Below are 225,005 nucleotides of genomic sequence, written 5' to 3'. Positions count from 1 at the left end.
GGACCGCTTCCCGTTCGCCGAGGTGTATTGGTTGCCGCGTGACGTCGGGCATCAGCAGATGCACGGCACGCTGCTGGTGGAATCGGTGCGCCAGCGGGTGACCATTCCTGAATCGGCGCGCGCGCAAGCGCAGTCGTTGGCGGAAAACAGCCTGGGCGGCGAACTGCTTTGGGAGCGCGCAGAGGGCGCGAAGGGTTTCTATGCCTGGGTAGCGGCGGAGTCTTCTGCGGTGAAGGCGCTGCGTCGTTACCTGATCGGCGAGCGCGATCTGGACCGCTCTACCGTTAACTTTATGGCTTATTGGTGTTGAGTCGCGGCATCAATATCCGGTTTCGCTTTGGTGGCGAATAGCCAAAATAACGGCGGTTACGCCGTTAAACCGATACAGAACAAGATAACCGCTATTGCCGAAATCGATAGGCCATGCCCTGAATTCAGGTGCCATATCTTTAGCGGCTCATGGCGTCAGGCTGTCCAATTTTTGCGCACGGTGACTTATTCTGCCATCACACTCACATGCGCGGCCACGATGCGCCAGCCGCAGGCCAGCTTGACCCAGGTTTGCATCTGGCGGCCGACGCGTTCGCTGCCCGGGCGGCGAAACTCAGTGCTGGCAACCGCCATATCATCGCCATAGGTGGTAATGACGGTGTTCTCCAGGAGGCGATCCAACCCTTGCGACGGCCGTTGCCGCCGGAAATCGCGGATCTGATCGATGCCGTACAGGTTTTCCGTCGCGCCGTAGCGAACGGTACGCCCATCGTGCCAGAACAGCTCATCCAATACGTCAATGTCATTGCCGATCAGCGCCTGTTCATAGCGATAAAACGCGGCGTTCACTTCAGCCAGCACCGCCGGCCGGTCGATATATTCACTTTTCATCCATTAACCCTGTTTTGCCGGTAAGGAACAGTTTGCCACGCCGCGTTGCTCTAGCGCATAGGCGGCGCGCAGCGCCAAATCTTCACGCCATGGCGGGGCGATAAGTTGCAGGCCGATGGGCAACCCCGAGGCGGTTTTCAGCGGCACCGTCACCACCGGCAGGCCAAGGAACGAAATCGGCTGCGTCAACATGCCCATGCTGGCGCGGATCGGCAGATCGGCGCCATTGATGCGCATCGTTTCCTGACCAAGGCGGGTAGCGCTGCACGGCGTTGCCGGGGCGATGAGAATATCCCAGTGTTCAAACAGCGGCAGCACTTGCTGTTGGAAATGGGCGCGGAAGCGTTGCGCCTGCACATACCAGGCTGCGGGCAGCATGGCGCCTGCCAACAGTCGCTCACGCGACAGCGGCTCAAAGCGTTCCGGCTGGCTGCGCAACTGCGGCAGATAGTGATTGCCCCCCTCGGCGGCACTGATAATAAACGCCGCCGAACGCGCCAGTTCAGCCTGCGGCAACTCAACCTCGGCACAGGCCTCCAGCGCCATCGCGACCTGTTGCACGGCGGCTTTGGCGTCGTCATTGCACCACTGCTGGAAATAGCCTGCGAGCACCGCACAACGTAGCCCCTGCTGGCCGCGTGGCAGCAGCGATTCGGTTTGGGTGATCGGTTTTTCCGCCTGAAAGCGGTCTTCGATATCGGTGCCCTGCATCACGTCGTACACCGCCGCCAGATCCCGTACCCGGCGGGCGAAAGGCCCCACATGATCCAGGCTGGCGACAAAGGGTTGGCTGCCGCTGCGCGACAGGCGGCCGAAGGTCGGTTTCAGCCCGTAAATGCCGCACAGCGACGAGGGCACGCGGATCGAGCCGTTGGTGTCGCTGCCGAGCGAGAAGGTCACCAGCCCGGCGGCGACCGCGGCCGCCGAGCCGCCGGAAGATCCGCCGGCAATGCGCGTGGTGTCGTGCGGGTTGCGGGTTGCGCCGTAGTGGCTATTTTCGGTGGTAAAGCCGTAGGCGTAGGCATCCATGTTCAGCATGCCGGAGAGCAGCGCGCCTTGGGCCGCCAGTTTGCCCACTGCCCAGGCGTCTTGTTTGGCGGGCGCACGGTCGCTGAACAGGCTGGCACCGGCCAGAGTGGTTTCGCCGGTGACGTCGAACAGGTTTTTCACCGCGTAGGGGATGGCAGCCAGGCTCGGCAACGTTTGCCCCTTGGTGCGGAGGCGATCGAGGTGATCGGCTTCACTCAGCATCCGCTCGCGGGTGATGTGGGTATAGGCGTTCAGTGAAGGGTTGAACGTGTCGATATTCTCCAGCGTTTGCTGAGCGATTTCGCGCGCGGAAATCGCCCCCTGTTTAAGGGCGGCGCGGATCTCGGCGATCGATAGTGCGCTTAACGGATTCATGCGCGATACACCCCGGCAATCTCCAGGCGCTGATCGAGCGGGAAGGCCATCAGCGGTTCCGCCATCGCGGCGATGCGGTTGAACTGTGTCAGCAGCTCCTGGCGGCGCGCGTCATCCATTTCCAGAGCCAATATCGCCTCCATCTGGCTGATATAGGCCGCCCAGTCGGTGGCAGGCAGGTTGTTCATAGATATTCCCCTTTAACATGGTGTCTAAAAGCCGGCGGCGCTGCCGTTGCTGCGCGGGTCAAAAGCGCCTTCCAGCATGCCGTTGGTATGACGAACGATGGCGCCGGCATGGCCGACCGCTTCGCTGAAATCGGGCAGCAACTCCACCTCATGGCCGCGCCGGCGCAGATACTCCACGGTTTCTGCGCTGAAACGGCCCTCCAGCTTCAGGGAGTCCGAGCTTTCGCCCCAGGTGCGGCCGAGCAGCCAGCGCGGTGCGCTGATGGCCTGTTGCAGCGGCAACCCTTGCACCACGTGGCGGACAAATACCGCTGCCTGGGTTTGCGGCTGGCCGTCACCGCCCATGGATCCATAGACCAGGGTACGCCCGTCATACAGGCGTGCGGCGGCCGGGTTAAGGGTGTGGAACGGCTGTTTGCCTGGTGCCAGCGCCAGCAGGTGGGCGGCATCCAGGCTGAATGACGCGCCGCGGTTTTGCCACAGCACGCCGCTGTGCGGCAGAACGACGCCGCTGCCGAATTCGTGATAAATGCTCTGAATAAAGGACACCGCCAGACCGCTGCTGTCCATCACCCCCATCCAAACGGTGTCGCCCGGGCCTTTGCCTTTCCCCCAAGCGGCGGCCTGGTGGGGATCGATGCGTTTGGCCAACGCATCCAAATGCTCGGCTTCCAGCAGCGCCTGCGGATCCTGCGTCATATGACGAGGATCGGTGATGAATTGATCGCGCAGGCCGAAAGCCAATTTGGTAGCCTCCACAATGCCGTGCACCACGGCGCCTTCGCTTTGGCCGGCGAGCGGCAGCCGATCGGTCAGCCCGAGGATAGCCAGCGACACCAGGCCCTGAGTGGGCGGCGTCAGATTGAAAACTTCGCCTTTCTGATGCTCCAGCCGCAGCGGCGTGCGGCGGCGCGGTCGGTAATCCGCCAGATCCTGCGCGGTGAGCGGCATGCCCAGCAGGGCCATATCCTCTGCCATGCTGTGCGCCAGTGGGCCGCGATAGAAGCTGTCCAACCCGTCTTCGGTCAGCGCGATCAGGGTATCTGCCAGTTGCGGTTGGCAGAAACGTTGGCCGGCGTGGGGGATTTCCCCGTGCGGCAGGTAAGTGCGGGCAAAATGTTCCAGCTCCGCCAATTCATGATATTTGCTGCGGGTGGCGGCTTCCTGCGAGGCGGTGACCGGAATGCCGTCCGCAGCATAGCGAATGGCATCGGCCAACAGGCGCGGCAGCGGTAACGGCTCATTGCCCAATTCGGCGGAGTAATCCAGCGCGGCTTGCCAGCCGCCGACGGTGCCGGCCACGGTCAGCGCCGCCTTCGGCCCACGGTGCGGAATATGACTTTCACCGGCGTAGAAATCCAGCGTAGCCAGGGAACCGGCGGCACCGCTGGCGTCAATCGCGACCGGATCGCCCTGCGGCGGAACAATCAGCCAGAAACCGTCGCCCCCCAGGCCGTTCATGTGCGGGTAAACCACCGCGATAGTGGCGGCCGCGGCGACCATCGCCTCAATGGCGTTGCCGCCTTCGCGCAGGACCGCCAGCGCGCTTTCGCTGGCGAGGTGATGCGGCGTGACCGCCATGCCCAATGGCGCGGTGTTGCTGTTAATCATTTCTTGGCCCTTTTTTGAGGTCAGCATCTGATTCAATACAAGCAAGAGGCGTTCCATATTTTTCCGGGGGACAATAATTGCTTGCCAGCGGGTGGATTGGCCGTGTTATGTTCCGCTGAAACGAACGTTACAGCAGGAGTGGCGATGAAGCAGATTGATGAACGCCTGCGCAGTGAATACCCGCAGTTGACGCCGCAGGAACAGCGGGTGGCCGATTTTATCTTCGATCACTTCGATGACCTGATCAGCTACAACAGCGCCGAGCTGGCACGCCTGAGCGGCGTTTCCAAGGCTACCGTCAGCCGTTTGTTCAAGCGACTGGGTTACCAAAGCTATCGCGAAATGCGCGACGAACTGCGCACCTTGCGCCAGAGCGGCATGCCGTTGACCGATAACCGCGATGCGGTGCAGGGCAACACCCTGCTGGCGCGCCACTACAAGCAGGAAATGGCCAATCTCACGCACTGGGTGAACCATATTGATGCAAACCAGTTCAACGCGGTGATCGCCGCGCTGGTCCAGGCGCGGCGGGTGGTGCTGATGGGGTTTCGCAACAGCTATCCGGTGGCGATGCACCTGCGCCAGCAACTGATGCAGGTGCGCGAAAATGTGCTGCTGGTGCCACAGCCTGGGCAGACGCTGGCCGAAGAATTGGTCGATCTGAGTACGCAGGATGTGGCGGTGGTGGTGGCATTTCGCCGCCGACCGCGCCAGTTGCGGGCGTTGCTAACGCAATTGCAGGTCCAGCAGGTGCCGACGCTGCTGGTGTGCGAACCGCAGGCACAGGCACTGATCCCGCTGGCGAGCTGGCATCTGGCGGCGCCGCTTGACAGCGTTTCCGCCTTTGACAGCTACTCCGCCGCCATGAGCCTGGCTAACCTGCTCAGCAACGCTTTGCTGCACGAGACGTTGGCGCAAGGGCGGCAGCGCATTCATCAGATCGCCGACCTGTATAACGATTTGGACGAGCTGGAACAGCGCTGATCTCAGCGCTATTTTGGTGCTTTTGCACTTTGATGGTGCGATTTTTTCCCCACTTTATGCCTTTCCCCTGCCGCTGCAGCGGCAGGGGAAATCCCCTCCTGATGCCTTAACTTACGGGCAATAAAGCAGAACGTTCCCCGCGCGGCTGATTGGCACATTAGTTGCAAAGTGATAATCAAAGAATCTTTTGTTTCATCACTTCACCATCGGGGATAATCTATGAACTTCAAGAAAATCGGGGTAGCGACATTGGGTGCGGTTTTGCTAATGGCGCAGGCCGCCTCTGCGATGGCGGATCAATTACAGGAGATCCAGCAGCGCGGCGTACTGCGGGTGGCTGTGCCGCAGGACTTCCCGCCGTTTGGATCCGTGGGCACCGATCTGCAACCGCAGGGTTATGACATCGACATGGCGCATTATCTGGCCGACAAGATGAAACTTAAGTTGCAGTTGGTGCCGGTCACCAGCGCCAACCGGGTACCTTATCTGCAAACCGACAAGGTCGATCTGGTGATCTCCAGCCTGGGCAAAAACCCGGAACGCGAGAAGACCATTGCGTTTAGCCGCGCCTATGCGCCGTTCTTCCTCGGGGTCTTCGGGCCGAAAGAGGCGGTACTGGGCGATGCCGCACAGCTGGACGGCAAAACCGTCGGCGTGACGCGCGGCGCGGTCGAAGACATGGTGCTGAGCGATACCGCGCCGAAGGGCGCGCAGATCAAGCGCTATGAGGATAACAACACCACGCTGTCGGCCTACCTGTCCGGCCAGGTGCAGTACATCGCCACCGGCAATCTGGTGGTGAGCGCCATCGCGCGGCAGAACCCGACCAAAGCGCCGGTCGCCAAGTTTATGCTGAAAGACTCGCCGTGCTTCGTTGGCCTGCGCCTGGGTGAACCGGCGTTGAAAGCGAAAGTGGATGAGCTGATTGAACAGGCACTGAAGGACAACACCCTGAACGGCCTGTCGGAAAAATGGCTGAAAGCGCCGCTGCCTGCCAACCTTGGTGCATAACGGGAGCGCCTGATGACCTATCAGCTGAATTTTCCCGCTCTGTGGCCCTATATGCCCGAACTGCTGGCCGGTCTGCTGACCACCATCGAGCTGACGGCGTTGGCCACTTTGATGGGCGTCGCGCTGGGGATTTGCGGCGCGGCGATCCGCAGCGGCAAGGCTAACCTGCTTAGCCATATTTGGGGCATTTACGTCGAGGTAGTGCGCAATACGCCGTTTGTGGTGCAGCTGTTCTTCATCGTGTTCGGCCTGCCTAGCCTGGGCTGGAAACTGACCGCCGGGCAGGCGGCGCTGTTGGCGATGGTGATCAACCTGGGCGCCTACAGCACCGAAATCATTCGCGCCGGCATTCAGGTGACGCCGAAAGGCCAGTGGGAAGCCGGGCGAGTGCTGGGGTTCAGCCGCAGCCAGACGTTTCTGCGCATTGTGCTGCCGCCGTCGTTGCAGCGAATTTATCCGGCGCTGGTCAGCCAGTGCATTATCGTCATGCTGGGATCATCGGTGGTGTCGCAGGTGTCGTTCGAAGAATTGACCTTCGCCGCCAACCTGATCCAGTCGCGCACTTTCCTCAGTTTTGAGGTGTATCTGGTGACGACGCTGTTTTATCTGCTGTTATCGGTATTGATGCGCCAGCTGTTGCTGGCCGCCGGACGGCGCTTTTTGGGGAGCCAGGGCTGATGCTGACTTTTACCGACTGGGACATTGTGCGCAATCTGCTGCTGGCGGCGCGCTGGACGTTGCTGCTGTCGCTGACGGCGTTCTTCGGCGGTACTTTGGTGACGCTGCCGCTGTTATTGCTGCGCCTGAGCAAGCGCAAGTGGGCGATGCGTTTTGTCCGCTTCTATTCCGAGCTGTTTCAGGGTACGCCGCTGCTGATGCAGCTGTTTCTGGCGTTCTTCGGCCTGGCGCTGTTCGGCATCGACGTCAGCCCCTGGGCTGCTGCCGCGCTGGCGCTGACACTGTTCACCAGCGCTTTTCTGGTGGATATCTGGTCCGGCAGCATCGCTGCCCTGCCGAAAGGGCAGTGGGAAGCGTCGCGTTGCCTGGGGCTGAGTTTTGGCCAGACTCTGGGGCGAGTGATTGTGCCGCAGGCGGTACGTATCGCCATCGCGCCCACCGTCGGGTTTTCGGTGCAGGTGATCAAGGGCACCGCGTTGGCCTCGATCATCGGTTTTATCGAGCTGACCAAGGCCGGCACCATGCTGAACAACGTCACTTATCAGCCGTTTAAAGTGTTTGGCCTGGTCGCGCTGGGCTATTTCCTGATGTGTTACCCGCTGTCGCGTTACAGCCATTATCTGGAGAAGAAATTCCATGCCGCTCATCACAATTAATCAGGTTCAGAAATATTACGGCCAGAACCATGTGCTGAAGGGCGTGGATCTGGATATCGACATGGGCCAGGTGATATCGATTATCGGCCGCAGCGGTTCAGGCAAGAGCACGCTGTTGCGCTGTATCAATGGGCTGGAAGGGTATCAGGAAGGCAGCATCAAATTGGGCGGCATGACCATTACCGACCGCGATTCGCAGGCGCGTGAAATCAGCCGCTCCATCGGCATGGTATTTCAGAACTTTAATTTGTTCCCGCACATGACTGCGTTAGAGAACGTGATGTTGGCGCCGCGCCGGGTGCTGAAAAAAAGCCCCGCCGAATGCCGCGAACTGGCGGAGGAGATGTTGAACAAGGTCGGACTGGGCGAGCGAATGCACTATTCACCGGCCAATCTTTCCGGTGGGCAGCAGCAGCGCGTGGCGATTGCCCGGGCGCTGGCGATGAACCCTAAGGTGCTGCTGTGCGATGAAATTACCTCGGCGCTGGATCCTGAGCTGGTGGGCGAGGTGCTGAAGGTGCTGGAGCAACTGGCCAAAGAGGGCATGACGCTGATTCTGGTGACCCATGAAATGAACTTTGCTCGCGAGGTCGGTGATCGGGTGGTGTTTATGCACCAGGGCAAGGTTTGGGAGCAGGGCGACAGCCGCACGCTGTTCGCTAATCCGCAAACGCAGGAATTAAAACAGTTTATCGCTTCGGTCCGTGGGCTGACAGAGGCCTGACCGGGGTGAGTGGAATAATAACTTATTAAGTTGGTAAGGAATGAACATGCTAGATATCACCCAGTTCGATCAGATTAACCCGCCGGCTCGCCTGTTGATGGGGCCGGGGCCGATCAATGCCGATCCGCGCGTGTTGCGCGCCATGTCGAGCCAGCTGATCGGCCAGTACGATCCGGCGATGACCGGCTACATGAATCAGGTGATGGAGCTGTACCGCGCGCTGTTCCGTACCGAAAACCGCTGGACCATGTTGGTGGACGGCACCTCGCGTTCCGGTATTGAGGCCATGCTGATCTCCTCGATTCGCCCCGGCGACAAGGTGTTGGTGCCGGTGTTTGGCCGTTTCGGCCATCTGCTGTGCGAAATTGCCCGCCGCTGCCGTGCCGAGGTGCACACCATCGAGGTGCCCTGGGGTGAAGTGTTCAGCGCCGATCAAATTGAAGACGCGATCAAGAAGGTGCGCCCGCGCTTGCTGTTGACGGTGCAGGGCGATACGTCCACCACCCTGTTGCAGCCGCTGGAAGAATTGGGTGACATCTGCCGCCGCCACGGCGTGCTGTTCTACACCGACGCCACCGCCTCCTTCGCCGGCAACCCGCTGGAAACCGACGCCTGGGGGCTGGACGCGGTATCCGCCGGCCTGCAGAAATGCCTGGGCGGCCCGTCCGGCAGTTCACCCGTCACCCTCAGCCCGCAATTTGAAGAGATCGTCCGCCGCCGTAAATGCGTGGAGCAGGGCATTCGCACGGCTGACCATGCCGACGGCGACGACGAGATGATCTACTCCAACTATTTCGATCTCGGCATGATCATGGACTACTGGGGCCCGGAGCGGCTGAACCACCATACCGAAGCTACCAGCATGCTGTTCGCCGCGCGCGAATGCGCCCGGGTGATCCTGGAAGAAGGGCTGGAAAATACCATCGCCCGCCACAAACTGAACGGCGCGGCGATGCTGGCCGGCATTCAGGGCATGGGGCTGGAGGTGTTCGGCGATCTCGATAACCGCATGAACAACGTGCTGGGCGTGGTGATCCCGCAACAGGTTCACGGCGAGCAGGTGCGTCAGATGATGCTGAATGATTTCGCCATCGAGATCGGCACCTCGTTCGGCCCGCTGCAGGGCAAGATCTGGCGTATCGGCACCATGGGTTACAACGCACGCAAAGACTGCGTGTTGCAGACCCTGACCGCGCTGGAGGCGGTGCTGAACCGGCTGGGCTTCGCCAGCACGCAGGGCGAAGCCTTGCAGGCGGCCTGGAATACCTACGACGCCGGGATCCGCTGATGGCGGCGCTGTTAACCGCCCAGGAGGCGGAACAGGCGGCGGCTCGCGTCATGGCGCGCTGCGATGCGCTGGCGGCGATCAGCGCCACGCCGGGCCAGTTGACGCGGGTCTATCTGTCGCCGGAACATCGGCGTGCCAACCAGTTGGTGGGCGACTGGATGCGTACCCTTGGCATGACTGTGCATCAGGACAGCGTCGGCAATATCTGCGGCCGTTACGAAGGCCAAACGCCAGGCGCACCGGCGTTGCTGCTCGGTTCGCATCTGGATACGGTGCGCAATGCCGGCCGCTATGACGGCATGCTCGGCGTACTGACCGCACTGGAAGTGGTGGCGCATCTGCATCGGCAGCAGCGGCGTTTGCCGGTGGCGGTGGAGGTGATTGGCTTCGCCGATGAAGAAGGCACCCGCTTTAGCGTTGCCCTGTTGGGCAGTCGGGGTATCACCGGGCAGTGGCCTGCCGAGTGGCTGGAACGGACCGATGCCGAGGGGATCAGCATGGCGCAGGCGCTGCGCGAGTTTGGGTTGGATCCTGCTGCGGTGGGTGAGGCTAAGCGTGCGCAACGGGATATCTGCGGTTATCTGGAGCTGCATATTGAGCAGGGTCCATGCCTGGAGGCGGCCGATTTGGCGCTGGGGGTGGTGACGGCAATCAACGGCGCTCGCCGGCTCAACTGCACCTTTACCGGCGAGGCGGGCCATGCGGGCACCGTGCCGATGGGGCAACGCAAAGACGCGCTGGCGGCGGCGGCAGAATGGATGGTGGCCGTCGAGACGATCACCACGGCCTGCGATCCGCATCTGGTGGCCACCGTCGGCAGAATCGAAAGCCTGCCGGGAGCGGTCAACGTCATCCCCGGCGAGGTAAAACTGTCTCTCGACGTGCGCGGCCCGGATGATGGTCCGTTGGCGGCGTTGCTGGTGCAACTGCTGGCACAGGCTGAGGCGATCTGTGCGCGTCGGGGGCTGAGTTTTGCCAGCGAAGAGTTTTACCGCATAAATGCAACAGCCTGTGATGCAAATTTGCAACGGCGTTGGCAGGACGGCGTGATGCAGGTACAAGGCCGCAGTATGGCGCTGCCGAGCGGCGCCGGGCACGATGCGATAGCCGTGGCGGCCTGCTGGCCGGTGGGTATGCTGTTTGTGCGCTGCGATCGCGGTATCAGCCATCATCCGGCTGAGGCCGTCACTCAAGCCGATGTGGCGTTGGCGATTCAGGCCTACTGCCAGACGGTTGGCAGTTGGGAGGAAGCCTGATGGATTTGCAAGCGTTTAACCGGCTGTCGCCGCTGGAAGCTGAGCGGTTGCTGCGCCCCTGCGTGGATATTCCTTCCTGGATCGGTGCGGTAATTGCCGCCCGGCCTTTCGCCGGCATTGATGCCGCACTGGAGCTTGCCCGGCAGGCGTCACAGCGCTGGCAGGAGGAGGACGTCAATCGGGCGTTGGCACAGCATCCACGCATTGGTGAACGCGCCAACGGGGCAGGCCGTGAGGCGCAGTTTTCCCAGAGAGAGCAGGCGGCGGTCAATACGGAGGACGCCGCACTGACCGAGGCGCTGCTGGCAGGCAATCGGCGTTATGAAGCGCGATTTGGTCAGGTATTTCTGATCCGCGCCGCCGGCCGTGATGGCCATACTATATTGCGTGAGCTGGAACGTCGGTTGGACAACAATGCGGAGCAGGAGCAGCGGGAAATCGCCGAACAGCTGCGCGAAATCGTGATGCTGCGTTTTAAGGAGTTATTGAGCGATGAGTAATATCAGCACCCATATTCTGGACACTTCTCTCGGTAAACCTGCGGCAGACGTGCGGGTGTGGCTGGAGAGAGAGCACGACGGGCAGTGGCGGATGCAGGCCGAAAGCCATACCGATGCCGACGGCCGCGTGCGCTACCTGACGCCGGATGGCCTGACCGCCGGACATTACCGTCTGTATGCCGATCTGGGCGGTTATTTTGCCGCAGGCCGGCGCGATACGCTGTACGCCACGGCGATTATCGATTTTGTCGTCGGCGATGCGACGCAGCATTACCATTTACCGCTGTTAATCAGCCCCTATTCGTACTCGACCTACCGCGGCAGTTGATCTGATCCACTGACGTACCCTCGGGCGCGGCGTACCGCGCTCCCGGATTCAATCACCCAGTCAACGGGGGAAATATGGCTCTGTCTCAGGATAAGGGTGCGGCCTCGTGCTGCCCGGAAGATGAAAAACTGCCGCTGGGAAAAACCTTTGCTTTCGGCCTGCAGCATATTTTAACCATGTACGGTGGAATTATCGCGCCACCCTTGATCATCGGCTCGGCTGCGGGTTTAGGCGCGCCGCAGATTGGCATGCTGGTGACGGCGGCGCTGTTTGTCAGTGGGCTGGCGACGTTGCTGCAAACCCTCGGCCTGCCCGGCCTGGGTTCACGCCTGCCGCTGGTGCAGGGCGTTTCCTTCGCCGGGGTGGCGACCATGGTGACTATCGTCACTGGGGACGGCGGGCTGCCTGCGGTATTCGGTGCGGTGATCGCCGCTTCGCTGGCGGGGCTGTTGATCGCGCCGTTTTTCTCGCAAATTATCCGCTTCTTCCCGCCGGTGGTGACCGGCACCGTGGTGACGGTGATCGGCCTGTCTTTGATGCCGGTGGCGGTGCGCTGGGCGATGGGCGGCAACGCCAAGGCGGCGGATTGGGGGGCGACCGGGAATATTGGCCTGGCCGCTTTCACACTGGCGGTCATTTTGTTGCTCAATAAGATCGGTTCCCCGACGTTGAAGCGGTTGTCGGTACTGCTGGCGATGGCCGTGGGCTGCGTAGCGGCGGCGCTGGCGGGGAAAGTGAGCTTTGCCGCCGTGGGCAACGGGCCGTGGCTGGCCTTCCCCGAACCTTTCGCCTACGGTTGGCCAACCTTCGAGCTGAGCGCGATCCTGTCCATGCTGTTGATCGTGCTGGTGCTGTTGACGGAAACCACCGCCGGGCTGATGGCGGTGGGGGAAATTGTGGGTTCGCCGGTCAATTCGCGTCGTATCGCCAAGGGGCTGCGCGCCGATATGCTCTCCAGCGCGCTGTCGCCGGTATTTAACTCATTTCCGCAAAGCTCGTTTGCCCAGAATATCGGCCTGGTGGCGATCACCGGCGTGAAAAGCCGTTTTGTGGTCAGTGCCGGGGGCGCCATTCTGGTGCTGCTGGGCGTGTTGCCGGTTCTGGGGCGGCTGGTGGCCTGCATTCCGCTGCCGGTATTGGGCGGTGCCGGCGTGGTGCTGTTCGGTTCGGTGGCTGCCAGCGGCATTCGCACTCTGGCGAAGGTGGAGTATAAGGACAACATGAATCTGGTGGTGGTGGCGACGGCGATTGCCTTCGGCATGATCCCGATTGTGATGCCGACTTTTTACGATCAGTTCCCGAATTGGGTCCGCACTTTGCTGCATTCTGGCATTAGCGCGTCGTGTCTGGCGGCGCTGTTGCTGAATCTGTTGTTCAACCGGATCGATGCGGCAGAGAAAAATGCGACGGAGGAGGAGCTTTCCTGAAGAGAGCGGGCGCAGCGGACTGCGCCCGTAAGGATCAAAGGATCAATCGTGCCGCAGGAAGCTGTCGGCATCGCGCCAGGCCGGGAAAGCGCTGCGGTAACTCTGCAGGTTTTCCAGCGACAGTTCGGCGTCCAACCGTGCGGCGGCGCCCGGTTCCGCCTGCGCCAGCGTTTCGCCTTGCGGGCTGAGGATCAGGCTGTCGCCACTGTAGTTCAGCCCGTTGCCGTCTTCGCCAACGCGGTTGCAGCCGGCCACGTAGACCTGATTCTCAATGGCGCGCGCGGCCAGCAGCGTTTGCCAATGTTTGCTGCGCGGCGCCGGCCAGTTGGCGACGTACAGCGCCAGATCGTAATCCTGCTGGTAGCGGGACCACACCGGGAAGCGCAGGTCGTAACAGATCTGCGGCAGAATGCGCCAGCCGCGCCATTCGAAAATCTCGCGTTTTTTACCGGCGCGGTAATGCAGGTGCTCGCCGGCCATGCGGAACAGGTGGCGCTTATCGTAAGCATGCACCCGGCCGTTCGGTTCGACCAACAAGAAACGGTTGACCGCGCCCTCGGCAGTTTTCAGCGCCACGCTGCCACCGACCAGAGCGTTGCTTTTGCTGGCCCAGCCGTGCAGCCAGGCGATCACCTGTTGTTCCGGCAGCGCGCTTTCCCCGGCGTCCATCGCGAAACCGGTGGTGAACATTTCCGGCAGCACGATCAGATCGCGGCCGGTCAGCGGTGCCAACTGCTCATCGAAATGGCGCAGGTTGGCTTCGCCGTCGCGCCAGACCAGCGGTTGCTGCAACAGGGTAATTTTTAAAGTCGACATAACCGCTCCGCAGCCGCATCCAGCGTGGCGTCCTGTTTAGCGAAGCACAGCCGGATCAATTTATGAGGGAAAGGATCGGCACAGAAGACCGACAGCGGAATTGCCGCCACGCCCACGTGCTCGGTTAACCAATGACAGAAAGCGACGTCATCCAAATCGGAGACCGCGCTGTAATCCGCCAGCAAGAAGTATGTACCTTCACAGGGTAAAATTTCCAGTCGGCTGTTTGACAGCGCCTGCACGAAGCGATCGCGCTTGGCGCGGTAAAACGCCGACAACTGTTGCCAATGCTCCGGCTCGCTGCGCAGCATATCCGCCAGCGCCAGCTGTGCCGGGGTATTGACCGAGAAAGTCAGGTATTGATGCACTTTACGGACTTCGGCGCTCAGCGCGGCGGGGGCCACGCAATAGCCCACTTTCCAGCCGGTCATGTGGAAGGTTTTGCCGAAAGAGGAGACTGCAATGGCACGTTGCCGCAGTTGCGGATGGGCCAGCACGCTGGCATGGCCGCCCTGGGCAAAGCAAATATGCTCATACACTTCGTCGCTCAGCACATAGATTTCGTGATCGCTAATGGCATGCCACAGCTGTTGCATATCTTCCGCCTGCCAGGTGGTGGCGGACGGGTTGTGCGGCGTATTGAGGATCACCAACCGGGTACGTGGCGAAAGCAATTCGGCAAACTGCTGCCAGTCCACGCTGAACGCAGGGGGTTGTAGCGCAATGCGTTTCAATATGCCGCCGGACAGCGTGACCGCCGGCGCATAGCTGTCGTAGCTCGGGTCGAAACAAATCACTTCATCGCCGGGGCGCACCAACGCGCTGATGGCAGCGAACAGCGCTTCAGTAGCGCCGGCCGTCACCGTGATTTCGCAGGCGGCGTCCGGCAGCCAACCGTACAGCCCGGCGGTTTTCTCGGCGATGGCTTCGCGCAATGGCGCAACACCGGTCATTGGGGCATATTGGTTGGCACCCTGGCTGACGTGCCAGGCCAGGCGATCTTTCAGATAATCCGGGCCATCGAAATCGGGGAATCCCTGTGACAGGTTGATCGCCTGATACTGCGCCGCCAGCGCACTCATCTGCGTGAAAATGGTGGTGCCCAGAGCGGGCAATTTACTGTCGGGAATCAATGCTGACGTGCTCATAGCAGGCTAATACTCCTGGCGCTTAGGTTGCCGTCAATATAACACGATGTTAGTATTTGGCAATCAAGACGCTTAGATGGCTAAATGAAGAAATGATCTAACTATATAAGCAAATCATTCTAAGCTTCACCTGCTGGACGACCTTACTGACCTGGAAAAATAATGACAGAAAATCCGCAACTTACAGCGCTACTGGCTGCCTGCCACTGGATTGGCGAAAAGGGCTGGTGCCCGGCGACCGGCGGCAATATGTCGCTGCGTCTCGACAATCAACGCTGCCTGGTGACCGAATCCGGCAAGGATAAAGGCAGCCTGACCGAAACGGACTTCCTGCTGGTGGAAACCGCGACCAATCATGTGCCGAGCGGTCGCACGCCTTCGGCGGAAACCGGCCTGCATACCCTGATTTACCGGCTGTATCCGCAGATAGGTGCGGTACTGCACACCCATTCGGTGAATGCGACCGTACTGTCGCGCGTTGAGCGCAGCGATGGCCTCGTGTTGCAGGGCTATGAAATGCAAAAATCGCTCGGTGGCCAGAGCAGCCATCTGGACAGCGTGATCATTCCCATTTTCGATAACGATCAGGATATTCCGCGGCTTGCGGCGCGCGTGGCGGCTTATGCCGAAGTGACGCCACTGCAGTACGGTTTTCTGGTTCGTGGACACGGCCTGTATTGCTGGGGCCGCCAGGTTGCGGAAGCCCGTCGTCACCTTGAAGGGCTGGAATTCCTGTTCCAGTGCGAACTGCAACGCCGTTTACTGGAGGCTAAATGATCCGCGCCATCGTCACCGATATTGAAGGCACCACCAGCGATATCCGCTTCGTGCACCAGGTGCTGTTTCCCTATGCGCGTGAGCGGCTGGCTGAGTTTCTCCGTGAGCACGCCGCCGATGCCGAAGTGGCTGCACCGCTGGCCGCGCTGCGGCAGGAGATTGACCAGCCGCAAGCGGACATTGAGCAACTGATTGCCGCGCTGTACCGTTTTATGGATGAAGATCGCAAATCCACCGCGCTGAAGGCGCTGCAGGGCATCATTTGGCGCAGCGGCTACCGGAACGGTGATTTTCGCGGCCATCTGTACCCGGAAGTGGCTGGGCAACTGGCCGCCTGGCAGCAGCAAGGGCTGAAACTGTACGTCTACTCTTCCGGCTCGGTGGAGGCGCAAAAGCTGCTGTTCGGCTACAGCGACGCCGGGGATTTGCAGCCGCTGTTCAGCGGCTATTTCGATACCCACGTCGGCGCCAAGCGTGAAACCGCTTCGTACCGAAATATCGCCGCTGAAATCGGCATTGCGCCCGACGAGCTGTTGTTCCTTTCCGACATTCATCAAGAGTTGGACGCCGCACGCGCCGCAGGCTGGCGTACTTGCCAGTTGATCCGCGACGATGCCGACGCGCAGAGCCGGCACCCGCAGGTTAACCGTTTTGATCAGATCGATTTAGGGGAGTTTGCCTCATGAGTGGATTGACCATTTTCAGCGATAAAGAGCCGCAGCAGCCGTTATGGCAAAGCCAGGATGCCGAGGCTATTCAACGGCAACTGGCGCAAATTGGCGTGCGCTTCGAGCGCTGGCAGGCGGATCGCGAGCTGGGTGAAAACCCGGAGCCGGCGGCGGTGATTGCCGCCTATCAGCACGAGATTGATCGGCTGGTGGCGGAGAAAGGTTATCAAAGTTGGGACGTGATCAGCATGCGTCCGGATAATGAGCAACGCGAAGTCTTGCGCAGCAAATTTCTTTCCGAACATACGCACGGCGAAGATGAGGTGCGCTTCTTTGTGGCCGGCGCGGGGCTGTTCTGCCTGCATCTGGATGGCAAGATCTTCCAGATCCTGTGCGAGAAGAACGATCTGATCTCGGTACCGGCCAATACCCGTCACTGGTTCGATATGGGGTCGGCGCCCAACTTTACCGCGATCCGCGTCTTCGATAATCCGGAAGGTTGGGTCGCGCATTTTACCGGCGACAGGATCGCCGATGCCTATCCGCGCCTGGATTAACGTTTAACGGGGCGGTTCTCGCGCCCCGTTATTGATTACCCCAGCGCCTGCTGGAAGATCCCGTCATTGACCTGTTGCGGCGTAATCACGCCGCTGTCGAACACCCAACCGCTAATCAGCGCCGCAGGCGTCACGTCAAACGCCGGGTTATAAACCGGGGCATCGGCAGGTGCCCACTGGCATGATCCGAAACTGCCGGACACGCCGGTCACTTCGGTTGCGGCCCGTTGCTCAATCGGGATGGCCGCGCCGTTCGGGCAGTGCGGATCGTGGGTGGTGTGCGGAGCGGCCACGTAGAACGGAATGCGGTGATAGTGCGCCAGCACCGCCAGGCTGTAGGTGCCAATCTTGTTGGCGACGTCGCCGTTGGCGGCAATACGGTCTGCGCCAACCCACACGGCATCTACCTGGCCCTGCGCCATCAGGCTGGCGGCCATCGAATCGCAAATCAGCCGGTAGGGAATGCCGAGCTCGCCCAGTTCCCAGGCGGTGAGGCGACCGCCTTGCAGTAATGGACGGGTTTCGTCGACCCACACCTGTTGTACTTTCCCTTGCTGATGGGCGCGCAGCAACACCCCGATAGCCGTGCCGACGCCGGCGGTCGCCAAACCACCGGTATTGCAATGGGTCAGCAGGCGGCTGCCGGGCTGCACCAGTTCCGCGCCATGGTCAGCAATACGCTCGCACAACTTACGGTCCTCTTCCACCAATCGCAACGCTTCTTCCACCATCGCAGGCACCCACAGCGGTTGTGCCAGAGCCTGCTTCATGCGGTCCAGATTGTTCATCAGATTCACCGCCGTCGGGCGCGAGGCGCGTAAGGTGGCCAACGCTTGCTCCAGTTCTTCACGCGGCAGGCCGCGTTCCGCCAGCAGCGCCAGCAACAGGCTGGCGGACAGGCCGATAAGCGGTGCGCCCCGTACCCGCAAGGTGAGGATGTGATCGACCAACTCTTCTACGGTGTCACATTGGCGCCACTGTTTTTCCTGCGGCAAAGCCTGCTGATCGAGGATCCAAAGTCGGTTGTCACTCAGGGTCAAACTGGTGGTGTTAAGCGATTGCATCGGCAGTTAAATCCTTGTTGCGTTGTTATTGCATCTGAAAAGGTATTCTGCCAACATGCCATACGGATGTATAGACGTCCAAATGCTTTTGCGTCTAAAAAAATAACATCGCTGTGTCAGTGAGAAAAATCAGAGGGGTTGGGAATGTCGCTTTATCGTACCTTTACTGCTGCCGATGCCGTTGAATATGCCCGCCAATACGGGCAGTTGGCCGATCCGCAGGCGCTGGTGAGCGCTGACGAGATTGGTGACGGCAACCTGAACCTGGTGTTCAAAATCCGCGATCGCGACGGCGTAAGCCGGGTGATCGTCAAGCAGGCGTTGCCGTACGTACGCTGCGTGGGCGAATCCTGGCCGCTGACCCTGGATCGGGCGCGCATTGAAGCGGAAACCCTGTTGATACACGGCAGCGTTTGCCCACGGCATACGGTGAAGGTGCTGCATCACGATCCTGAATTGGCGGTGATGGTGCAGGAGGATCTTTCCGATCACCATATCTGGCGCAACGAGCTGATCAAAGGCCACTATTACCCGTTGGCGGCCGGACAACTGGCAGAATATCTGGCGCAAACCCTGTTTCATACCTCCGATTTTTACCAGACAGCACAACAAAAAAAGGCCGAAGTCAGCCGCTTCACCAACCCTGAGCTGTGCCAGATCACCGAAGATCTGTTCTTTACCGATCCTTATATCGATCACGAACGCAACCAGTTCGACGAGGCACTGTTGCCGCAGGTACGAGCGCTGCGTGACGATACCGCGTTGAGGCTGGCGGTGGCCGGGCTGAAGCACCGTTTCCTTAGCAAGGCGGAAGCGCTGCTGCACGGCGATATTCACAGCGGCTCGATTTTTGTTGCAGAAGGCAAGCTGAAGGCGATAGATGCCGAGTTTGGTTTCTATGGCCCGATAGGTTTTGACGTCGGCAGCGCGTTGGGTAACCTGTTGCTGAATTACTGCGGTTTGCCGGGCCTGTTAGGGCCGCGCGATGCCGCCGCCGGGCGGGAGCAACGCCTGCAGGATGTGCGTGAACTTTGGCTGATTTTTGCCGATCGCTTCCTGGCGCTGTGCCACCAGCAAACCCGCGAGATAGCGCTGGCGGTGCCGGGCTATGCCGAACAGTTCCTGCAGCAGGTATGGGCCGATGCCATAGGTTACTGCGGCAGCGAGCTGATCCGCCGCACTATCGGCCTGGCACACGTCGCCGATCTGGACAGCATCAGCGATGCCGAAATGCGCGCCGAATGCCAGCGCAGCGCCCTGAACCTGGGCCGTGCGCTGATCGTCAACGCGGCGCAGATTGAGCATATCGACGCACTGCTGGCGCGTATCCGCCAGAACGGCTAGGCGTTGTTTGGGCACCACCGGCAGGAAGAGGGTGCTCATGGATCTCTGCCTAACAACCAACGGGCGGGGCGAACCCCGCCGTTGGGTTGCCTTACCCTTCGGATTCGTAAGCCAAAATGGCCGCAACCTCCGTGTCTCCCAGTTTGATGCGCAGCTCACATAGCGAACCGCGAGTGATCAACATGAACGCAATCAGCGTCATGCAGATAATCATCAGCCTCAGAACGACCCGTTCCTGCTGCATTTCTGACCTCCTTATCCTTGCCTTCCGGCGGGTAAGAGGCTAACCTGATGTTGCTAGACATTCAGAGTGGCCTCGGGTTGATAATATCGACTCGGGGCCTTTCTCTTTCTATCCGTTGCTTATGCCCCGGAAAGAAAGATCCAGAGCACCCGCTACGCAGTCTATCCGATTATTCCCGAAGTTAAATTAGCCGTTCTAGCAAGGCTGCGAGCCGCCGCGCATTTTGCCTATTTTGATTGAATGCGGGCGGAGGGGGGAGGAAGAGGGTGCTCATGGATCTCTGTCTAACAACCAACGGGCGGGGCGAACCCCGCCGTTGGGTTGCCTTACCCTTCGGATTCGTAAGCCAAAATGGCCGCAACCTCCGTGTCTCCCAGTTTGATGCGCAGTTCACATAGCGAACCGCGAGTGACCAACATGAACGCAATCAGCGTCATGCAGATAATCATCAGCCTCAGAACGACCCGTTCCTGCTGCATTTCTGACCTCCTTATCCTTGCCTTCCGGCGGGTAAGAGGCTAACCTGATGTTGTTTGGACATTCAGAGTGGCCTCGGGTTGATAATATCGACTCGGGGCCTTTCTCTTTCTATCCGTTGCTTATGCCCCGGAAAGAAAGATCCAGAGCACCCGCGACGCAGTCTATCCGATTATTCCCGAAGTTAAATTAGCCGTTCTGGCAAGGCTGCGAGCCGCCGCGCATTTTGCTGCGCCACAAAAAGAAAAAGGGGCGATAATGATCGCCCCTGGGTGAACGGGAGTAACGCTGTTACGCTGCTTCGGTGTGTTGCTGGCGTTTAGACGTCGCTACCGGCTTTTCCGGCTTGTTGGCCGCCAGCGCTTCCGGCTCGAAGTCATCTACGTTGATGGAACGCAGGCGGCTCTCTTCGGCTTTCACCAGGATCTTCGCTTCATCGGCGCTGATCTTGCCCTCTTCCAGCGCACGCTGCGCCAGGCGATCCAAGCGGGTAAACGGCAGGTTTTTGCCGCTTTCCTTGCACAGGCGCAGGTGAATCGGCTCGGCGGCAATGACGTCTGCCAGCGCGGCTTCCAGCAGGCCAACCGGGTTATGCTCGCTTGGCGTCAGGTACTGGCCGCGTCCAAGGCGGCTGCGGGTTGCGGACGGCTGCTGGATAATCTTGGCCAACTGGTGGTCCAGACGATCAGAAGGTGCGGTATGCACGCGGCCGAACGGGAAGATCACGAAGCGCATCACGCCGGCGATAAAAGGGTTCGGGAAGTTGCGCAGCAGATCGTCCAACGCTTGTTCTGCCTGATGCAGACTGTCCTGCACCCCCCAATGCACCAGCGGCAAATCTTCTTTCTGACGGCCTTCATCCTCAAAACGTTTCAGCGTTGCGGAAGCCAGGTACATTTGGCTGAGGATATCCCCCAGGCGGGCGGAGATACGCTCGCGGCGTTTCAGGCTGCCGCCCAGCACGCCCATGGAGACGTCCGACAGCAGCGCCAGGTTCGCGCTCAGGCGGTTCAACTGTTGGTAGTAACGGCGTGTCGCATCTTTGGTCGGCGTGCTGCTGGTGCGGCCATTGGTCAGGCCCAGCCAGAAGCTGCGTACCTTGCTGCTGCCCACGTGGCCCAGATGGCCGAACAGCGATTTGTCGAAGGCGTTCAGATCATTGCTTTGCGCAGCCGCCATTTCGTCCAGTACGTAGGGATGGCAGCGGATGGCGCCCTGACCGAAGATCATCATGGTGCGGGTCAGGATATTGGCGCCTTCAACCGTGATGGCGATCGGTGCGCCCTGGTAGGCTCGGGCCAGGAAGTTGGATTTACCCAACATGATGCCTTTACCGCCGGCGATATCCATTGCATCAATGATTGCCTGCTGGCCTCTGTGGGTACAGTGGTATTTCACGATGGCTGACAGCACCGCCGGTTTCTCGCCCAGCATCAGGCCGCTGGTGATCAGCGTTGCCGCCGCATCCATCACATAGGTGTTACCGGCGATACGCGCCAACGGTTCTTCGATGCCTTCCATCTTGCCGATAGAGATCTTGAACTGACGGCGGATATGGGCGTAAGCGCCAATGGCCAGCGCCATAGACTTCACGCTGCCGGTCGAGTTGGAAGGCAGGGTGATGCCGCGGCCTACCGACAGACACTCAACCAGCATGCGCCAGCCCTGGCCGGCCATTTTTGGCCCGCCGATGATGTAATCGATAGGCACGAACACGTCGCTGCCGCGGGTTGGCCCGTTCTGGAACGGTACGTTCAGCGGGAAGTGGCGATTGCCGATTTCAACGCCTGGGGTGCTGGTCGGGATCAACGCACAGGTGATGCCGGGTGATTCGTTGTCGCTCAGCAGACGGTTCGGGTCATGCAGTTTGAACGCCAGGCCCAGCACGGTCGCGACCGGCGCCAGCGTGATATAGCGTTTGTTCCAGGTCAGGCGCATGCCCAATACCTGTTCGCCTTGCCACTCGCCCATGCAGACGGTGCCGACATCCGGAATAGCGCCGGCGTCTGAACCCGCTTCCGGGCTGGTCAGGGCGAAACAAGGGATCTCGTCGCCGCGCGCCAGGCCTGGCAGGTAGTGGTTTTTCTGCTCGTCGGTGCCGTAGTGTTGCAGCAGCTCGCCAGGGCCGAGGGAGTTTGGTACGCCGACGGTGATCGCCAGAATACCGGAAACGCCGGACAGTTTTTGCAGCACGCGCGCCTGAGCATAAGGAGAGAAGTCCAGGCCGCCGTATTCTTTCTTGATGATCATCGCAAAGAAACGGTGTTCTTTCAGATAGGCCCATAGTTCCGGCGGCAAGTCGGCCAGTTCATGGGTGATCTGGAAGTCGTTCGCCATGCGGCAGGCTTCTTCCACCGGGCCGTCGATAAACGCTTGTTCTTCGGCGGTCAGTTGCGGTTTCGGATAATTATGCAGCTTGTTCCAGTCCGGTTGGCCACGGAACAGATCGCCTTCCCACCAGGTGGTGCCGGCTTCGATCGCTTCTTTCTCGGTTGTGGACATCGGCGGCATTACCTTGCGGAACGCGCGCAGAGCCGGAGCGGACAGCATCGAACGGCGCAGGGAAGTCACGTTCAGCGGCAGAAGGACGATCGCCAGCGGCAGCAGCATCCAGAAGGTCCACAGGCCGATAACGCCCATGGCGGCGGTATATGCCAGCAGAATAAGGCTACTGAGGGTGAGGTTCACTCGGTGATAAAACACCACACCAATGAGTGCCAGTAAAACAACAATACTAAGAACCATCATAAGAAGCTCCGAAGTAGTAAGAGGTCTGACCTGTTGTATGTATGTAATAGGTTTTAGTACAACCCCATATTTTTATCAATGCATTTACAGTTTAATTACAACTTAAGTCACAAACTGAGCGCATCAATAATCAAAAACCTCACTCGTACCTCAACCGGCGCGCTGTTTGGCTCACAGTGCTTCTCGGTTTTTCCCCGATCCGGTACACTGCGGAGCGGAAGATTGACGATAACAAGAGGTTCCTCATGTACCACGACCTTATTCGCAGTGAACTGAACGAAGCGGCCGATACCCTGGCGAAATTTATCAATGACGATGCCAATATCGACGCCATTCAACGCGCGGCAGTGCTGCTGGCCGATTCCTTTAAAGCCGGTGGGAAAGTGATTTCCTGTGGCAATGGCGGTTCTCACTGTGACGCCATGCACTTTGCCGAAGAGCTGACCGGTCGCTACCGCGAAAACCGTCCAGGCTATCCGGCGATTGCCATTTCCGATGTCAGCCACCTGTCTTGCGTCAGCAACGATTTCGGTTACGAATACGTGTTCTCACGTTACGTGGAAGCGGTAGGCCGCGAAGGCGACGTATTGCTGGGCATTTCCACTTCGGGCAATTCGGGCAACATCATTAAAGCTATCGAAGCGGCGCGCGCCAAAGGGATGAAAGTGATCACCCTGACGGGTAAAGACGGCGGCAAAATGGCCGGCTCCGCCGATGTGGAAATCCGTGTACCGCACTTCGGCTACGCAGACCGTATTCAGGAAATCCATATCAAAGCGATTCACATCTTGATTCAGCTGATTGAAAAAGAGATGGTTAAAGCGTAATGGCTTCAGGGGGCATGCCGCCCCCACGACATTTTTAGGGGCGCCGCATGCTGCGCCCGCATAGACAGTGCCAGTGTGGGTAAGGAGTGGCAAGCGATGTGTGAACTGCTCGGGATGAGCGCGAACGTACCGACCGATATCTGCTTTAGCTTTACCGGGCTGGTTCAGCGCGGTGGCCGTACCGGGCCACATAAAGATGGTTGGGGCATTACCTTCTATGAAGGGAACGGCTGCCGTACGTTTAAGGATCCCCAACCGAGTTTCGATTCGCCGATCGCCCGCCTGGTGCAGGAGTACCCGATCAAATCCTGCGCGGTGGTATCGCATATCCGCCAGGCCAACCGCGGTGAAGTGGCGCTGGAAAATACCCACCCGTTTACCCGCGAGCTGTGGGGCCGCAACTGGACCTACGCGCACAATGGTCAGTTGAAAGGCTATCGCCAGTTGGAAACCGGTACCTTCCGCCCGGTGGGCCAGACTGACAGCGAATATGCGTTCTGCTGGCTGCTGCATCAGCTTTCCCTGAAATATCCGCGCACCCCGAGCCGTTGGCCGCCGGTATTCCGCTATATCGCTTTGCTGGCGGATCAACTGCGCAAGAAAGGGGTATTCAATATGTTGCTGTCGGACGGGCGTTTTGTGATGGCCTACTGCTCCACCAATTTATATTGGATCACCCGCCGCGCGCCGTTTGGCAAAGCCACGTTGCTCGATCAGGATGTGGAGATTGATTTTCAGCAGCAGACCACACCTGACGATGTGGTCACCGTGATTGCTACCCAACCGCTGACGGCGAATGAAACCTGGCACAAGATTGCGCCGGGCGAGTTCGCATTATTTCACTTCGGTGAGCGGCTTGGTTTGAGCGAAGGGGTTGGTGCTGGCAGCGGGAGCCGTTGACGCGTACTGCGTCATCTGGTTGCTGCTCATGACGGGCTGACCCAGCACGTACTGGCCATTGGAGACGCTGACCACCGGCGGCAGGTGATTCTTGACGAAGTAGTCGTAGCCCGGTTTCAACTGGTTCCAGAAGGCGATATCGCTGGATGAGCGGTGACGCTTCAGGTTCTGTTCGGTCATGCGGAACGGATAGATGCTGATATCGATCCGGTTCTGACCATAAGCGAATGCGGCTTCTACGTAACGGTAGATCTCATCCATATAGGTGTTGGTCATCGCGTAACAACCAATCGATTTACATTCGCCGTGGATCATCAGATAAGCGCCGGAATAACCCTGCGACTTGTCGTAATCGTTCGGGAAGCCGATATTTATTGCGCGATAATATTTGCTGTCGGGTTTCAGATGGCGTGCGTCGACGCTATAAAAACCTTCCGGGCTTTTGAAGTCGCCTTCACGGCGTTTCGGGCCAAGCCCGCCGGAAAAATTACAGATGCGGAAGGAGTTCACCAGACGGAATTCATTGCCCATTTTGGCATACAATTCCAGCGTGCGTTCTTCTTTGAAGATCTGAATATAGACCGGTGAACCTACTAATTGCTGTTTAACTACCGGTGCCTCGGGAACCTGCTCGCTGGCGCTGCAGGCCGTGATCATCGGCATAGAAAAAAGCATCGCAAACAACAGCGCGATTTTGCTCATTATTATTCCTGCTTATATTTATCTGCTGGCTCAATGAACTCGGCCGGCATGCCACTGATTATTGTTTTACTGCTTTAAAACACCGCCAGATTACCAGTGTGTTTTTTTTTAGCAATATGCGATATGTATAAAAAAACTACAAACTTCGATAAAAGTGAATCGACAGGCAGTTTTTAACGATTGGTGATGCAAAACAGCAGAAATTTAATTGCATTTGCTTGACTCAGGTCACTGCTCAACGCAGAACAAAGTGGTGAAAAATGTTAATATTCCGTCTCCAATTAACCTGTTGTTGCAGTTGCATAAGAAGGCCTCGAGCTTATCTCCATGGCGATAACATGGGTTCTGCGGCAACAAAGTATTAACAGCGTTTTTGTCGAGAAAACCTTTTTTATCGTGCCGAACGAGGCCGGCGGGAGTTAATCAAGGGAATGTGCGTAACCCCATTTTATCGGCGCGAAAAAATTCATGTTGAGCGTGATGTCGTTGCGCTTAACCCGGAGGCTGCCGTTGCAGTCTCATCATCCAGGCATCGTCAGCGCCAGCCTCTGGGGCCGGTAAGACGTGTAAACCTAGCCAACATCGTATAAATCCTATGATTAAAATCAGAAAAGGGTTAGATCTGCCCATTGCCGGAGCCCCGGTTCAGGCGATTCAGGACGGCCCACCAGTTCAGCATGTTGCCCTGCTTGGGGAAGAGTACGTCGGCATGCGCCCTTCCATGTTAGTGCAGGAAGGCGATACCGTTAAGAAAGGCCAGGCGTTGTTCGAAGATAAAAAGAACCCCGGGGTTTTCTTCACGGCTCCCGCCAGCGGGCGCATTGCGGCAATCAACCGCGGTGAGCGCCGCGTGTTGCAGTCCGTGGTGATTGCGATAGAAAACGGTGGTGACGAGCAACTTGAGTTCGCTCATTATCCGGTCGCCGAACTGGCGGAGCTGCCGCGAGAGCAGGTTGAAGGCGAACTGATCGCCAGCGGCCTGTGGACCGCGCTGCGCACCCGCCCCTTCAGTAAAACGCCGTGTCCCGGCACCACCCCGCGCGCCATCTTCGTGACCGCCATGGACAGCCAGCCGTTGGCCGCCGATCCGCAGGTGATCATTGCCGGGCAACGGGAGGCCTTTAACGCCGGGCTGGCGGTGCTGGCGCGCCTGACCGACGGCAAGTTGCACGTTTGCCACGCCGCAGGAGCGAATCTGGGCAAACAGCCTGGTGCGCAGATAACCTACAACGAATTCGCCGGCCCGCATCCCGCCGGGCTGGTGGGCACCCACATTCACTTCCTCGAACCGGTCAGTTTGAAAAAAACCGTCTGGCATATCGGCTATCAGGACGTCATCGCCATCGGCACGCTGTTCACCACCGGCCATCTCGACACCCGTCGGGTGGTGGCGCTGGCCGGGCCGCAGGTGGAACAGCCGGTGCTGCTGCGTACCCGGTTGGGCGCCAGCATTGAGCAACTGACCGCCGGTCGCCTTAAAAGCGGCGAGAACCGGGTGATTTCCGGCTCGGTACTGAGCGGCACCCATGTCGCCGGCCCGAATGCGTATCTCGGCCGTTTTCACTCGCAGGTTTGCGTGCTGCAGGAAGGGCGTGATAAACAGCTGTTCGGCTGGATCGCGCCTTCGCCGGACAAATTCTCCATTACCCGCACCACGCTGGGCCATTTCCTGAAAAATAAGCTGTTCGCCTTCTCGACCACCACCCACGGCGGCGAGCGCGCAATGGTCCCGATCGGCAACTACGAACGGGTGATGCCGCTGGACATTCTGCCGACTCTGCTGCTGCGCGATCTGCTGGCGGGCGATACCGACAGCGCGCAGGCGCTGGGTTGTCTGGAGCTGGATGAGGAAGATCTGGCGCTGTGCACTTTCGTTTGTCCGGGCAAGTATGAATATGCGCCGGTGCTGCGCGACGTGCTGACCAAGATTGAGCAGGAAGGATAACCGATGGGCCTGAAGAACTTTTTTGACAAGATCGAGCATCACTTCACGCCGGGCGGCAAGCTGGAAAAGTGGTACCCGCTGTTTGAAGCGACTACCACGGTGTTTTACACCCCCGGTCTGGTGACGCGCGGCGCTTCGCACGTGCGCGACGCCATCGATCTGAAACGCATGATGATCCTGGTGTGGTTGGCGGTATTCCCGGCGATGTTCTGGGGTATGTACAACGTCGGCCAGCAGGCCATTCCGGCGCTGCACCATCTGTACAGCGGCGATCAACTCCAACAGGTGCTGGCGGGCGACTGGCATTACCGGTTGGCGCAATGGCTGGGGGCGTCGCTGGCGGCGGATGCCGGCTGGATCAGCAAAATGGTGCTGGGCGCCTGCTACTTTATGCCGATCTACGCCGTGGTGTTTCTCGTCGGCGGTTTCTGGGAAGTGCTGTTCGCGGTCATCCGCAAGCATGAGATTAACGAAGGTTTCTTCGTCACGTCTATTTTGTTCGCGCTGATTGTGCCGCCAACGCTACCGTTGTGGCAGGCGGCGCTGGGCATCAGCTTCGGCGTGGTGGTGGCGAAAGAGATTTTCGGCGGCACCGGGCGCAATTTCCTCAACCCGGCGCTGGCGGGGCGCGCTTTCTTGTTCTTTGCCTATCCGGCGCAGATCTCCGGTGACCTGGTGTGGACCGCCGCCGACGGCTTCTCCGGCGCGACGCCCTTGGCGCAATGGAGCGTGGGCGGGGCGCACAGCCTGAGCAACGTGGCTACCGGCCAGTCGATCAGTTGGATGGACGCCTTCCTCGGCAATATCCCAGGTTCGGTCGGCGAGGTCTCCACGCTGATGATCCTGATCGGCGGTGCGATTATCCTGTTTGGCCGCGTGGCTTCCTGGCGCATTGTCGCCGGCGTGATGCTCGGCATGATGGCAACCGCCTTCCTGTTCAACAGCATCGGCTCCGCCACCAACCCGCTGTTCGCCATGCCGTGGTACTGGCATCTGGTGTTGGGCGGCTTTGCCTTCGGCATGATCTTTATGGCCACCGACCCGGTTTCCGCCGCCTTTACCAACAAGGGAAAGTGGTGGTACGGCATCCTGATTGGCGTGATGTGCGTGTTGATCCGGGTGGTCAACCCGGCCTACCCGGAAGGCATGATGCTGGCGATCCTGTTCGCCAACCTGTTCGCGCCGCTGTTCGATTATCTGGTGGTGCAGGCCAACATCAAGCGGAGAAAAGCCCGTGGCGAATGAATCTAAAAACGACACTATCGGTAAAACGCTGCTGGTGGTGCTGCTGCTGTGTCTGGTGTGTTCGGTGGTGGTGGCGGGTTCCGCCGTCGGCCTGAAGTCCAAACAGCAAGAGCAAAAGCTGCTCGACAAGCAGCGCAATATCCTCGATGTGGCCGGTCTGTTACAGCCGAAGATGGAAGGCGAGCAGGTCAAGGCGCTGTTCACCCAGCGTATCGAACCGCGCCTGCTGGATTTGAACAGCGGCGAGTTTGTGGCGGGCAATGCGGCGGCGTTCGATCTGGCCGCTGCGCTGCGCGACGATGCCAAAAGCGTCGCCTTGTCGGCGGGCGAAGATCCGGCCGGCATCAAACGCCGCAGCAACCGGGCGGAGATCTATCTGGTGCGCGATAACGGCGGGGCGGTGAACCAAATCGTGCTGCCGGTCTACGGCACCGGTCTGTGGTCGATGATGTACGCTTTTGTGGCGCTGGACAGTGACGGCAACAGGGTGAAAGGCATCACTTATTACGATCAGGGGGAGACCCCGGGCCTGGGCGGTGAAGTTGAGAATGCCGGTTGGCGCCGGCAGTGGATCGGTAAAAAGTTGTTTGATAACGACGGCAAGCCGGCGATCCGCGTGGTGAAAGGCGGGGCGCGTCAGGGGGATGAGCACGGGGTGGACGGTTTGTCCGGTGCCACGCTGACCTCCAACGGCGTGCAGCACACTTTTGATTTCTGGTTGGGTGAGCAAGGTTTTGGCCCATTCCTGAAAAAAGTTCGTGAAGGAGCGCTGAAAAATGGCTGATTCCAAAGAGATTAAGCGGGTCCTGCTCGGGCCGCTGTTTGACAACAACCCGATAGCCTTGCAGGTTCTCGGGGTGTGTTCCGCGCTGGCGGTGACCACCAAGCTGGAAACGGCGGTGGTGATGACCATCGCGGTGACCTTGGTCACGGCGTTCTCCAGCTTCTTTATTTCCCTGATCCGTCACCATATTCCGAACAGCGTGCGCATCATCGTGCAGATGGCGATTATCGCCTCGCTGGTGATTGTGGTCGATCAGCTGCTGCGCGCTTATGCGTTCGAGATTTCCAAGCAGCTGTCGGTGTTTGTCGGCCTGATCATCACCAACTGCATCGTGATGGGCCGCGCCGAAGCCTACGCCATGAAGTCGCCGCCGATTGAAAGCTTTATGGACGGTATCGGCAACGGGCTGGGTTATGGGGTGATCCTGGTGCTGGTCGGTTTCCTGCGCGAGCTGATTGGCTCGGGCAAGCTGTTTGGCATTCCGGTGCTGGATACGGTGCAGAACGGCGGCTGGTATCAGCCGAACGGCCTGTTCCTGCTGGCGCCGAGCGCGTTCTTTATCATCGGCCTGCTGATTTGGGTGCTGCGCACCCTGAAACCTGCACAGATCGAAAAGGAGTAACGGCCGATGGAACATTATATCAGCCTGTTTGTGCGCGCGGTGTTCGTCGAGAACATGGCGTTGGCGTTCTTCCTGGGGATGTGTACCTTCCTGGCGGTGTCGAAGAAGGTGTCGACCGCCTTCGGTCTGGGCATCGCCGTGACCATAGTGCTCGGCATCTCGGTGCCGGCGAACAACCTGGTCTACAACCTGGTGCTGCGCGATGGCGCGTTGATGGAAGGCGTCGATCTGAGCTTCCTCAACTTCATTACCTTTATCGGCGTGATCGCCGCGCTGGTGCAGATTCTGGAGATGATCCTCGATCGCTTCTTCCCGTCGTTGTACAACGCACTCGGCATTTTCCTGCCGTTGATCACCGTGAACTGCGCCATTTTCGGCGGCGTGTCCTTTATGGTGCAACGCGACTACAACTTCGCAGAATCGGTGGTGTACGGCTTCGGCTCCGGCACCGGCTGGATGCTGGCGATTGTCGCGATGGCGGGGATCCGCGAAAAACTCAAGTATGCCAACGTCCCCGCAGGGCTGCGCGGTCTGGGCATTACCTTTATCACCACCGGGCTGATGGCGTTGGGCTTTATGTCCTTCTCCGGTGTTCAGTTGTAAAGGCGGGAAGAATCTATGGAAATTATTTTAGGCGTCGCGATGTTTACCGGCATCGTTATGGTGCTGGTACTGCTGATCCTGTTCGCCAAATCAAAGCTGGTGAACACCGGTGACATTGCGGTGGAAGTTAACGGCGATCAGGGCAAGAGTTTTAACGCCCCGGCGGGCGACAAGCTGCTGAACATGCTCTCCAGCCAGGGGATCTTCGTGTCCTCGGCCTGCGGCGGTGGCGGCTCCTGCGGCCAGTGCCGGGTGGTGATTAAAGAGGGCGGCGGCGATATCCTGCCGACCGAACTTTCGCACATCAACAAGCGCGAAGCGAAAGAAGGCTGCCGCCTGGCCTGCCAGGTGAACGTGAAGCAGAATCTGAAAATCGAGCTGCCGGAAGAGATTTTTGGCGTGAAAAAGTGGGAGTGCGAGGTTATCTCCAATGATAACAAAGCCACCTTTATCAAAGAGCTGAAGCTGAAAATCCCCGATGGCGAGGATGTGCCGTTCCGCGCCGGCGGGTTTATCCAGATAGAAGCGCCGGCCCACGACATCAGCTATGCCGATTTTGACGTGCCGGAGGAGTACCGCGGCGACTGGGACAAGTTCAACCTGTTCCGCTACCGCTCGGCGGTGAACGACACCACGGTGCGCGCTTACTCAATGGCGAACTACCCGGATGAAAAGGGCATCATCATGCTCAACGTGCGTATCGCTACGCCGCCGCCGCGCGCGCCGGACGTGCCGCCGGGCATTATGTCCTCCTATATCTGGTCGCTGAAGGCCGGCGACAAGGTGACCATCTCCGGGCCGTTCGGCGAGTTCTTCGCCAAAGACACCGATGCCGAAATGATCTTTATCGGCGGTGGCGCCGGCATGGCGCCGATGCGTTCGCATATCTTCGATCAGCTCAATCGCCTGAACTCGAAGCGCAAAATCACCTTCTGGTACGGCGCGCGTTCGCTGCGTGAAATGTTCTACGAGGATGATTTCAACCGGTTGCAGGCGGAGAATGAAAACTTCACCTGGCACGTGGCGCTGTCCGATCCCCAGCCTGAGGATAACTGGACCGGCTACACCGGCTTTATCCATAATGTTCTGCTGGAGAACTATCTGAAGCACCACCCGGCGCCGGAAGACTGCGAGTTTTATATGTGCGGCCCGCCGATGATGAACGCCGCAGTGATCAAGATGCTGAAAGATCTGGGGGTCGAAGATGAAAATATCATGCTGGATGACTTTGGTGGCTAAATGCGCATAGGGGCAATGAAGGGTTGGATGACGACGTTGGCGTTGGGCGCCACGTTGTTGTTGACCGGGTGCGGGCCGGAGCAGGTGAATCTCGATGGCAAAACCATGGGGACCTCTTATTCGATCCGTTATGTCACCGGCGAAGGCACGCCGTCGGCGGCCAGAATTCAGGCGGAGATCGACAAACGCCTGGAGTTGGTGAACGATCAAATGTCCACCTACCGGCCGGGCTCGGAACTGAGCCGCTTCAACGCCAGCCGCGAGGTGGGCAAGCCCTTCCCGGTCTCGGCCGCGACGACCGAGGTGGTGTTGGAAGCGTTGCGCATTAACCGCGTGACCGACGGCGCGCTGGACGTGACCGTCGGGCCGCTGGTCAATCTGTGGGGCTTTGGCCCGGAAGGGCGGCCGGACAAGGTGCCGAGCGCTGCCGAACTGGAACAGCGCCGCGCCTGGACCGGCATCGACAAACTGTCGGTGCAGGGCAACGCGCTGGTGAAACACATTCCGGAACTGTATGTCGATCTCTCGTCCATCGCCAAAGGCTATGGCGTGGATGTGATAGCCCAGTACCTGCAATCGCAGCAGGTGAAAAATTACATGGTGGATATCGGCGGCGAGGTGCGTACCCGCGGCCACAACGGCGAGAAAAAACCGTGGCGTATCGCCATTGAGCGGCCGACGGCCGGCGTGGAGCAAAAAGCGCAGTTGGTGATCCAGTCGGGCGAGATATCAATCGCCACCTCAGGGGATTACCGCAACTACTTTGAGCAAGACGGTGTGCGCTACTCGCACACCATAGATCCGATCACCGGCCGGCCGATCCATCATCATCTGGTTTCGGTCACCGTACTGAGCCCGACCTGCATGGCCGCCGACGGCCTGTCGACCGGGCTGAACGTGCTGGGGCCGGAACGAGGTATGGCGTTGGCCAACCTGATGGGGATCCCGGTGTTCATGATTGTGAAAACCGCCAACGGATTTGAAGAGCGCTACTCTGAGGCGTTTAAACCCTATCTGAAAAAGATCTTGTGAGGCCGCTATGTTGACGGTATTTATCGCCACCTTCGTGCTGTTTCTGCTGGTGATCGGCGGCATGTCGCTGGGCTATGTGTTCAAGCGCAAAAGCCTGCAGGGCAGTTGCGGCGGCATCGCTTCGCTGGGAATGGAAAAGGTCTGCGACTGCCCGGAGCCCTGTGATGCGCGCAAGAAACGCGAAGCCAAAGAGGCGTTGCGACGGCAACAGTTGGAAAAACACCGGATCATCTGAAGACGAGGGGCGCACGTGGCGCCCCTTTTTTTACCGGCTATTTGGCCTTGCGAAAGGCTTTCGCCTCGTCCGGTGAGTTGACCATCACTCCGTCGGCCCCCAGCGCCAGTGCCTGCCGGTATTCCGCCGGTGAATTGACGCCGAACAAAATGATGTGCGCCGGACCTTGCGAACGGAAACAATCGATCGACTCTTTATCCCAGGTCAGAAACGCTTTCGAGCGCCCTTCGCCCAACGTGTATTTCTCCACCACTTCCACTTCACGTTTCAGCTCCAGCCCGTACCAGCGCGGTTGCTGATTATCCGCTTTCAATTCGCACTGGTGCGCCATGGTGACATTGGCCAGCAGGGTGCGGGTTTCGTCGCGGCTTTCAAAGCGTTTGATTTGTGGCGGCAGCGCTTGCAGGTATTTGGCATCGGTAGAATACACGCGGGTGCGGTTCAGGCTGTCGGCCTTCTCCAGCGTTGTCAGCAGCGCTTGGCCAAATTGCGCCGGATCGGCGTCCGGCGACTTGATATCCAGATAGAAGGTCACCTTGGGGAAAGCTTCCAGGATCTCGTCCAGACGCGGGATACCTATGCCTTTGCCGCGAAACGGATGGGTTTCACCTTTTGCGAATGACCAGCCGGCATCCACTTTGGCCAGTTGTTCGGCAGTATGGGCGGAGACCGGCCCCTGTTCGTTGGTCAATGCTTTGAGATCGGAAGGACGGTACAGCACGATCGCGCCGTCTTTGGATTGCTGCAGCGTAATCCAAATGGCGTCGGCACCATTTTTCAGGGCAGTTTCAATCGCGATGCGGGTATTTTCCGGCGCGTCTGCGGTGCCGCCGCGGTGGGCGATAATGGCTGGGGCATGGCCGACGGCGGCCCCCGTCGCCAGCGAAACCAGCGACAGTGCGGAAGCCAACAGCAAATGGGAAAACCTGATCATGCGGAATACCTTTTATGATGTACCCGTCCTCTTTCGAGCCGCAGCCTTGCGAGCCGCCACATGAAATCCATAGGGTACAAGGATGAGAGAGTAAGTCAGCGGAAATCATACTATTGAAAAATTAAGCTTTTTTAACAACGCGGAAATATCTGGCTCAAACGCCGTTTTTTCCATGTCCACCGAGTCTTGAGCTTTCGATTATTGGCTGTATACTTATACAGTGTTATTGGAGGCGCGATGCGTAAAATCATTCATGTCGATATGGACTGCTTCTTCGCGGCGGTAGAAATGCGCGACGATCCCAGCCTGCGCGATATTCCGTTGGCGATCGGCGGCAGCGCCGACCGACGCGGAGTGATCAGCACCGCCAACTATCCAGCACGCCGCTATGGCGTGCACAGCGCGATGTCGACGGCGATGGCGCTTAAACTGTGCCCCCACCTCAAGCTGTTGCCAGGCCGCATGGCGGCGTACAAGGAAGCCTCGCTGCACATTCGCGAAATTTTTGCCCGCTACACCTCGCTGATTGAACCGCTGTCGCTGGACGAAGCCTATCTGGACGTGACCGACTGCACCCAGTGCAACGGTTCGGCGACGCTGATCGCCCAGGAAATCCGCCAGGCAATTGCCGAAGAGCTTAATCTCACGGCCTCTGCGGGCATCGCACCGATCAAGTTCCTCGCCAAAATTGCCTCGGAGCTGAACAAACCGAACGGGCAATACGTCATCACGCCGGCGCAGGTGCCGGCTTTTTTGCAGCAACTGCCGCTGAGCAAAATCCCCGGCGTGGGTAAAGTGACCGCCAAACGGCTGGAGGAAGTGGGGCTGATCACCTGCGCCGATGTGCAGCAGTACGATCTGGCGCTGCTGCTCAAGCGCTTCGGCAAATTTGGCCGGGTGCTGTGGGAGCGCTGCCAGGGCATTGATCTGCGCGAGGTTTCGCCGGAGCGGCTGCGTAAATCGGTGGGGGTGGAACGCACGCTGGCGGAAGACATTCATGACTGGGAAGACTGCGAGGCGCTGATTGTCGACAAGCTCTATCCCGAGCTGGAAATGCGGCTGCGCAAGGTGAAACCGGATCTGCATATCGCGCGGCAGGGCGTGAAGCTGAAGTTTCAGGATTTTCAGCAGACCACTCAGGAACACGTCTGGCCGGTGCTGAATAAAGACGATTTGCTCAACGTGGCGCGGCAGGCGTGGCGTGAGCGGCGGGAAGGCCGTGGCGTACGGCTGGTCGGTTTGCACGTAACGCTGCTGGATCCGCAGCTTGAGCGGCAACTGTTGCTGCCGTGGGAATAAAAAGGCCGGCGAGAGGCCAGCCTTTTAATGTTAAACGCTTTAATTACGCGCGCTCGGGGATGGCTTTCAACAGCGCGGTCAGCAGCTTCCAGTACAGGCCGACGCTTTCGATATGTACCTGCTCATCCGGCGAGTGTGGCCCGGTGATGGTTGGCCCAATCGACACCATATCCATGTTCGGGTACGGTTTTTTGAACAGGCCGCATTCCAGACCGGCATGGATCACCATGATGTTCGGCGTCTTGTTGAACAGATCCTGATAGATCTCGCGCACCAGATGCATGACCGGTGAGTCCGCGTCCGGCTGCCAGCCTGGGTAACCGCCCTTCGGCGCCACTTTGGCGTTGGCCAACTGGCCCAGCGCGGTCAGCATCTCGACCACGTAATCTTTGCCGCTGTCGATCAGCGAGCGGATCAGGCAGATGATTTCCGCTTCGTTCTCGCTGGTGGTGACCACGCCAACGTTCAGTGAGGTTTCCACCACGCCTTTTACCGCGTCGCTCATGCGGATCACGCCGTTTGGCGTAGCGTTCAGCAGGGCCAGGAAACGCTGTTGGCTGTCGGCGGTCAACGCCTGAGAGGCGCTGGTAACCGGCTCCAGCAGCACGGTGATGTTCTTCTCTTTGGCGGAAAGCTCGTTTTGCAGCGTGCTCAGGAAGGCCTGGCTCAGCGCTTTCAGCGCATCGGCTTTTGCCGCAGGCACGGCAACCACCGCAGAGGCTTCACGCGGGATAGCGTTGCGCAGGGTACCGCCGTTCAGATCCAGCACGCGCAGGTTCAGTTCTGCGGCATGAGCGAACAGGAAGCGCGTCAGCAGCTTGTTGGCATTGCCCAGGCCCACGTGGATCTCGGCGCCGGAGTGGCCGCCTTTCAGGCCCTTGAGCGTCAGTTTCAGCGTCTGATAGCCGGCCGGTACCGCTTCGCGCTGCAACGGCAGGGTAGTAATGAAATCAATACCGCCGGCGCAACCCATGTAGATCTCGCCTTCTTCTTCGGAGTCGGTGTTGATCAGGATATCCGCCTGCAGCCAGTTAGGCTGTAGCCCGAATGCGCCATCCATGCCGGCTTCTTCGGTCATGGTCAGCAGCACTTCCAGCGGGCCGTGTTCGACGCTGTCGTCAGCCAATACCGCCAGCGCGGAAGCCATGCCGATGCCGTTGTCGGCGCCCAGCGTGGTGCCGCGCGCCTTGATCCACTCGCCGTCGATATACGGCTGAATCGGATCCTTGGCGAAGTCGTGCACGGTGTCGTTATTTTTCTGCGGCACCATATCCAGGTGCGCTTGCAGGGCAACCGGCTTACGGTTTTCCATGCCTTTGGTGGCCGGCTTGCGCAGCAGGATATTGCCCACCTGATCGCGTTCGGCATGCAGATTCTTCTCTTTGGCCCATGCGAGGATGTGCTGTGCCAGCGCTTCTTCATGATAAGAAGGATGCGGAATAGAGCAGATTTTGGCAAAAATATCCCACAGCGGCTGTGGTGAAAGTTGAGACAATTCAGACACTATAGGTCTCCTGTGACAGCATTCTCAGCATGGCGTGAATGCCGCTCGGTTAGGGTGGATGGGCATCGGTGCGTTTTTGGCACGATCTCCAGAGAATATCACTTTATTCAGGGGCGCGCGCGTACCCTATTGCACTGTTTAAGGGAGGGAATGCACATATTTGACGTGTGATTGTTGGTTTATGCAGGATCAATCACCAGACAAAATACTTATGATTTCCACAGTACAACTGGTATTCGGCTCAACCAGTCTCTATAATCTCGCGCAACCTTTTTTCCCCTGATCACGAGTAAGCCACACCATTGCTGGCTGGGATACCATTTTATGAGCGAAAAATACGTTGTTACCTGGGACATGCTGCAAATGCAAGCGCGCAAACTGGCTCACCGCCTGCTGCCTGCTGACCAATGGACGGGCATTATTGCCGTAAGCCGCGGCGGCCTGGTGCCGGCGGCCTTACTGGCGCGCGAATTGGGCATCCGCCACGTGGATACCGTCTGCATTTCCAGCTATGACCATGACAACCAACGCGAAATGAAGGTACTCAAGCGCGCCGAAGGCGACGGTGAAGGCTTTATCGTGGTCGACGATCTGGTGGATACCGGCGGCACCGCGAAAGCGATCCGCGACATGTACCCGAAAGCGCATTTCGTCACTATTTTCGCCAAACCGGCAGGCCGCCCGCTGGTGGACGACTATGTGGTCGATATCCCACAGGATACCTGGATCGAGCAGCCGTGGGACATGGCGGTGACCTTCGTGCCACCGATCGGCGGCCGTTAATCCCCGCTCACGCCAGTAAAACGCCCGGTTATGCCGGGCGTTTTCGTTATTTTGGTTTATCGTCCCAGAGTTAGGTACACTACCTCCAGTTAAGTAGGCTGTTTGCGGCCTACGGCCAGATTTACGGAGGCTGTTGTTACCATGGCACAAGCCAACCTTTCTGAAATCCTGTTCAAACCCTCATTTAAACACCCCGAGACCTCGACGCTGGTGCTGCGTGCGCGCAACAAAGCTGGCGCCGATCTGCACTCTACGCTGGAAGGCAACACCGTCAGCAACTGGTATCGTATGCTCAACCCGCTGCTGTGGGCTTGGCGCGGCGTTGATCCGATCGAAATCAACGAAGTGCTGGCGCGTATTGCGGTCGCCGACGTGGAACATACCAACGACAAACTGCTCGATACCGTGATCGGTTACCGTAATGGCAACTGGATCTACGAGTGGGTGCATCAGGGCATGCTCTGGCAGCAGCGGGCATTGGAACAGCAAGATCCGCTGATCGGCGGCCAGTACTGGCTCAATGCCGTCAACTTTTACAGCATCGCCGGCTACCCGCACCTGAAAGGCGACGAACTGGCCGAACAGGCCGAGACGCTGGCCAACCGCGCTTACGAAGAGGCAGCGCTGCTGTTGCCTTATCAGCTCAAGGAGCTGGAGTTCCGCATTGACGGGGGAAGCAGTATTACCGGCTTCCTGCACCTGCCGGAGAAGGGCGAGGCGCCGTTCCCGACGGTGCTGATGTGCGGCAGCCTGGATACTCTGCAGACCGACTACCACCGCCTGTTCCGCGAGTACCTGGCGCCGCACGGCATAGCCATGCTGACCATCGATATGCCTTCCATCGGTTCTTCTTATAAGTGGAAGTTGACGCAGGATTCCAGCTTCCTGCATCAGCAGGTGCTGGCCCAACTGCCTTCGGTGCCCTGGATCGACCATCAGCGCGTTACCGCATTTGGCTTCCGTTTCGGCGCCAACGTGGCGGTGCGCCTGGCTTATCTGGAGCCGCAGCGGTTGCGTGGCGTGGCCTGTCTGGGGCCGGTGGTCCACAGCCTGTTATGCGACGCCGGCCGCCAGCGAGACGTGCCGGACATGTATATGGACGTGCTCGCCAGCCGGATGGGGATGGCCAACGCCTCGGATAACGTGCTGAGAGTGGAGCTGAACAGCTATTCGCTGAAAACCCAGGGTTTGCTGGGCCGCCGCTGCCCGACGCCGATGCTGGCAGGTTACTGGGATCAGGACCCGCTCAGCCCGAAAGAGGAGGCGCAATTGATCGCGTCGTCCTCGATGGACGGCAAGTTAATTGCTATTCCACGTGCACCGGTGTATAGCAGTTTCCACAAGGCCTTGCTGCAAATGGCCCACTGGATGAAAGATAAAATGCGTTAATTTGTTGCTAAATTTTAACAATTTGTTAAAAAGAGTGGTCTACATTGAGGAGGTTAAAGAATGACGTTACCTAGTGGTCACCCTAAAAGCCGACTAATGAAACGTTTTGCCAGCTTGGGGCCGTACCTGCGTGAAGGGCAGTGCGAGAACGACCGTTTTTTCTTTGATTGTTTAGCCGTTTGCGTCAATGTCAAACCCGCGCCAGAGAAGCGTGAGTTCTGGGGATGGTGGATCGAGCTGCATGCCGAAGAGGCGCGTTTCACTTATGCTTATCAGTTCGGTCTGTTTGATAAGGACGGGCGCTGGACGCCGGAAAAGATTAAAGATACTGAAGTAAAAACCAAGCTGGAAACCACCCTGCGTGATTTCCATCGCCGCTTGGGCGAGTTGCTGGCGACGATGGAGCTGGCGCTTGAACCGGCCGATGATTTCAAAGAAAAACCGATCAAACTCTCCGCCTGACCCCGTTTGACTACAGTATTGTGCTGATTTCGCGTTGTGCCTGTTGGCATAACGCGTCTCTCCTGTTACAAAGTCCTTTGCACTCTTATTCTCATCATACCCTATAGCTTTCGAGTTGCAGCTAGGCGGCAAGCGCAGGAATCCCCAAGAGCTTACTAAGGTAAGTGACTGGGGTGAGTGTGAGCAGCCAACAACGCTGCAGCTTGAAAGATGACGGGTATATTACACGGCAGAAACACTATGAACGGCAGCCAGACATTGGTTGTGAAATTGGGCACCAGCGTGTTGACCGGCGGATCGCTGCGTCTTAACCGTGCCCATATTGTCGAACTGGTACGCCAGTGCGCACAACAGCATGCAGCGGGTCACCGCATCGTTATCGTCACCTCCGGCGCGATTGCCGCCGGGCGCGAACATTTGGGCTACCCCGAACTCCCCGCCACCATCGCCTCCAAGCAGCTGCTTGCGGCGGTCGGCCAGAGCCGGTTGATCCAACTGTGGGAACAGCTGTTCTCCATTTACGGCATCCACGTCGGGCAGATGCTGCTGACGCGCGCCGATCTGGAAGACCGCGAACGCTTCCTCAACGCGCGTGACACCATGACCGCGCTGCTGGACAACCGTATCGTGCCGGTAATCAATGAGAATGACGCGGTAGCGACCGCAGAAATCAAGGTGGGCGACAACGACAACCTGTCGGCGCTGGCGGCGATCCTGGCCGGGGCCGACAAACTGCTGTTGCTGACCGATCAACAAGGCCTGTATACCGCCGACCCGCGCAACAACCCGCAGGCGGAGCTGATCCGTGAAGTGCATGGCATTGACGACGCGCTGCGCGCCATCGCCGGCGACAGCGTTTCCGGGCTGGGCACCGGCGGTATGGGCACCAAATTGCAGGCGGCCGACGTGGCCTGCCGCGCCGGTATCGACGTGATCATCGCCGCAGGCAGCAAGCCGGGCGTGGTGGGCGACGTGATTGAAGGCAAACCGGTGGGCACCCGTTTCCACGCGCTGGAAACCCCGCTGGAAAACCGCAAACGCTGGATCTTCGGCGCACCGCCGGCCGGTGAAATCACCGTGGACGACGGCGCGGTCGACGCCATTATGGCGCGCGGCAGCTCGTTGTTGCCGAAGGGCGTTCGCGAAGTGAAGGGCGATTTCTCCCGTGGCGAAGTGATCCGCATCCGCAACCTGGCGGGGCGCGATTTGGCGCACGGCGTCAGCCGCTATAACAGCGACGCGATGCGCATGATTGCCGGCCACCACTCGCAGGAAATCAGCGAAATTCTCGGTTACGAATACGGCCCGGTGGCAGTGCACCGCGACGACATGATTGTGAGCTAAGGAGTGAGCATGCTAGAGCAAATGGGGAAGGCCGCCAAACAGGCCTCCTGGCAACTGGCGGTGCTGAGCACGGCGAAGAAAAACCAGGTGTTGTCGGTGATGGCCGACATGCTGGAAGCCAACAGCGAAGTGATTTTGCAGGCCAACGAACAAGACATGGCGCAGGCGCGGGCAACCGGGATGACCGAAGCGTTGCTCGATCGCCTGTTGTTGACCCCGGCGCGGCTGGCGGCCATCGCCAACGATGTGCGCCAGGTGTGCCGCCTGAACGATCCGGTCGGCCACGTATTGGACGGCAGCCTGCTGGACAGCGGGCTGAAACTGGAACGCCGCCGCGTGCCGCTTGGCGTGATCGGCGTGATTTATGAAGCGCGGCCGAACGTCACCATCGACGTCGCCAGCCTGTGCCTGAAGACCGGCAACGCGGTGATCCTGCGCGGCGGTAAAGAAACCCACAACACCAACCTGGCGACGGTGAAGGTGATCCAGCAGGCGCTGGAACAATGCGGCCTGCCGGCTGCGGCGGTGCAGGCGATTGACAGCCCCGATCGCGCGCTGGTGAATGAGCTGCTGCGCCTGGATCGCTACGTAGACATGCTGATCCCACGCGGCGGTGCCGGTTTGCACAAACTGTGCCGCGAACAGTCGACCATTCCGGTGATCACCGGCGGCATCGGCGTTTGCCATACCTACGTTGACGACAGCGTTGATTTCGACAAGGCGCTGACGGTCATCGAGAGCGCCAAAATCCAGCGCCCAAGCGCTTGTAACTCGCTCGAGACGTTGCTGGTGAACCGCAACATCGCCGAACAGTTCCTGCCGGCGCTGAGCGCCAAGATGGCGGCTGCGGGCGTAACGCTGCACGCGGCGCAGAACGCCATGCCGTTGCTGCAAAACGGCCCGGCGACGGTGGTGGACGTGGCGGAAGGGGATTACGACGACGAATGGCTGTCGTTGGATTTGAACGTGCTGGTGGTGGACGATATCGATCAAGCCATCGACCATATCCGCACCCACGGCACCAACCACTCCGATGCGATCCTCACCCGTTCGCTGAGCAGCGCCGAGCACTTCGTGCGCGCCGTGGATTCCTCGGCGGTGTACGTTAACGCCAGCACCCGCTTCACCGACGGCGGCCAGTTCGGCCTGGGCGCAGAAGTGGCGGTCAGCACCCAGAAGCTGCATGCACGCGGCCCGATGGGGCTGGACGCACTGACCACCTACAAGTGGATCGGCTACGGCGACGATTTGGTGCGCAGTTAAGTCAGGTTTCGCGTTTTAAATTTAAGGGCGCAGTTCATTGAACTGCGCCCTTTTTGCATACGGGTTCAGGCCTGAGCTGGCATCCTAGTTGGTCTAAGCGAAATCCAACCGGACAGTTGGTTTTGTGCCAGGAGGGGACATAGACAGGGGCAATGGTGCCTTAAAATGCAGTTGCTGGCTCTCTCTATCTTCTTCATAGTCAACTTCACAGAAACAACAATTTTAATTTTATGCAAACTGTACGAGGTATTTATGAGTAAAGTTGTTATTTTTGATTTGGATAAGACTCTCTTGTCTGGCGATTCTACCAAAGCTTGGATGTTGATGAGGTTTAAGTCCGGGAAGTTAAGGTTCTTGTGTGCGGCCATCTTGGCACCCATAGCTCTGGTTTTTCTGAAATCCAAGAAATTCAAATTCATTGGTGCATACATGCTATTATTTGTCGCATCTTTCAGGATGGATGAAAGAGAAATGATAGACAGTTTCTCTTCGTTTTCATCTAAAATTAGAGATGGGGAAATAAATAGTGTCAGGTGGTTTGATGATGGATTTAAGGAGGTTTTAAAACATTTAAAAGAAGGGCGGAGAGTTATAATTGCCACTGCTGCACCTGAGTTGCTAGCATATAAAATTATAGATGCTGTAAATCTTAACATTGAAGTCATAGGAACCCCGCTATCCAAGAGTTTATTGGGCGGTTGGATTGGAGGCACCCATTGCAGGAATGAAGAGAAAGTTAGAAGAATAAAGAGTGTAGGCGTGTCAACAAAATGGTACGCAGCCTACACCGATGATTTCAATGATGATTACCCTATCCTTTTGAATAGCGAAAATCCTTATTTGATTAACTCTACATGCAAAAAAGAATACGTTGTGAAAAATCTTAAGCTACTTAATTGGTCATAAGGTGTTTATAACTGGGTGTAAGTGATATTCTAAATCTCTCGCTAATCGCGAGATTATTCCTACATATAGGTTGAACTATTTCAAAGTGGATTTCCGCTTTTAGCGAAATGAGAGCTGCACGCTTGTCTGTGTTGTATCGGATGCAGTCATTCTGAAAATAAGAAGCTGTACGACTATTCAACTTCAAATATTTCATATTCACGAGCGATAGTGCTGGTTTCATTTCCCCACACTGAGGCTTTGGTTCTCTTCTGATGAGCATCGAAGGTAGCTTGATCTTTGAATAGCTCTTCAACTTTCCAGATCAGAGGATCTGTTGTTTCAGTAACTTCAAAAGAAATACATCCAGATTCCTCTTTTGTAAGTCTCTTATGCTCAGGAAGATACTGGCGGACAAGATCTGCCTCATCGACGCTTGTGCATACTAAACGACCGGTCAATTTAATCATTCTAATCCCTTTCTTAGGTTTAGGTTTTATCTGTTTTCCTGTCGATAAAATTTATACCAAACAGCTAAAAGTAAAGTAAATAGGAACTTCCGCTCTTCGCTCATAACCGCCAAAGTCCTGCGGCTGACTCAGCCTGACGATAGGGCAGGATCCTCTACCGGGCGGGGTCAGTACACCAACGGCTCGGAAGTGCCTAATTTACTCGTAGTGCTCGATACGCAATCTCTTTAGACATTGGTAATGCGAAGGTCGTAGGTTCGATTTCGTTATTACAATGAATTAACCCGCCCACCAATCATGCTCAGCACTGCCCCAGCATCCACCCCAAGCAGCCGTGCCATCACAGCAAACTCAACCACATCCAGCTTGCGCTCGCCGCTCTCAACCTTGGCGATAAACGACTGCGGGCGGCCCAGCGCCTCGGCCAGCTTGGCCTGAGTGATGCCTTTTTCTATACGAGCATCCCGAAGTATTTTTATAACTAATTGATACTCGGTTGAATAAACTGAAGTCATGGCGTTTTTCGCGAGTGATATCCCAAAGTCGAATATCTGCCATTATTCCAAAAGGGGAGGGTTGGCGCATCAGATAACAAGCAGATAGCCGAAGCTTTGAATCTGCCCCCTGCGGAGATATGGCCTTCAAGATACTCTGAACCTGTGTATAAGGATGAGTAGGGCGGTCATTTTGCATCAGAACTTGGCACTATTTAACACGGATGAAAACAGCAGCTATAAATATGGGGGAGGGCAGTTAACTATCCGCACCCCCATTATTATCTAATGAATAGTCGCGGTTATTGCTTAACAACAAGGTGGCTGCGCTGTTCTTTGCTCATTGCTTCGTTAGAGCTGGAAATTACGCAGTTATATTTCTCATCTTTATTAATGATCATAAAGGTGCTGACCGGGTTTTTATAGTCTTTGCCGATAGTGAAATAAACATAATCCTGTGGCAAAGCACTGGGTTTGAAGGCGCCAAACGCATAAACACCCGCCATGCCCAACGGGGACAAATCAACCGTGAGTTCTAGCGGCTGCAGGGTATTCGGGGAGGGCAGCATGGATTTTGCGGACATCATCATCGAAGTGGCATCGATGGTGTATTCGCTGGTCACTTTCATCCCGACATACCTGGATTCAGGTTTCGAAAGCTGTTTCATACAGGCGGCATCGTGCTGGGGCGCGGGGCTGCCATTTTCTTGCACGGCGTGCACATGTTCCAACGTCACCTGCGCTTTGCCGGTCATAGTTTTTGCGCTGTCTTCCGCTTGCGCCATACCGGAAAAAACGAGGGCAGCAACCGTGGGTAGAATAACGCCAGTCATTATTTTCATTACTTTTCTCCAGACTTTTATGAATGGGGAAGCCATATTGACTTTCCCGGATGTGTAGTCGATAAAAGTGAATTAATGAAATTATGAGTAGCGCTGAATCACCTTGTGTAAACACATGGCATGACACCGCTGCCCAGAAGAATAACTGGCGTTTTTAAGATGAAGACATAAGTTTTAAATAAACCGACGTTGATTATCGTTATTAACTTTCGGGCATATGAACTGTATGGATAACCTTAGTCAATATCCGGGATAGATACAACTCGAAGGATGAATTTTTTATTTTATCTAAGCAAGAGTGGAATTAATAAGCCAATAGATTATTTCCATTGGCTTATATATACATGCTTATTATTATCTTATTGCCCTGGGTTAGCGCTTTTTAAACAGCGGCAGCATTCTCACCAAAGTATTGTCCTTAAAGGCATAATGATGAATCAGCGCCGCAGCGGCGTGCAAGCCAATCAGCCAATAACCGAAAGCGGCCAGCGTCTTGTGCCAGCCGATAATCGTTCGCGCCTGCGGCCGGTCGGCAATCTCGGCAAACGGCATCGGCAGGCCAAACAAAAACCACTCCTTGCCGCCCAGATAGCGGGAATAGACGCCCAGCACCGGCAGCGTCAGCAGCAGCAGGTAAATCAGGGTATGCACCAGATGCGCCGCACCGGTTTGCCATTTTGGCGGCATCGGGCTGATGGCGGGGGAGGCGTGACGCCCGCGCAGGATCAGGCGGGCGATCATCAAGACGAACACCGTCACCCCGCAACTGAAGTGGGTGACCACCAGCAGATACCACAGCGGCGTGCCCGGTTCGGCAAAGCCTCTTAGCTCAATCGTGGCGCAGGTGATGACCAACAGGATAGCGACCAGCCAATGCAGGCGGATCTGCATCGGCATAAATGTTTTCTGCACTGGGTTTGCCTTGCTAAGGTGAGATTCGATAGGCATTGAGAGTAACGAAATGTTACAAGAGAGGAAAGCGCCGGGTTTGAATTTATCCCGGCGCTTTGGCTTAGTTCACCTTCGCTTTGGCGAAGTCACTGCCGTTCACGTCAACCACATAGCCGCTGACGTTGCTGCGGGTGGCGTAGAACACCTTGCCGTTAGCCAGCGGCAGCAGCGGGGCCTGTTCGGCAAAAATCACCTGAGCTTGCTGATAAAGTTTGGCGCGTTCTGCCGGAGCGCTCACCTGAATCGCCTTTTGGATCAACCGATCGTAGCCCTTGTCGCACCAGCGGGCTATGTTGGCACCGGTTTGCACGCCGGCGCAGCCGAGCAGCGTGGCGAAGTTGTCCGGGTCGCCGTTATCCGACATCCAGCCATACAGCGCGCTCTGCTGTTCCCCTTTGCGCAGCCCGGCCAGATACTGGCCCCATTCCCAGGTGACGATTTTGGCCTTCACGCCCACTTTCGCCCAGTCGCTCTGGATCATCTCGGCAATGCGCCGCGAATTAGGGTTGTATGGCCGCGCCACCGGCATCGACCAGATGTCGGTTTCAAAGCCTTTTTCCAGGCCGGCCTGTTTCAGCAGATCACGGGCCTTCTGCGGATCGTAGGCATAGTCTTGCAGTTTCGGATTGTATCCCAGCATCGCCGGCGGCAGCACCGAATTGGCCGTTGTACCGCTGTCTTTGAACACCGCCGCGACAATCGCCTTCTTGTCCACCGCATAGCTCAGCGCCTGACGAACCAGCACGTTATCAAAAGGTTTCTTCTGGGTGTTGAACGCCAGGTAGCCGACGTTCAGGCCGTTGATGTTGTGCAGTTGCAGGTTTTTGTCGCTCTTGATGGCGTCGAACTGCTCCGGCAACGGGGCGGGAATGATCTGGCACTCGTTGGTTTTCAGCTTGGCCACCCGGGTCTGCGCATCCGGCGTGATGGAGAAAATCAGGTGTTTGCTGGCCACCTCGCCTTGCCAGTAATGCGGGTTGGCCACGTAGCGGATCAGCGAATCCTGCTTGTACTGCTGCAGCGCGAACGGGCCGGTGCCGATAGGCCAGTTATCCACGTACTCCGGCGTGCCTTTCTTCAGCATGGCGTCGGCATATTCTGCGGAAAGAATCGAGGCAAAATCCATCGTCCAGTCGGCCAAAAACGCGGCGTTGGGCTGGCTCAACGTAAAGCGAACGTGGTCGTTATCTACCGCTTCGACGTTGGTAATCAGCTTGTCCAGCCCGGTATCGGTAAAGTACTCGTAGTTACCGCCGGACACCTTGTGGTACGGATGATTAGCGTCTTTTTGGCGCATCACGGTGAACACCACGTCCTCGGCGTTGAAGTCGCGCGTCGGGGTGAAGTATTTGTTGCTGTTGAATTTCACGCCCTTGCGCAGCGTAAAGGTGTAGGTTTTGCCATCCGGGCTGATGGTCCACTCGGTGGCCAGCGAGGGGGCAGGGGTTTTATCGCTTTCGCGCAGCGTCAGCAGGCGGTTATACAGCACCTGCGAGGTGGCGATAAAAGTCGGCCCGGAGCTGGCGAGTTGCGGATTGAAAGACTCCGGCGAGGCGACGGTGCAATACACCAGCGTATCGGAAGCCGCCAGAGCGTTGCCCGCCGCCAACAGGCTGGTTCCCGCCAATAGCAGGCCTGCAGTTGTTTGTTTTAAAAGCATAAAAGTGATAGCTCCCTCAGGTTGATGGGGACACTGCCGCCGCTGTGGCATTCAGGCAGCCCCCGGTTTAACTATAATGAGGCTTTGCGGATCTGGGAACGGGTGGCAGCGGATTCCTTTTCGGTTATTACGCCGGCCGTCAATATTTCCACCGCCGCCGGCGAACCTTTCTTACCTCGATAATCCCCTCATGCGACACGCATTAACCTGTTGCCCTATATTTATGAAAATGATAATAAGTGTTATTATCATTTTCATTTGTAACCATGTTGAAACACTTTCAGCGCGTTGCGGCCGTCGTTTTTCTGGTCTCCATGTCGCATATCAAAGGTAGGTAACATGTCGGAAACCCTTTTGGCTACTGAATGGCTGCCGTTGTCGCCGGCGCAGTTAGATTTCTGGGAGGAGTTTACCCTGCACCCCGGGCAGCCCTTTTCCACCGTCGCTCACGCCACAGAATTGCGCGGAGCGGTGGACGAGGCGGCGCTGTGTCGGGCGATAACCCTCACTGTCGCAGAAACGCAGGCGTTTGCGCTGCGGTTTGGCACCCGCAGAGGCGATCGGTTGCCGATGCAGCGCTACGATCCCAAACGGATTCCGCGCCTGAAGCGTATTGATTTGCAGGAATATCCCGACCCTTACCAGGCCGCAATGCGGTTGATGCAGGCCGATGCCGAGCAGCCGATGGATCTGCACACCCAACCGATGACGGCCGTGTGGCTGCTCACTCTGGGGCCGACGCGCTATATCTGGTACCTGCGTGCTCACCATATCATTATCGATGGTTACGGCATGGCGCTGGTCGAGCATCGCTGCGCTACGCTGTACGCGCATTTTCTCGGCAAGGGCGCGGCGGGGCAAGCATTGGGCACCTTCAGCGCTTTCCAGCAACATGAGCTGGCCTACGGGGCTTCCGAACGTTGCGACAAGGATCGTCGGTTCTGGCAGCGTTATTTACCGCCGTCGCAGGTGTTGCCGACGGTGCGTAAAGGCGGCCGGGAATATGGCGTGAAATGCCTCAGCACCAGCACCCCGCTGCCGGAGGACATTTCACGGCGGCTGCGCCTGTTGTCCGAGCGCAGCGGCATCGGCTGGCCCGATCTGCTGCTGGCTCTGTCCGCCGCCTGGCTGTTTTTTACGTTGCCGCCTTTACCGCATGAAAGAGGGGATACGCGCACCCTGTGGATGCCGGCGATGAATCGTCGCAGCAGCAAAGCGACCAATACACCGGCTTTGGCGGTCAATACGCTGCCGTTTTTGGTTTCACTGCGTGCGGAAGAGACGCTGGGGCATTTCCTGTCCGGCGTGACGCAGACGCTGCGTGAATTGCGCAGCCACGCTGGTTATCGCCTGCGGCAGATTGCCGCCGATCGCGGCGTGACGCCCGCGTCGCGTTTGTTTATTTCGCCGTTTATCAACGTTCAGCCGTTTGACTCGGCCGGTTTCAGCGGTTGCACCAGCACGCGCCGGGTGCTGGCAGGCGGTGCCGGCGACGGGATTAACCTGATCTTCCGTGGCGGCACTGACGCCGGCGATCTGCATTTGGATATCGATGTCTTTGTACAGCAGTTCCCTACCGCCGGGGCGGCCAACTACCGAAGCGCCTTGCAGGACTTCTTGCAGCGTGCGTTGAGGGAAGGGGCGTTGGAGATGGCGATCGGTGAGCTGGTGGCAGTGCCCGCCTGATGAAAGCGGGCAGGGGATGACCCTGCCCGTAGGGGATTGAGGGTTAACGGGCCAGCAGCGCTGCGACCTCCCGTGCATTTTTACAGGGGATCAGCACCGTTGGCGGCAGTTGGGTGCCAAAGGCGTCATTAAGCCGTGCGGCCACCTGGCGGATGTGCGGCAGTTTCAGCCCCATGCTGATAAAGGCGGTTTCCTCCCCCCACTCAGGACGCGGCGCCGCGCCGATGGCCTGCAGATAGATGGCCAGAATTTTGCCGCTCTGCGCCGGTGGCGCGCTCGGCAAAGGTGCTGCACAGGCGTTCAACCCGGGAGCCGCCCGCCCGGCCCCGAGCGCGGTGCGAATAGCGTGACGGTCGGTTTTTCCATTGCCGGAGAGCGGCAGCGCTTCGGCGTGGATAAAGCGCGTCGGGATATGTGTACAAGGCAGATAGCCCGTCGAGAAGGCGCGAATATCCGCCAGCGACAGCGGCTTGCCGTCGTGGGTGAGGTACATCGCGCCCAGCGTCGACTCGGCATTTTCCCCGCTCGGATAATCCACCACCACGATGTCCAGAATCGCCTCATGCCCGCGCAGCACGTCTTCGATCTCCGGCAGCGACACGCGCACGCCGCGGATTTTCACATAGCCGTTCACCCGGCTGGCGAACAGGATGTTGCCGTCCGGGCGATAGTAGCCCTGATCGCCGGTGCGGAAGGCCCGCAGCGGTTGCCCGTCGGGGCCATTCAACGGGACGAAGTCATGTTGCTTCACTTCGCCGTCTTCCAGATAGCCTAACGCCAGATTTACCCCCGCCGTATGAATGCGGCCCACCACGCCGGCCGGGCAGTGCGTGCCGTCGTCGTGGCAAATAAAGTATTGGTTGCCCGGCAATGGCTGGCCGTAGGGCACGGTGCCGGTGTCCTGCGCTGCAATCGGGTGCCAGATGCTCCAGATGGTGGTTTCTGTCGGGCCGCCGAGTGAGAACAGACAGATGTCCGGGCGCAGGCTACGCAACGTCTGTACCGTCGCCGGTTTGATGTAATCGCCGCCCTGAGCCACCAGCCGCAGCGAGCGCAGGCTGTCGGCCGTTTTGCAGGTGAGCAGCATTTCCAGGATCGCAGGCACGGAACACCACAGGCTGACGCGGTGGCACTCCACCAACTGGTTCCAACTGATGGCGTCTTTTTCCTGATGCGGCGCGGGCAGAACCAGCGTCGCACCGGCGCTGAGCGAGCCGAACAGGTCAAACATCGACATATCGTGGTGCGGCGGCGTCACGGAGATAAACACATCATCGGCGGTGACCGCCCAGCGTTGCAGAGTTTGCCCAAGCACGTTGGCGGTGGCGCGGTTGTTGAGCACCACGCATTTGGGTTTGCCGGTGGTGCCGGAGGTGTACAGGTAATAGCTTGCTTCGGTGCTTGCGCTGCGCTCTGTCAGCGTCTGGTCGCCCGGCAGTTCAGGCGTGCCCGCTGCCGGATCGAGCAATTGTGTCGGCGTCACCCCGTGCGGGGTATCCAGCTCGCCCTGATGCACCACCAGATCCGGCCGGCAGTTGCTCAGCAGATAGGCGGTGCGTTCCGGCGGCGAGTTGATGTCGATCGGCACCCAGATAACCCCCAGCAGCGCACAGGCCAGGGAGATAGTCACGTGTTCCGGGCTGCGCGCCAGATACAGCGCCAGCACGCTGCCGCGCCCCAGATTGCGCCGTTGCAGGTTGGCCATTACGGCTCCGACCTGGCGACCCAGTTCGGGATAAGACAGGGTTTGCTCATCGCAGATCAGCGCCGGTCGCGGCTGTGGGTCGTTAAACAACCGTTCGGCCAGCTGCGCCAGGTAAGGGTAAGCGCTGAATGCCGCTTCGCCGTGGTTATGGCGATAGTGTCGGTAATCGATAAAGCGCGCCGGGGCGATCTCCAGATCGCTGTCCTGGCACATTTGCTCCACGCGGCGTTGCAGGGCGTCCAGCATCGCCTGCACCTGTTCACCGTCCAGCGCCTGCTCGGCGTAATCGACGCACAGCTGCAGATTTTTGTCGGTGTCCTGCGTCAGACGGATGTCGATCGCGACCTGCGGCGTTTGGGTCAGGCCGTCGTGGTAGCGGACCGGTGCGCCGGCCGGCAGCGTCTCCCAGCTCAGGCAGTTGGTGAGAATGACCGGCAGCGCCGGGGCGCCCTGGCTGCGGTTCAACAACTGCCGCGCCAGATCGACGCCGGAAAACGTCAGGTGATCGAGAGCGCCCAGTATGTCGTCTTGCAGTGCCTGCGCACGGCTGACAAAGGTACCGCCCTCGCGCGAATAACGCACGGCCACAAAGCTAGAGGCGTTGCCGAGCGAACCCCCAGCAGCAGGAAACGCCACCGGCACGCCCACGCACAGCTCGCCGTCGGTGGTCCACTGCGCCAGCGTATCGAGGATCACCGCCGAAAGGGTGCTGTTGCGCAGCAGCGAATGGGCCGAGCCCAGGCGTGAAAAGGTTTTTAGCATGTCACGCGGCAGGGTCAGGCTGGCGCGCCGGTAGCGAGAGCTTTTGATGTTGGCCAGCGGGGCGCGCCACGGCAACGCCGAAGGCGTGGTGACGTCCTGCAGTTTGGTCTGCCAATAAGCGGCGTCGGCCTGGCGTTGTTCTGCCGTTGCGCTGGCCGGCGGGGTAGCCGGTGCAATTGGCGGCAACGGAGCGTCATCGAACAGCCGGGCAATCAGGGTAGCGATGCCCTGACCATCGAGGATCAGCGCGTCGAAGCTGGTGAAAATCAGGGTGTCGTAGCGCCCGCTGGCGTCCTGTGTCTCCGGCAACTGAATGGCGGCAATGCGCCACAACGGCTGCGCGGGATCGTGGCGCTGGTGCGAATACTGCTCGCGCAGGGCGGCCAGCCGTTGCTGCGCCGCATCGTGCTCCAGTGAGCGCAGATCGTGCCTGTCCAGGTTCAGCGTGGTTTCCGGCCGTACGCGCTGGGTGAAACGCTGGGGATCGAGGCAGGTACGCAGCGCGGGATAGTGCCGCACCAGTTCGGCCAGCCGGGTTTCCAGCCGCGCCAGATCCAGCCGCTGGCCGCGGTATTCGCGGAAATCGTGCATCGCCACGCCGCCGAGCGGCCACTGTTCGCTGCGGCCGAGGAGGTAAGCCTGTTGCAGCGCGGTTAATGGTGTCTCCATGGTATTTCCCTATTGTCGCTAACCGATGAAAAAGAACGCAGGGCGCGTGGGGCTACGCGCCCAAAACCGATATCAGACCTGAGGCGTCAGCACGTTCAGCAGCATTTTCGCGCCTTCGGCGGCGTTGGGGTCACGCTCGCAGATCAAAGCGGCCAGCGCCGCCGGTGTGGGGTGGGCCGCCAGATCTTGCGCGGTCAAGGCTACCGACAGGTATTTGTTGAGCACCCCGAGCAGGGCGAGCAACGCGGCCTCCGGCAGCGGCAGGGCGGTGATGTCGTCATCGTCGCGCAGCCTGACGCCCGGCGCTACGCGCGCCAACAAACGGTGCAGCAACTGGCGTACCGGGCGCTGGGTTTCCGGTAAGCACTGTGACAGCAACTGCGCCAATGGCCGCCCGAAACTGTCGGGGTGGCGTGCCGCCTGCTGTAACAGGGTGCTGTAGGCGGCAAACAGCTGCTGCGGTAATAGGTCCGGGAAGGCATCCATCCGCAGATCCCAGTTGATCAAGATACCGCCGTTGGCGTGCGCCACCTGGGCGTCCAGCGCCACCTGCGGGCCCTGGGAAATCACCCAGTCCAGCGGGCCGAAGGTGCGGGTGACCTGGTCGGAAAACAGTGCTTTGCCGCGAATGCCGAAACCGGCGGTGAACACCACCGGCGAAGGTTGCATGCTGCCGTGCAGGCGCGACAGGTCACGCATCACGCTCACGCCCGGGTAGTCGGCATGAGTGAGCAATTCCGCCAGCTGATCCATCAGGCGGCGGCAGAAGGCGGGCAAGTTTTCCGCCGGATTGAGCTCTACACCGAGCAGCACCAAATTGGAGAAGTCGCCAATGATGCCCTCTACGCCTTCCGCATCGCGGTGGAACAAGGGGACGTTGAGCCGGAAACGTCGCAGGTTCCAGCCGTGGCCGACGGTAATGGCAAACAGTGCCAGAAACAGAGAGGAAAGCGTGACGCGGTGCGCTTTGGCGGCATCGGCCAGCGCCTGAGCCTCTGTGGCGTTCAGTTGAAGCGCCAGCCGATCGCTCTGACAGCGTTCCGGTGCGCGCAGCAGGTGGGGCGCGGGTGGCAGTTGCGCCAGGCGTTCGCGCCACCAGGCCTGAGCGCGGGCTCGTCGCTGCTGCAGCGACGCGTCGGCATGGTGCCGGTCCAGATAGTCAAAATAGGGCACACCATCGTTGTCGGGGGCGGCCGGGCAGTGGTGATAAAACCGCGCCAGATCCTCCATCAACACGCGAAATCCCATGGCATCGCCGGCGATCATGTCCAAATCCACATGCAGCCGGTTGTGGCCGTTTGGCAACAGACTGAGGCTGATATCACAGGGAATACCCTGTTCCAGCGGCAATTTTTGGCTGCTTTTTTGCCGGCGTTTGGCGCTCAGCGCGTTGGCTGCCTCGGGGGCGCCGGCGTGGCGGAAATCGTCGATATGCAGGCAATGGCGCGGACCGCAGGCATCAATGGTCTGTTGACCGTCCGCCGTGATGCGCAGGCGCAGCATCGGGTGGTGCAAATAAAGGGCGGTCACGGCCTGTCTCAGTCGTTCGACGTCCAGGTCGCAGCCGTTAAATTCCGCATACAGGTGGGCGGAGACGCCCCCTAGCGGCGCTTCGGATTGCCGGCCCACCCAGTAGGCGGCCTGCATCGTGGTCAACGCTTTCATTGGGTTTCCATCAGTATTTAGAGACGGGAAGAATATATGTCAATGTTAATGGGAATGAAAATTATTACTATTTTTATTTGTTTTTGTAAAACGAAGTCGTCATAAGGGGCAGGATGAGTATTGTCACCCCAGGGTAAATGGCTATTTTTGATATAATTATGTTTTGTATTAATTTTTAAGGAAATTATTGCGATTTGAAAATGTTCAAAGAAACCGGTTTTTTGGTCTTCATGCTGTTTCTCTGTGAGCCTGTTTATTCTCCTTATTGATAATGATTTGCATTAAAATATGTAAAATATTATCATTATTAACATTTCTTTACGTTTCCAGACAAAAATACTGCATCCGCCCGCTGTGCGTCTGGGAGGAAGCCGTCTGCTGCAGGGATAGGCAATAGCAAGGTCAGGAAGGCCGCAATGCCAGTATTAGTGTGAGTGTCAGCGTCGTTACCTATGTGAAAACAATCAAATTTTTGTGCATCTGGGATGAAAGGAGAATACATCTATGAGCAAGCATTCAGCGGCTCAAAGGCATAAAATCGTAGGAAACAGGGAAAAAGCGGGCTTACAGGCCATCGGGGCATTTTCCTCACTCTTTTTGGGACTTTGCTCTGTGTCTGTGGGGAGCGTTAACGCAGCAGCGCCGGACGATAAGGTGCAGGAAGCCGCCGACAGCAAACGCCAGGGCAATTGGCAGGACTCGGAGAGCCTGCTGGTCACCGGCGAAAAAATTAAACGCACCATTTTCGATACCGGCTCCAGCGTGCAAGTGTTCGACAGCGAACGGATTTCTTCCATGCCGAATGCGTTGCAGGTCACCGATTTGCTGCGCATGACCCCCAACGTAGTCGATTTGGGCATTGGCAACAATTTGCCGACCGTGCGCGGCATCGACGGCTCCGGCCCGAACGTCGGCGCCAATGCTTTCCTCAGCGGCACCCGCCCGCGCCTCAATCTGTCAATGGACGGCCGCTCTCTGACCTATAACGAGCAGGCATTTGGTCCGCAGTCGCTGTGGGATCTGGATCGCGTTGAAGTGTTCCTCGGCCCGCAGAGTTACATTCAGGGGCGCAACGCCATTGCCGGCGCCATCGTGATGACCAGTAAGGATCCGACTTTCGACTGGGAAAGCGCCTTCAAGGGCGGAGCCGGCAACCAGCATTCTTCACAGCTGTCCGCCATGGCTTCCGGTCCGCTGGTGGAGGACCAACTGGCGTTCCGCGTCAGCGTCGATCGCCAGCGTCGCCGCAGCGATGTCGACCTTCCCGCCTATGAACCGGTAGGCGATCCTCGTGAGGTTGAAGCCACCACCGCTCGCGCCAAACTGTTGTTTAACCCGGCAGGTATGCGCGAGTTGACCACCAAGCTGACCTTTAACCATTTTGGCAGCACTTCACCGCAAAACGAGAGCCTTAACCCGCTGGTTCACCCGACCAACCCGCGCCACGATCCGCGTCGTGCCGTGTTTAAAAGCAACACCAACAGCAGCGTCTGGGATCTGGCCTGGGAGCAATCCGACAGCCTGACGCTGGAAAACCGCGTTATTTACACCGACTTCAACATTAACCGTCCTACGGCCTATAACATTCAGTATGCAGAAATCGACGGTAAAGAGGTGCATGTGGAGCCGGTGGCGCGCTTTGGCGGGCCAGACAGCCGCCTGCGAGGGCTGGCGGGGTTGCGGTATTTCCACGCCAAGCAGGATGAGTTCGTTAATATTTTCGGCGGTTCCAGCTTCAAGGATAAAACCGACACCAACTCGGCCTTTGCCGAACTGACCTACGCCATCACGCCGCAGGTGGATATCACCGCCGCCAGCCGCGTGGAACGTGAACATCGCCGGCGCACCGGTGGCAGCAATGCCGTGCGTATCGATTTCGACGAAACCTACGATGTGTTCCTGCCGAAGCTGGATCTGGCCTGGAAACCGACGGACACGCAGACCTACGGCGCCAAAGTGGCGCGCGGCTATAACGCCGGCGGCGCCGGCATCACTATCGGCACGCCGGTGGTCAGCTACACCTACGGCTCCGAATATGTCTGGAACTATGAGCTGTATTCCCGCCACCACCTGAAAGACGCCAACGTCATCCTGACCAGCAATATTTTCTACAACGACTACAAGGACATGCAGCTGCCTTACTCGTTGAGTGAGAACTCCAGCGTGATCCGCAATGCCGACAAGGTGGAAACCTACGGTGCGGAAATGGGGGCGACCTGGCAGCCGCGTTGGGACTTTGAGCTGTTCGGTAACGTCGGCCTGCTGAAGACCAAGATCAAGAAGTTCTCGGGCAGCGGCGTAGATGGGCACGAACTGGCGCGTGCGCCGGCCTATACCGCCAACATGGGCGCCAAGTACCAGTTGATGGCCGGGCTGGAACTGAGCGGCAACGTGGCGTTCTCGGACTCCTACTACTCGCAGTACGACAACGATTCACGCGGGCGTATCGGCTCTTACTGGTCGGCGAATACCCAACTGGCGTACACCTTCGCCTATGGCCGCGCCACCCTGTATGCGCAGAACCTGTTTGACTCGGAACGCCGCGTGATGGTCAGCGGCAACGACGTTTATACCGCGACCCAGCAGCGTCCGCGCATGATCGGGGCCGCACTGGAACTGACATTCTGATAACGGGCTTTGTCAATTGCCTGTGGGGCGTGCAAACGCCCCTTTTCGTGACAAGCGTTCCCCGACGTTCCGGTGCGACCGGACACAAGGAGATAGAGCAGTGAGCGGTTATTTTGACAATATTCTGAGCGACGACGAGGCCCAGCGTCTGGATCTGGCGTTCAAGACGCTGGGCGAGCAGGCGGCGGATGCCTCGCAGCCTTTGAGCGAGGCGGAAGAGCTGGCGTGGTTCACCCACCAGCAGCGGGGAGACGGCGGCAGCCAACAGGCGATGGCGTGGCGGTTGGGCGGTGAGCCGGATATCGGCAGGTTGGCCAGCGCGCTGGAGGCCCTTACGCGGCAGATGCCGGGGCTGGACGTCCGCTATGATTTCGATGATGAGCTAGGTTTGCGCAAGTTGCGCGGCAATGCGTCGCTGAACCCGGTGGCGATTCAGCCGGTGACGAGCGAGGAACAGGCGGTCAGCCGTTTGTTGCAGGCGCAGGCCACACCGCTCGAACTGGCACGGGAAGCGCCGTTGCGCTTTTTGGTGTTCACGGGCGCAAACGCCGTGTTGGGCGTGGTTGCGCACGATATTTTGGCCGAAACGCTGTCATGCCGGCACTTATTGACCCGGTTGTCGGCACTGTACAACGGGCAGGAGCCGGCACCGATGTATGCCGCCCTGCCGCCGCTGGGGGAAAATGCGCGATTGCCGGAAAGTACCGCTCTGGCGCTGCCCTGGCCGCGCCATGCGGCTGCGTTGCGGGATTATCGTCCGGCCGTGCGGCAGGATGGCATTCTGGCGCAGGCCGGTGTACGCATCGTGACCCGCGTTGCGCGCAGGATGTTACCCGCCGCGGAAAACCCGGCGCAGCTGCTGGCGGCGGTTGCCGTTCGCTTCGCCGGCTTTATCTCCGCTCAGGCCGGCGGGCAGCCGCTGCAACTGTGCGTGCCGCAAGGGGATGCGCAAGAGGCTATCGGCCTGGCGAGCTGGACGGACACCGCCCGCTTGAAGCGCCTGACTTTACAACACCATGACCCTGAGCCATTGAACAGGCTGTTGGCGCAACAAACGGCGGAAGAGCCGAACCCAGACCTGGCCCAACTGCTGGTGACCTGGTTGGCGGATCCGTCGGTGGCTTTGCAGCTCGATGGCGTGAGTGCCGAGCGCCTGTTGTTGCCGCCGCTGCACACCCCCTTTGAACTGGTGCTGGCCCTCAGCCTGCCGGATCCCGACTCGGTGCTGCTGGAGCTGGTCGCGGACCCAAGGTTAACCCCGCATGCCGCCCCTTTCCTGCTGGAGCAGTTTGTCGCCGCCCTTGCCGGGCAGAGGATAACGGCGGCGCCGCTTCCCGTCAGTGAACGGACGGTGGAGCCGGACAACGGCGGTACGGCGATGGACGACGGGGTAGTAAATGAAGAGATCGCTCAGCTGATTCTGGCGGAGTTCCGCGACGCGCTGGCCGCGCCGGAGATGACCCTCGATGAAGATTTCTTCGATCGCGGCGGGCACTCGCTGGTGGCGACCCGCGTCATCGGTCGGCTGCTTAGCCTGCACCGCATCGAGCTTAACATTAACGATCTGTTCAGCCACGCCACCGCTCGCGGCTTGTCGGTATACGCGAAACGGCAGGCGGCTGCGGCCCCGGTGGCGGAGCGGGTCACTCAGGATCAGGGCGAAGCGGTACAGGCGCCGCTGTCACTGGCGCAGCACTCTTTGTGGAAGGTTTACGAAGCTTTTGGTCATGATGAAATCTTCAACCTGCCGTTCGCCATCAGTTTCCTCGATCCTGTGGATGAAGGGGCGTTGCGCCAGGCGTTTATTGACGTGATGGTGCGCCACAGCGTACTGCGCTCGCTGTTTATCGAGCAGCAAGGCGAGGTGCGTCAGCAGGTGGTGCCGGCCATTGAGCTGCCGGACTATGCCTGGTTCCGTTTCTCCCATGAAACCCCGGCCGGTGACGCGAGCGCAATGCTGGCCAAAGCCGGTGAACACCGCTTTAACCTGGCCACCGAACTGCCGCTGCGCGCCACCTTCCTGCGCGACGCGGCAACGGGCCGGCAGTTGCTCTCGCTGCTGTTCCACCATGTGGTACTGGACGAGTGGTCGCTGAACCTGATGATGGAAGAGCTGGGCATGGCCTACCGCTATCGTGTGGCGGGGCTGCCGCCGACGTGGAAAACCGAGGTGCCGCAATTTTATGCCTTCGCCCGGCAGCAACAGGCGAGCGGCGTCAGGCAAAAACACCTGGATTACTGGCTCGATAACCTGCGCGATGCACCGGTCGGCCAACCTTTGTTCCAGCAGGAGCCTTCACACCATCCTGCGGTACCGGCAGAGGCCGACGTCAACGGCGGGTGGCTGGAGTTCGACGTCGATCCGGCGGTGGCGGATGGGCTGTACGCGCAGGCCAGAAAGAACAACGCTTCGCTGTTCAACGTGGTCTACGCCGGCATTACCACCGCCCTGCGCCTGCTTGGCGGCCCGGCGGACCTGCTGGTGGGCACCTCGACCTCCGGCCGTAACGACGCCGAATTCTTCGATACCGTCGGCTACTTCACCACCGTGGTCGTGCACCGGGTGCGTTTCGCTGATTCGCTGACGCTGGCGGGGCTGATCGACCAGGTCAAAAACACCATCAACGGCTCGATGCCTTACACCGATATCCCGATCGATCTGGTGGAAGAGGGGCTGTTTGGCGCGCACGCCGATCGCAAGAATCACATGTTCGAAGTGTTCATTCAGATCCACAGCCGCATCAAGCTGAACGGGGAGTTCACTCTGCAAGACGGCAGTACGGTGGCGTACCGTCAGGTAGAGCCGGAAAAAACCGAATCGCTGCTTGGCCTGCAGTTTGAGGTGATGGAGGAAAACCTCGACGGCGTGAAATCCCTGCGCGTGATGATGACTTACCGCATCGATCACTACACCGCTCAGCAAGCGGGGCTGATCGCCGGCACCATTCAGCACGTGTTCTCACATTTTGCGCAGCACGCTGGCGGGGACATCCCGCTGTCGGCCCTGTCGCCGGCGCTGCAGGAATGACGTTGTTCACCCTAACGGGCTTTATTATTTCAAGGAGATAAACGGATGTCTGGAACAATAGGAACACCCCGCGCCTTACTGTCGCTGTTGATTGCAACCTCGTTGGTGGTGGCCGGCGCGGCACAGGCCCGCGATGCCGGGATCAAACCAGAGGATATCCAGCGTCAGGCGTTGTCGTCTACGCTGGTGGAGATAGCCTACAGCCCAAGCCAGCAGTCGCTGTTCGTCAGCGCGCCGGACTGGAAGGAAGAGGCGCGTTCTCGCGTGCTGCGCCTGGATCCGGCAACGCTGGCGGTGCAGGCGGAGATCCCGCTGCAGGTTAAGGGGTTTGGCGTGGCGCTGGATGATGCCGGTAAACGGCTGTATCTGACGCAGGGCTTCAACGGTTCGGTCGGCGTGGTGGATACTCAGACCAACCGTGCGCTGAGCAGCATCCCGGTGACCGAAAAGACGATGCTTGAGCAGACCTACAAACAGGCGGGCATCAGCGGCAAACGGCTGGAGTTCCTGCTCAAGGAGCTTAAGCGCTTCAAGATCACCGAGGATTACCAGTACCGGATCCGCGAGGTGAAATATGACGCGCAGACCGGTCGCCTGTTCCTGCCGGGGCTGGGGTTTGGCGTGGATAGCGTGCTGTTTGTGGTCGACACCCGCAATAACAAGCTGGAAAAAATCATTCCCGGTTTTGGCTATAACGCGGTGGGCATCACGCTCGACGAGAAAGGGCGGCGGGTATTTGTCTCCAACATGCAGGGGCAGTTGATCACCCTGAATGCCGATACGCTGGCAATCACCTCGACGAAAGAGATCCAGGCGGATCAATTGCTGAACCTGGTGTATGACGGCAAGAATAACCGTTTGTTAGGGGTGGATCAGGGGATCGATCGTGACGACTACCGCAACACTCATCTGGAGCACGACTATGTCAAGCGCAGCAGCGGGCACCGGGTGTTTGCTCTGGATGCGGACAGCGGCAAGGTGCTGGCCAGCGAACTGACGGATGAAGTGCCGATCGGCCTGCTGTTGGACGACGGCAACCAACGCCTGTACGTTGCCAACCGTAATGGGATCCGCGTCGAGCAGGGGGCGGGCACCTTGACGGTGTTTGATTCGAACACCCTCAAGCGCCTGCAAACCGTGGCGCTGCCGCCGCACCCTAACAGCCTGGCGCTGGATACGCGCAATAATGTGCTGTTCGTGACGGTGAAAAACGACGGTGCGAGCACCAAGGCCGGCAAACCGGAAAGCGTAGTGCGCATTCAACTGCACAAAAACTAAGGTTACCGCGCTGCGTCAGCCACCGCTGACGCAGCCTTTTCGCCTGTCCAGCCTAAACCGCCCTGGTAGGCTCGCTTCCCTTCGTCGGGGCGCTGCATGCTACGCCCACCTGATCATCCTGGGGTGTTTTTTGTCCGCTGTTTGAGCGGCTGCAGATTCAATAACCGGCACCATGGCTGCGCTCGGGGCGAACCTCTGGCGCGCGTTTTTCCGGTGCTGGTTTATGCGTTTTCCTGAGAGTTTTTTTATTGTGATGCGGCTTTGGCAGCATTTTATTGTCATGCGGTTTTTTATTATTCTGGTGAATTATCGGTTTTTCATTAGGTTCATTTACCGGTGGCGCCGCGAAGACCTGTACGCTATTTAACGCCATTACGGCGGCGATGATAAGCATCCGTTTTTTCATTATTACATCCTGAGTTCTGATAAATATATTTTTATTAAGCCCCCTATTGAAGGGGCTATTATTTAGCGTGGTGCGTTAAAGTGATAACCGGGTCCGCCTGGGCCACCTCGCCCGCCACCACCACCGCCACCCGGAGGTGGGAATAAACAGCCGGACAGCATTGCGCTAATAGTCACCGCGCTGATGAACATCAGAATACGACGCATAATATAACCTTTGTCACTAAATCGAGGTGGCTAGTATTATCTTCCGACGCGGAGGTTAGCAATATGGAAAGAGTAGGAAAACCGAAAAGATTCCGTAAGTAAGATTATTCTAATCGGGGAATGTCGGCCGACTGAGATAATACGGGCTAAAACCCAGCCTTGAGCATCTCTTCTCGCAGTAAATCGACGATCGCGGGTTCTATGTCAGGGAACTGTCGCGTAATATCCGCAATCGCCCCCGCGACAGAAGGCGCTGAAAAAGTGCCGGAGAAGGGCAGAAGAGGAAGGTTAGCGTCGCTGTCCGGAAACTCGCCGCTGATGGTTCCGATGATCATCCCTCCTTTCTTTTCCGCAGTGAAGTCATATTCACCCACGTTTTTATTAATCAGTGTCATTTTTACCTCTATATCGCCGGCTCCAGTCGCGGGATTCTTTGCATTTCACTCTCCTTTTTCAAGGATAGTGGTTGAGGTGGAGAATACCAATGAAACGCTGGTTTTCAGGTTTTGATTTTGATGTGTGTCAACCTCCTATAAACAGAAGGTAATAAAACTGGCCTTGAACCGATAATTTTATTATAAACACCGCCGTTAGGGACAATAGTCGAATCTGAAACGGGAGTGTTTATGTTGGCTAAAATGAATCGATTGATCACCGCTGTGCTACTGATGTTATTGCTTCCTGCCGCCACTGCGGCAGATTATCGCGAAGGCGATCAATATACCCGCCTGGATAAGCCGGTGGCCTCCGCCCCTGCGGTAGTGGAATTCTTCTCCTTCTACTGCGGCCCCTGCTATCAGTTTGCCGACACCTACCATGTTGGCAGTACCGTCAGCCAGGCGCTGCCTGCCGGCAGTAAACTGACCAAGTATCACGTTGGCCTGATGGGCAAGCTGGGTAACGAACTGACCGAGGCCTGGTCGGTGGCGATGGTGCTGGGGATTGAGGATAAAATTGAAGGGCCGCTGTTTGACGAGCTGCAAAAGAAGCGCGCCATCAACAGCGTTGAGGATATCCAGCGGGTGTTCAGCGCCGCCGGCGTGGATGTGGCCGCTTATGAAAATGCGCGCCAAAGCCTGTTGGTGAAAGGCCTGATAGCCAAGCAAAATGAGGCGGTGAAGGCGCTGGACGTGCGTGCGACGCCGTCGTTTTATGTTTCCGGCAAATACAAGATCGATAACGCCGGTATGGCGAGTACCGGCATCGACGGCTACGCGCAGGAGTTCGCGGCCGTGGTCCGGTATTTGTTGGATACGCAGCCATAACGGTGCGCCGGTAACTTTACTATGACCGACCCGGCTACGGCCGGGTTTTTCATTTGTGCATGGCGAAATGTACAATTTGTGATCCCTGCGCCAGATCGCCGTCCCGGCGTTGATTGTGTGTTATCGGATTGTTATGTTTATTTTCTGTTCAGCAACGCTCGCGGTTTTATCGCGGGCGTTTGAAGGGGAAAAACATGGCAATTTCCGCACAGGTCAGAGACGCCGGATTTGAGGCGTGGTTGGGGAAAATCAATTCCGCCTGCGGCCGGTTCTGCGCCAAGACGCTGGGGCCGGGGTTTAGCGGCGCGATACAGGAGTTTCGCGCGCACGCGCTGCGCCTGAGCGTAGTGGATGCCGCCCACACCAGGCTGTATCGCACGCCGCAGGAGATTGCCCGCAGCGACGGCTCGCACTTTTTTACCGTCTTTCAACTGCGCGGCAGTGCATTGATGGAGCAAGGCGACCGGCAGGCCGTGTTGTCCGCCGGTGACATCACGTTAATAGACGCTGCACGGCCCAGCAGCTTTACCTTTCAACAAGACTCCCGCCAAATTTCCTTACTGATGCCGCGCAGCTATATCGAACAGCCTCTGGGCGTTGCCGACTTGCCGTGCGCACGGCGGATTGAGGCGGAAAACAGCGTGGTGCGGCTCAGCCGGCAGTTGGTATTGGGCAGTATGCAGGACCCGCAGATGAGCGCCGCAGAGAGCGAGGCGATCCTGAACGCGGTGGCGACGTTGCTGCGCCCGGCGCTTATCGGCCGTGATGCGGTTTCCGAAGTGCAGCCGCAGCTCTTCGCCCGTTCGCTGGCGTTTATTGATACGCATATTCAGTCGGAGCAGTTGCGGCCCGAGTGGATCGCCGGGGAGCTTGGCGTTTCGGTACGCAGTCTGTACCGGATGTTCGCCCGTCAGGGGCTGGTGGTGGCCCAGTACATCAAGAACCGCCGTCTGGACCTGTGCGCGCAGGCCTTGCGCAGCGCGCCGGGGCGGCAAAAACTGGCCACGGTCGGCTATGACTGGGGCTTTACCGATCACAGCCACTTTTCTACCGCCTTCAAAGCCCGCTTTGGCGTCTCGCCGAGCGAGTACCGCAAGCAGTATCAGTAGCGCCGCAGGCGGCGCCCTGATGATTTAGCCGATTATCAATAGCGAATGCACACCGATTTGGTTTCGGTATAGGCGTCCAGCCAGTCGGGGCCGAAATCGCGGCCGCTGCCGGACTGTTTGAAGCCGCCGAACGGCATGTTGGCGTCGATCAACGTATGCGTATTGACCCACACCGTGCCGGCCTGAATGCGCGGCGTTAAAGCCATCGCCTGTTGCAGGCTGGTGGTCCACAGGCTGGCGGTCAGGCCGTAGTCGGTGTCGTTGGCCTTGCTCAGCGCTTCTTCGGCGTCCGCGACCCGGATCAAATTGACCACCGGGCCAAACACTTCTTCACGCGTCAGGTTCAGCTTGTCGTCCGGGTTAATCACCAGCGTCGGCGGGATGTAAAATCCTTGCGCATCCGGCCCGGCAGCGCCGCTGATCAACTCTGCGTGCTTGGCTCTGGCATCATCCAGATAGGCTGCCACTTTATTGCGGTGATCGCGTGAGACCAGCGGGTTTATCTGTGCCGTGGCATCCATGCCCGGCCCGACCGACAGCGATTTCACCGCCTGTTCGAACCCGGCCACCAGCCTGTCGTAAATCGGCGCTTCGATGTAAATCCGAGAACTGGCGGCGCACACCTGGCCCTGGTTGAGGAAGCTGCCCATCATCAGGCCTTCGATCACCTGCTGCGGATCCGCGTCTTTCAGCACGATGGCCGGGTTTTTACCACCTAGTTCCAGCGTGACGCGCGTCAGGCGATCCGCCGCGCTGCGTGCGATGCTTTTACCTACCGGGGTGGAGCCGGTAAAGCTCACTTTGGCGATCAACGGGTGTTCGGTCAGCGCCTTGCCGCAACCGGTGCCACGGCCGGTCACCACGTTGAATACGCCCGGCGGAACGCCGGCCTCGGTGGCCAGTTCGGCCATGCGCAGCAGGGTAAGCGGGGTGGTTTCAGACGGCTTGATCACGATCGAACAGCCCGCGGCCAGCGCCGGCATCACCTTCCACATGCCGATCATCAGCGGGAAGTTCCACGGCACGATGCCGGCCACCACGCCAATCGGCTCTTTACGGGTGTAAACCTGATATTTTGCGCCCGGCGGCATCGGGATCGACACATCCAGGGTCTGGCCGACAATCTTGGTGGTCAGCCCGGCGGTATAGCGCATCCAGTTCAGCGTGCAGCCCACTTCAAAGGCGCGGGCGATATTGATCGATTTGCCCTGTTCCAGCGTTTCCAACTGGGCCAACTCTTCGGCGTGTTGTTCAACCAGATCGGCATAGCGCAGCAAAATACGCTCGCGTTCGGCCGGCAAGCGCTGTGCCCAAGCTCCGGTTGTGAAGGCTTTATGGGCCGATTGCACCGCACGGGCTACGTCCTGCGCGTTGGCATCGGCGGTGGAGGAGATTTGTTGCCCGTCGGCGGGGTTATACACCGCCAACCGGTCATCGGCGCTGGACTCGCACCATTGACCGTCGATATACAGCCCGTGTTGACGATCGAGAAAACGCGAAACGCTGTCCATCACTGCTTGGGTATTGTCAGGCATACGCCCTCCTGTCAGACAAAAAAGGTCGTTATCGTTAACCTTCAAAGCCTACAACAGGCGGCCGGGATCGCCTTTTGTCTGCCTGACATTCGGTTTGTGCTGCGTGACAGCCTGCGAGGAGGCAACGGCTGAGGCGCTCAGCCGTTGCTAAACAAGATTATGAGCTGAGCGTCGCCAGGCGGGTGGCGAAGCCGAGGAACAGCAGGCCAATCAGGCCGTTGCCCAGTTTTGCCAGCCCTTTCTTATGGTTAAAGAAGTGCGCCAGCATTGCGCCCGAGAAGATCAGCGTGGTCATATAGATAAAGCTGACCGACTCGAGGATCACGGCCAGGATAGTGAACGACAGGCCGGTGTGGGCATAGTTGAAATCGATAAACTGCACGAAAAACGACACGTAAAACAAAATCGCCTTCGGGTTGGTCAGGCTCAGCGTCAGCGATTTGCGCAGGATGCTGTGGCCGCCTTCAACCTGCTGTTGCTGCGCCGCGTTTTTCTGGATAAAGGTAGCGTAGAGGATTTTTGCGCCCAGGAACAGCAGGTAAATCGCACCGAGGAAACGCACCAGGGTAAACAGGAACGGCGTAGTGCGGATCAACGAGGCCACGCCGATATAGGCGCAGAAGATCAGGATCGCATCGCCGATAAACACGCCCAGCGCAGCGGTATAGCCGGCGCGTACGCCGCGTGAAACCCCGGTTTTCAGTACGTACAGCGTATTCGGGCCCGGCAGGATGATGATGAAAATCACCCCGGCCAGATAGGTCCAAAGATTCAGGACGCCAAAACTTTCTAACACAATAACCTCTCCATGCGCGGAACTGACAGGCAAAAAAACTGGCTACGCCCGTAGCCGTGCGCGATCCTAACGCCGCAGAGGTGGGTTGGCAACGTAATAAACTTCATGTTGTTTGCCGAAAATGGCGTCAGTCGACATCCGCGGCGCTGACGCCAATTTTTTGCTCAGGATTAGGGCTTTCGTGCCAGCAGCGTGGCGAAACGCAGGGAAATGCGGTTGCCGGCGGTGTCGGTTCGGTGCAGTTGGCCAACGTCTTCGTTGTACTTGAGAATTTCCCAGCCCCGGTAATGGTCTTTCAGCTCGCCTGGCTTAAAGGTGAACGGAAAGGGCAGGCTGCACGGGTAATCCGGGGTATCCATCGCCGCGACGATCAGGTTATGGCCGCCGCTGAGGGTGCCATTTTGCATCTCTTGCACCAGCGAGGGGATCCGCTCCCGGTTCAGGAACATGAACACCACGGTGGAGAGAATAAAGTCGTATTCGCCGCTGAAAGAGTGGGTGTTGAGGTCCAGCGTGCCGGCGCGGATGTGCGACAGGGCTTCGCTGTCGATGATGCCGTTGAGCTTGTCGATCGACGGCGAGTGTTTGTCCCAGGCGGTGACGTCAAAGCCTTTCAGGTTGAGGTAAAGCGAATTGCGCCCGCCGCCGCAGCCCAGATCCAGCGTCTTGCCGGGGGCGATTTGCCGCGCGGCTTCGATCACTTCCGAGTGGGTGCGCGTCAGCTCATACTTTTTAGCGTAGTAATCTTCCGGCGAACAGTAGAACGCCAACTGGCAGATCATGTCATCCGAGAAGGAAACGATGCGGTGCCATTGCTGCGGCTCGATAAACGGCGGTTGGCTCTCGGGGCTGAACTGCCAGGTTTCGGTGGTTTCACCTTCCTGCGTCATCAGCGCGAAGGTCAGGGTACCGCTCAGCAGGGTAAGCCTGGCCCAGGTGCCGGCCTGGGTATTGTGTTTTTGCTGGAAGGCGGCCGGCAGCGTTGCGCTGTTCCATTGCGGCAGCGTTTTATAACAAAGCAGATCGTTCATGCGTCTCTCCTGAGGCAGGGCGTTGCCGGCGCGTAGCGGGCGAACAAAATGATTTTATATGTTGCATATAAAATACATGTTTATTGGCCCTTTGAAAATGCCTGCAAGGAGGAAAGGCGCGGTTTACAACCTGCGATGCATACGGGTGTTTACCGCGTTGAAGCCCAGCCGGGCGTACAGCCGTGCCGCAGTGGGGTTGTCGTTGAAGACCGCCAGCTCGGCATATTCCGCGCCGTCGGCCCGGCCGGCGTCCAGCACAGCGTTCAGAATTTGTTCGCCGTAACCTTTGCCGCGCCAGGTGGTTACTACTTCAAAATCATAAATAAACAGCTGCTTGCCGTAAGTTCGTTGTTTGATGGCGTACCAAACGATGGCGATATTTTCTGCCGAGCCTGACAGCCGAGCGCAAACCAGCCGATGGCCCGACGTTGCCGCCCCGTTGGGCAGCGAGTCGTTGAAGGAGGCGGTAGCTTCAACCAGCGCCTGCTCCCGGTTCAACAGCAGCACGCGTGCCAGATCCTTAGCGTATTCCTCGATGCCGTGAGTGCGATAGCGCTCAAATTCTTGCGGGCTCATGTCCCTGAGTTCAATCATTGGATTATCCCTTGATGTTTATTTCGCCGTCAGAGCTTAGCCCAGGCGATCTGATTAGCCTATTTTTAACTGGATCGCGTTCTCCGGCTGGGCTAACGTCAGTGCAGATTATGCCAAACGATCAGGGAAAAGATGCCAATTCGCCGTTATATCAATTCGATGACCTTGCGTCCGTTGAGCCTGGCCGCGCTGCTGGTGCTGGCCGGTTGTACTACGAAAACCACGACAGCGCCGGAGCATCGCCCCGCCGACGTCAAGGCGCAACTGGTGCGGCTGATGCCGGCCAACGCGGCCGATCGCCAGGGTTGGGCCACCGACATTACCTCCGCCTTTGCCGCACAGGGCATAGAACCGAACACCGAAAACCTGTGTTCGGTGTTGGCGGTGACCGAGCAAGAGTCGACCTTCCAGGCCAATCCACCGGTCGCGGGGTTGCCCAGCATCGCTTGGAAAGAGATCGACCGCCGTGCCGACCAGTTGCATATCCCGAACTTCCTGGTGCATACCGCACTGCTGATCAAATCGCCGAACGGCAAAAGTTACAGCGAGCGGTTGGATAAAGTGCGCACCGAGAAGGATCTGAGCGATATCTTTGATGACATGATCGATACGGTGCCGATGGGGCAAAAGCTGTTCGGCAGCCTGAACCCGGTGCATACCGCCGGGCCGATGCAGGTGAGCATCGCCTTTGCCGAGGCGCACGCCAAAGGGTATCCGTACCCGATCGACGGTTCGATCCGCCGTGAAGTGTTCAGTCGCCGTGGCGGTATGTACTTTGGCATCGCGCACCTGTTGGGCTACCCGGCCGACTACAGCCAGCCGATCTACCGCTTCGCCGATTTCAATGCCGGCTGGTACGCCAGCCGCAATGCGGCGTTCCAGAGTGCGGTCAGCCGGGCGACCGGCATTCCGTTGGCGTTGGACGGCGACTTGATTAACTACGGCACCGATAAGCCCGGCTCCACCGAGCTGGCGGTGCGTACGCTCGGCAAAAGGTTGGATATGAGCGATTCGGCGATTCGCGGGGCGTTGGAGAAAGGGGATCTGCTCGAATTTGCCGACACCCGTCTTTATGAGCGGGTCTATGCGCTGGCGGAAAAAACGGCCGGCAAGAAACTGCCGCGTGAAATGCTGCCGGGCATCCAGCTGGAAAGCCCGAAAATCACCCGTAAACTCACCACCGCCTGGTTTGCCAAACGGGTGGATGAGCGGCGCCAGCGTTGCCTGGCGCGCGCATCGGCGGGTTAAACCTGCGGGGTGCTGATAAACGCGGGGTGTCGCTCGGCTTGGGCGGCAAACGCCGCCAGCACCGGGTGCGCCTGCGCGGTGATCCGTTCGGGCAGCATCAGTTGAGTAAAGCTCCAGGCCACCGCCACGCTGACCTCCGCGCTGCCCATAACCTGCGGTATGGCGGCGGTTTGCGCCAGCAGTTTTTCCAGTTCGGCGTAAGCCGCCTGCAATTGGCCCTGAACGCGATCCAACCACGGCTGATGCTGTTTCTCCTGCGGGCGCTGCTGCTGTTCATAAACGATTTGCACCGTTTTTTCGCAGGCGGCCAGCGCCAGCCCGGTCAGTTGCAAAGCGCGCAGCCGTGCGGGTCCCTGCGCCGGCAACAGGGCCTGGCCGGCGGGAACCAGCCCGGCGGCGTACTCCAGAATTAGCGACGAATCCATCAGGATTTGATCGTCGGCCAGCACCAGCGTCGGGGCTTTCACCACCGGATTGAGGGTTTTGAATCGTTCAAAATCGCTAAATACCGACACGGCGCGGTGTTCAAATTCTATGCCCAATAATTTCAGGCAAATAGCCACCCGGCGCACATAGGGTGAATCCAGCATGCCAATCAATTGCATCAGGTTTTCTCCTGGGCATATTGCCCGTTTAAAGTGAATGTATAAATGCCGCCAACAGTTGCGCCACCGTCTCCGGCGCGTCTTCCATGAGAAAATGCCCCGCGCGGGGGATCACCTGCAGCCTGGCATCGGGAATGTCGGCCTGCAAACGGTAGGCGTAACTGACCGGCTGCCATTCATCGTTTTCGCCCCACAGGATCTGCACCGGCAGGCGCAGTTCGGGCAGGCGCTGTGCGAAATCCTCAGTATAGCGGGCGTTGTAATGGGCGATTTGCTGCTGATAGAACGCCGGTTGGCCGACCACGCCGACGATCGGCGCCAAATAGCGCTGCAATAATTCACCCTCCATCAGCGATTTGTCGAACACCGCCATTTTCAGTTGCCGCTCCAGGGTTTGCTCATGCTGCCGCTCGTCCATCACGGCGTACTGACGATAGTTATCGCGAATGCCGCGCCAGGTGGGAGAAGGCCAGGAATCGTAGCTGCAAATATCCGCGATGGTCAGCGAGCGAAAGCGCTCCGCATGGCTAAACGCCGCACGCAATGACAGCGCGCCGCCAATATCGTGACCGAAGACGTGGGCGGTATCCAGTTGCCAGTGGTCCAGCAGCCCAATCAGCAGCTCCGCCTGTGCGGCAATCGACGTGTCTGCCGACAGCGGGCGCTCTGACGCGCCAAAGCCCAGCAAATCGTAGAGGTGGACCTGAAAGCCCGCAGACGTCAACCTGGGCAGCAGGTCACGCCAGATTATCGAGTGGGCGGGCGTACCGTGCACCAGCACCAGCGGATCGCCTGCACCGTGCACGCCGGCGGCAATGCGATGGCCACCGACGATAATGTGCCGATCGAGCAGGGTAGGGAAGTCGTTCATCATGATCTCTCCATGGGTTGGCTGTACCCAACCTACGCATTCTCTTTTCATGACGCCAATGACAAGTTATGGTGAATAAATCCCACTTTTGTCATGGCGTGCTGATGACCCCGCGTTTATCCATCGATGCATTACGGGCGCTGCAAAGCGTCATTGATACCGGCAGCATGACGCGCGCCGCGCAACAGCTCAATCTCAGCCAGTCGGCGGTGAGCTGGAAAATCAAACGGTTGGAGGAACAGCTGGGCCGTATTCTGATCGATCGTCAGGGCGGCGTGTTGACCGCCACCGCCGACGGCGAGGCGCTGCTGCTGCACGGACGGCGCATCCTGCAGGCTCACGATCGGGCGCTGGCCCACTTTTCACTTTCATCATTGCAGGGCGTGGTGCGTTTTGGCGCCACGGAACAGATGCCGCTGGCCCAATTGGCCGCTTTGCTGACGGCATTTACCCATCAGCATCCGCAGGTTGACGTGCAGTTGGTGATTGAACAAAGCCAGGTATTGCGTGCTGCTCTCGCGAAAGGGGATCTCGACCTGGTGCTGCATCAGCAGTTCCGCGATGCCCTGAGCACCGAGGATGTGGCGTTGGAAAGCGAACGCATTCATTGGTGCGTCCCGCCTGGGTGGCATTACCAGCCGGGCGAGAGGGTGAAGCTGGTGAGCTACGGGCCGGACTGTTTTTACCGCGGCCTGGCGGAGGAGCGCCTAAGCGCGGCGGGCATCGATTACCGGGTCTGCGTTGAGTGCCCCTCGATAGCCGGCATGCTGGTGGCCATTTCTGCGGGAATGGGGATTGGTCTGCTCAGCCAGCAATGTCTCGATCGCCGGGTGCAGGTCGATGCCGGGTTTGAACGCAGCATGCCGCTGCCCGAAGTGGTGAATGCGCTGCGCCTGGGCGCCAGGCGGCATCATCCGCTGCTGCAAAGGCTGCAACAGCGGATCGTACAGGCGCTGGGGAAAACGGCCGCTTCCTGAGACGCGGCGGATAACGGCGCGGTTAGGCGCGGCGCGGGTTGGTCAGGCCGAAGTTGAAGTTATTGCAGCGGTTGCAGAACTCTTTCATCACCGGCGGGGTATCCATCATCGGCACCTTGACTTCGATAAAGGCCAGCCGATCCTGGCGTGAAGCCTGTTCCAGCGCCAGCTCCAGCTGTTGAGTGGTTTCGACCGCCACGCTGAACGGCGTAGCCTGGGTGTTGAGCACCGCCGGCAGTTTGGCGTAATCCCAGGGGCCAATGTCGTTGTAAGACGAATTCTCCCCGAGAATGTAGCGCTCTATAGTGTAGCCGTCGTTATTAATCAGGAAAATGATGGGCTTTTGCTCATAGCGCAGCAGGGTGGAGAGCTCCTGAGCGGTGAGCTGGAAGGATCCATCGCCAATAAACAGCAGGTGCCGACGATGTGGCGCGGCCATCAGGGTGCCGAGCAGCGCCGGCAGAGTATAACCAATCGACCCCCAGATCGGCTGATTAACCACTTTCACGCCGTCCGGCATGCGCATGCCGCCAATCGCCGCCCCTGAGGTGCCGTTCTCCACCACCAGCACGTCATCCGCCCGAATAAAGCGCTGCATCCGTTGCCAGAAATAGTCCTGATCGAGAGCCGCTTCGCCCGGTGTCGCCAGCCTGTGCTTGTGTTCGGGGAGCGGTGCCAGCGGCGGGGCCGCCATGCCTTTATCCAGCGCCAGCAGCGCTTGCAACAGGTCCGCCGCCGCTACCGCCGGGTAGGAGGTCTTGCCCAGTTTCAGCGAGAAAGGCTGAATATCAATTTGCGAGCCGGCAGGGATTTGATGCGAGAAATACCCGGTGGTGGAATCGACCAGGCGTACGCCGAAAGTCAGCACGCAGTCGGCGTTCGCCATGTGTTCGTACAACTCGGGGCGTGACAGGTCGCCGCTGTAGCCCCCCATCCAGCCTGCGGTGGTTTCCGGGATAATGCATTTTGCCGTCGGCATATTGGTGAGTGGGATCGCAAATTTATGTGCGACGTCGACAACTAATTGCTGTAGCTGAAAACGATCCACCATTTGGTCGACCAGAATAATCGGTTTTTTCGCCTGTTTGATGCGCGCCAGCAGCGCCATCGCCGCCAGTTGGACATTATATTGGTCGCTTTGCGGTAATTGCGGTGGGGCGATCGTCTGGGCTATTTCAATTTCTACATCGCAAATATCGGAAGGCAACTGTAAATAAACCGGTTTCTTTTCCGTCCAGGCGCGGGAAATAACGCGCGGAATTTCCACTGCCGCATTTTCCGGTGTGATTAATGCTTGGGCGACGGTGAACTGTTTAAAGCAGTTCATGACGTTATCAAAGTTACCGTCCGCCAGCGTGTGGTGCAGCAGTTCATGGTTTTTCATCGCATGCAGCGGCGGGGTGCCGGACAGGCAGATCACCGGTGCGGATTCGGCATAGGCGCCGGCAATGCCGGACAGAGCGGCCAGGTCACCAACGCCGTAGGTAGTGATTAGCGCTCCGGCACCTTTCAACCGCGCATAGCCGTCGGCAGCATAAGAGGCGTTCAGTTCGTTACAATTACCGATAAATTCAAGTTCGCCTTGCTGTTCAATCAGTTCCAGCAGTGCCAGGTTATAATCGCCGGGCACGCCATAAATACGATCGATGCTCAGGGTTCGGAGCTGTTGCAGAATAAAGGCTCCAATAGTGATTTTCATGTGTTTCTCCGGATTTTATCTCTTTTCTTTTATCAGGCAGAAATCAGCAAAATACTTTGCCGGCGATGTTGTGTGGCGATTAATGAAATAATCCGCTCTGGCGCAGACGGGTTTTTCTCGCTTGTTTTAACCATTATGTAAACTCCTCGCTTGTTCAAGCTGAGGGGGTGGTGTGGGAAACGGCGGAATTGTATTTGGGGGTTTACGTTGTCATTAATCAATATTAAAAATAAGGTTATTGGACGGTGGCATTTTTCATTGAATCTGATTGACCAGTAAAATCGGGATAGGGCGCGCAGATAATGGGGCGTTCGGCAATCTCTCGGTACTTTTGCCGGCAGGGTTAATCCCCGTTTTTTAGTGCCGTTACTTTTTTGCTTTTCCCGCATGACCTTTCAACATAAATAACTCTTTTTAAGTATCTCCGCTGGGTTCTCTCATTAAATTGCAGGTGATCCAACGCCAGCCTGAACGGTTATTTGCAATGCTGCACGCATGTAACATTGTATTTACATAAATGCAGCATTCTGACAGGCCTCGGTTTGATGGGGGCGGCCTGAAAAGTGGGCTTTCAGCCGCAGTTGCAAATGGGGTAGCCATCACATTTCCCCCTCAGGCGGGAGTAACGATTTCGCTACACTTTGCGTGAAGACGAAGATCGTCCCATGCCGTGGAGCTTTCCATTATTGCGGAGTTTTCCGACAGACGGGGTATTTGGCGAGCAGTAGGCTGAGCGCGCGGAATAGGACCTGCGGGGTAATATTCCTTGCCGATAGCTAAACTTAACCAAGTGACAACAGGGCAGGGAAAATATCTTGGATAAATAAGATACAGCTTGATCTTGCCAATGCGATCGGTAAGAATCCCCGGCCTTAATTTTACAGGAGCTTTATGATGTTTTTTAAACGGACAATTTTGGCTTGCTCGGTGGCATTGGTATTTCCTGCACTACCTTCTTACGCAGAGGTTGGTGCAGGAAATAGCAATTCCGCGCAGGCTGAAAAACCGGGGTTGTGGCAGCGTTTCACCGATAACGTGTCGGAAACCTGGAATAACTCGCCGAATAAAGACATCTATCTGCCGGCCATCACCTGGCATAACCGCTGGACTTACGATGACGAGCACATCGACAAGTACAATGAGCGGCCCTGGGGCGCCGGTTATGGCATATCGCGCTACGATAGCGACGGAGACTGGCACGGTATCTATCTGATGGCGTTCAAGGATTCGTTCAATAAGTGGGAACCCATCGGCGGTTACGCTTACGAGAAAATCTGGCGGCCGCTGGATGACAAGGATTTCCGCCTGGGGCTGGGGTTTACCGCCAGCATTACCGCGCGGGATAACTGGAACTACATTCCTATCCCGGCGCCGTTGCCGCTGGCGTCGATCGGCTATAAACAGCTGACCTTCCAGGCGACCTACATTCCCGGCACTTATAACAACGGCAACGTGTTCTTCGCCTGGCTGCGCTGGCAGTTCTGATTTCCAGCGGGCCTTTGGGCCCTCTGCTCTCCCCCCAAAAAAATTACCTGAATTCTGAAAAACGGCTGCCGCACCAGATAAAAGGAACTTGTCGGCAACGATGGCGTCGGAAGAGGTGACCCGGCGCATTGCGTAGAGCGCGCCGTTTTCGGGAAATAACAGGAGCTTTACCCCCATGAATACCAAACATCGTTTACTGTTGGCGCTGACCTTGACCACGGCTATGACCTGCGGGGCAGCGCAGGCTGCCGGGCTGATGGATTCCATCAGCAGCGCCGCCGGTGAACTGACCAAGTCAGGGGGCAGCACTGGCGGCACCTCGCTGTCTTCCCTGACCAGCCTGCTGAATGGCGGCGATAAAGCGCTGAGTGCCGGCAGCATGACCAACGCTGCCGGCATCCTGCAATATTGCGTGAAAAACAATGTGTTGTCGGCCAATGGCACCGAAGCGGTGAAAGACCAATTGCTGAGTAAGTTAGGCATCAGCAGCACTGAAAACGCCAAGAGCCAGGATTACCAGCAAGGGCTGGGCGGTCTGTTGAAAACCGGCGAAGGCAAAAGCCTGGATTTGAACAACTTGGGCGTTTCGCAAATCACCGAGAAAGTGAAGCAAAAAGCCTGCGATCTGGTGCTCAAGCAGGGTGCGTCCTTTATTTCCTGATAGCCTGAACGGCGGGGGCTGCGGCCACCCGCCGTTTTTATTTCCCCGTCGTATTTCAAACTGCAACGTGAAATTCATGGGGTCGATAAGAGCAAAAATGAAAAGAATTCTGATGACCTCCCTGTTGGCAGGGGTGACGCTGCTGCAAGGTTGTACGGTAAAAACGCCCGAGGCGCCGCCACCGCCGCAGGTGAAAGCGGTCGGGATGGCAAACCCGGCAGACGTTTATTGCACCGAGATCGGCGGCAAGCTGAACGCCAGGCACAACGCCGACGGCCAGTATTCCACCTGCACCTTGCCGAGCGGCCAGGAAATCGAGAGCTGGGAATTGTTCCGGCGCGATCACCCGGTGAAGAAGTAAGCTTGACGGCATCGGAGCCTTCATCTGGTGCCGTATCAGAACTCGCGATCGCTGATGGATTGGAACTCGATGCCGCTGTTCGAGCCCATCTTCAGCGGCATCCGCCAATCGCTGTCTTTGCCCAGGGTGAACGCTTTGGAGCGGAAGTTGCAGCCGCTCTTGATGTTCTTGATTTTCATCACGTGTTCCGCTGTTGAATCGATTTTGACATCGAAGTTGCCGGCGGCGGGAATAAACACCTCCGCCAGCTGTTGCGGCGCTGCGGGCGTTTCCAGCCTGACCAACACCGCAAAATCGTTGCCTTGATTGTCCAGCGTCAGACGATGCAGGCCGGCATTGGCCCGGCGTTCCGGCTGATGCAGATAGCCTGCCGAGGCTGGCCAGGCTTGCCCTGCATTATCGTGCAACGGTCCGCCGCACTGTTCACGCGCTTCGCGCAGCGGCATTTCACGCAGGTTTGCCCGGTTGTAATCGATGGGGGCGGTCGTCACAAATTCATCGTCATGTTGATGTGCGCGCAGATAGCGTTTGGCGCTGAATACCCCAGCGGCAATCAGCATAAAGAAGATAAAAATCGTCAGGCGATTCCTGAAGATGGATCCGAACAGCCTGCCCGGTAATTGAAATAGCCACTTCGCGATTTTCAACAGCATCTTTTTCCCTTAGCGCCCAAGCCGTTACGTTCTGCGGTAACGATGCTTGCCTCAGTATAGCCAACATCTCGCCGACGAAAATCCCTCCCCGGCATTTTTCTTTCTCCTGATTGTTGTACGTTTTTGTTCGTTTATGTACATTTATGATCAGTTATTCACCTTTGAGCTTGAAAATGTCCAAACTGTTACCCAACGAACGTCATGACGCGATCCTCGCCACTTTGCAGCGCCAGGGGCGGGTGTTGGCGGCTGAAATGGCGGAACGCCTGAATACCACCGAAGCCACCATTCGGCGCGATCTGCGCCAGTTGGCGGCGCAAAACCTATGCAAGCGCATTTATGGCGGCGCGCTGGCGCCCACGCCGGCATCCGGGCCGATGAGTGAACGGCTACATTTAAGCGGCGATGAGAAGCAGGCGCTGGCGCTGGCCGCGCGGGAGTTGGTGACGCAAGGGCAGATCATTTTCCTTGATGCCGGCAGCACTCATCTGTATCTGGCCGACCTGCTGCCGCGCGACCAGCGGCTGACCGTAGTTACTAACGCGCTTTCCATTGCCGGTAAAATGCTGGAACGGCCGGGGATACGCACGATTTTAATCGGTGGCGAATTGGATGCCGAGGTGGGCGGCTGCGTGGATGCGAAAGCCGCGCAGGAAATTGACGGTTTTCATTTTGATATGGCCTTTATCGGCATCTGTGCCTACGACCCGGCCAGTGGTTTTTCGGCGCTCAATTACCAGGATGCCCAGTTCAAGCAGCGCCTGCTGACGCGCTCGGGCAACGTCGCGGTGCTGTGCACCCGCGACAAACTCAATACCTTCGCCCCTTATACCTTTTTGCCCGCCGGGCGGGTCGATTATCTGGTTACCCTGAGCGGCGGGCATCCGCAACTCGAACAGCAGGTGATCCAGGGAGGCGGCAAGGTGTTGTATGGCGATTCACCTAACGGAGACTGAGATGAAAATAGCCCATGTTGCACTGTGGACCCGCGATATCGATGCCCAGGTGGCGTTCTGGCAGCGCTATTTCAACGGCGTTGCCGGCGAAGAATACGTTAGCCGCAACCGCCCGGGTTTTGTTTCCCGCTTTGTCAGCCTGGCTTGCGGTCCGCAGCTGGAAATTATGCGCCTGCCGGATCTGCTGCCGGCGGAGCAGGCCAACGAGCGCGTGGGTTGGGCGCATATCGCGCTGTCGGTCGGCGACGAGGGCCTGGTCGATTTGTTGGCGCAGCGCGCCCGGCAGGAGGGTATTCTGCAGGCGCCACCGCGCTGGACCGGCGATGGTTTTTACGAAGCGATCATCCGTGATCCCGACGGTAACGCCATCGAAATTACCGCCTGATCACTCTTCTTCGAGGATCGCGAACTGCCGGGACAAATAATCGAGCAGCAACCGGACCGCCGGCAGCAGCCCACGGCGCGACGGATAGACCGCATGCACAACGCCGCCCTGCGGTTGCCAGTCGGGCAACAATGGCACCAGCTCGCCGCGCAGCATGTTGTCGCGCATCATCATCGACGGCAACTGCACAATGCCGACGCCGGCAATCGCCGCGGTACGCAGCATCAGCATATCGTCGGTAACCAGCCGCGGCCTGTGCTCCCATTCCACTTTCTCACCGTCCGGCCCGGTCAGTTGCCACTGATGTTGTGCCCGCGCCGGCCCGAGATCGAGCGTCGGGTATTTATCCAATTCGTCAGGCCGTTGCACCGGGCCAAGGGTCCGTACCAGCGCGGGGCTGGCGGCGATGTACCAGATGCGCTGAGCCAGGATCTTCAGCACCAGATCGCTGTCTTCCAGCGGCGGCGGCCGCACGCGGATCGCCAGATCCAGGCCTTCGCCCACGACGTCCACCCGGCGATTGGTGGCTTCCAGATGGACCGTCACCTTGGGGTAATCGGCCATAAAGGCCGCCACCATACTGCCGACGCGGGTATGCAGGAGCGCCACCGGGCAAGACATGCGCACCGTTCCGCAGGGCTCCGCGCGGGTTTGCTCAATGGCCTGCTGCGCGGCGTCGGCCTCCACCAGCATCGCCTTACAGTGAACGTAATAGTTCTGACCGACTTCGGTGACGGAGAAACGCCGGGTTGAACGCTGGATCAGGCGCGCGCCCAAGCGCTCTTCCAGCAGCGCCACGCGGCGGCTGAGCTTGGACTTCGGGATGCCCAACGCCCGGCCGGCCGGTGCAAATCCCTGATGATCGACCACGCTGGCGAAATAAAACAGATCGTTCAAATCGGTGAACATCGCCCGTCCTTGTCGTTCTATATGTAGAACGCTGAGTGTACATCTTGCCTACTACTGCGGCAAATGGCGTTCAATTAGACTTCTGGCATCAACCTAAGGTCGCGAGACCTGAAACAGGAGTGCAAGATGAAAAAGATCCTCGGTATTTACGACAGCCCTGAAGCCCATTGGGTCGGCAACGGTTTCCTGGTGAATTCGCTGTTCTCCTACAACGATCTGGGGGCGGAAATGAGCCCGTTTCTGCTGTTGGATCATGCCGCGCCAACCAAATTCCGCTCCGCCTCCGGCACCCGCGGCGTTGGCCAGCACCCGCATCGCGGGTTTGAAACGGTGACCATCGTGTATCAGGGGGAAGTGGAGCACCGCGATTCCACCGGCAACGGCGGGGTGATTGGCCCCGGCGACGTGCAATGGATGACGGCCGCCTCGGGTATTTTGCACGAAGAGTTCCATTCACGGGATTTCTCGCGCAACGGCGGCACCATGGAAATGGTGCAACTGTGGGTCAACCTGCCGGCCAAGGACAAAATGGCCGAGCCGGGTTACCAGACGCTGCTGAGTGCGGATATCCCGGTGGTTCCGCTGGCGGACGGCGCAGGGCAGGTGCGGGTGATTGCCGGTAACTTTGGCGGCCACGCCGGCCCGGCGCGCACCTTCAGCCCGCTCAATGTGTGGGATATGAAGCTGAACGCCGGCCACACCACCACGTTGACGGTGGAAGAAGGCCATACCCTGGCGTTGGTGATGCTGCACGGTGCCATTCATGTTAACGGCGAGGAAGTGGTGCGCGAAACCCAAATGGTCAGGTTTGACCGTGAGGGCGATTCGATCACTATCGAAGCCAACAACGATGTCGCCTTGCTGGTGCTGAGCGGTGAACCGATCGATGAGCCTATCGTCGGCTACGGTCCGTTCGTGATGAACAGCGACGCTGAAATCCAGCAGGCTTTCAGCGATTTCAACGGCGGCAAGTTCGGCACTATGGCGGCTGAGTACGGGGCGAGTTAAGCCATCCTCCCTGACCCGGAGCAAGTTCTCCGGGTCAGACACTACACTTAAACCTCTGCGCTCCCGGCGTTGTGGCTGGGGCGCTATATCCGCAATAATCAAAACCCAACAGGAGTAAACCATGGCTGCAAATTACAAACGCCTCGACAAGGATCAGGCCGCCGTATTGCTGGTGGATCATCAGGCAGGGCTGCTTTCGCTGGTACGTGATATCGATCCCGATCGTTTTAAAAACAACGTACTGGCGCTGGGTGATTTAGCGAAGTATTTCAACCTGCCAACCATCCTGACCACCAGTTTCGAAGAGGGACCGAACGGCCCGCTGGTGCCGGAATTGAAGGCCCAATTCCCTGACGCACCTTTCATTCCTCGCCCGGGGCAGATTAACGCCTGGGATAACGACGACTTCGTAAAAGCGGTAAAAGCCACCGGCCGCAAACAGCTGATTATCGCCGGCGTGGTCACCGAGGTGTGCGTGGCGTTCCCGGCGCTGTCCGCTCTCAGCGAAGGTTTTGAGGTGTTTGTGGTCACCGACGCCTCCGGCACCTTCAACGAGCTGACGCGTCAGTCGGCCTGGAGCCGCATGGAAGCCGAAGGCGCGCAACTGATGACCTGGTTCGGCGTGGCCTGCGAGCTGCACCGCGACTGGCGTAACGATGTGGAAGGGCTGGGCGCGCTGTTCTCCAATCATATCCCGGACTACCGCAACCTGATGACCAGCTACAGCACGCTGACTCGCGGCAAATAAGACGGCTAGCGGGATGCAAATACCGATGTATCTTTACAAGATCCTTAAGCTTTAATCACGTTGGCGTCAGGATGTAAGCAAAGATCATCGGTGTGAAAAGGTCGTGAAAAGCGGCTTTCTCATCTGCCGGGGGCGGGGTAGGTTAACCCTAATCCCGGCAAATGAGGTCAATATCATGAAAAATGCACGCAAAGTACTGGCACTGCCTTTCCTGGCCGCCGCGACGCTGTTCAGCGTCAGCGCGCTTTCCGCTCCGGCTCCGACAGATAAAAATGCGCCGCCGGCAGGGCAAGACTTCCGCTTGCCGCCTTTCCCGGAGGGGCATATGCCCAAACCTGGCTTCTGTCACGGTGGGGAGGTGTTCTGCGCCACCTCTGCCAGCGACAACCCGACCGAAACCATCAATAAGCTGACTTCGGTGATCCCGGCCGGCAGCGCCAAGCATTATGAAGTACGAATTTCGGTCGTGGCATTGCCGGATACGCCGCCAGCACCGCCGGCCTCTTAAAAGCCGCACCAGTCTGCTGGCTCTGGGGGGGAATGCGCGCTAGTCTGGGGTGATCACCTCAGGAGGCAGGATGAATTCGCCAAAGCTCCCCCCTAATCTCTCTTCTTATCTACAGCCTGGCGATCGGGTGCTGTTATTCGATGGCGAATGCAATCTTTGCCATGGGTTGGTGAGATATCTTATCCGCGCCGATCGACAAGCCAAAATCCTGTTGGCGACGGTGCAATCGGCGGAAGGGCTGGCGATCCTGACCTGGCTGGGGTTGCCCACTGGCCCTGTCGACTCCATCGTTTATCTTGAGCAGGGGCACCATTGGCTGCGTTCGGCGGCGTTTTTTCAGGCGTTACGCCAGCTTGGCTGGCCATTTCGCCTGTTGGCGTTGGCGCGCTTTCTGCCGCAACGGCTGGCCGATGGGGTTTACAATGCGGTGGCGAGCAATCGCTACCGGCTATTTGGCCGCAATGACGGCACCGCCTTGCCCGGCGCCGATCTGCCGGGGCGCTACCTGCATTCCGGTTTCCGCCGCTCCCGCTGAGCTTTACGCTTCTTTACCGTTTAATTGCTTGAAATATCAGCGTTCTGGCTCCATATAATGGAACGTTCAACCAAAAAAGGAGTGCGTATGGGAATCAGTGAAGAAGAGCATCTCCGCCGTTTAACCCACGAAAAGAACGCCGTGGGGAATTCGGCGAAATGGGTAGCGATAGTTTCAGCCGTTTATTTTGCCCTGATGGTGTTTTACGGCCACCCGATTGGTGTGATGGCCATGTCCGGGGTGATCTTTATCGTTTCCACCGCCATCTGGTTGAAGAAGCGCAAGAAAGTGAAATCCTATCGTCGGGTGCTGGCGGAAATCAACGACGACGCCTCCGTTTAACCGCCCTGATAGTCGCTGCGCATCAGGGTATAAATCAGGCTTGGCTCGGCGCCAGGCACGTCGTTTAGCGTATCCACCAAGCGCAGTCCCGCTTTTTCCAACACGTGACGCGAGGCCTGATGGTTTGCACGCACGGTGGCGGAAATCTCATCCAGCCCCAGGAGTTCGAAGCCATATTCGAGCGCGGCCAGCGCCATCTCCGTGGCCAACCCCATTCCCCAGACCTGCGTATCGAAACGGTAACCCAGATTCACCGTGCGCTGCGCGCCGAGCGGATGCCACGACAGCCCGCCGAAGCCGATGATCCACTCCGGCCGCTCACGCAGCGCAATCGCCCAAGAGCCATAACCGCGTTGCCGCCATGTATCTATGCGTTCAGTAAGCGCCTGCTTAGCCTGCTCTTCGCTGACAACGGGGCCGGCAGGGTTGAAGCGCTGGGTTTCAGGATCGCCGAAAATGGCGTAAAACCTGGCCAGATCGTCGGCCACCGGTGGGCGCATCACCAAGCGGGTGCTGATATAGGGATCGGTAGGGGACATCTTCGGCATGGATTCTCGTAACCTGCTGTGATTGGGTAGGTTTAACTGTAGACCAACTGCACGGGGGAGAAAACATAAACCCCCTCTCCGGGCGGAGAGGGGGGGGCAGAATCAGATAAATGAATCGTCGTCGCTGTAGTCGTCATCCGCGAAATCGGCGCTGTCGTCGGTTTGATAACCTGCGTTCTGGAAACCGTTGTCCTGATTCAGGAAGCGGCTGTCGCCGTTGTTAAAGGTGTCGAGGTTGTTGGACGCGTCAAACTCCCTCATTGCGCTGTCGTCCACCGGCTGTGCCGGCGTTTCGTCGATAATGTTCACAATCTCTTGCGGCTGCGAATGGCGGAACATGCCGGTCAGCATGTCGGCCAACACCACGCCACCCGCCACACCTGCCGCAGTTTGCAATGCGCCGCCGAGGAACCCGCCGGCCCGAGAAGGCGCAGCCGCTTGCTGTGGCGCTTGTTGTGGCTGCTGCTGCGGGGCATAACCCGCCTGCGGCTGATTATTCCAGGCTGCATTATTTTGCTGTTGCGCCTGGTACTGATCGCGCGGGCTTGGCGTATTGCGGCTGCCACCGCCGAACAACCCGGCCAGGAAGCCGCCGCTGCTCTGTTGGCTGGCGCTATTTTGCTGCTGCTGAGCGATCTGGTTCTCCAGATCTTTTACCCGCTGGTCCAATTGCTTCAGCGCCGCTTCCTGAATGATCATCGCCTGCGCCATATAATAAGGCGCAGAAGGTTGTTCACGGATGTGCTGGTTGATGAGCTGCTCTGCCTGGAGATCCCTCTGGCCCGTCTTGGTCTCGGCTTCTTTCAAGCGGCCAAACAAACCATCGATAAGGCGTTGTTCTTCAGATTGCATAGGGTTACCTCAGGAGATAAATAACAAAGCTTGATGATGATTATCATCGGTAGCTATCACCCTAGCGCGTTTGTGTTAACCAATAAATAAATGGTGAGTAAACCTGTTTATGAATTTGTTACCAGTTACGCCAAAGGGATCAGCATGACCAGCTTCAGCGCGCTGTTTTCCGCCGGATGAAAGGTCAGTTGCCGATAGCGCAGCGCCCCCTGCTGCGGATGAGTGAACTCCCGTTCGCCGCCCTCGCGCGCCATCACGTCATGTTGCTTCCACCAGTGATTAAAGGCTTCGCTGTTGTGCGTCATGTTGCGCACGAAGGCGCGCATCGCTTCGGTATTCTGGTGATGGCTGGTTTCCGCGCGAAACTCGGCCACCACGCGCCGAGCGCGATCGTCCCAGTCGCAGACCAGGGTCTTCGCCAGCGGGTGGAAAAACATAAAGTGCAGCAGATTGGGTGTCTTGGCTTGGCCCAGCCAACCGCTGAACAGGGTTTCCGCTTGCGGATTCCAGGCAAGGATATTCCAGGTGAGATCCAGCAGATAACAGGGGACTGCCACCTGGTAAACGCTTTGCAAAACGGTGCTGTTGGCGATGTCCTGATGCTGTTCCTGCTCGGGATCGGCCACCCGTGCCAGGGTAAACAGGTAGTGACGTTCGGCATGCCCCAGTCGTAACGCTTTGGCAATGCGCGCCAGCGTATGTGGAGAGATGGACACCTCGCGCCCCTGCTCTATCCAGGTATACCAGGTGGCGCTGATGCCGCTGATTTGTGCCAACTCCTCACGCCGCAGGCCGCTGGTGCGGCGGCGCGGTGCGCTGGGCAGCCCCAACATGTCTGGCGTGATGCGCTCGCGGTGGGCGCGCAGAAAGGCGCCGAGGGCTTTGGGGCCGGATAAGGCTTCGGATTGCATAGGGGGGTACCTGCTCATACTAGGATAACTGCTTATATTGTACCCGTATATCAGCCTGATTATAGTGGGTTGTATCCCGTAATTGTTTGTGACCGCCAGCGGCGCTCAGGTGCAATGACGGAAACACCCTAATAGAAAGCCATGCGGCACGGGCGCAAGCCCGACAATAACAGGAGCAAACATGAGCATCAGCAACAGCCATAAAAATGCGGTCGATCGTCAGTTCGGCGAGCAGGCCAGCGCCTACCTGACCAGCGCGGTGCACGCGCAGGGCAAAGATTTGCAACGCCTGGCAACATTGCTGGAACCCCATGCCGATGCCAGGCTGCTCGATCTGGGCTGTGGGGCCGGGCACGCCAGCTTTACCGCGGCGGCGAAAGTGGCTCAGGTCGTGGCCTATGATTTGTCCGCACAGATGCTGGAGGTGGTTAGCCAGGCGGCAGTGGATAAAGGGCTGAGCAATATTCAGGTACGGCAGGGCGTGGCGGAATCGCTGCCGTTTGACGATGCCGGCTTTGATCTGGTGATCAGCCGTTACTCGGCGCACCACTGGCATGACGTGGGTCAGGCGCTGCGTGAAGTTAAACGCGTGCTGAAACCGGGCGGCATGGCGATCTTTATGGATGTGGTGTCGCCGGGGCACCCGCTGTTGGATATTTATCTGCAAACCGTTGAAGTGCTGCGCGACACTTCGCATGTGCGAAATTATTCGCCGGGTGAATGGCTGAGCCTGCTGACTGAGGCTGGGCTGGTGGCGCGGGAGGTCACTTCGGATCGGTTGTATCTGGAGTTCGGCAGTTGGGTGGCGCGCATGCGTACGCCGGAGCATTTCGTTACCGCCATTCGCGCGTTGCAGCAGGGCGTTTCTGAAGAAGTACTTCAGCACTTTGCCATCCAACCGGACGGATCCTTCACCAGCGACATTATGATGTTTGAGGCGGCGAAAGCCTAAAAACAGCAGGGCAGCCGATAAGGGCTGCCCTGTTAAACGCAATCAAATACCGCTTAATTACTTTTTGTCTTCCAGCAGGCAGCGATAAATCAGGCCGCCGACGACACCGCCGATTAACGGCACCAGCCAGAATACCCAAAGCTGTTGCAATGCCCAGGTGCCCTGGAATATTGCCACGCCGGTACTGCGCGCCGGGTTAACGGAGGTATTGGTTACCGGAATACTGATTAAGTGAATCAGCGTTAATGCCAGACCGATAGCCAAAGGGGCAAACCCGGCAGGCGCACGCTTATCTGTCACGCCGTGAATAACAATCAGGAAGAATGCGGTCAGGACCAATTCAATAACGATGGCGGATTGCAGAGAATAACCGCCCGGTGAATGTTCGCCGTAGCCGTTGGAGGCAAAGCCGCCGCCGGTTGGATCAAAGCCCGCTTTGCCGCTGGCGACCAAATACAGCACGGCCGCTGCAGCGATACCGCCGATGACCTGAGCGATCACATAGGGGATGACGTCTTTGGCCGGGAAACGGCCGCCGGCAAATAATCCCACGGTAACGGCCGGGTTAAAGTGCCCGCCAGAAATATGCCCAACGGCATACGCCATTGTGACTACGGTAAGACCAAAAGCGAGTGCCACACCGGCAAAACCAATACCCAGTTGTGGAAATGCTGCAGCTAATACCGCACTGCCACAACCACCAAACACCAACCAAAATGTGCCAAAAAATTCAGCAAATAGTCGCTTTGACATAAACTCCATCCTACGGAAAATACTAACGATCGTTAGCACTAAAAACTATAGAACACCTTTATCAATTAATGCAGGTTTCTATCAGTATTTTCTTAATGCACCTTAATAACGGCGGGTATTAAATCCCCGTGAATTAGTTTTGTCTATGCGACTTTGGCTATATTTTTCAGAATTTCCGCGCGTTTGTTTATTTTTTTATCTTTCTTATAAGAATTTGCCCTAAGCTTAACTGTTGGGGCTGCTGTTAGCGTAATAGGTTCCTTGGAAAATTTAATTTTCCATCTGCTTTTTCCATTCAATTCGCCGATGTTAATTGTTAATTTCTATTTGCCATGTTTAATTAGCACTATGATTCATGACATTAGCGCGGCTGTCATCAGAATGTCACACCAGGTTAATACCTTAGCAAGCTGCGAACTTCACTCCCTTAACTCTGAGCCATAACCATGAAAATAAAACCGGTTTCGCTGTTAATCACCTCGTTGTTTCCGCTGATCTCTTATGCCGCCGACGTTGAGGTAGAGCGCTATGTCGTCAGCTTTCCCGGCGGTGAGCACGTAAGCTATCAGGGTGCTTTCGCCAAGCATTTTCCGCAGGGATTACCGGTAGGTATCGGCTCCGGTCTGGTGTTCAATGGCCGTGAGGGCAATGATCTGCTGCTGACCACTGTCACCGACCGCGGCCCTAACGCCGATGCGCCTGCGGTCGGTGAACAGGAGGCCAAAATCTTTGCCAACCCGAAGTTCGTTCCCTTGCTGATGGATATTCGCGTTGGCAGCGGGAAAGCCGTTGCCGGCAATCAGCGCCCATTGCATGACGAACAGGGGCCTGTCAGCGGGCTGCCGCTGCCGGGCGGACTGATCGGTTCCACCAACGAAGTGGCGCTGAGCGATACGCTCAAAACGCTGCCGAGCGATCGGCGCGGGCTGGATACCGAAGGCATCACGGCCGACGGTAACGGCGGCTACTGGCTGTGCGACGAATACGGCCCGTTCCTGATCCATATCGACAATAAAGGCAAGATCCTCGCCAAATACGGCCCTGCGCCGCAGAAAGGGGAGCAGGCAGTGGCCGGCGGCTTGCCGAATATTATCAAGTGGCGCCAGCCTAACCGGGGTTTCGAGGGCATCACCCGCCTGCCGGATGGCCGCATTTTGGCGGCGGTGCAGAGCACGCTGGACGTTGACGGCAAGAGCAAGAACAAGGCGCAATTTACTCGCCTGGTCAGTTTTGATCCGGCCAGCGGCAAAACGGCGATGTACGGCTACCCGATTGACATCGACAGCTATAACAAGGCCAAGGACGCCAAAGTCGGCGACATCGTGGCGGTGGACAACCAGCATATCTTGCTGATTGAGCAGGGCAGCGATAAAGACAAGCAGATGATTAACAAAATCTACCTGGTCGATCTCAGCCAGGCGACCGATCTGACGGCCTTCGACGGCAAGGACAAAGCGCTGGAGTTTGACGATGCTAAGGATCTCGCCAAGCGCGGCGTGAAGCTGGCGCAAAAGCGCGAAGTGGTGGATCTGCGCAAATTGGGCTGGCAGCAGGAAAAAGTGGAAGGCCTGACGCTGATCGACGATCGCACGCTTGCGGTGATTAACGATAACGATTTTGGTCTGCAGGCCAAGCTGGTGAACGCCGAGCCTAAGGGCAAGAAAATCGGCGATTACCAGTTGGATAAGCAGGGTGGCTTGACCCTTGACGGTAAAGCGGTGTCGACGAGCATCGAACTGCGGCCGCTGGATAAGCCGGAATCGCTGAGCGAACTGTGGGTGCTGAAACTGCCGCAACCGCTGAAATAACCGCCGTGACAGGGGGCATAGCGTGCCCCCTGTCCACCTTCTTATGTTGCCGCGCCGTTTTGTTTCTGCGGCGTTCTGCCCCGCGAGATGCTTTCCCACACCGCAACCACCACCATAATCAGCGTGGTCAGTCCGTTCACCATCAGCAAATCGGTCAGGTAAGCTATCGGCGTCAGCACGGCCAGCGCTATCAGGCCCACCAGGTGCGACAGCGGGAAGCGGCGATACACCAGCCGTTTGTACAAGGCGTTGGCGAGCAGGTAAATGGCCGGACCGAGGAGCAACACCGCCGCCGTCACGTTGCCGATAGGGCCGTCGGGATGGGCGATCACCAGTTCGTTGGCGACGGCGCAGACGATAATTGCCCCGACCAGCACCACGTGCACATAGTGGAAGTTGGCGCCCAACTGGCCGGGATTTTCCGCCTGGCTGATGGCGTGGCTTCCGGCTTTGCTGCTGGTATCGAAATAGACCCACCACATCGCCAGACTACCGATAAAGGCCACCAGCGAGGCGATCAGCACCGGCGCTGTCCAGGTTTCCATTTCGCTGAGGGTGGAGCCGGTAATCAGAATGGTTTCACCCAACGCCACGATCACGAACAGCTGGCAGCGCTCTGCCAGGTGATGGCCTTCTATGGTCCATTCACTGCTGCTGTCGGAGCGGCCCAGCACCGGCAGGCGGAAACCGAACATCGGTGAAACGTATTCGCACAGCACCGCCAGCGCCCACAGCAGCAGCCGACTATTGCCTTGCGCCAGTCCGCCCAGGATCCAAAATATCGCCGAAATGGACAACCAGCCCAGGATACGGCGGAAGTTTTGCTTCAGCGGGTGATTGGCTTCCAGCAGGTTCAGGACCACGCAGGATCGACCCACCTGGATCGCCACATAGAACAGCGCGAAAATCAACCCGCGTTCGCCAAACGCCTGCGGCAGCGCGGAGGCGGCGAACAGCCCCAGCAGCATGATGGCGAACAGCAGGATGCGAATGGGCCGGGTATCCGGATTAAACCAGTTGGTCACCCAGGCGGTGTATTGCCACGCCAGCCAGACGGCAAACCACAGCAACAAGGTTTCCAGCGCGCCGGTCAGCGTCAGATGGTGCAGCAGGTAGTGGGAAAGTTGAGTAACGGCAAAAACGTAGATCAGATCGAATAACAGTTCCGAGAACGAAACCGAAGCGCCTCGACCATCGCGCACGCGCAGTAAGGTTTGCGACATAGAGAGTCCTTCTAAAGTGATAACCTTCAGAAAACAGCGTAGTTCAGGGGGTAACAGAGGGTGGAATTTTCTTAAAAACGAAGGTTTTTATATTACGGGGAGCACCGGGCTTTTAATTGGCTTCTGACAGGGGTAAAGTTTTCTCAGCAACTGCAGAATTATCCTGTCATGACATCGATGTACGCACTTCCTCCTTATTTGCCTCACAATGATTGATGTTCTTTACATTGAATGACGTCGCTTTGCACTGCCAGGCGGATAATTAACTCCACTGATAGAGAAAATAAACAAAAACATCTGGAGCTAATCATGAAACTATTACCTGGCATCGCAGCAGTCCTGATCGCAACCGCTTCTTTTTCCTCTCTCGCCGCGCCACTGTCAACGGTAAAACAAATTGACAGCGAGCAGGCAAGCAACCTGCAGAGCATCGGCGTGGTGTCGGTTTCCGGCATCAGCGGTTCACCGGGCGACGCGGTTCATGCGCTGAAAGAAAAAGCCGCGGCGGATGGCGCAAGCCATTACCGTATTATTGCTCTGGACACCCCGGGAGATTCCAGCAACTGGCGCGGTAATGCAGAAATCTACCGTTAAAAACAGGCTGAAAATAATTGCCTGGCCGCCGACAGGTGGCCGGTGAAATAAGCGGTTGCGGAAGATAATCTGACCGGTAATGCTGTCGTTTGATTACCCTAAGATTATTACCGCAACCGTTTCGCGTTTTTGGCGCCCGCCGGTCGCATTTTATTACAACTGTTTCGATGGCTTTCGGATTCATGTTAATGAATACTTAAGAAATTGAGGGCAGATTGGTGGCTACTCAACCCAACGGAGGCCCCAATGTTAAATGCGACACGGCTGCAACTGAAGAACCACTTTTCCTATCTCCAGCAGTTTATGGCTTCACCGCGCACCATTGGCACTCTGGCGCCTTCTTCCCCCTGGTTGTGTCAGGCGATGTTGAATCAGATCGAATGGACTGGCGCCTTGTCGATTGCCGAATTGGGGGCCGCGGATGGGGTGCTGACCAAACGCATATTGGGACGCATGCGCGCCGATGCCTCGCTCGAAGCGTTTGAGATCCAGCCTAATTTTGTGCATCAGTTGCGCAAGATTGACGATCGCCGCCTGCACGTTATGGACCGTTCCGCGGAAGAGATGGCCCGCGACTATGATGTGGTGTTCTCCTGCCTGCCGTTGTTGTCGATCCCGGTTAAAATCAGCATCCGTATTCTGCAGCAAGCCCAGCAGCGGTTGCGGGCACGGGGCGGCACTCTGGTCTTGTTCCAGTACAGCCACCTGTCGGAAAAGCTGCTGTCTCGCTATTTTCATTGGAAGCGGGTGCGGGTGGTGCGTAACTTCCCGCCGGCATTGGTGTATATCTGCACGCCGCGTTAGCTACAGTTTTTTCTCCATCACCACCACTTCGCCATCATATTGCCGGCGGCGTTCGATAGTGTGCCAACCCCAGCCCGCATACAAAGCCTCTGATTTGTCGGTGATCAGGTGCAAAACGGGATGGTTACGTTGGCGAGCCAACTGCACGATAGCGGCTTCCAGACGCTGCGCAATCCCCTGGCGCCGGTGATCGGGATGAACAAAAACCCCCGCCAGCCAGGGAGACAGATCCTTTCTCTGATGATCGTCGCTCGGCCACAGGCTGGCCATGCCCAGCGGGCGTTCGTCATCGAGTATCAACAGGGTGACATAGTCTTCACTCGGTTGAGTGCACAGGGCAAAACGCTGGCGCGTGCGCTCCAGCGAGCCGCCGCGCTGTGACCCCCACTGGCCAAAGGCCCATGCGGCGCAAACATCGCTGTACTGCGGGCATTCCGTTAGCGAAACAATACGTTGGTTCATCTGTGCTCCTCCGGTTTTCCCCATCTCGCCATTTTTATCGATTTATCGGCTGATTTTACTGTAGACAATCACATTTACGGCGGTTTTGCATTTATCGGTGCCGAAACACCGTGATTCAGCGGATTTGTCCTGTCCTGCGCGCGTTATCAATTGAAACTGTTAATGAGAGTAATTATCATGCACCCATCTTTTAGCTGCCCCCGGCCCACTCATGCGCAATCCTTTCGTTTTACTGCTGCTTTCCCTGTTGTTCGGCGTTTTTAGCGTTCAGGCGAAAATGGTCACCGACATTACCGGCCGACAGGTCGACGTGCCGGATAACCCGCAGCGTATCGTGGTGGGCGAAAGCCGCATGCTGTATACCCTGGCGCTGCTGGAGCCGGGCAATCCTGCTCAGCGCGTCGTTGGCTGGCCGGAAGATATGGCGCGTTTTGATGCGCAAAGCTGGCAGCTCTATACGCAAAAATTCCCGCAGATCAAAGCGATCCCTTCCATCAGCAAGGGTAATTTCCGCCAGGTTAACGTCGAAAACCTGATCCAATTGAAGCCGGATCTGGTGATTCTCGCCCGGTACGCGCGTGAAGAGGGCGACAGCGATTTTCTGCTAACGGCGCTGAACAAGGCCGGTATTGCGGTAATCTACGTCGATTTACGGGTTGATCTGCTGAAAAATACCGTGCCGAGCGTGCGTTTGCTGGGCGAAGTGCTCAATCGCCAGCAGCGGGCGGAGCAGTTCATCAGTTTCTATCAGCAGCATATGGCGGTGATTCAACAGCGGCTGGCCGGCTACCGGGGGCCAAAACCCAAGGTGATGCTGCATTTGCACCTCGGGCGGCGCGAAACCTGCTGTACCACCGCTGCGCACGGCAATCTTGGCGATCTGGTGGCCTTTGCCGGCGGCGACAATATCGCCAACGCCAGCATCAAGGGCGTCTTCGGCGATCTAAACCCGGAAACTATCCTGACCGCCAACCCTGACATCTACATCGCTACCGGCATGGCCGGGCCGGAGGGCAAGCGTTTTTCCGATCTGCGCCTTGGACCACGGGTTACCCAGCAGGAGGCCGATGAAAGCTTCCGCATGATCATGCAAAAACAGCCCATGCTCGCCAACCTGAAAGCGATCAAGAATCACCAGGCCTGGAGCATTTGGCACAATTTCTATCTCAGCCCGTACCACGTCGTGGCGGTCGAGATGCTCGCCAAAGCTTTCTATCCGGATTTGTTTGCAGACATCAATCCGCAGCAGACCTTTAAGCAGCTATACCAGCAATTTTTGCCGTTACCTTTTTCAGGCACCTACTGGAGCCAACTGAATAACCAATAACGCTGCTGCTGGAGGCATGGCCCCTGGCGGCTTGCGTTCGACACCGACGTTGAGTTACAGAGCCGCCCGGTCGTTAAGGAGAACCCGATGAGCCCGCTTGTTCGTTTAGCGCAACTGCAGGATATCCCCCAACTGATCGCCATAGAACGCTCGGCGGCGCAGCTGTTTCTTCAGCAACCGGCGTGGCGTTTTCTTGCCGATGGCCCGGTGATGAGCCGTCAGCAGCATGCTGATTTTATTCAGCAACAGCGGGAGTGGGTGGCTGAAAGCGCGTCGGGTGAGGTGGCCGGGTTTATCGCCGTATTGCCGCAGCAGCAGGATTGGCACATCGCCGAGCTGTCGGTAGACGCCGGCTGGCAGCGGCGCGGCATTGGCCGGCGTTTGATAGCCGAGGTTGCCATGCAGGCAAAATCGCAGGGCGCGCAGCGCCTGACGCTGACCACCTTTATCGACGTGCCCTGGAATGCGCCTTACTACCGGCGGTTAGGGTTCCAGCCGATCGCGGCCGTTCGGCTCAACTTGCCGCTGCGGCAACGGCTTGCTGAAGAGGCGGCGCAGGGATTTGTTGCCGGTAGCCGCTGTGCAATGGAATTTACACTATCGTAAATATTGAAATACAGGCTGATGGCGGTATGATGCAAGCAACCACGCCATCGCAGGATCTGCGCGCCGATCTTCAGGCGTACAAATGCAATCAAGTCACCGTATAAGGGACAACCCGTAATGACACAAACCATTTTCATGGTAGGCGCTCGCGGAGCCGGTAAAACCACGGTGGGCAGCGCATTGGCGCAGACAATGGGCTATCACTTCACCGATACCGATCTGTTTATGCAGCAGACCACGCAAATGAGCGTGGCGGAAATGGTCGCCCATGAAGGCTGGCTGGGCTTTCGCCGCCGTGAAAGCATTGCCCTGCAAACCGTGACGCAACCGTCAACTGTAGTTGCCACCGGCGGCGGCATGATACTGGCGGAAGAAAATCGTCGCTTCATGCGTCAGCACGGCACCGTGATTTACCTGCGTTCGCCTGCGGACGTGTTGGCGCAGCGGCTGGAAGAGTATCCGCAGGACGCTCAGCGCCCAACGCTCACCGGCCGCCCCATTGCCGAAGAGATGCTTGAAGTGCTGGCGGCGCGCGAAGCGCTGTATCAGGAGGCCGCGCATTTCGTCATGGATGGTACCGGCAGCCCGCAACAGGTGGTCGAGCAAATCCTCTCGGCGCTGCAGCGCGAAACGGTAAAATAATCCACCGCGAATTTTCCTTTGGGCACAGTGCGTTGTGCCCAATACTCTGTTTTTCTCCCCTGATTTTTCCGGTCTGACGACAAATCGCGCTTGCCTTTATAAATGATGAGTGACATATATAAATAAATGACACTCATCATTTATATTATTTAACTCAAGCTTATTGCGAGGCATCTGTATGAAATACACTCCCTTTGGCCGCAATACCGGCCTGCGCGTTGCCGAACTGGCTCTGGGCACCGGCACCTTTGGTACGGGCTGGGGCTACGGCTCGGAAAAGGAAGAGGCCAGACAGGTATTCGATCGCTACGTCGACGCCGGCGGTAACTTCATCGACACGGCTGACGCCTATCAGTTTGGTCAGTCGGAACAAATGGTGGGGGAATTTATCGCCGCCGAGCGCGATCGCTTCGTTGTCGCCACCAAGTACACGCTGGGCGCCACGCCGGAGGCAAGTGTTGCGCACACCGGCAACAGCCGTAAAAACATGATCGCCTCGGTGGAGGCTAGCCTGAAACGCCTGAAAACCGATCGTATCGACCTGCTGTGGGCGCATTTCTCCGACAATCTGACCCCGCTTGAGGAGATCGTACGCGCGTTTGACGATCTGATTCGTGCCGGCAAGATCCAGTATGCCGGGCTGTCCAACTTCCCGGCCTGGCGCATTGCCCGGGCGGATACTCTGGCCGAACTACGCGGCTGGGCGCGCATTGCCGGCATTCAGGTGGAATACAGCCTGGTGGAACGCACCGCCGAGCGCGAACTGCTGCCGATGGCCGAAGCGTTGGGGATGGCCGCTACGCTGTGGTCGCCGCTGGGTGGCGGCCTGTTGACCGGGAAATATCGCCACAGCAACGCCGGGCGGCTGACCGAACTGGGGCGCCTGGTGCATCGCGAGAAAGATACCGCGCTGCTGGATGAAGTGCTGGCAATAGCGCAGGAGCACGGTGCCCAGCCGACCCACGTCGCCATCGCCTGGCTGCGCAACCGGGCCGCGCACTCCAGCACCAGCCTGATCCCCATTCTGGGGCCGCGCACGTTAGCGCAACTGGACGATACGTTGTCGGCGCTCAGTTTGACGCTGAGCGAAGAGCAAGTGGCGCGTCTGGATCGGGTAAGTGCTATTGAGCCCGGTACGCCTCACCGGCAAATTGCCGACACGCTGGCGCGAGCGCAGGGCGGTGACAGCGACCGTTTTGCCGCACCGCGCCCCCCGCGTGCCTGAGTCTTTTGATGAAAGGCATCATCATTGAGTGCGGTCAGCGGATGGCCTAAGATGATGCCGGATTGATAAGGAGAAAACACCATGGCGCGGGTATCAAAGCAACAAATGGAACGCAATCGCGAGGCGATCGAGCGGGTGTCTTCACAACTGTTTCGGGAACGTGGCCTGAACGGCGTCAGCGTTAACGATCTGATGGCGGCGGTGGGGCTGACCCACGGCGGTTTCTATGGTCACTTTGCCTCCAAGGATGAATTGGCGGCGGTAGCCAGCCGCAGAGCGGCGGAGGAGTCGGACCAGCGTTGGGAGGCGCTGAGCAGCCAGCCCGGCAAACACACTTTGCCAACCCTGGTTGACAGCTATCTGAACGTGAAACACCGTGACTGCCCCGCCGAAGGCTGCGTGGTCACCGCGCTGGCCGCCGACGTGGCGCGGGAAGGGGCCGATAAACCCGTACACCAGGCCTACCTGAGCGGCGCAAAATCGATGCTGGCGCGGCTGGAGTCGCTGTCGCCATCGGTAGATGAACAGCAGCGGCATCAGCAGGCTTTGGCGCAGATGGCGATGCTGGTGGGGGCACTGACGCTGGCGCGGGCGACTCGCGGCGACGAGTTGTCGGAACAGTTTCTCAACGCGGCGCGTCAGGCGCTGTTGCCGGCGGACGCTGAGTAAAATACCGCCCCGGCGTGGTGCCAAAACGCTCGCGGAAGGCGGCGATATAGGCACTGACATTGTCGTAACCGCAGTCAGCGGCAATCTGGCCGACGGGTTCCCCCCGTGACAGCGGTTCCAGCGAGCGGAGTACCCTGGCTTGCTGGCGCCAGCGCGAAAAAGTCACGCCCGTTTCGCCGATAAAACGGCGGCTCAGGGTACGGACGCTCAACCCGGCCCAGTCGGCCCATTCACGCTGAGTGCGCTCGCCGGCAGGTTCGTTCAGCAGTGCGCGGGCGATTTTCAGCAGCCGCGCATCTTGCGGTAGCGGCAGTTGCAGCGGGGGGCTTTCCTGAACGTGCATTTCATCCAGCAATACCTGCAACATCCGCTGTTGCGATGCACTCAGCGGCTGCCCGGCAAACTGCGCGATACGCTCGACCAGCGCCTGAATCAGCGTTGAGGCGGCGCTCAGCCGGGGGTGCTCCGGTAACGCCGCACAGCGTTGTTCTCCCAGATACAGGATCCAGCCCGCCACGTTACCGCAGGCCAACGCCTGGTGTGCGCAGTGTGGCGGCAACCAGCCGATACTGCCGGCGGTCATTGCCCATTGCCTCCCTGCGGTTTCCAGCGCCATCATGCCGTGCGTTAACAGATAGATCTGCCCGTCGGCATGGTGGTGCCAGGGCGTGAGGTGTTTTTTCTCATGCAAAAGCCGTTCGCTGCGCAGGATCATCATGTTGGCCGATTACCGGTATAAAAAGTCCAGGTACGGTTATTATGCCACCGCCTGCCTTCGCTATGATCCCCGTCTCATTCCATTTTTGGATATCCTCTATGAACGAAAACCCCTCAATAGCCGTGGTACTCGACGCCTTGCAGCGGGTGGTTGCCTGCTCGCAACACCAGCCGGCGCTGATAGCCGAACTGTTCAGCGAAGATTATCGCCAGCAGGTGGACGGAAAAGCGCTCGATTATGCGCAATTTATGCAGCATATGGCCCTGTTGAAGCAGCTCACCCGCAGCATGGCGTTGGACATTATCGCCGTCGCCGGACAGGGGGAGGCGGTGCTGACGCATCATCAGGTGCGGGTGGAAAAGCGCGACGGTGGCCGCAGCCTGGTCAAAGTGCTGGCGCATTTCACCGTACGTGACGGCAAGATCTGTGCCTGCGATGAGCTGACGCAACTGCTGGAAGGCGAACATGGCGATCGCGATCTGGGATCGCGCGTGTCGGCATAAACTCGGCTGCTATACTTAACCCTGTGTGATTCACACGGGAGAACAGCATGCGCGAAAATAACCGACCAGGCTATCCGAGAAGCGCTCGGGTGGTCGAAGTTGACCGGGGCGACCCCAGCTTGCATATCCATCGTTTTGAGGTGCGCACCGACGACATTGAGCCGAATACGCTGCTCAGTGAGCACTCGACCGAGCAGGAAGCGCTTGACGCCAAGCATCGTTACGAGGATCAGGCGTTGGAAGATTAACCTGTACCCTACAGAAGCCGGCGCGATGCCGGTTTCTTTTTTTGCCTTTTGCTTAAGGCCGCTTCGTGCGCATTGTTTTTGCCGGCCGCTGAGTTAATTATCTGATTCGAATACTAATAAAATGCCATGGCGCTGGCTGTCCGGCGGTGGCCCGGCGCTATTTTTGTTGCGGATTCAGAACGGAAGGCTGACGACCGATCGCCGGGCAGAATTTTACTCTGCGCCACGATCGCATTTCGCGTGAAAAACCAGTGACAGATCAAGCGCAATCCCCCAATATGGATTTCTCATAAAGTTGATTATGCGGGTGCCAGTCTATGCTGAAAGTGAACGAGTATTTTGCCGGAAAAGTGAAGTCTATCGGTTTCGATAGTAGCAGCATCGGCCTTGCCAGCGTCGGTGTGATGGAAGAGGGTGAGTACACCTTCAGCACCGCCCAGCCGGAAGAGATGACCGTGATTACCGGCGCGTTGAAAGTGTTGCTGCCGGGCTCGCCGGATTGGCAGGTGTTTATGCCGGGTGAGAAATTCTTCGTACCGGCTCACAGTGAGTTCAACCTGCAGGTTGCTGATGCAACCGCCTATCTGTGCCGTTATTTAAGTTAGTAGTTTCCTCTTTTGGCGGGAAATCAGGGCTCTGCATGCAGAGCCCTTAGACGTTTGCGACTGGGATATTGGGCAAAAACGTGGCGCTGAACCCTCAGGTTATTCTTCATCTTTTATTTTTAGAACATACTTTTTCCAGAAGTGGCTGGAAAGAAATGCATAAATCAATGTGAAGATAATAGACGCTAAAAAGGCTTTGATTAATGAGGTAGGGAAGGAAAACTCTCTTATGTTTGCGATTAAAAATGATGAAAAGGAAACCCCTGAAACGAACATCAATCTTTTTAATCTTTCCTGTTTCACAACACTGCCCTTTTACTTAAAAGGAGAGATCGCAATCTCTCCTCATGTAACTCATTACCAGTGACATTGACCGTTTACACTATTCTTATTGCTGTCTCCGCCAAAAGCGCCACGTCCGTTACCGTCATTATTTCGAGGGTCATTTACCGCGTTTACCGCTGCATTATAACCAGCATCGGCGATAATACTACCGATCCAGCCGCCAATGGCGGCCCCCAGAGGTGCTCCAGGACCGGTGACGAGGGCTCCAATGTAGCCCCCCACTATAACTCCGGCCCCTGTAGCGGCAGTTTTCCCTGCACTATTTGCTCGGCCATTGTTGTCAATTCGATCACCGCCATTATTACCACGACCATCAGAAATTTGATCGAGCATCGATGAATCAATAACTTTCATAAATAATTCCTTTTCATGATGTAATTGATATGAATATAAAACAAGTTTTAATGCTATTTATAAATAGCGTATTTTTTAGACAGTATCAATACGCGTAGATAAAACATAATTAAAAACGGCTGGAAGTTATTCAGACAATACTATGGGTGGGGATAAATGAGAGGTTTTCCTGCCTAAAATATGGCAAGAAGGGCTCTGCATGCAGAGCCCTTGGTATTTTCAGGCTGAGTTAACGCTGGGCTTCACCGCCGAGGGCTTCGATGGTGTTCTTGATTAACGCCGCCAGTTCGCTGGTCATCAGGATAAAATCGGCGTCAAAACGTTGGGCGAAGTCGTCACGATCGATATCGTCATTCTGCTCACGCAGCGCGTCGGCAAACTTCAGGCGCTTGAGCGAGCCGTCGTCCGCCAGCACCAGCTGAATGCGTTCCTGCCAGTCCACCGCCAGTTTGGTCACCAGCTTGCCGGCTTCGATATGCACCGCAATTTCGTCGCTGATCAGGTTCTGCTTCTTGCAGCGGATCACGCCACCGTCTTCCAGAATCGCCTTCAGTTCCGCTTCGTCCTGAATGATAAAACCGGCCGGCAACTCGCCGGAGCGCACCCACTCGGTCAACGTCAGCTCGATCGGGCTTTCCATGGTCAGCGGCACCACCGGCAGCGAACCCAGACTTTTACGCAGCAGCGCCAAGGTATCTTCGGCGCGTTTGGCGCTGGCGGCGTCAACCATGATCAGGTCATTGACGGTGTCGATCCACATAAAGGTCTGGTTGAAACGGCTGAAGGCGCGCGGCAGCAGGCTGTGCAGCACCTCATCTTTCAGCGCGTCTTTCTCGGTTTTTTTCAGTTTGCGGTGTTGTTCGCCTTCCAGCCGCTCAATCTTGGCCTGCAATTCTTGCTTGATGACCGGCGAAGGCAGGATTTTTTCTTCTTTGCGCGCGCAGATGACGATCTGGCCGTTAACCGCGTGCGTCAAGGCGTCGCTGTGGGAACCCATTGGGGAGACCCAGCCGGTTTTCGCCATGTCCTGGCTGCCGCAAGGGGTGAAAGCAAAAGCGCTGAGCTGTTTTTCCATTTCATCCGCGTTTAGCGCAACTTCGCGGCTCAAACGGTAAACCATCAAATTCTTAAACCACAGCATAATGTTGTCCCTGGCTGGGCGTGCAGTCGGCACGCTTGTTCATCAAAAGCAGGGCGGCATGATAACGAATCAGAGGCGAAAAATCGCCTCATTCCCTCTGAATTGCGTCGCCGACCGCGTTTCTTCTGCGCGCCCGTTGCAGCGCCAGCGCCAGTTGCCGCTGGCTGAAAGGCTTGCGCAGCAGCTCAAGCTCAGGCAGATCTCCCTGAGAGTGGCGGCGCATGTCCTGGCCGCTGATCAGCAGAGCGCAGAGGTGGGGATTGATCTCCCGCGCCTGCTCAATCACCTGCGCGCCGTTCAGTTCGCCCGGCAGCATCAGATCGCTTATCAGCAGCGCGATATCCGGCGTCTGGCGCAGCAGCGCCAGCGCTTCCTGGCTGTCTGCGCTGTCCAGCGTCAGGTAGCCGAGCTGGTGCAGGTGTTCGCACAGCGTGTGGCGCACGTCGTTCTCATCTTCCAGTACCAGCACCAGATTGTCGGTGCCGTCACTGTCGTCAAGCGGCAGCAGCGGCGTTTCCGTTACCGCCTGCATGGGGGCTCGGGGCAATTGCAGGCGCACCAGCGTGCCTTTGCCCGGCGCGGTTTCAATCTGCACCCGCCCGCCGGACTGGCGGACAAAACCGTAAACCATCGACAGACCAAGCCCGCTGCCGCTACCGACCGCCTTGGTGGTGAAGAAGGGTTCGAACACCTGTGCCTTGACTTCCTCCGACATCCCGCAGCCGGTGTCGATCACTTCCAGCGCCACCATATCCTGTTTTTTGCCGCTGCTGCGCACCACTCGTTGGTTGTAGATGCGGATCTTCACCACCCCGCTGCGGCCCTCCATCGCATCCCGCGCGTTCACTACCAGGTTGATCAGCGCATTTTCCAACTGATTGGCATCGATCCACGCCGGCCAGCCGGGCTGTTGCGCCTCAATGGTCAGCGACAGCGTGGCGGGCAGCGAATGGCGCAGCAGTTCCTGCAGGTTTTCCACCAGCGTGCGCAGCGCGATGGCCTGCGGGTGCAGCGCCTGTTTGCGTGAGAACGCCAGCAGGCGCTGAGTGAGTTGCGCACCGCGTTCGGCGGCTTTCAGTGCGCGGGCGATACGTTGTGCGGTTTGCGCGTCCTGCGTTTGCCCGGTAGTCAGTTCCAGGCTGCCGATAATCACCGCCAACAGGTTGTTAAAATCGTGCGCCAGGCCGCCGGTAAGCTGACCGACCGCCTTCATTTTCTGGCTGTGCAGCAGCGCCTCTTCCAGCGCCTTGCGCTCGGTGCGTTCGAGCACCACGTTCACCACCCCGCGGTTGGGCACCGGGCTGAAACGCAGTTCGACGGTGCGGCCGTCATCCAGACGCAGTTCCTGCGGCTGCGGCAGTTCGCTGGACAGATTGGCCAACACCGCCTCCCAGCGCTGGCCCCGTGGCGGCGTTACGTGCTGCAGTAACTCGCGGTAGTGCTGGCCGCGGTGCAACTGGTGTTCGTCCAGCCCCAGCAGCAGCGGGTATTGCGGGTTCCACACCACCAGTTGTCCGTCGTTATCAAAGAGTGCAAAGCCGTCGCGCATCGCCAGAAAGGTGGTTTCCAACTGGGTGCTTTTTTCTTTCAACAGGCGAGAGGTTTGTTCCAGCGAGGCGGTATTGCGAGCAAACACATTGAAAGCCCGCGCCAGTTCGCCCAGTTCATCGCGGCGTTGCAGCGCCGGCACGCTGACGTCACGTTCACCGCGCGCCAGCCGCGTCATGGCATTGGCGATCGCCGTCAGGTTAGAACCGAGGTTGCGGTAGATATACAGCCCGGCGAAGCCGGTAATCACCAACGCCAGCAAAGCGAACAGGCCGATAAATACGCTGATGGAGCTAAGCTCGTGGTGCGTCTGGTGGGTGCGCAGCTCCGACTCTTTCGCCACCTTTTGCACGTACAGGTTGATGTCGTCGTTGAGCATCGCGACTAACGCTTTGATATGGTAGGTATAATAGGCCAGGGCAAGGTCGCTTTGCTCCAGTTCCAGCGTTTCGGGCAACAGGCGTTGTTCGCTGGCGCGAAACTGCCGCATTTTCTCGTCCACCAGCGCATCCGGGCTGCGCTGCGGCCAGTAGACCATGACGCTGTCGAGTTGCTGGGCGGCCGCCTTGGGCGTTGGGGTCTGAATGGCGATGGCCAGCAGCCGGTCGATCTGGCCGAGCAGCGGCTGCGAAGGCTGGTCCAGATTATCGCGTTGGCTCAGGCTGGCGATATGCCGCAGCGTGCTCTGCGCCTGGTACAGCCCGCTGAGCAGAATGTTGCGTTGCAGGTGCCGCGCGTGGCCGAGTTCCAGCATGCGGGTGACGCTGGTTTCCAGGGCGTTGCTGCGGCTGATGATGCGCTTGACCAGCGCCGGCTCGCTGTGGGCCAGCGGGGCGTCCGCCAGCCGGTTGAGAGACGCCTGCAGCGCCAACTGGGTCTGTTTCAACCGGGCAGATTCGCTCTGGTACTCCAGCGCGCCAACCACCTGCGAAAGCCGAATGGCGGCGGTGGCGACGTTCGACGTATCCCGGCTCAGCGCCATACTGCCGTTCATCTCTTTCAGCGTTTGCGCCTGCACCTGTTCCTGCAGCTTGCCCGCATGTTTAAAGCCGACGATCGCCACGCCGCTGACCATCAGCGTCACCGCCACCACCAGCAGGTTGAACATCAGCAGGCGCCCACGCGCACCGGCAAGGAAAGGCAGTCTGCGCATCGTATCTCCCGTAACTGACTGTTCGCAGTATAAATCCCCGTTCCATTAACAATATGACAAACATGAACAGGCGCTGACATTTTGCATTTATTTATGCGTGGTTAACTGCATGTAATCCGAACCGCAGCCTGAGGTATGACGATGAGCGTGACCCCGATTTTGGAAATGCACAACATCGCCAAGAGTTTTGGTCAGTTTTATGCGCTGAAAGGCGTCGACCTGACGGTATATCGCGGTGAGATCCACGCGCTGATGGGTGAAAACGGCGCGGGTAAAAGCACGTTAATGAAAATATTGGCCGGCGCGTATATCGCCAGCAGCGGGGAAATTTTTATCGATGGGCAGCCGTTCGCCATCAAAGGGCCAAAAGACGCCCTGGCGGCAGGTATCACGCTGATTTACCAGGAAATGAATCTGGCACCGAATCTGACGGTGGCAGAGAACATTTTTCTGGGCAGCGAGATCCAGCGCGGTGGCCTGGTGAAACGCCAGCGGATGTTGCTGGAAGCGCAGAAGGTGATCGACAGGCTTGGCGCGCAGTTCAGCGCCGGCGATCGGGTCATGAAATTAACCATCGCCGAGCAGCAGCAGGTGGAAATCGCCCGCGCGTTGCATCGCAACAGCCGCATTCTGGTGATGGACGAACCTACGGCGGCGCTCTCTTCGCGTGAAACGCATCGGCTGTTCGAGCTGATCAAGCGCCTGCGCGATGAGGGGATGGCGATCATTTACATCAGCCACCGCATGGCGGAAGTGTACGAACTGTCGGATCGCGTCAGCGTGCTGCGTGACGGCCAGTACGTCGGTAGCCTGACGCGCGACAAGCTGTCCGCCAGCGAGCTGGTGCGCATGATGGTGGGCCGCCCGCTGAGCGATCTGTTCAATAAGGAACAGGGGATTGCGGTGGGCGAACCGCGCCTGACGTTGCGCGGGCTGACCGACGGCAAGAAAGTGAAGCCGGTCAGTCTGCAGGTGCGCGCCGGCGAGATTGTCGGCCTTTCCGGGCTGGTGGGCGCCGGGCGCTCCGAACTGGCGCAGCTGATTTTCGGCGTGCGCAAGGCGAGCGGCGGCACTGTGGAGATTGACGGCAAAACGGCCAATATCCATTCACCGCGCGACGCCATCGCTCAGGGCATCGGTTTTCTCACCGAAAACCGCAAGGAGCAGGGTCTGTTTCTCGATCTGGCGGCGCATGAAAATATCGTTATGGCAACGTTGGAGCGCGATGGCCGCTACGGCCTGCTGAATCGCCGCAAGGCGCAGAGCATTTCCAGCGACGCTATCGGCTTGCTGAATATCCGTGTGCCGCATGCTCAGGTCCGCGCCGGCGGCCTGTCCGGCGGCAACCAGCAAAAGCTGCTGATTTCTCGCTGGGTGGCGATCGGCCCGCGCATTTTGATCCTCGATGAACCCACGCGCGGCGTTGACGTCGGTGCCAAGAGCGAAATTTACCGCATCATGAGCCAGATGGCGCAGCAGGGAGTGGCGATCCTGATGATCTCCAGCGAACTGCCGGAGGTGGTCGGTATGAGCGATCGGGTTTACGTCATGCACGAAGGCAGTATCGCCGGTGAACTGAGCGGCAGCGACATTACTCAGGAAAACATCATGACGCTGGCTACCGGCGTCGAAACCGCCGTGGAAACCGCCGACCATGAATAATTCAATCCGTACGCTCAAGGAGCCTGCCATGACTTCGAATCCCCTGCCGCCTGGCGCAAAAAATCCCACGCTGAAACGAGCGATCTTGGGCGATATGATGCAAACCGTCGGCATTCTGCCGATCCTGATCCTGATCGTCGCGGTTTTCGGTTTTGTCGCGCCGAATTTCTTTACCGATGCCAACCTGCTGAATATCGCCCGTCAGGCGTCGATTAACATCGTGTTGGCCGCGGGCATGACCTTCATCATTCTTACCGGCGGTATCGATCTCTCGGTCGGTTCGATGCTGGGCACCACGGCGGTGGTGGCGATGGCGGTTTCGCTGATGCCGGGTATGGCCGGGCTGTCGATCCCGCTGGCGCTGCTGGCCGGGTTGGGGATGGGGCTGTTCAATGGATTTCTGGTGGCCTACGCCGGTTTACCGCCGTTTATCGTTACGCTGGGTACCTACACCGCCCTGCGCGGCGCGGCTTATTTGCTGGCGGACGGCACCACCATCATCAACTCGAATATCAGTTTTGAGTGGATCGGCAATGCTTATCTGGGGCCGATTCCCTGGCTGGTGATTATCGCCTTTGCGGTGATCGCGCTGTGCTGGTTCATCCTGCGTCGCACCACGCTCGGGGTTCATATCTATGCGGTGGGCGGCAATATACAGGCCGCGCGCCTGACCGGCATCAAGGTGGGCGCGGTGCTGCTGTTCGTCTACGGCATGAGCGGCCTGCTGTCCGGGCTGGGCGGGGTGATGAGCGCCTCCCGGCTCTACAGCGCCAACGGCAACCTGGGCATGGGTTATGAGCTGGATGCCATCGCCGCGGTGATCCTCGGCGGTACCAGCTTCGTCGGCGGTATCGGCACCATTACCGGCACGCTGGTGGGGGCGCTGATTATCGCGACCCTGAACAACGGCATGACGCTGATGGGGGTTTCTTATTTCTGGCAATTGGTGATCAAAGGGGCGGTGATCATCATAGCGGTGCTGATTGATAAATACCGTACCCGAAACTATCAACACTAATCGCAGTGCTTCATAACATCTGGATAATAATGAGGAAAACACTATGCGTTTCAAGCCATTGATTACCGCTTTGTTGGTTACCGCCGCGCTCGGCAGCGCCTCTGTGGTCCAGGCGAAAGAATTGAAATCGATCGGGGTGACGGTGGGCGATCTGGCCAACCCGTTCTTTGTGCAGATCACCAAGGGCGCGGAGTTGAAAGCGCGTGAGCTGGCCGGTGACAAGGTGAATGTGACACTGGTGTCGAGTGGTTACGATCTTGGCCAGCAGGTGGCGCAGATCGACAACTTCATCGCCGCCAAGGTCGATATGATCATCCTCAACGCCGCCGATTCCAAAGGCATCGGCCCGGCGGTCAAACGCGCCAAGGACGCCGGCATTGTGGTGGTGGCGGTAGACGTGGCGGCCGAAGGCGCCGACGCGACCATCACTTCGGATAACACCCAGGCGGGTGCGATGGCCTGTAAATACATCAGCGATCGCCTGAAAGAGAAAGGCAACGTGGTGATCATCAACGGGCCGCCGGTTTCTGCGGTGCAAAACCGGGTGGAGGGCTGCATGACCGAGCTGAAGAAACACCCGGATATCAAGCTGCTGTCCTATAACCAGAACGCCAAGGGCAGCCGCGAAGGCGGCCTGGAGATCATGACCTCGTTGCTGGCGGCCAATCCGAAGATCGACGGCGTATTCGCGATTAACGATCCGACGGCGATCGGCGCCGATCTGGCGGCCAAGCAGGCGCAGCGCAGCGAGTTCTTTATCGTCGGCGTAGACGGTTCGCCGGACGGTGAAGAGGCGCTCAAGCGCGGCAACTCGCTGTTTGTGGCGACGCCGGCGCAGGATCCGCAGGTGATGGCGGCCAAGGCGGTCGAGATCGGTTACGACATTCTGCAGGGCAAACCCGCGCCAACCGGCCCGGTGCTGATCCCGGTGACCATGATCGATAAAAACAATATCGGCAGCTACAAAGGCTGGACGGTGAAATAACCTTCTGCCGCCAGGGGCCGGCTCAGTCCGGCCCCCTTATTCATCACCACGCCCGGAGGTGCCATGAACCGTTCCGCCGTGAACCGGATCCTGCAGCAAACCCAGCACTTTTTTGCCCGCTTCGACGTCCATCTGCCGCCTTTCGCTCATTTTAGCCCGTCGGCCTGGCGGCAGCTCGATCGCCAGCCGTGGCAGGAGGTCTTCGATCTGAAACTCGGTTGGGATGTCACCGCGTTCGGCGGCGATGACTTTGCGCACAGTGGCCTGACGCTGTTTACGCTGCGCAACGGTTCGCCCGGCGGCCAGCCCTATGCCAAATGTTATGCGGAGAAGATCATGCACTGCCGCGAAGCGCAGGTGACGCCAATGCATTTCCACTGGCGCAAACGCGAGGACATCATCAACCGCGGCGGCGGCAATCTGATCGTCGAACTGCACAACGCCGATGCCGATGAACGGCTGGCTGAGGGAGCGGTGACCGTTACCCTGGACGGTTGCCGGCAGACCCATGCCGCCGGTTCGCGTCTGCGGCTGGCACCGGGAGAAAGCATCTGCCTGACGCCGGGCATTTATCACAGCTTTTGGGGTGAGGAGGGCTTTGGTGACGTGCTGGTGGGCGAAGTCTCGACGGTCAACGATGACGACAACGACAACCGTTTCCTGACGCCGCTCAGCCGCTTTGGCCAAATAACGGAAGACCAGCCGCCGCAGTGGCTGCTGTGCAACGAATATTCGCGCTTTATCGATTAAAGGAGAACAGCTATGGCACTGATTTCACTGGCGCAGGGATTGGCGCACGCTCGTCGGCACGGCTATGCGCTTGGCGCGTTCAACGTGCTCGACAGCCACTTCCTGCGTGCGCTGTTTGCCGCAGCGGAGGCGGCGCGATCGCCTTTTATTATCAATATTGCCGAAGTGCACTTTAAGTACGTCTCGCTGGAGTCGCTGGTGGCGGCGATTAAAAGCGAAGCGGCGCAGCACGCTATTCCGGTGGTGCTGAATCTGGATCACGGTTTGCATTTCGAGGCGGTGGTACAGGCGTTGCGCCTGGGGTTCAGTTCGGTGATGTTCGACGGCTCCGGCCTGAGCTATGAAGAGAACGTGCGCCAGACGCAGGAAGTGGTGCGCATGTGCCACGCGGCCGGCGTTTCGGTCGAGGCTGAGCTGGGCGCGGTCGGCGGCGACGAGGGCGGCGCGCTGTACGGCGAGGCCGACAGCAATAAATTCACCGATCCGCAGCGGGCGCGCGAGTTTGTCGGGTTGACCGGCATCGATGCGCTGGCGGTGGCGATTGGCAATGCGCACGGTAAATACAAGGGCGAGCCGAAGCTCGATTTCGACCGGTTGGCGGCGATCCAGCAGCAGGCCGGCATTCCGCTGGTATTGCACGGCGGTTCCGGTATCAGCGACGCGGATTTCAAGCGGGCGATTGGCTTGGGCATTCACAAGATCAATTTCTACACCGGTATGTCTCAGGCGGCGCTGGGCGCGATCGAGCAGCGGATGACGCAGCGCCACGCAATTTACGATGAGTTCGCCGAAGTACTGCTGGCGGTGGAGCAGTCGATTAGCGAAGTGGTGCAGCAACAGATGCATATTTTCGGCAGCGCCGGGCGGTTGTAATGACCCGGCATGGCATTGTCTCGGCCGGCAATATGCTGGTGGATCACGTACATCACATCGCTCACTGGCCGCAGCCGGGCTGGTTGGTTGAGATTGAACGCAGCCAGCGCGCCACCGGCGGCGCGCCGCTTAACGTGCTGCTGACGCTGGCGCGGATGGAAACCGGGCTGCCGCTGGCGGCAATCGGGCTGATCGGCTGCGACGCGGACGGCGATTACATCATGCAGATGCTGGCGCAACACCGGGTGGATGGCAGTTGGGTGCAGCGCTGCGAAGGGGCGATGACCTCCATGTCGCAGGTGATGACCGAACCGGGTGGGCAGCGAACCTTCTTCCATGCGCCGGGCGCCAATCGGCTGCTGGATCTGGACGCTTTCGACGGGCTCTACAGCGAACACAAAATTTTCCATCTCGGTTATCTGCTGCTGCTCGACAGCCTGGATCGCCCGGATGAGGCGTTCGGCACCCGCAGCGCGCGGCTGCTGGCGCAGATGCAGCAGCGCGGTTACCGGACGTCGCTGGATCTGGTGTCGCGTCAGGGCGATCCGCGCTACCGGCCGCTGGTCTTGCCGGCGCTGCGCTGGCTGGATTATCTGGTGATCAACGAGCTGGAGGCCGGGGAGTTTACCGGGTTGGCGCTGCGATCGGCCAACGGCGCTTTGCAGCCGCATTTGATGGCGCAGGCCGCGCAGCAGCTGTTGCAGGCTGGCGTGCGGCGACGGGTGGTGATCCACTGCCCGGAAGGGGCGTACGGGCTGGAAAACGGCGGTGATGCGCGCTGGCAGCCCTCATGGTGCCTGAGCGAAGGCGAGATTGTCGGTAGCGTCGGCGCCGGGGATGCGTTTTGTGCCGGGGTGTTGTACGCCAGCCATGAAGACTGGCCTTTGGTGGAGACATTGCAACTGGCGCACGCCTGCGCGCGTTTCAATCTGCTGTGCGCCAATGCTATCGACGGCGCACGGCCGTTATCGGAACTGCAGGCTTATATCAGGCGGCAGCCACCGGTTGACTGACGTCGGCGGCGAACACATAGCCCAGACCGCGAATGGTGCGGATCAGTTCGGGTTGATGCGGATTGATCTCGATCTTGCGCCTTAGCCGCATGATCAGCACGTCGATGGTGCGATCGAAGACCTCCAGCGTTTCGCTGTGGGTCAACTCCAGCAGGCGGTCGCGGGTCAGCACTTTGCGCGCATGCTGCACCAGCGCCAGCAGCAGGCCATATTCGCCCTGAGTCAGATCGACAGGTTGTCGCTGCGGATTGTGCAAGGTGCAGCGGGCGGCGTCCAGACACCAGCCGTTGAACTGCCAGCCTTCGGGCTTGCCCTGGCCAACCGCAACCGGCTCGAGCGCGCCGGTACGCCGCAGCACCGCTTTGGCGCGGGCCACGACTACGCGTGGGTTGAAGGGTTTGGCGATGTAATCGTCGGCGCCCATTTCCAGGCCGACAACCACGTCAGACTCGGAACCGAGGCCGGTCAGCATCACCACCGGCAAATCCGGGCGCAGGCGGTGGATCTGTTGCAGTACCAGCAGGCCGTTGGTATCCGGCAGGATCAGGTCGAGCAGCACCAGAGCAATGTCCGGCTGCTGGTTGAGTAAGGCAAGCGCTTCGCTACCCCGGTGGCAGGCATGAACGGTAAATACGTGTTCATTGAGTACGTCGCAGAGCACGTCACAGATAGCGGGGTCGTCATCGACGATCAGTACGGCAGGTTTCATCGCTGCTCTCCGGATTTATTATGTGGAACTGTTTAAAAACAGTGTACCTGATGGCTAATTAATAAGCGGCAGCCGGCAGGGTGTCTGATGCGGAAATTGCCATCGCCGTCACATTCGGCGGCAAGGGGATGATCCGGCATGCCGGTTACAGTAGTCTGTAGCAATGTTGTTGTGCATTGAGGAGAAAAAATCGTGCGCATTGGTATCGATCTGGGTGGCACCAAAATTGAAGTGATCGCGTTGGCCAACGACGGGCATGAGCTGTTCCGTCATCGTATCGCTACGCCGCGTCATGACTATCAGCAAACGCTGGATGCAATCACCGGCCTGGTGAAGCTGGCGGAAGAAAAGACCGGGCAGCAGGGTTCTGTCGGCGTCGGCATTCCCGGTACGCTGTCGCCTTATACCGGGCTGATGAAAAACGCCAACTCGGTCTGGCTCAACGGCCAGCCCATGGATAAGGACCTGTCGACGATGTTGGCGCGTGAAGTGCGCATCGCCAACGACGCCAACTGTTTGGCGGTCTCGGAAGCCACCGATGGCGCGGCGGCCGGTCAGAAAACCGTGTTTGCGGTGATTATCGGCACCGGCTGCGGCGCAGGCGTGGCGATTAACGGGCAGGCGCATTCCGGCGGCAACGGTATTTCCGGCGAATGGGGGCATAACCCCTTGCCCTGGATGGATGACGACGAACTGCGTTTTCGCACCGAGGTGCCTTGTTACTGCGGCAAGCAAGGCTGCATCGAGACCTTTATCTCGGGCACCGGTTTTGCAACCGACTATGCGCGCCTGAGCGGCAACCCGCTGAAAGGCCATGAGATCATGACCCTGGCGGCGCAAGGTGATGCCCTGGCGGAGCGGGCCATCGGCCGCTATGAACTGCGGCTGGCGAAATCGCTGGCGCATGTGATCAATATATTCGATCCGGACGTGGTGGTGTTGGGCGGCGGCATGAGCAATGTGGATCGCTTGTATCAGCACGTGCCGCAACTGGTGAAATCCTGGGTCTTCGGCGGCGAATGCGAAACGCCAATACGCAAAGCGATCCACGGCGATTCCAGCGGCGTGCGCGGCGCGGCCTGGTTGTGGCCGCAAGGGTAACCCTTGCAAAAAAGCGCGAGCCTGTTCGCGCTTTAATCCATCCGCAGTGGGCAATTGCCGCACCACGACGATCCTTGCGATCGCATGCTGACGCTGATCCTATTTCACCTCGCTCTCGCTGCGCACCCGCTCGATATGAATGGTCAAAAACATCATCTCTTCGCTGGTTAGCTGGTGTTGGTAATGTTTTTCGATGTGCTGATTGATTTTGCCGGCGCAGGCGAATGACTCGCGGTATTTCTCTTTCACCACCTGGTAGAGCGAATCATCGTCGCTGTCGACGTAGTTTTTCCCCAGCAGGCGCTGAGCGAAGAATTTCAGGTGAGTGACAAAACGGTGGTAACTCAGCGCTTCTTCGTTGTAATCGAAGCGGAAATGGTATTTGACGATGTTAAGGATCTCCTGCATCACGCGGGTGATGTGCAGGGTGTTGTGCATTTCGTCGTTCAACTGGGCGTTGACCAGGTGCAGGGCGATAAACCCGGCTTCGTCCTCCGGCAGGGCGGTGCCCAGCCGCTGGGTGATAAGATCCAGCGCTTCCAGTCCGACGGCAAATTCGGCCGGATAAAGCTTTTTGATTTCCCACAGCAGCACGTTTTTGATGTCCAGCCCCTGGTCGTGGCGTTGCAGTGCAAAGTGAATGTGGTCGGTCAGCGTGATATAGACGATGTTGTGCAGCTTGCCCGGCAGGCGCTGGCGGGCAAGGGTGATGATTTTGTCGGCGGTGGTCACGCAGGCTAGCGGGATCTCCGCCAGCAGCTCTTTGTAGCGTTCGCCCATCTCGCCGCCGTTGGGGGTGAAGATCTTCTCGATCAGACTTTCGTCCAGCAGATCGCCGGCTTTCTTTTTAAACCCTATGCCGCGACCCATCACTACCGTTTCTTCCTGACGGTCGTCCAAGGTAATCACCGCGTTATTATTAAGTATTTTTGCGATTTTCATGGTTGTTCCCTGCTGTTTCAGCGCGCTGAAAACGAAAAAACCTGACGCACGGGAGCGATCCCCTGCGTCAGGTTTTGCCTGTATTCGGATATCTCTTCTCCCCTGGTTTGGCAGGGGAGCTGCATGCTACGCCTGGAGTCTGAGTCACCGGGCAAGGCTGCAGCTTGAAATTCTTAGGTATACAGTAGCAATCCTGTTATCAGCAGCATCATAACCCTTGTCAGCGGCGGCTCAACGCTTTTTACCAGGGAGTGCCGCTGTGGTCACACTTCTCAGTCGCTGCCGGACAACATCAGGTCCTGCGGCGCATTTCGGCGCTGGGTTTTGGTCAGCAGGAAATAGAGATAACCGCAGGCCATCAGGGCGATAAATACCCCGCCGATCACCGGGTTAAACCACAGCATGGCGATCAGGCATACCAGCGCCAGCACCAACGCGATGGCCGGTACCAGCGGGTACCCCGGCGCCAGGAAGCTGCGCTCCAGCTCCGGCGCAATGCGGCGCAATTTGAACAGGCTGAGCATGCTCATCAGGTACATCACGATGGCACCGAATACGGCCATGGTGATCATGGCGGCGGTGAGGCTCATGCCCTGAAGGTTGATCCAGCTGTCGCTGAAGATCGCGGCGATGCCGATCACGCCGCCGGCCAGGATCGCCCGGTGCGGCGTCTGGAAGCGCGACAGTTTCGCCAGCGAGGTCGGCAGGTAACCGGCGCGCGCCAGCGCGAAGAACTGGCGCGAATAGCCGAGAATAATGCCGTGGAAGCTGGCCACCAATCCAAACAGGCCAATCCACACCAGCATGTGCATCCAGCCGGAGTTTTCGCCTACCACCATTTTCATCGCCTGCGGCAACGGATCGTTGATGTTCGACAGTTTACTCCAGTCGCCTGCGCCGCCGGCCAGCAGCATCACGCCCAGCGCCAATACCACCAGCGTCAGAATGCCGGAGATGTAGGCACGCGGAATGGTGCGTTTCGGATCCTTGGCTTCTTCCGCCGCCATTGCCGCGCCCTCGATGGCCAGGAAAAACCAGATCGCGAACGGAATGGCGGCGAAGATACCGGACAGCGCCGCGCTGCCGAAATGATCGCTGCCCGCCCAGCCGTTGAGCACGAAGTTGCTGAAGCTAAAGCCCGGCGCCACTACGCCCATAAATACCAGCAGCTCAAAGACCGCCAGCACGGTGACGCAAAGCTCGAACAGCGCCGCCAGCTTAACGCCGAGGATATTCAGCGTCATAAAAATGGCGTAGGCGCCCACCGCCGCCCACTTGGGGTCAAGCGCCGGATATTGCACGTTGAGATAAGCCCCGATCGCCATGGCAATCGCCGGCGGTGCGAACACGAACTCCACCAGCGTCGCCAGCCCGGCGATCAGGCCGCCGGTTTCGCCAAAGGCGCGGCGGCTGTAGGCGAAAGGCCCGCCTGCGTGAGGGATGGCGGTGGTCAGCTCGGTAAAACTGAAGATAAAACAGCCGTACATGGTCGCCACCATCAGGGTGGTGATCAGGAAACCTAGCGTCCCCGCCACGCCCCAGCCGTAGCTCCAGCCAAAATATTCCCCGGAAATCACCAGCCCGACGGCAATGCCCCAAAGATGCAGGGTGCCCAGGGTAGGTTTAAGTTGCATTGTCATGTTGCTCTCCCGATCGAAAAAACCGCCTGCGCTGATAAAGAAGGTATCCACTCACAACGCTGCAGGTTTTATGCCATGACGACGCCTCTCTGCCAGCACGGGGGCGTGGCTTAAGGGCCGCCTGAGCGCGCACCAAAAGTGGGCAGCGTGGCGACGAAACTGTGCTTTATTGGTGATTTTTTGACCGATGCGGCGGCGGGAGGCGGACCGGCAAGCTGGTACGGAAGTTGCTTACCTCCCTGCACCGTTACAACCACAGTGGAATACATCATGCCGACAGCGCTTTCCTGCCAGCCGGAAGCATGCACTCAGTTGGAAGCCGGTCTGACGCGGCGGGAGAACAAGAGGGAAGGCTATCGTTTCGACTATTCGGTGGAGCACGGCGTGATTTTGTGTCAAAGGCGCAATGCCGAACTGACGCTGGTGGACCGTACCCGCGCCCAGGTGCGCCAAGCGCTGCTGAGCGGAGAACCGGTGCTGGAAATCATCGCCGAGAAAATGGGCCTGTCCGCCGGTTCGTTGCAGCGCCGCCTGCGTGAACAGGGGGCGACCTTTACCGCGTTGGTGGACAAGGTGCGCTGCGAGCTGGCGACTCATTATTTGCAGCAGCGCCACCTGCCGATTGCCGAGTTGGCGCTGCTGCTGGGGTATTCCGACGTCAGCGCGTTTTCACGCGCTTTTCGCCGCTGGTTTGGCATCAGTCCACGCCAGTGGCGGCAACTGCCGGCCTAACTTTCCAGCCGAAACTGCGGCTCCAGCCGGCTGATACCCAGTCCGTTGACCTTTTTCACCTTAATCTGCACCGGAATGCGTTCTTTCATCGCTTCGACATGGCTGATCACGCCGATGGTTTTACCGGAGGCATTCAGGCTGTCGAGGGCGTCCAGCGCGGTATCCAGGGTTTCCGCATCCAGCGTGCCGAAGCCTTCGTCGAGAAACAGCGAGTCGATGCTGGTCTTGTGGCTGACCAGGTCAGACAACGCCAGCGCCAATGCCAGGCTGACCAGGAAACTTTCGCCGCCGGACAGGGTGCGGGTGTCACGCAGCGCGTCCGCCTGCCAGGTATCCACCACCTGCAGTTCCAGCGCGTCGCTGGTTTTGCGTTGCAACAGGTAGCGCCCGTGTAGCCGCCCCAACTGGTTATTGGCCAGGTGTACCAGGTGATCCAGCGTCAGCCCCTGGGCAAATTTGCGGAACTTATCGCCTTCTTTGGAGCCGATCAGCTGGTTGAGGTAGCTCCAGTCGTCGTACTGCTGCTGGCTCTGGCTGATTTGCTCAAACAGCGATTGCTGATTGAGACGGCGTGCGGCGTCGCTTTCCAATTGGTTGCGCACTTCGCCCTGACGCAGTTGCAAGGTTTTCAATTGCTGCGCCAACGCCTCCAGGCTCTGGCTCAGGGCTGGCGCGTCGGCCTGGGTTTCATCCAGCCCTTCCGGGCGCTGTTGCCGCTGTTGTTCCAGCGTATGAACCGCTTGTGCCAGCAGGGCGCTGGCCTCCACCTGCCGCTGGTGCAACCGTTCTTTATGCTGCTGCAATTGCCGGCGCTGTGCGTCATCCAACAGCGCGGCGCTGAAGGCGGCTTCGTCGCTGAATTCGCTGGCGGCCAGTGCTTCCAGCCAGGTTTGTTCCGCCTGTTGCAGCCTCTCGCTCTGCCGTTGCTGCTGTTGTTGCAGGCCGGCAAGCTGGCCGGCCAGGCGATCGCGCTGTTCCTGAGCTTTCTGCCATTGTTCCACCGCCTGATGGCTGGCCTGCTCGCAGGCGGCCAGTTGGGCACGCAGCTGTTCGCGCACCTGCGGAATCTGTTGTTCGCCAAACAGCGCCAGCCGCTGCGCGCGGTGTTCGCTCAGGGTTTTCTCGCCCTCTTGCCACTGTTGTTGCAAGCGCTGCTGTTGCAACTGCGCGTCGGCGTGGTTTTTTTCCAGCAGGGTGAAGCGCTCGTCCAGCAGCGCTTGTTGCTGTTGTGCTTGTTGTTGCTGCGCCTGGAGCTCGGCCAGGGCATCTTTCGCCTGTTGTACCGTCTGTGCTGCCTGCTCGTGCTGCGCCAGCCCTTGCTGGCCCTGGCGTTCTTCGCTGTCGCAGGCGTTCAGCCACTGGCTCAGGCGCTCGGCATCTTGCAGATCGAAATCAAACGCCAGCGGCGCGCTGAGGGTTTGCCACTGTTGGCGCTGGGCGGCGAGTTGCTGCTCGTCCTGCGCTATTTGCTGTTGTTGGCGCTGTTGCTGTTCCTTCAGGCTTTCGCAACGGGTGCGCAGTTCGGTGCCTTGGGTGTACAGCGCCTCGGTTTTGACGCGCATTTCCGCCAGGCGCAATGCCGTCTCGGACGGTTTTACCGCCTGATATTGCTCAATGGCCGGATGGCTGGCGGAACCGCATAACGGGCAGGGCTCGCCGCTTTGCAGCAGTGCGCGCTCGGCTTCAAGACTGACGATGCGCTTTTCCAGCTCAAGGGCTTTTTCCACGTCTAACTGATGCGCTTTTTGCTGCTTGTAGTGCCGCCGCGTTTCTTCCAGCTGTTGCTCATGTTCGCCAAGCTGCGCCTGACGGGCGGTAAACTCTTTGCGCTGTTGTTCAAGCCGCTCGCTGGTCTGGCGGAACAGCGAGGAAAGGGTGAACAGCTGCTGGCGTGCCGGGCGCAGCTCGGCCAACTCGGCCTGACGCCGGCGCAGCGCCGCCAGCGGTGACTGCGCTTCCAGCGCATTTTGCTGCTGTTGCTGCGCCATCAACGCCGCGTTAAGACCGTTAAGCTTCTCCTGATGTTGCCCGGTCTGTGCGGTCAATTGGCTGCGTTGAACGTTTAACTGCTCCAGATCCGTTGTCTGCTGATGGCACTGCCGGGCGGCGTTGTCGCACGCCTGCTGCAATTCCGTCTGCGTTTTTTGCAGCTGAGCAATCTGGTGGTCGAGCGGGACGATCTGCTCGTCGATCAGCCGCTGCTGGATCTGCTGGCGCTCGGCCTGCGCCTGCTGCTCGGCGCGCGCTTTTTCCACGGCCTGCTGCAATGGCGCCATCTGCGCAAGCTGATGCTCCTGCTGCTGCGCCATTTGGGCGATCTGCTGTTGCAGCGCCTGCTGCTCACTGCGGCAGCGGTGACGGTCGTTATGCAGCGGCCGCAGTTTCTCCGCCGGTTCGCTGCGCGCCAACTGTTGCAACTGCGGTTTGGCCGCAGCCTGCTCCTGTTGCACGATGTTCAACTGGCGTTGGTATTCCTGCTGCTGGTGCTGCGTTCGCTGCCACTGTTGCAGCCAGTTCAGCGCCTGTTGCTGTTGCCGGGTCTGCCCGCTGAGGGCGGTTTCCTGCGCGCTCAGCTCAGCTAATTGGCTCTCCAATTGCTGACGCTGTTCGTCATTCAGCAGCTCAATGCCGCTGGCGCGTTGATGCAAGGCGTCCAGATCGGCTTTGGCCTGTTTGTGCTGCTCGAAAACCCGTTCGGAAAGTTGGCCGTAGATCTCGGTGCCGGTCAGCTCTTCCAGCAGTTCGGCCCGGTCATTGGCATCGGCATTGAGGAAGGCGGCGAACTGCCCCTGGGACAGCATCATCGATTTGGTGAAGCGGCCGAAATCCAGCCCGGTGATCGCGGCGGTCAGATCCAGCTTGTCGCGGACTTTATCCGCCAGGATTTTACCGTCTTCACGCAGCGCCAGTTCCACCTTTGGCGCTTGCAGATTGCCGTCCGGCGCATTTTTGGCGCGGCGTTGGCTCCAGAAGGCGCGGTAGCCGACGCCTTTGACCTCAAATTCGACCTCCGCCAACGATTCGGCGGTGTGGCGCGTCATCAGTTCGTTTTGGCTCGGTGTCACGTTAAGGCGCGGTGTCTGGTGGTACAGCGCCAGGCAGATGGCATCCAGCAGGGTGGTTTTGCCCGCGCCGGTTGGCCCGGTGATGGCGAACAGCCCATTGCTGGCAAAAGGCTCAGCGGTGAAATCGATCTTCCACTCGCCCTGCAATGAATTGAGGTTCTTCAGCCGCAGGCTCAGGATTTTCATTGGGTCGGCTCCTCGTCGTTGTGCCGTACGGCCTCGACCACCTGATGGAACATTTGGCGCATCCGCTGCTGGCGAGGCTCAGTGATTTCCGTCTCCTGCGCCAGCCGCCGCTCGAAGACCTCATCGACGCTCAGTTCGTTGAGCGTTTCCTTGTCCTGCTGTTCGAGGGCCTGGCGGCGCTGTTCTTTACTGCGGCGCAGCAATACCACCTCCACCGGCAGTTGATCCGCCAGCAGTTGAATACGGCGCTGAATGTCGCTGAGGTAATCTTGCGTGGCCACTTCGATATCCAGCCATACCGGCAGTTCACCTTGATAATCGGCGAACTGCCGCAATTGTTGCTCGATCTGCGCCAAATCGCCCTTGATCAGTTGCATTGGCTGGAAGCTGGGGATATCCAGTGCGGTGACCTGTTGCAGGGCGCCTTCGACGAAATCCACCATAAACACGCTCTTGGGTTTGCCCAGCTCATCGAAACTGAGCGGGATAGGCGAACCGCTGTAGCGGATATGCTCGGATTTGGCGACGTTCTGCGCCCGGTGAATATGCCCCAACGCAATGTAGTCGGCCGGCGGAAACGCCTGCGCCGGGAAGGCATCCAGCGTGCCGATGTAAATATCGCGCACCGAATCGGAGGTGGTAACCCCCACGGTGGTCAGGTGGCCGGTGGCGACAATCGGCAAGGTTAGCCCCAGTTCATCGCGGCGTGCGCAGGCCGCTTGGTAGAGCTGTTGATAGTGTTCCGCGATCGCCTCTTGCAACGCCTGCTGCTTTTGCGCGCCCGATTCGCCGGCGCGGCTGGTCGTCAGATCGCGCGGGCGCAGGAACGGGATGGCGCACAACACCGCACCCGGTTGGCCGTCGCGTTGGTTAAGCACCAGGATCTGCTGCCCGATGTCGCTCTGGGCGTTGGCGATCACCGTTGTATTCAGGCAAGAAAGCAATTCACGCGATTCATTCAGGGTTGCCACGGAGTCATGGTTACCTCCCAGCACCACCAGTTGGCAGCCGGTACGCTGCAGCTCCACCACGAAGCGGTTATACAGCTCGCGGGCGTAACTCGGCGGCGACCCGGTGTCGAACAGATCCCCGGCGACGATCAGCGCATCCACCCGTTGCTGTTCGATTTGCTCGATCAGCCAGCGTAAAAAAGCCTGGTGCTCGGCGGCACGGCTTTTGGTGAAAAAGTACTGGCCAAGATGCCAGTCAGAGGTGTGGATCAGGCGCATGACACTCCCGGGGCGATAAACTAATGGGGGGATTATAAAGGGGGCAGACTCTCCTGTCGTGACGCAATGATTATGACAACTGAATGATTTTTCTTTGAAGCTGGAAATAATCGCTATGCTTACTGGCTATAACAGGCTGGTTTTTTCATAAAAGTGTCACAAAACTGACGCATAATGGCGCCCGCAATCAACTGTGATCGCTAACACATTGGCAGGATTGACGATGGCAAGACGCATACTGGTGGTGGAAGACGAAGCGCCGATCCGTGAGATGGTGTGCTTTGTGTTGGAACAGAATGGTTACCAACCGTTGGAAGCCGAGGATTATGACAGCGCCGTGACGCGCCTGTCTGAGCCGTTCCCTGATTTGGTGTTGCTCGACTGGATGTTACCCGGCGGTTCCGGTATCCAGTTTATCAAACACATGAAGCGTGAAGCGCTGACCCGCGATATTCCGGTGATGATGCTGACCGCACGCGGTGAAGAAGAAGACCGGGTGCGCGGCCTGGAAGTGGGTGCGGACGATTACATTACCAAGCCGTTCTCGCCGAAGGAACTGGTGGCGCGCATCAAGGCGGTAATGCGCCGCATTTCACCGATGGCGGTGGAAGAAGTGATTGAAATGCAGGGGCTGAGCCTGGACCCTTCCTCACATCGCGTAATGGCTAATGAGCAGGCGCTGGATATGGGGCCGACCGAGTTCAAACTGCTGCATTTCTTTATGACCCATCCGGAACGTGTTTATAGCCGTGAACAGTTGCTTAATCACGTCTGGGGCACTAACGTTTATGTGGAAGACCGCACCGTTGACGTGCATATCCGCCGGCTCCGCAAGGCGTTAGAGACCACTGGTCATGACAAAATGGTTCAAACCGTTCGGGGCACCGGCTACCGATTCTCAACGCGTTACTGATCGCGTCGCGCTGGAGAATATGCTGTGCTAGAACGCCTTTCCTGGAAGAGGCTGGCCCTGGAGCTGGCTCTTTTCTGTTTACCTGCCTTACTGCTGGGGCTGATTTTCGGCTATCTGCCCTGGCTGCTGCTGGCCGCCGTGCTGGCGGCGCTGGTCTGGAATTTCTACAACCAACTCAAACTTTCCCACTGGCTGTGGGTCGATCGCAGCATGACGCCGCCGCCTGGGCGCTGGAGCTGGGAGCCGCTGTTTTACGGCCTCTACCAGATGCAACAGCGCAACCGTCGACGTCGCCGTGAACTGGCGTTGTTGATCAAACGTTTTCGCAGCGGCGCGGAATCGCTGCCCGATGCGGTGGTGATGACCACCGTCGAAGGCAATATCTTCTGGTGCAACGGGTTGGCGCAGCATCTGCTGGGATTCCGCTGGCCGGAAGACAACGGCCAGCACATCCTTAACCTGTTGCGTTACCCAGAGTTCAGCCACTATCTGCAACAGCAGGAATTCACGCGGCCACTGACGCTGCAACTCAATAACGAGCACTATGTCGAGTTCCGCGTGATGCCCTATTCGGAAGGGCAACTGTTGATGGTGGCGCGCGACGTCACCCAAATGCGCCAGCTTGAAGGCGCGCGCCGCAACTTCTTCGCCAACGTCAGCCATGAGTTGCGTACCCCGCTGACGGTATTGCAGGGCTACCTGGAGATGATGAGCGACGAGGAGCTGGACGGCTCGTTGCGCGGCAAGGCGCTGGGCACCATGCAGGAACAGACCCGGCGTATGGACGGGCTGGTCAAACAGCTGCTGACGCTGTCGCGCATTGAGGCGGCACCTAACGTCGATATGAACGAGCGGGTCGATATTCCGCTGATGCTGCGGGTGTTGCAGCGTGAGGCGCAGTCGCTGAGCGGCGACAACCATGAGATTACCTTCCGGGTGAACGAGCAGCTCAAGGTGTTCGGCAACGATGACCAACTGCGCAGCGCGGTGTCGAATCTGGTGTATAACGCCGTCAATCACACGCCGAAAGGCACCCATATTGAGGTGAGCTGGCAACAGACGCCAAACGGCGCGCAATTCCAGGTCAGCGACAACGGGCCGGGCATCGCCGCCGAACATATCCCGCGCCTGACCGAGCGTTTCTACCGCGTCGATAAAGCCCGTTCACGCCAGACCGGCGGCAGCGGGCTGGGGCTGGCGATCGTCAAGCATGCGCTCAGCCACCACGATGCGCGGTTGGAGATCCTCAGCGAGCAGGGGATCGGCACCCGTTTCATCTTTACCTTGCCTAACCGGTTGATTGTTCCTGCAGCTTTATCAGAGAATGCGGTGAAAAATTAACGCGCGAGAGGCTGGCATGATCCGAATTACCCGATGGTTGTTGCTGTGCCTGGCGCTGCTGGCGAGCCGCGGCGCACTGGCGCAGCCGGACGGTATGCTGTCCGGCAACCTGTCGAGCGTCGGCTCCGATACGCTGGCGAATCTGATGGCGCTGTGGGCGCAGGACTTCAGTCAGCACTACCCTAACGTCAATTTGCAGATCCAGGCCGCCGGTTCTTCAACCGCGCCTACCGCACTGGCGGCGGGCGCAGCGCAGCTTGGGCCAATGAGCAGGCCGATGAAGGCGGCGGAAGTGTCGGCGTTCGAACACCGTTATGGTTATGCGCCGCTGGCCGTGCCGGTAGCGGTGGATGCGCTGGTGGTGCTGGTGCATCAGGACAACCCGTTGCGTGGCCTGAACCTGCAGCAGCTCGACCGCATTTTCTCCGCTACCCGGCGCTGCGGCGAAAGCCGGCCGCTGATGCGTTGGGGCGAATTGGGGTTGACCGGCAGTTGGCAACAGCGCGACCTCCAACGTTTCGGGCGTAACTCCGCCTCCGGCACTTACGGCTATTTCAAACTGCGCGCCCTGTGCGGCGGCGATTTTATGCCGCGGGTCAATGAGCTGCCCGGTTCGGCCTCGGTGGTGCAGGCGGTGGCCGGCTCGCTGAACAGCATTGGCTACGCCAGCATCGGTTTTCGCGCCAGTGGCGTGCGTCTGCTGCCGCTGGCGGAGTCGGGTGAAAACTATGTTGTCCCCAATGATACCAACGTGCGCAACGGCAGCTATCCGCTGTCGCGCTATCTGTATATTTACATCAACAAGGCCCCCAACCAACCGCTGGAGCCGCTGACCGCCGCTTTTCTCGATCGCGTGCTGTCCGATGCCGGGCAAAAGCTGGTTAATCATGACGGTTACCTGCCGCTGCCACCCGATACGCTGCGTAAAACCCGGCTGGCGCTGGGCCTGAAGTAATCCTCCAACGGGCGCCGAGTGGCGCCCAACGTGAATTTCTCTCAACACCAATGAAAATTATTCTATTGCCGCCCGACAAGCGGCGTGACAGGATGCTCCCCAATGGTTTTTTTGGACGTCTGGATGTCCAAAGTGACTCGGCGTAATAGTTCACACTGTCAATCATTGAAGCAAAGAGGCCCGATCCTTTGCCTGTCACCGGGAGTCATAAATATGTGCGATTGCAACCACGCCTTTCACGCTGACGTTGTCGGCAGCCTGTTGCGCCCTGCGGCGCTGAAAACCGCTCGCCAGCAGTTCCAGCAAGGCGAAATCGATGCCGCCCGGTTGCGCGCGGTTGAAGACGAGCAGATCCGTTTGGCGGTGGCAAAACAGAAAGACCTCGGTTTGGCGGTGGTGACGGACGGCGAATTCCGCCGTGCGTGGTGGCACTTTGACTTCCTGGAAGGACTGGACGGCGTGGAAGGTTATGATGCGGAGCAGGGGATCCAGTTCAACGGCGTGCAAACCCGCGCACGCAGCATCAAGGTGGTCGGTAAAGTGGGCTTTAACCCCCAGCACCCGATGCTGGCGGATTTTCGTTTCCTGAAGGCGACGGCCGGCGATGCGGTGCCGAAAATGACCATTCCCAGCCCGAGCGTGCTGCACTTTCGCGGCGGGCGCAAGGCCATCGACAGCCAGGTTTACCCGGATCTGAATGTCTATTTTGACGATCTGGCGCAGACCTACCGCGATGCGATCAAGGCGTTTTATGATGCAGGCTGCCGCTATCTGCAACTGGATGACACCGTCTGGGCTTATCTGTGCTCGGACGATCAACGACGGCAGATCCGCGAGCGCGGTGAGGATCCGGATCGTCTGGCCAAGATCTACGCCGACGTGCTGAATGCGGTGATCGCCGGCAAACCGGACGATCTGACCATCGGCTTGCACGTGTGTCGCGGTAATTTCCGCTCTACCTGGATCTCCGAAGGCGGTTACGAGCCGGTGGCGGAAATCCTGTTCGGCCAGGTGAATATCGACGCTTTCTTCCTGGAATACGACAACGAGCGCTCCGGGGGCTTTGAGCCGCTGCGTTTTATCAAACCCGGTAAACAGCAGGTGGTGCTCGGCCTGATCACCACCAAAAACGGCGAGCTGGAGAACCCGGAGCAGGTGAAACAGCGTCTCGAGGAGGCCGCGCAGTTTGTCGATCGCCGCCAGTTGTGCCTCAGCACCCAGTGCGGGTTTGCCTCGACCGAAGAGGGCAATAGCCTGAGCGAACAGCAGCAGTGGAATAAGCTGCAAAGCGTGGTGAATATTGCCCGAGAGGTTTGGTAAGCGCGCAGATCCCGTTCAGACCACGCGAAAACCGATCGTTTATTGGCGTTTTCGCGCGGTCTCAAGCCGGATGTTTCACGGTTTGTGAATGGGACGCTCAAAAATGATACAAATCATGTAGTGTATATTTATTGATAGCCAATATGATCGACTGGTGACAAAAGATTATCTGGTCGATAGCTCTGGTTTTTGTCACGCGACTTGCCTTTCAACGCTATAAACGTTTAACTTACCCCCCGTTGTCGGACTAAACCTCCATTTATAACTCCTAAAACTCTGTCCATCATCATGAGTGGTCAATTTCGAATAAGGACAAAACGCCGGACGTTACGCGTTTTCTGCTCTTGTTGGTCTCACGATGAAAGGGCAAGCCGGCAACCGGGTGGGGGCATTACGCCACCACGATATCGGGTACTTTTTTTCATTTGAACAGGCAACACGACATCGTATGAGTCATCGTTTAACGTCAAAAGATATTATTGCGCTGGGTTTTATGACCTTTGCCTTATTTGTCGGTGCCGGGAACATCATTTTCCCGCCGATGGTCGGTTTACAATCCGGTGAGCACGTCTGGACCGCAGCAATCGGCTTCCTGATTACCGCAGTCGGTTTGCCGGTGATAACCGTTATCGCTCTGGCACGCGTTGGCGGCGGTATTGACGCCCTTAGCACGCCGATTGGCCGCAGCGCCGGTTTGCTGCTGGCGACGGTCTGCTACCTGGCGGTTGGCCCGCTGTTCGCCACCCCGCGTACCGCGACCGTGTCCTTTGAAGTGGGTATTGCACCGCTGACCGGCGATGGCGCCATGCCGCTGTTTATCTACAGCCTGGTGTATTTCGCGCTGGTAATCGGCATTTCACTGTATCCGGGCCGCTTGCTCGATACCGTGGGCCACGTGCTGGCTCCGCTGAAAATCGTTGCGCTCGGCGCACTCGGCATTGCGGCGTTGGTTTGGCCGGCGGGCACGCCTATTCCGGCTACCGAAATTTATCAGCACGTTCCTTTCTCTTCCGGCTTCGTCAACGGCTATCTGACCATGGATACGCTGGGCGCGCTGGTGTTCGGCATCGTCATCGTTAACGCTGCGCGTTCCCGCGGCGTGAAAGATGCCGGCCTGCTGACGCGTTACACCATTTTGGCCGGCCTGATCGCCGGTGTGGGCCTGACGCTGGTTTACCTGAGCCTGTTCAAGCTGGGTTCCGGCAGTGGCGTGTTGGTGCCGGACGCGACCAACGGCGCGGTGATCCTGCACGCTTATGTGCAAAACACCTTCGGTGGGTTGGGCAGCTTCTTCCTGGCGGCGCTGATCTTCATCGCCTGTATGGTGACTGCGGTAGGCCTGACCTGTGCCTGCGCCGAGTTCTTTGCTCAGTACCTGCCGTTCTCTTATAAAACGCTGGTCTTTATTCTGGGCCTGTTCTCGATGGTGGTTTCCAATCTGGGCCTGAGCCATCTGATCCAGATCTCTATCCCGGTGCTGACCGCGATTTACCCGCCGTGTATCGTGCTGGTGGTATTGAGCTTCACCCTGCGCTGGTGGAACAGCGCGACGCGCATCATAGCGCCGGTGATGCTGGTCAGCCTGTTGTTTGGTATCCTTGACGCGGTGAAAGCGTCCACCTTCCAGCACCTGTTGCCGGAGTGGACCAATCACCTGCCATTGGCTGCGCAGGGGTTGGCATGGCTGTCGCCTTCTCTGCTGATGCTGGTGTTGGTCGCGATTTATGACCGGGTTTGTACGCGTTCTGAAGTGACCGCGCACCCATAATCCCCCGGCTGAATTTTGGGCCACGGACTTGTCCGTGGCCTTTTTACGTTTAAAAAACACGGGTTATTTTCATGCAACAACAGTCACCCTCCGCCCCTGCGGCCAATAAGCTGAAGCGCGGTCTCAGCACGCGTCATATCCGCTTTATGGCTCTCGGCTCGGCCATCGGCACCGGCCTGTTCTACGGTTCGGCGGACGCCATTAAAATGGCCGGCCCGAGCGTTTTGCTGGCATACCTGATTGGCGGCGTCGTCGCTTTTATCATCATGCGCGCTTTGGGCGAGATGTCGGTCAACAACCCGCAGGCCAGCTCGTTCTCTCGTTATGCGCAGGACTACCTTGGCCCGATGGCCGGGTATATCACCGGCTGGACCTACTGTTTTGAAATTCTGATCGTCGCCATCGCCGATGTGACCGCGTTCGGCATTTATATGGGCGTCTGGTTCCCCGAGGTGCCGCACTGGATTTGGGTGCTGAGCGTGGTGCTGGTGATTGGCGCCATCAACCTGATGAGCGTGAAGGTGTTCGGCGAGCTGGAGTTTTGGTTCTCGTTCTTCAAAGTTGCCACCATCATCATCATGATTGCCGCCGGTATCGGCATCATCATTTGGGGGATCGGCAACGGCGGGCAACCGACAGGTATCCATAACCTGTGGTCCAACGGTGGCTTCTTCAGCAATGGTTTTATCGGCATGATCCTGTCGCTGCAACTGGTGATGTTCGCCTATGGCGGCATCGAGATCATCGGTATCACCGCCGGTGAAGCCAAGGACCCGAAAACGTCGATTCCCAAGGCCATCAATTCGGTGCCGTGGCGCATCCTGGTGTTCTACGTCGGTACGCTGTTCGTCATCATGTCGATTTATCCGTGGAATCAGGTGGGCACCAACGGCAGCCCGTTTGTGCTGACCTTCCAGCACATGGGGATTACCGTGGCTGCGGGCATCCTCAACTTTGTGGTGATCACCGCGTCGCTGTCGGCGATTAACAGCGATGTGTTCGGCGTCGGCCGCATGCTGCACGGGATGGCCGAGCAGGGTCATGCGCCGAAGATGTTCAGCAAGGTGTCGAAGCGCGGCATTCCGTGGGTTACGGTGTTGGTGATGATGCTGGCGTTGCTGTTGGCTGTTTACCTCAACTACATCATGCCGGAAAACGTGTTCCTGGTGATTGCCTCGCTGGCGACCTTTGCCACCGTGTGGGTGTGGATCATGATCCTGTGCTCGCAGATTGCCTTCCGCCGCAGTCTGAGCAAAGAGCAGGTGAAAAAGCTGGCGTTCCCGCTGCGCGGCGGCGTGTTCACCTCGGTGATTGCGATTATCTTCCTGGCGTTCATCATTGGCCTGATTGGCTATTTCCCAACCACCCGCGTTTCGTTGTACGCCGGCCTGGTATGGGTTGCGGTGCTGCTGGCGGGTTACTACTTCAAGGTCAGCCGTCAGAAAAAGCGGGCGGTGTTGGCGCCACAGCAGGATTGAAAATGAAAACACCGGCCATGAGCCGGTGTTTTTTTATCTTTTATCTTCCGTTTCATCGTCACCCGAGGCGCGTGCTTCAACGCGCAAACTACTGTCGCACAGTCGTTCTTCTTTGCCCTCGCCGGCGCAGCGCGCCAGCACTTCGCGGATATCCTGCATGCTGCTGCTGAGGGCACTTAGCGAGGGTTGCAGCGTGCGGCTCATGAGGCTTTCATCCAGCGAGGCGCTATGCAGGCAGCCGATAAACATCAGGGTGGCCAGCAGAGTAAACAACCGGTGTTTTAACGATTTCAGCAAAGGCATCTCTTCTTCTGTGCAGTAGGGGAAAAAGCATTAACGCCGTTTTAATCGCAGAAGAAAAGCGTCTGGAGACATCTGCTGGCAATCGGCAGGGAATTATTACCAGCAGACATAATTATGTCAGCCTGCGTCAGGAAATGTCCGCCGCCGCTCGCATTTGGCTCAGCATGCTACGCATGTCGTTGCCGGTGGGCATTTGATGCACGCGCAGATCGAACTCGCTAATCACCGCCAGAATATGATCAAAGATATCGGCCTGAATGCTCTCGTATTCCGCCCATACCGTGGTATTGGTGAAGGCGTAAATCTCCAGCGGCAAGCCCTCCGGCGTCGGTGCCATTTGGCGCACCATCAGCGTCATGCTCTGATGAATATTGGGGTGAGCGCGCAGGTAAGCCACCAGGTAGGCGCGCAGCGTGCCGAGATTGGTCAGGCGACGGCCGTTGAGCGGTGAGCTGAGATCCACGGCACTCTGCTGATTATAGTGACTCAGTTCTTGCGTTTTATCGTTCAGATAACGCTGCAACAGCGGATTGCGATTCAGGCGCTGTTGCTCTTCCGGGGACAGAAAATGCACGCTGGTGGTGTCGATATTGATGCTACGCTTGATGCGTCGTCCGCCGGATTCCGACATTGAGCGCCAATTCTTGAAGGAATCTGAGATCAGCGCATAGGTGGGAATGGTGGTGACGGTGTTGTCCCAGTTACGGACTTTTACCGTGGTCAGGCCGATGTCGATGACCGCGCCGTCCGCGCCGTATTTCGGCATCTCCAGCCAGTCGCCGATTTTCAGCATATCGTTGGCGGAAAGCTGAATGCCGGCCACCAGCCCGAGGATGGGATCCTTGAACACCAGCATCAGCACCGCGGTCATCGCACCCAGGCCGCTGAGCAGCAGCAATGGCGATTTGCCCATCAGCAATGAAACGATCATGATGCCGATCAGAATGGCGGCTACCAGTTTCAGCCCCTGGAAAATGCCGCGCAGCGGCAGCTGATTCGACAGTGGGCTTTGGCGCAGCACCGCCAATAGCGTATCCAGCAGCGAAAACAGCGACAGCAGGGCAAAGGCCATGATCCAGACCTGTGCGGCGGTGACGATGAATGCCTGCGTCTCGCCGCCGGCGTGCAGCCACAACACCGCTTGCAGATTGATGATGACCCCTTGCAGCAACAGCGCCATGCGCTGAAACAGCTTGTACTGGGTGAGCGCTTGTTGCCATACGCGCTGCGACTGCTGGCCGCGGCGCTGGATCGTCGCCAGCACCACGCGGTGCAGCACCAGATGAATGGCCACCGAAATCAGGACGATCAGCCCGAGCACCATCAGCAGAGACATCACCCCGCTGAATTCCAGCCCGAATTTCTCCAGCCACAGTGTTATCTGTTGTTGCATTATCGCTCCTTTAAAAAATGCGCAAAAAATATCCAATACACTCAAAAGACGTTAGCCTAATGGCTGCAGGCCATAATGTGCGGCTGTTTACCCTTTTTTACATAGGGTTGCCGTCGGCTGCCTATCTCCACCCCCCGGCTCCTCCCCGAGTTTAGTGGCCAAAGAGGAGGGGGACTTGCACTCAACGTGGCATTGTTCGTGGCATTGAATAACGTCGTCGATTTCGTTTTGTACAGCAGGAGAACAGTATGCTTAACGCCTGGCATCAACCGGTCCCGCCCTTTGTGGTGAAGAAGGGACAACGCCTGGATATCACGCTGTGGTTACAGGGTGATGATTTGCCTGAGAGGGTATTTTTACGCGCCGAGCCGGATAACGAAGAATGGCTGCTGATCATGAAAGCGCACAGCGCCGAAGGCCGGTGGCGTTATCAGGCCGGCCTGACGCTGAACGAAGGAGAGGCCACGCGGCGCTACTGCTTCAAACTGGTGTGGGCCGATCGTCAACAATGGTTCGGGCCTCAGGGGTGGTCGCTGATCCCGCCGGGCCAACTGGCGCAGTTTGCGCTCGACGAACCTGACCGCAGCCCGGCCTGGGTGGCGGATCAGATATTTTATCAAATTTTCCCCGATCGTTTCGCCAGCAGCGGCGGCGAGCACGGTATTCAAAACGGCAGCTATCGCCATCACGCGGCCGGTTGCGACGTGGTGCGTCGCGACTGGCAGCATCCGCTGGAAGACCGGGATGCCGCTTCCACTTTCTATGGCGGCGATTTGGATGGCATCGATCAAAAGCTGCCTTACCTGCAGAAACTGGGCGTCACGGCGTTGTACCTGAACCCGATTTTCACCGCGCCGAGCGTGCATAAATACGATACCGAAGACTATTACCAGGTCGATCCCTATTTCGGCGGCAATGCCGCCTTGCAGCGTTTGCGAGTGAGTACTCACAAGGTGGGGATGAAACTGGTGCTGGACGGGGTGTTTAATCATACCGGCGATTCCCACCCCTGGTTTGATCGTCACCAGCAGGGCGACAACGGCGCCTGCCACCACCCGGATTCACCGTACCGCGGCTGGTTCAATTTCTACCCTGACGGCCGGGCGCTGGACTGGAAAGGCAACGCCAGCCTGCCGAAGCTCAATTTTGCCGAACCTCAGGTGGCCGAGAGGATTTATCGCGGCGAGGGTAGCGTTGTGCGCCACTGGTTACGCCCACCCTACAGCATCGACGGTTGGCGGCTGGACGTGGTGCATATGCTGGGTGAGAACGGCGGTGCTACCGGCAATCTCCAACACCTTGCCGGCATTTATCAGGCGGTTAAACAGGAAAACCCGCAGGCCTACGTGCTGGGCGAACATTTTGGCGATGCGCGCCGCTGGCTGCATGCCGGCGTAGAAGACGCGGCGATGAACTATATGGGCTTCGCCCTGCCGGTAAGGGGGTTCCTTGCCGGACTGGATGTGGCGCATCACCCGGTGCAGATGGATGCTGCGGACTGCGCGCAGTGGATGGACGGCTACCGTGCCGGATTGCCGCACGGCAGCCAACTGATTCAGTTTAACCAGCTCGACAGCCATGATACTGCGCGTTTCCTGACGCTGTTGCAGGGCAATCAGGCGCGCATGCGGATGGCGGCGGTGTGGCTGATGAGCTGGATTGGCGTTCCCTGCTTATATTATGGCGACGAGATTGGCCTGGATGGCGCCAACGACCCGTTCTGTCGCAAGCCGTTCCCGTGGGATGAAAATCAGTGGGATCAGAGCCTGCTGGCGCTATGCCAACGGATGGCGGCGCTGCGTAAACAGAGTCTGGCGCTGCGTCGCGGTGGTTGCCAGGTGTTATATGCCGCCGGTGAAACGCTGGCATTCGTGCGCCTTTATCAACGGGAGCAGGTAGTGGTGGCGTTACAGCGTGGCGGCAGCGGTGAAGTGGCATTGCCGTACAGCCCGCTGCTGGCCGCAGGCAAATGGCAGCGGCTGGAAGGGCATGGTGAGCTGAGAGAAGAGCAAAACGGCATGACGCTGCAACTGGGCGAAGAGTCGGTCACCTTGTGGCGACGGGTAGGCTAAGGCAGCGAAGGGGCCGATAAGCCGGCCCCTGATTAAGTTAGTGTGCGTTCACACTTTCCATAAGATCAATAACCTACCGCCGAACCTGCCGGGCGGCGCACGTCATTGGCACCGTACAGATAACCTTCGCGTACCTTGCCGGAAACTGCAGAGTCGTTGCCGGAGTTGGTCGGGCTAACGCCCGCGGCACCCGGCAAACCCACCAGAATCAGCTCGGCGGCCCCCCACGGCGTTTGCTCGACCATCTTGTAACCCATGCCGCCGAGGAGTTTCAGCGTATCGGCGGAGACGCCACGCTGCTCGTAATACACTTCGTCCGGCAGCCATTGATGGTGAATACGCGGCGCATCCACCGCTTCCTGCGGCGCCATGCCGTGGTCGATCACGTTCAGCGCGGTTTGCAGGGTGATGGTGATGATGCGCGATCCGCCCGGCGAGCCGAGCACCATAAAGATTTTGTTGTCTTTGGTCACCAGCGTCGGGCTCATCGACGATAGTGGGCGCTTACCGGGGGCAATGCTGTTGGCGGTGCCCTGCACCAGTCCGTACAGGTTTTTCTCGCCGACTTTAACGGTGAAATCGTCCATTTCATCGTTGAGGAAGAAGCCTGTTCCCGGTGCTATCACGACCGCACCAAAGCGGCCGTTGACGGTATAGGTGGTGGAGACGGCGTTGCCGTCATGATCGACAATCGAATAGTGGGTGGTTTCCGGTTTCTCGTGGGGTTCCATGCCTGGCTGCACGTTCTCTGACGGCGTGGCCTTGTCAGCGACAATTTTTTTGCGGATCTCTTCGGCGTAGCTCTTGCTGACCAAGCGATCGATCGGGTTTTTGATGAATTCCGGGTCACCGAGGTAGGTATTACGGTCCATATAGGCGTGGCGCATCGCTTCGGTCAGGGTGTGAATGGCCGCCGCAGAGTTGAAGCCCATACTTTTCAGATCATAACCTTCGACCACGTTGAGGATTTCGCACAATGTTACGCCGCCGGAGCTGGGTGGCGGTGCAGAAACGAATTTATAGCCACGGTAGCTGCAGGTAATGGGCGGCGTTTCGGTGACTTTATAATTGGCGAAATCGGTCGCCGTCAGGATGCCGCCGCCTTGTTTGGCTGCGGCCTCCACGGCCTGCGGGATCTTGCCCTTATAGAAGGCGTCCGGGCCGTCTTTGGCGATGGCTTCCAGGGTGTTGGCCAGATCGCTCTGCACCAGACGGTCGCCCGGCTGCAGTGCGGTGCCGTCCGGGCGAAGGAAGATTTTGGCGGATTCCGGGTCCTGTTTGAAGCGGGCGACGGTGGTGTCGAGAATATCGGTATCGGCACGGGTCAGTACAAAGCCTTCGCGCGCCAGTTTGATCGCCGGCCCCATCACCTGCTCACGGCTCAGCTTGCCGTATTTCTGGCGTGCGGTTTCCATGCCCAGCACGGTGCCCGGCACGCCCGCCGCCAGATAACCATACAGGCTGGCGCCTTTTTTCACGTTGCCTTCGGCGTCCAGATACATGTTGGCGCTGGCCGCCGCCGGGGCGGTTTCACGGAAGTTGATAAAGGTGTCGGTACCGTCGGCCAGGTGTACCGTCATAAAACCGCCGCCGCCGATATTGCCGCAGCAGGGGTTCACCACCGCCTGCGCATAGCCGACCGCCACTGCGGCATCGATGGCGTTGCCGCCCAGCTTGAGGATATCGACGCCAACCTGCGAGGCGAGATGTTGCGATGTCACTACCATGCCATTTTTGGCTTCGACCGCCGGGTTGGAGGCGGCATACAGGCTGCTGCTGACCAGCAGCGCCGCCATGGTCAGCGGCTTGCTCCATTTCTGTAAAAACATAGTTATTCCTACCCTGTCAGTGTTCTTATTGTGATTGACTTGCCGTTTTACCCTGCAAAGAGCGAGCCAGCGTTATTTATAGTAGCTACAGGTGGGGGATTACGCGGTGTTCAGGGCCGAAAATGTGAGCGGAAACAGGGAAATAAAGCCCGAATGAGGGGCAGGCTGCCCTAAAAAAGAGCAAAAAAAACCGGCCTCGAGGGCCGGTTGATTCACTTGCAGGCTGAAATTACAGCTTGGAAGCGTTCTCGGACAGGTATTTAGCTACGCCGTCTGGAGATGCGCCCATACCTGCTTTGCCTTTTTCCCACTGAGCCGGGCACACTTCGCCGTGCTCTTCGTGGAACTGCAGCGCGTCAACGGTACGGATCATTTCGTCGATGTTACGGCCGATTGGCAGGTCGTTAACAACCTGAGCACGAACCACACCGTCTTTGTCGATCAGGAAAGAACCGCGCAGCGCAACGCCGGCTTCTGGGTGTTCGATGCCGTAAGCTTTCTGAATTTCACGCTTGATGTCAGCAACCATGGCGTATTTCACTTCACCGATGCCGCCATTTTCGACAGGGGTTTTACGCCATGCGTTGTGAACGAATTCTGAGTCGAATGAAACGCCAACCACTTCAACGCCACGCTTCTGGAATTCTTCATAGCGGTGATCGAAAGCGATCAGCTCAGAAGGACATACGAAGGTGAAGTCCATCGGCCAGAAGAACAGTACGGCTGGTTTACCGTTCAGGTGCTTCTTAAAGTTGAAGTTTTCAACGATTTCGCCGCTGCCCAATACGGCAGCTGCAGTGAAGTCAGGGGCTTGACGAGTTACCAGGACCATAATTACTCCTGTAATAGGTGTTAAGGGGTTGATGTAAAAGCAAGGGCCAGTATAGGGACCAAGACTCGGCGAATAAAGGGTAAAAGACCAATCGATGAGATAGCTTTTACCTATCGAATTCGATGATTAAATTTAGCAAGCTTTAAAAGTAACCTTTTCCTGCAAAAGGGCAAGGCTTAAAACCCGATTTCTTGTAAAGCGTCGCATTTTCAATGGGTTTAGTTTGACGTTAAAGCTGTTTATCTTTTGCCTGCTGCATCATCTGCGGATAAAACTGCCAGAACTGTGTTTCAAGCTGATGATAGTGGCGCTCCACGTCGGCGAAGGAGCCGGCCAGAGCGGCCAGGCGTGGGCGGCGGCTGGCCATGCCCGCTAGCACGGTGCCGATAAACGGCAGCTCGGCGTAGCGCTCCAGCCAACGTTCCTGCCATAAATACCCGTTTAAGTTCTGAAAGCGCGGCGGCGTCAGCGGCAAATGCGGCACGATCTGGCTGCGGGCTTCTTGGGTAAAGCTGTGCAGGCTGAGGGACGGCTCCAACTGCTGCCAGTGGCGCGCCAGGAAATGGTCCCACACCACGTCGAGCGTGATGGGCGCCACGCGGCGGTGTTCGTCACTGAAGAAGTCACGACAGACCTTCACCTGCGGCAGGCTGTCGGTCAGTACGTCGACGCGGCGGTGCATCATTATGCCGGCCACTACCTCGGGATTGTACTCGCCTGCGGGGTTGCCGCGCACGAAGTCGGCCAACAGGTTGCCCAGCAGCGAGCTTTCCGCCAACTGAGCCAAATGGAGATGTGCAAGGAAGTTCATCCGGGCATTGTATCCGAAGTCGTGCAAATCCTCCTTATTTCTTGCTGCTGACCGCCCGCGGCTTTAGACTAGGCCGCTTGTTTTTTACCAACCAGTCTTATATTGAAGAAGTGAATACCCATGCGCGTCGCCGATTTTTCCTTTGAACTTCCCGAGTCCCTGATTGCCCATTATCCTCAGCCTGAGCGCAGCGGTTGCCGTTTGCTGCAACTGGACGGGCCAAGCGGGGCGCTGACGCACGGCGTATTCACCGATCTGCTGGATAACCTGGAAGCCGGCGATCTGCTGGTATTCAACAATACCCGGGTGATCCCGGCGCGCATGTTTGGCCGCAAGGTCAGCGGCGGCAAGATTGAAGTGTTGGTCGAGCGCGTGCTGGACGATCATCGGGTGTTGGCGCACGTGCGCGCTTCAAAAGCGCCAAAGCCGGGCGCTGAACTGCTGCTGGGCGATGACGAAAGCGTTGCCGCTACCATGGTGGCGCGCCACGATACGCTGTTCGAATTGCGCTTCAACGATGAGCGCGATGTGTTCACTATCCTCAATGCCGTTGGCCATATGCCGCTGCCGCCTTATATCGATCGACCGGATGAAGACGCCGACCGCGAGCTTTATCAGACGGTTTACAGCGAGAAACCGGGCGCCGTTGCGGCACCGACCGCCGGGCTGCACTTCGATGAGCCGCTGCTGGCTGCGTTGCGCGCGAAGGGCATTGAGATGGCTTTTGTCACCCTGCATGTGGGCGCGGGCACTTTCCAGCCGGTGCGGGTGGAAACCATCGAAGAGCACGTGATGCACGCGGAATACGCCGAGGTTCCGCAGGAAGTGGTTGACGCGGTGCTGGCCTGCAAGGCGCGGGGCAAGCGCGTAGTGGCGGTGGGAACCACCTCCGTACGTTCGCTGGAAAGCGCGGCCAACGCCAGCAAGGACGCGCTGATTGCGCCGTTCTTCGGCGATACCAGCATCTTTATCTTCCCGGGCTATCACTACCAGGTGATCGACGCGCTGGTGACCAATTTCCACCTGCCGGAGTCGACGCTGATCATGTTGGTATCCGCCTTCGCCGGTTATAAAAACACCATGCATGCTTATCAGCAGGCGGTGGCCGAGCAGTACCGTTTCTTCAGCTATGGCGATGCGATGTTCATCAGCCGTAACCCGCAGGCGGAACACGAGTCCGTCGGCGCCTGATTCCCCGGGCTGCGCATTTGGCGCGGCCCTGTTTTAACGACGCCAGACTGTTTCTCTGGCGCTGGAGGTTTTGTGAAGTACGAATTACAAGCAACCGATGGCCGCGCCCGCCGTGGCCGCCTGGTATTTGAACGTGGCGTGGTGGAAACCCCGGCCTTTATGCCTGTCGGCACCTACGGCACGGTAAAGGGCATGACGCCGGAAGAAGTGAAAGAGACCGGCGCGCAGATCCTGCTGGGCAACACCTTCCACCTGTGGCTGCGTCCAGGGCAGGAGATCATGAAACTGCATGGCGATCTGCATGATTTCATGCAGTGGCACGGCCCGATCCTGACCGACTCCGGCGGTTTTCAGGTATTCAGCCTGGGGGCGATGCGCAAAATTAAAGAGGAAGGCGTTTATTTCCGTAATCCGATTAACGGCGATAAAGTGTTCCTCAGCCCGGAAAAATCGATGGAAATCCAGTATGACCTGGGTTCCGACATCGTAATGATCTTCGACGAGTGTACGCCGTACCCGGCCGACTGGGATTACGCCAAGAGCTCGATGGAGATGTCACTGCGCTGGGCGCAGCGCAGCCGTCAACGTTTTGACGAGCTGAATAATAAAAACGCCTTATTCGGCATTATTCAGGGCGGTGTTTACGAAGATTTACGAGATGTTTCAGTAAAAGGGCTGGTGGATATCGGCTTTGATGGTTACGCTGTTGGCGGCTTGGCTGTAGGCGAGCCAAAAGAGGATATGCATCGTATTCTCGAACATGTTTGCCCGCAAATTCCGGAAGATAAGCCACGCTACCTGATGGGCGTAGGCAAACCGGAAGATCTGGTTGAAGGTGTGCGTCGCGGTATCGATATGTTCGACTGCGTGATGCCAACGCGTAATGCCCGCAACGGCCACTTGTTCGTGACTGACGGTGTGGTAAAAATCCGTAATGCCAAGCACAAGGATGATACTTCTCCGCTGGATAAAGACTGTGATTGCTACACGTGTCGCAATTACAGCCGCGCCTACTTGCATCATCTCGATCGTTGCAACGAAATACTGGGTGCCCGATTGAATACCATTCATAACCTGCGCCACTACCAACGCCTGATGGCGGGTTTACGCCAGGCTATTGAACAGGGTAAATTAGAGCTGTTTGTTACGGATTTCTACGGTCGGATCGGCAAACCGATTCCACCTTTAAACGCTTGAATTAATAATTGATAACTTAATGAGGGAATTTCAATGAGCTTTTTCATTTCTGACGCCGTCGCATCCGCAGGGGCCCCGGCTCAGGGAAGCCCGTACTCTCTGATCATTATGCTGGTCGTGTTTGGTCTGATTTTCTATTTCATGATCCTGCGCCCGCAGCAAAAACGCGCTAAAGAGCACAAGAAGCTGATGGACTCGATTGGCAAGGGTGATGAAGTGCTGACCACCGGTGGCCTGATTGGCCGCGTGACCAAAGTGGCTGACACCGGCATCATCGCCATTGCGCTGAACGACACCACGGAAGTGATGATCAAGCGTGACTTCGTGGCGGCCGTTCTGCCGAAAGGTACCATGAAGGCCCTGTAATTTTGTTTTCCCGAAGGGAATTGCCGTGCTAAACCGTTATCCTTTGTGGAAGTATCTGATGCTGATCGTGGTGATCATCGTCGGTCTGCTTTATGCGCTTCCCAACCTCTATGGTGAGGATCCGGCTGTACAAATCACTGGCGCGCGCGGTGTCGCCGCCAGTGAAACTACGCTGGACCAAGTCCGTACCGTATTAGAAAAAGACAATATCGCGAGCAAGTCGATTGCGCTGGAAAATGGCGCCATCCTGGCTCGCTTTAAAGATCCTGACGTTCAGTTGCGTGCCCGTGAAGCCTTGATGGCGGAGCTGGGCGACAAGTTCGTCGTCGCGCTGAACCTGGCTCCGGCCACGCCGGCCTGGTTGGCCATGTTGGGCGCCGAGCCGATGAAGCTGGGCCTGGACCTGCGTGGTGGCGTGCACTTCCTGATGGAAGTGGACATGGACACCGCGCTGGGCAAGCTGCAGGAACAAACCATGGATACCCTGCGCAGCGAATTGCGTGAAAAGGGCATTCCTTATGCGTCTATCCGCAAGCTGGACAACAACGGCGTGGAAGTTCGCTTCCGTGACGATGCCGCTCGCGATCAGGCCATCAGCTACATTACCCCGCGTCAGCGCGATCTGGTGCTTTCCGCCAATGGCACCAATACCCTGAAAGCCAGCCTGACGGATGCTCGTCTGAGCGAAGCGCGCGAATATGCGGTGCAGCAGAACATCACTATCCTGCGTAACCGCGTCAACCAGCTCGGCGTTGCCGAACCGCTGGTGCAGCGCCAGGGCTCCGACCGTATCGTGGTTGAATTGCCGGGTATCCAGGACACCGCACGCGCCAAAGAGATTCTGGGCGCTACCGCTACGCTGGAATTCCGTCTGGTCAACACCAACGCGGATGCGACAGCCGCGGCCAACGGCCGTGTACCGGGTGATTCCGAGGTGAAAAACACGCGCGAAGGCCAGCCGGTAGTGCTGTATAAGCGTGTGATCCTGACCGGTGACCACATCACCGACTCTACCTCCAGCACCGACGAATACAACCAGCCGCAGGTTAATATCTCGCTCGACAGCGCCGGTGGCACGTCGATGTCCAACTTCACCAAGGACAACATCGGCAAACCGATGGCGACCCTGTTCGTGGAGTATAAGGACAGCGGCAAGAAAGACGCCAACGGCCGTGCGATTCTGGTGAAGCAGGAAGAAGTGATCAACGTGGCGAACATTCAGTCACGCTTGGGCAACAGCTTCCGTATCACCGGCATCGGCAACCCGAACGAAGCACGTCAGCTCTCGCTGCTGCTGCGCGCCGGTGCGCTGATTGCACCTATCCAGATCGTGGAAGAACGTACTATCGGCCCAACTCTGGGGCAACAGAACATTACCCAAGGTCTGGAAGCCTGTCTGTGGGGCCTGGTGGCTTCCATCGTGTTCATGGTGGTTTGGTACCGTAAGTTCGGCATGATCGCCACGACGGCGCTGGTGGCCAACCTGGTGCTGATTGTCGGCGTGATGTCCCTGTTGCCGGGGGCGACGCTGACCATGCCGGGCATTGCCGGTATCGTGCTGACGCTGGCGGTGGCGGTCGACGCCAACGTACTGATAAACGAACGTATCAAGGAAGAGCTGAAGAATGGACGCTCCATTCAACAGGCGATCCATGAAGGCTATAAAGGCGCGTTCTCCAGTATTGTTGACGCCAACATCACTACCCTGATCACCGCCATCATTCTGTACGCAGTGGGCACCGGTTCGATCAAGGGCTTTGCGATTACGACCGCAATCGGTGTGGCGACGTCCATGTTCACCGCGATTGTCGGTACCCGTGCCATCGTCAACCTGCTTTACGGCGGCAAACGCATTAACAAGCTGTCTATCTGAGGAGTGCGTTGTGGCACAGGATTATACTGTTGAACAACTCAACTACGGCCGTAAAGTCTATGACTTTATGCGCTGGGATTACGTGGCCTTCGGCATCTCATTGCTGCTGTTGGTCGCGTCAATCGCCACCATGTCGGTACGCGGGTTTAACTGGGGTCTGGATTTTACCGGCGGTACGGTAATCGAAATCAGCCTGGAAAAGCCGGCTAACCTCGATCTGATGCGCGATACGCTGGAAAAAGCCGGGTTCCAGGACCCGATTATTCAGAACTTCGGCAGCAGCCGTGACGTGATGGTGCGTATGCCACCGGCGACCGGCACTGCAGGCCAGGAACTGGGCAATAAAGTGATCGGCGTGATCAACGACGCGGTGGATAAAAACGCCACCGTGAAGCGTATCGAGTTCGTCGGCCCGAGCGTGGGCAGTGAACTGGCGCAGACCGGCGGCATGGCGTTGCTGGTGGCGTTGATCTGTATCCTGATCTACGTCGGTTTCCGCTTCGAATGGCGCCTGGCGCTGGGGGCGGTTATTGCGCTGGCGCACGACGTGATCATCACTATGGGCGTGCTGTCGCTGTTCCATATCGAGATTGACCTGACCATTGTCGCATCGTTGATGTCGGTTATCGGTTACTCGCTGAACGACAGTATCGTGGTTTCCGACCGTATTCGTGAGAACTTCCGCAAGATCCGTCGCGGAACGCCTTACGAAATCATGAACGTGTCGTTGACCCAAACGTTGAGCCGTACATTGATGACCTCCGGTACCACCTTGATGGTGGTGCTGATGCTGTACATCTTCGGTGGCGCCATGCTGCAGGGCTTCTCGTTGGCGATGCTGATCGGCGTGTCTATCGGTACCGTATCCTCTATCTACGTAGCGTCCGCGCTGGCGTTGAAACTGGGTATGAAACGCGAGCACATGCTGCAACAGAAAGTGGAAAAAGAGGGCGCAGATCAGCCTTCGATTCTGCCTTAATACGCTGATTTTTTCGGTGAAATAAAAAGGAGTGCCGTTTGGCGCTCCTTTTTTTTGCCTGCGGCGAGGGAGTGCGGATCAGTGTTGCTGTACCACCGCCGGTTGGGCGGTCGGAACGATACTGTGCAGCCGGACAAAGCCCAGTTGCTCCGGCGTCAGGCCGCTAAAGCGCAGTTCGAAATTCTGCTCCGGCTTCGGCAACAGCGAGTCTGCACTGGCGACCGGTTGTGACAGCGAGTCGGCGGTTAGCGGTTTACCGGTGACGGCATCCAGTTGCCCCCATTCCACCACCGCTTTAAATGCCGGCAGCGAAGCCTGCGAGAGCGTGCGAACGTGCAGCAATGCCTGGGTGCCGTTGGCTTCGGCTTTTACGTGGCTGAGCGACACGCTCAGTTCGCCGATGCTGCTTTGCAGGCGCGCGGCGTTATTGGCCGCAGGCAGCAGGTAGACGCCGCTGGTAGAGCTCTGATTCAGCTGGTTCTGCTGTTCCAGCACGGTGGCTTGCTGGGTCAGCGTAGTTAATTTCTGATTCAGTTCAACCACCTGGTGGCGGAGCTTCGGCACCTCGTGAGTTTGCGCACAGCCCGCCAGCAGAACAAGCGCGCTGAGCAGGAAAACTTTCGGATAAGGGGTTGTCATGGCGGCGATTTCCTATTCAATATCTCCTGTTATCAGCTTAGCCCGCCCGGCGAGGAAAGTCATGCGCGCCGCCGTTTTAGCGCCATTCGGTATCGCGGCTCGCAACAAATGGTCGACGGCCTTTGTTGTGACCGTACTTCGGGGTAAACTGCTCTTAACTATGAAAACGTTTATCAGGACGTGTTATGCATTGCCCTTTTTGCGCCGCCGTTGATACCAAAGTCATTGATTCCCGTCTGGTGGGCGATGGTTCGCAGGTGCGCCGTCGCCGCCAGTGTTTGGTTTGTAATGAACGTTTCACCACCTTTGAAGTGGCTGAGCTGGTGATGCCACGGGTGATAAAAAGCGACGAAGTGCGTGAGCCGTTCAACGAAGACAAACTGCGTCGCGGCATGCTGAAAGCGTTGGAAAAACGCCCGGTCAGCTCCGACGACGTGGAAAATGCGATTAACCACATCAAATCCCAGCTGCGCGCCACCGGTGAACGCGAAGTACCGACCAAGCTGGTCGGCAACCTGGTGATGGACGCGCTGAAGAAGCTGGATAAAGTGGCCTATATTCGTTTCGCCTCGGTTTACCGCAGCTTTGAAGATATTCGCGAATTCGGCGAAGAAATCGCCCGTCTGCAAGACTAAGGGATAGCGCATGCATAACGACGAATTTTATATGGCACGTGCCTTTGAGTTGGCGCGGCTGGGGCGTTTCACTACCGCACCGAACCCGAACGTCGGCTGCGTTATCGTGCGTGACGGCGAAATCGTCGGCGAAGGTTATCACCTGCGCGCCGGCGAACCTCATGCGGAAGTGCATGCGTTGCGCATGGCGGGCGAGCGGGCGCGCGGCGCCACCGCTTATGTCACGCTGGAGCCCTGCAGCCATCACGGGCGCACGCCGCCTTGTGCTGATGCGCTGGTCGCCGCCGGCGTTGCCCGCGTGGTTGCGGCGATGCAGGATCCCAATCCGGAGGTTGCCGGTCGTGGTCTGTACAAGCTGCAACAGGCGGGTATAGACGTGCGCCACGGCCTGATGCTGAGCGATGCGGAAGCGGTGAATCCGGGTTTTCTCAAACGCATGCGCACCGGTTTTCCTTATGTGCAACTGAAGCTGGGGGCCTCGCTCGATGGCCGCACGGCCATGGCTTCCGGCGAGAGCCAGTGGATCACCTCACCGCAGGCGCGGCAGGACGTGCAGCGTTTGAGAGCGCAAAGCGCCGCCATCCTGAGCACCAGCGCCACCGTGTTGGCCGACGATCCGTCGCTGACGGTGCGTTGGGATGAGCTGGATACCGCCACTCAGAGCCTCTACCCACGTGAAAATCTGCGCCAGCCACTGCGCATTATCCTCGACAGCCAGAACCGCGTAACGCCGCAGCATCGGGTAGTGCAGCAGCCGGGAACGACCTGGCTGGCGCGGTTGCAGCCGGACGATCAGAACTGGCCGCAGGAGGTTGAACAACTGACATTTCCGGCGCACGGCGGCGGGGTGGATCTGGTCGTGATGATGATGCAACTGGCGAAACGCCAGGTGAATTCCATCTGGGTAGAAGCCGGCGCTGCGCTTTCCGGCGCGTTGTTGCAGGCAGGGCTGGTTGATGAGCTCATTTTGTACATCGCGCCAAAACTGATGGGCGATAATGGGCGCGGCCTGTGCCGGTTGCCGGGCCTTGAAAACCTGGCCGATGCGCCGGAATTCGTCTTCAGCGAAGTACGGCAAATCGGCCCCGACCTGCGCTTGCGGCTGAAGCCGAAATACTGAATGTAAAGTCTGTTTGCCGCTCCGATTGGCGTTTTACAAAACCGCCGCGCAGGCAGATAAAGAATGTGATAGAATCCGCCCCCCTGCGGGGTATCGAACCCATTTTTAAGGAAAGCCCATGAAAGTTATCGAAGGTGTTGTTGCTACTCCAAATGCCCGTGTGGCGATCGCAATTGCACGTTTTAACAATTTCATCAACGACAGCCTGCTGCAAGGTGCCATCGACGCACTCAAGCGCATTGGTCAGGTTGCTGACGACAACATCACCGTTGTCTGGGTCCCGGGCGCTTACGAGCTGCCGCTGACGGCTCGCGTGTTGGCCAACACCGGCAAATACGATGCGATTATCGCGTTGGGTACCGTTATCCGTGGGGGCACCGCGCACTTCGAATATGTCGCGGGCGAAGCCAGTTCCGGTATCGGCAGCGTTTCTCTGAACGCTGAAATCCCGGTTGCCTTTGGCGTGCTGACCACCGAGAGCATCGAACAGGCTATCGAGCGTGCCGGCACCAAAGCGGGCAACAAGGGTGCTGAAGCGGCTCTGACCGCACTTGAAATGATTAATGTTATCGAAGCTATTAAAGCCTGAATTTAGTTAAGGGGAATTCCGTGAAACCTGCTGCTCGTCGCCGCGCTCGTGAGTGCGCTGTTCAAGCGCTTTACTCTTGGCAGTTGTCTAAAAATGACATTGCCGATGTTGAACACCAGTTCCTGACGGAGCAAGATGTCAAAGATGTGGACATCGCCTATTTTCGGGAGCTGCTGTCCGGCGTGGCGGTGAATGCGGGTCTGCTGGATGGCCTGATGGAACCCTTCCTGTCGCGTCAGCTCGAAGAGCTGGGCCAGGTAGAAAGAGCCGTTCTGCGCATTGCACTGTTTGAACTGAAAATGCGTCAGGATGTGCCTTATAAAGTGGCTATCAACGAAGCGATCGAACTGGCGAAAACCTTCGGCGCTGAAGACAGCCACAAGTTTGTGAATGGCGTGCTGGATAAAGCAGCACCAAGCATTCGCAAGAAAAAATAAAAAATTAAGGCCGGCATCGCCGGCCTTAATTTCTTCTATTGGAATATCGACCATGGCATGCGGCGAATTTGACCTCATTGCCCGCTATTTTGACCGGTTTAAGAGTCTGCGCCGGGACGTACAGTTGGGCATTGGAGATGACTGCGCACTCCTGACAGTGGCAGAAAAACAGCTTTTGGCCGTCAGTACCGACACCCTGGTTTCGGGCGTTCACTTCCTGCCGGATATCGATCCGGCCGATCTCGGCTACAAAGCGCTGGCAGTCAACCTGAGCGATCTGGCGGCAATGGGCGCCGATCCGGCCTGGCTTTCACTGGCGTTAACCTTGCCTGACGTGAATGAGCCCTGGCTGAAGGCGTTCAGCGACAGCCTGTTCGAACAGCTTAATTATTACGGTATGCAATTGATTGGCGGCGACACCACGCGCGGCCCGTTGAGCATGACGTTAACCATTCATGGCTTGATCCCGGCCGGCCGGGCGTTGACTCGCAGCGGTGCGCGCATCGGCGATTGGATCTACGTTACCGGTACGTTGGGCGACAGCGCCGCCGGCCTGGCTATCTTGCAGGAGCGCCTGCAGGTAGCGGATACCGACGCCCGCGATTACCTGATTGGCCGCCATCTGCGGCCGCAGCCACGGGTGTTGCAAGGGCAGGCGCTGCGTGATTTGGCCAGCTCTGCGATCGATATTTCCGACGGGCTGATCTCCGATCTGAAGCACGTGCTGAAAGCCTCCGAGTGCGGGGCGCGCATCGTTCTGGATGAGCTGCCGCTGTCGCAGGTGTTGAGCAGCCATACGGACGCTGAACAAGCGCTGCGCTGGGCGCTGACCGGCGGTGAGGATTACGAACTGTGCTTTACGGTGCCGGAAATCAATCGCGGTGCGCTGGAAGTGGCGCTGAGCCATCTGGGCGCGGATTACACCTGCATTGGCCAGATTGGCCCGCTTTCCGAAGGCATTAAATTCTACCGCAACGATGAAGCGGTGGAACTGCCGTGGAAGGGCTTCGATCATTTCAGCGCGGAGCAGGCGTAACATGGATGAAGCTAAACGCCGTCTGCGGATGAGCAATCCGTGGCATTTGCTGGCTACCGGTTTCGGCAGCGGCCTGTCACCGGTGGTGCCGGGCACCATGGGATCGCTGGCGGCGATCCCGTTCTGGTTGCTGCTGATCCAACTGCCGTGGCAGCTCTATTCGCTGCTGGTGATGTTCAGCATCTGTATCGGCGTCTATTTGTGCCACCAGACAGCCAAGGATATGCGGGTACACGATCACGGCAGCATCGTCTGGGACGAGTTTGTCGGCATGTGGATCACGCTGATGGCGTTGCCGGTTAACGACTGGCAGTGGGTAGCCGCAGGTTTCGTGATTTTCCGTATTCTCGACATGTGGAAACCCTGGCCTATCCGCTGGTTCGATCGCAACGTGCATGGCGGTATGGGCATCATGGTCGACGACATCGTCGCCGGGGTGCTTTCGGCCGGCATCATCTACCTGATTGGCCACCACTGGCCGCTCGGGCTGTTTTGATTACAGGGGCGCAGTTCAACACGGCTGCGCCCTTGAAACCTCCGTGTTATTCAAACCCCGTCACGTGATGCGGCACATAGGCCGTTTCCAGCTCGGCAATCTCTTCGGGCGTTAATGCCAGATCGACGGCGGCCACGGCATCTTCCAGATGTTCCTGGCGCGAGGCGCCGATAATAGGAGCACTGACCACCGGTTTGCTCAACAGCCAGGCCAGCGCGATCTGTGCACGCGATACACCGCGTTCTTGAGCAAGGGTGGCGACGCGTTCGGCGATAATGCCATCGATACCTTCGGTTTCGTCATACAGATTTTTGCCGACCTGATCGGACACCAGCCGTGCGGTGGTTTCACCCCATGGGCGAGTCAGACGGCCGCGAGCCAGCGGGCTCCACGGCAGCACCGCGATGCCTTCGGCGGCACACAGCGGATGCATTTCGCGCTCTTCCTCACGTTGAATCAGGTTGTACTGGTCCTGCATGCTGACAAACCGCGTCCAGCCGTGCAGATCGGCGGTGTACAGTGCTTTGGCGAATTGCCAGGCATACATCGACGACGCACCTATATAGCGCGCTTTACCGGCCCTGACCACGTCATGCAGTGCTTCCAGCGTTTCTTCAATGGGCGTTTCATAATCCCAACGGTGGATTTGCAGTAGATCGACATAGTCGGTGCCCAATCGTTTCAGGCTGTCGTCGATAGACTGCATGATTTTGGCGCGCGACAAGCCGCGTTCCAGATTACTCAGGGGGAAATAGACTTTGGTGGCGATCACCACGTCATCACGGCGCGCGTAATCCCTCAGCGCCCGGCCGACGATCTCCTCGCTGCTGCCGTCTGAGTAGCTGTTGGCGGTGTCGAAGAAATTGATGCCGGCATCCAGTGCCTGCTTCAGCAGCGGACGGCTGCTTTCTTCCGGCAGCGTCCAGGCGTGGTTGCCGCGGTTGGGTTCACCGTAGGTCATACAACCCAGGCAGATGCGCGAGACGTTCAGATCGGTGTTACCCAGTTTCAGATACTTCATGCTTGCCTCCCAGTGTCAGCACAGATCTATAACTGTAGTGGATTATCGGGATGACTGAGACGAAAACGCCCCCGCAAAGCGGAGGCGTCGGTCAATCAGGCGCGGGGATTATTGCGCCAGCCAGGCTTCGATTTGTCGCCGTATGCCGGCGGCGTCCAGGCCCAAATCGACCCGAACCTCTTCCTGGCTGCCTTGCGACACAAAGCTGTCCGGCAGGCCGATATTCAGTACCGGCACTGCGCGGCGTTTGGCCATCAGCAGCTCGTTCACGCCGCTGCCGGCGCCGCCCATAATGGCGTTCTCTTCCAGCGTGACCAGTACCTCGTGGCTGGCAGCCAGTTCCAGCACCAGCTGTTCGTCCAGCGGTTTCACGAAACGCATATCCACCAGCGTGGCATTGAGAGCCTCCGCCACCTGAGCCGCTTCCGGCAGCAGGGTGCCAAAGTTCAGTATCGCGACCTTTTCGCCTTCCCGGCGCACCACGCCTTTGCCTATCGGCAACGCGCCAAGCGGTTCCAGCTGCGCACCTGTGCCGTTACCGCGCGGGTAGCGGACGGCGCTTGGGCCTTCGTTATAGTGATAGCCGGTGTACAGCATCTGGCGGCATTCGTTCTCATCACTTGGCGTCATGATCACCATGGTCGGGATACAGCGCATGAATGACAGATCGAACGCCCCCTGGTGAGTCTGGCCGTCGGCGCCGACGATACCGCCGCGATCGATGGCAAACATCACCGGCAGTTTTTGGATCGCCACATCGTGGATCAGTTGATCGTAAGCGCGCTGCAGGAAGGTGGAGTAAATCGCCACCACCGGCTTGTAGCCGCCAATCGCCAGACCGGCGGCAAAGGTGACCGCATGCTGTTCGGCAATGGCGACGTCAAAGTATTGCTGCGGATAGTCACGAGAGAACTGCACCATGCCGGAGCCTTCGCGCATCGCTGGGGTAATGGCCATCAGCGAGCTGTCTTTGGCGGCGGTTTCGCACAGCCAGTCACCGAAGATTTTTGAATAGGACGGTTGACCGCCGGCGCTTTTCGGCAAGGTGCCGCTGGCCGGATCGAATTTCGGTACTGCGTGGAAGCTGATCGGATCTTTTTCCGCCGGCGCGTAACCCCGGCCCTTTTTGGTCATGATGTGCAGCAACTGCGGGCCTTTCAGATCACGCATGTTTTTCAGCGTGGCGACCAGCCCCTGGACATCGTGGCCGTCGACCGGGCCGATGTAGTTAAAACCCAGCTCTTCGAACAGCGTGCCCGGTACCACCATGCCTTTCAGGTGTTCTTCGGTGCGTTTGACCAACTCTTTGATGGGCGGCAGGCCGGACAGCACTCTTTTGCCGCCTTCGCGCAGGGTGGAATAGAGTTTGCCGGAAAGCAGTTGCGCCAGATGATTGTTCAGCGCGCCCACGTTTTCGGAAATCGACATTTCGTTATCGTTCAGCACCACCAGCATATCCGGGTTGATGTCCCCGGCGTGGTTCATGGCTTCAAACGCCATGCCGGCGGTGATCGCGCCGTCGCCAATCACGCAGACCGTGCGGCGATTCTTGCCTTCACGCTCCGCGGCAACCGCCATGCCGAGGCCGGCGCTGATCGAGGTAGACGAGTGGCCAACCGACAGCACGTCATATTCACTCTCAGCACGCCAGGGAAAAGGGTGCAGGCCGTCTTTCTGGCGGATGGTGGAAATCCTGTCGCGACGGCCGGTCAGAATTTTATGCGGGTAGGCCTGGTGGCCAACGTCCCATACCAGATGATCGAAGGGTGTGTTGTAAACATAGTGCAATGCCACCGTCAGTTCGACGGTACCCAGCCCGGACGCAAAGTGGCCGCTGGAGCGGCTGACGCTGTCCAGCAGGTATTGCCGCAGTTCGTCACACAGCTTCGGCAGGCTCTCTTTTGGCAGCGAGCGGAGTTCATCGGGATTTTCCACTAGCGCCAAGGTCGGGTATTTGGCTATATCAAGACTCATTCGATACTCATATCAGAGGAGTTAACGTCACACGTTAATTGTCGCGTTCAATAATGAAGCTGGCTAACGCTCGCAATGGCGCTGTGTTATAAGATTGCGCTGCCAAAGTGTCTAATGCAGCTAAAGCTTCCTGATAGAGATCCCACGCTTTTGCTTTCGCGCTGTCAAGCCCGAGCAAAGCTGGATAGGTGCTCTTTCCGTGTTGCTGGTCCGCTCCCTGGCGTTTACCGATTTTCTCGGTTTCGCCGACAACGTCCAAAATGTCATCCTGTACCTGAAACGCCAGGCCGATCGCCGCAGCGTAACGGTCAAGCTGCGGCAGCGCTGCACGGCCAGGTTCACCGGCGGCCAAAGCCCCAAGGCGAACCGCCGCGCGGATTAATGCGCCGGTCTTGTGGCGGTGTATCAGCTCCAGCGCAGGCAGATCAATTTGCCTGCCTTCAGCCTCGAGATCCAACGACTGGCCACCGCACATGCCGGCAGCGCCGCTGGCGGTCGCCAGTTCGGACACCATGGCCAGCCGATCGCGCAGCGCCACGTCGGGCATGTCGGCATCGGCCAGAATGGAAAATGCCAGCGTCTGCAGTGCATCACCCGCCAGGATCGCGCTGGCTTCACCAAATTTGATATGGCAGGTAGGCTGACCGCGACGCAGATCGTCATCGTCCATTGCCGGAAGATCGTCGTGGATCAACGAATAGGCATGAATGCATTCTACCGCAGCGGCCGGCACATCCAAATTATTCAGTGAAACGCCAAACATCTGCCCGGTGGTATACACCAGGAACGGGCGCAGACGTTTGCCGCCCAGCAGCGCGCCGTGGCGCATGGCGGCCACCATGTTGCCTTCATTGAACGGCAGCGGCGCGATAAAATCCAGCAGCGCGCGGTCGGCCCGCTGGCGAAAAGCCTGTAACTGCTCAGAAAAAGCGGCCTGTTGGACGATCTCAGACATGACGATTACTCTGCATCCGGGGTGAAAGGCGCCAGCGCGGCGTCATCGGCGCTGTCGTTAAGTAAAATTTGCACACGCTGCTCGGCCTGTTGCAGCTTCTGTTGGCCCTGGCGCGCCAGCTGAACGCCGCGTTCGAATTCATTCAGCGCGTCTTCCAGCGGTAACTCACCCGATTCCAGACGCGTCACGATGTTTTCCAGTTCGCTGAGGGAACTTTCAAAGCTGATGCTTTGCTCTGTACTGTCTGATTGTGCAGGTTTTTTCGGCATAATTTTCTTTTTACATCATCATGTGAACAGTGGCGCCAGAGCCTATCCTAGCGGATTTTGATTAGCAAATCATGGCGCGCATGTGTGGTTTTGTGCACCGGGCTTCACCAGATAGTGATATACTCTGCGCCGCAAATGCGATTGATAAAACATTCGGCAGTGCCGTTGGTTTTATCAATCGCATATACATTGTAAATCCTTTTCCCTCGTAATTCTGACAATAAAGACCGCCATGAAGTTTATCATTAAATTGTTCCCGGAAATCACCATCAAGAGTCAATCTGTGCGCTTGCGCTTTATCAAGATTCTCTCGACCAATATCCGCAATGTCCTGAAGCAGTATGATGAAACGCTGGCGGTTGTCCGTCACTGGGATCATATCGAAGTTCGCGCCAAAGATGAAAATCAGCGGCCGGTGATTGCCGACGCGCTGACGCGCATTCCCGGCATCCACCATATTCTGGAAGTGGAAGACCGCGGCTACACCGATATCCACCATATTTTCGAGCAGACGCTGGAAGCTTACCGCGAGCAGTTGGAGGGTAAGACCTTCTGCGTGCGCGTTAAGCGCCGCGGCAAGCAAGACTTCAACTCGCAGGACGTGGAACGTTACGTTGGCGGCGGTTTGAACCAGCACATCGAAAGTGCGCGCGTTAAGCTGTCGCACCCGCAGGTGACGGTCAACCTGGAAATCGAAGACGACAAGCTGATGCTGGTAAAAGCGCGCCGCGAAGGCATCGGCGGTTACCCGGTGGGCACTCAGGAAGACGTGCTGTCGCTGATTTCCGGCGGTTTCGACTCGGGCGTTTCCAGCTATATGCTGATGCGTCGCGGTTGCCGCGTGCATTACTGTTTCTTCAATCTGGGCGGTGCGGCGCATGAAATCGGCGTCAAGCAGGTGGCGTATTATCTGTGGAACCGCTTTGCCAGCTCGCACAAGGTGCGCTTTGTCGCCATCGATTTCGAACCCGTGGTCGGCGAGATCCTGGAAAAGGTCGACGATGGTCAGATGGGCGTGGTGCTCAAACGCATGATGGTGCGCGCAGCCTCGCAAGTTGCGGAACGTTATGGCGTACAGGCGCTGGTCACCGGTGAGGCGCTGGGTCAGGTGTCCAGCCAGACGCTGACTAATCTGCGTTTGATCGACAATGCGTCCGATACCCTGATCCTGCGTCCGCTGATTTCGCACGACAAAGAACACATCATCAAAGTGGCGCGCGAAATCGGCACCGAAGACTTTGCCAAGACCATGCCGGAATACTGTGGTGTGATCTCGAAAAGCCCGACGGTAAAAGCGATCAAAGCCAAAATTGAAGAGGAGGAAAGCCACTTCGATTTTTCCATTCTCGATCGCGTGGTGAGTGAAGCGAAGAATGTCGATATCCGTACCATCGCCGAACAGGCGCAGGAACAGGTTGCTGAAGTAGAAACCGTGGCGGCCTTTGGCGCTGACGAAGTGATCCTGGATATCCGTTCTAACGACGAGCAAGAAGAGAAGCCGCTGAAGCTGGAACAGGTTGAGGTGAAACCGCTGCCGTTCTACAAACTCAGCACGCAGTTTGGCTCCCTGGATCAGAGCAAAACTTACCTGCTGTACTGCGATCGTGGCGTGATGAGCCGCCTGCAGGCGCTGTACCTGCTGGAGCAGGGATTCACCAATGTGAAGGTTTATCGCCCTTAAATCCACGTCATACTTGAAGCTGCAACTGTGTTGGCTGCATGCGCTCACCCCGGTCACTTACTCAAGTAAGCTCCCGGGGATTCCCGCACTGGCCGCCTGGTTGCAGCTCCAATTATTTTGTGGATTATCTATTTTAACCTCAGAACTGATGCTTGCTAATCGCGGAAATCGTACATCCCCGGAATCAACACCAGCTGCGCTGCTATTTCCGCCGCTTTGGCCTTACCCAGCAGCAAATCGATCAACTTCAGCGCAAACTCCATCGACGTTCCCGGCCCCTGGCTGGTGAGCAGGTTGACGCGCGCATCGTATACCACGCGCCGCTCCATCCATTTGTCTGCCGGGATCTGATCTTTCAATCCGGGGAAACCGGTCATATTGCCGATGGGGAACAGATCGTGGTGTTGCAGCACCAGGGCCGGCGCCGCACAGATAGCGGCGACGATGTTGCCCTGCAGATGCATCTGACGCACTTTCTCTACCAACAGCGGGCTGTCGCGAAAACACTCGGCGCCTTTCAGGCCGCCGGGCAGCACGATGGCATCGAAGGGATCGTCCACAATCGACACCAGCGGCGCGTCCGCCAGCAGCTTTACGCCGCGCGAGCAGACGATAGTCAGGTCACCGTCGCCGGCCACGCTGGCGGTAGTGACTTTCACGCCCGCTCGTACCAGAAGATCGATGGTAGTGACGGCTTCGGTTTCTTCGCTACCAGGTGCCAGGCAGACCAGCGCCGATACGCTCATATTCATTTTCCTTTCGCTTAATCAGTTCAAACAACCGCGCGTTCTCCGGCAGAATCATGCCGTGGCTGCGCGCGCGGCGCAGCAGATAGCCGGTAATGTAGTCGATCTCGGTATGCCGCTGGGTGCGGACATCCTGCAGCATCGAAGAGATGTTATCTGCGGTGCTCTGAATCACTTCCATCACGTATTGCCGCAGCCCTTCGCATGAGGTGTGGTAGCCTTCCATTTCCATCACGCCGGAGACTTCGCGGCACAGGGTTTCGATTTGCTCCGGGTAACGCTGCAATTCGCCATTACGGCAGTCATACAAAGCCGTAAGGGGGTTAATCACGCAGTTGACCGCCAGCTTGCGCCAGTTTGCCGACGCAATGTTGTTGTGCCAGGCCACATCGGGCAAAGCCTGATGCAACATTTCCGCCAGATGGCTGAGATGTATCGCCGCCGGCGATGTCGGGCCGATATGGGTGGTGCCGCCGGCAACATGGATAATGGTGCTGCCTTCGCGCCTTGCCGCGTGGGTCGTGGTGCCCTGCAATATGGGCTGGCTGTTTGCCGGCAGTTCATCCTGGGTGCCCATGCCGTTATGCAGCAGCAGTATGGCGCAACGCGGGTTCAACCTGGGCAGCAGCGCGCTGACGGCGCTGGAAACCTGCCAGGCTTTCAGCGTGACCAGCAACAGTTCGCTTTGGGCCAGATGTTCGGGATCGTTGGTGGGCAAATTACGGTTGAACGAGGTGCCCTCAGGCTCAATCACGTTCACTGCGCAGAAGGGTTGCGGTACCCGCAGCCATCCTTGTACGTCGTGGCCCTGCTGATAAAGCCTGGAGAGCCACAGTTGTCCGAGCGCACCGCAACCAAGAATAGTTATTTTCATTCAGTCTCCTTGGGGTAACGGGAATACCGCTCAATTACTGTCGTATAATTATAGACTTTTCTGCTATCCGGCGAGATATCTGCCGGTAGGTTCAGCAGATTTTGCCTGAGGCGCTAAAGCGGTTATCATGCTCGGCATCGAAATCGCCTATCGCATTAGGCTCTAATTCAGGAGGAAGAAGTATGCCATCTTTCGACATTGTTTCCGAAATTGATATGCAGGAAGTGCGTAACGCCGTTGAGAACGCCACACGCGATCTCGGCACCCGTTGGGATTTCCGCAACGTGCCGGCCAGTTTTGAGCTGAACGAAAAAGATGAAAGCATCAAAGTCGCCAGCGAATCTGATTTCCAGGTGCAGCAACTGATCGATATTCTGCGTGAGAAACTGAGCAAGCGCAGTATCGATGGCGGCGCGCTGGAGATCCCGGACGAAATGACCCACAGCGGCAAAACCTACAGCGTGGAAGCCAAGCTGAAACAGGGGATTGAAACCACGCAGGCGAAGAAAATCGTCAAGCTGATCAAAGACAGCAAGCTGAAGGTGCAGGCACAAATTCAAGGTGATGAAGTCCGCGTTACCGGCAAGTCACGCGACGATCTGCAAGGGGTTATGGCGCTGGTGCGCGGCGCCGATCTGGGGCAACCGTTCCAGTTCAAAAACTTCCGCGATTAACTTTTCCGCGACGATATTACCAAGGGCCAGCAAGCTGGCCCTTTCTATTACGACAGCTACAGCGAATTTACCAGAGCTTCCAACTGACCGCGGTTGGTCTGTTTGGTATCGACCTTCACGTAGGCGCTGCGCTCTTCGGGCACTACTATCGCTTCCGCCACGCCAGGCTGGGCCTTCAGACGGCTTTCCAGCGCAGAATCCTTCACCGCCAGTTCCGACAACGTAATGCGCAGGCTGCTGACGTACGGCGGTTCTTGCATGGTGCTGCTGACCAGGAACCAAACGGCGGCGATAACCGCACCGGCGATAAACACCAAGCCGGCGCCCTGCAGGCCATACAACAAGCCGCCCAAGCTGCCGCCAATCGCCACGCCGATAAACTGGCTGGTGGAGTAAACCCCCATAGCGGTACCTTTGTAACCGGCCGGCGATTCTTTGCTGATCAACGAAGGCAGAATCGCTTCCATCACGTTAAACGCCATGAAGAACAGCTGCACGCCGGCAATGATGCCCCACAGATGGGCGCCGGACAGCCACAACAGCACTTCGGCACAGAACAGAACCGCCACGCAGCCCATAAACACCTGCTTCATGCGGCGTTTCATTTCGGCATAAATGATAAAGGGCACCACGGCGGCAAAAGAAACCAGCATGGTGACCAAATAGACGATCCAATGCCGGCTCGGCGCCAAACCGGCTTTTTCCATCGCCAGCGGCAGTGCCACGAAGCTGGACATCAGCAGAATATGCAGACACATGATGCCGAAATTCAGCTTCAGCAGGCGGGAGTTGCTCAACACCTTGCTGAAGCTGCCGCGCACGATGCTGGATTCACGGTTCAGCACGTGGCTGTCTGCGGACGGCACCACCGCCAGGGTAATCACGATACCGGCCAAGGCCAGCACGGCAATCATCCAAAATAGCGCATGCAGGCCGAAAGCGTGGGTGACGATCGGGCCGACCACCATGGCAATGGCAAAGGTGATGCCGAAGCTAACGCCGATAAACGCCATCGCCTTGGTGCGGTTCTGCTCGCGGGTCAGGTCTGACAGCAACGCCATCACTGCCGCCGCGATAGCGCCGGAGCCCTGCAATGCTCGGCCGAGGATCACGCCCCAAATGGAGTCGGTGACGGCGGCAATCACGCTGCCCAGCGCAAAGATCAATAGCCCGCCGACGATCAGCGGCTTGCGGCCGATGCGGTCGGAAATCAGGCCGAAGGGGATCTGAAACACCGCTTGTGCCAGGCCGTAAATGCCGATGGCGATACCGATCAGCGTTTCGCTGGCGCCGTTCAACGCCATACCGTAGGTGGTCAGTACCGGCAGCACCATAAACATGCCAAGCATGCGCAGTGAAAATACCGTTCCTAATCCCCAGGTCGCCCGTCGTTCCTGCGGGGTCATTGCATTGTCGTTCATTAAAACCTCATTAAAAGCCATTCCAGCAGGTTATCGGCGATAACGCCTGGTGGGATAGCTTCTGAAAAGCTGCGTCATTTTAGTGTGAAGGGCAGGGGGGGTAAATCGAATGTTGTTTAACAGATATTACAGTTCGGCGGCTTTTCGGCGAGACAAATAAAATGGGCCGCTAAGCGGCCCATTCACAGACGATTTGGCTTACCAGACGTAAGTCATCAGCGTTTCTGGCGATGCCGTTGCGCTGAAGTCGATAGACATCATTACGCTCAGCGAAGTGATGGCAACAATGGAGAACACAAACAGTTTGCGCGCCCAGATGCTGTCATTTTCTGTTTTGTAACCACGCAGCGCCATACCCAGCCACCATACGCTTACCGCCGCAGCGACGATCAGGTATTTGTAGCCGGCGTAGCCGCTTAGGGTCAGCATCAGCGTAGCAATCATAAACGCCAAGATGTAGACCGTGATGTGGTTCTTCGCCACGGAAATGCCTTTGACCACCGGCAGAACCGGAATGTTGGCCGCCTGGTAATCTTTAAAGCGGAAGATGGCAATCGCGTAGGAATGCGGCATCTGCCACAGGCTAAAGATAGCCAGCAGGATCAACGCACCGGCATCAAACTCGTTGGTCACCGCGCAATAACCGATAACCGGTGGCGCAGCGCCCGACAGGCTGCCGATCAGCGTGCCGTATACCGAGTGGCGTTTCATGTACAGGCTATAAACGCCGACATAAACCACGAAGCCCATCACCGCCAGCCACATGGCCAGCGGGTTGGCGCCGATATACAGCAACACAAAGCCCGCAATACCCAAAACGGTAGCATAAACCAGGGTCACACTCGGCGCGATCAGGCCTTTCACCAGCACCCGGTTCTTCGTTCTCTCCATTTTCTTGTCGATGTCGCGGTCAATGTAGTTGTTAAACACACAGCCCGAAGCGACAACCAACGAGACACCCACCAGGGTGGCGAGAAACAGGGGATAATCGATGCTTCCTTTGGAAGCGAGCAGAAATCCCCCTACGACAGAAATTAAATTGCCGAAAATAATTCCTGGTTTAGTTACTTGCAGGTATTGCTTAATCATCACGTGCAGCTCGGCTCTTTAACTGACCATCATATTGATGTTGAGGTTGTACATAATCCAGAGTGAACCCACAACAACGATACCGATGATCATAGCGGTGAACAGCAATGCCACCAGGTTCCAGCGCTCTTCCGATGAGGTATTCATGTGCAGGAAGTAAATCAGGTGAACAATCACCTGAATGACTGCCATGCCAACTACAACCGCCAGGATGGTTGAGTGAGAGGCTGTGCCGCTCATCACCATCGCAAATGGAATCACCGTCAGGATGATCGACAGGATAAAGCCGATCAGATATGACTTAACGCTACCGTGGCTTGCGCCGCCGTGAGAAGTTTCATGGGATGAATGGCTCATGACATAACCCCCAGCAGGTAAACAACGGTAAATACGCAGATCCAGACCACGTCGAGGAAGTGCCAGAACAGGCTCAGACACATCAGACGGGTTTTGTTGGTTGAAGTCAGGCCACGCTTGCTCACCTGAATCATCATGATGATGATCCAAACCAGACCGGTAGACACGTGCAGACCGTGAGTAGCAACCAGTGCGAAGAAGCCGGACAGGAACGCGCTGCGATCCGGACCGAAGCCTTCGGCGATCAGATGATGGAATTCATAGATTTCCATCGCTACGAAGCCCAGACCGAACAGGAAGGTCAGGAACAGCCAGGTATTAACGCTGCCAACCTTGCCTTTGTTCATGCCGATCATCGCCATACCGTAGGTGATGGAGCTGAACAACAGCAGGAAGGTTTCAACCAGGACAAACTTCAGATCGAAGATGTCTTTGCCAGAGGGACCGCCGGCGGTCCCGTTCACCAGTACTGCATAAGTCGCGAACAAGCTCGCAAACAAAATACAGTCGCTCATCAGGTAGATCCAGAATCCGAAGACTTTGGTCTCGCCTGCGTCATGGTGCCCATGCTCTGCATGGGCTGCGTTATGGTTAGTCAGAGTATCAGTTGACATGTTTCACGCCTGCTTTGCTGATTTGTTCATAGTGTTGGTTCTCAATGCGCTCGATTTCATCAACCTGCACATAGTAATCAACATCTTCATCGAAGCTCTTGGCAATCCAGGTCACGATCATACCTACGAAGGCAGCGATCGCCATCCACCAGATGTCCCAGATCATCGCGAAACCGAATACCAGGCTGAAGCCAGCGATAATCACACCGGCGCCGGTATTTTTCGGCATATGAATCGGTTCATACTTAGCCGGTTTCTTATAGGCTTCGCCTTTTTCTTTCATGTCCCAGAATTCATCACGGTCATGAATCTGCGGCACTACGGCAAAGTTATAGAACGGCGGTGGAGACGAGGTAGACCACTCCAACGTACGAGCGCCCCATGGGTCACCGGTCAGATCGCGGTTCTGCTCGCGGTCACGCACGCTGACGAAGATCTGGATCAGCTGGCACAGAATACCGCAGGCGATCAGCGCTGCACCGCCAGCCGCTACCAGCAGCAGTGGGTGGAACTCAGGGTTGATGTTCTGGCTGATACGACGAGTCATACCCATAAAGCCCAGAGCATACAGCGGCATAAAGGCCACGAAGAAACCGATGATCCAGAACCAGAACGCGCGGATGCCCCATTTTTCGTTCAGCGTGAAGCCGAAGGATTTAGGGAACCAGTAAGTCAGGCCTGCGAAGCAACCGAACACCACACCACCGATGATAACGTTATGGAAGTGGGCAATCAGGAACAGACTGTTGTGCAGCACGAAGTTCGCGCCCGGAACGGCCAGCAGCACGCCGGTCATCCCACCCACAGAGAAGGTGATGATGAAGCCGATGGTCCACAGCATTGCCGAGTTGAACTGAATGCGGCCCTGGTACATGGTGAACAGCCAGTTGAAGATTTTCACCCCGGTAGGGATGGAAATGATCATGGTGGCGATACCGAAGAAGGCGTTGACGTTCGCGCCGGACCCCATGGTAAAGAAGTGGTGCAGCCATACGATAAACGACAGAACGGTAATCGCGATGGTTGCCCATACCAGTGAGGTATAGCCGAACAGGCGTTTTCTGGAGAAGGTCGCGGTCACTTCGGAGAACACACCGAACACCGGCAGTACCAGAATATACACCTCTGGGTGACCCCAGGCCCAAATCAGGTTGATGTACATCATCATGTTGCCGCCCATATCATTGGTAAAGAAATGGGTGCCCAGATAGCGATCCAGGGTCAGCAACGCGATGGTGACGGTCAGAATTGGGAAAGAAACGATGATCAGGACGTTAGTACACAGCGCCGCCCAGGTGAACACCGGCATCTTCATCAGAGGCATGCCAGGGGCACGCATCTTCATGATGGTGGCGAAGAAGTTCACACCGGTCAACAGGGTACCCAGACCGGAAATCTGCAGACTCCAGATCCAGTAATCGACCCCGACGCCAGGACTGTATTCCTTGCCCGACAGCGGCGGATAAGCCAGCCAACCGGTCTGCGCGAACTCACCAACCCCCAGAGAGATGTTGATCAGCACTACGCCCACCACGAAGAACCAGAAGCTCAGGGAGTTCAGGAACGGGAAGGCAACGTCACGGGCGCCGATTTGCAACGGAACCACAACGTTCATCAGACCAACCACGAAAGGCATCGCCATGAAGAAGATCATGATTACGCCGTGAGCGGTAAAGATTTGGTCGTAGTGGTGCGGCGGCAGGAACCCGGCCTCGCCGGCGGACGCAAGCGCCTGCTGGCTACGCATCATGATGGCATCGGCGAAACCACGCAGCAACATAACCATTGCCACGATGATGTACATGATACCAATTTTTTTGTGGTCGACCGAAGTCAGCCAATCGCTCCACAGCCATTTCCATTTGCCGAAATAGGTTATCAGAGCCAGCAGAGCCAGGCCCCCGATAACAATTGCAGCAACGGTGATCATGATGATCGGTTCGTGGTACGGAACCGCATCAAGTGTTAATTTTCCCAACATCAGATTATTCCTCGGCTCCGGCGTGAGCATGCTCACTCATGTCCATACCCTGGCTCATGTCCATGCCTTCATGCGCGGTAGCGCCTTTGTGCATGTTCATGTCACCCATGAATTTGCCAATAGTTTCTTTGAACAAATTCGGTTTGACACTGGAGAAGTACTCGACCGGGTTGTTTTCACTCGGCTCTGCCAGTTTGTTAAAGTCGCTGGTGGCGTTAAGGTTATTCGACGATGCTTTCACCTTGGCAACCCACTGATCGAAGTCGCCTTCGGTTGGGGTGACAATAGCGGTGAATTTCATGCCGGAGAACCCGCGACCGCTGAAGCTGCTGGAAATACCGTCGTATTTGCCTGCTTCGTTGCCGATCAGGTGCAGTTTGGTCTGCATCCCGGCCATCGCATAAATCTGCCCACCTAACTGAGGAATAAAGAACGAGTTCATTACCGAGTTAGAGGTGATCTTGAATTCGACTGGAACATCTTTCGGGAAAGCCAATTCATTAACGGTTGCGATGCCTTGTTCCGGATAGATAAACAACCATTTCCAGTCGAGCGACACCACTTCGATCGTCATCGGCTTCTTGTCAGTGACAATCGGCTTGAACGGATCAAGTTCGTGGGTAGTCTTCCAGGTAATGGTGCCAAGGATGGCGATGATAATGATAGGAATGGTCCAGACGACCGCTTCGATCTTGTTGGAATGTGACCAGTTCGGACTGTACTTGGCGTCTTTGTTGGAAGCACGGTACTTCCAGGCAAAAGCGAACGCCATAAAGATAACCGGTATCACCACGATCAACATCAGCGCGATTGCAGTGATAATCAGTGTCCGTTGCTCAACACCAATTGCTCCTTTGGGGTTCATCAATACCATATTGCAACCACTGAGCATTACAGTAGATGCAATTAATGACATCATCCCAATACTTTTATTGTATTTCTTAAGTCTCATCTAACGACCTCAATTACAAAGGCTCTATTGTCGTTTCATGTGTGCGGGCATTTTACGGGAAGGTTGCAGTACTGTAAACATGCTTAAGGGAGTGTCAGCGCCTTGTTGACACTTTCTGTTAAGGGGGTCACAGATGTAACCTTACGTGACAATTTACCAATGGCAACAACGCGTTGGCGAGCTGAATCGTGCCGGGCAGGCTCTATGTTAAGGAAAACTAACGGTATGCTGATTTTGGCACATTAACCTGCCGTATTTTAAATACGAAGGAAAGGTTTATATAATGTAAAATAATTGTGTATTTAAAGTGACGGTAATTTTATTTCCGAGCGTTTTGCTCGGATAAAAAAATAATTTTAACGGCAATTATGTTTTTTTAAGAAAAATAAACTCATCACGTTGATGCATTTTTGCCGACCGGTGCTATGTACCGGCCGGCAATATCAGGCCAGCTTGGTGCGGCGCAGCGCCAGGTAGTCAAGCAGGCTGCCCATCGCGATGCCCACCAGGCTCAGTGCGGCGCCAGTTTGCAGCAGGAGGTCGGCCAGGTTCGGCAAGGCACTCCAGTCGAGCGCGTTGGTAATCAACAGAATCAGCCAGACCCCCAGCAGCGAGCAGCCCAAAGTCAACAGACGCAGTGCCCAGCGGTAAAGTTGACGGAACTCGGTACGTGGCATGAAGTTGTCGGTACGCTGGGTATATTCCAGCGTTTGACGGCACAGGCGCAACAGCAGCAGGCCTGGCAGGGCGGCGGCGATCGAGAATAAATAAAACAGCGGCCAGCCGTGCGCCTCAACGAACCAACCGGCAATCGGGCCAACATAGACGCGGCCGACGGCGGACAGCGCCGACAACAGGGCGAATTGGGTGGCGGAAAACGACTTGTTGCACAACGTCATCAGCAGCGCGACGAAGGCCGCAGTGCCCATGCCGCCGCACAGGTTTTCCAGGAAGATGGCGCTGCCCATCGTCATGATGTTCTTGTCGGTGACCGCCAGGATCCAGTAACCGAGATTGGACACCGCCTGGAGAATCCCGAACAGCATCAGAGCGCGAAACAGACTAAGGCGTTGCATCAGCACACCGCCAAACAGCGCGCCGACGATGGTGGCGAACAGGCCGAGAGTCTTGTTGACCAGCCCGACCTCCCCGGCGTCAAAGCCCACGCCGCGGATCAGGAACGTAGTGCTCAGGCTGCCGGCAAAGGCGTCGCCCATCTTGTACATGACTATCAGCAGCAAAATCAGCCAGGCATTGTTCCGTGCAAAGAAATCGCGCAGCGGGGCGACGACCGCCTGCTCCATGGATCGCGGTGCCGGAATGCCATCGTCCGGCTCTGGCGCCAGCAGGGTGGCGACGATACCAATCAGCATCAGCCCGGCCATCAGCCAATAGGTTGATTGCCAACCTAAATAACGATCCGCCAGCCACAGCGCCAAGCCGCCGGAAACCAGCATCGCCAGCCGGTAGCCGAGAACGGAGATCGCCGCCCCCGCGCCGCGTTCTTCGGCGTTTAGCAGGTCGGTTTTATACGCATCGAAAACAATATCCTGCGAGGCGGAACAGAACGCCACCAGCACCGCCAACGCCGCCAGCCACCACAGATGTTGCGCCGGCTGCATGAAGCCCATGGCCACAATCGACACCACCAGCAGCAACTGACTGATCAGCAGCCAGCCACGACGCCGGCCAAGGAATGGCGGGGTGTAGCGGTCCATGAAGGGAGACCACAGAAATTTGAATACATAGGCTTGACCGACCAGTGAAAAAATACCGATGGTTTTCAGATCGATGTTTTCGACGGTCATCCAGGCTTGCAACGTGCCGGAGGTCAGCGCCAGCGGCAAACCCGAGGCAAAGCCCAGCAGCAGGAGAATGGCGGAGTTACGCTGGGTGAAGATATTCAGATACTGTTTCGACATGATTTCCCTGTCTGTGCCGCCCGATGGCTCAGGCGGCACAAAGTATTCGCGGATTAACGCGCGTTCTGCTTGATGAAGTCGTTGACGCTGGTGTCTTGCGCCATATCGGCAATAACGTCGCCCAATACGGTGTTAACCGCGTTGGTGATTTTCTCGTTGGTCGCGGTGAAAGCACCCTGCACGTTATAAGTGGAGCGGTAGTTTTTCACCTGCTTGTTGCCGTTTTTCGCTTGAGCGGTGATCGAAATATCGGCCTTGGTGGTGATGTTGTAGCGCAGGTTGCCTTCGGAGACGTCCGCATACAGGTTGTTCACCACGATTTGCAGATCAACCGTGCCATCGGCGCCGATCATGTAACCGCGCGCGCCCATTTGTTTCTCCAGCACTTCTTGCAGCAGGAAGCGTAGATCGCGCGATGGCGTAAGGGTAACGAGCTGGCCGTCGCGATTCACTTTCGCCAGCGCCTGGTCCTGGCGCTGATCTGCACCGTTAATGCTGACAGTTACGCCTTGCAGCGTTGGATCCTGCTGCGGCAGTACGATCTTGGGCGTTACGTTCAGGGTGTTGCTGCTGGTAGCACAACCGGCCAGCATCAGAGCGGCCAACAGTGGAAGGCAAAGTTTTTTTAACATAGTTACTGTCTCATTCTCGATGGATTTTAAGCCGACTCAAACTGCTGATGATAGAGAGGCCGGTTTGAGTAAACTTTCTGTAATAATCAGAGCGGGATAGCCAACAACGAATTGTCGACATCATAGCATCGCCGCCGGCCGGGGGAAGTGCAGAACGCACCGGAGTGACAAATTTTTACCTGCCGTTGATAAAAACATGCTTTTTTGACCGTCTCAATCAGATAAACCTCAAGCGATAGCGGATGTTGGCGATTTTTGGCGGGCGGCGAAGAGAAATTTACGTGATGAATAGTCTAAAAGGGGCGAAACCGGCTAATATTGAAATAGATGGGCACGGTCCTCTGCCGGTGTAGTAAGGAGATCCTATGATTCGCGAGCAAATAGAAGCAAAGTTAAGGGCGGCATTTGAGCCCGCGTATCTGGAAGTCGTTGATGAAAGCTATCGTCATAACGTTCCGGCGGGTTCAGAAAGCCATTTTAAGGTGGTGTTGGTCAGCGATCGCTTTGTCGGAGAACGTTTCCTGACGCGTCACCGTTCGATTTACGGCGTGCTGTCGGATGAGTTGGCCGATGGCGTACACGCCCTGGCGTTGCATACATACACGCTGAAAGAGTGGGAAGGGCTGCAGGATACGGTGCCGGCTTCCCCCCCTTGTCGCGGGGCCGGTACGTTGGCCTGACGGGTAAATTTGCAGTATCAGTGGAACTTTAACCACGAATTAGGGTATTACTACTGACGAATTTTGGGACGGCCTGCGGGCCGTTTCTGTTTTTGACGACGACACAGCCGATGCGCAATGCAGCTAAGGCCTGGTCGGTTTCGGCAGTCTTTTGGCGATCAAATCGGCAAAAGTGTGAGTTTTAGCGCGCCGGTGCCGCCTTGCTTTCCTCGACTCGCTTCGCTTGCGCCGCTATAATGTCGCGTCTTATTTTTCCGGAATGGTTTCGGGACGCTTCAGTCATCAGGGAATTCGGTTCTGTAATGTAGCCGTCCTGGTTCTTGGAACGGAGTTGACCGAGCACTGTGATTTTTTTGAGGTAACAAGATGCAAGTTTCTGTAGAAACCACTCAAGGCCTTGGGCGCCGTCTCTCTATTACTGTACCCGCTGATACTATTAATCAGGCTGTTAAAAAAGAGCTGATCAAAGCAGCGAAAAGCGTTCGTATCGACGGTTTCCGCAAAGGCCATGTGCCGATGAACATCGTTGAGCAGCGTTATGGCGCCTCCGTTCGCCAGGACGTGCTGGGCGAAGCGATGCAACGCAGCTTTGTTGACGCGATCATCAAAGAAAAGATTAACCCGGCTGGCGCACCAAACTACGTGCCGGGCGAGTATAAAGAAGGTGAAGACTTCACTTTCGCGGTTGAATTCGAAGTGTATCCTGAAGTTGAGCTGAAAGGCCTGGATGCGATCGAAGTTGAGAAACCAGTGGTTGACGTTAACGATGCTGATGTTGACACCATGCTGGACACTCTGCGCAAGCAGCAGGCGACCTGGAAAGACAGCGATCGCGCAGCGCAGGCTGAAGACCGCGTAACCGTTGACTTCACCGGTTCTATCGACGGCGAAGTGTTCGAAGGCGGCAAAGCCTCTGACTTCGTACTGGCCATGGGCCAGGGCCGCATGATCCCAGGCTTCGAAGAAGGTCTGGTTGGTCATAAAGCCGGTGAAGAATTCGTCATCGACGTTAACTTCCCGGAAGATTACCACGCTGAAAACCTGAAGGGCAAAGCGGCTAAATTCGCTATCGTTCTGAAGAAAGTGGAAGAGCGTGAGCTGCCAGAGCTGACGGAAGAATTCATCAAGCGTTTCGGCGTGGCTGATGGTTCTATCGAAGGCCTGCGTGCTGAAGTGCGTAAAAACATGGAGCGCGAGCTGAAAGGCGCAGTGCGTAACCGTATCAAGACTCAGGCAATCGACGGCCTGGTCAGCGCTAACGACATTGACGTTCCTGCTGCGCTGATCGACGGCGAAGTTGACGTTCTGCGCCGTCAGGCTGCACAACGTTTCGGCGGCAACGAGAAGCAAGCGCTGGAACTGCCACGTGAACTGTTCGAAGAGCAGGCAAAACGTCGCGTTGTTGTTGGTCTGCTGCTGGGCGAAGTGATCAGCACTCACGATCTGAAAGCTGACGAAGATCGCGTCAAGACCCTGATCGAAGAAATGGCCTCCGCTTACGAAGATCCAAGTGAAGTTGTTGAGTTCTACAGCAAAAACAAAGAGCTGATGAACAATATGCGCAACGTTGCTCTGGAAGAACAAGCGGTTGAAGCTCTGCTGGCGAAAGCGAAAGTGACTGAGAAAGCCACTACTTTCAGCGAGCTGATGAACCAGACTCAACAGGCGTAATGTCTGTACGCAGGGGCGCAACTTGTTGCGTCCTCAGGGCCGGCATGCCGGCTCCTGCGTGATAAAAAGCCCGTAACCTTCGGTTGCGGGCTTTTCTTTTTGCCACGTTGCTGATTAATCTCAGGTTAAGCGTGCCAATATGCACTATATTTACCCTGTTGCGCTTGGGGCAGTCTGGCATTATGGTCATTATCCTTAGCTCGACGCATCGGTCAGGCCGGTAAAAATACTGTGCCGGACTTGAAATGCTGCCAATGGCCCCAATCTGTAAAATGTATATATATGTGCTGTTTGCCAGAGTGCGCGGGATGATTATAACCGTCGGGTACGTGTGGCGCGGTCGAATGCTTGAGCATAGTCATCATGACCGTTCTCAAGTAGAATCGGTGCAATAGGGTGTAACCCTGGCCGCCAAGGCAATTTCTATTAGGAGACGGTAATGTCATACAGTGGCGAACGAGATCAATTTGCACCTAACATGGCCCTGGTGCCGATGGTGGTAGAGCAGACTTCACGCGGGGAGCGTTCTTACGACATCTATTCCCGCCTGCTGAAAGAGCGCATTATTTTCCTGACCGGCCAGGTAGAAGATCACATGGCCAACCTGATTGTGGCGCAGATGCTGTTCCTGGAAGCGGAAAGCCCGGAAAAAGACATTTACCTCTACATCAACTCTCCGGGTGGCGTGATCACCGCAGGCATGTCAATCTATGACACCATGAAGTTCATCAAGCCGGACGTCAGCACCATTTGTATGGGCCAGGCGTGCTCGATGGGCTCTTTCCTGTTGACCGCCGGTGCTAAGGGCAAGCGTTTCTGCCTGCCGAACTCGCGCGTGATGATTCACCAGCCGCTGGGCGGCTATCAGGGCCAGGCGACGGATATCGAAATCCATGCGCGTGAAATCCTGAAGGTGAAGGCTCGCATGAACGAGTTGATGGCGGAACATACCGGCCAGACGCTGGAGCAGATCGAACGCGATACCGAGCGCGATCGCTTTATGACCGCGGAAGAAGCAGTAGAATACGGTCTGGTTGACGGCATTCTGACGCACCGCAGCTAGAACCACGCGGCTGGCGAGGTATATGTGCGAGCCGATAGACTATAGTAATCAGAGTGGGCGCGGCTCGCTCTGGTGAGCATTATCGGCGTTCCCGGTATGAGTTTTGGGCGCACTGCCGCCGTGATTTTCCTGCGGGAAAAAGACTAAAGAAGAGGTTTACTGATGACAGATAAGCGCAAAGACGGTTCAGGAAAGCTGCTGTATTGCTCTTTCTGCGGCAAAAGCCAGCATGAAGTGCGTAAGCTGATTGCCGGTCCGTCAGTGTATATCTGCGATGAATGTGTTGACCTGTGTAACGACATTATTCGCGAAGAGATTAAAGAAGTTTCCCCGCATCGTGAGCGTAGCGCGCTCCCGACGCCGCATGAGATTCGTCACCACCTGGATGACTATGTCATCGGTCAGGAACAGGCGAAGAAAGTGTTGGCAGTAGCGGTATATAACCACTACAAACGCCTGCGCAACGGCGATAGCAGCAACGGTATCGAGTTGGGGAAAAGCAACATTCTGCTGATTGGCCCGACCGGTAGCGGTAAAACCCTGCTGGCGGAAACGCTGGCGCGTTTCCTGGATGTGCCTTTCACCATGGCCGATGCCACCACGCTGACCGAAGCCGGTTATGTGGGTGAGGACGTGGAGAATATTATCCAGAAGCTGTTGCAGAAGTGTGACTACGACGTGCAAAAAGCGCAGCGCGGTATTGTCTATATCGATGAAATCGATAAGATTTCCCGTAAGTCAGACAACCCGTCCATTACCCGTGACGTGTCGGGCGAGGGCGTGCAGCAGGCGCTGTTGAAACTGATCGAAGGCACCATCGCCGCCGTTCCGCCGCAGGGTGGCCGCAAGCACCCGCAGCAGGAATTCCTGCAGGTTGATACCTCGAAAATCCTGTTTATCTGTGGCGGCGCCTTTGCCGGCCTGGATAAAGTGATCGGCCAGCGCGTCAATACCGGTTCCGGTATCGGCTTCGGCGCGACCGTGAAGGGCGAGTCCGAGAAAGCGACCGAAGGTGAACTGCTGCTGCAGGCCGAACCGGAAGATCTGATCAAGTTTGGCCTGATCCCTGAGTTCATCGGCCGTCTGCCTGTGGTCGCGACGCTGAGCGAACTGAGCGAAGATGCGTTGATTCAGATCCTGAAAGAGCCGAAAAATGCCCTGACCAAACAGTATCAGGCATTGTTCAATCTGGAAGGTGTGGAGTTGGAGTTCCGTGATGAAGCGCTGAACGCTATCGCCAAGAAGGCCATGACGCGTAAAACCGGTGCGCGCGGCCTGCGCTCTATCGTTGAGGGCGCGTTGCTGGACACCATGTACGACCTGCCGTCAATGGACAGCGTCGATAAAGTGGTGATCGACGAATCGGTCATCGCCGGCCAGTCCAAGCCTTTGTTGATTTACGGCAAACCGGAAGCACAGGCTTCAGGCGAATAATTAGCCAGTCAAACCAGAAAGTTAATACCAAAATGGGGGATTTTATCCCCCATTTCTTTTTCCTGCGTTCTGGCCGTTGAATGTCAGAGATTCATCCCCATATACTCATTAACCAGATTTTATGAAACGTTTGATGCTTGCGTCTCATGAGATTCCCCTCAACCTGGCGGAAACTAAACTAAGAGAGAGCTCTATGAACCCTGAGCGTTCCGAACGCATTGAAATCCCCGTCTTGCCTTTGCGCGACGTGGTGGTTTATCCGCACATGGTGATCCCGTTATTTGTTGGCCGGGAAAAATCAATTCGGTGCCTCGAAGCAGCAATGGATCATGATAAAAAGATCATGCTGGTGGCACAGAAAGAGGCCTCAACGGATGAACCTGGCATTAACGATTTGTTCTCTGTCGGCACAGTCGCGTCTATCTTGCAGATGCTGAAACTGCCGGACGGCACGGTAAAAGTGCTGGTGGAAGGTTTGCAGCGGGCACGCATTACTACGCTTTCCGATAGCGGAGAGCATTTTGCCGCCCAGGCAGAATATCTTGAATCACCGGCGATCGACGAGCGTGAACAAGAAGTCCTGGTGCGCACGGCAATCAATCAGTTTGAAGGCTACATCAAACTGAACAAGAAAATTCCACCGGAGGTGCTGACGTCATTGAACAGCATCGACGACGCTGCACGCCTGGCGGATACCATCGCCGCGCACATGCCGCTGAAACTCAGCGACAAGCAGTCGGTACTCGAGATGTTCGACATCACCGAGCGTTTGGAATACCTGATGGCGGTGATGGAATCGGAAATCGACCTGTTGCAGGTTGAGAAACGTATCCGTAACCGCGTCAAGAAACAGATGGAAAAAAGCCAGCGCGAGTACTATCTGAATGAGCAAATGAAAGCGATTCAGAAAGAACTGGGCGAGATGGACGACGCGCCGGACGAGCACGAAGCGCTGAAGCGCAAGATTGAAGCGGCGAAAATGCCGAAAGACGCGCGTGAAAAAACCGAAGCGGAGCTGCAAAAGCTGAAAATGATGTCACCGATGTCTGCGGAAGCGACGGTGGTGCGCGGTTACATCGATTGGATGCTGCAGGTACCCTGGAATGCGCGCAGCAAGGTGAAAAAGGACCTGATCAAGGCGCAGGAAGTGCTCGATATCGATCACTACGGCCTGGAGCGCGTCAAAGACCGCATTCTTGAGTATCTCGCAGTACAGAGCCGCGTCAGCAAAATCAAAGGGCCTATCCTGTGCCTGGTAGGGCCTCCGGGCGTGGGTAAAACCTCGCTTGGCCAGTCGATCGCCAAAGCGACCGGCCGCCAGTACGTGCGTATGGCGCTGGGCGGCGTGCGTGACGAAGCGGAAATCCGCGGTCACCGCCGTACCTATATCGGTTCGATGCCGGGCAAGCTGATCCAGAAAATGGCCAAGGTTGGGGTGAAAAACCCCCTGTTCCTGCTGGACGAGATCGACAAGATGTCTTCCGACATGCGCGGCGATCCAGCTTCTGCATTGCTTGAGGTGCTGGATCCGGAACAGAACGTGGCGTTTAACGATCATTATCTGGAAGTGGATTACGATCTGTCCGACGTGATGTTCGTTGCCACCTCGAACTCGATGAACATTCCTGCGCCGCTGCTGGACCGTATGGAAGTTATCCGCCTGTCTGGATACACCGAGGACGAGAAGCTCAACATCGCCAAGCAGCACCTGTTGCCGAAGCAACTTGAGCGTAACGCCCTGAAAAAAGGTGAGCTGACGGTCGACGACAGCGCCATCACCGGCATTATCCGCTATTACACCCGCGAAGCCGGGGTGCGTAGCCTGGAGCGTGAAATCTCCAAGCTGTGCCGTAAAGCGGTGAAAACGCTGCTGATGGACAAAAAGATCAAGCATATCGAGATCAACGGCGACAACCTGAAAGATTACCTGGGCGTGCAGCGCGTTGACTACGGCCGTGCGGACACCGAAAACCGCGTGGGCCAGGTCACCGGTCTGGCATGGACGGAAGTGGGCGGCGATCTGCTGACCATTGAAACCGCTTGCGTGCCGGGCAAAGGCAAGCTGACTTACACCGGTTCTTTGGGTGAAGTGATGCAGGAATCGATTCAGGCGGCGCTGACCGTGGTCCGCGCACGCGCGGACAAGCTGGGCATCAACGCTGATTTTTACGAGAAGCGTGACATCCACGTGCATGTGCCGGAAGGCGCGACGCCGAAAGATGGCCCAAGCGCCGGTATTGCCATGTGCACTGCGTTGGTTTCCTGCCTGACGGGCAACCCGGTTCGCGCCGACGTGGCGATGACCGGCGAGATCACGCTGCGTGGCCTGGTATTGCCGATTGGCGGTCTGAAAGAAAAACTGCTGGCGGCGCATCGCGGCGGTATCAAAACCGTGCTGATCCCGTATGAGAACAAGCGCGATCTGGAAGAGATCCCGGATAATGTCATCGCCGATCTGGATATTCATCCGGTGCAGCGAATTGATGAAGTTTTGAACCTTGCGTTGCAAAACCCGGCGTTCGGCGCGCTGCCGGTAGCGGCAAAATAGTGACGAATAGCAAAAACCATTGATAAAACTTATGCTGGCAAGTCATTTCGGACTTGCCAGTCTTTTTTTGTACCGCTAAGTTAGACAGCTGTCGGCCCGCGTTTTGCCACGCTTTCGGTGGCTTGCCAAGGTTCGATGGGATTGATATAACAGCTGCGCTGTCGCCACCGTAGGGATTTTTCGGTGCGACGATTGAATTCTAGAGGGGATGATAGAGTGAATAAGTCACAACTGATCGACAAAATTGCCGCAGGTGCTGATATTTCCAAAGCGGCAGCTGGACGTGCTTTAGATGCAGTAATTGCTTCTGTTACCGAATCCTTGAAGGAAGGGGATGACGTGGCCCTGGTTGGTTTCGGTTCTTTTACGGTGCGTGAGCGTTCGGCCCGTACTGGCCGCAACCCGCAAACAGGTAAAGAGATCAACATCGCGGCAGCCAAAGTTCCGGCCTTCCGTGCAGGGAAAGCGCTGAAAGACGCAGTAAACTGATCGTTTGCGTCTAACCGGTTAGCGTTACAGGGTTTTGTAATAAACAATCACCTGACGCAACGGTGCTGGTAAGGTAAGATATAAGGCGCATCAGATTGATGCGCTTTTTTTATTTTTGTCGCAGGGAACGCGCCTGCGCAAGGGTGTTTTTAATCCACATCACAGCGGAGTGTTGTCACACTATGATGGACAATTTACGCGCGGCAGCTAATCACGTCGTGCTCAAAATCATCCTGGGCCTGATCATTTTGTCATTTCTTTTGACAGGGGTGGTCAGCTATCAGGGGAGTGCCGGTGATTATGCAGCGAAGGTCAATGGCCAGGTGATCGAGCGTGCTCAGCTGGAACAGGCTTTCCAAAGCGAACGCAGCCGGATGCAGCAACAGCTGGGTGACCAGTTCTCCGCACTGGCGGGCAACGAAGGCTATATGCAGCAGATGCGCCATCAGGCACTGTCACAGTTGATCGACAACATGCTGCTGGATCAATACGCCAAAAAATTAGGCCTGAGCGTCAGCGACGATCAGGTAAAAGACGCCATCCGCAAGGCGCCTTACTTCCAGACCAACGGCCAATTCGATAATGCCAAGTATCTCGATCTGATTAGCCGCATGGGATACACCGCCGATAACTTCGCGCAGTCGATGCGCCAGCAACTGGTTAATCAGCAGGTGATCCAGGCTTTCGGTCAATCAGGCTTCGTGTTGCCATCCGAGTCCCAAGGCATGGCCGCTCTGGTGCTGCAGGAGCGCAACGTGCGTCTGGCGACCCTGGATCTGAAAGCGCTGCAGGCTAAACAGACCGTGACCGACGATGAGCTGAAAGACTACTACAGCCAAAACAAGAACAGCTTCATTGCGCCGGAACAAGTCAAAGTCAGCTATATCCCGCTGGACGCCGCCTCGATGCAAGACAAGGTGACGGTGGCAGATGCGGATATCAGCGCCTACTACGACCAGCACAAAAGCAGCTATGGCCAGCCTGAGCGCAAAAATTACAGTGTGATCCAGCTGAAAACCGAGGCGGAAGCCAATGCGGTGTTGGATGAGCTGAAAAAAGGCGGCGATTTCGCCACTCTGGCGAAAGAAAAATCCACCGACATCATCTCACGCCGCACTGGCGGTGAGCTGGGCTGGCTGGAGCCGGAAACCACCGCGGACGAACTGAAGCAGGCTAATCTGACCGAAAAAGGCCAGCTTTCCGGCGTAGTGAAGTCCTCCGTAGGTTATCTGGTGGTGCGCCTGAACGACATCGCACCGGAGAAAGTGAAGCCGTTGAGCGAAGTGCGTGACGACATCGCCAAACAGGTCAAGCAAGAGAAAGCCGTAGACGCTTATTACGCGCTGCAGCAGAAGGTGAGCGAAGCGGCCACCAGCGATAACGAGTCTCTGGCGTCAGCCGAAGAGGCCGCCGGCGTGAAAGCGGCACAAACCGAATGGTTCACACGCGACAACGTTCCGGCAGCGCTGAACTTTAAACCGGTCATCCAGTCGATTTTCGACGGTTCTCTGATTGGCGAGGGCGGCTCTCCGGGCAGCAACTCCGACGTGATCACCGTTGATGGCGACCGCGCCTTCGTGATCCGCGTGTCTGGTCACAAGCCGGAAGGCATTGAGCCGTTCGACCAGGTTAAAGATCGTGTGGCTGAGCTGGTTAAGCGCAACAAGGCTGAGCAAGAAGCCAAACTGCAGGGCGAGAAACTGCTGGTTGAGCTGAAACAGGGTAAGGGCGACGAAGCGATGAAAGCGGCCGGCCTGAGCTTTGGCAGCGTGCAGAAGATGGCGCGTGCGCCGGAAGACAGCCAACTGGTTCAGAGCGTGTTTGCGCTGCCGCATCCGCAGGAAGGCAAACCGGTTTACGGCATGTCGCAAGATCGCCAGGACAACGTGGTGCTGATTGCGCTTGATGCGGTGAACCCGGGCACCTTGCCGGCAGAAGAAATGAAAACCTTCGTCGGCAAGATGGAAGAAGGGGCGACCGGCGTGTCCTTCGACTCCCTGCTGGCCAGCCTGCGTAAAGAAGCCAAGATCAAAATGGGTGCCGCTGAGCAGCAACAGCCTCAGTAAGCCCCGCATTTTTGTGCAACGCAATGTAATAACCAAAGGCCGCTTTCGCGGCCTTTTCCATATCTGAAATCCGCCAATTGCCGTTCGTCACCCGCTGCGGCAAGGTAGCCATGCTGTTAAACACAAGGAGGATACAGCATGCAACTTGCAGAAATAAAAGCAGTTAATGGTTATGGTTTCAGCCTGAAAGCGTTGCTGACGGCGGCCCTGATTTGCCTGGCGGGGCCGTCGATGGCCGCTGTGGAAAACGCGGCGGCTGCTCAGCCGGTATTATCTGCACCGGCGGTTAAGGCGGGGCAGGGAAGTGAGGTCGCCGTCGATGACGAAGCCTCAGTCAGCATCAATCAGGCCGATGCCGAGCAACTGGCCAGTGTGTTGAAGGGGGTAGGGCTGAAGAAAGCGGAGAGCATTGTGCGCTATCGCGAACAGAACGGTCCGTTTACACAGATAGAACAACTCCAGGAAGTGCCGGGCATTGGGTCTGCACTGTTTGAAAGGAATCGCGCACGACTCAAAATGTGATGCTGTTCACGGCTGCGTGGCAAAGTGCCATTGCAGCCTTTTTCCTCTGCTACATTCTACAGGTCTTACCAGTTTGGCGTATTGACCAAACGGGTGCGGGGGCAGTACGCCGTCCCCGCTTTATTCTGTAATCACCAGGCAGGAGCGGCCGTTCCCTATGCATCATACCTTTATTAAAGTCCGTGGTTATCACCTTGATGTTTATCAACACGTTAATAATGCCCGCTATCTGGAGTTTCTGGAGGAGGCGCGCTGGGATTGGCTGGAGAATCATGAAGGCTTCCGTTGGATGACGGAAAACGACATCGCCTTTATCGTGGTGAACATCAATATCAATTACCGCACTCCGGCGGTGTTGGGGGACAAACTGCGCATCGACAGCCAGATGGTGCAGCTTAACGGCAAAAGCGGTGTGCTAAGCCAGAAGGTGACGCAGGATGCAACGGGCACGCTGGTTGCGGATGCGCTACTGACCTTCGTCTGCGTCGATCTGAAAACCCAGAAGGCGTTGCCGATTGAGGGGCAACTGCGCGAACATCTGCAGGTGCTCACGCAGTCGGAGAATCGGTAAAGCAACGAGCGGCAATCTTTGCCGCCGTTATTTCCGTCATGCTTCAAGCGGCATTCTTGTTGGCTACCCGAGTCACTTACTTGAGTAAGCTCATCGGGATGCGTTTGCTTGCCGCGTCGATGCCACTCGAATTATTTCGGGTAGGTACACTCAGGCCAGGCCGGTCTTCTGTTTCAGACTCGCCATCACTTCGGCTTTGTTGATTTGATATTGCTTCAGGCCGTTGGCGCGCAGGTGGCAGGCTGCACATTCGCCACAGCCATCGCCCTGAATACCGTTGTAGCAGGTCAGGGTATCCTGACGTACCCGATCCAACTGCTGATAGTAATCCGCCAGCGCCCAGGTCTCTGCCTTATTCAGCCACATCAGCGGCGTTTCGAAGCGAATATCGCGGGCGATACCGAGCACCACTGCGTGATTCAGCGCTTTGACAAACTCGTCGCGGCAATCCGGGTAACCGGAAAAGTCGGTTTCACAAACGCCGGTGATCACCGCTTCGGCTTCCACCTGGTATGCATAGATAGCGGCCAGCGTCAGGAACAGGATATTACGGCCCGGTACGAAAGTGCTTGGCAGCCCGCCTTCCTGCTCGTTGTTATAGGCAGGTACCGGAATGCTGTCACGGGTCAGGCTACTGATAGCCAGTTCGTTGAGTAACCCTACGTCCAGCACCTTATGCGCTTTGGCGCCAAGCGCGACCGACAGCGCCTGAGCGACTTCGATTTCGGCACGGTGACGCTGGCCGTAATCGAACGTGATGCAATGCACTTCATCGTACTGCTGCAATGCCTGAATCAAGCAGGTCGTGGAATCTTGTCCACCGCTGAAAACGACAACCGCGCGTTTCATAAAATCACCTTGTTTTATGGCTGAAACCGGGCCGAGGCACCCTCGGGCGACCGGATAAAAAATGCGTGCGGCAACTAGGGTAGCAGAAATGGCTGCATGTCGTAGCCGCCGCTTCCATTTATCACTGAGGGGGCTGTGGTTGATTCTCCACCGGTGGTGGCAGCCAGGCCTGGCAGAAATCAAACCAGCCATAGGCGGTCAGGGTAACGCCATGAATGCGCGGTGGTGCGCTGATTTGATATTGGTAGTGAAACAGCGGGGTGATGATCGCCGCGGCCATCAACTGCTGATAGTAAGTTTTCAATTGCTCAAAACGCGGTTGCTGCGCGGGAAATTGCTGGATCCACTGCAACGTTTGTTGCTGATGTTGCCAGCGTGAGTCAGGCAAAATGCCACGCCACAGCGTATCTTGCCGCAACCAGCTTTCCAGCGTGGCTTCTGGCGACTCGCCAATCAGGTTATCCGCCAGCAGGAGATCGGCCTGTTCGATTTGCTCCGCGCTTTGCCAGCGTTTGCCCGCATAGTAACGCACCTCCAGCTCACAGCCATGGCGCGCCAATAATTGTTGCAGCGCCACCGTGACCGTCTCCAGCTCAACCGGCGGCCGGTACAACAGCGTCAGCCTGGCGGGCAGGGCAATATCCTCGCAGGCCAGATGTTGCGGGATCGCCCAGCCAGGCAGCATCTCGTGGCTGGGGGTGATGACGCTGTTGGGGACCGGCAGATTGGCCAGCAGGCCGGATTGCTGGATTAGCATCAGCAGTTTTTGCCCCTGCGCCTCACTGATCACGCCATGCTTCAGGTTAATCGCCAGATAGCACCAGCCCAGGCTCATGCTGCGTTGCACCGGCCGGGCCAGCGCCAGCTCTTCCTGAGGGCCGATGGTAATGCGCACCGGGTGCTGGCAACTGGTGTAAGCGCCGCCGGCATGCAGTTCCGGGGTGATCCAATACTCGATGCTTTCCAGATAAGGATGCTGCAAATGGTAAAACGGATGCTGCTCCAGGCGCACCAGATGCGGCTCATTTAGCGTGAGCTTAAAGGGGCCGGCGCCAATGCCCGGCGAGTCCGGGTGGGTCAGCAGACAGGGCAACTCTGCCAGCCGGTGCGCCAGCCAAAAGTCCGGGCGCAGCAGATCAAACTGGATGCACAAGGCATGCGGCAGGCTGATGGCGGCAACGCCGGCCAGGCTTGGCTGGCTGCGCGGATGCTGGAGTAATTTCTCCAACGTTTGCAGCAGCTGTTGCCCGGTCAGCGGTTCGCCGTTATGCCAGCGCAACTGGCTGCGCAGAAAAAACTGCCAGCACAGCCCGTCGTCACTGATTTGCCAGTGATGGGCCAGATCCGGTTGTGGCTCGGGGTTGCCGGTCATAAAGCGCGTCAATCCGGCGTGCAGGGTGGCGACCAGATGTTGCTCGGCACGGCCGGTGAGGGTCAGCGGATCCAGGGTTTCCAGCGTACGGTAGTAGGGGATACGCAGCGTCGGGCTGCCCGCCTGCCATTGGCCGCCGAGGTGTGGGCTGAGCAACTCTTGCAGATGTTGCGGATCCAACTGCGCCATTTCCAATGCGCCCTGATGATCGCCATTTTGCAACAATCTTTGCAGATGAGCGGCCCGCAGTTCATCCGGGGTTTTCAGGCAGTGAAGACGAGCGCGTTTGCCGCGCCCGGCCTGTGAATGCCAGCTCAGCCAGCCTTGATCCTGCAACTGCTGCACCAGCGTGCGGGCATGGCGTTCGCTGCAATAGAACAGCGCCGCCAGCTCGCCGATGGTGATCGCCACCGGCGCGCCGCCGATCTGCTGGTACAGGCGTTGATATTGGCTGAGACGGTGGGTCAGGCGCATGATAGAAATCCGGAAGGGTTTTGCAGAATTGTTCACTATTACTTCCGCAAATACCATCCCATACTGCAGTGATTGTAATCGCGTTCACATTCACGAGGTCTTTATGTATCGTCTGGCGGCTTTTGATATGGATGGCACTTTGCTGACGCCGGATCACCGGGTCGGATCGGAAACCCTGGCGGTGCTGAAGCAACTGGTTGAACGAGACATGATCGTGACCTTCGCCACCGGGCGCCACTACCTTGATGCTCAGCCGATCATGGCGCAACTCGGCCTGCAGGGCTATCTGATTACCGGCAACGGCACCCGGGTTTACGACAATCGGGGGCAGCAACTGCACGCCACCGATTTGCCTGCCGATATTGCCGAAGAGGTGCTGCATACCCACTGGCGTACCGAGGCCAGCATGCACGTTTTTCGTGATGAAGGCTGGATAACGGAATTTGCGGTACCGGACGAGATGCTAAGGGCACATCACCTGAGCGGTTTTCGTTTCCAACTGGCGGAACTGCGCCGGCTGCCGGCGTTCGGCAACAGTAAAGTGTGTTTTATCGCGCCGCACGAGGTGTTACTGGCGTTACAGCTGCAACTGCAGGCGCATCTGGGCGATAGGGCCGATCTCTGTTTTTCCGCTTACGAGTGCCTGGAAGTGCTGCCGCTCGGCTGCAACAAGGGCACTGCGTTGGATATGTTGAGCCGCCACCTGGGGATAACGATGGCGGATTGCATGGCGTTTGGCGATGCGATGAACGACAAGGAGATGCTGGCGACGGTGGGGCACGGCGTGGTGATGGGCAATGCCTTGCCGCAGTTGAAGTCGCTGCTGCCCCGGCTACCGGTTATCGGCCACTGCGAACAGCAGGCGGTGGCTCACTATTTGCAACATTGGCTGCGTTCACCTTACCTCACCTATTCCCCCGAATTATGAGGTTTTACTTTTACAGCCGGCCGGGTATGACTTACCCGGCTTTTTTTGTTCTCGATGCTTACAAATCTTCCAGTTGCGCCAGCCAGGGCGTCAGGTCACCAATATTGTTGCTCACCCATTCCGGGTTGTAATAAGTGTCCAGATAGCGTTCGCCGCTGTCGCACAATAGGGTAACGATCGAGCCCTGCTCAGCCTTTTCACGCATTTGTTTCGCCAATTGCAGCGCGCCCCAAACGTTGGTGCCGGTGGATGCCCCCACTTTGCGCCCCAACACTTTTTCCAGCCAGTGGATGGTGGCGACACTGGCCGCATCCGGTACGCGCAGCATAGCGTCGACTACCGACGGAATAAATGAAGGCTCGGCGCGTGGGCGGCCAATGCCTTCGATCCGGCTGCCGCAACTGCCGATAATGGTGCGGTCGCGCTGGTGGAAACAATCGTAGAACACCGAGTTTTCCGGATCGACCACCGTCAGGCGCGTGTCGTGCCCTTGATAGCGAATATAGCGCCCCAGAGTTGCAGAGGTGCCGCCGGTACCGGCGCTCATCACAATATGTTTGGGTACCGGGAAGGGCTCGCGCGCCATCTGGCGGAAGATGCTGTCGGCGATGTTGTTGTTACCGCGCCAGTCTGTCGCACGCTCGGCGTAGGTAAACTGATCCATATAGTGGCCGTTCAGCTCTTTTGCCAACTGTTCGGAGACGGCGTAAATTTGCGCCGCATGGTCGACAAAGTGGCAACGGCCGCCGTAGAAGGCGATTTGCTCAACTTTGCGGCGTGCGGTGCAGGACGGCATCACGGCGATAAACGGCAAACCAATCAGCCGGGCGAAGTAGGCTTCGGATACCGCGGTACTGCCGGAAGAGGCTTCGATAATCGTGGTGTTTTCGGTGATCCAACCGTTGCACAAACCGTACAGGAACAGCGAACGGGCCAACCGGTGCTTCAGGCTGCCGGTCGGGTGGGTGCTTTCATCTTTCAGGTACAGGCAGATACCGGGAAATTCAGGCAGGTTCAGGCGGATCAGGTGCGTGTCGGCGGAGCGTTGGAAATCCGCTTCTATTTCACCGATCGCATATTTTACCCAAGAATTTGTCATCGTCTGGCCTCAGAATAGGGGGCTTGTTTACCGCGTAGCATAGCCTGTCGCCGGGAAAAAAGGATTGCCATTTTCCCTGTTTAATCGCCTAATAGGAGAAAATTTTTCTCCTGGTTGGCGATATGTTAGATAAAACAGACCGTAAATTACTGTGCATGCTGCAACAGGACTGCACGCAGTCGCTGCAGGCGCTGGCCGACGCGGTCAATCTGACGTCGACGCCCTGCTGGAAAAGGCTGAAGCGGCTGGAAGATGAAGGCTACATCCGTGGGCGCGTCGCGCTGCTGGATAACGAAAAGCTGGGCCTGGGGCTGACGGCGTTTGTGCTGATCAAAACCCAGCAGCACAGCAGCGAGTGGTATCAGAAGTTCGTGCAACTGACCCAACAGATGCCAGAGGTGCTGGCGTTCTATCGCATGGCGGGCGAGTACGATTACCTGATGCAGGTGGAAGTGGCGGACATGAAGAGTTACGACAGCTTTTACAAGCGCCTGGTGAACGGCGTGCCGGGGTTGATCGACGTCACTTCCAGCTTCGCGATGGAAAAAATCAAATACACCACCGCACTGCCGGTTCCCGAGTGAAATGTTCACCAAACTGGCAAGTTAAGGGTGGTATTCTACTCTGCTGAGTCAGAGCGAGAGTAAAATCGACTACATTATCCTGGAATAAAACTGCGTGAGATTATTTGCTCAAATCGGCTGGTATTTCCGCCGCGAGTGGCGCCGCTACCTGGGGGCGGTGGTGCTGCTGATCGTCATCGCCATACTGCAACTGTTGCCGCCCAAGCTGGTGGGCATCATTGTCGACGGTATCACCGAAAAACAGATGTCTGCCGGCGTGTTGATGGCCTGGCTGGGGCTGATGCTCGGCACCGCCGTGATTGTTTACCTGCTGCGCTACGTGTGGCGGGTGCTGCTGTTTGGTGCCTCCTACCAACTCGCCGTTGAACTGCGCGAGAATTTTTATCGCCAGCTCAGCAGGCAGAATCCGGCCTTTTATCTGCGTCACCGCACCGGTGATCTGATGGCGCGCGCCACCAATGATGTGGATCGGGTGGTTTTCGCCGCCGGTGAAGGGGTGCTGACGCTGGTGGATTCACTGGTGATGGGGTTGGCGGTGCTGGTGGTGATGAGTACCCAAATCAGCTGGCAACTGACTCTGCTGTCGCTGATCCCGATGCCGATCATGGCGATTGTGATTAAGTATTATGGCGATCAGTTGCATCAGCGCTTTAAATCGGCGCAGGCAGCCTTTTCCAGCCTGAACGATCAGGCTCAGGAAAGCATGACCAGCATTCGTATGATCAAGGCGTTCGGCCTGGAAGATCATCAGTCCAACCAGTTTGCGGAAGTCGCCGCGCAAACCGGCGCCAAAAATATGCACGTGGCGCGAATAGACGCCCGTTTTGATCCGACGATTTATATCGCCATCGGCGCTTCCAATCTGCTGGCGATCGGCGGCGGCAGTTGGATGGTGGTAAACGGTTCGCTGACGCTTGGCCAATTGACCAGCTTCGTGATGTACCTTGGCCTGATGATTTGGCCGATGCTGGCGCTGGCCTGGATGTTCAACATCGTGGAGCGCGGCAGCGCGGCCTATGGCCGTATTCGCAGCCTGCTGGAAGAAGCGCCGGCGGTGACCGACGGCGAGAGCCTGTTGCCGGCCGGGCGCGGCAACCTGGAGGTCGACATCCGGGCATTCCATTACCCGGGAAATTCGCACGCGGCTCTGCATAACGTGGCGCTGAAGCTGGCGCCGGGGCAGATGCTCGGCCTGTGCGGGCCAACCGGTGCCGGGAAGTCGACGCTGTTGTCGTTGATCCAGCGTCAGTTCGACATTGACGAGGGCCAAATTAGCTATCAGGGGATGCCGCTGACCCAGGTGAAACTTGACGATTGGCGCTCGAGGCTGTCCGTGGTCAGCCAGACGCCGTTCCTGTTTTCGGACAGCGTTGCCAACAATATTGCACTGGGCAAGCCGGGAGCGACGCAGGAGCAGATTGAGCGCGCAGCCCGTCTGGCCAGCGTGCACGAGGATATCTTGCGGCTGCCGCAGGGCTATGAAACCGAAGTGGGCGAGCGCGGCGTAATGCTCTCCGGTGGGCAGAAACAGCGTATTTCCATTGCACGTGCCCTGTTGCTGGATGCGGAGATCCTGATCCTCGACGACGCGCTCTCGGCGGTGGATGGCCGTACTGAACATCAGATCTTGCACAATTTACGCAGCTGGGGGCAGAACCGTACGGTGATTATCAGCGCGCACCGGCTTTCGGCGTTGACCGAAGCCAGCGAGATCCTGGTGATACAGCACGGCGGCGTGGCGCAGCGCGGCCAGCATGCGTCGCTGGCAACTCAGCCCGGCTGGTATCGCGATATGTATCGCTATCAGCAACTGGAGGCGGCGCTGGATGAAGCTCCGCAAGCCGGCGAGGAGATGTTAACCGATGAATAAAATGCAAAAGCTGTGGCCGACGCTGAAACGGCTGCTGGCTTATGGTTCGCCCTACCGCAAACCGCTGGGGCTGGCGGTGTTGATGCTGTGGGTAGCGGCAGCGGCGGAAGTCGCCGGGCCGATTCTGGTCAGTTACTTTATCGATAATTACGTCGCCAAAGGGCAATTGCCGTTAATGATCGTCTGCGGGCTGGCGGCGGCCTACATTCTGCTGGAGCTGTTGGCGGCGGCGCTGCACTATTTCCAGGCGCTGCTGTTCAATCAGGCCGCGGTGGGGGTGGTTCAACGTCTGCGCACCGATGTGATGGACGCGGCACTGCGTCAGCCGCTCAGCGCCTTCGATACGCAACCGGTCGGGCAGTTAATCTCGCGGGTGACCAATGACACCGAAGTGATTAAAGATCTGTACGTAATGGTGGTTTCCACCGTGCTGAAAAGCGCCGCGTTGATTGGCGCCATGCTGGTGGCGATGTTTAGCCTCGACTGGCGCATGGCGCTGGTGGCGATTTGCATCTTCCCGGCGGTATTTGTGGTGATGGGCATTTATCAGTACTACAGCACGCCGGTCGTACGCCGGATGCGCGGCTATCTGGCGGACATCAACGACGGTTTTAATGAAGTGATCAACGGCATGGGCGTGATCCAGCAGTTCCGTCAGCAGATCCGCTTTGGCGAACGCATGAGCGCAGCCAGTCGGTCACACTATTCCGCGCGTATGCAGACGCTGCGCCTGGACGGTTTTCTGCTGCGGCCGCTGCTCAGCCTGTTTTCGGCGCTGGTGCTGTGCGGCCTGCTGATGCTGTTTGGTTTCAGCGGCGAAGGGTCGATAGGCGTCGGCGTGCTGTATGCCTTTATCAACTACCTGGGGCGCCTGAATGAGCCGCTAATCGAACTAACGTCGCAACAGTCGATCCTGCAACAGGCGGTGGTGGCCGGCGAGCGCATTTTCGAGTTGATGGACCGCAGTCAGCAAAGCTACGGGACGGACGATCGCCCGCTGGAAAGCGGCCGCATCGACATCGACAACCTGAGCTTTGCTTACCGTGAAGATAAAAAGGTGCTGCAACATATTTCGCTGTCGGTGCCTTCGCGCGGTTTCGTGGCGCTGGTTGGCCATACCGGCAGCGGCAAGAGCACCTTGGCTAATTTGCTGATGGGTTATTACCCGGTCAACGAAGGTGAAGTGTGCCTTGACGGTCGTCCGCTGTCCAACCTGTCGCACCGCACGCTGCGCCAGGGCGTGGCAATGGTGCAGCAAGATCCGGTGGTGATCGCCGAATCGGTGCTGGCCAACGTGACTCTGGGGCGCAACATCAGCGAAGAGACGGTCTGGCAGGCGCTGGAAACGGTGCAGTTGGCTGAGCTGGTACGGACCTTCCCGCAGGGCATCCATACCCGTCTGGGCGAGCAGGGCAACAATCTGTCGGTGGGCCAGAAACAGCTGTTGGCAATGGCCAGAGTGTTGGTGCAGGCGCCGCAGATCCTGATCCTGGACGAGGCGACCGCCAACATTGACTCCGGAACCGAGCAGGCGATCCAGCGCGCTCTGCGTTTGATCCGTGAGCACACCACGTTGGTGGTGATCGCTCACCGTCTGTCGACCATTGTCGATGCCGACTCGATTCTGGTGTTGCACCGTGGTCAGGCAGTCGAACAGGGCAATCATCAGCAACTGCTGGCGCAACAGGGGCGTTACTACCAGATGTATCAACTGCAACTGGTGGGCGAGCAGCTGGCCGCTGCCAGCCGCGAAGAAACGCAAACCGCATGATCCCAGGGGCCGGTCATCAAAACCGGCCCTTTCTTTTTCCCGCCACGCACCACAAACAGGCATCCATCCTTTTCAAATCCCTTGCCCTGCACTTTTTCGACGCGTCATGCACCAAATTAGTGCGCAATATTTAATCAATCACCCTCGCAGGAACCGGTTGCCGGGTAGCCTCGGTACGCCGCATCGCCAGCCCGTCGGTTAATTTGCTGAATTCGCGCACAAAACCATTTGTGGCATAGCCTTTGCTTTATAAGACTCGTACCAAGGGGGAGTTTGGGCTTAATTCGTGGAGGGGCAATATGAAGCTGGTTACCGTGGTGATTAAACCATTCAAGCTGGAGGACGTGCGTGAAGCCCTATCCTCTGTAGGTATTCAGGGGCTGACCGTAACCGAAGTGAAAGGGTTTGGTCGCCAGAAGGGTCATGCTGAGCTCTATCGCGGAGCGGAATACAGCGTCAACTTCTTACCTAAAGTCAAAATCGACATTGCTATCGCCGACGATCAGTTGGACGAAGTGGTTGATGTCATTAGTAAAGCGGCCTACACCGGTAAAATCGGTGACGGCAAAATTTTCGTTGCCGAATTGCAACGTGTCATTCGCATTCGCACCGGCGAAACAGACGAAGCAGCACTGTAATCACAGGCTCAGTAAAGTAATGGGGATGGATTGATAATGAAAAAACTTTTATCCATGTTGGGCCTGAGTACGGTAACCATGGTTCCTTCTTTGGCCCTGGCCGCTCCGGCGGTCGCAGACAAGGCTGACAACGCGTTCATGATGATTTGCACCGCTTTGGTGCTGTTCATGACCTTGCCGGGCGTAGCTCTGTTCTACGGTGGTTTGCTGCGTTCCAAAAACGTGCTCTCCATGTTGACTCAGGTCACTGTCACCTTCGCAATGGTGTGCGTGCTGTGGGTGCTTTATGGTTACAGCCTGGCTTTCAGCGAGGGCAATGCGTTCTTCGGCGGATTCCAGACGGCGATGCTGAAAGGCATCGGCATCGATAGCGTCACCGGCACCTTTAATCAGATGATCCACGTGGCGTTCCAGTGTTCCTTCGCATGCATCACCGTGGCGCTGGTAGTCGGCGGTTTTGCCGAGCGTATCCGCTTCTCTGCTGTGGTGATCTTTGCGGCTATCTGGTTCACCATTTCCTATCTGCCGATTGCGCACATGGTGTGGGGCGGCGGTTTCCTGGCCGCTGACGGCGCGCTGGACTTTGCCGGCGGCACCGTGGTGCACATCAATGCGGCAAGCGCCGGGCTGATTGGCGCCTACCTGTTGGGCAAACGCGCGGGTTTCGGCAAAGAAGCCTTCAAACCGCATAACCTGCCAATGGTGTTTACCGGCGCGGCTATCCTGTATGTCGGCTGGTTCGGCTTCAACGCCGGTTCTGCCAGCGCGGCTAACGGCATTGCGGCACTGGCCTTCCTGAACACGGTGATTGCTACCGCCGGCGCGATCCTCTCCTGGACCTTTGCCGAGTGGATTGTGCGTGGCAAGCCTTCGCTGTTGGGCGCGTGCTCCGGGTGTATCGCCGGGTTGGTCGCCATCACGCCGGCTGCGGGCACCGTGGGTGTCGGCGGGGCGTTGATTATTGGCCTGATTGGCGGTATTGCCGGTCTGTGGGGCGTGGTCACGCTGAAGAAATGGCTGAAAGTGGACGATACTTGCGACGTGTTCGGCGTGCATGGCGTGTGTGGCATCGTCGGCTGCCTGTTGACCGGCGTGTTCACCTCTGCCTCACTGGGCGGCACCGGTTACGCAGAAGGCGTCACCATGGGCCATCAGGTGTGGGTCCAGTTGCTGAGCGTGGTCATCACCCTGGTCTGGTCCGGTGTGGCTGCTTTCATCGCCTTCAAAGTGGCTGGCGCCATCGTCGGTCTGCGCGTACCGGAAGAGCAGGAGCGCGAAGGTCTGGACGTCAACAGCCATGGCGAGAGTGCCTACAACCAATAAGCCTTGAAGAAGGGCAGTGCGCTAAATAACACGAAAAATAATGATGATGCGAAAAGGGCGATGGTGACATCGCCCTTTTTCTTTATTTAGGCATCGCGATTTAGGCATCGCGCTGGCGAATCACGCCTTCTTGTACCGTAGTGGCGACCAGTACGCCTTCACGGGTGTAGAACTGGCCGCGCACAAAGCCGCGCGCACCAGAAGCTGAGGAGCTTTCCACTACGTACAGCAACCAGTCGTCCATGCGGAACGGCCGGTGGAACCACATCGAATGATCGATAGTCGCCACCTGCATGCCCGGCTCAAGGAAGCCGACGCCGTGCGGCTGTAGCGCCGTCGGCAGGAAGTTGAAATCTGACGCATAGCCCAGCAGATATTGGTGGATACGCTGATCGTCCGGCATGGTGCCGTTGGCGCGGAACCACACGTAACGGTGCGGTTCTTCCACCGTGCCTTTCAGCGGGTTGTGGAATTTGACCGGGCGCATTTCAATCGGCTTTTGGCCGATAAACTTTTCACGCACCTTATCCGGCAGCATATGCGCCAACTTTTGGGCAATGTCTGATTCGGACATCAGCCCTTCTGGCGGCGGCACGTCCGGCATGGTGTTCTGGTGTTCAAACCCCGCTTCCGGGCTTTGGAAAGAGGCGGTCATGTAGAAGATCGGTTTACCGTGCTGAATGGCGCTGACGCGACGGGCGCTGAAGCTATTGCCGTCGCGCAGGATTTCTACGTCATAAATAATCGGTTTGCTGCTGTCGCCCGGGCGCAAAAAATAGCTGTGGAACGAGTGCACACTGCGTTCTGCCGGCACGCTTTGTTTGGCGGCATACAGCGCCTGGCCGACCACCTGGCCGCCGAATACCTGACGTAGACCCAGATCTTCGCTTTGTCCGCGGAACAACCCTTCTTCGATTTTCTCCAGATCCAGCAGATCGAGGAGGTTTTGCAGTGCCTGGCTCATAAAGTTATTACCCTTTTAATAATCATTTTGCGCAGTGTGCGGAATATCACGGCAAGACGTCAATATGTTGCGTTAAGGCACAGGGGAAATTGCCTGAATACTGAGCGTTATTAGAAGGCTAAGTGATTAATGGGCAGTGCTAAATGGATTTTTCAGTATTTTGTGCTAAGTTTAATGAGTGGGGTGGTGAAAGCCACCAAGCTATTGATAATAAAAAAGGAGACCGATCCATGAAACTCTGGCAAATCGTAGGTGGAGCAGCAGCATTGACGATCACCCTGGCGGGTTGTGCTCAAAAGAGCGCCAATGTGCCTGTGCCGGCAGCGGGAAACCCAGCGATTGCGCAAACGCAGATTCAGGGCCCGGCGGTAACTGGTTCGGTTAACATTCGCCAGCGCATTGCGCTGCCACCGGATGCCGTACTGACGGTTACGCTCTCTGATGCCTCATTGGCGGATGCGCCGTCGAAAGTGATTGCCCAGCGTGCGGTTCGCACTGAAGGCAAGCAGGCGCCGTTTAATTTTGTCCTGCCTTACAACCCGGCAGATATTCAGCCTAATGCGCGCATTATCCTGAGCGCGGCCATTACGGTAAACGGCCGGATGACCTTTATCACCGATACTATCCAGGAAGTCGTGAACCGCAACGGCACCCGTGCCGACCTGCAGTTGGTTCCGGTGCAAGGCATTGCGGTTCAGGCAACGCCAACAGCCATGCCGTAAGCCGGAAAACCTGAAGCAGTAAGAAATCAACAGCCTTTGCGCTCCGGCCAAAGGCTGTTTTTTTGCTACCAGCGCCAGCCATAAATCAGCAGATCGACCGTGCTGTGCGCCCCGAAGATGATTCCCTCACTCAGCAGCGCCTGGCGCTGACGTTGAAAGTCCTCCCCCTGCTGCGAAATTTGGCCGTGACGGTTAATCACCCGGTGCCAGGGCAGGCTGCTGCCTTCCGGCAGACGCCTCAGTACGCCGCCGACCTGACGTGCGGCACGCGGTGAGCCCGCTAGCCGCGCTACCTCGCCATAGGTCGTGACCTTGCCATAGGGAATGGCGGCTATCACGTGGAACACGCGCTGGCTGAATGTGGCGTCTTCTGGTTCCATTTATGTTTTCCTGCTGCGGCAAAAATCCAAGGATGCAAGTGTGCCATAGCCAGGGTGGGTAAGAAAACAGCGGTTAGCCCCGGTTGGCTTGCTATTTGGCTGGTCATCGCCGATAATGCCCACCGCTTCGCAGTCATAGAAGCCGTCAATGGGGGCCCTGTTGGTTCTCCCGCAACACTAACTTGTGAACTCGGTCAGATCCGGAAGGAAGCAGCCGTAGCAGGTGACGTGTGTGCCGGGATGTAGCTGGCAGGGCCTCCACCAATTTCAGCTTCCGCCTTTTCCTCCCCCATCGCTTACGAACTATTTTTGTCTATCGTCGTTTAGCCTGTCCGCTCGATAAATAGACGTTATAATCAGTCATCCGATCAGATTTTCACCTAAAAAATAATATGATGTCTCAAGAATGTCGGTCTCGATGTTTTTTCTTTTTCAGCGATACCTGAATAGGATGATAATTATCTTGATGTTGCGGGGTGTCGATGTTGTGGTTAAAATATTGTTGATGCCTGGCGTTGTCAGGCAATAATTTTACTATTGACTATAATGGGTCGGTACGGCGTTTTGGACAATAATCAGGCATCAGATTAGGCTGTAACATGATTTATATCATTGATAACAAGGTTGCCTTTAATACCGAGAACGGCTCTTTAAAGAGCATGAGAAATGGTAAGGAAGTATTTTTATCGAGCCTGAATGTCAGGGTGTTCAAATGCTTGCTTGAGCATGGCGTGAAGCCGGTAAGCAGAGAGGATATTTTTAAGCAGGTTTGGGGTGAACAAAATCTGAGTGTATCCTCCGCAACCCTGAACCAATATATTAGCCTGACTCGCCGGGCATTGCTTTCCGTAGGATTCAGCGATCGCTTGATCATCACGGTGGCTAAAACAGGTTATAGAATTAATAAAACCATTTTAATTAAAATCTTGGACATTGCCCCCCCCAGCCAATCGCCGGAAGATGCCCCCCCGTTAATGTCTGACGCCAGTGGTAGCCAAAGACCATATGCACATCATTATTATCTGATTACGTTACTTCGTACCTTATCAATTGCATTGCCGCTTGCCATCCTGGTTTTCTTGTTTTTTTATTATCAGCATTACCGTGAAAATGAGAAGCGCCCGTTTATCTCTTATCTTGGTGTGGTCAAAGGTTGCCCGATTTATTACTCTGGAAGGTATCTCGATAAAAAAACGGATCGCTACCTGCAGTTTTTGGCCGAAAAGGATCTTTATGGCAATCGATGTGGTAAGGATGAAGTGATTATTACACGGCTCAATCACTCTCTTAATACCACAGAAGACAGTGGCCGTCAGTTTATCGCAAAATGTGTAATGAACAGCGATCATTTTTATCATCATTGTGAAAGCGAGTATATCCGCGCATGGAAAAAAAGTTAACCGTACTGTCGATGATACTCATTGTTCTGTGCATTATTTTTGGCAGTAGCATATATTATCTCACCCATTCTCATCAGGATTTAAAGGGCATTGCCTGCGAAGCTAATGCGAAATTCACTTACGCCAATGATTTGGACAATGTCAGCATACCTATGGATATTCGCCTCATTTTAAAAATGCACTACGTTTTTTTTACAAGCAATAAGGGCATTATGACTCTGAATGGCGTGGCGAGCAGTGGAGATAAACGTTTTTTTGTGAGTCGCAATGTTAATTTCACGTATGTTGCACAAGATGATTTTTATAAATTTAAATATGGCAATGAACAACGTTCGGCAAGAGATACCTTACCCTCTGAGGTGTACTCCTATTTTTTTAATAGTGAATCTAACTTCTACCATATCAATTATCTTGATAAGGACACTCTGATGTTTAGTAACGTTTATACCCCGATGTTTATTTGTAATGTGAAATCATAGTCTATGGTGTGAGAGCATAGTAACGATAGAAATTATTAATTAACTACTATTTTTCTCCTTTAGTGTTATAGTCAGGCTAAGCGCCTCTATTCCTGACTCCCACCTCACATCAGGATGTCTATAATTATGAGAAATGATATATATTTTTATATATGTTATTTTATTCATTTTATATTTTAATATAACTTGTTGTTTTTATTTATTATTTTTGTTTTAATCTGTTTTTCTAAATATTATTAATTTTATCTTATATATTGCATTTGGATGCTGTTGCCATTCATTGTTGTTCATGTTTTATTAGATGGCATATTTAATTGCGCTATTGTTTTGCTTCTTCCTTGAACAGGGTTGTTTGGGGGCTGGAATGCAAAAAAATACCTGATTATTATTTTTATAGCCAATAGGTGAAATATGGATATACATGACATTGCTCTGAATGACACCCTGATGGAAAATGAGTCGGTTGTATTGGATAACAATAATAAAACATTGTTTTTCAAAAGAGAGAATATCATCATTGAAATGACGGAACTGCAACGTCGGTTTATTCTCTGTCTGCTTAGTGGTATATATAAAAAGAATGATATTATTCGCGCAGTATGGTTTTGCAATCATGAAACCATCAGCGATAACAATTATCATCAAATTATATTTCAATGTCGATCGTTGTTGTCGCGGCACGGCATCCCTGGTCAGGTGATTAAAACCATTCCCCGATTTGGCGTCATGCTGAGTTTTCAGGCCTGCGAGCGGGAAACCACTGTGGGTGCTGGGTCTGAAAATAAAAAACTGGCGGAAAGTAAAAAAGGGAAGAAGGGCATTTTGGAAACCATTAACTACAAAATTGCACTGACGTTGACTCTGCTGTTTTCGGTGGCGATGTTTGTGGGTGTGTCTGCTTAGCGCCTGATGAAAACGTGCCGCCAATTTATCTGATTACCCCGAGGCCTAAGTGAGTAAAAGGTTTATTGTTTTTTTTATTTCATTTTTCTTTCTGGCGAATGCGGTGTTTATTTTCTCTCAGCTTTGGAAAATTTACCGTATCGATCAGGCAGATGTATCGTCGCAGCGTAACTTCGTGCCTGAAAGGGGACGTTATGTTGGTTTCCCTGCGAAAGATGATATAGAAAAAATCAACAATGCTGATTTTTTTGGCCGCTATGGGGAAAGTCGGGGAGAGGGGAATAACGGCGTGAGCTATAAGATTAGCTCGCAGGGCATAAGCGACGATGTTATCAACAATGCCCCTGAAACGCGTCTGGCGGGAAAAGTTACCGGCTTGCTGTTTAGCGATAACCCCAAACACAGCCTGGCGATAATAGAACGCTCCGGCAAACAGGCCAGTTATGGTATGGGCGATCGCATTGCTAACAGTAATGTCGTCGTATTACGGATACTGCAAGACAAGATATTGCTTGACGAGAATGGATACTACGCCTTGATGATTTTAAAAGACTAGGTGTGCTTTCTTTTTAGAATTGGAACTTTTTAAGGTCATAAGGCTACATTGTGATTACGCATCTTTTTTACCATTTTGGCCATCAACTGGCCCGCCTTCCCTGGCGGGAACTGGTGGTGGTATCAATGTTGGCGGTTACCCCCGGGATAACGCATGCAGCGTCATTCTCTGCCAATTTCAAAGGTACGGATATTCAGGAATTTATCAACACGGTCAGTAAAAACCTGGGCAAAACGATCATTATTGATCCGGCGGTGAAAGGAAAAGTCACCGTACGTAGCTATGAGCAGCTTAACGATAAACAATATTATCAATTCTTCCTGAACGTGCTGGACGTGTACGGATATACCGTCATTGGTATGCCAAATAACGTGCTTAAAGTCATTGTGGCGAAAGACGGGAAAAGAGCCGCTTTGTCGCAGGCCGGCGGTGAGCTGATTGGGGAAGGGGATGAGGTTGTAATGCGTATTGTTCCTTTGCGCAATATCGCGGCCAAGGATATTTCCCCATTATTACGTCAACTGAATGACAGCGTGGGCGTAGGCAGCGTGGCGCACTATGAACAGGGCAACGCGTTGTTGATAACCGGCAGAGCCGCGGTAGTGAATGGGTTGATCGATATTGTTCGGGAGATGGATCAGGACGACAGCAATCAGATAGAAACGCTTGCGCTGAAGCATGCGGCGGCGGCCGAGATTGTGCGTATGGTCAATGCGCTGTTCCGCGAAGAGGGCAAGCAGCGGATGGCGGGTGCTGCGACGCTGCGGCTGGTCGCGGATGAAAGAACCAATACTGTGATGATTACCGGCGACGATCGGATCCGCGAATATGTTAAGGACATGATTTATCAGCTGGATAACAAGAGCGTCAATCAAGGCAATACCCAAGTCATTCAACTGAAATACGCCAAGGCGCAGAGCCTGGTCGAGGTGCTGACGGGGATTAGCTCAGGCCTGCAAAATGAAAAAGAGGGCGCGGCAACCAATGTAGCCTTGTTGAAAAATGTGGTGATCAAAGCCGATGAGCAAACCAATGCGTTGATCATCACCGCTGCGCCGGATGTGATGCGCGACCTGGAAGAGGTGGTGGCCAAGCTGGATGTCCGCCGTGCTCAGGTGCTGGTTGAGGCGGTGATTGTCGAAGTGCAGGATGGCCAGGGGCTGAATATCGGCGTCCAGTGGGCCAATAAATACGGCGGTGGCACGCAGTTTGGCGGCAATGTACCTGGCGTTTCAACGGGTTTTGACGGTGGCATGCTCGAGGCTTTCAACAAGGCCAGTGGTTTGATGACCGGCTTTTACAGCGGAAACTGGGGGGTATTGCTATCCGCCATCGCCAGCAATAATCAAAATAATATTCTGGCTACGCCGAGCATTGTCACCCTGGATAACGCCGAAGCGGAATTCAGCGTAGGCCAGGATGTGCCTATTTTGACCGGTTCGCAAACCACCAACAGCGATAACGTTTTCAATACCGTCTCGCGTAAAACCGTGGGGATAAAACTCAAGGTCAAACCGCAGATTAACAAGGGCCAATCGGTCCTGATGCAGATTGAGCAGGAAGTCTCCAGCGTTGCCGACAATACGCAGGTCTCCGCCGATTCCCTGGGCGCCACTTTTAATATCCGTACGGTAAATAACACCGTGTTGGTCGACAGCGGCGAAACGGTAGTGGTTGGCGGTCTGCTGGATAAAACCAATTCAGAGGTGGAAAGCAGCGTTCCGCTGTTGGGGAAAATTCCGGTATTGGGCGCGCTGTTTCGTTCTACGTCGGTGAAAGAGAGCAAGCGCAATTTAATGCTGTTCATCCGCCCGACCATCATCCGGACGACCGAAGGATTCTCTCAGCAGAGCCAACGTAAAGTCGGCAAATTTGATGTTGAGCAGCGGGAAGATATCGAGCTGAAAACGGCGTTGCGCGAGGAAATCTCCTCTGGCCAAACCGCGGGTGACAATCAAGCGTTTCTCCGCGTCATTTCGCAGGTCAATGCGTTCTATGGCCAAGAGGGAAAACCATGACGCCGAACCCCTCAGGCCACCTGTTGCCTTTTGCCTGGGCGCGCCAGCACGGCGTGCTCGCCGTCGCCGAACAGAGCGACACACTGCTGTATTGCCATCAGCAAACGGCTCAGGCCGCGCTGATGGAAGCATACCGCTGTTTGCCGGGCGAGCCGATGTTGGTGCGGTTGGAGCCTGAAATCTTTGAACAAAAGCTGGTGGCGTATTACCAGCAGGAGGCCGGTCATGCGCAGAAGATGATCGACGATCTGGGCGGCGAGCTGGACTTTTACACGCTGGCGGAAGAGCTGCCGGAGCAACAGGACCTGCTGGATGAGCAGAACGATGCGCCAATCATCCGCCTGATCAACGCCATGCTGAGCGAGGCAATCAAAGCCCGTGCCTCAGACATCCATATCGAAACCTACGAAAGCGAATTGGTGATCCGTTTTCGCATTGACGGTGCGCTGCAACGCATTCTGGCGCCACAGCGCAAATTGGCCGCGCTGCTGGTGTCGCGCATCAAAGTGATGTCGAAACTGGACATAGCTGAAAAACGGGTGCCGCAGGATGGACGCATGACGTTGAAGGTCGGTGGACGGGCGATCGACGTGCGCGTATCGGTGATGCCGGCCAGCCACGGCGAACGGGTGGTTATGCGCCTGCTGGACAAAAATAGCGTCAGGCTGGATCTGCCCAGTTTGGGGATGACGCAGGAGCGTCAACAGGCGCTGATGCGTCTGATTCAGCAGCCGCACGGCATCATCCTGGTTACCGGGCCGACCGGCTCCGGCAAGAGCACCACGCTTTATACCTTGCTGAACCAGATTAACGACGAAAACCGCAACATCATGACCATTGAAGATCCGGTCGAGTACGAGTTGAGCGGCATTGCGCAGACTCAGGTGAATCCGAAGGTGGACATGACCTTCGCCCGCGGGCTGCGTGCGTTGCTGCGCCAAGATCCCGATGTGGTGCTGATCGGTGAGATCCGCGACGGCGAAACGGCGCAGATTGCGGTTCAGGCTTCGCTGACCGGGCACCTGGTGCTGTCCACATTGCACACCAATACGGCGATCGGCGCCATTACCCGCCTGCGAGATATGGGGGTTGAGCCATTCTTGCTGTCCAGTTCGCTTAGCGGCGTGTTGGCGCAGCGTCTGGTGCGGCGGCTGTGTCCGCAGTGCCGCGAACCCTACGCCCTGTCTGATCGGCAACGGCGGGCGTTTGATCTGCCTGTGGATCAGGGCGTCACTTGCTGGCGACCTCTAGGCTGTAACGCCTGCAGTGGGCAAGGCTACCTTGGCCGTATCGGGCTGCATGAGCTGTTGGTGCTGGATGAACCCATGCGGCTGGCGATCCACCGCGGAGACAGCGAGATCGACATCATGCGGCTGGCCGCCTCGCGCTATCAGTCTTTACGTCAGGATGGGATCGCCAAAATGAGCGCCGGCGAGACCAGCCTGGAAGAGGTGCTGAGAGTGACCCGCGAAGGGGATGGCGATGAGGTTTGATTATCATGCCTGCGACAGGCAAGGGCGTGCCCGACGCGGGGAACTCGAGGCCGATTCCTTGCGCCATGCCCGTGACCTGTTGCGTGAAAAAGGATGGCAGGTGCTGGCGGTTAAAGCCAAAAAAATGCGCAGTTTCAACAAGCTGGCTGGATTCAGGCTGACCTCCGGCGTCACGAGCAGCGATCTGGCGTTGTTGACCCGTCAGTTGGCGACGTTGATGTCCGCCGCGTTGCCGCTAGAAGAAGCGCTGATGGCGGTGGCGCGGCAAACGGAAAAGAAAGGCTTGCAGGCGGTTCTGACGCAGGTACGTCTGCGGATCCTGGAGGGGTTTTCCCTGGCGCATGCCTTGGGGCAATACCCGCCTATTTTTGATCGCCTGTACTGCGCCATGGTGACTGCCGGCGAAATCTCCGGCCATCTTGCGCCGGTGCTGGAGCGTTTGGCCGACTATGTCGAACAGCGTCAGCAAATGAAAAACAAGATCACTCAGGCATTGGTGTACCCAATGGTGTTGACGGTGGTGGCGATCGGGGTAGTGGCCATTTTGCTTACTGCGGTGGTGCCTAAAGTCATCGAGCAATTTATTCATATGAAACAGGCCTTGCCGTTGTCCACCCGGCTGCTGATCGGTGCCAGTGACGCCATCCGACAATGGGGGCCGGCAGCGCTGATGCTGTTGCTGGCGGGCGTCGGTTTGTTTCGCTATTGCCTGAAGGTGCCGGCCAGGCGTACCCGGTGGCATGCTTTTATCCTGCGGCTGCCGGTTATCGGCAAGTTGACCCTGGGCGTGAATACGGCGCGCTATGCCAAAACGTTGAGCATTTTGAACGCCAGCGCGGTGCCGTTACTGGAGGCGATGCGCATCAGCGCCAGCGTGTTGGGCAATGATCATGCCCGGCAGCGGTTGCTGGCGGCGATGGAACGGGTGCGTGAAGGTGAAGGGTTGTCGCCGTCTCTGGAGGGGACCGCGCTTTTTTCGCCGATGATGCGGCACATGATCATGTCCGGTGAGCGCAGCGGTGAATTGGAAATGATGCTCGAGCGGGCGGCGAATATGCAACAGGACGCCTTTAATCGGCAAATAACCTTGGCTCTGGGGCTGTTTGAACCTTTATTGGTGATAGTGATGGCCAGTTCGGTGCTGTTTATTATTTTGGCTATCCTGCAGCCAATATTGCAGCTCAATAACATGATTGGATGAGAAAGATGTTAACGGAAAATAAAGTGAGAAAGAGCAGTCGTGTACGCAAGTTTCGTCAAAAGGGTTTTACGCTTTTGGAAATTATGGTGGTGATTGTGATTCTGGGGTTATTGGCCAGTTTGACTATTCCCAGCCTGATGGGAAATAAAGAGAAAGCGGATAAGCAAAAGGCGACCAGCGATATTGTCGCCCTGGAGAATGCGCTGGATATGTACAAATTGGACAATGGGCGTTATCCCAGTTCGGAGCAGGGGTTGGCTGCGCTGTCGGCCAAGCCTGAAGTGGCGCCGGTTCCCCGCAATTATCCTGAAGACGGTTATATCCGCCGCCTGCCGCAGGATCCCTGGGGCAATGCGTATCAACTGCGCAATCCCGGGCGGCACGGCAAGCTGGACGTGTTTTCCAGCGGCCAGGATGGTATTGCCGACAGTGAGGATGACATCGGTAACTGGCCTGATAAAACGGCGGATAAAGCAGAGTAATGATGAGGTGCGAACGCGGTTTTACCCTGCTGGAAATTATGCTGGTGCTGCTGTTGTTAGGCATCACCAGCAGCCTGGTGATGCTGCGTTCTCCCGCAGTTGAAAATCAACTGGCACGACAGGGTGAGCAACTGGCCTGGCAGTTGAATGAGGTTGCGGAACGGGCTGAGCGTGAAGGAACAACCTATGGCGTGGCGTTCAGCCGCAAGGGGTGGCGTATTGTCGCCGCCGGTCAACCGCAGGATAAAACTGCGGTGGCGATAGGCTCACCGTTACCGGCCGGGGTTGAACTGTCGTTGGCCCTGGAACGGCAGGCGGTTTCGCTGAAAGGCGAGTGGCCACCGCAGGAGGAACCGCAGGTTTGGCTGTATCCGGGCGGTGAAACCACCGTGTTTTCCGTCACATTGCAGCAGGGGAAATGCCAGTGGCAACTCAGCGCGACCGGTTTCTTTACGTTTGAAACGACAGAAGCCCACTGTGATGAAGCTTAAATATCAACGGCAGCGAGGCATGACCCTGCTGGAGGTGATGGTTGCGCTGATGATATTCGCCATTGGTTGCATGGCGTTAATCAAAACCACCGGAGGGCAGGTGCAAAGCCTGGGGGCCATCGAGGCGAAGAATATCGCCCTGTGGGTAGCGGATAACCAATTGACTTTATTGCAGCTTGATAGGGTCCCGCCCACGCAGGCATGGCGTCAGGGGACGACGGAAATGGCGGATGAAACCTGGTATTGGCGTTATCGCGGCAGAGATACCACGGATGCCGGGATGCGGGCGATAGAAATGGAAGTTCGGCGCGATCCGCAGGCACCAGGCGCCTTGATCAGGCTGTTGGCCTACAGAGAATTGCCATGAACAGGAAAGCGGAGCGCGGTTTTACTCTGGTGGAAATGATGCTGGCCATCGTTATTTTTTCTTTGCTGTCGCTCACGGCGATGATGATTTTCAAAGGTGTATTGAGAAACAGTGAGATCACCCAGCGAAAATCGACGCAAATGGTTCAGTTGCAACGGGCGCTAACCCTCATTGAACGGGACTTTACCCATGCACTCACCCGTACGCCGGCCGGTTTGGCCGGTCAAACCGGCATACCGGAGTTTATGGCGCGCGGGGCTGCGGAGGGGGATGGCGGCTATCGGGTCACGATGATCAGGAATTACTGGCATAACCCCGGTGCCAGGCTGCCGCGTTCGACGCTGGAGCGGGTGGAATATCGGTTTCAGAAGGGGAAGTTGGACCGCCTGAGCTCCCCAGCCCTGAACAGCCCGCCGTCTGCCGCGCGCAGTGTGGCGTTGTTGTCGGACGTGTTGCGGTTCCAACTGCGTTTTTATTATCAAGGCGAATGGTTAGCGGCATGGCATGCCAGCACCTGGCTGCCTCAGGCAGTCGAGATCACCGTCGAAACAGGTTCTTTCGGCGTGGTGCGGCGCATTGTCCCGCTGTCGCCTGAGGAAAAATCATGAATAAACAGCGGGGAATGGCGTTGTTGATGGTTTTGTTAATGATGTCGGTGATGACGATTATTGCGGTGAATATCAATATCTACTGGCAGAGGTCGTTGACGCGAGCGCAGTTTCAGCAGGATCAATTAAGGGCCAAATGGTTGCTGTTGGGCGGAGAAATCTATGCCAAAAGGCAGTTGCAACAGGCGTTGGATAAGCAGGTCTCGGTGAGTTTGGGGCAGGCATGGGCGCGTGAAGATATGGCCATGCGCACGGAAGAGGGAGAGGTTTCAGTGCGTATCGTCAGCGCCGATGTCTGTTTTAATTTGAATGCGCTCGCAACGTCATCCCTGGTGGATGACGTTGGGGGCGAAAAGCCGAAAATAGCGAGAGAGAAGCGGATATTCATGCTGTTGCTCACCAATCTGGGCGTTGACGAGCCGCAGGCCGGCGCTATCGCCGACGCTGTTATTACGAAAATCAGCGCACAACGCGGCACGTCTGAAACGGGCTATCTGATTGAAGACGTCAGTGAACTGCGGGAGATCGGCGTCATAAACCCTGAACTGTACCTGCGTATAGCGCCATTGGTCTGCGCCTTACCGGATAATACGCTGCAAATTAACCTCAATACCGCCACGGAGCGGCAGTTGCCGCTGATCAGGGCGATGTTGCTGAATGCTTTGGGTAACGAGCAACTCCTGGCGATCATCGCCGGTCGGCCGCAGCTTGGCTGGAACTCATTGGACTTTTTAACCACGGATAACTACCCCGAACTGCGTAAGCTGAAAGACGGCGGCCTGGCTGACGGACTGGTCACCACCGGCAACCGCTTTACTGTGGAACTGCGGGTGAAACTGGATGACGGCAGGTATCGCTTGGTCAGCGCATTGCAACGGAACAGTACCGGCACGAAGGTCATTCGGCGCCAGTTTGGCTGGGGAGAACACTAGAGTATGTCGGACAATATTCTGTTAATCGCTCTGGGGCACGGCGCCGTCGCCGATGTGCGCTGGGGCAAGGTGGGGGAAGCGCAAAGCGTCTTTGCCGCCAGCCTCGATCTGGATAATGCGGGTGCCGAGCTGGCGGTTATGGCGCGGAACAGCAAGGTGGTGGTGCTGGTTCCTGCGCGCCATGTGGTGCTGCGCCACACGCAGTTTCAGGGGAAATCCAGGCTGGCGACACCGATGGCGTTGGCGTTCCAGCATGAAAGCGAACTGCTGACCGACGTGGAGCAGATGCACTGGGTAATCTTGGGCAAGGAGCAGATGAATTTCGGCATTGCCGGGGTCACGCTGACGCAAATGCAAACCTGGTGCGAACGGCTGCGTGCCTGCGGCCTTCATGCCGATAAAATGCTCCCGGACGTGCTGGCATTGCCCCTGCCCGGAGAGTGCAGCGTGGCCTATTGGCCCGATCGATGGTTGATAAGAACGGGAAAATGGCAGGGCATGCAATTGCCGTGCGCGTGGGAGGACACCGAACTTCCGGTCACGCCGGATCTTTGTATTCACGCCGGTGGCAGTGTGCCCTCGACATGGGAGAGCGGATCCTCCGCAGGGGATCCGCTATGGCAATTGGCGAACGAAGCCGGGCGCAGCAAGAGCAACCTGCTGCAGGGGAAATTTAAACCCGCTCTCAGATGGCCGCGGTTTATTCCGGGAAAGACCGCCTGTGCGTTGCTATTGGTCAGTTGTTCGTTGCTGGTTTGCGGTTTGTACCATCAACTGAAGGCCGGGCAAGCCGAAAGGCAGATGGCCGCTTTATATCGGCATCTGTCGCCGGGGCAGCCGCTAACGGCTTCGCCCGTTGAGGAGGCCAGAAAAAAAGTCAGACAGATGCAAAATATATTGAAGGAGCCTCAGCTGTTTAAGCTGTTGCCTTATGCCACCGAGGCGCTGTCTCTGTGGGAGCAGCCGCAACTGCAGTCGTTAATTTTCGATGGCGCTAAAAATGAGCTGGTTATCACCCTGTTAAAAGAGGATACGCAACTGGCGCCACCAACCGAAGACAATGGCATCAGCATCGCCATGACGGAAGGGCCTTCGGATAATTTGGTGACCCTGACGGTTGGAGAAGAGCAATGAAAGCACGGATAGCCGATTTAAGAGCGGATAAAAGCCTGCAGGCGGCGGTGGCGTTGAGCCTGATGCTGTTGGCGGCCTTCAGTTATTGTCTGTATCAGTTTCATCAGGTGAAAAAAAATACGCAGCGGTTGGAGGCGCTGAATGTGCAGATGGGCAACGTCGCCCGGTTGCAATCGCGATTACCTCCTGATGCCGCCCCCCCTGTACTGCTGCAGGAACGCCTGCGGCAGAGCGCGCAAGAAAATCAAATTCCCGTTACGGCCTGGGACGAAAGCGAAGAAGGCGTGCGGATGACGTTAGTCTCCATCCCGTTCGCGCGTTTAACGATCTGGCTGGCCGAATTGCAGCGCGAGCAAGGGATTCGGGTGGTGCAACTTGCCGTCGAACGCAGCGAACAGGATCAGGGCGTGGTGAAGGTCAGCCAACTGTTGGTGGCGGCGCAGCAAGCCATTTTATAAGCGATCCCGGTTTTATTCATTCAGAGGGAAATATGTTATCCGTCATTGAAAATATGGCCAGTGACTGCTGGCTATTATTCAGCGCAGTGCTGAGCCTTTGTTTGGGCAGTTTTATTAATGTGGTAATTTACCGGCTGCCCAAGATGCTTGAGCGTGAAGAGGATGAAAGGGTTAATGGCCGTCATCCTGATGTATTTAATTTTTTTCTGCCAAGGTCAACGTGTCCGCACTGTTTAGAGAAAATAAAACCCTATGATAATATTCCACTGCTGAGTTGGTTGATATTGCGCGGGCGTTGCCGCCACTGCCGGGAGGATATTTCCTCGCGTTATCCGCTGGTGGAATTAGTTACCATGCTGGCCGGCATATCGATAGCCTGTTTTATCGGTGTCGGTATCGACTGGTTTTTCATGTTGGCGTTATTTTCATTATTGTTGGCACTGTCGGCTATCGATGTGGAGCGGCAGCTATTGCCCGATTGTTTGACGCTGTCATTGCTGTGGGCCGGGTTGTTGTGGCATAGCATCGCGCAGCCGCAATTTTTACCCGCCGCGGTAATCGGGGCGGTAGCGGGCTATCTCACCCTTTGGCTGCTTTACTGGGGTTTCCGGTTATCGACCGGGCGTGAAGGCTTGGGGTATGGCGACTTTAAATTGCTGGCGGCGTTGGGGGCGTGGGGGGGATATGAAGCCCTGCCGCCTATCCTGCTTATCGGTTCTTCCAGCAGCCTGATCTGGCTGTTGCTACTGCGTGTGATGCGTTCCCGCAGCTGCTCGCAGCCCTTGCCGTTCGGGCCAGGACTGGCGATAGCCGGATGGTCGTGGGTGCTTTACCACTGGATTATCCAGCCGGTTGTCGGCTAGCGCGTATGCTCAAGAAAACGCGCCAGCGACTGGTTAAAGCTGCTGCATTTCTGCGCCAGGGGCGTAGCGTCGGCATTCAGCCGATCAAATACCCCTTTGGCCGCATCGAGTAATTGGGTTTGATTCACGTCTTGGCTTGGCCAACCTTTTTTATTTGCTTCGCTCAATGCCGCCGCGGCCAACTTATCATTGGTCGGGATGTCGGCGCGGCTGCATTTTTCCCGAAGAAACTGGCTGGCGCCGACCAGTGAGGACAGTTGTTCCAGCTGATGCTCGGCCGTTGGCGGTGTGGTTTTATGTTCTGCAGAATGCTGACAGCCAGACAGCAGTCCGAGGGATATCGTTAACGCAGCAATATTTTTAGTAAACACGCTATTCTCATATTCGGTATTGGGAGTGGTTGGTTATTTTATCTTCGGCTTATTATGGTTTCAATGCTCCCGGTTCTTTTTAAGTATTCTTCATATTTACTAAGGGTTTGCTGACATTAATGTGCATTAAGTTAAGGCAACCTAAGTATCTCGGGCTTATTTATTCGTTTTATTCTCTTGGGGCGGGAAGTTACCGCGTTTATTAGAACAGTAAATAATTCGACTGAAAGTTATTTGACTTTTATCAGTTGAAAGCCGAACAGTTTAACTGGAGTAGTAATGAAATTATCAAAAATTGCCTTGATGATGGCAACACTTGCCGCCTCTTCCGCTGCATGGTCACACGGTTATATTGAAGTCCCCGAGAGCCGCGCATTTAAATGCAAACTGGGTTCAAACACCGACTGCGGTCGGGCGCAGTATGAACCGCAGAGCGTGGAGCAAATCTCTGGTTTTCCGGCTAATGACCAGCCTCTGGATGGCCAATTGGCCAGCGGCGGCGTCGGGGGCTTTGAGCCACTTGACCGTCAGGGCATCAACATTTGGGCGCTGAATACCATGAAGCCGGGTCCTCAGGCCTTCACTTGGTACCATACCGCCAAGCACAAAACCAACAACTGGCGTTATTACATCACCAAGCAGAACTGGGATGTGAATAAGCCGCTGTCGCGTGAATCTTTCGAAAGTGAGCCTTTCTGTGAAGTCGATGGCCACGGCGATGCGCCAAAAGAGCGTGAAGTTCACCAGTGCGTAGTTCCGGAAAGAACCGGTTACCAGGTGATTTATGGCGTGTGGGAAATTAACGACACGGTAAACAGCTTCTATCAGGCTGTCGACGTTAACTTTGAAGATGGCGGCATTGTTTCCGAGTGGAACCAGCAACTGCAAGGGCAGATCAACGGTAAAAACCTGTCGATCGGCGATAAGGCGATCGCCCGTTTCTTCAGTGATGCCGGCGAAGTGATCGCCATGCAGGTTGAACTCGATATCAACAGCGAAGCGCTGACCGATAAAAATCGCTGGAGCCAGGCGCTCGCGGAAAAAATTAACGCCACCCACGCCGACGTGCGCGCCGGTGTTAAAGATAAAGACGGCAACGTCAACCCAATCGCCGGTAACAACTACGTCTTCGCCAAGAAAGGCAGCACGCTGAAGAGCGTGGTGATTTCCTACGAGGAAGAAACCCCGGCCGTTACCGAGGAAATCCGCATTAGTGGGCTGTCGAGCACCAAGATCAAAGACGGTAAATCCCAGTTGACCTTTAACGCTGAGGTGAAAGGCAAGCTGACCGTCGAAGCGCGCGTGTTCGATCATCATCAGACCGAGAAAGGCTACCTGAAAGCCACCGTAGATGACGCCAGCCAGCCGTTGAGCATGGATCTGAACAACGTCAGCGAAGGTCACCATATGTTGAAGGTGATTGCGACTAACGATAACGGGCATAGCATTCAGCCTGACGTTGAGAACTTCAATCTTGAAGCCGAGTCTACCGGCGGCACCGGAGAATATAACTTCGTCTTCCCGAACGACCTGAGCAAATACACCGCCGGCACCACAGTGTTGCAGCCGAAAGATGGCAAGGTTTACGAATGTAAGCCATTCCCGTACAGCGGCTACTGCATACAGTGGAACAGCGCATCAAACAATTATGAGCCGGGTGTGGGTTCCAACTGGCAGGACGCGTGGGTTGTGAAGAAGTAAGCGATCCGATAACGAACAGAATATTCAGCGGCCAGCAATGGCCGCTTTTAAGAGGGTTTTATGCAACATCAAACTGAAACGATTGGCATCCGCACTCGTTACGATCTCTTCAGCCGCCTATTGCATTGGATCATTGCCGTCGCGATGTTTTACGTCATGATTGTCGGATATTCACTGCATTTTATGCCGAATGAGCGGATATTTACCTTTTTCTCGGAGACCAATATGTCGTTGGCCCTGGTGCTGACGCCGCTGATGATGGCACGCTTTCTCTGGCGTTTTTTCAGACCCTCGGTCCCCTATGGCGAAATGCTGAAAGGGCATGGGAAGGGGCTGGTGCATTTGCTGCACGAGGTATTCTACCTGCTTATTTTCGTGGTATTGATCAGCGGTTTTTTAATGTTGGAAAAGGGATTTCAGGTCTTTGGCGTTATAGATTTCCCCCGTCCGGTGGACAGCCTGGAGGTGAACAGATTCTTTTTTGTCATACATCGCTGTTCATGTGTGGCGCTGGCGGGAATGATTGTGCTCCACGTGGCTGCGGTGATAAAGCATCACTACTTTGAAAAGAATGCGATTCTGCGCCGCATGTTGTAGCCTGCGTACTGTTTGGCGCGCCGGTTTTTCCGCTGGTGCGCCGCCGTTATCCGAGGGATTTTCTGGCGGTGTAATAATGGGCGGGGAATTGACAGTGGCTATTATTGAGGGGGGCTTCCGACTATATTGCGGGATTTCGGCAGTGAATGAAAATCACTGCAAGTCAATAAGATAAATGCGTGCTTGCCGTAAACATTGAAGCCGATAAAGGTATCGGCTCAACGCATTTATCACCTGGATTATCGTACGAATTTCCAAACGGCAACGGGGATTTTATCGTACAGCTTATTCATGGTGAGCTCGGCCAAACGGTGGTCCGCTGCAGAGTAGAACAGCTCTAGTTCGTCATCCGAAAGCTCATACTTATTTTTTTCAATAACGCGTTCCAGGGTGTCAATCGTGGTGCATTTACGTAAACGCATCAGATAGTCAATTTTAGTCATGATAGCCTTTAGTTGTATAAACCGTAGAGTAATTTGGGGATAATTATCCCCTAAGTTTTCATTGTCGTACAGATGCCCTCTCCTGAGAACATTCTGAATAATCGCGCTTTGGTTTTTTGCCAGCGGCGCAAATCGGAATCATTAATACCATAACTGCTAAACAGCGTGTAGGTATCGTCGAGATACTCTTCGACTAACTCCGATAAATCACTTTCGTCCATGTATTTAATTTTATAACTCATCACAAACGAAGCAATATGTTCAATCAACTCGTTAAGCTGGAGGTTGACGGAAGACGTTGGATCGTTCACCCAGCCGTGGTGGCTGTCGCCCAGCGTTGCGATACCTTCATCATACAAATTTTCGCACAAGAATTTGAGCTGAGCAATATCGTGCCTTTTAGGCGAATACTCATCCATATCATCCCCTCCGTAAGTCTTAATTTCGGTGTTGATAACACTCTGTGAGTAAGCTGATTTACATCATGGACGGAGGCAGCTTAACGGTGACAAAATAAACTTTCCGTATAATGAATATAAATCATTTTTTCGCATTTGGCCTGCTGTTATTACGTAAACTTACAATTCATCTGCGGTAGAGGGGCGGGAGTTATCAATGATGTCAAAGGTTAATCCCGTTTCGACAACGCTAAAAGTCACGCTGTCGCTGATGTATTCCTCGGCGCTGATATCCAGACAGGCGTTGAAAATTGTCCATTTATAGCGATAACTCATTGAATACTGGTTGCTGCTCACATTTTGAATATCAAGTATTTCTAATGAGCCCTCGGCGTAACGTGCGCTTTCCGAATAAAAACTCAGGCCGCTGGTCAATGCCGGCACCAACTCTGAAATTTTATCGTTAATCATTTTTTTTAGTTTTTTAACGGAAAGTGCTTCCGTCATTGTGTCGCAACGAAGAGTCACATGCATTTAATGTCTGGCCGTACCGCTATCCAATCTATTTATCTTACTCCTTTTTCGTCACCTCGTCGGTAAACTTTTCGTTTATCGGGGGCTTTTTTACAGTTTCTCAACGTTGTTTACTGCTTAATAACCCTGATGTTATTCGGTATATCTCAAAGGGAGTAGCTCCGTTATTCGTTAATCTGCTAATTATCGGTGCAAGCATAACTTTCTTTGTTAAGTTCCGTTACATAAATCGCCGGCGGAGCGCTTGAGGTGTCGATGGTTATGTGATGTTATACTGTAACAATCAATCTTTCTTCTCTTTGGCTATGAAACTGACATCCGCACCCCATCAACATGACGCTGAGCCGTCACTGCATTCCCTGTTCACCGCATCGGCGGGATTACGCTGCGGCATTGCGGCAGCATTGTTGGCCCTGTTGTGGCTGGGCATTCGCTGGGCGGTATTGCTGCCATGATTACGCTGCAACAGGCCGTGTTTGGTTACGGCGGCACTCCGTTGTTTCCACCTCTTAGCGGACATTTCGCTGCCGGCTCTTTGACGGCGGTGGTTGGCGTTAACGGTGCCGGCAAGTCCACGTTGCTGAAAACCTTGGCTGGGCTTTTACCTTTGCAGAGCGGCAGCCTGCTTTTCAGCGGCAACAAGTTACCGCGCATGGCATATCTGCCGCAGCAGGCTGAGCTGGATCGTCAGTTCCCGATCCTTGTGAGCGATCTGGTGGCCATGGGAAGCTGGCCGCAGTGCGGTATGTTCCGTGGGCTGAACAAGCGCGCCGGGTTGCAGATTGTCGAGGCGCTGGATGCCGTGGGCATGGCGTCGATGGCGAGAAGCCCGATAGGCGAACTTTCAGGTGGTCAGCTGCAACGAGTGTTGTTTGCTCGCTTGCTGGTCCAGCAGGCACCGTTGATTTTATTGGATGAACCTTTTACCGGCATCGACAGCGCCACCACCCAATTATTGCTGCAGGTGATCGCACAACTGCACCAACAGGGGCGAACGGTGATTGCCGTGTTACACGATATGTCGGTGGTGGCCAATCATTTTCCTCAGGCGTTGCTGTTAACGCCACAGTGTTGCCATTGGGGCGATGCCGATCGGGTGCTGGAACATATTCCGGCGCTGAACGTCGCCAGCCGGCCCCAGTGCCTGATGGCGGTAGCACCATGATGCTGCTTGATCCTCTCATCGATCCCTTTGCCTCATTCGGTTTTATGCGTCGTGCGCTGGTGGCCTGTTTTGCGCTGTCGCTCAGCGCAGCGCCCTTGGGGGTGTTTCTGTTACTGCGGCGCATGAGTCTGGTTGGCGATGCGTTGTCCCACGCGGTACTGCCCGGGGCGGCGATAGGCTATTTGATTTCAGGCATGTCGCTGGTGGCGATGGGTGTCGGCGGGTTTATCGCCGGACTGGCGGTGGCGATGCTCTCCGGGTTGGTCAGCCGCCGAACGCCGCTGAAAGAAGACGCCAGTTTCGCCGGTTTTTATCTGGGTTCGTTGGCGCTGGGGGTGACGCTGGTCTCACTGCGTGGTTCAAGTGTCGATCTGCTGCATGTGCTGTTCGGCTCGATTCTGGCGGTAGATACGAACGCCATTTTGATGGTGGGTGTAATAGCCAGTTTTTCGCTGTTGGCACTGGCGCTGCTGTATCGCGCCCTGGTGATCGAATCTTTCGACGCCACCTTTTTGCGAGTCAGTGCGCCGCGCTGGCTGGCGCTGATACACGGGCTGTTTCTGGCTCTGGTGGTGATAAATCTGGTGGCGGGGTTCCAGATCCTCGGCACGCTGATGTCGGTGGGGTTGATGATGCTGCCTGCCGCCAGCGCGCGTTTCTGGGCGCGTAATCTGCCACATACGTTGGCGGTGGCGATGGGGATTGGCATGCTCTCAAGCCTGATTGGCCTCGAATGGTCTTATTACGCGTCATTGCCCGCCGGCCCGGCGATTGTGCTCAGCGCCAGCGTGATCTTTTTTGGGTCGATTTTGTTTGGGACGCGTGGGGGAATTTATTCTCTCGCGCGCCGTTGAGAAGTGCCAAGTTCAAGGAGAAAGTATGAAACGTTTACCTATTTCGCTGGCAGTCGCTGCTCTGCTGTCCAGCCCATTGGCGATGGCGAAAACCGTTGATGCCGTCGCCAGCTTTTCGATCCTCGGCGATATCGTGAAGCAGGTGGGGGGAGAACACGTCAGGGTCACTACATTAGTGGGGCCGGACGGCGATCCGCACAGCTTTGAACCTTCGCCGAAAGACAGTAAGGTGCTGTCGCAGGCCGATGTGGTGTTCGTCAGCGGGCTTGGGCTGGAGGGCTGGATTGATCGCCTGGTCGGTGCCTCGGGGTATAAAGGGCAGGTGGTTACCGCATCGCAGGGGATCGACACCCGCCAGATGAGCGAAGACGGCAAGGAGGTCACCGATCCCCATGCCTGGAACAGCATGAAGAACGGAGTGCAATACGCAACCAACGTAATGAATGCGCTGATTGCCGCCGATCCGCAGGACGCCAATTATTTCCGCCAGCGCGGTTCAGAATATATCCAGCAGTTGCAGAAATTGGATCTCTGGGCCAAAACCCAGTTTGCCGCGGTACCGCAGCAAAAACGTAAGGTGCTGACCAGTCATGATGCTTTCGGTTATTTTGGTCAAGAATATGGCGTCACTTTCCTTGCTCCGGTCGGTTTCTCTACCGAGGCCGAAGCCAGCGCCAGCGACGTGGCCGGTTTGATTAAGCAGATCAAACAGGAGAAGGTTAATGCCTACTTTATTGAAAACCAAACCGATCCGCGGCTGGTGAAACAGATTGCCGCCGCCACCGGCGCGAAAGCCGGCGGTGAACTGTATCCAGAGGCGCTGTCCAAACCGCAAGGGCCGGCGGCGACCTATGTAGAGGCGTTCCGGCACAACGTCGATACGTTGTTAGGCAGCATGAAATAAACCGTAGCGGCCCTGCCGGCAAGGCGGGGCCACTGTTGCGTTCCCGTTTCCTTTCTCCATAAAAAAGCCCCGTTGAGCAGCAACGGGGCTTTGCGACAGACGACACTTCAGACGTTAACGCTTTTTCTTGCGTCCCTGCACCGCTTTGAAGCGCGGGTTGCTTTTACAAATCACATAGATACGACCATTGCGGCGTACGACTTTGCAATCCGGATGGCGCTTCTTCGCCGACCGCAACGAACTTAAAACCTGCATGTTGATTCCCTTTTATTTGCTGCCAAGGAAGCGGCCAAAACGCTGCTGGAAGCGCGCGGTGCTGCCTTCTTTGGAGAACTCTTTCTGCTTGCCGGTGTAATACGGATGCGAAGCGGAAGAGACGTCGATAGTGACGTACGGCCAGTTTTCGCCATCGAGTTCAATGGTGCGATCGGTATTAATGGTCGAACCCACTTTAAAATAGGTGTTGGCACTCAGATCGTGGAACACCACGGTACGGTAGTTTGGATGGATGCCTGCTTTCATGATGCCCTCTCATGTAATGTTATACTATAACAATAATTATGCGCCGCACGGCAGAGCGGATCAAGTACAAAATGCAGCGACAGGCGAATTAATGAGAGTGGTTTGCATTAAGCGGATGAAGCAAAAGAAAAAGGCCGCATAAGCGGCCTTTGTGTTCAGCGGTAAGCGCTCACTGGGTTATCAGTGATGCTCAACCGGATGGCTGTGTTCCACATCTTCAGACTTCTTGCTGAAGCGGCGGCGAACCACCACGAAGAAGACAGGAACGAAGAAGATGGCCAGCACGGTAGCGGTAATCATCCCGCCCATAACGCCGGTACCTACCGCGTTCTGCGCGCCGGAGCCTGCACCGCTGCTGATAACCAGCGGCAGTACCCCGAGGATGAAGGCCAGCGAAGTCATCAGAATCGGGCGCAAACGCATGCGCACCGCTTCCAACGTGGCTTCTATCAGGCCTTTACCTTCTTTATCCATCAGGTCTTTGGCGAATTCCACTATCAAGATGGCGTTCTTCGCCGACAGGCCGATGGTGGTCAGCAGCCCCACCTGGAAGTAAACGTCGTTGTTCAAGCCGCGCATGGTGGCCGCCAGCAACGCGCCGATAACCCCCAGAGGCAGAACCAACATGACCGAGAACGGAATCGACCAGCTTTCATACAGCGCGGCCAGGCACAAGAACACCACCAGAATCGAGATGGCGTACAGGGCAGGGGCCTGGTTACCGGACAGACGTTCCTGGTAGGACATACCGGTCCAGTCGTAACCGATGCCGCTTGGCAGCTTGGAGGACAGCTCTTCCATCATGTTCATTGCTTCACCGGTACTTTTACCCGGTGCCGCCTGACCCAGAATTTCCATGGAAGGCAGGCCGTTATAACGTTCCAGACGCGGTGAACCGTACTCCCATTTCGCTGAAGAGAATGCGGAGAACGGAACCATCTGGCCACTGGTGCCACGGACAAACCACTTGTTGATGTCCTCAGGCAACATACGGAACGGTGCTTCAGCCTGCACGTAAACCTTCTTCACACGACCGCGGTCGATGAAGTCGTTCACGTACGAGCCACCCAACGCGGTGGTCAGCGTGCTGTTGATGGTGGTGATGCTGACACCCAACGCCTTGGCTTTTTCCTGATCGATAATCAGTTTGAACTGCGGCGTATCTTCCAGGCCGTTAGGACGCATGCCGACCAGCAGATCCGGATGCTGAGCCGCCATGCCCAACAGCTGGTTACGCGCTTCGGTCAGTTTCTCATGCCCCAGGCCACCCTGGTCAATCAGCTGGAAGTCAAAACCGGTAGCGGTACCCAATTCGATAATCGCAGGCAGGTTGAACGGGAATACCAGGCCGTCTTTAATTTGCGAGAACGCGCCCATGGCGCGGCCTGCAATTGCCGGCACTTTATTCTGCTCACCGCTACGCTCGGACCAGTCTTTCAGGCTGACGAACGACAGACCGTTGTTCTGGCCGTTACCGTTAAAGCCGAAGCCCGCAACGGTAAATACCGACACCACGTTGTCTTTTTCTTTGGTCATGAAGTAGTCGGTGACTTCTTGCAGCACCTTCGAGGTTCGAGCCTCGGTGGCGCCCGCAGGCAGCTGCACCATGGTCAGCAAGATGCCCTGGTCTTCTTCCGGCAGGAACGAGGACGGCAGGCGCAGGAACAGCAGGCCCATGCCGACGACGATTAGCAGGTAGATCACCAGATAGCGACCGGTGCTGCGCAGGATACTGGCTACGCTGTCGGTGTAGTGGTGGGTGCTCTTTTCGAACATGCGGTTAAACCAGCCGAAGAAGCCGGTTTTAGCCCCGTGATCGCCTTTCTGCACCGGTTTCAGCAGGGTGGCGCACAGCGCCGGCGTCAGAATCAACGCCACCAGCACCGACAGTGCCATCGCGGAAACGATGGTGATGGAGAACTGACGGTAGATCGCGCCGGTTGAACCGCCGAAGAATGCCATAGGTACGAATACCGCTGACAGCACCATGGCGATACCGACCAACGCACCCTGGATCTGCTCCATCGATTTCTTGGTCGCTTCTTTCGGCGGCAGCCCCTCTTCGGACATTACGCGCTCGACGTTCTCCACCACCACGATGGCGTCATCCACCAGCAAGCCTATCGCCAGCACCATGCCGAACATCGTCAGGGTGTTTATCGAGAAGCCAAAGGCCGCCAGTATCGCAAAGGTGCCCAGCAAGACGACCGGTACCGCGATGGTAGGGATCAGCGTCGCGCGGAAGTTCTGCAAGAACAGATACATGACCAGGAATACCAGCACGATCGCTTCGAACAGCGTTTTCACCACTTCGTTGATCGAAATCTTGACGAACGGGGTGGTGTCGTACGGATAAACCACTTTCATCCCCTGAGGGAAGAACGGCTGCATCTTGGTTAACGCGTCTTTTACCGCTTTGGCGGTATTCAGGGCGTTGGCGCCGGTAGCCAGTTTGATACCCAGACCCGCCGCCGGTTTGCCGTTGTAACGTGCGGTTACGGCATAGCTTTCGCCGCCACGCTCAATACGCGCTACGTCTTTCAGGCGAACCTGCGAGCCGTCCGTATTCACCTTAAGCAGAATTTTGCCGAACTCTTCAGGAGAGGTCAGACGGGTCTGCGCGATGATTGAGGCGTTAAGCTGCTGGCCCGGTACCGGTGGCATCCCACCCAATTGCCCTGCGGCGATCTGGTTGTTCTGCTCGGTGATGGCGGACGTCACATCCGTCGTGGTCAGTTGGAAATTGTTCAGCTTGCCCGGATCCAGCCAGATGCGCATGGCGTACTGTGCACCAAACAGTTGCACTTCACCCACACCTTGTGAACGGCTGATAGGATCCTTGATATTTGAGGCTACATAGTCCGCGATGTCGTCCTGAGTCATGTTCGGATCGTCGGAAATGAAGCCGGCTACCATCAGGAAGCTGCTGCTGGATTTTTCTACTTTCAGGCCTTGCTGCTGCACTTCTTGCGGTAACAGCGGCGTAGCCAGCGACAGTTTGTTCTGGACCTGAACCTGCGCGATGTCAGGGTCGGTGCCGGAGTTGAATGTCAGCGTAATGGTGACGCTACCAGAGGAATCACTGGTGGAGGACATGTACATCAGATTATCGATACCGTTCATGTTCTGTTCGATAATCTGGGTCACGGTGTCCTGCACCGTTTTTGCATCCGCGCCTGGATAGTTGGCGGAAATACTCACCGCCGGTGGTGCAATAGTGGGATACTGCGCGATCGGCAGTTTCATTATTGCAAGCACCCCCGCCAACATGACGATGATGGCGATTACCCAGGCGAAAATCGGGCGATCTATAAAGAACTTAGCCATGTCTTACCGGCTCCTTTTTATGACTTCTGCGCTTCAGACTGCGGCTGTTTTTGCGCCTGAGTGTCAACTTCCTGCACTTTTACCTGAGCGCCCGGGCGAACTTTCATCAGGCCGGTGACAATCACGCGATCGCCGGCTTTCAAACCGTCGGTAACCAGCCATTTGTCGCCGATAGCCTGATCCGCTTTCAGCGTACGCAACTCGACTTTATCGTCAGCGCCCACCACCATGGCGGTAGCTTCGCCGCGCGGGTTACGCGTCACGCCCTGTTGCGGTACCAGCAATGCATCGCTGCGAACGCCTTCGTCCAGACGGGCGCGAACGAACATCCCCGGCAACAGCGTATCGTTCGGGTTAGGGAACAATGCGCGAATGGTGATGGAACCGGTGGTTTCATCAACGGTAACGTCAGAGAATTCCAGCGTGCCTTCCTGGGCGTATTCCGTGCCGTTTTCCAGCAGCAATTTCACCTTGGCTTTGCCGTTTTCCTGTTTCAGCGCACCGCTGGCCAGTTCTTGCTTCAGACGCAGGAAATCGTTGCTTGACTGAGTCACGTCCACGTACATCGGATCCAGCTGTTGCACGGTAGACAGCGCGGTGGCTTGACCGTTGGAAACCAGCGCGCCTTCGGTCACGGCGGATTTGCCGATGCGGCCGGAGATCGGCGAGGTCACTTTGGTGTAAGCCAGGTTGATGCGTGCGGTTTCCACTGCGGCTTTCGAGGCCACCACGGCGGCTTCTGCCTGCTGCAGCGTGGAAACTGCGGTATCGTAATCCTGCTTACTGATGTAGTTGGTGCCCAGCAAGGGTTTGTAGCGGTTCACCGTTACGCGCGCGATCGACGCGCTGGCTTGAGATTTGGCCAGGTCGCCTTTGGCGCTGTCATAGGTTGCCTGATAGGTGGCGGGATCGATCTGATACAGGGAAAAACCTGCTTTGATGTCACTGCCTTCAACAAAATTGCGCTTCAGGATGATGCCGCTGACCTGAGGGCGAACTTCGGCGATACGATACGCAGCAGTGCGGCCAGGAAGATCGGTAGTAATGTTGAGAGGCTCGGCCTTCAATGTCACTACGCCCACTTCGGGAGCCGGTGGTTGGGCGCCTTGTTGTTGGGTTTCCTTATCGTTACATCCTGTAAGTACTAAGCTGCCTGAAAGCATCAGAACTGCCGCCAGAGGCGTTAACCCTCTGTTTTTGTTCATAGAAAAACCTCAAGTGTCCGATTTCAAAATGATCAATGGATCACAAGCTTTAAAACCCATTGCTGCGTTAATTATATGTGCGTGCTATGGTACATACATACGCGAATGTATGTAAATCACACTCCCCCGAAAAAACAACGCCATGGCACGAAAAACCAAACAGCAGGCGCTAGAAACTCGACAGCACATTCTTGATGCTGCGGTGCAGGAATTTTCTGAACGTGGCGTTTCTGCAACGTCACTGACAGATATTGCCACCGCTGCCGGTGTTACGCGTGGTGCTATTTATTGGCACTTCAAGAATAAGGTAGACCTGTTTAACGAAGTTTGGGAATTGTCAGAGTCGAAAATAGGCGATCTCGAAATAGAGTATCAGGCAAAGTACCCTGATAATCCACTGCGTATTTTACGTGAAATACTAATTTATATACTGACGGCGACGGTCGATGACGGCCGCCGGCGAGCGCTGATGGAAATCGTATTCCACAAATGCGAATTTGTCGGTGAAATGATGCCGCTGCAGGACGCGCGTAAAGTGCTTAGTTTGGAAGGCTACGAACGCATCGAGTCGGTGCTGCGCAATAGTATGCGCCACGGCCAACTTCCCGCCGATCTCAATACCCGCCGGGCGGCGATTATCCTGCGGGCTTATATCACTGGCCTGATGGAAAACTGGCTTTTTATGCCGGAAAGTTTTGATCTGAAAGCCGAAGCGGCAGCCCTGGTCGATTCATTCCTCGAAATGACCCAATTCTGCCCGACCTTAAGGGTCAAACCGGAAGAGCAGGCGGCCGAGCCGCACTGTGCCGACTGTCATCCTTAAAAGGAGATGCACCATGTCATCCGTTGTGTTGATCGCCAGTGGCGCGGCCTATGGCCAGGAATCACTGTTTAACGCCCTGCGTCTGGGCATTGCGCTGAAAGAGCAGCAGGCCGATCTCAATCTGAAACTGTTTTTGATGTCGGACGCGGTGGTGGCCGGCCTCGCCGGGCAACAGCCGCACGAAGGTTATCATTTGCAGCAGATGCTGGAGATCCTCACCGCGCAGCAAGTGCCGGTAAAATTGTGTAAAACCTGCGCCGACGCGCGTGGCGTCAGCCGGTTGCCGCTGGCTGACGGGGTGGAAATCGGTACGCTGGTGGAACTGGCGCAATGGACGCTGGCCGCCGAGAAAGTATTGACGTTCTGATCCCGCTACATCTGTACATCACCAGCAACGTTTTTCTTATTCGTTGGCTATCTGCGATCGTGATAATCTTTCGGCTTCATTATTGATTCGAAGTCAAATCATGCATCGCAGGTTAGCTAAACGTCCTTTTCTGACGTTACCCTCGTTCTTCGGGGGGGATATCTCCCGCGCCCTCGTTCTGTTTTTATTGATCGCCATTTGTGCGGTCTGCCAGCCTGTTGCCCATGCGGCGTTGAACGGCGATGCGCCGTCGCGCAGTGAAATTCAAAACCAGCTTGATGCGCTTAATAAGCAGAAGACGCTGACGCCGGTCAATAAGCTCACCCAGCAGGATCTGACCCGCACGCTCGAACTGCTGGACGCCATCGAACGCGTCAAACAGGATGGCGCCGAGCTTAAACAGCAGTTGCAGTTGGCACCGGGCAAGCTACGCCAGGTGACCGAAGATCTGGATGCGCTGAAAGTCCCTGTGGATAGCGCGGCCGCCAGAGCCGATCTGCTGCCGCTCTCCCTGCGCCAACTGGAAACCCGCCTTTACCAGACGCTGGACGAACTGCAAACCGCGCAGGAAAACCTCTCCGCCTATAACAGCCAACTGGTTTCGCTGCAGACCCAGCCGGAACGGGTGCAAAGCAGCATGTATACCGCGTCACAGCGTCTGCAGGAGATCCGTAACCAGCTCAACGATCAGACGCCGGGCCAAAACTCGCTGCGCGACAGCCAGCAGGTGATGTTGGCAACGGAGCAGGTGTTGCTCAATGCGCAGATTGATCTGCAGCGCAGGAGCCTGGAAGCCAACACCACCTTGCAGGACCTGCTGCAGAAACAGCGCGATTACACCACCGGACACATCGACGCGTTGGACCGATCGGTGCAGTTGCTGCAAGAAGTGGTTAACAGCAAACGCCTGACGCTGTCTGAAAAAACCGCCAAAGAGGCGCAGAATCCGGAAGACGCCACGGACATCCAACAGGATAAGCTGGTCAGTAAAGAGCTGGACGTCAATCGCCAACTCAGCCAGCGGCTGATTGCCGCTACGGAAGAGAGCAACATACTGTTTCAACAGAATATCCGGGTAAAGAACTGGCTCGATCGCGGCCTGCAGTCGGAGCGTAACCTGAAGGAGCAGATCCAGGTGCTGAAAGGCAGTCTGGTGTTGTCGCGCATTCTGTATCAGCAACAGCAAAACTTGCCGCAGGGCACGCTGGTGGCGGATATGGGCACGCGAATCGCCGATTTGCGCCTGGAGCAGTTTGATATCAACCAGCAGCGCGACGACCTGTTCAAGGGCGACGACTACATCAATAAGCTGCTTGTCGACAGCAAAGAGAAAGCCAGTGCGGACGTGCTCGATGCGCTGAACGAAATCGTCGATATGCGCCGTGAGCTGTTGGATCAGTTGAATAAGCAGCTCAGCAACCAGCTTGCGCAGTCGATCAGCTTGCAGATTAACCAGCAGCAACTGACCAGCGTTTACAGCTCGTTGCAAGATACGCTGACCCAGCAGATATTCTGGGTTAACAGCAACAAACCGATCGATCTGGCGTGGTTGAAAGCCTTGCCGGGCGCGGTCAAAGATCAGATTGCCGCACTCGATTTCAAACTGGACACCGGCAAAATGCTGCAGGGCGGGTTGAATGCGTTGGTGTTCCTCATCCCGATGCTGATTCTGATAGCCCTGCTGCGCTGGCGCTACAAGCTGATCGATACGCACCTGCAAAAGCTGGCTAATGATGTCGGGCAGCTAAAACGCGATAGCCAACTGCACACGCCGAAGGCCATTATGCTGACCTTGCTGAAAGTGCTGCCCGGCTCGGCGCTGCTGCTTGGTGCCGGTTTCTGGTGTTACCGCGCGGAAATCGGCCTCAGCGATTTTCTGTGGGCACTGTCGCAACAGCTGGCGCTGTTCTGGCTGATTTTCGGCTTTACCTACCGTACGCTGGCGCCAGGCGGCGTTACCGAGCGCCACTTCAACTTTTCCACCGGACTGTGCGCGCACTACCGCCGGCAGACCCTGCGCCTGGGGTTGGCGCTGCTGCCGCTGATCTTCTGGTCGGTGCTGGGCGAGAAAGCGCCGCTGCGGCTGGTGGAGGATGTTATCGGCCAGGTGGTGGTGATGCTGACGCTGGCGCTGCTTGCCGTGCTGGTGTTTCCGCTGTGCCGCGACGGCTGGCGCGAGAAAGGTTCGCACGCGGTGCAACTGGTGATCATCACCGCCATTGCCGCCACGCCGCTAATCCTGCTCGGCCTGATGTTCGCCGGTTATTTCTACACCACGTTGCGTCTGGCCGGCCGCTGGATCGACAGCCTGTATCTGTTCTTCCTGTGGAACATCGTTTATCTGACCGCCATTCGCGGCCTGAGCGTTGCGGCTCGTCGCTTGGCTTACCGCCGCGCGCTGGCGCGTCGCCAGAGTCTGGCGAAAGAGGGGGCAGAAGGCGGGGAACCTGTCGAGGAGGCGCCTTTGGCGCTGGATCAGATCAACCAGCAGTCGCTGCGCCTGACCACCATGGCGCTGTTCATCATCTTTGCCTGCGCTTTCTACGGCATTTGGTCAGATCTGGTGACGGTGATTTCGTATCTGGACAGCATCACGCTGTGGCATTACACCACCACCGTTGCCGGCGGCAGCGTGCCGCAGGCGGTGACGCTGGGCAACATGATGGTGGCCATCGCGGCGGTGATCGTCGCCTATGTCATGACGCGCAACCTGCCCGGTCTGCTGGAGGTGGTGGTGCTGTCGCGGCTGCAACTGCGACAAGGGGCGTCTTACGCCATCACCACCATACTGACCTACCTGATCACCACCGTGGGCGCCGTTACCGCGCTCGGATCGCTGGGCGTGTCCTGGGACAAGCTGCAATGGCTGGCCGCCGGGTTGACCGTCGGTCTGGGCTTCGGCCTGCAGGAGATTTTCGCCAACTTTGTTTCTGGCCTGATCATTCTGTTCGAGCGGCCGATCCGCATCGGCGACACCATTACTATCGGCACCTTCTCCGGTTCGGTCAGCAAAATCCGCATTCGCGCCACCACCATTACCGATTTCGATCGTAAAGAGGTGATCATCCCGAACAAGGCGTTCGTTACCGAGCGGCTGATCAACTGGTCGCTGTCAGACACCATTACTCGGGTGTTGATCAAGGTTGGGGTGGCGTACGGTTCCGATCTGGACAAGGTGAAAGCGGTGCTGTTGCAGGCTGCGCATGATAACCCGCGGGTGATGACCGATCCGGAACCGCAGGTTTTCTTCCTTAACTTCGGCGCCAGCACGCTGGATCACGAATTGCGTCTTTATGTTCGTGAATTGCGTGACCGCAGCTATACCGTCGATGAGCTGAACCGCTCGATCGATCGCCTGTGCCGGGAGAACGACATTAATATCGCCTTCAACCAGCTGGAGGTGTATTTGCACAACCAGCAGGGTAACGAGGTACAGGAAGTGAAACGGACGCTGTCGCAGGATGGGGGCAGCCCGTCGGCTGGATAATGGGATGAAAGCGAGGGTTCAGTTCAATTCAAGGCTGAACCCTTTTTACTGCCCGGCGGGCAGGTAGGGCGTGGTGACGCCGTTGCGTTGCAGTTTTTCCTGATAGTCCCGTTTGACAATATCCAGCGCCGCCAGCGCGATGGCTGGATCGATCTCGTTACATTCCAGCAGGTAAATCAGGTCTACCGCCAGCTGCAATTCTGGTGAGGCATTATCTAGAGACATAAAACCAACATTTTTGTTTAGTAGTTGAATGAATAAGGTGTCGCTTCGGCTGAGTATAGTGAACAAGGCGCGCGGCAGGGAATAATCATTAAAGTATTGTGATAAATCTTCAAAAACCGTTTTCTTTACGCTCGATGCTGCGCTCAATGCGCGCCAGCGCCTGTCGGCAACGCACCAACCTGCCTTCCAATGCCGCCAATTCGTGCTGCAATTTTTGCTGCGCTGCGAATGTGGTCTGCCTGCCCAGCAGGCTTTCCCGATCCTGAATCATCGACATTAACCGGCGTTCATAATCCTGATGTTCGGCCAGCTTGTGATACAAATCGACCGCCACCACTTCTTTCGGCTGATTTTTACGGCGCAACGCCTGTGTCGCCAGTTCGCGCTGCAGAGCGGTGATCTGGGCCACCAGCTTCTCTGCCAGAAAGGCGACCTGACTGATGCGGCTGTCGTTGGCTGCCGTCTGCAACTGGGCGAAGTTCCTTTGCACTTCTGCCAGATAATCACGCAGCCGGGTGCCGCGATTGGAAAACAGCGCGGCGTCAAAGCGCGCCTGAGGGATAGGGGCGTCGCCACGCGGCGTGACCTCGGCGGCCAAGGCCGCGATCTGCTGTTCTAACACCTGTAATAGACGGTGAGTGCTCACGTTGGCTCCATTCAAATTTCACAGGGCTCAGCTTGCCCGCGATCCCGCCGTGAAACAAGCGCGGCGCGCATATTCCGGCCATTGCGGCTGGTGGCGCAGGGGATGACGGTGATAAAGTAACGCCAGACAGACTAGCGGACAAGGGCTCGCATGACGCGTTGGTTATTGATTATCCTCGGTTGGTTGGCGGTGGTACTGGCGACGCTGGGCGTGGTGCTGCCGCTGCTGCCGACCACGCCATTTCTGCTGCTGGCCGCCTGGTGTTTTGCCCGCTCATCGCCGCGTTTTCACCATTGGCTGCTGTATCGTTCCTGGTTCGGCCCTTATCTGCGCCATTGGCAACAGCATCGTGCGTTGCCGCCAGGGGCCAAAGGGAAGGCGGTAGCGGTGATTGTGCTGACGTTTGCGGTTTCGCTGTGGCTGGTTAAACTCTGGTGGGTGCGCGGGGTGTTGTTGCTGATGCTGGCTATTCTGCTGACCTTTATGCTGCGTCTGCCGGTTGTTGATCTGCCGCAACAAAAACAGCGCTGATCCTGTCTTATTATGCCCTGGGGCTTTCAAGTCGGCCGCTCCTGCACATTCATGCGCTCGCGGCATTTACGCATCCCTCTATAACGCAGCCAGGCGATCCGCTCGCTCATCCTCAGAGGCTTGCTCAGGCAAGTCACTGGCGATGGGCGAGTGCGGATAACAACGCTGTAACTTGAAAGATGACGGGGATGGTTGCATTTGTCCGCCAGTTTGCATAGATTTGGGCGTTTTCGTGCGCGAGTTGCTTCCCATTCCTTCTTTATATCGGGCTGGGTGACGCAGTTTGCGCGCAAGTCTTCAGGTAGTTTTATCAGGCAACAATTATGACCGCTACTGCGCAGCAGCTTCAGTTTATTAAAGACAGTATCAAAACCATTCCGGATTACCCGAAGCCGGGCATACTGTTCCGTGACGTCACCAGCCTGCTGGAAAACCCGCTGGCTTACGCGGCCAGCATTGAATTGCTGGTTGAGCGCTACCGCGATGCGGGCGTGACCAAAGTGGTGGGCACCGAAGCGCGCGGTTTCCTGTTCGGCGCTCCGGTGGCGTTGGCGTTGGGCGTGGGTTTTGTGCCGGTACGCAAGCCGGGCAAGCTGCCGCGTGCGACCCTCAGCGAGAGCTATGAGCTGGAATACGGCACCGATCAATTGGAAATCCACACCGACGCCATCGTGGCCGGCGATAAAGTGCTGGTGGTTGACGATCTGCTGGCGACCGGCGGTACCATTGAGGCCACCGCGAAACTGATCCGCCGTCTGGGCGGGGAAGTTAAAGACGCCGCTTTCATCATCAATCTGCCGGAGCTCGGCGGTGAAGCGCGTTTAAATAAGCAGGGCATCGAATGCTACAGCCTGGTCTGCTTCGCAGGCCACTGATCCTGCATTGTCCCAATGCCACAACGGCCTCGCGGATCGCCGCGGGGCTGTGTTAGCATGACCCTCTAGATTCCTCGACTTCTCCGGTATTAATGAGCTATCAGGTTCTTGCCCGTAAGTGGCGCCCTCAAACGTTTGCAGATGTTGTCGGACAAGAACACGTCCTGACGGCGCTGGCCAACGGCCTCTCGCTGGGGCGGATTCATCACGCCTATCTGTTTTCAGGCACGCGCGGCGTGGGTAAAACCACCATTGCGCGCCTGCTGGCCAAAGGCCTGAACTGTGAAACCGGCATCACCGCGACCCCGTGCGGCCAATGCGATAACTGCCGCGAGATTGAGCAGGGGCGTTTTGTCGATCTGATCGAGATCGACGCCGCGTCCAGAACCAAGGTGGAAGACACCCGCGATCTGCTGGATAACGTCCAATACGCGCCCGCCCGCGGCCGTTTCAAAGTTTACCTGATTGACGAAGTGCACATGCTCTCGCGTCACAGCTTCAATGCGCTGTTGAAAACGCTGGAAGAGCCGCCTTCGCACGTGAAGTTCCTGCTGGCGACCACCGATCCGCAAAAGCTGCCGGTGACCATTCTGTCACGCTGCCTGCAATTCCATCTCAAAGCGCTGGATGTCGATCAGATCCGCAACCAACTGGAAACGGTGTTGCAGGCGGAGAACATCACCAGCGATCAACGTGCGTTGCAACTGTTGGCGCGCGCCGCCGACGGCAGTATGCGCGACGCGCTCAGCCTGACCGACCAGGCGATTGCCATGGGGCAAGGTCAGGTGACGACCGCCACCGTCAGTCAGATGCTGGGCACGCTGGACGACGAACAGCCGTTGGCCATCCTTGAGGCGCTGGTTAGCGCAGACGGCGAAAAGGTCATGGCGCAGGTCGCGCAGGCGGCTTCTCGCGGCGTAGATTGGGAGAATTTGCTGATCGAGACGCTGGCGCTGTTGCACCGCATTGCGATGGTGCAATTGCTGCCGTCGGTACTGGATAATCATTACGCCGCTATTGAACAAAGGCTGCGTGAACTGGCGCGTACCTTGCCGCCGACTGACGTACAGCTTTATTACCAAACGCTGCTGGTAGGGCGCAAAGAGCTGGCTTTTGCGCCGGATCGTCGCATGGGGGTTGAGATGACCCTGCTGCGTGCGTTGGCGTTTCACCCGAAAGCGGTGATCCCGGAGCCGGTGGCGCCGGTGCAAATTGCCCCTGCGCAGATGGCGCAGCCGCGGGCCCCCTCTGCCCAGCCGCCACAGTTTCAGGACGCGCCACCGCCGTTAGGGCAGGCCGCACCGCAGAACAATCCACCGGCGAACCTACCGGATGCCACCGCGCAGTTATTAAAAGCGCGCACCCAACTGCTGCGGCAGGGAGCATCCACACCAAAAAAGAATGAGCCGGCGGCGCCAGGAAAAGCGCGGCCGGCAAACTCAGCACTGGAGCGTTTGGCTTCAGTGACTGAGCGCAGCCAGCAGCGCCTGGCGGAAAAACAGGTGCAGGAAAAACCGGCCAAACCGGAAGCCTACCGTTGGCGGGCGCTGACCGAGCCGGAAGCGGAGCCGGAACCTCTGGCGACGCCGAAAGCGTTGCGCACCGCACTTGAGCATGAGAAAACGCCCGAGCTGTCGGCCAAGCTGGTGGTCGAGTCGCTTGAGCGTGATCCCTGGGCGGCAGAGATCGATAAGCTGAAAATCCCGAAACTGGTGCAGCAACTGGCGTTGAACGCCGTGAAACAACAGCTGGAACCAGGCAAAATTTGTCTCCGCCTGCGGTCTTCGCAGCGCCATCTGAACTCGCCTTCGGCGCAGAAGGTGCTGACTGACGCGCTCAGCGAGTTGTACGGCAGCCCGGTTGAGTTGACCGTGGTGGAAGACGATAATCCGGCGGAGCGGACTCCGCTGGAGTGGCGGCAAGCCATTTATGAAGAAAAACTGGCGCAGGCGCGCCAGTCCATCGTTGCGGATACCAATATCCAGACGCTGCGCCGCTTCTTCGACGCGGATCTGGATGAAGAGAGTATTCGCCCCCTTTAAACGCTGCGCAAAGTGCGCGGCCCTAGCGACGAGAGACGACTATGTTTGGTAAAGGCGGTCTGGGCAACCTGATGAAGCAAGCCCAGCAAATGCAAGAAAAAATGCAACAGATGCAGGAAGAAGTCGCCAAATTGGAAGTGACTGGCGAATCTGGTGCAGGCCTGGTGAAAGTCACCATTAACGGCGCGCACAACTGCCGTCGCGTGGAGATCGATCAAAGCCTGATGGAAGACGATAAAGAGATGCTGGAAGACCTGATCGCCGCTGCGTTTAACGACGCCGCGCGCCGCATCGACGAAACCCAGAAAGAGAAGATGGCGTCTGTTTCCAGCGGCATGCAATTGCCACCTGGCTTTAAGATGCCGTTCTGATGCAAACCAGCCCGCTCCTTGAAACATTAATGGAGGCGTTGCGCTGCCTGCCGGGCGTTGGCCCGAAGTCAGCCCAGCGCATGGCGTTCCAACTGCTGCAGCGCGATCGCAGCGGCGGAATGCGCTTGGCGCAGGCGCTGACCCGAGCCATGTCGGAAATTGGCCACTGTGCCGATTGCCGCACTTTCACCGAGCAGGATATCTGCACCATTTGCGCCAATCCACGCCGTCTGCAAAACGGCCAGATCTGCGTGGTGGAAAGCCCGGCCGATATTCATGCCATCGAGCAGACCGGTCAGTTCGCCGGGCGCTACTTTGTGCTGATGGGCCACCTGTCGCCGATGGATGGCATCGGGCCCGGCGATATCGGTCTGGATCGGTTGGAGCAACGGCTGGAAAAGGAAAGCATTACCGAAGTGATCCTGGCCACTAACCCGACGGTGGAAGGCGACGCAACCGCCAACTACATCGCCGAGATGTGCGGCCAGTATGGCGTGCTCGCCAGCCGCATTGCCCACGGCGTGCCGGTGGGCGGCGAGTTGGAGATGGTCGACGGCACCACGCTGTCGCATTCGCTGGCCGGCCGCAACGTCATCAAGTTTTGATGTTTTCCCAGGCGGGGCCCATGCGGCCCCGTTATTCCCCCGCAAAAATTTCCCGCCAGCCGCTTGAAAAACAACGCGCTTGTCCCCATTTACTCCTCATTGTCCGATTTTGGCAGCCACTGTCTTTGAGGTAATCTGAGTATGAAAGGTCAAGAAACCCGCGGTTTCCAGTCTGAAGTAAAACAACTGCTTCATTTGATGATTCATTCGCTGTACTCCAATAAAGAAATTTTCCTGCGCGAGCTGATCTCCAACGCCTCAGACGCCGCCGACAAGCTGCGCTTCCGCGCGCTGTCTGCGCCTGAGTTGTATGAAGGCGACGGCGAGCTGCGTGTGCGCCTATCCTTCGATAAAGATCAGCGCACGCTGACCATTGCCGATAACGGCATCGGCATGAGCCGCGATGAAGTGATCGAGAACCTCGGCACCATCGCCAAATCTGGCACTAAATCATTCCTGGAATCTATCGGTTCCGACCAGGCCAAAGACAGCCAGTTGATCGGCCAGTTCGGCGTCGGTTTCTATTCGGCGTTCATCGTGGCGGATAAAGTCACCGTGCGCACCCGTGTCGCCGGCGCAGCGGCGGATCAGGGCGTGTTCTGGGAGTCTGCCGGCGAAGGCGATTACACTATTGCCGATGACACCAAAGAAGATCGCGGCACCGAGATCACCTTGCATCTGCGCGAAGGCGAAGATGAATACCTCGATGCCTGGCGTCTGCGCTCGGTGATTGGCAAATACTCCGATCACATCGCGCTGCCGGTTGAAATTGAAAGCAAAAACGAAGAAGACGGCACCGTCACCTGGGAAAAAATCAACAAGGCGCAGGCCCTGTGGACCCGCAGCAAGGCGGACGTCACCGACGAAGAATACAAAGAGTTCTACAAGCACATCGCTCACGACTTTACCGATCCGCTGAGCTGGAGCCACAACCGGGTAGAAGGCAAGCAGGAATATACCAGCCTGCTGTATATCCCGGCGCAGGCTCCGTGGGACATGTGGAACCGCGATCATAAACACGGCCTGAAGCTGTACGTGCAGCGCGTGTTTATCATGGACGACGCCGAGCAGTTCATGCCGAACTACCTGCGCTTCGTGCGTGGCCTGATAGATTCCAACGATCTGCCGCTGAACGTTTCGCGTGAAATTCTGCAAGACAGCCGCGTGACGCAAAACCTGCGCGGCGCGCTGACCAAGCGCGTACTGCAGATGCTGGAAAAACTGGCCAAAGACGATGCTGAAGGCTACCAGAAGTTCTGGCAGCAGTTCGGCCTGGTGCTGAAAGAAGGCCCGGCAGAAGACGGCGGCAACAAAGAAGCCATCGCCAAGCTGCTGCGCTTCGCTTCTACCCAGGGCGACAGCTCGGCGCAAACCGTCTCGCTGGAAGAGTACGTCGGGCGCATGGCGGAAGGGCAGGATAAAATTTATTACATCACTGCCGACAGTTATGCCGCCGCGAAGAGCAGCCCGCACCTGGAGCTGTTCCGCAAGAAAGGCATCGAAGTGCTGCTGCTTTCCGATCGCATCGACGAATGGATGATGAGCTACCTGACCGAATTCGACGGCAAGCCATTCCAGTCGGTCAGCAAGGCGGACGAAGCGCTGGACAAGCTGGCGGATGAAACCGAAGAGCAGAAAGCCGCCGAAAAGCAGCTGGAGCCGTTTGTCGACCGTGTGAAGACGCTGCTGGGCGATCGCGTGAAGGACGTGCGTTTGACGCACCGCCTGACCGATACGCCGGCCATTGTCACCACCGGTGCCGATGAAATGAGCACCCAGATGGCAAAACTGTTTGCCGCTGCGGGCCAGGAAGCGCCGGAAGTGAAATACATTTTCGAGTTAAATCCGGAGCATGCGTTGGTCAAACGCGCATCCGATGTGGGTGATAACGAACAATTTGCCGAATGGATCGATCTGCTGATGGATCAGGCGCTGCTGGCTGAACGCGGCACGCTGGAAGATCCAAACCAGTTTATCCGTCGTATGAATAAGTTGTTGTCGGCCTAATTCCCGGCTTATGCGCCCTTAACCCTGTGGTTAAGGGCGCATTCTTTGCTTTTCTCCCTGATTTTCCTGTTTTACCCGCCTTGTTGTCCCTGTCGTTCCGCAATCGATTTCCTTGCGTACCTTGAGCCAGCCCCCCCGGAAATGGTATGGTTGAGCGTTTTCGCAATTTTATAAAAACTACATAGCAAGGGGATTTACGCAATGCGTATCATTCTGCTGGGCGCTCCGGGCGCTGGTAAAGGTACTCAGGCTCAATTCATCATGGAGAAATACGGTATTCCGCAAATCTCCACCGGTGATATGTTGCGCGCAGCCGTGAAGGCCGGCAGTGAGCTGGGCAAGCAGGCGAAAGAAATCATGGACGCCGGCAAGCTGGTGACCGATGAGCTGGTGATTGCACTGGTTAAAGAACGCATCACTCAGGAAGATTGCCGCAACGGCTTCCTGCTGGATGGTTTCCCGCGCACCATTCCACAGGCTGATGCGATGAAAGAAGCCGGCATCAACGTGGACTACGTGCTGGAATTCGCCGTGCCGGACGAACTGATCGTCGATCGCATCGTTGGCCGCCGCGTACATGCGCCGTCTGGCCGCGTGTATCACGTTAAATTCAATCCGCCGCAGGTGGAAGGCAAAGACGACGTGACCGGCGAAGAGCTGACCACCCGTAAAGACGATCAGGAAGAAACCGTGCGCAAGCGCCTGGTGGAATACCATCAGATGACCGCACCGCTGATTTCCTATTACAGCAAAGAAGCGCAAGCAGGCCACACCCAATACCGTAAAATCGACGGCACCCGTAAAGTGACCGAAGTGAGCGCTGAACTGGCGACCATCCTCGGCTGATCGATTTTTCATTGCTGTGCATAGCGCCAGGCCTTAGGTCTGGCGTTTTTTTTATCTGGCGACAGAGGCGCCGCCTGTTGCTGATATCGGTTTCGGTGCAGCGCTTTTCCGCTACAATAGACGCCATTAATTGACGTTAACGCCCTGATCCAGAACGGGGGTTAGCCTGTAAGGCATCAAGGGGAGCTGAGATGAAGCAAGAGAAACACGGGGTATTGCTGGTGAACCTGGGCACGCCGGATGCTCCGACCTCGTCGGCGGTAAAACGCTATCTGAAGGAATTCCTCAGCGACGACCGCGTAGTCGATACTTCACCGCTGATCTGGTGGCCTATCCTTAATGGCGCGATCTTGCCGCTCCGATCGCCGCGCGTCGCCAAGCTGTATCAGTCGGTATGGATGGACGAAGGCTCGCCGCTGCTGGTCTACAGCCGCCGTCAGCAACGCGCGCTGGCCGCACGCATGCCGAACACCCCGGTAGAGCTGGGCATGAGCTACGGTTCGCCGAGCCTGGTGGAAGCGATAGACAAGCTGTTGGCGCAGGGCGTAACCAATCTGGTGGTATTGCCGCTGTATCCGCAATACTCCTGTTCGACCAGTGCGGCGGTGTGGGATGGCGTGGCTCGCGTGCTGAAAGGCTACCGCCGCCTGCCGTCGATAGGCTTTATCCGCGACTACGCAGAGCACCCGGCCTATATTGCCGCGCTGCGCCAGAGCGTTGAACGCTCGTTCGCCGAGCACGGCCAGCCGGATCGGCTGGTGTTGTCTTTCCACGGCATTCCCAAGCGTTATGCCCGCCTCGGCGACGATTATCCGCAACGCTGCGAAGATACGCTGCGTGCCTTAACCGCCACGCTGCCGCTGGCACCGGACAGGGTGATGATGACCTACCAGTCGCGCTTTGGCCGCGAACCCTGGCTGACGCCTTACACCGATGAAACCCTGAAAAGCTTGCCGGCGCAGGGCATCAAGCATATTCAGCTGATTTGCCCCGGCTTCTCGGCGGACTGCCTGGAAACGCTGGAAGAAATCAAAGAGCAGAACCGCGAGATCTTCCTCAAGGCCGGCGGTGAGAAGTTCGAGTATATAGCCGCGCTGAACGACGAACCGGCGCATATCGATATGATGCAGCAACTGGTGGCTCAGCGCTTCTGATCGTCATGCAACCCCCTCAATCAGGCAGAAATGTGCTAACATTTTCTGCCTGATAATAGCCACTGCCGCCAATCACATGAAATTTCCTGGTAAACGTAAGTCCAAACACTATTTTCCGGTGAACGCTCGCGATCCGCTCTTGCAGCAAGTTCAGCCTGAAAATGAAGTCAGCACCTCTTATATCGTCGGCATCGACCAGACGCTGGTGGATATCGAAGCAAAAGTGGATGACGCGTTTATCCAACGCTACGGCTTGAGCCTGGGGCATTCTCTGGTGATTGAGGATGACGTCGCCGAGGCACTGTATCAGGAGCTAAGCGAAAACAATCTGATCGACCATCAGTTCGCCGGCGGCACCATCGGCAATACTCTGCACAACTATTCGGTGCTGGCGGATGACCGTTCGGTCCTGCTTGGCGTCATGTGCAGCAACATTAAAATCGGCAGCTACGCTTACCGTTATTTGTGCAATACCTCGAGCCGCACCGATCTTAACCACCTGCAGGCGGTTGACGGCGCTATTGGCCGCTGCTTCACCTTGATCACAGAAAGCGGCGAACGCACTTTCGCCATCAGCCCCGGGCAGATGAACCAACTGCGGCCGGAGAGCGTGCCGGAAGAGGTGATCGCAGGTGCATCGGCGCTGGTACTGACGTCGTATCTGGTGCGCTGCAAGGAGGGGGAGCCGATGCCTGCCGCCACCATGCAAGCCATAGAATTTGCCAAAAAACACGACGTGCCGGTGGTGCTGACGCTGGGCACCAAGTATGTGATCGCCGATAACCCGCAGTGGTGGCGCGATTTCCTGAAGCAGCATGTGTCGATTCTGGCGATGAACGAAGACGAAGCGCTGGAGCTGACCGGGCTGAGCGATCCGCTCACCGCCTCTGATATGGCGCTCGAGTGGGTGGATTTAGTGCTGTGCACCGCCGGGCCAAACGGCCTGTATATGGCGGGTTACACTGAAGAGGCCAACAAGCGGGAAACCCAACATCCGTTGTTGCCGGGGCATATCGCCGAATTTAACCGTTATGAGTTCAGCCGTGCCATGCGTCGTGAAAGCTGCGAGAGCCCGTTCCGCATCTATTCGCATATCGCGCCGTACATGGGCGGGCCGGAGAAAATCATGAATACCAACGGCGCCGGCGACGGCGCGCTGTCGGCGTTGTTGCATGATATCGCCGCCAACGGTTTTCACCGCAATAACGTGCCGAATTCCAGCAAACATGTGCGCAGCTACCTGACGTATTCCTCGTTGGCGCAGGTGTGCAAATATGCCAATCGCGTCAGCTATCAGGTGCTGAACCAGCATTCACCGCGCCTGACGCGTGGCCTGCCGGAACGGGAAGACAGCCTGGAAGAGTCTTACTGGGAACGGTAAAAAGCAAAAGGTCCGGCAAGCCGGACCTTTTTGATCACCGTGACCCGTCCTGAATAGCGTTGACACATTTTACTCACGCACA

The 225,005-nt window shown here is 57.0% G+C and carries 219 protein-coding genes, 1 other RNA gene, 1 pseudogene and 1 other annotated feature (1 of these 222 running past the window's edge); of the genes and pseudogenes, 140 read left to right on the top strand and 81 right to left on the bottom strand.

The window, feature by feature from the left end:
• Positions 1–310 carry the end of a siderophore-interacting protein gene (locus tag ACUTQW_RS19115; RefSeq protein WP_004949011.1) on the top strand. 575 nt of this gene lie to the left of the window's left edge, so only the last 310 of its 885 coding nucleotides appear in the window; its start codon lies beyond the left edge, outside the window; its stop codon occupies positions 308–310.
• A gap of 185 nt (positions 311–495) precedes the next feature.
• On the opposite strand, the gene hpxZ is transcribed toward ACUTQW_RS19115, so the two are convergent.
• Genes hpxZ through ACUTQW_RS19095 form a run of 4 tightly spaced genes read right to left on the bottom strand, consistent with a single transcriptional unit; the run spans position 496 to position 4,085 of the window.
• Entirely contained in the window at positions 496–882 is a 387-nt protein-coding gene (gene hpxZ / locus ACUTQW_RS19110) for an oxalurate catabolism protein HpxZ (RefSeq protein ID WP_004949013.1), read from the bottom strand.
• A 3-nt stretch (positions 883–885) separates the two neighbouring features.
• Positions 886–2,286: an AtzE family amidohydrolase gene (locus tag ACUTQW_RS19105; RefSeq protein ID WP_020438505.1), complete on the bottom strand. Its 1,401-nt coding sequence runs from the start codon at positions 2,284–2,286 to the stop codon at positions 886–888.
• On the bottom strand, positions 2,283–2,474 hold the full coding sequence (hpxX, locus tag ACUTQW_RS19100) for an oxalurate catabolism protein HpxX (protein ID WP_006322394.1): 192 nt from the start codon (positions 2,472–2,474) through the stop codon (positions 2,283–2,285). Before hpxX ends, ACUTQW_RS19105 begins: the two co-directional genes overlap by 4 nt.
• Positions 2,475–2,498: 24 nt before the next feature.
• On the bottom strand, positions 2,499–4,085 hold the full coding sequence (locus ACUTQW_RS19095; RefSeq protein ID WP_064799253.1) for a gamma-glutamyltransferase family protein: 1,587 nt from the start codon (positions 4,083–4,085) through the stop codon (positions 2,499–2,501).
• Positions 4,086–4,229: 144 nt separating this feature from the next.
• Between ACUTQW_RS19095 and ACUTQW_RS19090 the strand changes: the two genes are divergently transcribed.
• From ACUTQW_RS19090 to ACUTQW_RS19045, 10 genes are all read left to right on the top strand, one after another.
• Positions 4,230–5,069, top strand: coding sequence for a MurR/RpiR family transcriptional regulator (locus ACUTQW_RS19090; RefSeq protein ID WP_006323781.1), 840 nt, complete (start codon positions 4,230–4,232; stop codon positions 5,067–5,069).
• A gap of 219 nt (positions 5,070–5,288) precedes the next feature.
• Positions 5,289–6,080 carry a transporter substrate-binding domain-containing protein gene (locus tag ACUTQW_RS19085; protein ID WP_004949020.1) on the top strand — a complete coding sequence of 264 codons (792 nt, stop codon included), beginning with the start codon at positions 5,289–5,291 and terminating at the stop codon, positions 6,078–6,080.
• A 12-nt stretch (positions 6,081–6,092) separates the two neighbouring features.
• On the top strand, positions 6,093–6,758 hold the full coding sequence (locus ACUTQW_RS19080) for an amino acid ABC transporter permease (protein ID WP_004949021.1): 666 nt from the start codon (positions 6,093–6,095) through the stop codon (positions 6,756–6,758).
• A complete protein-coding gene (locus ACUTQW_RS19075; protein ID WP_004949024.1) occupies positions 6,758–7,414 on the top strand; it encodes an amino acid ABC transporter permease in 657 nt (218 codons plus the stop codon). The genes ACUTQW_RS19080 and ACUTQW_RS19075 overlap by 1 nt, the downstream gene beginning before the upstream one ends.
• Positions 7,395–8,138 carry an amino acid ABC transporter ATP-binding protein gene (locus tag ACUTQW_RS19070; RefSeq protein ID WP_004949026.1) on the top strand — a complete coding sequence of 248 codons (744 nt, stop codon included), beginning with the start codon at positions 7,395–7,397 and terminating at the stop codon, positions 8,136–8,138. Before ACUTQW_RS19075 ends, ACUTQW_RS19070 begins: the two co-directional genes overlap by 20 nt.
• 46 nt (positions 8,139–8,184) lie before the next feature.
• The gene (locus tag ACUTQW_RS19065) at positions 8,185–9,426 is read left to right on the top strand and encodes a pyridoxal-phosphate-dependent aminotransferase family protein (RefSeq protein WP_006323784.1); all 1,242 of its coding nucleotides are present in this window, start codon (positions 8,185–8,187) and stop codon (positions 9,424–9,426) included.
• The gene (hpxK, locus tag ACUTQW_RS19060) at positions 9,426–10,682 is read left to right on the top strand and encodes an allantoate amidohydrolase (protein WP_006323785.1); all 1,257 of its coding nucleotides are present in this window, start codon (positions 9,426–9,428) and stop codon (positions 10,680–10,682) included. The genes ACUTQW_RS19065 and hpxK overlap by 1 nt, the downstream gene beginning before the upstream one ends.
• Positions 10,682–11,182: a 2-oxo-4-hydroxy-4-carboxy-5-ureidoimidazoline decarboxylase gene (gene uraD / locus ACUTQW_RS19055; RefSeq protein ID WP_020438507.1), complete on the top strand. Its 501-nt coding sequence runs from the start codon at positions 10,682–10,684 to the stop codon at positions 11,180–11,182. Before hpxK ends, uraD begins: the two co-directional genes overlap by 1 nt.
• Positions 11,175–11,510 carry a hydroxyisourate hydrolase gene (gene uraH, locus ACUTQW_RS19050; protein WP_006323787.1) on the top strand — a complete coding sequence of 112 codons (336 nt, stop codon included), beginning with the start codon at positions 11,175–11,177 and terminating at the stop codon, positions 11,508–11,510. The genes uraD and uraH overlap by 8 nt, the downstream gene beginning before the upstream one ends.
• A gap of 74 nt (positions 11,511–11,584) precedes the next feature.
• The gene (locus tag ACUTQW_RS19045; protein ID WP_004949032.1) at positions 11,585–12,937 is read left to right on the top strand and encodes a nucleobase:cation symporter-2 family protein; all 1,353 of its coding nucleotides are present in this window, start codon (positions 11,585–11,587) and stop codon (positions 12,935–12,937) included.
• Between the two features lie 42 nt (positions 12,938–12,979).
• Here the strand turns inward: ACUTQW_RS19045 and ACUTQW_RS19040 are convergent, their stop codons facing one another.
• Both ACUTQW_RS19040 and ACUTQW_RS19035 read right to left on the bottom strand, forming a co-directional pair.
• Complete coding sequence (locus ACUTQW_RS19040) at positions 12,980–13,753, bottom strand: amidohydrolase (RefSeq protein WP_004949034.1); 774 nt, start codon at positions 13,751–13,753, stop codon at positions 12,980–12,982.
• Positions 13,741–14,901, bottom strand: coding sequence for a pyridoxal phosphate-dependent aminotransferase (locus ACUTQW_RS19035; protein ID WP_004949036.1), 1,161 nt, complete (start codon positions 14,899–14,901; stop codon positions 13,741–13,743). Before ACUTQW_RS19035 ends, ACUTQW_RS19040 begins: the two co-directional genes overlap by 13 nt.
• Before the next feature lie 162 nt (positions 14,902–15,063).
• Here ACUTQW_RS19035 and ACUTQW_RS19030 point away from each other — a divergent pair, with 162 nt between their 5' ends.
• From ACUTQW_RS19030 to ACUTQW_RS19020, 3 genes are read left to right on the top strand one after another with little or no spacing between them, the layout of a single operon-like run.
• Positions 15,064–15,678, top strand: coding sequence for a methylthioribulose 1-phosphate dehydratase (locus ACUTQW_RS19030; protein ID WP_004949040.1), 615 nt, complete (start codon positions 15,064–15,066; stop codon positions 15,676–15,678).
• Positions 15,675–16,364, top strand: a complete 690-nt coding sequence (gene mtnC, locus ACUTQW_RS19025) for an acireductone synthase (RefSeq protein WP_004949041.1) — start codon at positions 15,675–15,677, stop codon at positions 16,362–16,364. The genes ACUTQW_RS19030 and mtnC overlap by 4 nt, the downstream gene beginning before the upstream one ends.
• Positions 16,361–16,903, top strand: a complete 543-nt coding sequence (locus tag ACUTQW_RS19020; protein ID WP_004949046.1) for a 1,2-dihydroxy-3-keto-5-methylthiopentene dioxygenase — start codon at positions 16,361–16,363, stop codon at positions 16,901–16,903. The genes mtnC and ACUTQW_RS19020 overlap by 4 nt, the downstream gene beginning before the upstream one ends.
• A gap of 35 nt (positions 16,904–16,938) precedes the next feature.
• Here ACUTQW_RS19020 and mtnA read toward each other — a convergent pair whose 3' ends face one another.
• Positions 16,939–17,967, bottom strand: coding sequence for an S-methyl-5-thioribose-1-phosphate isomerase (mtnA, locus tag ACUTQW_RS19015; RefSeq protein ID WP_006323790.1), 1,029 nt, complete (start codon positions 17,965–17,967; stop codon positions 16,939–16,941).
• A 144-nt stretch (positions 17,968–18,111) separates the two neighbouring features.
• On the opposite strand from mtnA, the gene mtnK reads away from it, so the two are divergent.
• Complete coding sequence (mtnK, locus tag ACUTQW_RS19010) at positions 18,112–19,311, top strand: S-methyl-5-thioribose kinase (RefSeq protein WP_020438509.1); 1,200 nt, start codon at positions 18,112–18,114, stop codon at positions 19,309–19,311.
• Between the two features lie 91 nt (positions 19,312–19,402).
• Here the strand turns inward: mtnK and ACUTQW_RS19005 are convergent, their stop codons facing one another.
• From ACUTQW_RS19005 to fadE, 3 genes are all read right to left on the bottom strand, one after another.
• Positions 19,403–19,555: a Hok/Gef family protein gene (locus ACUTQW_RS19005; RefSeq protein ID WP_004949052.1), complete on the bottom strand. Its 153-nt coding sequence runs from the start codon at positions 19,553–19,555 to the stop codon at positions 19,403–19,405.
• 326 nt (positions 19,556–19,881) lie between these two features.
• Complete coding sequence (locus ACUTQW_RS19000) at positions 19,882–20,034, bottom strand: Hok/Gef family protein (RefSeq protein WP_006323791.1); 153 nt, start codon at positions 20,032–20,034, stop codon at positions 19,882–19,884.
• A 289-nt stretch (positions 20,035–20,323) separates the two neighbouring features.
• Complete coding sequence (fadE, locus tag ACUTQW_RS18995; RefSeq protein WP_020438510.1) at positions 20,324–22,780, bottom strand: acyl-CoA dehydrogenase FadE; 2,457 nt, start codon at positions 22,778–22,780, stop codon at positions 20,324–20,326.
• A gap of 245 nt (positions 22,781–23,025) precedes the next feature.
• Between fadE and lpcA the strand changes: the two genes are divergently transcribed.
• Both lpcA and ACUTQW_RS18985 read left to right on the top strand, forming a co-directional pair.
• Positions 23,026–23,607, top strand: a complete 582-nt coding sequence (lpcA, locus tag ACUTQW_RS18990) for a D-sedoheptulose 7-phosphate isomerase (protein WP_004949058.1) — start codon at positions 23,026–23,028, stop codon at positions 23,605–23,607.
• Between the two features lie 96 nt (positions 23,608–23,703).
• On the top strand, positions 23,704–24,507 hold the full coding sequence (locus ACUTQW_RS18985; RefSeq protein ID WP_004949060.1) for a class II glutamine amidotransferase: 804 nt from the start codon (positions 23,704–23,706) through the stop codon (positions 24,505–24,507).
• Here ACUTQW_RS18985 and dpaA read toward each other — a convergent pair.
• Positions 24,442–25,209 (bottom strand): peptidoglycan meso-diaminopimelic acid protein amidase, encoded by a 768-nt coding sequence (dpaA, locus tag ACUTQW_RS18980; RefSeq protein WP_004949063.1) that lies wholly within the window; start codon positions 25,207–25,209, stop codon positions 24,442–24,444. The two genes, ACUTQW_RS18985 and dpaA, sit on opposite strands and share 66 nt — an antisense overlap.
• 595 nt (positions 25,210–25,804) lie before the next feature.
• Here dpaA and ACUTQW_RS18975 point away from each other — a divergent pair.
• Genes ACUTQW_RS18975 through nqrM form a run of 8 tightly spaced genes read left to right on the top strand, consistent with a single transcriptional unit; the run spans position 25,805 to position 32,914 of the window.
• The gene (locus ACUTQW_RS18975; RefSeq protein WP_006323794.1) at positions 25,805–27,154 is read left to right on the top strand and encodes a Na(+)-translocating NADH-quinone reductase subunit A; all 1,350 of its coding nucleotides are present in this window, start codon (positions 25,805–25,807) and stop codon (positions 27,152–27,154) included.
• A 3-nt stretch (positions 27,155–27,157) separates the two neighbouring features.
• Positions 27,158–28,399, top strand: a complete 1,242-nt coding sequence (locus ACUTQW_RS18970) for an NADH:ubiquinone reductase (Na(+)-transporting) subunit B (protein ID WP_006323795.1) — start codon at positions 27,158–27,160, stop codon at positions 28,397–28,399.
• Positions 28,389–29,183 (top strand): Na(+)-translocating NADH-quinone reductase subunit C, encoded by a 795-nt coding sequence (locus tag ACUTQW_RS18965; RefSeq protein ID WP_006323796.1) that lies wholly within the window; start codon positions 28,389–28,391, stop codon positions 29,181–29,183. The genes ACUTQW_RS18970 and ACUTQW_RS18965 overlap by 11 nt, the downstream gene beginning before the upstream one ends.
• Complete coding sequence (locus ACUTQW_RS18960) at positions 29,176–29,805, top strand: NADH:ubiquinone reductase (Na(+)-transporting) subunit D (protein ID WP_004949071.1); 630 nt, start codon at positions 29,176–29,178, stop codon at positions 29,803–29,805. Before ACUTQW_RS18965 ends, ACUTQW_RS18960 begins: the two co-directional genes overlap by 8 nt.
• 6 nt (positions 29,806–29,811) lie before the next feature.
• Positions 29,812–30,408: an NADH:ubiquinone reductase (Na(+)-transporting) subunit E gene (nqrE, locus tag ACUTQW_RS18955; protein ID WP_004949072.1), complete on the top strand. Its 597-nt coding sequence runs from the start codon at positions 29,812–29,814 to the stop codon at positions 30,406–30,408.
• Positions 30,409–30,423: 15 nt separating this feature from the next.
• Positions 30,424–31,647: an NADH:ubiquinone reductase (Na(+)-transporting) subunit F gene (nqrF, locus tag ACUTQW_RS18950; RefSeq protein ID WP_006321304.1), complete on the top strand. Its 1,224-nt coding sequence runs from the start codon at positions 30,424–30,426 to the stop codon at positions 31,645–31,647.
• The gene (locus tag ACUTQW_RS18945) at positions 31,648–32,679 is read left to right on the top strand and encodes an FAD:protein FMN transferase (protein WP_235196056.1); all 1,032 of its coding nucleotides are present in this window, start codon (positions 31,648–31,650) and stop codon (positions 32,677–32,679) included. It abuts the gene before it with no gap.
• Between the two features lie 7 nt (positions 32,680–32,686).
• On the top strand, positions 32,687–32,914 hold the full coding sequence (gene nqrM / locus ACUTQW_RS18940) for a (Na+)-NQR maturation NqrM (protein ID WP_006323799.1): 228 nt from the start codon (positions 32,687–32,689) through the stop codon (positions 32,912–32,914).
• Positions 32,915–32,951: 37 nt separating this feature from the next.
• On the opposite strand, the gene ACUTQW_RS18935 is transcribed toward nqrM, so the two are convergent.
• Positions 32,952–33,848 (bottom strand): glycerophosphodiester phosphodiesterase family protein, encoded by an 897-nt coding sequence (locus ACUTQW_RS18935; protein WP_006323800.1) that lies wholly within the window; start codon positions 33,846–33,848, stop codon positions 32,952–32,954.
• Between the two features lie 237 nt (positions 33,849–34,085).
• Here ACUTQW_RS18935 and dinB point away from each other — a divergent pair, with 237 nt between their 5' ends.
• A complete protein-coding gene (dinB, locus tag ACUTQW_RS18930; RefSeq protein WP_006323801.1) occupies positions 34,086–35,147 on the top strand; it encodes a DNA polymerase IV in 1,062 nt (353 codons plus the stop codon).
• A gap of 43 nt (positions 35,148–35,190) precedes the next feature.
• On the opposite strand, the gene pepD is transcribed toward dinB, so the two are convergent.
• The gene (pepD, locus tag ACUTQW_RS18925; protein WP_006323802.1) at positions 35,191–36,651 is read right to left on the bottom strand and encodes a beta-Ala-His dipeptidase; all 1,461 of its coding nucleotides are present in this window, start codon (positions 36,649–36,651) and stop codon (positions 35,191–35,193) included.
• Between the two features lie 324 nt (positions 36,652–36,975).
• On the opposite strand from pepD, the gene gpt reads away from it, so the two are divergent.
• The 6 genes from gpt (at position 36,976) to ACUTQW_RS18895 (ending at position 42,798) form a co-directional block, all read left to right on the top strand.
• Positions 36,976–37,434: a xanthine phosphoribosyltransferase gene (gene gpt, locus ACUTQW_RS18920; protein WP_004949082.1), complete on the top strand. Its 459-nt coding sequence runs from the start codon at positions 36,976–36,978 to the stop codon at positions 37,432–37,434.
• Positions 37,435–37,575: 141 nt separating this feature from the next.
• Entirely contained in the window at positions 37,576–38,823 is a 1,248-nt protein-coding gene (gene frsA, locus ACUTQW_RS18915) for an esterase FrsA (protein ID WP_006323803.1), read from the top strand.
• 60 nt (positions 38,824–38,883) lie between these two features.
• Positions 38,884–39,285 (top strand): sigma factor-binding protein Crl, encoded by a 402-nt coding sequence (crl, locus tag ACUTQW_RS18910; protein ID WP_004949084.1) that lies wholly within the window; start codon positions 38,884–38,886, stop codon positions 39,283–39,285.
• A 240-nt stretch (positions 39,286–39,525) separates the two neighbouring features.
• Complete coding sequence (proB, locus tag ACUTQW_RS18905) at positions 39,526–40,629, top strand: glutamate 5-kinase (RefSeq protein WP_006323805.1); 1,104 nt, start codon at positions 39,526–39,528, stop codon at positions 40,627–40,629.
• Between the two features lie 9 nt (positions 40,630–40,638).
• A complete protein-coding gene (gene proA / locus ACUTQW_RS18900) occupies positions 40,639–41,892 on the top strand; it encodes a glutamate-5-semialdehyde dehydrogenase (protein WP_006321290.1) in 1,254 nt (417 codons plus the stop codon).
• 252 nt (positions 41,893–42,144) lie between these two features.
• Complete coding sequence (locus tag ACUTQW_RS18895; RefSeq protein ID WP_037430309.1) at positions 42,145–42,798, top strand: haloacid dehalogenase-like hydrolase; 654 nt, start codon at positions 42,145–42,147, stop codon at positions 42,796–42,798.
• 173 nt (positions 42,799–42,971) lie between these two features.
• Here ACUTQW_RS18895 and ACUTQW_RS18890 read toward each other — a convergent pair whose 3' ends face one another.
• Both ACUTQW_RS18890 and ACUTQW_RS18885 read right to left on the bottom strand, forming a co-directional pair.
• Entirely contained in the window at positions 42,972–43,247 is a 276-nt protein-coding gene (locus tag ACUTQW_RS18890; RefSeq protein ID WP_020438514.1) for a putative quinol monooxygenase, read from the bottom strand.
• 269 nt (positions 43,248–43,516) lie between these two features.
• Entirely contained in the window at positions 43,517–43,762 is a 246-nt protein-coding gene (locus ACUTQW_RS18885) for a helix-turn-helix domain-containing protein (protein WP_006323807.1), read from the bottom strand.
• A gap of 36 nt (positions 43,763–43,798) precedes the next feature.
• Between ACUTQW_RS18885 and ACUTQW_RS18880 the strand changes: the two genes are divergently transcribed.
• Positions 43,799–43,924 (top strand): helix-turn-helix domain-containing protein, encoded by a 126-nt coding sequence (locus tag ACUTQW_RS18880; protein ID WP_080589796.1) that lies wholly within the window; start codon positions 43,799–43,801, stop codon positions 43,922–43,924.
• A gap of 119 nt (positions 43,925–44,043) precedes the next feature.
• Here the strand turns inward: ACUTQW_RS18880 and ACUTQW_RS18875 are convergent, their stop codons facing one another.
• The 3 genes from ACUTQW_RS18875 to ACUTQW_RS18865 form a co-directional block, all read right to left on the bottom strand.
• Entirely contained in the window at positions 44,044–44,583 is a 540-nt protein-coding gene (locus tag ACUTQW_RS18875; RefSeq protein WP_020438515.1) for a hypothetical protein, read from the bottom strand.
• Between the two features lie 372 nt (positions 44,584–44,955).
• A complete protein-coding gene (cybB, locus tag ACUTQW_RS18870) occupies positions 44,956–45,480 on the bottom strand; it encodes a cytochrome b561 (RefSeq protein ID WP_080589795.1) in 525 nt (174 codons plus the stop codon).
• A 115-nt stretch (positions 45,481–45,595) separates the two neighbouring features.
• Positions 45,596–47,194, bottom strand: a complete 1,599-nt coding sequence (locus ACUTQW_RS18865; RefSeq protein WP_006323817.1) for an ABC transporter substrate-binding protein — start codon at positions 47,192–47,194, stop codon at positions 45,596–45,598.
• Positions 47,195–47,533: 339 nt separating this feature from the next.
• Between ACUTQW_RS18865 and ACUTQW_RS18860 the strand changes: the two genes are divergently transcribed.
• Positions 47,534–48,880 carry a condensation domain-containing protein gene (locus ACUTQW_RS18860; RefSeq protein WP_020438516.1) on the top strand — a complete coding sequence of 449 codons (1,347 nt, stop codon included), beginning with the start codon at positions 47,534–47,536 and terminating at the stop codon, positions 48,878–48,880.
• A gap of 43 nt (positions 48,881–48,923) precedes the next feature.
• On the opposite strand, the gene ACUTQW_RS18855 is transcribed toward ACUTQW_RS18860, so the two are convergent.
• Both ACUTQW_RS18855 and ACUTQW_RS18850 read right to left on the bottom strand, forming a co-directional pair.
• Positions 48,924–52,016 (bottom strand): amino acid adenylation domain-containing protein, encoded by a 3,093-nt coding sequence (locus tag ACUTQW_RS18855; RefSeq protein WP_445654932.1) that lies wholly within the window; start codon positions 52,014–52,016, stop codon positions 48,924–48,926.
• 72 nt (positions 52,017–52,088) lie between these two features.
• Positions 52,089–53,681 (bottom strand): condensation domain-containing protein, encoded by a 1,593-nt coding sequence (locus ACUTQW_RS18850; RefSeq protein ID WP_020438518.1) that lies wholly within the window; start codon positions 53,679–53,681, stop codon positions 52,089–52,091.
• 504 nt (positions 53,682–54,185) lie between these two features.
• Between ACUTQW_RS18850 and ACUTQW_RS18845 the strand changes: the two genes are divergently transcribed.
• The 3 genes from ACUTQW_RS18845 (at position 54,186) to ACUTQW_RS18835 (ending at position 60,615) form a co-directional block, all read left to right on the top strand.
• On the top strand, positions 54,186–56,309 hold the full coding sequence (locus ACUTQW_RS18845; protein ID WP_004949106.1) for a TonB-dependent receptor: 2,124 nt from the start codon (positions 54,186–54,188) through the stop codon (positions 56,307–56,309).
• 100 nt (positions 56,310–56,409) lie between these two features.
• Positions 56,410–59,337, top strand: coding sequence for a condensation domain-containing protein (locus ACUTQW_RS18840; protein ID WP_020438519.1), 2,928 nt, complete (start codon positions 56,410–56,412; stop codon positions 59,335–59,337).
• 45 nt (positions 59,338–59,382) lie between these two features.
• The gene (locus ACUTQW_RS18835; RefSeq protein WP_004949110.1) at positions 59,383–60,615 is read left to right on the top strand and encodes a YncE family protein; all 1,233 of its coding nucleotides are present in this window, start codon (positions 59,383–59,385) and stop codon (positions 60,613–60,615) included.
• A 157-nt stretch (positions 60,616–60,772) separates the two neighbouring features.
• Here the strand turns inward: ACUTQW_RS18835 and ACUTQW_RS18830 are convergent, their stop codons facing one another.
• The gene (locus ACUTQW_RS18830; RefSeq protein ID WP_037432227.1) at positions 60,773–61,021 is read right to left on the bottom strand and encodes a hypothetical protein; all 249 of its coding nucleotides are present in this window, start codon (positions 61,019–61,021) and stop codon (positions 60,773–60,775) included.
• Between the two features lie 352 nt (positions 61,022–61,373).
• On the bottom strand, positions 61,374–61,622 hold the full coding sequence (locus ACUTQW_RS18825; RefSeq protein ID WP_006323841.1) for a hypothetical protein: 249 nt from the start codon (positions 61,620–61,622) through the stop codon (positions 61,374–61,376).
• Between the two features lie 231 nt (positions 61,623–61,853).
• Between ACUTQW_RS18825 and ACUTQW_RS18820 the strand changes: the two genes are divergently transcribed.
• Together ACUTQW_RS18820 and feaR are read left to right on the top strand one after the other, a co-directional pair.
• Positions 61,854–62,492: a DsbA family protein gene (locus ACUTQW_RS18820; RefSeq protein ID WP_037432229.1), complete on the top strand. Its 639-nt coding sequence runs from the start codon at positions 61,854–61,856 to the stop codon at positions 62,490–62,492.
• Positions 62,493–62,686: 194 nt separating this feature from the next.
• A complete protein-coding gene (gene feaR, locus ACUTQW_RS18815; RefSeq protein ID WP_004949118.1) occupies positions 62,687–63,601 on the top strand; it encodes a transcriptional regulator FeaR in 915 nt (304 codons plus the stop codon).
• A 35-nt stretch (positions 63,602–63,636) separates the two neighbouring features.
• On the opposite strand, the gene ACUTQW_RS18810 is transcribed toward feaR, so the two are convergent.
• From ACUTQW_RS18810 to ACUTQW_RS18795, 4 genes are all read right to left on the bottom strand, one after another.
• On the bottom strand, positions 63,637–65,136 hold the full coding sequence (locus ACUTQW_RS18810) for an aldehyde dehydrogenase family protein (protein ID WP_004949121.1): 1,500 nt from the start codon (positions 65,134–65,136) through the stop codon (positions 63,637–63,639).
• A gap of 157 nt (positions 65,137–65,293) precedes the next feature.
• The gene (leuE, locus tag ACUTQW_RS18805) at positions 65,294–65,932 is read right to left on the bottom strand and encodes a leucine efflux protein LeuE (protein WP_006321256.1); all 639 of its coding nucleotides are present in this window, start codon (positions 65,930–65,932) and stop codon (positions 65,294–65,296) included.
• Between the two features lie 170 nt (positions 65,933–66,102).
• Positions 66,103–66,963, bottom strand: a complete 861-nt coding sequence (tehB, locus tag ACUTQW_RS18800) for an SAM-dependent methyltransferase TehB (RefSeq protein WP_006323843.1) — start codon at positions 66,961–66,963, stop codon at positions 66,103–66,105.
• Positions 66,964–67,086: 123 nt separating this feature from the next.
• Complete coding sequence (locus ACUTQW_RS18795) at positions 67,087–67,557, bottom strand: GNAT family N-acetyltransferase (RefSeq protein WP_006323844.1); 471 nt, start codon at positions 67,555–67,557, stop codon at positions 67,087–67,089.
• 132 nt (positions 67,558–67,689) lie between these two features.
• Here ACUTQW_RS18795 and ACUTQW_RS18790 point away from each other — a divergent pair, with 132 nt between their 5' ends.
• Complete coding sequence (locus tag ACUTQW_RS18790; protein WP_020438522.1) at positions 67,690–68,805, top strand: DUF1615 domain-containing protein; 1,116 nt, start codon at positions 67,690–67,692, stop codon at positions 68,803–68,805.
• Here ACUTQW_RS18790 and ACUTQW_RS18785 read toward each other — a convergent pair.
• Entirely contained in the window at positions 68,802–69,410 is a 609-nt protein-coding gene (locus tag ACUTQW_RS18785) for a glutathione S-transferase (protein ID WP_006323847.1), read from the bottom strand. The genes ACUTQW_RS18790 and ACUTQW_RS18785 overlap by 4 nt on opposite strands.
• Before the next feature lie 28 nt (positions 69,411–69,438).
• A complete protein-coding gene (locus ACUTQW_RS18780; protein WP_006323848.1) occupies positions 69,439–70,284 on the bottom strand; it encodes an alpha/beta fold hydrolase in 846 nt (281 codons plus the stop codon).
• Positions 70,285–70,349: 65 nt separating this feature from the next.
• On the opposite strand from ACUTQW_RS18780, the gene ACUTQW_RS18775 reads away from it, so the two are divergent.
• On the top strand, positions 70,350–71,258 hold the full coding sequence (locus ACUTQW_RS18775) for a LysR family transcriptional regulator (protein WP_006323849.1): 909 nt from the start codon (positions 70,350–70,352) through the stop codon (positions 71,256–71,258).
• Positions 71,259–71,280: 22 nt separating this feature from the next.
• Here ACUTQW_RS18775 and ACUTQW_RS18770 read toward each other — a convergent pair whose 3' ends face one another.
• Positions 71,281–72,957, bottom strand: coding sequence for an alpha-keto acid decarboxylase family protein (locus tag ACUTQW_RS18770; protein WP_020438523.1), 1,677 nt, complete (start codon positions 72,955–72,957; stop codon positions 71,281–71,283).
• A gap of 891 nt (positions 72,958–73,848) precedes the next feature.
• Here ACUTQW_RS18770 and pagP point away from each other — a divergent pair.
• The 3 genes from pagP (at position 73,849) to ACUTQW_RS18755 (ending at position 75,464) form a co-directional block, all read left to right on the top strand.
• Positions 73,849–74,442: a lipid IV(A) palmitoyltransferase PagP gene (gene pagP / locus ACUTQW_RS18765; RefSeq protein WP_173401957.1), complete on the top strand. Its 594-nt coding sequence runs from the start codon at positions 73,849–73,851 to the stop codon at positions 74,440–74,442.
• Positions 74,443–74,617: 175 nt separating this feature from the next.
• Complete coding sequence (locus ACUTQW_RS18760) at positions 74,618–75,103, top strand: DUF2501 domain-containing protein (RefSeq protein ID WP_037432232.1); 486 nt, start codon at positions 74,618–74,620, stop codon at positions 75,101–75,103.
• A gap of 97 nt (positions 75,104–75,200) precedes the next feature.
• On the top strand, positions 75,201–75,464 hold the full coding sequence (locus tag ACUTQW_RS18755; RefSeq protein WP_037432234.1) for a putative hemolysin: 264 nt from the start codon (positions 75,201–75,203) through the stop codon (positions 75,462–75,464).
• A gap of 35 nt (positions 75,465–75,499) precedes the next feature.
• Here ACUTQW_RS18755 and ACUTQW_RS18750 read toward each other — a convergent pair whose 3' ends face one another.
• On the bottom strand, positions 75,500–76,117 hold the full coding sequence (locus tag ACUTQW_RS18750; protein ID WP_004949140.1) for a hypothetical protein: 618 nt from the start codon (positions 76,115–76,117) through the stop codon (positions 75,500–75,502).
• 173 nt (positions 76,118–76,290) lie between these two features.
• Between ACUTQW_RS18750 and ACUTQW_RS18745 the strand changes: the two genes are divergently transcribed.
• Entirely contained in the window at positions 76,291–77,073 is a 783-nt protein-coding gene (locus ACUTQW_RS18745; RefSeq protein WP_041417696.1) for a DeoR/GlpR family DNA-binding transcription regulator, read from the top strand.
• A gap of 1 nt (position 77,074) precedes the next feature.
• On the top strand, positions 77,075–77,458 hold the full coding sequence (locus tag ACUTQW_RS18740; RefSeq protein ID WP_020438527.1) for a VOC family protein: 384 nt from the start codon (positions 77,075–77,077) through the stop codon (positions 77,456–77,458).
• Here ACUTQW_RS18740 and ACUTQW_RS18735 read toward each other — a convergent pair whose 3' ends face one another.
• Complete coding sequence (locus tag ACUTQW_RS18735; RefSeq protein WP_006323863.1) at positions 77,459–78,367, bottom strand: LysR family transcriptional regulator; 909 nt, start codon at positions 78,365–78,367, stop codon at positions 77,459–77,461.
• Between the two features lie 126 nt (positions 78,368–78,493).
• Here ACUTQW_RS18735 and ACUTQW_RS18730 point away from each other — a divergent pair, with 126 nt between their 5' ends.
• The 5 genes from ACUTQW_RS18730 (at position 78,494) to ACUTQW_RS18710 (ending at position 81,508) form a co-directional block, all read left to right on the top strand.
• Positions 78,494–79,375 carry a pirin family protein gene (locus ACUTQW_RS18730; protein ID WP_445654931.1) on the top strand — a complete coding sequence of 294 codons (882 nt, stop codon included), beginning with the start codon at positions 78,494–78,496 and terminating at the stop codon, positions 79,373–79,375.
• Positions 79,376–79,496: 121 nt separating this feature from the next.
• Positions 79,497–80,123 (top strand): isochorismate family cysteine hydrolase YcaC, encoded by a 627-nt coding sequence (gene ycaC, locus ACUTQW_RS18725; RefSeq protein ID WP_004949145.1) that lies wholly within the window; start codon positions 79,497–79,499, stop codon positions 80,121–80,123.
• A gap of 175 nt (positions 80,124–80,298) precedes the next feature.
• Complete coding sequence (locus ACUTQW_RS18720) at positions 80,299–80,631, top strand: hypothetical protein (protein ID WP_006323866.1); 333 nt, start codon at positions 80,299–80,301, stop codon at positions 80,629–80,631.
• Positions 80,632–80,701: 70 nt separating this feature from the next.
• The gene (locus tag ACUTQW_RS18715) at positions 80,702–81,166 is read left to right on the top strand and encodes a thiol-disulfide oxidoreductase DCC family protein (protein ID WP_006323868.1); all 465 of its coding nucleotides are present in this window, start codon (positions 80,702–80,704) and stop codon (positions 81,164–81,166) included.
• An 87-nt stretch (positions 81,167–81,253) separates the two neighbouring features.
• Entirely contained in the window at positions 81,254–81,508 is a 255-nt protein-coding gene (locus ACUTQW_RS18710; protein ID WP_004949148.1) for a hypothetical protein, read from the top strand.
• On the opposite strand, the gene ACUTQW_RS18705 is transcribed toward ACUTQW_RS18710, so the two are convergent.
• The 3 genes from ACUTQW_RS18705 to ACUTQW_RS18695 all read right to left on the bottom strand — a co-directional run bounded on the left by ACUTQW_RS18705 (position 81,505) and on the right by ACUTQW_RS18695 (position 83,819).
• The gene (locus tag ACUTQW_RS18705; protein WP_006323870.1) at positions 81,505–82,056 is read right to left on the bottom strand and encodes a GNAT family N-acetyltransferase; all 552 of its coding nucleotides are present in this window, start codon (positions 82,054–82,056) and stop codon (positions 81,505–81,507) included. The genes ACUTQW_RS18710 and ACUTQW_RS18705 overlap by 4 nt on opposite strands.
• 102 nt (positions 82,057–82,158) lie before the next feature.
• Positions 82,159–82,908 carry a DUF2076 domain-containing protein gene (locus ACUTQW_RS18700; RefSeq protein ID WP_020438529.1) on the bottom strand — a complete coding sequence of 250 codons (750 nt, stop codon included), beginning with the start codon at positions 82,906–82,908 and terminating at the stop codon, positions 82,159–82,161.
• Between the two features lie 125 nt (positions 82,909–83,033).
• Complete coding sequence (locus ACUTQW_RS18695; protein ID WP_006323872.1) at positions 83,034–83,819, bottom strand: helix-turn-helix transcriptional regulator; 786 nt, start codon at positions 83,817–83,819, stop codon at positions 83,034–83,036.
• 181 nt (positions 83,820–84,000) lie between these two features.
• Between ACUTQW_RS18695 and ACUTQW_RS18690 the strand changes: the two genes are divergently transcribed.
• Positions 84,001–84,771 carry a class I SAM-dependent methyltransferase gene (locus tag ACUTQW_RS18690; RefSeq protein WP_006323874.1) on the top strand — a complete coding sequence of 257 codons (771 nt, stop codon included), beginning with the start codon at positions 84,001–84,003 and terminating at the stop codon, positions 84,769–84,771.
• A gap of 57 nt (positions 84,772–84,828) precedes the next feature.
• Here ACUTQW_RS18690 and aqpZ read toward each other — a convergent pair whose 3' ends face one another.
• Positions 84,829–85,524: an aquaporin Z gene (gene aqpZ / locus ACUTQW_RS18685; protein ID WP_004949160.1), complete on the bottom strand. Its 696-nt coding sequence runs from the start codon at positions 85,522–85,524 to the stop codon at positions 84,829–84,831.
• A 446-nt stretch (positions 85,525–85,970) separates the two neighbouring features.
• On the opposite strand from aqpZ, the gene ACUTQW_RS18680 reads away from it, so the two are divergent.
• Positions 85,971–87,332, top strand: coding sequence for an esterase-like activity of phytase family protein (locus ACUTQW_RS18680; RefSeq protein ID WP_006323875.1), 1,362 nt, complete (start codon positions 85,971–85,973; stop codon positions 87,330–87,332).
• 41 nt (positions 87,333–87,373) lie between these two features.
• Here ACUTQW_RS18680 and ACUTQW_RS18675 read toward each other — a convergent pair whose 3' ends face one another.
• Entirely contained in the window at positions 87,374–88,555 is a 1,182-nt protein-coding gene (locus tag ACUTQW_RS18675; RefSeq protein WP_006323876.1) for a low temperature requirement protein A, read from the bottom strand.
• Positions 88,556–88,864: 309 nt separating this feature from the next.
• On the opposite strand from ACUTQW_RS18675, the gene ACUTQW_RS18670 reads away from it, so the two are divergent.
• Together ACUTQW_RS18670 and ACUTQW_RS18665 are read left to right on the top strand one after the other, a co-directional pair.
• Entirely contained in the window at positions 88,865–89,149 is a 285-nt protein-coding gene (locus ACUTQW_RS18670) for a YdgH/BhsA/McbA-like domain containing protein (protein ID WP_006323877.1), read from the top strand.
• Positions 89,150–89,395: 246 nt separating this feature from the next.
• Positions 89,396–89,953, top strand: a complete 558-nt coding sequence (locus ACUTQW_RS18665) for a class I SAM-dependent methyltransferase (RefSeq protein ID WP_004949168.1) — start codon at positions 89,396–89,398, stop codon at positions 89,951–89,953.
• On the opposite strand, the gene ACUTQW_RS18660 is transcribed toward ACUTQW_RS18665, so the two are convergent.
• Positions 89,954–90,415: a GNAT family N-acetyltransferase gene (locus ACUTQW_RS18660; RefSeq protein WP_004949170.1), complete on the bottom strand. Its 462-nt coding sequence runs from the start codon at positions 90,413–90,415 to the stop codon at positions 89,954–89,956.
• A gap of 211 nt (positions 90,416–90,626) precedes the next feature.
• Here ACUTQW_RS18660 and ACUTQW_RS18655 point away from each other — a divergent pair, with 211 nt between their 5' ends.
• From ACUTQW_RS18655 to ACUTQW_RS18635, 5 genes are all read left to right on the top strand, one after another.
• Complete coding sequence (locus ACUTQW_RS18655) at positions 90,627–91,742, top strand: ABC transporter substrate-binding protein (protein WP_006323880.1); 1,116 nt, start codon at positions 90,627–90,629, stop codon at positions 91,740–91,742.
• Positions 91,743–91,829: 87 nt separating this feature from the next.
• Positions 91,830–92,348, top strand: coding sequence for a GNAT family N-acetyltransferase (locus tag ACUTQW_RS18650; RefSeq protein ID WP_004949175.1), 519 nt, complete (start codon positions 91,830–91,832; stop codon positions 92,346–92,348).
• Positions 92,349–92,465: 117 nt separating this feature from the next.
• Positions 92,466–92,990: a shikimate kinase AroL gene (gene aroL / locus ACUTQW_RS18645; protein WP_004949177.1), complete on the top strand. Its 525-nt coding sequence runs from the start codon at positions 92,466–92,468 to the stop codon at positions 92,988–92,990.
• A 178-nt stretch (positions 92,991–93,168) separates the two neighbouring features.
• A complete protein-coding gene (locus tag ACUTQW_RS18640) occupies positions 93,169–94,215 on the top strand; it encodes an aldo/keto reductase (RefSeq protein ID WP_004949178.1) in 1,047 nt (348 codons plus the stop codon).
• An 81-nt stretch (positions 94,216–94,296) separates the two neighbouring features.
• Positions 94,297–94,884 carry a TetR/AcrR family transcriptional regulator gene (locus ACUTQW_RS18635; protein WP_006323881.1) on the top strand — a complete coding sequence of 196 codons (588 nt, stop codon included), beginning with the start codon at positions 94,297–94,299 and terminating at the stop codon, positions 94,882–94,884.
• Here the strand turns inward: ACUTQW_RS18635 and ACUTQW_RS18630 are convergent.
• Positions 94,841–95,602, bottom strand: a complete 762-nt coding sequence (locus ACUTQW_RS18630) for a helix-turn-helix domain-containing protein (protein WP_006323882.1) — start codon at positions 95,600–95,602, stop codon at positions 94,841–94,843. The two genes, ACUTQW_RS18635 and ACUTQW_RS18630, sit on opposite strands and share 44 nt — an antisense overlap.
• Before the next feature lie 98 nt (positions 95,603–95,700).
• Between ACUTQW_RS18630 and ACUTQW_RS18625 the strand changes: the two genes are divergently transcribed.
• The 3 genes from ACUTQW_RS18625 to ppnP all read left to right on the top strand — a co-directional run bounded on the left by ACUTQW_RS18625 (position 95,701) and on the right by ppnP (position 96,958).
• Complete coding sequence (locus ACUTQW_RS18625; RefSeq protein WP_006323883.1) at positions 95,701–96,105, top strand: nuclear transport factor 2 family protein; 405 nt, start codon at positions 95,701–95,703, stop codon at positions 96,103–96,105.
• A 47-nt stretch (positions 96,106–96,152) separates the two neighbouring features.
• Positions 96,153–96,353 carry a YaiA family protein gene (locus tag ACUTQW_RS18620; RefSeq protein ID WP_004949187.1) on the top strand — a complete coding sequence of 67 codons (201 nt, stop codon included), beginning with the start codon at positions 96,153–96,155 and terminating at the stop codon, positions 96,351–96,353.
• Positions 96,354–96,670: 317 nt separating this feature from the next.
• On the top strand, positions 96,671–96,958 hold the full coding sequence (gene ppnP / locus ACUTQW_RS18615; protein ID WP_004949189.1) for a pyrimidine/purine nucleoside phosphorylase: 288 nt from the start codon (positions 96,671–96,673) through the stop codon (positions 96,956–96,958).
• 357 nt (positions 96,959–97,315) lie between these two features.
• Here the strand turns inward: ppnP and ACUTQW_RS18610 are convergent, their stop codons facing one another.
• From ACUTQW_RS18610 to ACUTQW_RS18600, 3 genes are all read right to left on the bottom strand, one after another.
• Positions 97,316–97,657: a hypothetical protein gene (locus ACUTQW_RS18610; RefSeq protein WP_020438533.1), complete on the bottom strand. Its 342-nt coding sequence runs from the start codon at positions 97,655–97,657 to the stop codon at positions 97,316–97,318.
• A gap of 229 nt (positions 97,658–97,886) precedes the next feature.
• Positions 97,887–98,798, bottom strand: coding sequence for a recombination-associated protein RdgC (gene rdgC / locus ACUTQW_RS18605; protein WP_006321205.1), 912 nt, complete (start codon positions 98,796–98,798; stop codon positions 97,887–97,889).
• Positions 98,799–98,886: 88 nt separating this feature from the next.
• A complete protein-coding gene (locus ACUTQW_RS18600; protein ID WP_006323887.1) occupies positions 98,887–101,499 on the bottom strand; it encodes an ATP-binding protein in 2,613 nt (870 codons plus the stop codon).
• 141 nt (positions 101,500–101,640) lie between these two features.
• Between ACUTQW_RS18600 and ACUTQW_RS18595 the strand changes: the two genes are divergently transcribed.
• The 6 genes from ACUTQW_RS18595 (at position 101,641) to ACUTQW_RS18570 (ending at position 107,800) form a co-directional block, all read left to right on the top strand.
• Positions 101,641–103,161 carry a sugar ABC transporter ATP-binding protein gene (locus tag ACUTQW_RS18595; RefSeq protein ID WP_006323888.1) on the top strand — a complete coding sequence of 507 codons (1,521 nt, stop codon included), beginning with the start codon at positions 101,641–101,643 and terminating at the stop codon, positions 103,159–103,161.
• Positions 103,162–103,189: 28 nt separating this feature from the next.
• Positions 103,190–104,179 carry an ABC transporter permease subunit gene (locus ACUTQW_RS18590; protein ID WP_004949199.1) on the top strand — a complete coding sequence of 330 codons (990 nt, stop codon included), beginning with the start codon at positions 103,190–103,192 and terminating at the stop codon, positions 104,177–104,179.
• 43 nt (positions 104,180–104,222) lie between these two features.
• Positions 104,223–105,164, top strand: coding sequence for an ABC transporter substrate-binding protein (locus ACUTQW_RS18585; protein WP_006323889.1), 942 nt, complete (start codon positions 104,223–104,225; stop codon positions 105,162–105,164).
• Positions 105,165–105,227: 63 nt separating this feature from the next.
• Complete coding sequence (locus tag ACUTQW_RS18580; RefSeq protein ID WP_006323890.1) at positions 105,228–105,914, top strand: D-lyxose/D-mannose isomerase; 687 nt, start codon at positions 105,228–105,230, stop codon at positions 105,912–105,914.
• 12 nt (positions 105,915–105,926) lie between these two features.
• Positions 105,927–106,787: a ketose 1,6-bisphosphate aldolase gene (locus tag ACUTQW_RS18575; protein WP_006323891.1), complete on the top strand. Its 861-nt coding sequence runs from the start codon at positions 105,927–105,929 to the stop codon at positions 106,785–106,787.
• A complete protein-coding gene (locus tag ACUTQW_RS18570; RefSeq protein WP_037432245.1) occupies positions 106,787–107,800 on the top strand; it encodes a carbohydrate kinase family protein in 1,014 nt (337 codons plus the stop codon). The genes ACUTQW_RS18575 and ACUTQW_RS18570 overlap by 1 nt, the downstream gene beginning before the upstream one ends.
• Here ACUTQW_RS18570 and ACUTQW_RS18565 read toward each other — a convergent pair.
• Positions 107,775–108,509 (bottom strand): response regulator, encoded by a 735-nt coding sequence (locus tag ACUTQW_RS18565; RefSeq protein ID WP_037432247.1) that lies wholly within the window; start codon positions 108,507–108,509, stop codon positions 107,775–107,777. The two genes, ACUTQW_RS18570 and ACUTQW_RS18565, sit on opposite strands and share 26 nt — an antisense overlap.
• A 192-nt stretch (positions 108,510–108,701) precedes the next feature.
• On the opposite strand from ACUTQW_RS18565, the gene mak reads away from it, so the two are divergent.
• The gene (gene mak, locus ACUTQW_RS18560; protein WP_006323893.1) at positions 108,702–109,610 is read left to right on the top strand and encodes a fructokinase; all 909 of its coding nucleotides are present in this window, start codon (positions 108,702–108,704) and stop codon (positions 109,608–109,610) included.
• Between the two features lie 99 nt (positions 109,611–109,709).
• Here the strand turns inward: mak and licT are convergent, their stop codons facing one another.
• Both licT and eat read right to left on the bottom strand, forming a co-directional pair.
• Entirely contained in the window at positions 109,710–110,552 is an 843-nt protein-coding gene (gene licT, locus ACUTQW_RS18555; RefSeq protein WP_004949213.1) for a BglG family transcription antiterminator LicT, read from the bottom strand.
• Between the two features lie 272 nt (positions 110,553–110,824).
• A complete protein-coding gene (eat, locus tag ACUTQW_RS18550; protein ID WP_004949215.1) occupies positions 110,825–112,192 on the bottom strand; it encodes an ethanolamine permease in 1,368 nt (455 codons plus the stop codon).
• A gap of 423 nt (positions 112,193–112,615) precedes the next feature.
• Here eat and ACUTQW_RS18545 point away from each other — a divergent pair.
• Positions 112,616–112,924, top strand: a pseudogene (locus ACUTQW_RS18545) (helix-turn-helix transcriptional regulator); the annotation flags it as partial.
• Here the strand turns inward: ACUTQW_RS18545 and sbcC are convergent.
• Positions 112,921–116,175 carry an exonuclease subunit SbcC gene (gene sbcC / locus ACUTQW_RS18540; RefSeq protein WP_020438536.1) on the bottom strand — a complete coding sequence of 1,085 codons (3,255 nt, stop codon included), beginning with the start codon at positions 116,173–116,175 and terminating at the stop codon, positions 112,921–112,923. The pseudogene ACUTQW_RS18545 and the gene sbcC sit on opposite strands and share 4 nt — an antisense overlap.
• Positions 116,172–117,404, bottom strand: a complete 1,233-nt coding sequence (gene sbcD, locus ACUTQW_RS18535) for an exonuclease subunit SbcD (protein ID WP_037432248.1) — start codon at positions 117,402–117,404, stop codon at positions 116,172–116,174. Before sbcD ends, sbcC begins: the two co-directional genes overlap by 4 nt.
• A gap of 223 nt (positions 117,405–117,627) precedes the next feature.
• Here sbcD and phoB point away from each other — a divergent pair, with 223 nt between their 5' ends.
• The 6 genes from phoB to proY all read left to right on the top strand — a co-directional run bounded on the left by phoB (position 117,628) and on the right by proY (position 125,179).
• Positions 117,628–118,317, top strand: a complete 690-nt coding sequence (phoB, locus tag ACUTQW_RS18530; protein ID WP_004949222.1) for a phosphate response regulator transcription factor PhoB — start codon at positions 117,628–117,630, stop codon at positions 118,315–118,317.
• 24 nt (positions 118,318–118,341) lie between these two features.
• Entirely contained in the window at positions 118,342–119,658 is a 1,317-nt protein-coding gene (gene phoR / locus ACUTQW_RS18525; RefSeq protein ID WP_004949223.1) for a phosphate regulon sensor histidine kinase PhoR, read from the top strand.
• 16 nt (positions 119,659–119,674) lie between these two features.
• The gene (locus ACUTQW_RS18520) at positions 119,675–120,613 is read left to right on the top strand and encodes a PstS family phosphate ABC transporter substrate-binding protein (RefSeq protein WP_020438537.1); all 939 of its coding nucleotides are present in this window, start codon (positions 119,675–119,677) and stop codon (positions 120,611–120,613) included.
• 213 nt (positions 120,614–120,826) lie between these two features.
• Positions 120,827–121,933, top strand: a complete 1,107-nt coding sequence (locus tag ACUTQW_RS18515; protein ID WP_037432250.1) for a cobalamin-independent methionine synthase II family protein — start codon at positions 120,827–120,829, stop codon at positions 121,931–121,933.
• 448 nt (positions 121,934–122,381) lie between these two features.
• On the top strand, positions 122,382–123,701 hold the full coding sequence (gene brnQ, locus ACUTQW_RS18510) for a branched-chain amino acid transport system II carrier protein (protein WP_006323899.1): 1,320 nt from the start codon (positions 122,382–122,384) through the stop codon (positions 123,699–123,701).
• A gap of 71 nt (positions 123,702–123,772) precedes the next feature.
• Positions 123,773–125,179: a proline-specific permease ProY gene (gene proY, locus ACUTQW_RS18505; RefSeq protein WP_020438538.1), complete on the top strand. Its 1,407-nt coding sequence runs from the start codon at positions 123,773–123,775 to the stop codon at positions 125,177–125,179.
• 33 nt (positions 125,180–125,212) lie between these two features.
• Here proY and ACUTQW_RS18500 read toward each other — a convergent pair whose 3' ends face one another.
• Together ACUTQW_RS18500 and ACUTQW_RS18495 are read right to left on the bottom strand one after the other, a co-directional pair.
• Positions 125,213–125,476 (bottom strand): hypothetical protein, encoded by a 264-nt coding sequence (locus ACUTQW_RS18500; RefSeq protein WP_006323904.1) that lies wholly within the window; start codon positions 125,474–125,476, stop codon positions 125,213–125,215.
• A gap of 133 nt (positions 125,477–125,609) precedes the next feature.
• Positions 125,610–126,875 (bottom strand): mechanosensitive ion channel family protein, encoded by a 1,266-nt coding sequence (locus tag ACUTQW_RS18495; RefSeq protein WP_006323905.1) that lies wholly within the window; start codon positions 126,873–126,875, stop codon positions 125,610–125,612.
• Positions 126,876–127,123: 248 nt separating this feature from the next.
• On the opposite strand from ACUTQW_RS18495, the gene malZ reads away from it, so the two are divergent.
• Positions 127,124–128,947 (top strand): maltodextrin glucosidase, encoded by a 1,824-nt coding sequence (gene malZ, locus ACUTQW_RS18490; RefSeq protein ID WP_020438540.1) that lies wholly within the window; start codon positions 127,124–127,126, stop codon positions 128,945–128,947.
• 65 nt (positions 128,948–129,012) lie between these two features.
• Here malZ and ggt read toward each other — a convergent pair whose 3' ends face one another.
• The 3 genes from ggt to ACUTQW_RS18475 form a co-directional block, all read right to left on the bottom strand.
• Positions 129,013–130,776 (bottom strand): gamma-glutamyltransferase, encoded by a 1,764-nt coding sequence (ggt, locus tag ACUTQW_RS18485; RefSeq protein ID WP_006323909.1) that lies wholly within the window; start codon positions 130,774–130,776, stop codon positions 129,013–129,015.
• A gap of 229 nt (positions 130,777–131,005) precedes the next feature.
• Complete coding sequence (locus ACUTQW_RS18480; RefSeq protein WP_004949238.1) at positions 131,006–131,608, bottom strand: peroxiredoxin C; 603 nt, start codon at positions 131,606–131,608, stop codon at positions 131,006–131,008.
• Between the two features lie 229 nt (positions 131,609–131,837).
• The gene (locus tag ACUTQW_RS18475) at positions 131,838–132,419 is read right to left on the bottom strand and encodes an ACP phosphodiesterase (protein WP_006323913.1); all 582 of its coding nucleotides are present in this window, start codon (positions 132,417–132,419) and stop codon (positions 131,838–131,840) included.
• Positions 132,420–132,539: 120 nt separating this feature from the next.
• Here ACUTQW_RS18475 and queA point away from each other — a divergent pair, with 120 nt between their 5' ends.
• The 5 genes from queA (at position 132,540) to secF (ending at position 138,025) form a co-directional block, all read left to right on the top strand.
• On the top strand, positions 132,540–133,610 hold the full coding sequence (gene queA / locus ACUTQW_RS18470; RefSeq protein ID WP_004949242.1) for a tRNA preQ1(34) S-adenosylmethionine ribosyltransferase-isomerase QueA: 1,071 nt from the start codon (positions 132,540–132,542) through the stop codon (positions 133,608–133,610).
• A 72-nt stretch (positions 133,611–133,682) separates the two neighbouring features.
• The gene (gene tgt / locus ACUTQW_RS18465; protein ID WP_004949244.1) at positions 133,683–134,807 is read left to right on the top strand and encodes a tRNA guanosine(34) transglycosylase Tgt; all 1,125 of its coding nucleotides are present in this window, start codon (positions 133,683–133,685) and stop codon (positions 134,805–134,807) included.
• A gap of 33 nt (positions 134,808–134,840) precedes the next feature.
• Positions 134,841–135,173 (top strand): preprotein translocase subunit YajC, encoded by a 333-nt coding sequence (yajC, locus tag ACUTQW_RS18460; RefSeq protein WP_004949246.1) that lies wholly within the window; start codon positions 134,841–134,843, stop codon positions 135,171–135,173.
• A 25-nt stretch (positions 135,174–135,198) separates the two neighbouring features.
• Complete coding sequence (gene secD / locus ACUTQW_RS18455) at positions 135,199–137,046, top strand: protein translocase subunit SecD (protein ID WP_071531432.1); 1,848 nt, start codon at positions 135,199–135,201, stop codon at positions 137,044–137,046.
• A gap of 10 nt (positions 137,047–137,056) precedes the next feature.
• The gene (secF, locus tag ACUTQW_RS18450; protein WP_037432251.1) at positions 137,057–138,025 is read left to right on the top strand and encodes a protein translocase subunit SecF; all 969 of its coding nucleotides are present in this window, start codon (positions 137,057–137,059) and stop codon (positions 138,023–138,025) included.
• Between the two features lie 78 nt (positions 138,026–138,103).
• On the opposite strand, the gene ACUTQW_RS18445 is transcribed toward secF, so the two are convergent.
• On the bottom strand, positions 138,104–138,664 hold the full coding sequence (locus ACUTQW_RS18445; RefSeq protein ID WP_006323922.1) for a SadB/YajI family lipoprotein: 561 nt from the start codon (positions 138,662–138,664) through the stop codon (positions 138,104–138,106).
• 185 nt (positions 138,665–138,849) lie between these two features.
• Here ACUTQW_RS18445 and nrdR point away from each other — a divergent pair, with 185 nt between their 5' ends.
• The 6 genes from nrdR to pgpA all read left to right on the top strand — a co-directional run bounded on the left by nrdR (position 138,850) and on the right by pgpA (position 142,977).
• Positions 138,850–139,299, top strand: a complete 450-nt coding sequence (gene nrdR / locus ACUTQW_RS18440; RefSeq protein ID WP_004949256.1) for a transcriptional regulator NrdR — start codon at positions 138,850–138,852, stop codon at positions 139,297–139,299.
• A 10-nt stretch (positions 139,300–139,309) separates the two neighbouring features.
• Complete coding sequence (gene ribD, locus ACUTQW_RS18435; RefSeq protein ID WP_006323923.1) at positions 139,310–140,419, top strand: bifunctional diaminohydroxyphosphoribosylaminopyrimidine deaminase/5-amino-6-(5-phosphoribosylamino)uracil reductase RibD; 1,110 nt, start codon at positions 139,310–139,312, stop codon at positions 140,417–140,419.
• A 118-nt stretch (positions 140,420–140,537) separates the two neighbouring features.
• Positions 140,538–141,008, top strand: coding sequence for a 6,7-dimethyl-8-ribityllumazine synthase (gene ribH, locus ACUTQW_RS18430; RefSeq protein WP_006323924.1), 471 nt, complete (start codon positions 140,538–140,540; stop codon positions 141,006–141,008).
• Positions 141,009–141,028: 20 nt separating this feature from the next.
• On the top strand, positions 141,029–141,445 hold the full coding sequence (gene nusB, locus ACUTQW_RS18425) for a transcription antitermination factor NusB (protein ID WP_013811729.1): 417 nt from the start codon (positions 141,029–141,031) through the stop codon (positions 141,443–141,445).
• A gap of 52 nt (positions 141,446–141,497) precedes the next feature.
• Positions 141,498–142,481 carry a thiamine-phosphate kinase gene (thiL, locus tag ACUTQW_RS18420; protein ID WP_020438542.1) on the top strand — a complete coding sequence of 328 codons (984 nt, stop codon included), beginning with the start codon at positions 141,498–141,500 and terminating at the stop codon, positions 142,479–142,481.
• Entirely contained in the window at positions 142,423–142,977 is a 555-nt protein-coding gene (pgpA, locus tag ACUTQW_RS18415; protein WP_171407129.1) for a phosphatidylglycerophosphatase A, read from the top strand. Before thiL ends, pgpA begins: the two co-directional genes overlap by 59 nt.
• Positions 142,978–143,023: 46 nt before the next feature.
• Here pgpA and ACUTQW_RS18410 read toward each other — a convergent pair whose 3' ends face one another.
• The 4 genes from ACUTQW_RS18410 to xseB all read right to left on the bottom strand — a co-directional run bounded on the left by ACUTQW_RS18410 (position 143,024) and on the right by xseB (position 147,196).
• Positions 143,024–143,998, bottom strand: coding sequence for an aldo/keto reductase (locus ACUTQW_RS18410; protein ID WP_006323927.1), 975 nt, complete (start codon positions 143,996–143,998; stop codon positions 143,024–143,026).
• A gap of 108 nt (positions 143,999–144,106) precedes the next feature.
• The gene (dxs, locus tag ACUTQW_RS18405) at positions 144,107–145,972 is read right to left on the bottom strand and encodes a 1-deoxy-D-xylulose-5-phosphate synthase (protein WP_004949271.1); all 1,866 of its coding nucleotides are present in this window, start codon (positions 145,970–145,972) and stop codon (positions 144,107–144,109) included.
• 34 nt (positions 145,973–146,006) lie between these two features.
• Positions 146,007–146,927 (bottom strand): (2E,6E)-farnesyl diphosphate synthase, encoded by a 921-nt coding sequence (gene ispA, locus ACUTQW_RS18400; protein ID WP_004949273.1) that lies wholly within the window; start codon positions 146,925–146,927, stop codon positions 146,007–146,009.
• Positions 146,928–146,932: 5 nt separating this feature from the next.
• Positions 146,933–147,196, bottom strand: a complete 264-nt coding sequence (gene xseB, locus ACUTQW_RS18395; RefSeq protein ID WP_004949276.1) for an exodeoxyribonuclease VII small subunit — start codon at positions 147,194–147,196, stop codon at positions 146,933–146,935.
• A 232-nt stretch (positions 147,197–147,428) separates the two neighbouring features.
• Here xseB and thiI point away from each other — a divergent pair, with 232 nt between their 5' ends.
• Positions 147,429–148,877 carry a tRNA uracil 4-sulfurtransferase ThiI gene (thiI, locus tag ACUTQW_RS18390; protein WP_004949278.1) on the top strand — a complete coding sequence of 483 codons (1,449 nt, stop codon included), beginning with the start codon at positions 147,429–147,431 and terminating at the stop codon, positions 148,875–148,877.
• Positions 148,878–149,032: 155 nt separating this feature from the next.
• On the opposite strand, the gene yajL is transcribed toward thiI, so the two are convergent.
• Both yajL and panE read right to left on the bottom strand, forming a co-directional pair.
• Complete coding sequence (gene yajL / locus ACUTQW_RS18385; protein ID WP_006323929.1) at positions 149,033–149,623, bottom strand: protein deglycase YajL; 591 nt, start codon at positions 149,621–149,623, stop codon at positions 149,033–149,035.
• On the bottom strand, positions 149,586–150,497 hold the full coding sequence (panE, locus tag ACUTQW_RS18380) for a 2-dehydropantoate 2-reductase (protein ID WP_062793170.1): 912 nt from the start codon (positions 150,495–150,497) through the stop codon (positions 149,586–149,588). The genes yajL and panE overlap by 38 nt, the downstream gene beginning before the upstream one ends.
• 182 nt (positions 150,498–150,679) lie before the next feature.
• On the opposite strand from panE, the gene ACUTQW_RS18375 reads away from it, so the two are divergent.
• On the top strand, positions 150,680–151,171 hold the full coding sequence (locus ACUTQW_RS18375) for a YajQ family cyclic di-GMP-binding protein (protein ID WP_006323931.1): 492 nt from the start codon (positions 150,680–150,682) through the stop codon (positions 151,169–151,171).
• Between the two features lie 56 nt (positions 151,172–151,227).
• Here ACUTQW_RS18375 and ACUTQW_RS18370 read toward each other — a convergent pair whose 3' ends face one another.
• The 8 genes from ACUTQW_RS18370 to ACUTQW_RS18335 form a co-directional block, all read right to left on the bottom strand.
• Positions 151,228–152,592, bottom strand: coding sequence for an MFS transporter (locus ACUTQW_RS18370; protein WP_062793168.1), 1,365 nt, complete (start codon positions 152,590–152,592; stop codon positions 151,228–151,230).
• Positions 152,593–152,790: 198 nt separating this feature from the next.
• Positions 152,791–153,681, bottom strand: coding sequence for a heme o synthase (cyoE, locus tag ACUTQW_RS18365; RefSeq protein ID WP_004949283.1), 891 nt, complete (start codon positions 153,679–153,681; stop codon positions 152,791–152,793).
• 18 nt (positions 153,682–153,699) lie between these two features.
• A complete protein-coding gene (locus tag ACUTQW_RS18360; RefSeq protein ID WP_004949284.1) occupies positions 153,700–154,038 on the bottom strand; it encodes a cytochrome o ubiquinol oxidase subunit IV in 339 nt (112 codons plus the stop codon).
• The gene (locus ACUTQW_RS18355) at positions 154,035–154,652 is read right to left on the bottom strand and encodes a cytochrome o ubiquinol oxidase subunit III (protein WP_006319781.1); all 618 of its coding nucleotides are present in this window, start codon (positions 154,650–154,652) and stop codon (positions 154,035–154,037) included. Before ACUTQW_RS18355 ends, ACUTQW_RS18360 begins: the two co-directional genes overlap by 4 nt.
• Entirely contained in the window at positions 154,642–156,633 is a 1,992-nt protein-coding gene (gene cyoB, locus ACUTQW_RS18350; protein ID WP_004949288.1) for a cytochrome o ubiquinol oxidase subunit I, read from the bottom strand. Before cyoB ends, ACUTQW_RS18355 begins: the two co-directional genes overlap by 11 nt.
• A 4-nt stretch (positions 156,634–156,637) precedes the next feature.
• Positions 156,638–157,585 carry a cytochrome o ubiquinol oxidase subunit II gene (gene cyoA / locus ACUTQW_RS18345; protein WP_004949290.1) on the bottom strand — a complete coding sequence of 316 codons (948 nt, stop codon included), beginning with the start codon at positions 157,583–157,585 and terminating at the stop codon, positions 156,638–156,640.
• A 443-nt stretch (positions 157,586–158,028) separates the two neighbouring features.
• On the bottom strand, positions 158,029–159,507 hold the full coding sequence (gene ampG, locus ACUTQW_RS18340; RefSeq protein WP_064798672.1) for a muropeptide MFS transporter AmpG: 1,479 nt from the start codon (positions 159,505–159,507) through the stop codon (positions 158,029–158,031).
• 53 nt (positions 159,508–159,560) lie between these two features.
• Positions 159,561–160,139, bottom strand: coding sequence for a lipoprotein (locus ACUTQW_RS18335; RefSeq protein WP_064798673.1), 579 nt, complete (start codon positions 160,137–160,139; stop codon positions 159,561–159,563).
• A 365-nt stretch (positions 160,140–160,504) separates the two neighbouring features.
• On the opposite strand from ACUTQW_RS18335, the gene bolA reads away from it, so the two are divergent.
• From bolA to ACUTQW_RS18290, 9 genes are all read left to right on the top strand, one after another.
• The gene (gene bolA, locus ACUTQW_RS18330; RefSeq protein WP_004949296.1) at positions 160,505–160,819 is read left to right on the top strand and encodes a transcriptional regulator BolA; all 315 of its coding nucleotides are present in this window, start codon (positions 160,505–160,507) and stop codon (positions 160,817–160,819) included.
• Positions 160,820–161,185: 366 nt separating this feature from the next.
• The gene (gene tig, locus ACUTQW_RS18325; protein WP_004949299.1) at positions 161,186–162,490 is read left to right on the top strand and encodes a trigger factor; all 1,305 of its coding nucleotides are present in this window, start codon (positions 161,186–161,188) and stop codon (positions 162,488–162,490) included.
• A gap of 439 nt (positions 162,491–162,929) precedes the next feature.
• Complete coding sequence (gene clpP / locus ACUTQW_RS18320; protein WP_004949301.1) at positions 162,930–163,553, top strand: ATP-dependent Clp endopeptidase proteolytic subunit ClpP; 624 nt, start codon at positions 162,930–162,932, stop codon at positions 163,551–163,553.
• Between the two features lie 162 nt (positions 163,554–163,715).
• Complete coding sequence (gene clpX, locus ACUTQW_RS18315; protein WP_004949303.1) at positions 163,716–164,987, top strand: ATP-dependent protease ATP-binding subunit ClpX; 1,272 nt, start codon at positions 163,716–163,718, stop codon at positions 164,985–164,987.
• Positions 164,988–165,180: 193 nt separating this feature from the next.
• Entirely contained in the window at positions 165,181–167,535 is a 2,355-nt protein-coding gene (gene lon / locus ACUTQW_RS18310; RefSeq protein ID WP_445654930.1) for an endopeptidase La, read from the top strand.
• A 216-nt stretch (positions 167,536–167,751) separates the two neighbouring features.
• Positions 167,752–168,024 carry a nucleoid-associated protein HU-beta gene (gene hupB, locus ACUTQW_RS18305; protein WP_006323936.1) on the top strand — a complete coding sequence of 91 codons (273 nt, stop codon included), beginning with the start codon at positions 167,752–167,754 and terminating at the stop codon, positions 168,022–168,024.
• 182 nt (positions 168,025–168,206) lie between these two features.
• Complete coding sequence (gene ppiD / locus ACUTQW_RS18300; protein ID WP_004949311.1) at positions 168,207–170,090, top strand: peptidylprolyl isomerase; 1,884 nt, start codon at positions 168,207–168,209, stop codon at positions 170,088–170,090.
• A 138-nt stretch (positions 170,091–170,228) separates the two neighbouring features.
• Entirely contained in the window at positions 170,229–170,612 is a 384-nt protein-coding gene (locus tag ACUTQW_RS18295) for a ComEA family DNA-binding protein (RefSeq protein ID WP_004949313.1), read from the top strand.
• Between the two features lie 157 nt (positions 170,613–170,769).
• Positions 170,770–171,183, top strand: a complete 414-nt coding sequence (locus ACUTQW_RS18290) for a YbgC/FadM family acyl-CoA thioesterase (RefSeq protein WP_004949315.1) — start codon at positions 170,770–170,772, stop codon at positions 171,181–171,183.
• A 150-nt stretch (positions 171,184–171,333) separates the two neighbouring features.
• Here the strand turns inward: ACUTQW_RS18290 and queC are convergent, their stop codons facing one another.
• Positions 171,334–172,032, bottom strand: coding sequence for a 7-cyano-7-deazaguanine synthase QueC (gene queC / locus ACUTQW_RS18285; protein WP_004949317.1), 699 nt, complete (start codon positions 172,030–172,032; stop codon positions 171,334–171,336).
• Positions 172,033–172,153: 121 nt separating this feature from the next.
• Positions 172,154–173,878, bottom strand: coding sequence for an SgrR family transcriptional regulator (locus ACUTQW_RS18280; protein ID WP_445654929.1), 1,725 nt, complete (start codon positions 173,876–173,878; stop codon positions 172,154–172,156).
• A gap of 103 nt (positions 173,879–173,981) precedes the next feature.
• Here ACUTQW_RS18280 and cof point away from each other — a divergent pair, with 103 nt between their 5' ends.
• Positions 173,982–174,806: an HMP-PP phosphatase gene (gene cof / locus ACUTQW_RS18275; RefSeq protein ID WP_006323941.1), complete on the top strand. Its 825-nt coding sequence runs from the start codon at positions 173,982–173,984 to the stop codon at positions 174,804–174,806.
• A gap of 58 nt (positions 174,807–174,864) precedes the next feature.
• Here cof and ACUTQW_RS18270 read toward each other — a convergent pair whose 3' ends face one another.
• Positions 174,865–175,905, bottom strand: coding sequence for a PLP-dependent cysteine synthase family protein (locus tag ACUTQW_RS18270; RefSeq protein WP_004949327.1), 1,041 nt, complete (start codon positions 175,903–175,905; stop codon positions 174,865–174,867).
• 122 nt (positions 175,906–176,027) lie between these two features.
• On the opposite strand from ACUTQW_RS18270, the gene ACUTQW_RS18265 reads away from it, so the two are divergent.
• The 5 genes from ACUTQW_RS18265 to amtB all read left to right on the top strand — a co-directional run bounded on the left by ACUTQW_RS18265 (position 176,028) and on the right by amtB (position 182,091).
• Positions 176,028–176,489, top strand: a complete 462-nt coding sequence (locus ACUTQW_RS18265; RefSeq protein WP_004949329.1) for an Lrp/AsnC family transcriptional regulator — start codon at positions 176,028–176,030, stop codon at positions 176,487–176,489.
• A gap of 94 nt (positions 176,490–176,583) precedes the next feature.
• Positions 176,584–178,359, top strand: a complete 1,776-nt coding sequence (locus tag ACUTQW_RS18260) for a SmdA family multidrug ABC transporter permease/ATP-binding protein (protein ID WP_006323942.1) — start codon at positions 176,584–176,586, stop codon at positions 178,357–178,359.
• Positions 178,352–180,130 carry a SmdB family multidrug efflux ABC transporter permease/ATP-binding protein gene (locus tag ACUTQW_RS18255; RefSeq protein WP_006323943.1) on the top strand — a complete coding sequence of 593 codons (1,779 nt, stop codon included), beginning with the start codon at positions 178,352–178,354 and terminating at the stop codon, positions 180,128–180,130. The genes ACUTQW_RS18260 and ACUTQW_RS18255 overlap by 8 nt, the downstream gene beginning before the upstream one ends.
• A 299-nt stretch (positions 180,131–180,429) precedes the next feature.
• Positions 180,430–180,768, top strand: a complete 339-nt coding sequence (gene glnK / locus ACUTQW_RS18250) for a P-II family nitrogen regulator (protein ID WP_004949337.1) — start codon at positions 180,430–180,432, stop codon at positions 180,766–180,768.
• Positions 180,769–180,804: 36 nt separating this feature from the next.
• Positions 180,805–182,091, top strand: coding sequence for an ammonium transporter AmtB (gene amtB, locus ACUTQW_RS18245; protein WP_004949339.1), 1,287 nt, complete (start codon positions 180,805–180,807; stop codon positions 182,089–182,091).
• Positions 182,092–182,191: 100 nt separating this feature from the next.
• Here amtB and tesB read toward each other — a convergent pair whose 3' ends face one another.
• A complete protein-coding gene (gene tesB / locus ACUTQW_RS18240) occupies positions 182,192–183,055 on the bottom strand; it encodes an acyl-CoA thioesterase II (RefSeq protein WP_006323944.1) in 864 nt (287 codons plus the stop codon).
• A 230-nt stretch (positions 183,056–183,285) separates the two neighbouring features.
• On the opposite strand from tesB, the gene ACUTQW_RS18235 reads away from it, so the two are divergent.
• Complete coding sequence (locus ACUTQW_RS18235) at positions 183,286–183,777, top strand: YbaY family lipoprotein (protein ID WP_004949342.1); 492 nt, start codon at positions 183,286–183,288, stop codon at positions 183,775–183,777.
• Positions 183,778–183,842: 65 nt separating this feature from the next.
• On the opposite strand, the gene ACUTQW_RS18230 is transcribed toward ACUTQW_RS18235, so the two are convergent.
• On the bottom strand, positions 183,843–184,157 hold the full coding sequence (locus tag ACUTQW_RS18230; protein WP_004949344.1) for an MGMT family protein: 315 nt from the start codon (positions 184,155–184,157) through the stop codon (positions 183,843–183,845).
• 158 nt (positions 184,158–184,315) lie between these two features.
• Between ACUTQW_RS18230 and ffs the strand changes: the two genes are divergently transcribed.
• The 16 genes from ffs (at position 184,316) to ACUTQW_RS18150 (ending at position 197,542) form a co-directional block, all read left to right on the top strand.
• Positions 184,316–184,412: signal recognition particle sRNA small type (ffs, locus tag ACUTQW_RS18225), an RNA gene on the top strand.
• A gap of 344 nt (positions 184,413–184,756) precedes the next feature.
• Complete coding sequence (locus ACUTQW_RS18220) at positions 184,757–185,557, top strand: winged helix-turn-helix domain-containing protein (RefSeq protein ID WP_006323946.1); 801 nt, start codon at positions 184,757–184,759, stop codon at positions 185,555–185,557.
• Complete coding sequence (locus ACUTQW_RS18215) at positions 185,542–186,036, top strand: FidL-like protein (protein WP_037432252.1); 495 nt, start codon at positions 185,542–185,544, stop codon at positions 186,034–186,036. The genes ACUTQW_RS18220 and ACUTQW_RS18215 overlap by 16 nt, the downstream gene beginning before the upstream one ends.
• Before the next feature lie 411 nt (positions 186,037–186,447).
• Positions 186,448–186,939 (top strand): winged helix-turn-helix domain-containing protein, encoded by a 492-nt coding sequence (locus ACUTQW_RS18210; protein WP_020438546.1) that lies wholly within the window; start codon positions 186,448–186,450, stop codon positions 186,937–186,939.
• Positions 186,940–186,988: 49 nt separating this feature from the next.
• Entirely contained in the window at positions 186,989–187,495 is a 507-nt protein-coding gene (locus ACUTQW_RS18205; RefSeq protein WP_006323949.1) for a type II secretion system protein N, read from the top strand.
• A gap of 125 nt (positions 187,496–187,620) precedes the next feature.
• Positions 187,621–189,513 (top strand): type II secretion system secretin GspD, encoded by a 1,893-nt coding sequence (gene gspD / locus ACUTQW_RS18200; RefSeq protein WP_052028156.1) that lies wholly within the window; start codon positions 187,621–187,623, stop codon positions 189,511–189,513.
• A complete protein-coding gene (gene gspE, locus ACUTQW_RS18195; protein ID WP_020438548.1) occupies positions 189,510–191,006 on the top strand; it encodes a type II secretion system ATPase GspE in 1,497 nt (498 codons plus the stop codon). Before gspD ends, gspE begins: the two co-directional genes overlap by 4 nt.
• The gene (gene gspF, locus ACUTQW_RS18190) at positions 190,996–192,207 is read left to right on the top strand and encodes a type II secretion system inner membrane protein GspF (protein ID WP_006323952.1); all 1,212 of its coding nucleotides are present in this window, start codon (positions 190,996–190,998) and stop codon (positions 192,205–192,207) included. The genes gspE and gspF overlap by 11 nt, the downstream gene beginning before the upstream one ends.
• A gap of 5 nt (positions 192,208–192,212) precedes the next feature.
• On the top strand, positions 192,213–192,689 hold the full coding sequence (gene gspG / locus ACUTQW_RS18185; RefSeq protein WP_044033762.1) for a type II secretion system major pseudopilin GspG: 477 nt from the start codon (positions 192,213–192,215) through the stop codon (positions 192,687–192,689).
• Positions 192,689–193,180, top strand: coding sequence for a type II secretion system minor pseudopilin GspH (gene gspH, locus ACUTQW_RS18180; RefSeq protein WP_006323954.1), 492 nt, complete (start codon positions 192,689–192,691; stop codon positions 193,178–193,180). Before gspG ends, gspH begins: the two co-directional genes overlap by 1 nt.
• Positions 193,170–193,547, top strand: coding sequence for a type II secretion system minor pseudopilin GspI (gene gspI / locus ACUTQW_RS18175; RefSeq protein WP_171407178.1), 378 nt, complete (start codon positions 193,170–193,172; stop codon positions 193,545–193,547). The genes gspH and gspI overlap by 11 nt, the downstream gene beginning before the upstream one ends.
• On the top strand, positions 193,544–194,155 hold the full coding sequence (gspJ, locus tag ACUTQW_RS18170) for a type II secretion system minor pseudopilin GspJ (protein ID WP_006323956.1): 612 nt from the start codon (positions 193,544–193,546) through the stop codon (positions 194,153–194,155). The genes gspI and gspJ overlap by 4 nt, the downstream gene beginning before the upstream one ends.
• A complete protein-coding gene (gene gspK, locus ACUTQW_RS18165; protein WP_445654928.1) occupies positions 194,152–195,087 on the top strand; it encodes a type II secretion system minor pseudopilin GspK in 936 nt (311 codons plus the stop codon). The genes gspJ and gspK overlap by 4 nt, the downstream gene beginning before the upstream one ends.
• 3 nt (positions 195,088–195,090) lie before the next feature.
• Positions 195,091–196,221 carry a type II secretion system protein GspL gene (gene gspL, locus ACUTQW_RS18160; protein ID WP_006323962.1) on the top strand — a complete coding sequence of 377 codons (1,131 nt, stop codon included), beginning with the start codon at positions 195,091–195,093 and terminating at the stop codon, positions 196,219–196,221.
• Positions 196,218–196,679 (top strand): type II secretion system protein GspM, encoded by a 462-nt coding sequence (gspM, locus tag ACUTQW_RS18155; RefSeq protein ID WP_006323963.1) that lies wholly within the window; start codon positions 196,218–196,220, stop codon positions 196,677–196,679. The genes gspL and gspM overlap by 4 nt, the downstream gene beginning before the upstream one ends.
• Before the next feature lie 32 nt (positions 196,680–196,711).
• Entirely contained in the window at positions 196,712–197,542 is an 831-nt protein-coding gene (locus ACUTQW_RS18150) for a prepilin peptidase (RefSeq protein WP_064799501.1), read from the top strand.
• Here ACUTQW_RS18150 and gspS read toward each other — a convergent pair.
• A complete protein-coding gene (gspS, locus tag ACUTQW_RS18145) occupies positions 197,539–197,913 on the bottom strand; it encodes a type II secretion system pilot lipoprotein GspS (RefSeq protein WP_062793130.1) in 375 nt (124 codons plus the stop codon). The genes ACUTQW_RS18150 and gspS overlap by 4 nt on opposite strands.
• Positions 197,914–198,192: 279 nt before the next feature.
• Here gspS and gbpA point away from each other — a divergent pair, with 279 nt between their 5' ends.
• Positions 198,193–199,614 carry an N-acetylglucosamine-binding protein GbpA gene (gene gbpA, locus ACUTQW_RS18140; protein ID WP_064799500.1) on the top strand — a complete coding sequence of 474 codons (1,422 nt, stop codon included), beginning with the start codon at positions 198,193–198,195 and terminating at the stop codon, positions 199,612–199,614.
• Between the two features lie 60 nt (positions 199,615–199,674).
• Positions 199,675–200,211, top strand: a complete 537-nt coding sequence (locus ACUTQW_RS18135; protein WP_006323971.1) for a cytochrome b — start codon at positions 199,675–199,677, stop codon at positions 200,209–200,211.
• A 239-nt stretch (positions 200,212–200,450) separates the two neighbouring features.
• Here ACUTQW_RS18135 and ACUTQW_RS18130 read toward each other — a convergent pair whose 3' ends face one another.
• The 3 genes from ACUTQW_RS18130 to ACUTQW_RS18120 form a co-directional block, all read right to left on the bottom strand.
• Positions 200,451–200,654 carry an HHA domain-containing protein gene (locus ACUTQW_RS18130; RefSeq protein WP_006322256.1) on the bottom strand — a complete coding sequence of 68 codons (204 nt, stop codon included), beginning with the start codon at positions 200,652–200,654 and terminating at the stop codon, positions 200,451–200,453.
• 50 nt (positions 200,655–200,704) lie between these two features.
• On the bottom strand, positions 200,705–201,073 hold the full coding sequence (gene tomB, locus ACUTQW_RS18125; RefSeq protein WP_004949348.1) for an Hha toxicity modulator TomB: 369 nt from the start codon (positions 201,071–201,073) through the stop codon (positions 200,705–200,707).
• Positions 201,074–201,232: 159 nt separating this feature from the next.
• The gene (locus ACUTQW_RS18120; protein ID WP_006323972.1) at positions 201,233–201,559 is read right to left on the bottom strand and encodes a hypothetical protein; all 327 of its coding nucleotides are present in this window, start codon (positions 201,557–201,559) and stop codon (positions 201,233–201,235) included.
• 478 nt (positions 201,560–202,037) lie between these two features.
• Between ACUTQW_RS18120 and ACUTQW_RS18115 the strand changes: the two genes are divergently transcribed.
• The 3 genes from ACUTQW_RS18115 to ACUTQW_RS18105 are packed head-to-tail and all read left to right on the top strand — an operon-like array spanning position 202,038 to position 204,509.
• Positions 202,038–202,751 (top strand): metal ABC transporter ATP-binding protein, encoded by a 714-nt coding sequence (locus ACUTQW_RS18115; RefSeq protein WP_064799499.1) that lies wholly within the window; start codon positions 202,038–202,040, stop codon positions 202,749–202,751.
• Positions 202,748–203,605, top strand: a complete 858-nt coding sequence (locus ACUTQW_RS18110; protein ID WP_004949351.1) for a metal ABC transporter permease — start codon at positions 202,748–202,750, stop codon at positions 203,603–203,605. The genes ACUTQW_RS18115 and ACUTQW_RS18110 overlap by 4 nt, the downstream gene beginning before the upstream one ends.
• A gap of 25 nt (positions 203,606–203,630) precedes the next feature.
• Entirely contained in the window at positions 203,631–204,509 is an 879-nt protein-coding gene (locus ACUTQW_RS18105; RefSeq protein ID WP_006323980.1) for a metal ABC transporter substrate-binding protein, read from the top strand.
• A 114-nt stretch (positions 204,510–204,623) separates the two neighbouring features.
• On the opposite strand, the gene ykgO is transcribed toward ACUTQW_RS18105, so the two are convergent.
• From ykgO to sdeX, 4 genes are all read right to left on the bottom strand, one after another.
• A complete protein-coding gene (gene ykgO, locus ACUTQW_RS18100) occupies positions 204,624–204,764 on the bottom strand; it encodes a type B 50S ribosomal protein L36 (RefSeq protein ID WP_004949353.1) in 141 nt (46 codons plus the stop codon).
• Positions 204,765–204,776: 12 nt separating this feature from the next.
• Positions 204,777–205,031, bottom strand: a complete 255-nt coding sequence (locus ACUTQW_RS18095) for a type B 50S ribosomal protein L31 (RefSeq protein ID WP_004949355.1) — start codon at positions 205,029–205,031, stop codon at positions 204,777–204,779.
• 180 nt (positions 205,032–205,211) lie between these two features.
• Positions 205,212–208,358 (bottom strand): multidrug efflux RND transporter permease subunit SdeY, encoded by a 3,147-nt coding sequence (gene sdeY / locus ACUTQW_RS18090; RefSeq protein WP_004949357.1) that lies wholly within the window; start codon positions 208,356–208,358, stop codon positions 205,212–205,214.
• Positions 208,359–208,375: 17 nt separating this feature from the next.
• Positions 208,376–209,563 carry a multidrug efflux RND transporter periplasmic adaptor subunit SdeX gene (gene sdeX / locus ACUTQW_RS18085; protein WP_006323983.1) on the bottom strand — a complete coding sequence of 396 codons (1,188 nt, stop codon included), beginning with the start codon at positions 209,561–209,563 and terminating at the stop codon, positions 208,376–208,378.
• Positions 209,564–209,705: 142 nt separating this feature from the next.
• On the opposite strand from sdeX, the gene acrR reads away from it, so the two are divergent.
• From acrR to mscK, 3 genes are all read left to right on the top strand, one after another.
• Entirely contained in the window at positions 209,706–210,386 is a 681-nt protein-coding gene (gene acrR, locus ACUTQW_RS18080) for a multidrug efflux transporter transcriptional repressor AcrR (RefSeq protein WP_006323984.1), read from the top strand.
• Positions 210,387–210,399: 13 nt separating this feature from the next.
• On the top strand, positions 210,400–210,753 hold the full coding sequence (locus ACUTQW_RS18075) for a DsrE/DsrF/TusD sulfur relay family protein (protein ID WP_006323985.1): 354 nt from the start codon (positions 210,400–210,402) through the stop codon (positions 210,751–210,753).
• A gap of 100 nt (positions 210,754–210,853) precedes the next feature.
• Entirely contained in the window at positions 210,854–214,240 is a 3,387-nt protein-coding gene (mscK, locus tag ACUTQW_RS18070) for a mechanosensitive channel MscK (protein WP_020438553.1), read from the top strand.
• A gap of 45 nt (positions 214,241–214,285) precedes the next feature.
• Here the strand turns inward: mscK and rsmS are convergent, their stop codons facing one another.
• Both rsmS and priC read right to left on the bottom strand, forming a co-directional pair.
• Positions 214,286–214,465 carry a pleiotropic regulatory protein RsmS gene (rsmS, locus tag ACUTQW_RS18065; protein ID WP_004949369.1) on the bottom strand — a complete coding sequence of 60 codons (180 nt, stop codon included), beginning with the start codon at positions 214,463–214,465 and terminating at the stop codon, positions 214,286–214,288.
• A 109-nt stretch (positions 214,466–214,574) separates the two neighbouring features.
• Positions 214,575–215,111 carry a primosomal replication protein PriC gene (gene priC / locus ACUTQW_RS18060; RefSeq protein ID WP_004949371.1) on the bottom strand — a complete coding sequence of 179 codons (537 nt, stop codon included), beginning with the start codon at positions 215,109–215,111 and terminating at the stop codon, positions 214,575–214,577.
• Between the two features lie 150 nt (positions 215,112–215,261).
• Here priC and ACUTQW_RS18055 point away from each other — a divergent pair, with 150 nt between their 5' ends.
• From ACUTQW_RS18055 to ACUTQW_RS18015, 9 genes are all read left to right on the top strand, one after another.
• The gene (locus ACUTQW_RS18055) at positions 215,262–215,642 is read left to right on the top strand and encodes a DUF454 family protein (protein ID WP_020438554.1); all 381 of its coding nucleotides are present in this window, start codon (positions 215,262–215,264) and stop codon (positions 215,640–215,642) included.
• Between the two features lie 323 nt (positions 215,643–215,965).
• A complete protein-coding gene (gene apt / locus ACUTQW_RS18050; protein ID WP_004949374.1) occupies positions 215,966–216,517 on the top strand; it encodes an adenine phosphoribosyltransferase in 552 nt (183 codons plus the stop codon).
• 92 nt (positions 216,518–216,609) lie between these two features.
• Positions 216,610–218,559: a DNA polymerase III subunit gamma/tau gene (dnaX, locus tag ACUTQW_RS18045; RefSeq protein ID WP_020438555.1), complete on the top strand. Its 1,950-nt coding sequence runs from the start codon at positions 216,610–216,612 to the stop codon at positions 218,557–218,559.
• Positions 217,892–217,956, top strand: a sequence feature (DnaX frameshifting element). (Overlaps the previous gene by 65 nt.)
• Before the next feature lie 41 nt (positions 218,560–218,600).
• Positions 218,601–218,930, top strand: coding sequence for a YbaB/EbfC family nucleoid-associated protein (locus ACUTQW_RS18040; protein WP_004949379.1), 330 nt, complete (start codon positions 218,601–218,603; stop codon positions 218,928–218,930).
• On the top strand, positions 218,930–219,535 hold the full coding sequence (recR, locus tag ACUTQW_RS18035) for a recombination mediator RecR (RefSeq protein ID WP_445654927.1): 606 nt from the start codon (positions 218,930–218,932) through the stop codon (positions 219,533–219,535). The genes ACUTQW_RS18040 and recR overlap by 1 nt, the downstream gene beginning before the upstream one ends.
• 141 nt (positions 219,536–219,676) lie before the next feature.
• Complete coding sequence (htpG, locus tag ACUTQW_RS18030) at positions 219,677–221,542, top strand: molecular chaperone HtpG (protein ID WP_037432255.1); 1,866 nt, start codon at positions 219,677–219,679, stop codon at positions 221,540–221,542.
• A gap of 201 nt (positions 221,543–221,743) precedes the next feature.
• Positions 221,744–222,388 (top strand): adenylate kinase, encoded by a 645-nt coding sequence (gene adk, locus ACUTQW_RS18025; protein ID WP_004949386.1) that lies wholly within the window; start codon positions 221,744–221,746, stop codon positions 222,386–222,388.
• A 191-nt stretch (positions 222,389–222,579) separates the two neighbouring features.
• The gene (gene hemH / locus ACUTQW_RS18020) at positions 222,580–223,542 is read left to right on the top strand and encodes a ferrochelatase (protein WP_006323992.1); all 963 of its coding nucleotides are present in this window, start codon (positions 222,580–222,582) and stop codon (positions 223,540–223,542) included.
• Positions 223,543–223,618: 76 nt separating this feature from the next.
• Positions 223,619–224,923, top strand: a complete 1,305-nt coding sequence (locus ACUTQW_RS18015) for an inosine/guanosine kinase (RefSeq protein ID WP_020438556.1) — start codon at positions 223,619–223,621, stop codon at positions 224,921–224,923.
• Positions 224,924–225,005: the final 82 nt, after the last annotated feature.

The organism is Serratia sp. TSA_7 (genome assembly GCF_052692135.1).
The sequence above is the reverse complement of the archived record's forward strand: the minus strand, read 5'-3'. Positions and strand labels throughout refer to the sequence as shown.

Excerpts from the sequence above, each read along its gene's own strand:
- glnK (WP_004949337.1), top strand. The coding sequence starts at position 180,430 with ATGAAGCTGGTTACCGTGGTGATTAAACCATTCAAGCTGGAGGACGTG.
- brnQ (WP_006323899.1), top strand. The coding sequence starts at position 122,382 with ATGAGTCATCGTTTAACGTCAAAAGATATTATTGCGCTGGGTTTTATG.
- malZ (WP_020438540.1), top strand. The coding sequence starts at position 127,124 with ATGCTTAACGCCTGGCATCAACCGGTCCCGCCCTTTGTGGTGAAGAAG.
- ACUTQW_RS19105 (WP_020438505.1), bottom strand. The coding sequence starts at position 2,286 with ATGAATCCGTTAAGCGCACTATCGATCGCCGAGATCCGCGCCGCCCTT.
- ACUTQW_RS18095 (WP_004949355.1), bottom strand. The coding sequence starts at position 205,031 with ATGAAAGCAGGCATCCATCCAAACTACCGTACCGTGGTGTTCCACGAT.
- cyoB (WP_004949288.1), bottom strand. The coding sequence starts at position 156,633 with ATGTTGGGAAAATTAACACTTGATGCGGTTCCGTACCACGAACCGATC.
- ACUTQW_RS18445 (WP_006323922.1), bottom strand. The coding sequence starts at position 138,664 with ATGACAACCCCTTATCCGAAAGTTTTCCTGCTCAGCGCGCTTGTTCTG.
- ACUTQW_RS18690 (WP_006323874.1), top strand. The coding sequence starts at position 84,001 with ATGAGCATCAGCAACAGCCATAAAAATGCGGTCGATCGTCAGTTCGGC.
- ACUTQW_RS19080 (WP_004949021.1), top strand. The coding sequence starts at position 6,093 with ATGACCTATCAGCTGAATTTTCCCGCTCTGTGGCCCTATATGCCCGAA.
- yajC (WP_004949246.1), top strand. The coding sequence starts at position 134,841 with ATGAGCTTTTTCATTTCTGACGCCGTCGCATCCGCAGGGGCCCCGGCT.
- pgpA (WP_171407129.1), top strand. The coding sequence starts at position 142,423 with ATGAAGCGGTGGAACTGCCGTGGAAGGGCTTCGATCATTTCAGCGCGG.
- ACUTQW_RS18575 (WP_006323891.1), top strand. The coding sequence starts at position 105,927 with ATGGCACTGATTTCACTGGCGCAGGGATTGGCGCACGCTCGTCGGCAC.
- ACUTQW_RS18280 (WP_445654929.1), bottom strand. The coding sequence starts at position 173,878 with ATGCGCCTGACCCACCGTCTCAGCCAATATCAACGCCTGTACCAGCAG.
- gspM (WP_006323963.1), top strand. The coding sequence starts at position 196,218 with ATGAAAGCACGGATAGCCGATTTAAGAGCGGATAAAAGCCTGCAGGCG.
- ACUTQW_RS18695 (WP_006323872.1), bottom strand. The coding sequence starts at position 83,819 with ATGCAATCCGAAGCCTTATCCGGCCCCAAAGCCCTCGGCGCCTTTCTG.
- gbpA (WP_064799500.1), top strand. The coding sequence starts at position 198,193 with ATGAAATTATCAAAAATTGCCTTGATGATGGCAACACTTGCCGCCTCT.
- clpP (WP_004949301.1), top strand. The coding sequence starts at position 162,930 with ATGTCATACAGTGGCGAACGAGATCAATTTGCACCTAACATGGCCCTG.
- ACUTQW_RS18885 (WP_006323807.1), bottom strand. The coding sequence starts at position 43,762 with ATGACTTCAGTTTATTCAACCGAGTATCAATTAGTTATAAAAATACTT.
- gspE (WP_020438548.1), top strand. The coding sequence starts at position 189,510 with ATGACGCCGAACCCCTCAGGCCACCTGTTGCCTTTTGCCTGGGCGCGC.
- ycaC (WP_004949145.1), top strand. The coding sequence starts at position 79,497 with ATGGCTGCAAATTACAAACGCCTCGACAAGGATCAGGCCGCCGTATTG.
- gspJ (WP_006323956.1), top strand. The coding sequence starts at position 193,544 with ATGAACAGGAAAGCGGAGCGCGGTTTTACTCTGGTGGAAATGATGCTG.
- ACUTQW_RS18360 (WP_004949284.1), bottom strand. The coding sequence starts at position 154,038 with ATGAGCCATTCATCCCATGAAACTTCTCACGGCGGCGCAAGCCACGGT.
- dpaA (WP_004949063.1), bottom strand. The coding sequence starts at position 25,209 with ATGAGCAAAATCGCGCTGTTGTTTGCGATGCTTTTTTCTATGCCGATG.
- uraH (WP_006323787.1), top strand. The coding sequence starts at position 11,175 with ATGAGTAATATCAGCACCCATATTCTGGACACTTCTCTCGGTAAACCT.
- licT (WP_004949213.1), bottom strand. The coding sequence starts at position 110,552 with ATGAAAATCGCAAAAATACTTAATAATAACGCGGTGATTACCTTGGAC.
- ACUTQW_RS18635 (WP_006323881.1), top strand. The coding sequence starts at position 94,297 with ATGGCGCGGGTATCAAAGCAACAAATGGAACGCAATCGCGAGGCGATC.
- ACUTQW_RS18860 (WP_020438516.1), top strand. The coding sequence starts at position 47,534 with ATGTCGGAAACCCTTTTGGCTACTGAATGGCTGCCGTTGTCGCCGGCG.
- tehB (WP_006323843.1), bottom strand. The coding sequence starts at position 66,963 with ATGAACGATCTGCTTTGTTATAAAACGCTGCCGCAATGGAACAGCGCA.
- ampG (WP_064798672.1), bottom strand. The coding sequence starts at position 159,507 with ATGTCGAAACAGTATCTGAATATCTTCACCCAGCGTAACTCCGCCATT.
- ACUTQW_RS18975 (WP_006323794.1), top strand. The coding sequence starts at position 25,805 with ATGATTAAAATCAGAAAAGGGTTAGATCTGCCCATTGCCGGAGCCCCG.
- ACUTQW_RS18735 (WP_006323863.1), bottom strand. The coding sequence starts at position 78,367 with ATGTTCACCGATTTGAACGATCTGTTTTATTTCGCCAGCGTGGTCGAT.
- mtnA (WP_006323790.1), bottom strand. The coding sequence starts at position 17,967 with ATGCAATCGCTTAACACCACCAGTTTGACCCTGAGTGACAACCGACTT.
- ACUTQW_RS18795 (WP_006323844.1), bottom strand. The coding sequence starts at position 67,557 with ATGATTGAACTCAGGGACATGAGCCCGCAAGAATTTGAGCGCTATCGC.
- ACUTQW_RS18075 (WP_006323985.1), top strand. The coding sequence starts at position 210,400 with ATGTCATCCGTTGTGTTGATCGCCAGTGGCGCGGCCTATGGCCAGGAA.
- eat (WP_004949215.1), bottom strand. The coding sequence starts at position 112,192 with ATGACAATGCAACTTAAACCTACCCTGGGCACCCTGCATCTTTGGGGC.
- ACUTQW_RS18715 (WP_006323868.1), top strand. The coding sequence starts at position 80,702 with ATGAATTCGCCAAAGCTCCCCCCTAATCTCTCTTCTTATCTACAGCCT.
- ACUTQW_RS18855 (WP_445654932.1), bottom strand. The coding sequence starts at position 52,016 with ATGGAGACACCATTAACCGCGCTGCAACAGGCTTACCTCCTCGGCCGC.
- mtnK (WP_020438509.1), top strand. The coding sequence starts at position 18,112 with ATGTCGCTTTATCGTACCTTTACTGCTGCCGATGCCGTTGAATATGCC.
- crl (WP_004949084.1), top strand. The coding sequence starts at position 38,884 with ATGACGTTACCTAGTGGTCACCCTAAAAGCCGACTAATGAAACGTTTT.
- amtB (WP_004949339.1), top strand. The coding sequence starts at position 180,805 with ATGAAAAAACTTTTATCCATGTTGGGCCTGAGTACGGTAACCATGGTT.
- proB (WP_006323805.1), top strand. The coding sequence starts at position 39,526 with ATGAACGGCAGCCAGACATTGGTTGTGAAATTGGGCACCAGCGTGTTG.
- ACUTQW_RS18895 (WP_037430309.1), top strand. The coding sequence starts at position 42,145 with ATGAGTAAAGTTGTTATTTTTGATTTGGATAAGACTCTCTTGTCTGGC.
- ACUTQW_RS19000 (WP_006323791.1), bottom strand. The coding sequence starts at position 20,034 with ATGCAGCAGGAACGGGTCGTTCTGAGGCTGATGATTATCTGCATGACG.
- ACUTQW_RS18985 (WP_004949060.1), top strand. The coding sequence starts at position 23,704 with ATGTGTGAACTGCTCGGGATGAGCGCGAACGTACCGACCGATATCTGC.
- ACUTQW_RS18660 (WP_004949170.1), bottom strand. The coding sequence starts at position 90,415 with ATGAACCAACGTATTGTTTCGCTAACGGAATGCCCGCAGTACAGCGAT.
- adk (WP_004949386.1), top strand. The coding sequence starts at position 221,744 with ATGCGTATCATTCTGCTGGGCGCTCCGGGCGCTGGTAAAGGTACTCAG.
- ACUTQW_RS19035 (WP_004949036.1), bottom strand. The coding sequence starts at position 14,901 with ATGAGCACGTCAGCATTGATTCCCGACAGTAAATTGCCCGCTCTGGGC.
- ACUTQW_RS18235 (WP_004949342.1), top strand. The coding sequence starts at position 183,286 with ATGAAACTCTGGCAAATCGTAGGTGGAGCAGCAGCATTGACGATCACC.
- ACUTQW_RS18750 (WP_004949140.1), bottom strand. The coding sequence starts at position 76,117 with ATGCTGTTGAAAATCGCGAAGTGGCTATTTCAATTACCGGGCAGGCTG.
- ACUTQW_RS18875 (WP_020438515.1), bottom strand. The coding sequence starts at position 44,583 with ATGAAAATAATGACTGGCGTTATTCTACCCACGGTTGCTGCCCTCGTT.
- ACUTQW_RS18475 (WP_006323913.1), bottom strand. The coding sequence starts at position 132,419 with ATGAACTTCCTTGCACATCTCCATTTGGCTCAGTTGGCGGAAAGCTCG.
- ACUTQW_RS18670 (WP_006323877.1), top strand. The coding sequence starts at position 88,865 with ATGAAACTATTACCTGGCATCGCAGCAGTCCTGATCGCAACCGCTTCT.
- feaR (WP_004949118.1), top strand. The coding sequence starts at position 62,687 with ATGGCAATTTCCGCACAGGTCAGAGACGCCGGATTTGAGGCGTGGTTG.
- ACUTQW_RS18970 (WP_006323795.1), top strand. The coding sequence starts at position 27,158 with ATGGGCCTGAAGAACTTTTTTGACAAGATCGAGCATCACTTCACGCCG.
- thiI (WP_004949278.1), top strand. The coding sequence starts at position 147,429 with ATGAAGTTTATCATTAAATTGTTCCCGGAAATCACCATCAAGAGTCAA.
- ACUTQW_RS18945 (WP_235196056.1), top strand. The coding sequence starts at position 31,648 with ATGCGCATAGGGGCAATGAAGGGTTGGATGACGACGTTGGCGTTGGGC.
- mtnC (WP_004949041.1), top strand. The coding sequence starts at position 15,675 with ATGATCCGCGCCATCGTCACCGATATTGAAGGCACCACCAGCGATATC.
- ACUTQW_RS18135 (WP_006323971.1), top strand. The coding sequence starts at position 199,675 with ATGCAACATCAAACTGAAACGATTGGCATCCGCACTCGTTACGATCTC.
- ACUTQW_RS18705 (WP_006323870.1), bottom strand. The coding sequence starts at position 82,056 with ATGCCGAAGATGTCCCCTACCGATCCCTATATCAGCACCCGCTTGGTG.
- lpcA (WP_004949058.1), top strand. The coding sequence starts at position 23,026 with ATGTACCACGACCTTATTCGCAGTGAACTGAACGAAGCGGCCGATACC.
- nqrM (WP_006323799.1), top strand. The coding sequence starts at position 32,687 with ATGTTGACGGTATTTATCGCCACCTTCGTGCTGTTTCTGCTGGTGATC.
- ACUTQW_RS18830 (WP_037432227.1), bottom strand. The coding sequence starts at position 61,021 with ATGAAAAAACGGATGCTTATCATCGCCGCCGTAATGGCGTTAAATAGC.
- ACUTQW_RS18255 (WP_006323943.1), top strand. The coding sequence starts at position 178,352 with ATGAATAAAATGCAAAAGCTGTGGCCGACGCTGAAACGGCTGCTGGCT.
- ACUTQW_RS18290 (WP_004949315.1), top strand. The coding sequence starts at position 170,770 with ATGCATCATACCTTTATTAAAGTCCGTGGTTATCACCTTGATGTTTAT.
- ACUTQW_RS18265 (WP_004949329.1), top strand. The coding sequence starts at position 176,028 with ATGTTAGATAAAACAGACCGTAAATTACTGTGCATGCTGCAACAGGAC.
- ACUTQW_RS18650 (WP_004949175.1), top strand. The coding sequence starts at position 91,830 with ATGAGCCCGCTTGTTCGTTTAGCGCAACTGCAGGATATCCCCCAACTG.
- xseB (WP_004949276.1), bottom strand. The coding sequence starts at position 147,196 with ATGCCGAAAAAACCTGCACAATCAGACAGTACAGAGCAAAGCATCAGC.
- ACUTQW_RS18640 (WP_004949178.1), top strand. The coding sequence starts at position 93,169 with ATGAAATACACTCCCTTTGGCCGCAATACCGGCCTGCGCGTTGCCGAA.
- ACUTQW_RS18375 (WP_006323931.1), top strand. The coding sequence starts at position 150,680 with ATGCCATCTTTCGACATTGTTTCCGAAATTGATATGCAGGAAGTGCGT.
- gspK (WP_445654928.1), top strand. The coding sequence starts at position 194,152 with ATGAATAAACAGCGGGGAATGGCGTTGTTGATGGTTTTGTTAATGATG.
- ggt (WP_006323909.1), bottom strand. The coding sequence starts at position 130,776 with ATGTTTTTACAGAAATGGAGCAAGCCGCTGACCATGGCGGCGCTGCTG.
- ACUTQW_RS18230 (WP_004949344.1), bottom strand. The coding sequence starts at position 184,157 with ATGGAACCAGAAGACGCCACATTCAGCCAGCGCGTGTTCCACGTGATA.
- ACUTQW_RS18665 (WP_004949168.1), top strand. The coding sequence starts at position 89,396 with ATGTTAAATGCGACACGGCTGCAACTGAAGAACCACTTTTCCTATCTC.
- ACUTQW_RS18740 (WP_020438527.1), top strand. The coding sequence starts at position 77,075 with ATGAAAATAGCCCATGTTGCACTGTGGACCCGCGATATCGATGCCCAG.
- ACUTQW_RS19095 (WP_064799253.1), bottom strand. The coding sequence starts at position 4,085 with ATGATTAACAGCAACACCGCGCCATTGGGCATGGCGGTCACGCCGCAT.
- ACUTQW_RS18630 (WP_006323882.1), bottom strand. The coding sequence starts at position 95,602 with ATGATGATCCTGCGCAGCGAACGGCTTTTGCATGAGAAAAAACACCTC.
- ACUTQW_RS18850 (WP_020438518.1), bottom strand. The coding sequence starts at position 53,681 with ATGAAAGCGTTGACCACGATGCAGGCCGCCTACTGGGTGGGCCGGCAA.
- ppnP (WP_004949189.1), top strand. The coding sequence starts at position 96,671 with ATGCTGAAAGTGAACGAGTATTTTGCCGGAAAAGTGAAGTCTATCGGT.
- uraD (WP_020438507.1), top strand. The coding sequence starts at position 10,682 with ATGGATTTGCAAGCGTTTAACCGGCTGTCGCCGCTGGAAGCTGAGCGG.
- rdgC (WP_006321205.1), bottom strand. The coding sequence starts at position 98,798 with ATGCTGTGGTTTAAGAATTTGATGGTTTACCGTTTGAGCCGCGAAGTT.
- ACUTQW_RS18480 (WP_004949238.1), bottom strand. The coding sequence starts at position 131,608 with ATGGTCCTGGTAACTCGTCAAGCCCCTGACTTCACTGCAGCTGCCGTA.
- ACUTQW_RS19030 (WP_004949040.1), top strand. The coding sequence starts at position 15,064 with ATGACAGAAAATCCGCAACTTACAGCGCTACTGGCTGCCTGCCACTGG.
- ACUTQW_RS18785 (WP_006323847.1), bottom strand. The coding sequence starts at position 69,410 with ATGCAATTGATTGGCATGCTGGATTCACCCTATGTGCGCCGGGTGGCT.
- ACUTQW_RS18565 (WP_037432247.1), bottom strand. The coding sequence starts at position 108,509 with ATGAAACCTGCCGTACTGATCGTCGATGACGACCCCGCTATCTGTGAC.
- ACUTQW_RS18625 (WP_006323883.1), top strand. The coding sequence starts at position 95,701 with ATGAACGAAAACCCCTCAATAGCCGTGGTACTCGACGCCTTGCAGCGG.
- htpG (WP_037432255.1), top strand. The coding sequence starts at position 219,677 with ATGAAAGGTCAAGAAACCCGCGGTTTCCAGTCTGAAGTAAAACAACTG.
- dinB (WP_006323801.1), top strand. The coding sequence starts at position 34,086 with ATGCGTAAAATCATTCATGTCGATATGGACTGCTTCTTCGCGGCGGTA.
- ACUTQW_RS18220 (WP_006323946.1), top strand. The coding sequence starts at position 184,757 with ATGATTTATATCATTGATAACAAGGTTGCCTTTAATACCGAGAACGGC.
- ykgO (WP_004949353.1), bottom strand. The coding sequence starts at position 204,764 with ATGCAGGTTTTAAGTTCGTTGCGGTCGGCGAAGAAGCGCCATCCGGAT.
- gpt (WP_004949082.1), top strand. The coding sequence starts at position 36,976 with ATGAGCGAAAAATACGTTGTTACCTGGGACATGCTGCAAATGCAAGCG.
- ACUTQW_RS18655 (WP_006323880.1), top strand. The coding sequence starts at position 90,627 with ATGCGCAATCCTTTCGTTTTACTGCTGCTTTCCCTGTTGTTCGGCGTT.
- lon (WP_445654930.1), top strand. The coding sequence starts at position 165,181 with ATGAACCCTGAGCGTTCCGAACGCATTGAAATCCCCGTCTTGCCTTTG.
- ACUTQW_RS18770 (WP_020438523.1), bottom strand. The coding sequence starts at position 72,957 with ATGAAAATCACTATTGGAGCCTTTATTCTGCAACAGCTCCGAACCCTG.
- dnaX (WP_020438555.1), top strand. The coding sequence starts at position 216,610 with ATGAGCTATCAGGTTCTTGCCCGTAAGTGGCGCCCTCAAACGTTTGCA.
- proY (WP_020438538.1), top strand. The coding sequence starts at position 123,773 with ATGCAACAACAGTCACCCTCCGCCCCTGCGGCCAATAAGCTGAAGCGC.
- ACUTQW_RS18845 (WP_004949106.1), top strand. The coding sequence starts at position 54,186 with ATGAGCAAGCATTCAGCGGCTCAAAGGCATAAAATCGTAGGAAACAGG.
- ACUTQW_RS18810 (WP_004949121.1), bottom strand. The coding sequence starts at position 65,136 with ATGCCTGACAATACCCAAGCAGTGATGGACAGCGTTTCGCGTTTTCTC.
- gspF (WP_006323952.1), top strand. The coding sequence starts at position 190,996 with ATGAGGTTTGATTATCATGCCTGCGACAGGCAAGGGCGTGCCCGACGC.
- cof (WP_006323941.1), top strand. The coding sequence starts at position 173,982 with ATGTATCGTCTGGCGGCTTTTGATATGGATGGCACTTTGCTGACGCCG.
- ACUTQW_RS18835 (WP_004949110.1), top strand. The coding sequence starts at position 59,383 with ATGTCTGGAACAATAGGAACACCCCGCGCCTTACTGTCGCTGTTGATT.
- ACUTQW_RS18745 (WP_041417696.1), top strand. The coding sequence starts at position 76,291 with ATGTCCAAACTGTTACCCAACGAACGTCATGACGCGATCCTCGCCACT.
- ACUTQW_RS18620 (WP_004949187.1), top strand. The coding sequence starts at position 96,153 with ATGCGCGAAAATAACCGACCAGGCTATCCGAGAAGCGCTCGGGTGGTC.
- tesB (WP_006323944.1), bottom strand. The coding sequence starts at position 183,055 with ATGAGCCAGGCACTGCAAAACCTCCTCGATCTGCTGGATCTGGAGAAA.
- ACUTQW_RS18520 (WP_020438537.1), top strand. The coding sequence starts at position 119,675 with ATGATCCGAATTACCCGATGGTTGTTGCTGTGCCTGGCGCTGCTGGCG.
- ACUTQW_RS19075 (WP_004949024.1), top strand. The coding sequence starts at position 6,758 with ATGCTGACTTTTACCGACTGGGACATTGTGCGCAATCTGCTGCTGGCG.
- rsmS (WP_004949369.1), bottom strand. The coding sequence starts at position 214,465 with ATGTCTCTAGATAATGCCTCACCAGAATTGCAGCTGGCGGTAGACCTG.
- ACUTQW_RS19020 (WP_004949046.1), top strand. The coding sequence starts at position 16,361 with ATGAGTGGATTGACCATTTTCAGCGATAAAGAGCCGCAGCAGCCGTTA.
- queA (WP_004949242.1), top strand. The coding sequence starts at position 132,540 with ATGCGCGTCGCCGATTTTTCCTTTGAACTTCCCGAGTCCCTGATTGCC.
- hpxX (WP_006322394.1), bottom strand. The coding sequence starts at position 2,474 with ATGAACAACCTGCCTGCCACCGACTGGGCGGCCTATATCAGCCAGATG.
- ACUTQW_RS18675 (WP_006323876.1), bottom strand. The coding sequence starts at position 88,555 with ATGTCGCAAACCTTACTGCGCGTGCGCGATGGTCGAGGCGCTTCGGTT.
- ispA (WP_004949273.1), bottom strand. The coding sequence starts at position 146,927 with ATGTCTGAGATCGTCCAACAGGCCGCTTTTTCTGAGCAGTTACAGGCT.
- ppiD (WP_004949311.1), top strand. The coding sequence starts at position 168,207 with ATGATGGACAATTTACGCGCGGCAGCTAATCACGTCGTGCTCAAAATC.
- ACUTQW_RS18610 (WP_020438533.1), bottom strand. The coding sequence starts at position 97,657 with ATGAAAGTTATTGATTCATCGATGCTCGATCAAATTTCTGATGGTCGT.
- ACUTQW_RS18780 (WP_006323848.1), bottom strand. The coding sequence starts at position 70,284 with ATGATGAACGACTTCCCTACCCTGCTCGATCGGCACATTATCGTCGGT.
- bolA (WP_004949296.1), top strand. The coding sequence starts at position 160,505 with ATGATTCGCGAGCAAATAGAAGCAAAGTTAAGGGCGGCATTTGAGCCC.
- ACUTQW_RS18270 (WP_004949327.1), bottom strand. The coding sequence starts at position 175,905 with ATGACAAATTCTTGGGTAAAATATGCGATCGGTGAAATAGAAGCGGAT.
- ACUTQW_RS19005 (WP_004949052.1), bottom strand. The coding sequence starts at position 19,555 with ATGCAGCAGGAACGGGTCGTTCTGAGGCTGATGATTATCTGCATGACG.
- ACUTQW_RS18710 (WP_004949148.1), top strand. The coding sequence starts at position 81,254 with ATGGGAATCAGTGAAGAAGAGCATCTCCGCCGTTTAACCCACGAAAAG.
- ACUTQW_RS18105 (WP_006323980.1), top strand. The coding sequence starts at position 203,631 with ATGAAACGTTTACCTATTTCGCTGGCAGTCGCTGCTCTGCTGTCCAGC.
- ACUTQW_RS18515 (WP_037432250.1), top strand. The coding sequence starts at position 120,827 with ATGTGCGATTGCAACCACGCCTTTCACGCTGACGTTGTCGGCAGCCTG.
- sdeX (WP_006323983.1), bottom strand. The coding sequence starts at position 209,563 with ATGAACAAAAACAGAGGGTTAACGCCTCTGGCGGCAGTTCTGATGCTT.
- dxs (WP_004949271.1), bottom strand. The coding sequence starts at position 145,972 with ATGAGTCTTGATATAGCCAAATACCCGACCTTGGCGCTAGTGGAAAAT.
- mscK (WP_020438553.1), top strand. The coding sequence starts at position 210,854 with ATGCATCGCAGGTTAGCTAAACGTCCTTTTCTGACGTTACCCTCGTTC.
- ACUTQW_RS18580 (WP_006323890.1), top strand. The coding sequence starts at position 105,228 with ATGAACCGTTCCGCCGTGAACCGGATCCTGCAGCAAACCCAGCACTTT.
- ACUTQW_RS18680 (WP_006323875.1), top strand. The coding sequence starts at position 85,971 with ATGAAAATAAAACCGGTTTCGCTGTTAATCACCTCGTTGTTTCCGCTG.
- proA (WP_006321290.1), top strand. The coding sequence starts at position 40,639 with ATGCTAGAGCAAATGGGGAAGGCCGCCAAACAGGCCTCCTGGCAACTG.
- ACUTQW_RS18820 (WP_037432229.1), top strand. The coding sequence starts at position 61,854 with ATGTTGGCTAAAATGAATCGATTGATCACCGCTGTGCTACTGATGTTA.
- pagP (WP_173401957.1), top strand. The coding sequence starts at position 73,849 with ATGATGTTTTTTAAACGGACAATTTTGGCTTGCTCGGTGGCATTGGTA.
- gspI (WP_171407178.1), top strand. The coding sequence starts at position 193,170 with ATGAAGCTTAAATATCAACGGCAGCGAGGCATGACCCTGCTGGAGGTG.
- ribH (WP_006323924.1), top strand. The coding sequence starts at position 140,538 with ATGAAAGTTATCGAAGGTGTTGTTGCTACTCCAAATGCCCGTGTGGCG.
- ACUTQW_RS18120 (WP_006323972.1), bottom strand. The coding sequence starts at position 201,559 with ATGACGGAAGCACTTTCCGTTAAAAAACTAAAAAAAATGATTAACGAT.
- ACUTQW_RS18355 (WP_006319781.1), bottom strand. The coding sequence starts at position 154,652 with ATGTCAACTGATACTCTGACTAACCATAACGCAGCCCATGCAGAGCAT.
- sdeY (WP_004949357.1), bottom strand. The coding sequence starts at position 208,358 with ATGGCTAAGTTCTTTATAGATCGCCCGATTTTCGCCTGGGTAATCGCC.
- ACUTQW_RS18055 (WP_020438554.1), top strand. The coding sequence starts at position 215,262 with ATGACGCGTTGGTTATTGATTATCCTCGGTTGGTTGGCGGTGGTACTG.
- tig (WP_004949299.1), top strand. The coding sequence starts at position 161,186 with ATGCAAGTTTCTGTAGAAACCACTCAAGGCCTTGGGCGCCGTCTCTCT.
- cyoE (WP_004949283.1), bottom strand. The coding sequence starts at position 153,681 with ATGATTAAGCAATACCTGCAAGTAACTAAACCAGGAATTATTTTCGGC.
- sbcD (WP_037432248.1), bottom strand. The coding sequence starts at position 117,404 with ATGCGCCTGATCCACACCTCTGACTGGCATCTTGGCCAGTACTTTTTC.
- ACUTQW_RS18730 (WP_445654931.1), top strand. The coding sequence starts at position 78,494 with ATGAAAAAGATCCTCGGTATTTACGACAGCCCTGAAGCCCATTGGGTC.
- ACUTQW_RS19045 (WP_004949032.1), top strand. The coding sequence starts at position 11,585 with ATGGCTCTGTCTCAGGATAAGGGTGCGGCCTCGTGCTGCCCGGAAGAT.
- ACUTQW_RS18570 (WP_037432245.1), top strand. The coding sequence starts at position 106,787 with ATGACCCGGCATGGCATTGTCTCGGCCGGCAATATGCTGGTGGATCAC.
- ACUTQW_RS19065 (WP_006323784.1), top strand. The coding sequence starts at position 8,185 with ATGCTAGATATCACCCAGTTCGATCAGATTAACCCGCCGGCTCGCCTG.
- ACUTQW_RS18960 (WP_004949071.1), top strand. The coding sequence starts at position 29,176 with ATGGCTGATTCCAAAGAGATTAAGCGGGTCCTGCTCGGGCCGCTGTTT.
- hpxK (WP_006323785.1), top strand. The coding sequence starts at position 9,426 with ATGGCGGCGCTGTTAACCGCCCAGGAGGCGGAACAGGCGGCGGCTCGC.
- ACUTQW_RS19085 (WP_004949020.1), top strand. The coding sequence starts at position 5,289 with ATGAACTTCAAGAAAATCGGGGTAGCGACATTGGGTGCGGTTTTGCTA.
- ACUTQW_RS18720 (WP_006323866.1), top strand. The coding sequence starts at position 80,299 with ATGAAAAATGCACGCAAAGTACTGGCACTGCCTTTCCTGGCCGCCGCG.
- cyoA (WP_004949290.1), bottom strand. The coding sequence starts at position 157,585 with ATGAGACTTAAGAAATACAATAAAAGTATTGGGATGATGTCATTAATT.
- nrdR (WP_004949256.1), top strand. The coding sequence starts at position 138,850 with ATGCATTGCCCTTTTTGCGCCGCCGTTGATACCAAAGTCATTGATTCC.
- nqrE (WP_004949072.1), top strand. The coding sequence starts at position 29,812 with ATGGAACATTATATCAGCCTGTTTGTGCGCGCGGTGTTCGTCGAGAAC.
- ACUTQW_RS18760 (WP_037432232.1), top strand. The coding sequence starts at position 74,618 with ATGAATACCAAACATCGTTTACTGTTGGCGCTGACCTTGACCACGGCT.
- recR (WP_445654927.1), top strand. The coding sequence starts at position 218,930 with ATGCAAACCAGCCCGCTCCTTGAAACATTAATGGAGGCGTTGCGCTGC.
- ACUTQW_RS18410 (WP_006323927.1), bottom strand. The coding sequence starts at position 143,998 with ATGAAGTATCTGAAACTGGGTAACACCGATCTGAACGTCTCGCGCATC.
- ACUTQW_RS18295 (WP_004949313.1), top strand. The coding sequence starts at position 170,229 with ATGCAACTTGCAGAAATAAAAGCAGTTAATGGTTATGGTTTCAGCCTG.
- ACUTQW_RS18215 (WP_037432252.1), top strand. The coding sequence starts at position 185,542 with ATGGAAAAAAAGTTAACCGTACTGTCGATGATACTCATTGTTCTGTGC.
- ACUTQW_RS18775 (WP_006323849.1), top strand. The coding sequence starts at position 70,350 with ATGGTGAATAAATCCCACTTTTGTCATGGCGTGCTGATGACCCCGCGT.
- yajL (WP_006323929.1), bottom strand. The coding sequence starts at position 149,623 with ATGAGCGTATCGGCGCTGGTCTGCCTGGCACCTGGTAGCGAAGAAACC.
- clpX (WP_004949303.1), top strand. The coding sequence starts at position 163,716 with ATGACAGATAAGCGCAAAGACGGTTCAGGAAAGCTGCTGTATTGCTCT.
- ACUTQW_RS19070 (WP_004949026.1), top strand. The coding sequence starts at position 7,395 with ATGCCGCTCATCACAATTAATCAGGTTCAGAAATATTACGGCCAGAAC.
- ACUTQW_RS18790 (WP_020438522.1), top strand. The coding sequence starts at position 67,690 with ATGCCAATTCGCCGTTATATCAATTCGATGACCTTGCGTCCGTTGAGC.
- ACUTQW_RS18130 (WP_006322256.1), bottom strand. The coding sequence starts at position 200,654 with ATGACTAAAATTGACTATCTGATGCGTTTACGTAAATGCACCACGATT.
- cybB (WP_080589795.1), bottom strand. The coding sequence starts at position 45,480 with ATGCCGATGCAGATCCGCCTGCATTGGCTGGTCGCTATCCTGTTGGTC.
- ACUTQW_RS19090 (WP_006323781.1), top strand. The coding sequence starts at position 4,230 with ATGAAGCAGATTGATGAACGCCTGCGCAGTGAATACCCGCAGTTGACG.
- ACUTQW_RS18595 (WP_006323888.1), top strand. The coding sequence starts at position 101,641 with ATGAGCGTGACCCCGATTTTGGAAATGCACAACATCGCCAAGAGTTTT.
- gspD (WP_052028156.1), top strand. The coding sequence starts at position 187,621 with ATGTTGGCGGTTACCCCCGGGATAACGCATGCAGCGTCATTCTCTGCC.
- acrR (WP_006323984.1), top strand. The coding sequence starts at position 209,706 with ATGGCACGAAAAACCAAACAGCAGGCGCTAGAAACTCGACAGCACATT.
- ACUTQW_RS18935 (WP_006323800.1), bottom strand. The coding sequence starts at position 33,848 with ATGATCAGGTTTTCCCATTTGCTGTTGGCTTCCGCACTGTCGCTGGTT.
- ACUTQW_RS18150 (WP_064799501.1), top strand. The coding sequence starts at position 196,712 with ATGTTATCCGTCATTGAAAATATGGCCAGTGACTGCTGGCTATTATTC.
- hemH (WP_006323992.1), top strand. The coding sequence starts at position 222,580 with ATGAAGCAAGAGAAACACGGGGTATTGCTGGTGAACCTGGGCACGCCG.
- ACUTQW_RS18115 (WP_064799499.1), top strand. The coding sequence starts at position 202,038 with ATGATTACGCTGCAACAGGCCGTGTTTGGTTACGGCGGCACTCCGTTG.
- ACUTQW_RS18335 (WP_064798673.1), bottom strand. The coding sequence starts at position 160,139 with ATGTTAAAAAAACTTTGCCTTCCACTGTTGGCCGCTCTGATGCTGGCC.
- ACUTQW_RS18370 (WP_062793168.1), bottom strand. The coding sequence starts at position 152,592 with ATGAACGACAATGCAATGACCCCGCAGGAACGACGGGCGACCTGGGGA.
- gspH (WP_006323954.1), top strand. The coding sequence starts at position 192,689 with ATGATGAGGTGCGAACGCGGTTTTACCCTGCTGGAAATTATGCTGGTG.
- ACUTQW_RS18755 (WP_037432234.1), top strand. The coding sequence starts at position 75,201 with ATGAAAAGAATTCTGATGACCTCCCTGTTGGCAGGGGTGACGCTGCTG.
- gspL (WP_006323962.1), top strand. The coding sequence starts at position 195,091 with ATGTCGGACAATATTCTGTTAATCGCTCTGGGGCACGGCGCCGTCGCC.
- ACUTQW_RS18110 (WP_004949351.1), top strand. The coding sequence starts at position 202,748 with ATGATGCTGCTTGATCCTCTCATCGATCCCTTTGCCTCATTCGGTTTT.
- ACUTQW_RS18865 (WP_006323817.1), bottom strand. The coding sequence starts at position 47,194 with ATGCTTTTAAAACAAACAACTGCAGGCCTGCTATTGGCGGGAACCAGC.
- ACUTQW_RS19040 (WP_004949034.1), bottom strand. The coding sequence starts at position 13,753 with ATGTCGACTTTAAAAATTACCCTGTTGCAGCAACCGCTGGTCTGGCGC.
- aroL (WP_004949177.1), top strand. The coding sequence starts at position 92,466 with ATGACACAAACCATTTTCATGGTAGGCGCTCGCGGAGCCGGTAAAACC.
- hpxZ (WP_004949013.1), bottom strand. The coding sequence starts at position 882 with ATGAAAAGTGAATATATCGACCGGCCGGCGGTGCTGGCTGAAGTGAAC.
- panE (WP_062793170.1), bottom strand. The coding sequence starts at position 150,497 with ATGAAAATAACTATTCTTGGTTGCGGTGCGCTCGGACAACTGTGGCTC.
- ACUTQW_RS18495 (WP_006323905.1), bottom strand. The coding sequence starts at position 126,875 with ATGCAACAACAGATAACACTGTGGCTGGAGAAATTCGGGCTGGAATTC.
- tomB (WP_004949348.1), bottom strand. The coding sequence starts at position 201,073 with ATGGATGAGTATTCGCCTAAAAGGCACGATATTGCTCAGCTCAAATTC.
- ACUTQW_RS18890 (WP_020438514.1), bottom strand. The coding sequence starts at position 43,247 with ATGATTAAATTGACCGGTCGTTTAGTATGCACAAGCGTCGATGAGGCA.
- ACUTQW_RS18590 (WP_004949199.1), top strand. The coding sequence starts at position 103,190 with ATGACTTCGAATCCCCTGCCGCCTGGCGCAAAAAATCCCACGCTGAAA.
- ACUTQW_RS18585 (WP_006323889.1), top strand. The coding sequence starts at position 104,223 with ATGCGTTTCAAGCCATTGATTACCGCTTTGTTGGTTACCGCCGCGCTC.
- thiL (WP_020438542.1), top strand. The coding sequence starts at position 141,498 with ATGGCATGCGGCGAATTTGACCTCATTGCCCGCTATTTTGACCGGTTT.
- ACUTQW_RS18040 (WP_004949379.1), top strand. The coding sequence starts at position 218,601 with ATGTTTGGTAAAGGCGGTCTGGGCAACCTGATGAAGCAAGCCCAGCAA.
- ACUTQW_RS18600 (WP_006323887.1), bottom strand. The coding sequence starts at position 101,499 with ATGCGCAGACTGCCTTTCCTTGCCGGTGCGCGTGGGCGCCTGCTGATG.
- gspG (WP_044033762.1), top strand. The coding sequence starts at position 192,213 with ATGTTAACGGAAAATAAAGTGAGAAAGAGCAGTCGTGTACGCAAGTTT.
- fadE (WP_020438510.1), bottom strand. The coding sequence starts at position 22,780 with ATGATGGTTCTTAGTATTGTTGTTTTACTGGCACTCATTGGTGTGGTG.
- nqrF (WP_006321304.1), top strand. The coding sequence starts at position 30,424 with ATGGAAATTATTTTAGGCGTCGCGATGTTTACCGGCATCGTTATGGTG.
- ACUTQW_RS18825 (WP_006323841.1), bottom strand. The coding sequence starts at position 61,622 with ATGACACTGATTAATAAAAACGTGGGTGAATATGACTTCACTGCGGAA.
- frsA (WP_006323803.1), top strand. The coding sequence starts at position 37,576 with ATGGCACAAGCCAACCTTTCTGAAATCCTGTTCAAACCCTCATTTAAA.
- apt (WP_004949374.1), top strand. The coding sequence starts at position 215,966 with ATGACCGCTACTGCGCAGCAGCTTCAGTTTATTAAAGACAGTATCAAA.
- aqpZ (WP_004949160.1), bottom strand. The coding sequence starts at position 85,524 with ATGTCAAAGCGACTATTTGCTGAATTTTTTGGCACATTTTGGTTGGTG.
- sbcC (WP_020438536.1), bottom strand. The coding sequence starts at position 116,175 with ATGAAAATCCTGAGCCTGCGGCTGAAGAACCTCAATTCATTGCAGGGC.
- ribD (WP_006323923.1), top strand. The coding sequence starts at position 139,310 with ATGCATAACGACGAATTTTATATGGCACGTGCCTTTGAGTTGGCGCGG.
- phoB (WP_004949222.1), top strand. The coding sequence starts at position 117,628 with ATGGCAAGACGCATACTGGTGGTGGAAGACGAAGCGCCGATCCGTGAG.
- ACUTQW_RS18015 (WP_020438556.1), top strand. The coding sequence starts at position 223,619 with ATGAAATTTCCTGGTAAACGTAAGTCCAAACACTATTTTCCGGTGAAC.
- queC (WP_004949317.1), bottom strand. The coding sequence starts at position 172,032 with ATGAAACGCGCGGTTGTCGTTTTCAGCGGTGGACAAGATTCCACGACC.
- ACUTQW_RS18700 (WP_020438529.1), bottom strand. The coding sequence starts at position 82,908 with ATGCAATCTGAAGAACAACGCCTTATCGATGGTTTGTTTGGCCGCTTG.
- ACUTQW_RS18210 (WP_020438546.1), top strand. The coding sequence starts at position 186,448 with ATGGATATACATGACATTGCTCTGAATGACACCCTGATGGAAAATGAG.